The organism is Enterococcus sp. 4G2_DIV0659 (genome assembly GCF_002140715.2).
Taxonomy (GTDB): Bacteria; Bacillota; Bacilli; order Lactobacillales; family Enterococcaceae; genus Enterococcus_L; species Enterococcus_L mansonii.
This window is the reverse complement of record NZ_NGLE02000001.1, coordinates 520,687-751,372: the sequence shown is the minus strand read 5'-3', so window position 1 is coordinate 751,372 and position 230,686 is coordinate 520,687. Positions and strand designations below refer to the sequence as shown.

The following is a 230,686-nucleotide window of genomic DNA, read 5'->3' as shown; positions in this document are numbered from 1 at the left end:
TGGTTCATCCACACGGACAGGCTGCATCCGTCTTTCTAGGGCTGCATCTTTTTCGATAATACGGTACTCATTTAAGGTTGTGGCACCAACCATTTGCAATTCGCCACGAGCTAGAGCTGGTTTCAAAATATTGCCGGCATCCATATTTCCGTCACCTGCTGAACCAGCACCGACGATCTCATGAACTTCATCTATGAAGAGAATCACATTTTCGGCTTGTTTGATTTCTTCAATCAATTTTTGCATCCGTTCTTCAAACTGACCTCGAATACCCGTTCCTTGAACGAGTGAAACAACATCTAAACGTATAACTTCTTTATCTAATAATTTTTGTGGAACATCGCCATCAACGATTTTTTGAGCCAGTCCTTCAACAACGGCAGTTTTACCTACACCAGGTTCACCTATTAAGACAGGGTTATTTTTTGTTCGGCGATTTAGGATTTCGATAACTCGTTTGATTTCTTCATCACGTCCGACAACAGGATCAATGTCGCCATTTCGAGCAGCTTGAGTAATGTTGATTCCGTACTCACCTAGTAAACCATTTCCTTGTCCAGCATTGCCTCTTGGCGGTTGTCCGCCATTGAAGCCATTACCGTCTCCAAATTGTGTAGGCGGTATTTGACCATTAGGATTTCCTTGTTGTTCTTGCATTTGACGAGATAAAGAGCGGTATAAATCATCTAAACTTCCAAAACCAAATGGATCTTGTTGTGACATTGTTGGTTGAGTATCATTTGCTTGTGTTTTTAATTTTTGATAGCAACTTTGGCAATAATCTAATTGTTTTCTTTGACCATTAACATTTGCGTATAAATGGATTGTTGCTTGATTTTGCTGGCAATTTTGACAGATCATAGGATAAAACACGTCCTTTCTATAATAAGACAAATCATGTATCAAAGTCGTAGTTACAAGGTCAAAACATTAGTTGACCATTTTTGACCTTTGAAAATATTATAGCATCTTTTAGCTAAGAATCAAGCAATTGAACTCTAAAAAACGAAGATGAAACTATGAACGTAAAGGAAAAAGAGTAGTAAAATTTTCCGGAAAGAGAGAAAGTTAGACATTTCTTAGAGTGATTTAATAGAAATAATGAGAACAATTTAGACAAATCTCTATTTTTGTCATACAATATTATTAGACCAAAAATTAACATGAAAGCAGTGATTAGTAGGATGTTTGAAAATCCTTTTGAAGAACAAATCCAAGCATTAAAAGAAGGCGAGATTGCGGAAATCGTTGTAGAACCAAAAGATTTCCCTTCATTCAGGGAAGCTTGGAAAAATTTGCCGGATCGAATGTCCATTGTTGGAGAAGCTGGATTAAATGGACGAATTATATATCGTTACATGAAAGAAGAGATATAATTGATAGTTTGATTCGATAAAAAATAGGTGAAAAGTGTTGTAACTACTCACAAAAAATGGTAATCTTAAAAATTGAAAGGGTATTATCCAGAATCTAGTTTCACTTGAAACGTACCAAGAAAGGAAAACCCTAACATAAAAATTATTTTACTTACGAAGGAGACCGATTCATATGGAAAAGAAAGATTTTCACATCGTAGCAGAAACAGGGATTCACGCTCGTCCAGCTACATTATTAGTTCAAACAGCAAGTAAATTCAACTCAGATATTAACTTAGAATACAAAGGTAAATCTGTTAACCTTAAATCAATCATGGGCGTTATGTCTCTAGGTGTTGGTCAAGGTTCAGACGTAACGATCTCAGTTGATGGTGTGGACGAAGCTGATGCATTAGCAGCAATCGTTGACACAATGCAAAAAGAAGGATTGTCTGAATAATGTCTGAAATGCTAAAAGGAATTGCCGCAAGTGATGGTGTTGCTATTGCTAAAGCTTACCTGTTAGTTCAACCTGATTTGTCTTTTGACAAAAAATCTGTGGATGATTCATCTGCTGAAGAAAGTCGTTTAGATGAAGCTCTAGCAAAATCTACGACTGAGTTACAAGCAATCAGAGAAAAAGCAGCGCAAAGCCTTGGTGAAGAAGAAGCGCAAGTATTTGATGCACATTTAATGGTTTTGGCTGACCCAGAAATGATCGGTCAAATCAAACAAAATATTCAAGATAATAAAGTAAATGCCGAATCAGCATTAAAAGAAGTAACAGACATGTATATTGGTATGTTTGAAGCAATGGATGATAATGCTTACATGCAAGAACGTGCTGCAGATATCCGTGACGTTGCTAAACGTATTTTAGCTCATTTGTTAGGTGTAACTCTTCCAAACCCTTCAATGATTAATGAAGAAGTGGTTGTAGTTGCTCATGACTTAACACCAAGTGATACCGCTCAATTAGATCGTACGTATGTAAAAGCATTCGTAACTGATATTGGCGGACGTACATCACATTCAGCTATTATGGCTCGTTCTCTTGAAATTCCTGCGATTGTAGGAACAAAAGAAATCACTGCTAAAGTCAAAGAAGGCGATATTTTAGCTGTTAACGGAATCGATGGCGATGTTATCGTTCACCCGTCTGATGCTGAAAAAGCTGAATTTGAAGCAAAAGGCAAAGAATACGCTGACCTTAAAGCTGAATGGGAAAAATTAAAACATGCAGAAACAGTTACGGCTGATGGTAAACATATCGAATTAGCTGCAAACATTGGTACACCTAAAGATTTAGAAGGCGTACACAACAATGGGGCTGAAGCTGTTGGTTTGTATCGTACAGAATTCCTTTACATGGATTCTCCAGATTTCCCAACGGAAGATGAACAATACAAAGCTTACACTGCAGTACTTGAAGGGATGAACGGCAAACCTGTCGTGGTTCGTACAATGGATATCGGTGGAGATAAAGAATTACCTTATCTTCAATTACCGCATGAAATGAACCCATTCTTAGGTTACCGTGCGTTACGTATCAGTTTATCAGAGCGTGGCGACGAAATGTTCCGCACACAAATGCGTGCATTACTTCGTGCTTCTGTTCATGGTAACTTACGTATCATGTTCCCGATGGTTGCGACATTAAAAGAATTCAGAGCAGCGAAGAAAATCTTTGAAGAAGAAAAAGCAAAATTAGTTTCTGAAGGAACTAAAGTTTCTGATACGATCCAAGTTGGTATCATGATCGAAATTCCTGCAGCAGCTGTAATTGCTGATAAATTCGCTAAAGAAGTTGATTTCTTCAGTATTGGAACAAATGACTTGATCCAATACACAATGGCAGCAGACCGTATGAACGAACGCGTTTCTTACTTGTACCAACCATATAACCCATCAATTTTACGTTTGATCAAAAACGTGATTGACGCATCTCATGCAGAAGGTAAATGGACTGGTATGTGTGGAGAAATGGGTGGCGATCAAATGGCTGTACCATTATTAGTGGGAATGGGCTTAGATGAGTTCTCAATGAGTGCGACATCTATTCTTCAAACACGTAGCTTGATGAAACGTCTAGACACTAAGAAAATGGCTGAACTTGCGGATCGTGCGTTGAATGACTGCGATACAATGGAAGAAGTTATTGACTTGGTTAAGGATTATACAAAATAAATAGTAATTTGAAGCTTTCACTGTTCAGGATTCGTTCTGAATGGTGGGAGTTTTTTTGATGTATTTAAAAGGCTGATGGTTTTGTTTTGAAAGTCCACTCTTTTTTTGAAATAAATATTATTTTTTAAATAATAATAAGTTGTCTTGTTCGAGGGATTATGCTTAAATTAAGTTAACTTATTCGCGATGGGAAGATAAATTGGCGGTTTTCTAGCTAGGTACATTGGTTTACTTGCCAATCGTTTTGAGGACAATAATAGAGGTCGTGGGGTTATTTTAAATTTAGTTTATGATTTTAAGCCTCGTTAAAATTGGATAATAGTTATGGGAAATTTATTGTGCACAATATTTTCAATAGTGATACTTTTGACTTCCGTTCGTTTTATTTATTTGGATTTTAGGGGGAATTTGATAAAAAAAGATAGAATCATTTTTGTTTGTATTGTTATTATGTATTCTCTGTTTATTGTACTGAAATTGATTGTATAGCTAATTCACAAGGAGCGCAAATATGAGCAGAGTAATCAAGCATACCAAATGAAAATTGGTGTATTCTCCCTTTTTTAATGGTTTTCATTGACCTAATTATAAAGGATATCAAGATGCCTTTTATATTATTCTTTGGATTAAAAAAGATGTCGGTAATTTTTTACCAACATCAAAAGTATTAGAGTAAAAATTTTGTGAATTTCAGCTTATTTTTAATGGGACTATTTTTGGTTCCGCCGGTTATCTAGGCTTTGCTCACTAAAGGTCCAGGAAAAAGATTGATGAAGTTGTTTAATAGATGCAATAATCCTGAATAGCTGGAATGTTGTCTTTCAGTAATTCAATATATTTAGTTGTTCATTTTAACTTGATTTATGAAATCATTCTCGATTATTTTTTTAGTAATGGGTATCTATTTTTTTATGCTAATCACTAGTTTTTTACTACTAGCTAAAAGTAGGTTTAAAATTAACGAAAATAATATGCAAATTATGGCAATGCAAATCGAGATGATGGTAAACTTGATCAATACATTATCAAAGAAATCTAATCGTTGCAAGAGATCTATATAGATACTATGAATCACAAAATCCGAAATCAAGTAGGCAAAGTAAGTTTTAGAACCTAAGAAAATAATTCCGCGCTCCATTATTTTTGATGTAATCGTTATTTTATTTAACATTAAAAACAAAGCGATCGATAATACCCCATATTGAAAAGAATCCGCTTTGTTATTCCATAGACTGAAATCTTGAAGGTTACTCCTCGATAAAATAATTATTCCGGTAGAAAATATTAATGTAACCAAATAAATTAAAGGCACGAGGTATGATCGGTTGTTTAACAATTCAAGTTTGCCTTTTTTCACATTAATATAATAATTTCCGAAAACGAAATACAATAAGTACGGACTTAATATGAATTTAACAAAATCATTTTGTGAAGTATCAGCACCTAGAACTCTTAAAAGATAAGGAAATAGCATGGAAAAGAACAATAAAATCAAAAAGAATTTACGATAATCTTGTTCATTAAATGTATCTACCATTTTTTTTATGAACGGAAGAACTATCAAAAATGCGAGATATACGTACATATACCACAAGGCATTACTAATCTGTCCACTCAAAAATAAAAAAATAAATGTTTTCTCCGTTTTTTGTAATTCAGGATCAAAATAATAATAAAATAATGAAAACAATAAAAGTACACCAAACACACTAATAATCTTATTCATAAGCTCTTTTGATGAATACTCTTTCCTTAGTAATAATGCACCTGACATCATCATAAAGATCGGCACAGCTGGTTTTACAACAACAATCAATAGTGCCGTAACATTCCATTCATAAGAAATTTCTAATCCATAAAATAGGTAATGAAAGACATGATTAAAGACTACCATTAGAAAAGCGAGGATTCTCATTAATTCAAATGAGAGTTTTTTCTTAACCAATTAACAACAACTCCTTACTCGAGTTGATTTCATAAATAAATTTAAGATAAAAATTGAATATAATTTTTATTATATTCAATTTTTATTATATCATGTTGTATATACTCAAAATTAATTGTTTCTTTGAAATAGCCACCTTTTTAGACTTGAAAAAAATGATTTTTTGCAATATTAGCTAAAACTGTTTAAACCTTTAAAGTATGTAAGGAGTTTTTACTTTTTTAAGTTGCCTTTTGATATTGGTCTAAGTAAAAAAAGAGTTAGGTTTTACTTAATTGCTTACTTATTTAAAGGAAAATAATAATCGGACAATGACATAGGGTTTAGACTATTGATTGTCAATTTAAAGAAATGTCAAATGAATAGGGTAGCAAATAAATCGGATAATCTCAATAAATAGAAAAGAAGAGGGCGAGTTCTTTTTACGTTTACACGCTTCTTGTGTTGATAAGTTCCAAGTATTTTTGATATTTGATGAAAAATAAGAGTCATACAATAAAAATTTATTAAAACAGGATCGTCCTTAAGGAATAACTAAAAAAAGTGTTGTATAGTAGGTTACAAATAGAAGTTATTTTAGGAGGATTTTTTATGAAACAGAAAAAATTCGCTTTGGCGATGAGCTTACTTTTGATTTCAACAAGTATATATAGTGGAACAGCAGCATTTGCAACTGAGCAAAGCACAACAACAAGCTCAACGAGTACGGAAACTAGCAGTAGTGCTGAACAAAACTTACAAATCAATGCAGTCGCTTTAGGCAACGCACTTACTAAAGAGCAAAAAGACTATACGTTGAAAGAACTTGGAATAAAAGGAGAAACACCACAATATACAACCACAGGGCAAGATTTGATGAGTTTTATCCCTGATGGTGGCTTCACACCTGAGTGGGCGGTGTATAGTTCCGTTCGGATGGAAACGCAGAAAAAAGGTGCGGGAATTTCTGTAGATATCGCTACACCTAAAAACATTACGAAAATTACAGAAGCCCAATATCAAAATGCAGCATTGACTGCTGGGATTACAGATGCAAAGCTGACTGTTGCTTCTGCAGTACCGATTGATGGTTCTGGTGCTTTAGCAGGTGTGTATAAAATCGTCGAAGAATCTGGTGGCATTATCAATCGGGATCGTGTAGGTGTTGCCCAAGATGAAATGGATGTATTATCCAAAATTACAGAAGAAAACAAAGCAAAAGATGGTTATTCTGACGAAGCATTAAATGCAGCGCAAGAACAAGCCAAAAAAGAACTAGCTAAAAAAACAGCAGACGGAAAAAAACTAACCCAAGAAGATATTCAACAAACCGTTGAAAGTGCCTTACAAAGTCAAGGAATCAAAGATGTGATGACATCTGATCAAGTGAAAGAATTGACTACATTAATGAGTGATATGAAAGATAAAAATATTTTTGAAGACTTTGTTGGACAATTAGATTTGTCTAAGACAAAAGAACAAATTCAAGAAAAATCTAAAGGACTTTGGGAAAATATCAAAGGATTCTTTAGTGGAATTTGGGATTCAATTACAGGGAAATAATTCACCTATCTTAATTAAAAAAACTGATGCTTTATGCTACACATATAAAAGAGAAACGAGCCAAAACTAATTGATTAGTTTGCTCGTTTTTTTTTAGTATAGAGAATGAAAACACACTATTTATTGCTATAATAAGAGGTAAATTGGTATAAAAAAGGAGGAGGATGTTATTGAACAAAAAAAGAATGGGTTGGTTGAAGTATGTCTTTATTTTAAATCTTGAGTTAGTAACACAACTAACTGTAACACCAATTATTTCTATACCATTGGTTTACTTTTTTCATTTGCACTATAGTGACTACTGGATGTTTATTTCTATTGGATTGGTTATTGTTGCAATGCTGCTGACGATTCCTTTAAAGTTTGTTGTTTTACGGGGAATTGAAAAGGTATTTCCGAAGATTAATTATCCAAGAAAACCGTTAAACTATTATTATTGGATTAACGGAATGGTTTCTATAGTTGTTAATCCCATCGCTTTCTTCTGGGGTGGGATGTATGCAAGTGCTGGGAATTTTCATTACTTCTTTCAGGGATTTCTCTATATTTGGTGGTTGCCTAATTTGATTGGTTGGGTGTTGTATGTGATTGGATCAAGAGGGGTGGAGAAGAGATGAATAAAGGAAAATATAGTGTTATTTTATTGTTAGAATTTTTAAGTCAGTTGATATTATTTCCACTATGTTGGCGGATCGTCGGTGATCGCAATTTTTACTTAGCGGTAATATTAACAGTTATTGTTTCATTAGGTGTGAAGTTATTTTTTGTCAACTGGTTTGAAGTAAAGTCCTATCATTTTTATATACCTAGAAAGCCTCTGTATTTTTATTATGGAGTTAGTGGAATTGTAGCGATTTTCATTATTCCAAGAGCCTTCATTGCAGGGGCAATGGCTGCCTCTGGCGGTGAACTCGTTTTCTTTTTAGTTGGCTATACAATTATTTGGTTGGTACCTAATGGAATTATTTGGCTGATTTATTTATTTGGTTCGTTGGCGTATGAAAAGAAGTATAGTTGAAAATCTTAGAGATAGTTATTGGGATCTTTGGAGGAGAAAAATTGATGAAAAAACGAATAAAGATTCTTTTAGTCGCAGACTTTAATTATTCGAAATATAGTATCGTAAAAAAGGTCACTGCCGTTCTTTTTGTTGCTTGTTGTTTTGTAGGGATAGTTATGGTGCTTAATTTTGTAACTTACCTTTTTGGAGAGACAGAGTATGATATGTTAGTAATTGTTAGCAGTTTTATTTTGGGATGGTATATTTTGGGAACGATTTTTGAAAAGTTGTATAAAAAATTATTCAGCAAAAGAGTTAAGATTATCATGTCAAAAGGATACATAACGCTTTGGATTAACGAAGAAGAAAGAATGATTAGAAAAAGGCAAATTCGTGACATAAAAGCGAAAGTTTGCTCGCGTCCAACAAGATATGGTGGAAGAGCAATGAGCACGAAGTTGATTATCTATACGGATACGGAGACATTTCATTTTACGAGCGGAGAGGCGGTTTACGAAGTGGAGAAACTTTTGAAGGTTGTTCCGAATTGACAATGAACACTACTTCAAGAAATAGTAGAGAAAATAAAAGATATAGTATGAAAGAACGCAATTATTTGTTCGTTGTACATAAAAAATGAAAAGCTTATAAGATGGCTACTTTAGAGGATTGTTACGATTTGTTGCTCTGATTTTAGTCCATGTTATCATCTGTTTCTAGCATATTGATGGTTTCTTTTTTATAGTCGATTTAAGGAGGACAAAATGGATATTGGTAAGATAATTAAGGAACAGCGACTAAAAATGAATATGACCCAAGAAGAGTTGGCACAAAAATTTCACGTTTCGCGACAGCTTATTTCTAAATGGGAGAATGGGAAAAGTTATCCAGATTTAAATCAAATTGTTGAAATAAGTGATTTGTTCAGCCAATCTCTTGACGAGTTATTAAGAGGAGACAAGATAATGTTTAAAGAAGTCAGTTTGGAAAAAAATAAAAAAAGGATACTTTATGGAATCATCTGCGGTTTATCTGGGTTATTTTTAGCGATTGGCGGGTGGATGGCCTACAATAAATGGGATGAGGGCAAATTATTAAGTTTTGATGATGTGGAGATTACTTCAATAAAAAAAGTGCCACTCCCTGCAACAGACACTTTGCCAGCTGACATTGAGTATGAAATACACTTTGAAGTGAAGAAACCTTTTGTGAAGGTCAGTGGAGAACGAGATGGTTATCAAACAACATCTGATCGTAATACTATTCTAGTTTTGGGACAAGGTGAGCGAAGTTTATTTGGTGGTAATAAAAAAGGACGTATTATCATAAGCTCATCAAGGAGAGAAAAAGGCGTTAGTCCAGAAGAGCTAAATAATGGAAAAAAATTAGTTTGGCAAAATTGGCATGATAATGGGAAAAATGAGAGTAAAAACACGTTAGCAGATGAAGGAACTGTTATTTTAACAAAATAAAAATATGAGACCTAGTAAGAACGTTTCACTTTGGAAATTAGAAGGAGTTGTTTCCAATCTCATCATTGAATTGAGATTGGAATGTGACTCCATGCAATCGGAAATAATCATTTTGATGGGGAAATTTTTTTTTGAAGTAATTTGGAAAATGAATAGTTTTGTCTAATACATAATGTTTGAGTAGTAAAATATCTTCATCTTTTCCTTTATACGTGTCGTGTAGATTGGAATTTTTTCGATAAATACGGCTTTTCTATCCTATACAATCGTTCTTTGATTATTGTCAGGTGGTTATTTCGTACTTATTTCTTGAATTTTCGATAATTGTTTTTCAGCAGTTACGTTGAGCTTTTCAAAGTCTGAATGAAATGTTTGGAATAATTTAGAGCACGCATAATATTGCCTAACCACCTGTTTCTTATTGATCGGCGTAGTTGGATTTGTAAAATACTGATCCAAAACCGCCAACGGTTCTTGCCACGATTGCAGTCGCTCAAGTGTATCGCGAAGATCAATAATGTCCTGATAAGGAACAGTTTTAAGACAAATGGCAGAATTTTTCATAAGTAAGTTCTCCTTTTTATTGTTTATTTAAGTAACAAACGACAATTAAGAAAAAGAAAAAACGATAAAGGTTACCGCCTCTATCGTTGGAATGACTAAAAGACTGTAGCAAGATTCTTCACCTACTCTGAATAAATTTCAAAAACTGTCTAGAAATTCTTACAAAAATTAGGTACAATAAAGAAGCTAGTGCTACGGTACTAGTAATCGGGCAACTTGGATAGATAGGTCGTACTGTCTATTCGGGGCTTCATTTACTGGATGGTGCCAGTAAATGAAGTGCCTATTTTTTTATTCTTTTTCTCAAATTTTATAGGATAGCAACAAAAAAACGATTACAGACTCCCTGCAATCGTTGGCAATAGGCAAGACAAAGAAACATTATTTTTATTCGTCTGTACTTGAAAGGAGAAGGTTTGCGGTCTTCTGGTATACAAAACAAATGTAAAAATAAGAAAATGACTTACACTACTGGCGATTTGGTTAAGCAGGTTCGTACTGTTTAATCAAGACTTCACGGGTTTGGTTGGTGGCCGTTCCAGGAAGTGCCAATTATTTAGTTTTATCGTTAGGAGAAAGTGCATCTAATTCACTCATTTCGTGCTAAGCGAATGATTACCATTCCCCTTGTTAATTATTTCTATCCTATGGCTATTAGTATACCGAAAAAAACAACTGTTCGCAATAAAAAATCTTCTATTCCTCGATTAAATAACACCCAAAAATGCTCTCTTATATATAAGGAAAAATAACAAAAATTTTTTTCAATTCGGTGAATAATCATTTAGTATGGAACATAAACAGGTATTGAAAAAGAAACAAAATATCTGGAATTAATAATAAAACTGAGAGCTTAAAAAATAGATAAATGTTGTGAACAATAGATTGGTTGAGCAAATAATAATTTTATAGGAGGGATAACAATGAAATTAGAGAATATAAAGGCTATACGCATATGTAAAATACTTCAATTAGTGTTATATTTTATTGGCATGTATTACTTGGCGATAAAAAAGCTAAAACTTGCTGTATTCTTTTTACTAATCTCTTTTCTTATTGAATTGATACTTCCAGGCAAGTATGGTTGGGGGTTAGTAAAGAATAGGCAAAATCTTTTCTTTAAAAACAATAGTTGGATAGAGCCTGTTGTCTTTTTTTTTCATTATAGTGGGTGTTACAGGATTAATCACCTATTTGTTTTACTAATAAAGTATGGCTCCTTTATGTTGATCTATCTTAAAAAAGTTGGTATTTAGAGTACGGAGAGTAGTTGCTCACTTTTTTATTATTAATATTATAAAATAATACTATTTTAATTTTATAAAAACTCCCTATTTATCAATAAATTTGATATAATGTGGATGAAATGATTAACTGGAGGTATAAAAATGAGTAGAAAAGTATTTGTCAGCCATTGTTATAAAGACCGACGCTATGCGGATGTATTTGTACAGTTATTAAAAACGTTTGGTTTTCGTGAAGAAGATATTTTTTACAGCTCTAGCCCTGAAACAGGAGTAAAACCAGGTGAGCAAATTTTTAACCGATTAAAACAAGAATTAGAAGATAGTCCTATTGTTCTTTATTTCTTATCAGATCATTACTATCAAAGCGTTCCTTGTTTGAATGAAATGGGGGCTTCTTGGATTACAACAGATACACATTATCCAATTGCTTTGCCGCATTTTTCACCTGGTAAAATCAGAGGAGCGATTGGCTCAGATCGTTTGGCTCTTCTGCTAAATAAAGAGCTGGATGCAATACAAGTTTGCGATTTAATAAGTACAATCCGTGAGAAAGCTGGAGTAATTTTACCAGATGAATTGAAATATAGAGAAATTGAAAGTGTGAAGCCCAGCTTTGATAAATTACAGCACTATATTCGGATGGAAGATTATTTGATTCCAGATGAGGAAGGCGTATTTGAAACAATGCTTTGTGAAGAGCGCGTGATAAAAAGTGAAAAGAAAGATCAATATGCTTGTTTTAAACTAAGTAAACCAATTGCAGGACCATATATTGAGGTAGAAAAAATGTCGAAAAAAGACAATCAGTGGCTATTTTTTAACAAGAGTTGGGGAGAGTTTGAATCTGGAGACACCGTTCAATTTAAGCTAAATGACGAAGCCCCTTATTTTGGTGAAAGATTTTTTAAAGATATAGGAAAATGTAAAAACATATATGTTTCTCATTTAGAAAAAATCGAGTAATGGTGAAAAAATGGAGGGTGTCTAAATGATGCAGTGGAATCGATTGGTCGGAACGTTCAGAATTTCTTCAAAGAGTGATAAAGTTTGGCCTAATGATAAATTATCGCATAAAAATTATCTTTTGGAATTAAGTGTTGCTTTTAACAGTGACTATCGTCGGGTGATTAAGAGTGATTCTTTTAGGCGATTACAAGATAAGACACAAGTGTTTCCTTTAGAACGTAATGATTTTGTTCGTACCCGTTTAACTCATAGCTTGGAAGTTGCCATGCACACAAGAGATTTGTTAATAGGTGTCATTAGTAAATTAAATAAAAAAGGAATTAAAATTGACGAGCTAAATGAAAGCTTTCGTTTGTTGGAAACGGCCGCGCTTATTCATGATATTGGGAACCCGCCTTTTGGTCATTTTGGAGAAGAAGCGATTCGGATATGGTTTAGTAAAAAAGGATCATTACTTCCTTGTTGGCATTTATTTACAGAGCAGCAAAAAGAAGATTTTTTGAGATTTGAAGGAAATGCCCAAACGATTCGTTTATTAACGAAGCTTCATAATGATAATGGTTCTTCTGAAACAGGAATGAATTTGACGGCTTCTACGTTAGATGCAGTCATCAAATATACAGCTCGGGCTGATCAGGTGGACAAAAAAGATTTATTAACAAAGAAAGTTGGCTATTTTTATTCAGAAGAAACAGTGTTTAAAAATATCAAGTTTGTCACTGGAACAACTGGAAATCGACATCCTTTAGTATTTTTACTTGAAGCAGCTGACGATATTGCTTATACATTTTCAGATATTGAGGATGCGTATAATTATGGATTATATAGTTATCGAAAATTAAAAGCTTTTATTGACGAGAAAACAGGAACAGATAAGTTTTTAATCAATGATGGATCAGAGCCAGCAGCAATTCAAACGTTTTTACGAGACACACAAAAAAAGGTCTATCAAAGTGCAAGTAAGACCTTTGTTGATCATTATGATGATATTATGTCGGGAACATTTCGTGGTGAAATTATCAATGAAGAATGTGATGAGGTCAATTGTTTTCATGCGTTGAAAGAATTTTCGTATAAACATATTTTTCAAACAAAGACGATATTAGATCAAGAAGTTTTGGGCTTTAATATCATTAATCGCCTGTTAGATGAGTTTATCCCAGTTGTCTTAAAGTATGATAAAGAACCAATGAACAAATATGAAGAGCGTCTATTTAACAATTTGCCAAAGAGTGCAGAAGAATTATATAAGAGAGAAACAGAAGGGTGCTCAGACTCAGAAAAAGAGTACTATCGATTGAAAATGGCGGTTGATTTTGTATGTAATATGACAGATGGGTATGCGAAAAAATTGCATGATACATTGTTTAATAGTTAAAAAATTATGCTTAGTATGGCACAAAACAGTTTAATATAAAGCTAGACTTACGTTTATTATTAGGTCTAGTTTTTTTGCTTTTTAGTATTCTAAACACATCTACCTAAAAATATAGCTCTTCTTTTTATCCCGTTTTTTGTTACAATAGAAAATACATAACAAAGTAGATCTAGTCACATAGGAGGAAGTAAAACGTGGAACCATTAACGCAACTAAATTGTGAAGCTTGTGGTGGACGCATAGATTCAGTAAAAGCTCAGTACTGTACATACTGTGGCAATAGCTTGGATAAAAAACAAAGTATGATTAGTGAAAAAAATGAGGAATTAGAGTTATGTGATAACTGTGGTTCAATAGTCACTTTCAACATTGACAAACAACTGTTTGAGTGTTCACATTGTCAAGCAGTTTTTTCGACGAAAAGCGAAGAAGAGGATGACTATATAGAATATCAAGCGGATAGCATCATTCCTTTTCAACTTTCAGAAGAGCTAGTTCGCCTTTATTTTTATGAATGGCTGGCAAAGGGGGAACAGCTACCAGTTGATGTGGGAAAAGAATTATCTATTGTTAGTTGTGAACAGCTTTATATTCCTTTTTCGCTGGCTCAGATTGATTATGAATGTGATTGGAGTGCAGATGTCGGTTATCGCAAAACAGAAAGTTCTATGGCTTCTAGTAATGAAAATGGAATTAGCAATAACACAGATTCTCCAAGAGAAAACAAACAAATTATCACGGATTGGTCTTTTGTACAATCCCATCTATCGGGTCAGGTATTCACATTCTCTGCTGTATCGGATTCATTAGGGCAAAAAGCAGAAAGATTTTTTTCAACAGACTCGTTCAGAAATTTAAAACCAACAATGATTCCTTTTGATGCTCGTTATTTAATAGGAACAACCAGCCTCAAAATAATCCCTGATCAAGTGACAAAAGCACGATATCTTTTTGAACAGGTCGCAAAAAATACAGCCTCAACAAAAGTAAAAACGAACTTACCTGGTGATACGAATAGAAATATGAGAATCGCCAATTTGACTCTTTCAATCGCTTCTGAATTTGTTTATATACCATCGTGGAAAGTAATCTATCAATATAAAGAAAGTCGTTCTATTGCTTTAGTTTCTGCAACAAGTAAGAATAGTGTGAAATTTTCTGGAGATAGGCTAACTGCTCAACCAGAGAACGATAAAAACAGCGATCAAAGCAAATATAAATTAGGTCTCGTAGCGTTTGTAATCTCCTTGTTACTTCTCCTTTCTCGTCCTTCAAATGCATTGATATTTTTACTTACTTTGGTTTTATTTTTTTGCGGTTTAGGGGTATGGATTGTTTTTGGAATTAAAAGTAAATTATTACATCTGAAACGAAGAAGAGCAATACCGAACCTTTTAGCAGAAAACGAAGAATATTTGCACTTAGCAAAAAAATATAGAAATGTAGGAGAAAAAAGTGAATAGTACACCATTAATTGAAAATAAATGTACAATCTGTGGAGCGCCCAACGACGACCCTAATGCTAAAAAATGCTCTTACTGTATGATGCCTTTAAAAAAAGACGACAATTCTGACAAAAGTGAACAAGCGTTTCTTTGCTTGAATTGCGGTTCTTATTTAAATGTTACTAACGGACATTTTGACTGTGAGTACTGTCATTCTACGTTTTCATTGAATGAAAAAGAAACATTTGATAAAGCTTTTTTCGGTAAAAAAGAAAAAGTGGAACTGAATATTTCAAAAGAAGAAGCAAAAACAAGTTTTTATGAGTGGTTAATAAAAAATGAATTACTGAAAGAAAAAATTGAAAGCTTTACCTTAAAACAATTATATGTACCTTATATGATTGCCACTGTTGAATTTGAAGCTGAGTATAGTGTTGTAGTGGGGCATGAAAAGTGGGGACCATATATTGAATTAAATGGCATAGAGAAAAAAAGAAAAATCACGGAGTGGCAGAAGGAGTCTGATCATTGTTTAGCATCCTTAACTAAAAGCTATTTGATTACAAAAGAACTATCATTGGATGTTCAAAGTTTTGCTAAAAAAATTGACTGTACAGAGTATGTTAAACAAGCTGTCCCTTTTGATAACACGAACAGGGCGGATGAACAGATATTGACAGTCTCTTGTGAAACGGCTGAATCAGTTACAAGAATAGTGAAAAAGTATATATCAAAATCGGCGGAGAAAACTGTCAAATCTCAACTTTCAAGCGCAGATGCGAAAGATCTTACGGTTGAATCATTGAAGTATAAAATGAATTCTGATTATCTTTATGTCCCTTTTTGGCAAGTTTTATATAGCTACGAAGGCAAAAAATATCAAGTATTAATTACGGCCACGGACTCATCAGTGATTGCGATTGATGGAAGTAAGCCGATGACTGAAAAAGTGAGAAAAAAAGTTCCAAAAAAGAAAAATCAATCAAGTCAAACTTCATTCAGTTTTCTCATTTTACTTCTCTTCATCGTAGCAATTATTGTTCTTAAACCTATTCGACAAGTGATACTAGCAATGCTTGGGTTATATTTACTTGGCTGTTTATCGTCAATACGAAAGAAGTCAAAAAAACAAAAAAGTAATCTACGACACTAAAGAATGAAAAAATACTTGGATATTTTCCCTTCTTCTCATCTAAAATGTTTACAATTACCAAGCTATAGTGTACTATTTAAAGGTATGCATAACATAAATTCATGTATAAAATTAAGTTATTCGGAGGGAAACAAATGTCTGCGAAATGGGAAAAAAAAGGCACCAATGATGGTGTGTTAACTTTTTCAGTTGATCAAACTCTAATTGAAAAAGGCTTGAAACAAGCATTCGATAAAGTTAAAAAAAATCTTAACGTACCAGGATTCCGTAAAGGAAAAGTATCACGTCAAGTATTTAACCGTATGTACGGCGAAGAAGCATTGTACGAAGATGCGTTGAACGCAGTTTTACCAGAAGTTTATGAAGCAGCTGTAAAAGAAGCTGGAATCGATCCAGTATCTCAACCTAAAATTGATGTTGAAAGCATGAATAAAGGTGAAGATTGGGTAGTAACTGCTGAAGTGACTGTAAAACCTGAAGTTAAATTAGGCGAATACAAAAACTTAACAGTTGAAAAACAAGACCGTGAAGTAACAGACGCGGACGTTGATGCACGCATCCAACGTGAATTAGAATCACAAGCTGAATTAGTAATCAAAGAAGACGAAGCTGCTGTTGAAGGCGATACAGTCGTAATCGACTTTGAAGGATTCAAAGACGGAGAAGCTTTTGAAGGTGGAAAAGGCGAGAACTATTCTCTTGAATTAGGTTCTAACTCATTTATCCCTGGGTTTGAAGACCAATTAGTTGGTAAAAAAGCTGGAGAAGATGTTGAAGTAAAAGTAACCTTCCCAGAAGATTACCAAGCAGAAGACTTAGCTGGTAAAGAAGCTGTTTTCCAAGTGAAAGTTCACGAAGTAAAAGCAAAAGAATTACCAACATTAGATGATGAATTTGCAAAAGACGTTGATGATTCAGTAGAATCATTAGACGAATTAAAAGAAAAATATCGCAAAGAATTAACAGAATCTAAAGAAGCTGCTGCAACAGAAGCAAAAGACGAAGCAGCTATCCGTCAAGCAGTTGACAATGCTGAAATCGTTGACCTTCCACATGTAATGGTACATGATGAAGTTCACCGTTCAATGGATGAATTCTTAAACAACATGCAACGTCAAGGAATTGCTCCAGATATGTACTATCAATTAACTGGAACAACTGAAGCTGACTTACACAAACAATTTGAAGCAGAAGCAGAAGTTCGTACGAAAACAAATCTTGTAATCGAAGCGATTGCTAAAGCTGAAGATATCGAAGTATCTCAAGAAGATATGGACAACGAAATCAAAGAATTGTCTGAACAATACAATATGCCTATCGATCAAGTAAAACGTGTCTTAACAGAAGATATGTTGAAACATGATATTCGTATGAAGAGAGCAGTAGAAGTGATTACTGAAACTGCAACTGAAAAATAAAACTAATTTAAAAGACATTCCTGAGTGATCGGGAATGTCTTTTTTTTAATTAAAGCAAGGAGCGAATATGGTAAAATCAAGTAGTAGCTATCGTTTTGTCTAGCCATTTAATCAATTCTTGATAAACTCGAAGACCTTCATTTTTAGTAATATCACCGTCAAAATCATGAGGGAGTCCTTTCACTTCTTCATATACGCTGTTAGTCAGTTTAGTAATGGCCGTTTGCGAGATTTCAACTGGAACATCTTGATCCGCTGAGCTATGTGCTAAAAAGGCAGGTGGTAATTCACTTAATTCTTTATCTGTCAGACTAAATGTTTCTTTTTCATTTGGCGTATTGACTAAATAACTCAACCAGTTGCCAAATTGGCGGCCGGACAGATATAGTGAGAAACGTTCATTAATAGAAACTTCTGCAATCGGCTTAGAGCGAATCAATTCTTGAGCAACCATAGGAGCTATCTTTGGAAATTGATTGTAATAACTGTTAGGTTGACCAAAGCTTGGATTAGTTAAATCGTAATACCCATAAAAACTAATCAGTCCTTTTTGTTCTGGAAAATGATAACGAGCAGATGTTAAATAAGTAAGAAAACCGCCGGCAGAACGTCCAAATAAGAAATAATCAGGAGTTTTCAAGCCTAAAGTCATTTGATAATTTTGTAAGAACCAGTCAATTGCCTCTTTTAAATAAGCGTAGATTGTAGGCAATTTGACCTCTGGTGCTAATGGATAATCAATGGTCAATACGTTATACCCATGTTCTACTAAAAGCTGGCAATAAGATTCAGGTAAATCATCACGATTTCCATAAAGTAAGCCACCACCGTGAAAATAAAGCAATGTAGCTTTCGTAGAAGAAACAGTAGGATCAGAATAAAAAGTCATTAATAAATCTAAATCGTTCAATTGGCTATAACAAAAAGTTTGTCTTATCACGAAAAGTCCTCCTTATTTATAAAAGCTGAATGAGCACGTTTAACAACGATAGAAAAATAGGAAAATTAGAAGATGGTGAACTTAGCCATACTACAATTTTATCTTTTTTCCGAGTTGTTGGCTCAAGAAGCTAGATAGATAAAAGCTGAATGAGCACATTTAACAACGACAGAAAAATAGGAAAATTAGAAGTTGGCGAACTTAGCCATACTGCAATTTTATCTTTTTTCCGAGTTGTTGGCTCAAGAAGCTAGATAGATAAAAGCTGAATGAGCACGTTTAACAACGATAGAAAAATAGGAAAATTAGAAGATGGTGAACTTAGCCATACTGCAATTTTATCTTTTTTCCGAAATATTTGCCTGTTAAATTTGATAATTTCACTAACTTATTTCTATTTTAACCCAAATACCCCTAGTCTTTATGTTTAATGCGCACAAAGATGGGAGTTAATTTGTGAAATGTGGATAGTGTGTGAAAACGGGCAACCGCTTACAATGATTATGATAACAAAAGAGGGAGATGTATCAAATGGATTTAAAAAAAGTTTTGCAAGAAAACATTGATCAAATATCTAGTATTGGTAATGACCCAACAGGTGGGATGACACGTTTATTGTATTCTGATTCTTGGTTAGAAGCACAAAAAACAGTAAAAGAAAAATTAGAAGCGATTGGCATGTCGGCTACATTTGATGAAATCGGTAACCTCTTTGGCAGAGTGGAAGGTACAGAACATCCAGAAGAGACAATTTTATCTGGTTCTCACATCGATACGGTTGTTAATGGTGGTAACTTAGATGGTCAATTTGGTGTAATTGCAGCTTATGTGGCTATTCAATATTTACTAGAAACACATGGCAAACCGAAACGTTCATTGGAAGTTATTTCAATGGCTGAAGAAGAAGGTAGCCGTTTCCCAACTGTTTTCTGGGGAAGTAAAAACTTTGTCGGCGAAGCGAAAAAAGAAGACGTTATTGAAATCGCGGATTTTAAAGGATTGAAATTTGTCGATGAAATGAGACGTCATGGCTTTGATTTTAGAGATGAAAGCAAATCTGCTAGAGATGATATTAAAGCGTTTGTAGAAATTCACATCGAGCAAGGAACTGTCCTTGAAAAAGAACAATTACAAATTGGTGTTGTAAATAATATCGCTGGACAAAGACGTTATACGATTGTCTTAAAAGGTGAAGCGAACCATGCAGGAACGACTCCAATGGGCTATCGTAAAGATGCAGTTTATGGTTTTGCAAAAATTTGTTCACAAGCAATCGATCGTGCACTAGAAGTTGGTGATCCATTAGTATTGACCTTTGGTAAAGTTGAACCTAAGCCAAACACTGTAAATGTAGTTCCTGGAGAAGTACTATTCACAGTGGATTGTCGTCATACAGATAGCGCAGAGTTGCATAAATTCACAAAAGAAATTGAGCAACTAATGAGAGACATTGCAGCTGAACATGAATTAGAAATTGATATTGATTTATGGATGGATGAAGCGCCAGTACCAATGAGTGAAGAAATTGTAACAGCTGTTGAAACCGCTGCAAAAGCTGAAGGAATGAAATATAAAGTTATGCATAGTGGTGCTGGACACGATTCTCAAATTATCGCACCGCACTTCCCAACAGCAATGATTTTTGTACCAAGTATTAATGGGATTAGTCATAATCCTGCAGAAGCAACAGATATCGATGATTTAGTCAACGGAGTTAAAGTTTTAGCTAGCGCATTATACGAATTAGCTTATAAATAAAAGAAAGTAGGAGAAATAAAAATGGGTTATAAAAATAATCAAACAGGTTACCTTGATGGATTATTATCTTCTAGAGCTGTCATTAAAAAAAATAATTATGCATTGATTCCTCATGATGGATTAGTAAATAATGTCATTCCAGGTTTTGAAAATTGTGATTGTTCCATTTTAGGTTCTAAACAATTAGGAGCAAACTTTGTTGATTACATTATTACAATGCATAAAGATGGTAAAAATGAACGTGGTTTTGGTGGAGAAGGGATTGAAACAATTGTCTACGTCATTGATGGTGCGCTGAAAGTTAGTGATGGCAAAGAAACGCACGAGTTGACCAAAGGCGGTTATGTCTATCTGCCTGCCAGCACGCTAATGTATTTAGAAAATGGCCAAGATGAAGATACAGAAATCTTCTTATACAAAAAACGTTATCAACCATTAGAAGGCTATGAAGCACATAAAGTAGTCGGCAATGTAAATGATATGGAACCAATTGAATATGAAGGCATGAAAGATGTTCTTTTATGGGACTTTTTACCGAAAGATTTAGGTTTTGATATGAACTTCCATATTCTTTCATTTGAACCAGGAGCAAGCCATGGATATATTGAAACACATTATCAAGAACATGGTGCGTACTTACTTTCTGGACAAGGCATGTATAACTTAGATAATGAGTGGATGCCAGTTGAAAAAGGCGATTACATCTTTATGAGTTCATATGTCCAACAAGCAGCCTATGCTGTTGGTCGTGACGAGCCGCTAATGTACGTTTATTCAAAAGATTGCAACCGTGACCCAGAAATTTAATTTAAATGAAGAGGAAGTTTAAGAATGAATGAAACTGTTGTAGTGAAACCAGAAGAATTGCATGACTTAATCGAAAAAAAATTAACAACTGCTGGTTTAAAACCAGAGCATGCAGATGAAGTGGCGACACATTTGGTATTTGCAGATGCATGCGGTATACACTCGCACGGAGCTGTTAGAGTAGAGTATTATGCAGAACAAATCGCTAAAGGCGGCGTGACCCTGGATCCAAAAATTGAGTTTGAAGAGACAGGACCAAGTTCAGGAATTGTTCATGGTAAAAATGGTGCAGGTCAATTTGTCGCTGACAAAGGGCTTGACTATGCAATCGATATGGCGAAAAAATCAGGTGTGGCCGTTGTAGGGATTTCTAAAATCAGTCATAGTGGCGCATTATCATATTATGTGAAAAAAGCAGCCCAAAATGATTTGGTTGCTATCGCAATGTGTCAATCTGATCCGATGGTAGTTCCATTTGGTGGAAAAGAAAATTATTTTGGAACAAATCCGATTGCTTTTGCAGCGCCAAGAAAAGGACACGAACCGGTTGTTTTTGATATGGCAACGACTGTACAAGCATGGGGGAAAGTCCTAGATGCTCGTTCTAAAAATATGGACATTCCTGATACTTGGGCCGTTGATAAGGATGGTAAACCTACAACCAATCCTCATAAAGTTAATGGATTATTACCGATTGCAGGACCAAAAGGTTATGGCTTGATGATGATGGTGGATATTTTATCTGGCATGCTTTTAGGCTTACCATTTGGTAAACATGTTTCATCTATGTATGATGATATAACAAAAGGGCGAGACGTTGGTCAAATGTATATTTTAATCGATCCAAATCGTTTCACTAACTTAGATATGTTCAAAGAATCAGTAGATGGCATGGTGGAAGAGCTGCACGCAATTCCAGCAGCAGATGGATTTAAACAAGTGTATTACCCAGGAGAAATCAATCAAATCAATTATGAAAAATCAATGACGGATGGGATCGACATTGTTAAAGATATTTATGATTACTTAAAGAGTGATACGCTTCATTTTGATCGATATGAAAATACCAATGCTTTCGGTGAAAAGAAATAATTATTGAATCAAACCAAACGGGATAAAAATGAACGAATCTTGAAAAGCACAAGATAAAGTGAAATAGAAGGTTGTTAATATACGTTATCTAGTTATGCGGGCTAACTTCAATTAAAAGTAGAAACTGAGTGAGCCCGCTTCGCTTTTAAATTAAGGAGGTGCTCTAAAATGAGAGTAAAAAAAGCAGAGCTACATCAACTGATTAAAAATAAAATACAAAAGGCTGGTTTGTTACCAGAGCATGCAGAAATTGTTAGTGATGTGTTAACTTTTGCAGATGCAAGAGGGATTCATTCCCACGGTGCGATGCGTGTAGAATATTATTCTGAAAGAATTGCTAAAGGTGGCATCACCAATGAGCCACATTTTTCTTTTGAACAAACGGCACCAAGTTGCGGTATGTTTGAAGGGGATAATGGTTCTGGGTTTGTTGGAGCTAAGTTAGCGATGGACCATGCGATTGAAATGGCAAAGAAAAATGGTGTAGCTGTTGTTGGTGTGCGCAATATATCTCATAGTGGAGCACTTGCTTATTATGTAGAAATGGCAGCAAAACAAGATATGGTCGCACTTTCTGTTTGCCAATCTGATCCGATGGTTGTGCCATTTGGTGGAAGTGAGCCGTATTTTGGTACAAACCCAATTGCTTTTGCAGCACCAAGTAACGATGATCGCGTGATTACATTTGATATGGCTACAACGGTTCAGGCTTGGGGAAAAATTCTTCATGCTCGTTCTAAGAAAGAATCAATTCCAGATACGTGGGCGGTAGATGAACAAGGCAATCCAACGACAGATTCAACAGCAGTCAATGCTCTGTTGCCGATTGCAGGACCAAAAGGATACGGTTTAATGATGATGGTGGATGTTTTATCTGGTATTTTATTAGGCGTGCCATTTGGAAAGCATGTCTCTTCTATGTATCATGATCTATCAAAAGGACGTGAGTTAGGTCAGCTTCATATTGTAATCAATCCAGAGTTCTTTATTGGGATAGATACATTCAAAAAAAATATTTCAACGATGTTGGATGAATTAAAAGAGATTAGTCCTAGCCCTGGATTCACAGAAGTTAACTATCCAGGAGAGCGTGGACGAGCACGTGAGAAAAGTTATGAAGAAAACGGGATTGAAATCGTAGATGACATTTACGAATATTTAATCAGTGACGATATTCATTATGATCGTTACGATCATAAAAATAAGTTTGCAGAATAAATTATTTAGCTAAACAGGCTAGTTACTTGTAAAAAAGAGAAGTATGGACTATTTTCAAATTAGAATAAGCGAGCCCTACAATTTTAAACAAATGGAGGAATTTCAATGCTGCACACAATTATCAAAGCAAATAGCTATCAAGATTCTATCGTCTTGATGTTATTGACGAACAAATTAAATACAATCGATGGTGTTCACAATGTTTCTGTAATGATGGGAACACCTGCCAATAAAGATATCTTTAAAACAGGTGGACTATACACAGATGAATTAGAAAAAGCTTCATCTAACGATATGGTGATTGTTTTAGATATTGAAGATGATTCATTAATCGATCAAGTTTTAGCAGAAATCGATGTATTTTTAGAGGAACAAACGAAAGGCGGCGGCGATGGATCTGGTGAAGAAGTCGTAAAAACCTGGGATAAAGCATTCGAACTTGGTAAAGATGCTGGTGTAGTTGTTTTCTCTATTCCTGGTACACATGCAGCACTTGAAATTGAAAAAGCTTTAGATGAAGGCAAACATGTTTTTTGTTTCAGCGATAACGTCGCTATTGAAGATGAAAAACGTCTAAAAGAAAAAGCACATGATGCAGGACTTTTATTAATGGGTCCTGACTGCGGAACAGGAATCATTAATGGTATCCCTGTTGCCTTTACAAATGCTGTTCGTAAAGGCAAAATTGGTGTTGTAGGTGCTTCTGGAACAGGTATTCAAGAAGTGACTACGATCATCCACAAATTAGGTGGAGGCGTAACAAACGCAATTGGTACAGGCGGACGTGATTTAAAAGCTGAAATTGGTGGAATTACGTTAAAAGATAGCATTATGACATTAGAAAAAGATCCTAACACAGAAGTGGTTGTTGTTATCTCAAAACCACCTGCACCAGAAGTTCGTGATGAAGTATTAAACTTATTGAGAAGTATTTCAAAACCAGCTGTAACTATCTTCTTAGGTGAAAAACCGACTGCTCATGAAGAAAATCTTTATCGTGCGTATACATTAGAAGAAGCGGCTCAAATAGCTGTTCAACTATTGAATAAAGAAGACGTTAAAGCTGTGAAAGAATCGTTAGCTGTACCAGCACATTCTTTAAAACCAGAACAAAAATTTGTTAAAGGATTATATTCTGGTGGAACACTGGCGTATGAAGCAGCAATGTTGATTAAAGAAGGATTGGCTTTAACTGGGGATGAACATGCTCCAGAAGGCTTTATCTTAAAAAATGATGGACATGAAATCATTGATTTAGGTGATGATGTTTATACACAAGGAAAACCTCACCCAATGATCGATCCAACGAAACGTAAAGAAATGTTGGAAGAAGCAGGCAAAGATCCTGAAACAGCAATCATTCTTTTAGATGTTGTATTAGGATATGGTTCACATGCAAACATGGCTCAAGAGCTTGCACCAACAATTAAAGAAATCAAAGCCCAAGCAGCTTCTGATGGTAGAGAGTTATTTGTGATTGGTACAATTGTAGGGACAGATGAAGATCCTCAAAATATTCATGAACAAGAAGCAATTATGAAAGATGCTGGTGTAATTCTTTGCGATAGTAATGCGCAAGCAGTTCGATTAGCTTTAGCTATTTTAGATCATCCACTGACTCAAACAGATAAAGCAATCAATCCACAAGAATCATTAACACCTGTTGCAATCGAACCAACAGAAGCGATGTTGGCATTGTTAACAAATCAAGGCTTTATCAATGTGGGCTTACGTAGTTTCTCTGAAGCAATTATTAATCATGGCGGCAAGGTCGTTCAATACGACTGGCAACCAGTTGCAGGTGGAAATATTACCTTGCAAAAAGCATTACAGTTCTTAAATAAAGTGGAATTAGGTAAATAAGGGGGATTATCAAAATGTCATACAAAACTATCGATGAAGCAAATCAGGCAGTAGCCGCAAAAATTGTTGCTGGTTCTCCTTTCTTATTAGACGTAGTTTCAGCAAAATCAGTCATTAAAGAATTAAATGAAGGAAAAGTTCTACTTCATGCAGGACCGCCAATCACTTATGATAAAATGGTTGATCCAATTCAAGGGGCTTGTGTAGGTGCAGCCTTATTTGAAGAATGGTGTGAAACCGAAGAAGAAGCAAGAAAAATGCTAGAATCAGGCGAAGTAAAATTAATCCCATGTCATCATGTGAATGCGGTAGGACCAATGGGCGGAATCACTTCGGCGAATATGGCTGTTTTAGTCGTTGAAAATAAAACAGACGGCAATCGCGCTTTCTGTACGATGAACGAAGGGATTGGTGCAGTATTACGTTTTGGTGCGTATTCTGATGAAGTAATCACTCGTTTAAGATGGATGAGAGACACGTTAGCACCTGTTTTAAGTGCAGCATTGAAAACCAAAGAAGACGGCTTAAACATCAATGTATTAGTTGCTAAAGCAATTGCCATGGGAGATGAATTCCACCAACGTAATATTGCAGCATCTCTTGCGTTCTTAAAAGAAATGGCGCCAATCATTGTTGGATTAACGGAAATCGATCAAACAAAACGTGAAGAAGTTGTTCAATTCTTAGCGGATACAGATCAATTCTTCTTAAACGTCATGATGGCTTCAGCAAAAGCCGTAATGGATGGAGCAAGACAAATCCAAGAAGGTACGATCGTCACAGCAATGTGCAGAAATGGTCATGAATTTGGTATTCGTATCGCTGGAATGGGCGACGAATGGTTTACAGGTCCAGTGAACACACCTCAAGGATTATACTTCTCAGGATTTAGTGAAACAGATGCTGCTCCTGATATGGGAGATAGCGCGATCACAGAAACATTTGGTGTCGGTGGTATGGCGATGATCGCAGCACCAGCTGTTACTCGTTTCGTTGGTTCAGGTGGCTTCTATGATGCGTTGAATACAAGTAATGAAATGACAGAAATTTGTATTGATACGAACCCTAATTTCCCAGTTCCAACTTGGGACTTTAAAGGAATTTGTTTGGGAATCGATGCTAGAAAAGTTGTTGAAACAGGTATTCTTCCTGTAATCAATACAGGAATTGCAAATAAAAAAGCTGGCTTAGGTCAAATTGGTGCAGGAACAGTAACACCACCAATTGATTGCTTTGAAAAAGCGGTTTTAGCTTATGCGAAAAAATTAGGTTTTACAGAATAAAAGGTGAAGAGATTGTTTGTTAATGCTCGTTTTTTGGATCAACATTTGTTAACTAAGTCCTTTGAAAAGGGCCGATGGTACGTCCATAGCAAATATAAAAATAGTTTCAATATACAAAGTGAAGGCAAACAAGAGTTAGTGGTCGTTACGACCACTAACTATCCTTTTATGCCAAATGGAATCTATGTAGAGACTGTTGATTTTTCAAAATTTCTATCAACAATTGACATTGGTGAAGCGATTGACTGGGAGCAAGATTGTTTGCATTTTTCTAAAAATCATTTATTACTGACACATGGTCAATCCTACTCTTCAGTAATCGAACGAGCTGGAAACATGTTGAATGAAAATAAAACAAGGCTATTTGCTTATTCAAACACCTTGCTAAAGACGACCGGTAATCAGCAGACCGTCGCTCAATTTTTGGAAAATATCACCCCTTTTAGCGAAGCACTTCAAAAACTATGTTTTAAAGATCAATCACAAGAAAGTGAAGGAATTGATTTTTTATTAGGTAGGGGCTTGGGGTTAACTCCTTCTGGGGATGATATGATTGTTGGACATCTTGCAGCAAGGCTTTTATTGGATGAAGAGCATCCTGAATTAAATCAGTTATTACTTACTGAACTGTTAGCAGAAAATTCCGTAACAACAGATATCAGCAAGCATTATTTGCTGTGCGCATTATCAAAGCGTTTTAGTGAACCAGTGATTCATTTATTAGATGTATTAACAAACAGTAGCAGTCAGGAACAAATAGAAAAAGCTGTTGAATCAATCATTGCAGTAGGTCACACATCAGGTGTTGATTTATTAGCTGGATTTTTAACAACAGTCAAATTTTTGGATCGTAAATGAAGGAGGATTTTTATGGCAAATCGTGTCGTAATCGCATTGGGAGGCAATGCAATTTTAAAACCAAACCAAGAAGCAACACTTGAGGTGCAATTAGATAACGTCAAAGTTAGTGCAGAGTTAGTAGCAAAAATTGAAGAACTAAATTATGAAATCGTTTTGACACACGGAAATGGACCCCAAGTAGGAAACATTTTAAGACAAAACGAAGAAGCAAAGGACGTAGTTCCTCCGTTTCCTCTAGATGTTTGTAATGCAGAATCACAAGGTTTTATCGGATATATGTTGGAACAAAGTTTGAAAAATTCTTTAGAAACAAAAGGATTGACTAGCAATGTCATTACGTTATTAACTCAAACGGAAGTTTCAGCAGACGATGAAGCATTTGATCAACCAAACAAACCAATCGGCATTTTTTATTCAGAAGAAGAAGCAAAACAAATGGAACAAGAGAAAAACTGGGTAATGATGGAAGATGCAGGACGTGGGTATCGTCGCGTTGTTCCATCTCCACAGCCTAAAGCTATTCACGGTGTAGATGCGATTGTTAATTTATTGAATCAAAACACAATTGTCATCGCGGGAGGCGGCGGTGGAATCCCTGTTGTACGTAGCGAAGATGGTTTATTAAGAGGAATCGAAGCGGTTATCGATAAAGACCGTACAGGTAAAAAATTAGCAGAACAAATCGATGCAAGTGTCTTTATGATGTTGACAGACGTAAGCAATGTATACATCAATTATGGAAAAGAGAATCAAGAAAAACTAGAAACGATTTCTGTCAAACAAGCACAGCAATACATGGATGAAGGTCATTTTGCTGACGGTAGTATGGGACCGAAGATGGAAGCCGCGATTGCCTTTGCAGCACAAGGCAAAACAGCGATTATCTGTTCTTTAGAAGAAGCGGACCAAGCGCTATTGGGTAGAGCGGGAACAAGAATTACAGGTTAAAATGACTAATATTTATAAAAATAAGTGCACTAAACAAAACCGATTTTTAGTTTTGTCTAGTGCACTTATTTTTTATTGATGTTGATTGGATCGTTCTGATAGTTCTAAAGCTAAACGTAAATTCAAGCTGTTTGTAGGATCTTGTATATTTTTTCCCAGTAGCTTAGCGCAATGGTCAATTCTATATTTTATCGTATTGCGATGTAAATACATTTCCTTTGCTGTTTTTGAAATTTCACATTGAAAACTTAAATAACATTGTAACGTTTTCCTTAATTCAATGAATGAATCTTCAACTGGATAAGCCAATTCTTTTAGCGTTGTTTCGCAGAAATAATGGATGTCTTCAAGATTCATTTTTTCGAACAAACTTTTCATGCCTTTTGGATGGTAGCGGTGAATTAAGGGAACAGCTGTCATTGTCAATGTCTCTTCATAAGCTGTTTTGGCTTCAATAAAGGAGTTGGCGATTTGTTCGGCTGTCTCATATAGATTTCCTACAGAAAAGGTTAATGTAATCGGAAGTTTTTCAGATAACTCACAAGAAATTTCGGTTAAAATCTTATCTAAATCCTCCACTCTACTTTGAATTAAAATAGCTAAGTGATTTGTATTTTTTACTTTAAAGATACTGGTATGCTTAATCCTAAGAGGTAATGTTTCTTGTAACCATTGAAAGGCGACATCACTTTCCTCTTGCTGATATTTTATTTTCGTTGCAGTAGCAGTTGTTTGGCTGCATACAGCATAGGCAACTTGATATTGTGTACTTTTCTTTAGACCATAGTTTGCGCCTAGATCAAGCCAGTCACGCTTTGATTGATGAGGCGTTTGTTGATATTCAATCAATTGGGCTAAAAAATCACTTTTAAGAAAATCTAGAGACTCTTGGATTTTTTGGTTCTTATAAAGCATAAAAGATAAAACTAAACAGGCTTGTTCTACTGCAAATTCAGACATTGGATACGGAACTTGTTCTGGATTTAAAATCAGTAAATAATGCGGGAAATAGCTGTTTACAATAACTGAAAAACCAGCAATTTGTAATGGTGCTTGGTTTAAATCTTTGATCATAAATGATGAATGACTATCTTCATTCCAATGATCATATTTATTAATTAATTGTTCCACATAATATTCGGCAGGTTTAGATGTCTGAGTAAAATGCTTTGAATGGGCAATTACTTTTCGATAAGGACTTAATAAGATGACAGGCGTATTAATCATTTTACCAAAATCAGCAACAAAACGAGCAATACTTACATCATGAATCAATAAATCAGAAAAACGCTTTTGAATGTCTAACGCATAACTTAATTGCTCGGTCTTTGTATCCCATAAATAATTCAGTAATTGATGCAATAAAGCGCCTAGTGGTTGAGTACTAGGAACTTGAACCACTGGAAAATCAATTTTGTTAGCATAAGCAACAACTTCTGGGTCAATCGATTCGATGAAACGCCCAACTTTTATAGCGATTCCTGCAGCTTCTTGTTCTTTTAAAGAATCAATCAAGGGGATTAGGTCCTTTTGATTATCTTTATAAACCATAGCAGTTGTGAGAAGGAAAATTTTCTTAGGAATAAAATCTGCTACATCAGGTGTTTCAGAAATTTCGATGCTTTCAACAAGTATATTTGCTTTAGTAGGATTTGTTAACAATTTTAAATCGGAAAATCTTGGAATTTTTAATAAATCTTCTAATGTAGTCAAATAGATATCCTCCTAAATTTAAAATCTAGCGGGCTTAAATAGCCTTTACAGAATTTTTTTACGGTCAATGTGTATGTTTTTTCGAAAGAAAAGCTCGTGGAAATAGCTAGTGACAACGCTCCAGAGTATTTTTTACTCGTACGGTATATCGTAGAAGAACCGAGCATCAATTTAGAACATTGTCATTTTTCTTATTTATATCTCTATTCTAAATGATAGCGCATGCAGATTCAAGATGGGGTTGTGCGAAATAACCGAAAATTCATATTTTTTATTCAAAAGTGACAATGATTTTTTTGAATATAAAGGTAGGATGAAATTAAAACGGAAAAGAGGAATAAATATGTTTTCAGAATTAACTGTACCTAGTCGAACAATCATGACTCCGGGGCCAGTGGAAGCGCACCCGGTAGCTTTGAGAGCGATGTCTGCTTCTATTTTAGGTCAATTTGATCCAGCTTTTTTAGAGATTATGGACGAAGTCAAAGAAATGATCAAGATTCCTTTTGGCACGAAAAATGAGCAAGCCTTTGCGGTTGATGGAACATCCCGTTCTGGTTTAGAGGCTGCTTTGATTGCGTTGATTGAACCAGGGGATAAAGTATTGATTCCAGTGTATGGCCGTTTTGCTTACCTTTTAGGTGAAATTTGTGAACGTGCAAAAGCGGATATTCACTATCTTGAAAAAGAATGGGATTCTCCATTCGAACAAGAAGACGTTATTGAAGAAATCAAAAAGGTTCAACCGAAAATTGTAGCAATGGTGCATGGTGAAACAGCCAATGGTCAAATGCAAGCAATGGAAAAAATCGGTCAGCATTGTCAAGCAAATGATATTTTCTTTGTTGTAGACATGGTAGCAACGTATGGCGGTGTACCGCTAGAAGTGGATGCTTGGGGCGTGGATATTGCCATTGCAGGAACACAAAAATGTGTAAGTGTACCTTCAGGATTATCTTTAATTACGTATAATGATAAAGTAGAAAAAGTACTAACTTCACGCTATCAAAAAGAATTAGGTTTGAGTAAAGATATCAGAAATGATAATCATATTAGTAGTAATTATCTTGATTTGAGCCAATTACAACGTTACTGGAGTGAAGAACGTATTAACCATCATACAGAAGCGACAAGTATGATTTATGGGCTTCATGAAGGGTTAAGAATGCTAATTAAAGAAGGTATTGATAATGTATACGCTCGTCATGCTCAAAATGATGAAGCAATCGTTGCTGGAATAAAAGCAATGGGTTTAGGTTTTTATGGCGATCTAACAACTAAAATGCCAACAGTTACACCAATTATGATTCCAAAAGGAATTGATGGAGAAAAAGTACGATCACTTATGTTGGACGAATTTGGTGTGGAAATTGCTTCTTCTTTTGGTGCGCTGCAAGGCAAAGTTTGGCGTATTGGAAATATGGGTTACAGCAGTAGAAAGTCAAATGTTCTTCATGTATTATCAGCTTTAGAAGGTGCTCTTAATTATTATGGCGCAGATATAGCTAAAGGGGAAGCAGTAAAAGCTGCATTAACAGTGTATAAAAAATAAGAATAAATTAAAAATTGTTTGTGTAAGACAACAACTGATTGTTCGTTTTGCACAAATTTTTTGATAAGTTTGTGAAAAATAATGATGCGTGAAACTTTGCTACCGCTTACAATTAAAGCGAATAATGAAGTTATTTGATTATATAGTAGGACGGATAATGCACAAACCTTTTATCCGTCTCCCTATGAAAAAATAACACTTGGAGGAAAAGACATGGATACAAAAGTTAAGGGTTCAGGAATGGATTATTGGAAAAAAATTGTTATTTTGTTATGTGCTGGTTGGGTGACGATATGGGTATATCGTTCAGCGTTATCACCGGCATATCCGCAAATTAATGCATCACTTGGCGGAAATATCTCAGATACAGCTCTAGGATTCATCTCAACTTGTTACTTCTTCGGTTATGTGGCAATGCAGATTCCTGCCGGATTTTTAGTTGATAAGATCGGTAAGAAAAAAGTATTAATTCCAGGTTTTATTGTTTTTGGACTTGCAGCTTTCTTGATCTCACAAGCAACAAGTATTTCAATGATTTACTTTGGTAGTGTTTTAGCAGGGCTAGGTTGCGGTTCTTTCTATGGTTCAGCATATTCTCTAACTTCACAAAACATTCCGCAAGAAAAAAGAAGTTTTTCTACGGCTATTGTAAATAGTGGATCAGCAGTTGGTTCTGGTTTAGGATTGATTTTATCTAGTTTCTTAGTGGTTCAATTACAGTTTCCTTGGCAGACAATGATGTACATTTCAGTTGCTTTGATTGTTGTGATGTTAGTGGCATTTACTGCAATTATTCGTAATAATAAAGAAGATGCTGAATTCTTAGCACAATCAGAAGCAGAAGAAGTAGCTGAGGCGGTGAAAAGTGAAGCACCTGTTGCAGAAAAAGAACATGTTTCAGTGAAAAAATTATTCGCACCAAAGATGTTATTTGCTTACATTTTGTACTTTGCAACTTGTTATGGCTATTATATGACCGTTACTTGGTTACCAAACTTCTTAGGTACTGAGAGAGGCTTTGAAGGAGCTGCTATTGGATTTTCTGCATCATTAGTTGCTTTTGCTTCAATTCCAGGAGCGTTATTCTTCAGTCGTTTAGCAGATAAATATATGCATAAAAAAGTGCAATTTATTGTAATTCTTGAACTTCTAGCAGCAGCAATGTTACTATTTACAGTACAAGCTACGAATTCAACATTTTTATTGATTAGCTTGATTTTATACGGATTCTTAGGAAAACTTGCAGTAGAGCCAATTATTATTTCATGGCTTGGGGAAAATGCACCTAAAGTAGGGATTGGTACAACGCTTGGCGTATTTAACTTTTTCGGAATGATTTCATCTGTTATTGCTCCAACATTGACTGGTTCGATTTCAGATGCGACTGGTTCAAAGGTAATGGGCTTTTATATCTCAGTTGTTTTACTAGTAGTAGGGACTGTTCTATTTTTACTAGCTAATTTAAATAAGAAGAAAAATGCTTAAACGTTAGAAACAATTCTAATAGCTAGGGATTAAGTTATCCGTCGGGAGTTTAAAAGTGAGGAAACCGGTCATGAAAAAAATTCGCAACATAAATATGACAAATCAAGTGATGCTGGCTACTATATTAGGGGTTGTAGTGGGGCTTATCTTTCAAGAAAAAATCGAATCGCTCAAAGTGATAGGTGACTTATTTTTACGTTTGATTCAGATGTCTGTAGTCGTTTTGATCATGGGTGCCGTGATCGAAGCGGTCGGACGTTTAGAAGCAAAAGAGCTTGGAAAAATTGGTTTGAAAGTATTTATATGGTTTATGGGATCAACTGTTTTAGCAGCAGTGATAGGTGTTTTGTTTGGTTTATTAATACAGCCTGGAAAAGGACTTAAGGTCAGCGGTTTTGAGGCTGGAACAATTAAGGCTAGTAAAGAAAGTTTACAAGAGATTATTGTCGATTTTATTCCTAAAAATATTATTGAAGCAATGGCTCAAGCGAATATGATACAAGTGATCATTTTTTCTTTATTATTTGGTTTAGCATTGAGTCTAATCAAAGATAAAGAGAAAAATTCAATTCTACTGGATGTTGTTTCAGCGTTTAATAATGTCATTTTGAAGATGGTAACATTGATTATGAAACTTGCGCCAATCGGAATTTTTTGCTTAATTGCTCCTGTGATAGGAACAATCGGTACGGGTGTGTTGATCACATTACTGAAATTTTTACTGACACTAGCAATCAGTGCACTATTATTTTTAATCGTTTGGTTACTGATAACAGCTTTGTACTGTAAAGTTAATGTGAAAAAGCTAGCACAAAATATGTGGAGAATGTCGATTGTTGCTTTTACTACAACTTCGTCAGCAATCACTTTACCTATACAAATTGAAGATGGTCGAGATAAATTAGGGATTAGTGATCGTATTTCAAAATTGGTTATGCCTCTTGGAATGACACTGAACAGCAATGGCTTGGCAATGTTTTTATCACTAGCTATTGTAACTTTTGCCCAATTTTATAATATTCAAATGGGGATTAGTGAATTAGTCAAAGCAGTTTTGTTGTCAACGTTAGCTTGTTTAGGTACAGTTGTTGTACCAGGTGGAGGTTTAGTGGCATTGGCGACAGTTATGCCGATGTTGGGCTTACCAACAGAAAGTATTGCACTACTAGCAGGAATTGACTGGTTTTCTGGAATGTTCCGAACGTTATTGAATGTTGATGCGGATACGACTGTGGCTTTAATTATTGCTGCAGATGAAAATGAACTAGATTATGAAGTGTTTAATGCATAGAATAGACAGTTGAGAAAATGAAATACACCCTTGAAAATTAGATGATTAGCTGATTTTCAGGGTGTATTTTGCTCTAATGGTTCTTTTAGTAAAACAATATTCATCATTTGTTTTTTTGTGAGATTGTTCTATATATATGTAAGCGCTTATAAGGAGGCGAACTAATGGAAAATCAAGACTACCAAATTACGGAGAACGAACTTCAACGTTATCGGGAACGCGGTTATAATGAGGATCTTCTTCCAAAACCGTTGTCTAAAAGAATGATGGGAAAGCTAAACTACTTTACATTGTGGATGGGTTCCGTTCACAATATCCCAAACTATACAGCTGTAGGAGGATTCCTCTTTTTAGGGCTTTCTCCAATCAATATTATGCTAGCGTTGATACTAAGTGCCTTATCTGTCGCATTGTTTATGACTTTTAATGGTCGTGCAGGATCAAAGTACGGCATTCCTTTTGCTATGCACCTACGTTCAACCTATGGAGATATTGGGGCGAAATTACCTGGTTTTCTAAGAGGATGTGTGGCTGCAATTGCTTGGTTTGGTCTGCAAAATTACACAGGATCATTGGCACTTTTGATTTTGATTGGTAAGCTTTGGCCTGGATTTTTAGCAATTGGTGGAGAGATGACAATTCTGGGAATCTCTATTCCAGGATTGATTGCATTTACATTATTTTGGGCAGTGAATATGCTGATTGGCCTTGGCGGCGGCAATATCTTGAATAAATTTACAGCTATTTTAAGTCCTATGATTTACATTGTTTTTGGTGGAATGGCTATTTGGGCGATTAGAGCTGCCGGAGGATTAGGGCCTATTTTATCTTATGATGTGGCCGGAGCAACACATAATATTTCACCGATATTTGTCTATTTTATGATTATTAATTCAGTACTTGCTGTTTGGGCAGCACCAGGAGCAAGTGTGTCTGATTTTACTCAAAATGCAAAATCAACTAAAGATCAAATGGTCGGTCAAACAGCTAGCTTTATCGTTGGGTATGGAATTTTTGCTTTTTCGAGTGTAGTGATTTTAATTGGTGGTTCCATTCGTTATGGTATTCAGGAGTGGAATATTTTGAACATCGTTGATCGCTGGGATAATTCATTTGCGATTATTGTTGCGATGCTTGTATTCTTATTGACGACTGTTTCGACAAACGCAACGGGAAATATTATTCCGGCTGCTTATCAGTTATGCGCATTATTTCCTAAAAAAATCGATTATAAAAAAGGTGTGATCATTGCTAGTGTTATTAGCTTTCTTATTATGCCGTGGAAATTGATGGAAAATGCTGCAAGTATTTTTGTTTTCTTGAATACAATTGGTGCAGTATTAGGACCTGTTGCTGGAACGATGATTGCACATTATTATTTCGTGCAAAAACAAACAATCGATTTAAATCAATTGTATATGGATCAACGGGTGGATAATAGCCATAATATATACAAAGGTTTGAATAAACCTGCCTATGTTGCGACTATAGTAGCACTAATTATTTGTCTAAGTGGTAATTTTATTCCAGCGTTAAAAGTGGTTTCTGATATATCTTGGATCGCTGGATTTGTATCAGCTTTTGTTTTATATTTGGGATTAAGAAAGTTTTTTGACAAAGAATGATTAGGTTTATGAGATGAAGTCTTTAACAAAGATGCTAGTTGTTGAAGATTAAAGCAACATATTCATAGCCCTTTATTATTCGGTCGATTTTTAAGAGCCCACATGCTATGTAATTATTTAGCTGCGCGGGCATGATAGCTTGCGCAGCTTTTAAATTTAGGAGGAAAGCAAATGAGTTATGATTTAGTGATTAAAAATGGCTTAGTTATTTTGGAGTCAGGAGAAGTTAAAACGGATGTTGCTGTAAAAAATGGTGTCATCGCGGCAATTGGTCATGATTTAGGCGTTGCGGAAAAAGTAATAGATGCCAAAGGTCTAGTTGTAAGTCCAGGTATGGTAGACGCCCATGTGCATATTACAGATCCAGGTGGCGGCTATCGTGATCAATGGGAAGGCTACATTACTGGAACTGCTTCTTGTGCCAAAGGAGGGGTAACGTCATTTATGGAAATGCCTTTAAATCAAGTGCCAGCAACCGTAGATGGGGAATCTTTGGAAGTGAAATATAATGCAGGAAAAGGCAAACTTAAATCAGATGTTGCGTCATTTGGTGGATTGGTGCCATTCAATCTTACGGGCGGTATTCAGGAGTTGAATGATGGTGGTGTTGCTGCATACAAATGCTTTATGGCAACGTGTGGTGACCGAAGCATTGATGGTGATTTTATGAATGTTGATGATTATTCTTTGTATGAAGGGATGAAACAAGTAGCTAAAACAGGTAAAGTGTTAGCCATTCATGCGGAAAATGCAGCGATTACTGACAAATTAGGAGAAATTGCGTATAAAAATGGAGAAACGACCTTAAAGGCGTATGTTGCAAGTCGCCCAGTCTTTACGGAAGTTGAACCGATTCGAAGAGCGATTTTATTTGCTAAAGAAACAGGATGTCGTATTCATATCTGTCATATCGCTTGTCCTGAAGGAGTTGAAGAAGTTACCAAAGCAAGAGAAGCTGGAGTAGATGTAACGTGTGAAACATGTACCCATTATCTTTACTTTGATACGGATGAATTAGATGCTATTGGTCCAGTTGTCAAATGTTCACCACCAATACGTGACAAAGAAAATCAAAACGGCATGTGGAAAAAAGTATTGTCTGGTGAAATTGATTTTGTCACATCAGACCATTCTCCATGTACACCTGATTTAAAAGAGAAAGACAATGCTTTTGAAGCGTGGGGAGGAATTTCCGGCGTTCAAAACAACGTGGATGTTCTTTTTGATGAAGGGGTTCAAAAAAGAGGGATGTCATTAAAACAATTTGCAGAGATTATTGCCACAAATCCAGCTGATCGTTATGATTTAGAGCAAAAAGGACGTATTAGTATCGGAAAAGATGCTGATTTTGTTTTGATTAAGCCGAATGCACCATACACATTAAAAGCAGAAGATTTAGAATATCGCAATAAAATCAGTCCATATATCGGTCGTAAGATTGGCGCTCAAGTGGTTCAGACAGTTTTAAGAGGACATGTGATTTATAGCCAAGAAGCAGGTGTTTCAACGGACTTTGTTGGTTCATTTATAAAGAAATAAAAAAAGTTAATACAAAGTAAGTTGTGAGAAGCAATTAGACATACAAATATCCATTTTGGTGTCTGATTGCTTTTCCTGTTATTTGGGGAAAAATAAACAACTTGTTTTGCTGTGTCTAAAAATCGTTTGAACAAAGGAGAATATTGATTATGGAGGAAATAAAAAAAAGCAATAGACGAACTCCTTATTGGAAACAAATTATTTATATACTGACGATTGGCTGGATTGTAATTTGGATTTATCGTACTCTTTTAACACCGATTTACCCAATTATTAGTCAGTATTTTGGTGGTGCTAGCGATGCACAGTTAGGAAATATTTCAAGTTTCTACTTTTTAGGGTATGTTTGTATGCAGATCCCTTCAGGATTATTGGTAGATAAATTAGGAAAAAAACAAATTATGATTCCTGGTTTTTTATTATTTGGTCTTGGTGCACTGATTGTTGGCTTAGCGCAAAATATTGGTACAGTTTTTTTAGGAAGTGTTTTAGCTGGGCTTGGTTGTGGCACGTATTATGGCGTTGCGTACTCTCTTACTGCAGAATATGTACCTGTGTCTAAAAGAAGTTTAGCAACGGCTATTGTAAATAGTGGTACAGCTATTGGTAGTGGGTTAGGGTTGATCTCTTCTAGTTATTTAGTTCGAACAGGAGTATTACCTTGGCAAATTTTAGTGTTTGGGAGCTGTCTATTGATTTTATTAGCAGTTTTATTATTTTTACGTTATATACGATTAGAACGCCCGCAAAAAGAGAATGATCTACTTCCAGAAAGGAAGGAAACAAAGCCGATTTCAATCAAATCATTAGTCAAACCTCGAATGATTTCGGCCTATATTTTATATTTTTCAACATTATATACCTATTATTTGATTGATACGTGGCTTCCTAATTTTTTGGAAACAGAAAAGGGATTTTCTGGAACATCTGTCGGTTTAGCCTGTTCACTAGTTTTTTTTACAGCAATTCCTGGCGCACTAATTTTTAGTCGTTTTGCGGATCGGATTCCTACTAAAAAAGTCCAATTAATTATTTTACTTGAATTGATTGCGGCAAGTGTGCTGTTTTTAACTGTAACAACAACTAATCAAACGGTTCTTGTGTTTGGTATTATGGCTTATGGATTTTTTGGTAAATTGGCAGTAGAACCAATTATTATTTCATGGTTGGGTGAATCAGCACCTAAAGGAAATGTGGCTACAATGTACGGCGTGTTTAACTTTTTTGGTATGTCAGCATCAGTGATCGTTCCAACAGTGACAGGAACAATTTCTGATATAACAGGATCAAAACTTTATGCGTTTTATCTAGCAATACTGATTATTATCATGGGGACATTTTTGTTTTATTTGATTAATCGAACAGTCGGCGAGAAACACGAAATAGAAAGAAAAAGTTAAATGATAGAGACATATAGCTATTTGTAAATAAATTCGTTTACAAAAAGTTATATGTCTTTTAACGGATTCGTTTAAATAGAACATTATTTCTTCGTTATCACTCTCAAAGTATATTAGATGAAGTCTGGCTCTATTTTCGTTATACTTAATGTAAGGAACGAGGTGAGTCAAATGAAAAAAACAGAAAAAATGTATATGGTTGCCCAGCGTGCTGAGTTCTCTTTAGAAGAACTAAAGCGGGATATTTTTGATTGGTTGAGTTTTTTACGTATTTTGACAACACCTGAAAGCTATCGAGTTGGGGAAGAAGCGACGCAAGAGTTTGATCTACTTAAGATCACTACCCGTATAGAACAGCTTGTTGAAGAGGAAGATCTATGGCTAAAAGTAAATAGTCACGGAGGAGAGTTCCAACTTCGTATTTCAAAATTGACTGTATTCGAGCGAGCTATTTTAGAAGGCGAGATTTTTTTTACCTATCAAAAAATGATCGAAGACTATTTTGAGACAAGAATGTTAAGAAATGGAATTTATGGCTATCTACGCTCGTTAGATGAATATTTATATAATAATGTGGAGCAAATTGAAAAACGAACCTTTGAAACAAAAGAAGAAATTCAAGAACTACCTCAGCGATATGATAGTAAAAAGAATGTGATTATTGACTGTAACCAGTTAGCCGGTTATGATGTTCATTTAAAAGGTTTATGCTTAACTTCGTGTTGGAAAATGTATTATTCGAACCTATATTTTCAAGTGATTCCTAGGCAGATATTACTTGATGTACAACAAGTTCAAACAGTAGAAGAGCTGGATGGTAAAGTAGTTAAAATCGTATTATTCAAACATCCTTTTAATTGGGATCTTCCAGTTAATAAAATGTATCAGCGCTTGTTTCGAGATCAGATGGGATTTGATCAATTGGCTTGGACAAACGGGACAGGTGTTTTACGTCCACCTTATATTGAATATGCATTTGTTGAAAAAATCATTCAAACCGTTCAATACCAAAACAATTATTTTCAGCCTGTTGAAAAGAAAAATGCTACCTATTTTGTGACGAGAAGTTTTGACTTACTTCAGCAAAAATATGTGGAAAAGCGTACGAAAGGAATTTTAAATGCGCAAGCGTACTTTCCTTGGATCGATGAAAAAAGTCGCAAAATGATGAATTATCGAGTGCTAGATCCAGATATGGCTATCGATGGCGGGCTTTCAGCGTATGAATTTTATATACGGCAGTTTTTAGAAATAGAAGTACTAGATAAAAAATATGATGATTTTGTATCTGTTTTACGTTTTTACTTGCCAAAAGAAGCTATCAAAGAAATTCCGCTGGAGGCTTTGTGGGATAAATTATTCGATATCAATATTAGTAATTTGAAACAAAAAGAACGATTGACAAGGTTTGACTTGAAAAAAGCAAAGAATCATTTGCGTGTTGTCTTTTTGGATTATAGTTATTTAGAATCGCTTAATCAGACAATTGAAATGAATGAATAAAAAAGACATCAAGCGCAGAGAAAACATACTAAGATTAGAGGGTTCACCCTCTAATCTTAGTATGTTTTTACTTTAAATAGCTATTCGTCCGCCTTGGATAACTAATTCAGCGCCTGTAACAAAACTTGATTCGTCACAAGCTAGATAGATAATACTAGTGGCGATATCTTCTGGTTTTCCTAAGTAAGGAAACTTAACCGATTGGTTGAAATGAAGTTCATTATTGGGAAATGTGGTTTCGATTATAGGTGTTTCAATACTACCTGGGCAAACAGCATTTACTCTGATAGCATGTTCAGCAACATCTATGGCACAGTTTGTTGTGATTGATCGAAGGACATCTTTGGCTGCTGTGTATGGATTGTTGTCGAGTAGTCCTGTCAGGCCTTCAATAGAAGAGACATTAATGATCGATCCACCTTTGTTATTTATCATGTGGGGAACGACTTCTTTTAATCCGTAAGTCAAACTATTTACATCGATTCCCTGAATTTTTTTCCAATCGCTAAACGTTAATTCTGATAACAATTTAGGTGTAGAAATTCCAGCATTGTTCACGAGTACATCTATTTTTCCAAATTTCTTTATTGTTTCAGTGACAATTTGTTGCCAACTCCAAAGGGCGCTAACATCATGTGCGAACGCTGCACCGATTCCTCCAGCTTTTTTTATATCTGAGAGGATTGTTTCAATTTTTTTCAAATTTTTACCAGTACATACAACAATAGCTCCTTCTTTTGCAGCCAGTTGGGCAGTCGTTGTCCCTATACTAGAGTCACATTCAGTAATCAACATTACTTTACCAGACAATTTTAGCATAAAAAAACCGCTATAATGAAAGACATTATAGTTATCCTTTCCAGTTAATCAATTTTATTGTTTTCTTTAATTTAACGCCTAAAGAATAAACAATTCCTTACAAATAATTCTAATATAGAATCTTTTTTTAAGCCAATAAAATCAATTTGAAAAAGTTTTGGGGAGGGATGTATGTTTAAAGGGTCTTGGACATAACTCTAAAAGTTATATCTCAGACCCTTGAAACTCGAATAAACAGTGGGAGCAAAAGCAACCCCTTTTGAAATAAACTGAAATCCACAAAAATTTGAAGAACAATTTTTGCGGATCCCTTCTTATTGCTGTAAAACACAGCGAGGTACGAGTTGATGTTGCAAAGTGCCTACTTCTCGAGGCTTAACGCTTCTGTCACAGCTTCTTTTATTAGATTCATTACACTTGTTGTTTCACTGGTTTTTTCACAATACCTAAAATAAGTGCGGAAACGACAGCACCAATTGCGATAAATACTAAGTATAGCAACGGATGACTCAAAAGAAGTGCTACGAAAACGCCGCCGTGAGGAGCCAATAATCGAATACCAAAGCCACCTACCAAGCCACCTGCTAAGGCTGAACCAACAACAAAACTTGGGATTACACGTAATGGATCAGCAGCAGCAAAAGGAATAGCTCCTTCTGTAACAAATGATAAGCCCATTACTAAGTTTGTTAAACCGGCATCTTTTTGATCTTGTGTAAATTTATTTTTGAAAATCAATGTTGCGATAAAAATAGCCAAAGGAGGAACCATTCCGCCAGCCATTACAGAAGCCATGATGATACTTCCGCCTTCAGTAACAGTTGCGGCAATTGAAGCTGTACCAAAAACATATGCGGCTTTATTGATCGGGCCACCAAGGTCGATCGCCATCATTCCACCAAGTAAGATACCTAATAAAGCTGCATTTGTACCATCTAAACCTAATAAGAAATTGTTTAAACCATCATTAATTACTTTCATTGGAATATTAATTAATAGCATCAGTCCACCTGTAATCAATAATCCAAAGACCGGATAAAATAAAATGGTTTTGATTCCATCTAAGGATTTTGGTAGACTTTTAAGCGCTTTTTTTAAGAAAATAATTACGTATCCTGCTAGAAAACCACCGACTAATGCACCTAAGAAACCAGCACCACCTGCATTAGCTAAAGCGCCAGCCGCAAATCCAGCAACAAGTCCAGGACGATCAGCGATACTAGAAGCAATGAATCCAGCCAAAACAGGAAGCATAAAACCAAAGGCCGCAACGCCAATTTGATTGAACCAAGAAGCAGCTTCGTTATATGAACCAAGCAGACTCAATTTGTCTTGAGGAACACCGATAAATTGATCAATCATAAATGAAAGAGCGATGGCAATTCCACCACCGATAACAAAAGGCAACATGTGGGAAACACCGTTCATCAAATCTTTATAGATTCTAGAACCCACACTACCTTCTGCTGAATCATCCTCTTCGCTAATATCTGATTCAGAGCTGTGGAAGATTGGTGCAGAACCATTTGTTGCAAGTGTAATTAATTCTTCTGTTTTACGAATCCCGTCACTAACCGGACGATTAACTAATTCTTTACCGTCAAAACGATTCATTTCAACTTTTTTATCAGCTGCAACGATAACACCATCTGCACGAGCGATATCTTCAGCCGTTAAGCGATTTTTGATCCCTTCAGAACCATTTGTTTCTACTTTGATTTCAATGTCCATCTCTTTGGCTTTTTTCTTTAAGGCATCTTCAGCCATGTAAGTATGCGCAATTCCAGTTGGACATGCAGTGACAGCGACGATAAATTTTCGATCTGTATTAGTTGGTTTTTGTTCTAATTGTTCTTGTTTTTCCTGAGTTTCTTTTACTTTTTCAGCGGTTTCAAAAAGATTCTGAACCTCTTCGGGAGTTGCTGTTTCTTTTAGGTTGGCTACAAAGTCAGGATCAATCAAAAGCCTTGATAAGGCTGCTAAGGCTTGTAAGTGCGTATCGTTAGCGCCTTCAGGAGCTGCAATCATAAAGAATAAATAGGTCGGTTGTCCATCCAATGCTTCATAGTCAACACCTTTGTTACTTTTGGCAAATAAAACAGTTGCTTCTTTCACTGCACTATTTTTCGCGTGAGGCATGGCGATACCATCACCAAGACCAGTTGAGGTCTGAGCTTCTCGCGCTAAAATACCTTCTTTGTAAGTATTGATATCAGAAATTTTTCCGCCATCATACATTTTTTGTACCATTTCATCAATAGCACCTTTTTTATCAGTTGCTTGTAAATCCATGATCATCACGTCTTTGACAAGTAAGTCTTTGATGTTCATTATTATTCCTCCTAAATTTAAAAGTGTAATTCGCTCGTTCTGCTCTGAGAGAAAAATAGGAAAAGATGAATGTGGTGCTTTTTGCCACAGGCAGATTTTATTTTTTTTCTGAGCTATAAGCCCGAAAAGCTACACGATTTTTTCAATTTTGACTTCTGAAAGCAATTCATTGATTAACTCGGCGGATGCTAAATCATCTGAAAAAGCAGTAGCGCTTCCGCAAGCAACGCCCCATTTGAAGGCTTCTATGGGATCATTATTTTTAGTAAATGTACCCACAAATCCAGCAATCATGGAATCTCCAGCACCAACAGAATTTTTTAATGTTCTCTTCAGTACATTTGATTGGTAAACACCATCTTGAGTGAATAGTAAAGCACCGTCGCCAGCCATAGAGATAATCACATGCTGAGCACCTTCTGCTAATAAGCGTTTACCAAAAGGAAAAATATCTTCCAATGTTTGAAAATCTGTATTGAAGAGTTCGGCTAATTCATGATTATTTGGTTTGATCAGTAACGGTCTTTGAGGCAAAGCGTTGAACAAATCTTTACCTGTCGTATCGATCACAAATTCGGCATTTTTATCTTTAATGAGCTGAATTAACTCCTCATAAAATCCTTCACGAAGGGAGGCAGGTGTACTTCCAGATAAAATGACAATATCACCTGTATCAAGAGCGCTTAATGCTTGTTTCAATTCTTGCATTTCTTCGTCTGAGATAGCAGGACCTAAGCCGTTTATTTCTGTTTCTGTTTCGGCTTTCAATTTGATGTTGATGCGTGTATCTTCACGAACCGTGGTAAATTTTGTTTGTATTTGTTCTTGTTTTAGCCAGTCAGAAATGAACGTACCAGTAAATCCGCCTAAAAAGCCTAAAGCTGTTGAGTCTGCATGAATTCTTTTTAAAACGCGTGAAACATTGATGCCTTTTCCGCCAGGTAATTTAAAGTCGCTGGTCATTCGGTTTAAGTCACCCAATTTTAGACCTTCTACGTGGACGATATAATCAATAGAAGGGTTTAACGTCACTGTATAAATCATTGTAATGCCTCCTTAATGGTTGTTTTTTTCTGAAATTGTTCAAGTAATTCTGGTGAACATTGATTCGTTAAAAGTGTGACATTTTCAAGATCTGTTACTTTTGTAAACGTAACTTTATTTAATTTGGTTTGATCAATTAGCACATAGGCTTCTTCTGCTTGGGCAATCGCTAATCGTTTTAATGCTGCTTCTTCAGGATCAGGTGTTGTTAAACCGAATTCAAGATGAGCACCATTCATACCCATAAAAACTTTATTGAAACGGAAGTGGCGAAGTTGATCCATTCCAGTTGAGCCGATAATTGCTTTAGTGGATAATTTAAGTGAGCCGCCAAGAATAATTGTGTTGATATTTAAATCCCCCAATTTGGCTGCATGGTGAACAGAATTTGTAACCACAGTAATTCTCTTTTCTACTAAAAATGGCAACATTTCTAAAGTAGTTGATCCTGCATCCAGATAAATCACATCACCATCGTGAATCAATTTTGCAGCGAATAAAGCAATCGCTTTTTTTTCTTGCGTGTTTTTGATTGATTTTTCTGTCATATCTTGTTCAAAACCTAAATTTAAGATTCGTTTGGCTCCACCATGAACACGTTCTAATAATTCAGCGTCCTCTAACTCTTGTAAATCCCTACGAATAGTAGATTCAGAAGCGTTTAATAATGTTGCTAATTCTTGAGATTTCACAACTGCTTGTTGATCCAATAAACGCAAAATTGCTTGATGCCGTTCTTCTGTAAGCATTTTCACACCTCTTTTCATTGATTATAATAGCATACTCAGGATTTTGATGCAATAATAATCGTTCAAAATCGATCATATTCATTTATAAACAGTCATTTTTGCTTAGAATTCTATTATTTGACAAAGGTCTTTATCCTTTGGCTTAATAAGGTTAGGTAAAATTGGAGGGATTGATATGAACAATCGTACAATATTGCAAGGGTTTGAATGGTATTTACCAGCTGATGGGAAACATTGGCAACGTTTGACAGAATTGGCAGAAAAATTACATACTATAGGAATTAATGGGATATGGCTTCCGCCAGCTTATAAAGGTGCCAATGGTCTGGAAGATGTAGGATATGCCCCTTATGATTTGTACGATTTAGGAGAATTCGATCAAAAGGGAACAATTTCGACGAAATATGGCACTATAGAAGAGTATTTAACTTGTATTAAAGCGTTGAAAAAAGCTGGGATTGAAGTCTATGGAGATATTGTTTTTGATCATTTTATCGGAGCGGATGAAGAAGAAGAGGTTTCTGCTATAAAGTATCGTACAGATGATCGGACTCAAGCAATAAGTGATAAGGAAGTAATTTCTGCATGGACTAAATTTACTTTTCCAGGTCGAAATAAGAAATACAATGATTATGTTTGGTCATGGAAAAATTTTTCTGGTGTTGATTATGATGATCGGCGAAAAGATCATGGTATTTTTAATTTTGATGGAAAAGGCTGGGATCAGGAAGTAGATAAGGAAAATGGGAATTACGATTATTTGATGGGATGCAATTTGGATATGGAATATCCTGAAACCGTGGATCAATTGAATCAATGGGGGCAGTGGTATCAAACTTTGACAGACGTTGATGGGTATCGTTTAGATGCAGTAAAACATATTCAATTTAATTATTTTGTGGACTGGTTATTGAATAGAAGAAAAGAAAAAGGAAAAGATTTATTTGTAGTTGGCGAGTATTGGAATGGCGAGTTGGAAAAACTGACAAACTATATTGATAGTTCAGGGACGCTAATTTCTTTATTTGATGTTCCTTTGCATTACCATTTTTATGAGGCAGCTCACTCAGATGGATACTATGATATGCGGACTATTTTTGAGGGTACTTTGGCAAAACAACGTCCAGAATGGGCAGTGACTTTCGTAGATAATCATGATACTCAAAAAGGGCAAAGTTTGGAATCGTGGGTGGACGGATGGTTCAAGGTTCATGCATATGCGTTGATTTTACTTAGAAAAGCAGGGACTCCAGTTGTTTTTTGGGGAGATCTGTTCGGTATTCCGTCTCAAAATGTAGATGCTGTGGGAAAAGATTTAGAATTATTATTGAAAATTCGTGAGCAACTAGCTTATGGGAATGAAATGGATTATTTTGATGATCCGAATGTGGTTGGCTGGATAAGGACAGGGACATTTGATCGGGAAAAGTCTGGGTATGCAGTAGTTATGACAAATGGTCAATCAGGACAAAAGCAGATGACAATCAGTGCTGTGCATGCAGGGAAAACATTTATTGATATTTTAGGAAATAATCCGACAAAAGTGACTCTAGATGATACAGGGGCAGGAACATTTCCAGTAAATGGCGGGGAAGTTTCCGTATATGTAAATGAAGAAATCATAGAGAATTTAGGTAAAGAATGTTAAAAAATCGTCAGGACCTTGGGGAAACGGATTTGTTGTTGAATAGTTTAAAAATACTTCGTGACTTCTGATGAAAGAATAACTATACTTTAATTATAATAGAAAATAAGTTGAAGAAGATATAAAGTTTTGGTGCGAATCCTAAGTGCACATGAATTTACTGAGGAATCCGCACCAAATTTTAGATGGAAATGGATTTTTTAATGCTGTTTTTCTAATCTTTTTCTCATTTTTTGGAAATATTAATGTGGAAAATAGCAAATATGTAAATAGTTTGTTACTTTTTCACGGTCTCACTCTTTATTGAGTGAGTGGATTGAAATTACTGTTCTGGTACGTAGTAGAATGGTCATTCCTGTCTCACTCTTTATTGAGTGAGTGGATTGAAATTTCGATTGTTTTCCCGTATATTCTATCTAGCGAACGTCTCACTCTTTATTGAGTGAGTGGATTGAAATATGGTATTTATACCGAGCATGAAATAGTGCTTCTTGTCTCACTCTTTATTGAGTGAGTGGATTGAAATTGCTTCTTGCGGTGCGATATTTGATCTAACTCTCGTCTCACTCTTTATTGAGTGAGTGGATTGAAATCAAGCATAGCTTTCGCAGTCGTTTCCACGAAGCAGGTCTCACTCTTTATTGAGTGAGTGGATTGAAATAACCTCCTTTCTATACACCTATTATACTATCGATAGTCTCACTCTTTATTGAGTGAGTGGATTGAAATGTGTTCGACATTGATGATAGCTGATTGTTACTACTTGTCTCACTCTTTATTGAGTGAGTGGATTGAAATTGGCAAAAAAACAATGTCTCTAACTTCTAGAGGGGTCTCACTCTTTATTGAGTGAGTGGATTGAAATACTTCTACCTGGTAGTCGAACCATTGAAACATACTGTCTCACTCTTTATTGAGTGAGTGGATTGAAATCAGCCACTTTTGAGCTGTTTCTTCTGGAACTTTAGTCTCACTCTTTATTGAGTGAGTGGATTGAAATTATATAACGAAGGTAGCGAACCAGCTGAACCACTGTCTCACTCTTTATTGAGTGAGTGGATTGAAATAAGAATGTGTAAATGCTATCAGCATCAGCCATGCCGTCTCACTCTTTATTGAGTGAGTGGATTGAAATCTGTTGCCATATAGCCAAATCCATCAATTCTTGGGTCTCACTCTTTATTGAGTGAGTGGATTGAAATATAATTAGTATTAATTACTCTTAAAGCTAGAGCATGTCTCACTCTTTATTGAGTGAGTGGATTGAAATAGAGTTTGACGAGCTAAAAAGTGAGTTTGCTACGGTCTCACTCTTTATTGAGTGAGTGGATTGAAATATATGCAGCATTATATTGATCAAAGCTCGATTTGTCTCACTCTTTATTGAGTGAGTGGATTGAAATGAATTGGATGCTGTTGCGAATGTTTGGCTTCGTGTCTCACTCTTTATTAAAAACCACAATTATACAAACAGGACTCACCTATACATGAGTCCTGTTTGTATAATTATCTTTAAAATGTACACTAAAAAATTAGTTTTCAGATTTATTAGTTTTCAAGATATTTTTTGCTCGAATTCCGATGGCACCATAATAAATGGCGCAGGCCATAAAAAACAACATTGGCAATACTTGAATGCTCACGAAAGCGGTCTCCATAGCAATCATTCCAAATAATTGAAGACCATGATATTCCCAAAGTGTAGGTGTTAAATACCATGAGGAGATGTTTTTAAAAGAAGGTTGAAAAAGCATAAAATAAAAAATCATCAACGCTCCCCAAATCACTGACTGCATATACAACCGCTTATAACGATCGTTACCTGAATCAAGATCTGAAAATATGTCCTGCGTTGCGTTTTGGTTGTTTTCTGGTAAAAAGAAGTGAAAACCACTTCCTTTGTTACCAGAAATATGACGCCAACCGCTGTCCTCAAATAAAGTTAAGTAATTAATATAGTCTGATTTCTTTTTAAATGTTTGATAATCAATTCGATAGTTCAATGTTTTGGGCGTGATTTTTTCAAAAGTATATACGCACAAAGAACTATACTTTACTAACCCCCAGCCTTTTCTCGCCATTTCTTCTAGATAGCTTTCTTCTTCTCTTATATCAACGAATATTCTTCTCTTTTTCATATAGACCTCCTATAATAAATTGTCAGCAATTGCGACCAATTCTTTCAACCGTTTGACTTCAAGTTCTAACACTTCTTTTCCAGCATCTGTTCTCTTGTATACACGACGACGTTTATCCTCACTAGGCACTTCACGAATCAATTTCTGTTTTAGTAAATTTTCTGTTGCTCCATACATGGTACCCGCAGCAACTCGCACGCGTCCATGACTCAGCTCTTCAACTTTTTGCATAATTGCATATCCATGGGAAGGTTGATCTAGTGAAAGCAAAATATAAAATGTTGTTTCTGTTAGTGGCAATAGTTTATGTATATTCATGGACTTAATCTCCTCCTTTTACACGATTTTTATATACAGTTCAACTGTATAGTTTGATTGTATATCGTTATGCTGTATATGTCAATCATTTTTTGTTTAAACAAGTGTTGAAACTAAAGTCCAAACGTTTTATTTTTCAACGTTATATTCTTTATTTCCTAGGGATATTCATTTTTTAATTTAATTTCACAAGGTTTGTTCAATCTGTTCAGCTTTTGTGTTTTTTTTGGTATAATGTATAAGATTGAAAAAAGAGAGAGGACGTTGATGATGGCACAAGAAAACGCCTTGATCCAAGGTATGAATCCAAGACAAAAAGAAGCCGTTCTACATACAGAAGGGCCTTTATTAGTTATGGCAGGAGCCGGTAGTGGGAAAACAAGAGTTCTCACACATCGGATTGCTTATCTAATAGAAGAAAAAGATGTGAATCCTTGGAATATTTTAGCGATTACGTTTACAAACAAAGCGGCAAAGGAAATGCGTGAACGTGTTGGCAAATTATTAGAAACGGGCGGAAATGACGTTTGGGTTTCTACATTCCACTCAATGTGTGTTCGGATTTTACGTCGTGATGTTGATCATATTGGTTATAATCGTAATTTTACGATTATTGATACTTCGGAACAACGAACATTGATGAAACGGATTTTAAATGAATTGAATATTGATGTGAAAAAATACGATCCGCGCTCGATTCTAGGTACAATCAGTAATGCGAAAAATGAGTTGCAAACACCAGAAAAGGTTGAAGAGTTGCAAGGGACACCTTATGAAGAGGTTGTAGCTAAGTGTTATAAAATGTATCAAAAAGAACTAAGAAATAATCAATGTATGGATTTTGATGATTTGATTATGAATACAATCCGCTTGTTCAATGAACATCCTGATTCACTGGCGTATTATCAAAATAAATTCCATTATATTCATGTTGACGAATATCAAGATACCAACCATGCCCAGTATACCTTAGTTAATATGCTAGCAGAGCGGTTTAAAAATCTTTGTGTCGTTGGTGATGCGGATCAAAGTATTTATGGCTGGCGTGGAGCGGATATGCAAAACATTTTAGACTTTGAAAAAGATTATCCAGATGCTTCGGTAATTTTGCTGGAACAAAATTACCGTTCAACAAAGAAAATCCTTGATGCAGCGAATAACGTGATTCAGAATAATCGCAATCGCCGAGACAAACAGCTTTGGACTGAAAATACAGATGGAGAAAAAATCGTTTACTATCGTGGTGATAACGAACGAGATGAAACACAGTTTATTGTTGGGCAAATCCAAAAAGAAATGCGAGATAAAGATCGTATTTATGGCGATTTTGCTGTTTTGTATCGAACAAATGCGCAATCTCGGGTAATGGAAGAAATGTTATTGAAATCAAATATTCCATATACAATGGTCGGGGGGCATAAGTTCTATGACCGTAAAGAAATCAAAGATATTTTAGGCTATTTGAACATTATCTCCAATCCAATGGACTCTCTTAGTTTTGAGCGAGTGGTCAATGAACCAAAACGAGGAATTGGTAAAAGTTCTGTGGAGAAATTACGAAGTTTTTCTCAGATGCATGGCTGGTCTTTACTAGAAGCTTCTCAAAATGTAGATTTGGCCAATATTTCCGGCAAAGCAGGTAAAGAATTAGGTAGTTTTGGCATGATGATCCAAGATTTAACACAGATGATTCCTTATTTAACGATTACTGAACTAGTGAAAGAAGTCTTAGAACGTAGCGGGTATCGGGAAGAATTAGTTAGACAAAACAATTTAGAATCCCAAGCGCGTTTAGAAAACTTGGATGAGTTCTTAACGGTTACACAAGAATTTGATAAACGTTATGAACGTCAAGATGAAGAGGAAGCAGATGCGCCAGATGAAAAATTAGCTGTCTTTCTAAATGACCTAGCGCTTGTTTCAGATCTTGACAATTTAGAAGAAAGTACGTCACAAGTGACATTGATGACATTACATGCAGCCAAAGGACTTGAATTTCCAGTGGTGTTTTTAATTGGTATGGAAGAAGGCGTCTTTCCTTTATCACGTGCTATGCTGGAAGAAAGCGAATTAGAAGAAGAACGCCGTTTGGCATATGTAGGAATCACACGTGCGGAAGAAATATTGTATATAACTAACGCGTTTTCCAGAACATTATACGGACGGACGCAATACAATCGTCCAAGCAGGTTCTTAGATGAAATCGATGAAGAGTTATTAGATTTACAAGGTTCGATTGCTGCATCTAAAGTACCAGCTAGAACATTTGAACCGAAAGTATTCAAACCAGCCTATGCTCAACCAACCAAACAACCAGTAACAGATAAAGTTGAAAGCGGCGGGGAATCAATGGCTTGGCAAGCAGGAGATAAAGTCAGACATAAAGCATGGGGAACAGGTACAGTCGTCCGAGTTGGCGGTACTGCTAAGGATTTAGAACTGGACGTTGCCTTTCCAGAAAAAGGGATTAAACGCTTATTAGCAGCATTTGCTCCGATTGAAAAAATATAAAATATGAGTGAGCTAGCCGTTCGGAAAAAAGAAAAATACTGAATGAGGAAGAAGCCTTTAGTCATTATTTTCTATTTTTCAATCAAAGCTAAACGAGCGCACTACACTTTTAATGATGTCTAGTTTCGTGAGCTAGCCGTTCGGAAAAAAGAAAAATACTGAATGAGGAAAAAGCCCTCAGTCATTATTTTCTATTTTTCATTCAAGGCTAAACGAGCTCACTACACTTTTAATTTTAGGAGGGTCATTTATGGCGGATGTGCCGTTAACATTGGCTGAAGCAACAGATAAGGCAAAAGAGGTACGAGTGCAGTTGAATCAATACGCACATGAATATTATGTTGCAGACAAACCAACGGTAGAAGATTATGTATATGATCGATTATATAAAGAATTAGTAGACATAGAAACTGAGTTCCCAGACTTGATTACTTCTGATTCTCCTACACAACGTGTTGGCGGAAAAATTTTACAGGGATTTGAAAAGGTTACTCATGAAGTTCAGATGTATAGTTTGAATGATGGGTTCAGTAAAGAAGATATATACGATTTTGACGAGCGCGTTCAAAAATTAGCAGGGAAACCTGTTAGTTATTGTTGCGAGCTTAAAATCGATGGACTTGCGATTTCTTTGAAATATGAAAATGGTAAATTCGTTCAAGGGGCAACACGAGGAGATGGAACAGTAGGGGAAAATATCACCGAAAATTTAAAAACCGTCAAATCAATTCCTTTAGAGTTGAAAAAGCCGATTTCAGTTGAAGTTCGTGGCGAATGCTATATGCCGAAACAATCATTTGTCAATCTCAACAAAGAACGAGAAGAAGCTGGACAAGATGTTTTTGCTAATCCAAGAAATGCGGCAGCAGGTAGCTTACGCCAATTAGATACAAGTATGGTCGCTAAAAGAAACTTAAGCACTTTCTTATACACAGTGGCTGATTTTGGACCGATGACAGCTCAAACACAATTTGATGCGTTAAATGAATTATCAGAAATTGGATTTAGAACCAATCCTGAAAAAAAATTATGCCAAACTATTGATGAAGTATGGGCGTATATAGAAGAATATCATGAAAAACGAACAGAATTACCTTATGAAATCGATGGAATAGTTATTAAAACCAATGAATTTACGATTCAAGATGAATTAGGCTTTACTGTTAAAGCCCCTCGGTGGGCAATTGCGTATAAATTCCCACCAGAAGAAGCACAGACGGTGGTGGAAGAAATTGAATGGACGATTGGTCGAACAGGGGTTGTGACACCAACGGCTGTGATGCGACCGGTTCGTGTAGCTGGTTCTACAGTTAGTCGAGCAAGTTTGCATAATGCAGATTTCATTGCGATGAAAGATATTCGTTTGAACGATACAGTTATTATTTACAAAGCTGGGGATATTATTCCAGAAGTGGCTCAAGTGTTGACAGAGCAGCGAGATGAGAATAGTCAGCCTTATGAAATTCCGACGCATTGTCCAGTTTGTAATAGTGAGTTAGTGCATTTAGATGAGGAAGTTGCTTTACGTTGTATTAACCCTAAATGTCCTGCTCAAATCAAGGAAGGTTTGAATCATTATGTGTCTAGAAATGCTATGAACATTGATGGTTTAGGACCACGAGTATTAGAGCAAATGTATGATAAAGAACTAGTGGCAGATGTAGCTGACTTGTACTTTTTAACACAGGAGCAATTGATGACTTTGGATAAAATCAAAGAAAAATCTGCAAATAATATCTATCAGGCTATTGCTGCAAGTAGGGACAATTCCGTAGAACGTTTGATTTTTGGTTTAGGCATTCGTCATGTTGGAGCAAAAGCTGCTAAAGTTTTAGCAGAACATTTTGGTGATTTATGGGCAATTAGTAAAGCCTCTAAAGAAGAAATTGTTGCTTTAGATTCAATAGGTGAAATTATCGCAGACAGTTTAGTGACTTACTTTGAAAATGAAGAAGTCCATGAACTGATGGACGAGCTAACAAAAGCAGGTGTAAATTTTGAATATAAAGGAATCCGTACTGCACAACTGGCAGCTGTAGAATCACCGTTTAAAGATAAAACTGTTGTTTTAACTGGGAAACTCACGCATTATAATCGTGAAGAAGCCAAAGAAAAAATTGAAAACTTAGGTGGAAAAGTAACAGGTAGTGTTTCCAAGAAAACGGACATCGTTGTTGCTGGCGAAGATGCTGGTAGCAAACTGACTAAAGCGCAAGATTTAGGAATTGAAGTCTGGGATGAACAGCAAATGGTCACCGCCTTAGATAATAGTACGACTATTGAACCTGAATAAGCGTAATCAAACAGATTTAGCGTTATTTTTTACATTTATAAGTTATTTTCTTTGATCTCAATCATAATTTCTTAGAATTTTATGATAGAATAAGAAAAAAGCTGTTTTTTTAACGTAACTATTCGTTTAACAGTATAAAAAATGAACTAGTGAACTCTTGAAAGCTACTTTTACAAGGAGTTGAAAGGAATAGCTGAACTGAGTTTTTCTAAAAGAAAGAAGGGTATCCATGGCAATCAGTGAAGAAAAAGCAAAACATGTAGCAAAATTGTCTAAACTGTCATTTTCCGATGAGGAATTGAAAGATTTTACGGAACAATTAGGCAAAATCATCGATATGGTAGAATTATTAGAAGAAGTAGATACAGAAGGTGTTCCATTTACCTCTAATGTTGCAGAATCAATTAATGTAATGAGAGAAGACGTAGCAACACCTGGTATGGATCGTAATGAATTAATGAAAAACGTACCTGAATCAGAAAATGGCTACATTAAAGTGCCAGCGATTATCGACAACGGGGAGGCTGGTGCATAATGGAAAAATTATACGATAAATCATTAACCGAGTTGCATGATTTACTTGTCTCAAAAGAAATCACTGCAACGGACTTAACACAAGCAACACTGAACCGCATTAATGAAACTGAAAAAGATGTGGATTCGTTTATTACAATTAGCGATGAAAAAGCGCTAGAATTAGCGAAAGCAATCGATCTTAAAGGGATTACTGAGTCAAATCCATTAGCTGGTATTCCAATTGGGATCAAGGATAACATCGTTACAAAAGATATTTTAACAACAGCGGCGTCTAAAATGCTGCACAATTTCAATCCGATTTATGATGCAACAGTAATGGATAAAGTCTATCAAGCAGATATGATTCCTGTTGGGAAATTGAACATGGATGAGTTTGCGATGGGTGGAAGTACAGAAACGTCATATTTCAAAAAAACTAAAAACGCTTGGGATCATTCAAAAGTTCCTGGTGGTTCTTCTGGTGGTTCAGCCGCAGCCGTTGCAGCAGGACAAATCCCAGTTTCATTAGGAACAGATACTGGTGGAAGCATTCGCCAACCTGCTTCATTTAATGGGATTGTCGGAATGAAACCAACGTATGGTCGTGTCTCTCGTTTTGGTTTGATTGCATTTTCTTCTAGTTTGGATCAAATCGGACCCTTGACACGTAATGTAAAAGACAACGCTTTAGCACTAAACGCAATTAGTGGTTATGATGCCAATGATGGAACATCAGCGGGTGTTTCTGTGCCAGACTTTACTGCTGGTTTAACAGGTGACATCAAAGGTATGAAAGTCGCTTTACCGAAAGAATATCTTGGTGAAGGAGTAGATGCTGGTGTTCGTGAAGCAGTATTAAAAGCCGCAGAAACATTCAAAGCACTAGGCGCAACGGTGGAAGAAGTTAGCTTACCCCACTCTAAATATGGTGTAGCCGTTTATTATATCATCGCTTCATCTGAGGCAAGTTCAAACTTACAACGTTTTGACGGCATTCGTTACGGTCATCGTTCTGAAAACGTAAAAAATCTTGAGGATGTGTATGTGAATTCGCGTTCTGAAGGATTTGGTTTGGAAGTAAAACGCCGTATTATGCTTGGAACATTCTCATTAAGTGCTGGACACTATGAGGCACATTTTAAAAAAGCTGGACAAGTTAGAACGTTGATCAAACAAGACTTTGACAATGTTTTTGAAAAATATGATATCATCATTGGCCCAGCGTCACCAACAGTAGCGTTTGGCTTAGGTGAAAATATCAATGATCCAATTACAATGTATATGAACGATTTATTAACGATTCCAGTGAACTTAGCTGGCTTACCTGGTATGTCAATTCCAGCTGGATTCTCAGAAGGATTACCAGTTGGACTGCAAATTATCGGAAAAGCCTTTGATGAAAGTACAATGTATAAAGCGGCTCATGCGTTTGAACAAGCGACAGATTTCCATACGAAAAAACCTGTGATCTTAGGGGGGAATGACTAATGAACTTTGAAACTGTCATCGGACTTGAGGTCCATGTAGAACTAAAAACAAATTCTAAAATCTTTTCACCAGCACCTGCTCACTTTGGAGCGGAGCCAAATAGCAATACGAATGTGATCGACTGGGGCTATCCAGGTGTGTTACCTGTAATGAACAAACAAGCGATTGAATTAGGTATGAAAGCAGCACTTGCGCTAAATTGTGAGATTTCAAAAGATACACATTTTGATCGTAAAAACTATTTCTATCCTGATAATCCCAAAGCTTATCAAATTTCTCAATTCGATCAACCAATCGGACATGATGGCTGGATCGATATCGAAGTTGAAGGAAAAACAAAGCGTATCCGCATCGAACGTGTGCATTTAGAAGAAGATGCAGGGAAAAATATTCATGGTGATGGCGGTTATTCCTATGTAGATTTGAACCGTCAAGGTACACCTCTAATCGAAATCGTTTCAGAAGCAGATATGCGTTCACCTGAAGAAGCGTATGCTTATCTTGAAGCATTACGTTCAATTATCTTATTTACAGAAGTTTCAGATGTAAAAATGGAAGAAGGCTCAATGCGTTGTGATGCCAATATTTCTTTACGTCCTTACGGTCAAGAAGAATTTGGAACAAAAGCTGAACTTAAAAACTTAAACTCTATGAGTTTTGTTAAAAAAGGTCTTGCATTTGAAGAAAAACGTCAAGCCAAAGTGTTGTTATCTGGTGGAGAAATCCAACAAGAGACTCGTCGTTTTGATGAAACAACTAACAAAACATTATTAATGCGTGTCAAAGAAGGATCAAGTGACTATCGTTACTTCCCAGAACCAGATGTACCACGTTTTGCGATCGATGATGAATGGATTGAAAAAGTTCGTCACAGTTTACCTGAAATGCCGGCGTCTCGTCGTGCTCGTTATATCAAAGAATTAGGCTTGCCAGAATATGATGCTATGGTTCTTACGTTAACAAAAGAAATGTCAGATTTCTTTGAAGCAGCGTTAAATGAAGGCGCAGATGCAAAACAAGTTTCCAACTGGTTGATGGGTGAAGTTTCTGCTTACTTAAATAGCGAAAAAGTAGAGTTGCCTGATACAAAATTAACGCCTAAAAACTTAGCAGGTATGATTACTTTGATCGCAGATGGAACAATCAGTTCTAAAATCGCTAAAAAAGTCTTCAAAGAATTGATTGAAAATGGCGGCGACGCAAAAGAAGTTGTTGAAGCAAAAGGTTTAGTACAATTGTCTGATCCGTCTCAATTATTACCGATCATTAATGATGTATTGGATAACAACCAACAATCTGTTGATGATTTTAAAAATGGAAAAGATCGCGCTGTTGGTTTCTTGGTTGGTCAAATTATGAAAGCGACGAAAGGCCAAGCGAACCCAGGCGTTGTAAATAAATTACTTCAAGAAGAATTAGCAAAACGCTAGAAAGCAGCAGATGACCTATGAAAAAAGCAAGAGTGATTTATAATCCAACTTCAGGAAAAGAGCTAGTTAAGAAAAATCTAGCTGATATTCTTTCAGTTTTGGAAGAATGCGGATATGAAGCTAGTGCTTTTGCCACAACTCCAGATGAAAATTCCGCAAAGAATGAAGCACGCCGTGTAGCTGAATTAGGGTTTGACCTAGTCGTTGCAGCCGGTGGTGATGGAACGATCAATGAAGTCGTGAATGGGATTGCTCCTTTAGAAAAACGACCGTCTATGGCGATCATTCCTGCTGGAACAACCAATGATTATGCAAGAGCATTAAAAATTCCTAGAGATAATATTGTCAAAGCAGCAGAAGTCATCAAAAAAAATCAAACGGTTAAAATGGACATCGGAAAAGCCAAAGATAATTATTTTATCAACATTGCAGCTGGTGGACATTTAACTGAACTAACGTATGAAGTGCCTTCTGAATTAAAAAGTATTTTTGGCTATTTAGCATACTTAGCTAAAGGAGCTGAGATGCTTCCACGAGTAAAACCAATCAAGATGCGAATGGAATATGACGAAGGGGTTTATGAAGGAAATGCATCTATGTTTTTCTTAGGACTAACCAATTCGGTAGGCGGATTTGAACAAATTGCGCCTGACGCCAAACTTGATGATGGAAAATTTTCTTTGATTATTGTCAAAACGGCTAATGTTTTTGAAATTTTACATTTGGCAGCACTCATGTTAAATGGCGGCAAGCATATAGAAGATAATCGGTTGATTTACACCAAAACGAGCCGTTTATATGCAGAAACATTGGAAGAAAATAGTTCTATGATGATTAATCTAGATGGTGAGTACGGTGGCGATGCACCGATGGAATTTGTCAATTTACATCAACATATCGAAATGTTTGCCAACGCAGATGCAATTCCTTCTAACGCAATTATGGGTTCTGTTTTAGAAGATTATAATGGAACCTCAGAAGAAGATGATGATGAATATCTTGAAACAAGTAAAGAGTTCGTTAGAGAAGTAGAGCGTTTAACAGAAGAAGATATTGATGGCGATGGTAAAATTGCTGATAAAGAGAAGTAAAAAAGCAGCTTTCTGTATGTTTTTACAGGAAGCTGTTTTTTAAATAGCGTGATAAAAGGAAAGTCTTTGTTGCTTTTCTAGCATTTTTTCATTAGAATGAGTGAAGCGTATAAAAGAAGGAGCGACTTATGAATAATTTTCCAGTGAACAAAAACGAAACAATCGAAGTTGATATTATTGATCTGACACATGAAGGAATGGGTGTGGCCAAAGTTGATGGCTATCCACTTTTTATAGAAAATGCTTTACCAGGTGAGAAAATCGAAATCAAAGTATTGAAAGTCGGCAAAAGTTTTGGCTACGGAAAAGTAGTCACTATTTTAAAATCAAGTGAAGATCGTGTACCAGCCAAAGATGAGAACTTTACAAAAGTTGGCATCAGCCCGTTACAACATTTAGCCTACGGCGCTCAGCTCACATTTAAAACCGATCAAGTGAAAAACGTGATGCAGCGTGTTGCAAAATTACCAGATGTTCCTGTATTGGACGCTTTAGGGATGAATAATCCTTGGGGCTATCGCAATAAAGCGCAAATTCCAGTAAGAAAAATTGATGACAAACTGCAAACAGGATTTTTCAGAAAAAATAGTCACGATCTAATTCCATTAGAGCATTTCTATATTCAAGATCCTAAAATTGATGAAGCAGTGATTAAAATCCGTGATATTATGAGACGTTATAGTATCAAACCTTATAACGAATCAGACAACACAGGGAATTTGCGTCATATTGTTGTTCGTCGGGGCTATCATACGGGAGAAATGATGGTTGTCTTAATTACTAGAACACCAAAATTATTTCCAACAAGCAAAATCATTCCAGATATTTTAGAAGCCTTGCCTGAAGTTGTCAGCATTGTGCAAAATGTCAACGCTAAAAAGACGAATGTGATTTTTGGAGACGAGACGATTCTTCTACACGGAGAAGATAAAATAATCGATACGATTTTTGATTTGAAATTTGAAATCTCATCTCGTTCGTTCTACCAAGTAAATCCACAGCAAACAGAAGTAATGTATAATAAAGTGAAAGAATACGCAGCGTTGACCGGTGAAGAAGTCATTGTAGATGCTTATTGTGGGATCGGTACGATCGGTTTAACATTAGCAAAAGATGCAAAGCATGTTTATGGTGTAGAAGTGATTGAAGAAGCGGTGAAAAATGCTGAAAGTAATGCAAAACTAAACAATATCACTAACGCAACATTTACGGCAGGATTAGCAGAAGAAGCTTTACCAAGAATGATCGAAAATGACATCAAACCAGATGTCGTTATCGTTGATCCGCCACGTAAAGGTTTAGAAGTGAGTTTGGTTGAAACGTTGATTGAAACAAAACCTAAGCGTATCGTCTATGTTAGTTGTAATCCAGCAACATTAGCACGTGATTTAGCATTATTAGTTGAAGGCGGCTTTGAAGTGAAAGAAGTTCAGCCTGTTGATAATTTCCCACAAACCACGCATATTGAGTCAGTTACTTTGTTAACAAGGATGGTGTAATAAATGGATGATACAAAAAAGAAAATGCTAGAATTAATCAAGAAAAAACAAGGTGGAGGCAGATCTGAAAAAATGGAGACGCCTAAAAATGACCGTAGAAACATGCGTAAAGGTCCGAAGATTTATAATAAATAGAGTAACGAGTTTTTAGTAAAAAAGAGAATGAAATAAGAAATCAGCTACTAAAAGAGAGTACAGAACTATTTTTTGATGTTCTGTACGCCTCTTTTTTTATTTTTCTCAAATTATCTAACCAAAATCTGACCAAGAAATTGTTATGATACATTTGCTTGCAAACAAAGAGAATATAAATTGGAGGACACAACATGAGTTTTTTTAAAAGAGCATTAATCAGTATCTGGCAACGGAAAGGACGAACGGCCTTATTCTTAGGGTTATTTCTTGTTGTTTTCTTATTGATTTTGTCAGGATTTGCCATCCAACAATCAGCAGAAAAAAGTAAAGTGGATGCCCGAAAACAATTAGGCGCAGAAGTTCGTCTAAAAAGAGACAACGACAAAATAAAAGAAGCGTTATTCAGCGGGAATTCAAGCATCAAGCCACTGTCCAAAGAGACTGTAGATAAAATTACCGATTTACCTCAAGTAAAAAGTGTATTGATTAATGGTGAAATTAGTGGAGCCAAAGGTGATTTAATATCGGTTAAACCAAAAGAAAATAGTGATAGTAACGCTTTTAGTCCCAACGTGGCTAGTTTAGATCCAGACCAGGAAGGACCGGCTTTTAAAATACTAGGTACCAATAATCTACTAAAAACGACTGATTTTAAAAATCGAGATGCCACACTTATTGAAGGAAAACCTATTACAGAAAAAACACCAGCAAATTCCGCTGTTGTTGAACAAACATTTGCTAAAAATAATAAATTGAAACTAGGTGATACCTTTAAAATTAAAGCTTTTTCAATAGACGAGGAAGAAACAGACCAAGAATTTAAAGTAATCGGCATATATAAAAGTGAAAAAGAGATGTCTGCTTTAGAACAAATGTATGAATTAGCTCAACCAGAAAATCAAATGTATATAGATATTGCTACGTTTTTTAAAACAAGTAAACAAGCCAACATCGATGATGCAATTTTTTATTTAAAAGATCCATTACAAGTTGATGGGTTTGTAAAAGATGCCCAACAACAATTACCAACGGAAAATAACTTCTTTAAATTAGACGCATCCACTGAACAATACGAGCAAATGATCGGTCCTATTAAAAAAATGGCTAGTTTTAGTTCAATCATGATTAAAGTGATTGTAGTAGCAGGTGGATTGATTTTAACATTCTTATCATTACTCTCTATTCGTGATCGAAAAAAAGAAGTTGGGATTTTACTTTCTTTAGGAGAAACAAAAATTAGAGTTATTTTGCAACTGGTAATAGAAATTATAGTGGTTGCATTACTTTCATTTGGCTTATCTTTAGCGATTCTACAAGTTTCCGGTCAAACAATATCCGATACAATATTGACCAAGCAAGTTAGAGATGCTGATCCTATGATGCAAGAAGATGACTATGGACAAGAAACAGACAAAAAAATCGAACCAGTAGATAAAATGGATGTACAAGTAAATGGAACAGTGATTTCCCAAGCAGGGAGTTTAGGTTTTATACTAATCATTATCACAACACTTATACCTAGTATTATTATCGCTAGAACAGATCCTAAAGATTTGTTTGCCCAAAAAGAATAGAGGGAGAAGTAAAAAATATGAATTTAGAACTGAAAGACATCACATACTCATACAAAGATGGCGTTCAAGAGTATAAGGTTTTGGACAATATCAATTATACATTTGAAGCAGGAAATTTTTATACAATTATGGGACCTTCTGGTGCGGGGAAAACAACATTATTATCCATTGCATCTGGACTGATGGCACCCATTGAAGGCAGTATCAGCTATAGAGGTGAAAATATTTACACAACAGGTATAACCAAATACCGCAAAAAATTCACATCCATTATTTTTCAAGCATACAATTTGATTCCTTATATGACTGCTTTTCAAAATGTCAAAGTTGGCATGGAAATTAAAAGCCAACATGTCTCAGACGTCAATGAATATGTAAAAAATAAACTGAGATCCGTAGGTATTACAGATGAATTGATGCACAAAAATGTAATGAAATTAAGTGGAGGACAACAACAACGAGTTGCTGTAGCCAGAGCATTATCTGCTGATTCACCACTGATTTTTGCAGACGAACCTACAGGAAATCTGGATCACGTGACATCGCAAGGAATTATTGATATGTTAAAAGAACTTGCTCTTCTTGAAAAAAAATGTGTCATCATGGTAACACATGATTTAGAAATTGCGAAACAAGCAGATATTAGTCTTATCTTAAAAGAAAATACACTTAGACCACTGTAATATGATTAAAAGAAATCAGATTGGGATAGAAGTATTTAATCCCGAAAAATAAGAAGGAATTCACGAAAATGGCTCTTCAAATTTTTGTGAATTTCAGCTTATTTCCGAAGGGATTGCTTCTGTTCCCACTCACGTCATTTAAAATTAGACTAAAAAAGTTATAGTTTATTCATAAACCTCTCAACCTTTCATAAAAAAATTATGGTATTGTAATTGTATGTGAGAGTTCTATGGGAGGTTTATGATACAATGCGTATACTTATCGTTGAAGATGATCCTTTATTGGGTGAAGGTTTATGTATGGGACTAAGAAAAAAAGGCTATGCTGTTGATAAAGCAACAGATGGTTTTCAAGCAATTGAGATGATTGAAATAACCGAGTACGATCTAATCGTTTTAGACTTATCCTTGCCAAATATGAGCGGCTGGGAAATTTTAGAAAATGTACGAGCGCATGATTTAGAAATACGAATTCTAATTTTATCAGCAAAAAGCTTTGTCGAAGATAAGATCAAGGGGCTGGATATGGGGGCTAATGATTATTTGACAAAACCTTTTGATTTTTTTGAATTGGAAGCGAGAATAAGAAACCTTCTAAGACAAAAAATTAGTTTAGAGGAATCTATTATTGTTTATGGCTCAATCAGTTTGGATTCTGCCAAGCGAATCGTGAAAGTGGGCGAAACCCCAACGAAACTGACTAGAAAAGAATTTGGAATTTTAGAATATCTGATCAAAAACCCCGAAGAAGTTTATTCGGCTGAAAAACTGATGGAACATGTCTGGGATGGCGATGTAGATTTATTTTCTAATACGTTTAAATATCATATGTACTCATTAAGAAAAAAAGTGGCAGATATTGATCCAACAGCTGCTGAAATGATCCAAACGCTCAGAGGTGTAGGCTATTGTTTATCTACTAAATCAATGGAGAGAGGAAGTTAGGAATAATGAGCTTACAAAAACAAATTACGTTGTTGGTAAGTGGACTTTTGGTGAGCATGTCATTAGTCATTCTGTTGTTTTCTGTATCAGGTGCGAATAAGAACTTCACTGTTGAGCGTTTGACCGCACTTGATTCTAGTAATCAAGAGGTGATAAAAGCACAAGCACCGTCAAATAAAAAAGGCACGGATTTAGCTATTACGCTAGCTAAAGCTAGAACATCGTTTTCATCAACTATTATTTTTGTCTGGTTGATTGTGATTATTTTAGGCACAATTATTACATATAGGTTAGTCGGAAAAAGTCTAGGATCGCTGGTAAAACTCCAAAAAACAATGAGTCGTTTAGACACGAGAAATATTGGCAAACAAATCGAAATTGATCCGAGTCAACCACAAGAAGTTCAAGCATTAAGCACAAGCTACAATGAGATGACTACGAGATTGGATGAATCATTTTTAAAACAAAAAAACTTCATTAATAATGCTGCTCATGAATTAAAAACACCATTAGCTGTCATCATTACATATGCGCAACTACTTCAAATGACTGCAGATGAGTCAGATCAGGAAAGTCAGAAAATGACGGATGCGATTTTATCAAGTTGTGATAAGTTATCAATGACGTTAGAACAATTACTTTTACTAGCAAATGATAATCTTCTACAATTAACAGATTCAATCAGTACAGATTATATAATCAATGATGTATTTACAGAGTTAAAAGAACAAGCTTTGGAAAAACAGATATGCTTGGTAAATAAAAGTCAAAAAAATAATCAAATTAAAGGCAATCAAGTCATGTTAGGTGTAGTAGTTAAAAACCTAGTCGAAAATGCTATTAAATATGGAGATGAAGCATCTGATGTAACCGTTATGACTAAAGTATCCAATGACATTCTCACAGTTGAAGTGAGGAACACTGGACAAGAGATTATGGAAGATGAAGTAGAAAGTATTTTTGACCCTTTTTATCGGGGACAGAAAGTTAGTAATCAAATCATCGGTAATGGCTTAGGCTTAGCGCTAGTCAAAAAAATTATTGAAAGCCATACTGGAGAAGTCGCTTGTACAATCCATGGAAAAGAAATCTGTTTTCATTTCTCCATCCCCACACGTCAGATTTAAAAAGTGCTAACGAATAACTTAAATGAGATAAACTAGTTTCTGCCGTATATTTTATGGAAACTAGTTTTTTATGATTCTTGGACTCTTTTTTTATAAACAGCTATTTTATGATCCAGTACATTAATTGCTTGTTGGAGTTGTTCTAGTTCATTCAGAGCACTCTGTTTTTGTTTTTTTAATAGCTCTAAGCGATCCCGATTAGTGGAATCTCCCTCATGCCACCAGTTCAAGTATTGTTTTAAATCTTCAATAGTCATTCCTGTTTTTTTTAAGTGTAGAAAAAAATCGATCCACTCTTTATTACGATCATCATACATGCGGATATTATTTTGATCCCTTTTAACGGTAAGCAATCCTTCTTTTTCATAAAAACGTAGGGTATAAGGCGTAAGACCTGTTATTTTTGAAAATTCGTGAATTTTATATGTCATGAATCATTTCCTCCTTGATAAATACATATGTTTATTTTACCACGTAGAGTGGACTCTAAGTCAAAGGAAAAAAGAGATTTCATCTTGACTTAGAGTCCACTAGAAGAGGTATCCTAAAGTGAACAATAAGGAGGGTGTTTTTTTATGGCTCACAATGTAATGAAAAAAATATCGATTTTATCAGTATCCCTAGTAGTTGTATCGGGTGGTGCAATTGGTGCGAATATACCTGCTATGGCAGAAACATTTCCTAATGTACCATTATCATTAGTCGAAATGTTAACCACAATTCCTGCATTATTTATTATCCCAGCTGTGTTAATAAGTACAAAAATTGCTAAATATCTAGGCTATAAAACAACGGTTTTACTAGGCTTAAGTATTGTATTAATTTCAGGTATTGTCCCAGCCGTATCAACAAATTTTATACTCATTTTAATTTCTAGGGCTTGTTTTGGATTTGGTGTGGGTCTGTTTAATTCTTTATTGGTGTCTTTGATTCGTTACTTTTATCAAGGAAATGAACGTGCTACGACTATCGGTTTTCAAAGTGCTTTTGAAGGAATTGGCGGTATGTCATTGACTTTTGTAGTAGGACAATTACTCAAGATAAGCTGGCAAACGTCCTTTTGGGTTTACTTGTTTGTCTTGCCGATTATTTTATTCGTTGTATTATTTGTGCCTAGTGTTTCTGAAAAGGATATCCAATTAGTGCATGGGGAGCGCATGACAAAAGGAACACCTAAGGAAAATAAGCAGAAGGAAGGATCGATGAGTTGGCTTGCTTTTTCAGGTTATATTGTTTTGTTGATTATAGTTGTTTGTATGTATATGTCAATTACAGTTAAAGGGACTTTACTGATGACGACATTAGGATATGGAAATGCAACGGATGGTAGCAATATAATGGCTTTGATCGGTGTTGGTGCAATGACTGCGGGTTTTTCATTTGGTTATGTTTTTAAAATAACACAGCGTTGGACAATGCCTCTTGTGTTTTTAGTAATGAGTGGCGCGATGGTCTTGATCGGAATTTCTACTAGTGTTTTTCTGACAGGTGTAGGTGCAGTGGCCTGTGGTTTTTCTTTTAGATTGTTTATTCCTTATTTATTTAGTCAGATAAACAATGGAGCCTCTTCTCAAGCATCATTTAGAACCTCATTGCTTTTGGTTGGTTTTAATATTGGTTCTGCGTTTTCTCCATATGGTATTGCGTTGATTGATTCTGTATCAGTTTTTGACACGGTTCGAGGAACTTTTTTTTCCGAGGCAATAATCTTACTTTTTTTATCTCTACTGACGACAGTGATTACTTTAAGACAGAAAAAATGAAAAACAAACAGCCGCTTATCTTATGTGTTGAAATGGTTGGGTATGATTCTTTTTATCCGAAAAAGGAATAGTGTGATAAGCGCCTGTTTGAAATAAATAAGCTCTGCAAGACCTATTTATTTTTTTGAAGAAACATCTGTCTTCCGCCTAACAGATGTTTCCTCAAATACTAGTAAAAATGAAATCAATCGTTACTTTTTATCATTCAGTAGTGTAATTTTAGAAAATTATTTGTTTGCATGTTTATTTTTGATTGACTTAGCAAGCCTTTTTAACTAAATGATTGAAGCATGGTGAACAATTGAAGTCAGTAAAACTAGCTTATAAGCACCAATGTTAGAATATGAAAAAGGTATTCGAAAAAGGAGTAATCAGTACTTATATTATAAAAAGAGCGAAAAAATACGGTATTAGTCACCAACTAATACCGTGCAAAAGTACAATAAATAATCGTCAACCACTTCAAATAACTAAATTTGTAAAAAAAGCTAGTATTTCTTACAAAAATTGAGTAAAATAAAGGAGTCGATATATATTGACTTAGGCAACTTGTATAATCAGTTCGTGCTGATGATACGAGGCTCTGTATGAGGATTGCTGTCCTGATGCAGAGTGCCTTTTTTATTTTGTTTTTCGCTCTAATTATCACAAATAATTGGAAATACAAAAAATGATATTAGTCAGCACTAATACCATGAAGCGTTCGATAAATAAGCATTAACTAATTTCATTGAAAATACAGAAAAAACTATAATTTTTTCTGATACTTGGTAAAATGATAACAGTCAATAGTTTATTGGCGAGGCAACTTGTATTATTAGTTCGTGCTGATAATACAGGGCTCTGCATGAAGATTGCTGTCTTCTTGCAGGGCGCTTTTTTATATTTTGTATTGTAATGTTATCTTAACTTAAAGGTAGGAGTAGAGTCAATAAAATATTTCAAATTAAGTGAAAAAGTTCTTCGTTGAAACTAAAAGCTCTCATGCACTACCTTGTTTGGTTCATAGTATCAAGAAGGATTACTCTCGCCAAAATTTTGTATAATGTGCTTTTTCTTCAATATTATAATCAATTATTTTTTTTAGGAAGGTGTAGTCGATTGGTTCGGCCCAAGTTATTTTAATAATATTATCAGTATGTTGATAGCCCGTTTTTTCAATCTCGTCCTTGAAGGTCGCAATTGTCACTGTTTCTGGAGCAATTGAAATATGCTTTTTAGTCGTACTGTAGGCGATGATAAAAGTTTCATGGTCTGTAAACATTGGTTGGTTCCATTTAATCACAACATTCAATTGTGGATAGTGATCCATGGTCCATTTAAAAAGTTCTTCTACTTTTGTGCGGTGCTCAGGTTCAGTGATACTTGAAAAAAATTCATTGATGTCTTTCATGGCAAGGCCTCTTTTCTAATTAGATTGTGTAAAAATTCTATTTACTCTCTATCATTATAATATAGACAGAGGTTTTGAAGAACTATTAACTTTTGAATCAGTGAATTGTTAGAGTTCTTTTGCATGTATCCTCTCTTTTAATACGATATACTCTAATTAAACCAAATTAAGGAGGAAACGACTATGAAAACATATATCGCATTGTTGCGCGGTGTGAATGTTGGTGGAAAAAATAGAGTCGTTATGTCAACTCTTAAAGAATGCTTTGAACACCATGGTTTTAGGAATGTTGTTACGTATTTAAATAGTGGAAATGTTATTTTTTCAAGTGAAGAGACAGACAGTTTACGATTAGCAAAAGACTGTGAGCAATTGATTGAATCGGAATTTGGGCTACCAATTACCGTTACTATTTTATCGGGTGAGGCTTTATTAGAAGCTTTAGAACAGATGCCGGATTGGTGGAATGCCGATAAAGAGTCAAAACACAATGCGATTTTTGTGATTCCTCCAACAACAACAGAAGAAGTAATCGTATCTGTAGGTGAAGCAAAAGAGGAGTATGAAAAAGTTGCACATCATGGCGGTGTGATTTTCTGGTCAGCTCCGATCAAAACATTTTCAAGAACACGCTGGTCAAAAATCGTTGGGACGAAGCTTTATGACCGAATCACGATTAGGAATGCGAATACGGTTAATAAACTAGCTGAACTTGTTCAGAAAAATCGTTAAAAAGAACTTCTCTGTAGTGGAGACTGTTTTAAATTCTTTTCACTTATATTGAATCGAATTCCTTTTATGCTTATAATGAGTAAACAGTATCGTGAAAAATGATGTTCAACCAAAAGTCCCCAAACAAAGTAGGGAATAAAATCTGTCATTTTTAGAGCACCAATGCCTTAAAATGAAACAGTTTGTTCTTATTGTAGAATGGAAGAAAGTACACAATAGAAAGTTGAGACCTTAATGAATTTAAAAAAAAGTATCAAAATATTTTTAAGCCTTCTAGTCATTTTCATCACAATTATTTTAGCATATGTTGGCTATGTTTATTTCAGTTATGCCAGAATCGCCGATAATTTGTCTATTGAAAGTAAACAAAACGCCAAAGTAAAGGAAGTCTTAACGAACAAAGAATACAAAATCGCCACGTTTAATATCGGTTATGGTTCATATACACCTGACTATACTTTTTTTATGGATGGTGGGAAACAGTCCAAAGCTGAAAGCAAAACCAGTGTTGTCAAAAATATTTCAGGAGCAATTGCGACAACTAAATCGATTGACCCAGATTTTGCCTTATTCCAAGAGGTAGATGAAAAAGCCACTCGTAGCCGTGGTGTAAATGAAGTTGATCAAATCAATCAGCAGTTTAGTGACTACTCTAGCGTATTTGCTACGAATTATGATTCAGCATTTCTAATGTATCCGATCCTTGATCCAATTGGAAAGTCAAAATCTGGAATTCTTACGCTAAGCAATACTAAAATAGACACAAGCACTCGCTATAGTTTGCCAATTGAAACGAATTTCAATAAATTTTTTGATTTAGATCGTGCCTTTACGGTATCTAAAATCCCTGTTGAAAACGGGAAGTACCTGATGCTTTATAATGTTCATTTATCCGCCTATATTAAAGATCAAAAAATCCAAAAAGAACAAATCCATAAATTATTCGATCATATGGAAAATGAATATAAAAAAGGCAATTACGTTGTCGGTGGTGGTGATTTTAATCATGACTTACTAGATTCTTCGATTGAAACATTTAAAAATGATACAGCAGAGGAATACACATGGCTACAGCCATTCCCTAAAAAAGAGTTACCAAAACATTTACAAGTGGCTGCATTGACTGAAGTAGAAACGCCAGTTCCTTCTGTGCGTAATCTAGACAAACCTTATAAAAAAGGGGAGTCATTTGTAGCGCTGATTGATGGATTTATTATTTCAGATAATGTTGAAAATATTGATGTGCAAGTGATTGATGCTGAATTTAAACATTCAGATCATAATCCAGTTGAGATGACCTTTAAGCTAAAAAAATAAAAGAAGTGGTTGGGACATAACTCTTCGAGTCATATCCCAACCACTTGAAATCCGAATAAACGGTGGGAGCACAAGCAACTCCTTCGGAAATAAGCTTCTGTCCCAACCACCTTTTTTCATTGTTTAACCTTCAGTTTTTATAACCGTTTTTTTGCCATCATTGATAATCACAGCAGTATGACTGGCAACTTGAACATCCTGTGCATCGTAATCTGTATCAGAGAAATTAGCAATAACAGAAAGTTTGTCACCAAATTCAGTTTTTTGAACGAGACGATTATCTGTCAATAGTTTAAAATCAGTCATTTCATGTTGCAATGCTGCTTTTTGGAAGGGGCTCCAGTGTTTAGCATTTTCCGAAATATCTTCTTTATGTTCTTCCCAACCTGATTTGTCGATATGAACCATCGGCGGTGTATTATATAGATATTCCTTCATACGACGTTCACCGACTTGTCCTTTGATTTTATAACTGTCCCACTCCCATTGATGGGAAGTAATCACAGAGCGATTGTAAACAAGTTTATACAGAGGAAGAGAGTACACAGGATCTGTATAGATCGCTTTGTATTCTTCTTTAATTGGTACGACTTTTTTATATTTTGTTGGAATACCACCATCTAATGCTGCATAGCTTCCTACATAGTATTCACTGTCTTTGTTTTCACGCATATCAGGATCTGACCACATGATGACCGGTGTTTCGATGCCATGAGCAAAGACCATCTCTTTTGACGCAAAATCATTTCCACCTTCTGACCCTACAACCAATCCATTTTGATTAAAATAATCCATTCGTTTTAAACGGCCAGCAACATCTTCATTTTGAGTGGTTAGATGTTCTGGGCTATAGTCATTATAAATTTCGCCAGCAGCATCTGTGTCTAAGAACCAAGAATTGAATGGGACACCATTTTGCGTAATTCCTTCAAATCGTTCTTTTACATCAGGAAAAATTTGTGTGGGATTAAGTTTGCGGCCTTTGCCTAAGAATCCTGCAACTTTTTCCCCATTTTTTTTAGTAACAGTTGCATCATCATATAACTTTTTATTAGGGAACGAAGCTGTGTTCCAATCAATGCTGGCATTTTCTTGAATAGATTGATAAGAATCATAAGGACCGATCAAGTAACCTTCATCAGCGGCTGTTTTGACCATCTCTGGATTCATTAATCCGTTGGCCCAGTTTGGTAAACCAATCCACGCATTTTCAACACCAGAAACCTTCATCTCTTTGAAAACATCAGAAGAAGTGGCTTGTCCCCATTGGTCAAGTGGGGGAGTTAGATCACTTAAGACTCCTGCTAGTAGATGTTTATTTAAGGTGTAGCGTTCTTGTTCGCTTAGGTTATCGATTCCTTTGTTTATCAATTTTTGAGCTTGTGCATCTGGGTTTTTGAAGATATCTTTTGTATAAAATTGTGGATATAGTAGTACATAATTGATAGAGGTTAAGAAGGTATTTTTTTCAAATTTGTACCCTTCGTTGTTTTTAAAAGCGGCTAACGCTTTTAGATATTCTTCAGAACCATCTTCTCCGTATTTTTCTAATAGTTCGCCAATCCATTTGAAAATTGGCTCGTCTATTAATTGAGGTAATTTCGCCCATTTGATATCTTCTGTGGTTAAAATTCGGCTATTCCAATAATAAACTTGAATCGCACCACGCATTTTTTTGATTTCTGGATTGTCTTTTTCTTTTTCATCTAAGGTTTTAAATTCCCCTCGATCGATTCGATCCATTTGGTATGTTTTGGCAATGGCAACAGGGTCGTTATCAGTCACATAAAGCCGGTAATTTAAGGTTTTATTTTTATCAAAACCGATAAAATGATGACTGGCTTCAAGGGTAAGATGAGGTTCTGTTTGGGTTAAAAGATCGCTATTAAATGTATTGTCCATTACAAAAGTAGTTGCAAAGGTTTGCTGGTTTGTTGTGAAAAAACTCATCGAAAAGGCTTCACTCATCGCTAATTCTTCATTTTGCTTAAAGTAAGCAAGCCATTCTTTTTGATCATTAGGAATGGTTTTTCCTTCTGCGATAGGTAATACATAGTTGCTAGCATCTAGCTTAGGCCAGTTAAATGTTGTGTCTTGGTCTGAAAGACTAGTAAGCGAGACTGCTAGATGATTTTTTTCTTTTTTTAGTTTAACGCTGATTTGTTCCGTTGGGTATGTCCAACTGATTTCGTCATGACTTTTCTTTAAATTACTGACTTCTTTCTTGTTTTGAGGTTTAGAGACTTCAGCTTGTTCGCCATTTTCAGTAATCGTTACGGCAAAGGTTGCTGGGTCAACATCAAAAGAAAAATCTGTTTTGGCATACGTTTCATTTTTTGCGACTTCACTGTTGATACTTGACTTCTCAGGATGATTACTCGCTTTTGATTGAGTAAAATGACAAGCAGATAATGAGAAGGTAAGCAGTGCTAAAGATGAATAGATGGTAAGTTTTTTCATAGTTTCCTCCTAGATTTAAAAAATAGCTAAAGGCAACAACAGCTCATTTTATTCACTGTGTTTTAAAGCAAAGTTAAGACAAGCTTTCGTTGTCTAATTAATTCTAACAAGGCTATGTTACAGAAAAATGCCAAAATCGGGTAAAAAAAGAGGTAGGGCATGACTATATGAGTCATATCCTACCCTTGATTAAACGTTGCAAATAAAAGTGAGCAGTGTTTTCTTTAAACTGTTTTTTCTTTATAAAAATGTAACACAAAGATTAATGTTTGGTGGACTAACCGTGCTTCGATTGTAAACCCATGATCATCCATGATTGATTGGACGATTGAAAGACCGAGTCCTGTGCCGGAAAGATTTTTATTCCGTGATTTTTCATAAACATAAAAAGCTTCCCAGAGTTTGCTTAAATCAACATCGGGTGCTAAAGAGGTTTTATTGCTAATTGAAAACTCAACAAATTCATTTGTTTCCCGCCAACTTACTTGAATTTCTTTGTCTGTTGTATATTTTAGACTGTTCGTTAATAAGTTTTCAAAGACTCGTTTAATCAAAATAGGATCAGCATCAATTAATGAAAGAGGTGTATCTGTATCCGCTTCTAATAAGATAACTTCGTCTTTTTCCATTGCAGGTGTAAGTTCTACCACTGTCTGCTGCCAAGCATCTGACAATTGCATAGGGACTTTGTTAATGAGCTGACGTTGTTCTAATTTTGCATAATCCAACATTTGGTCAACAATATCGTTTAGACGTTGTGTTTGTTGTAAGATCACGTCTAAATAGGTGCCATCATCTAATCCGTCCTCAATACCAGAACCATAGGCTTTGATCAAAGCGATCGGTGTTTTTAATTCATGAGTCAAATCAGCGGTAAATTGTTTTAATTGTTCATTTTTAGCAAGTAAATTTTTTTGATAACTTGCCAGAGCAAAACTCATTTTATTAATGCTTTGTGCCAATTCACCAATTTCATTTGCAGGAATATCAGTGGTGGTAATAAAGCTTAACGCTGTAATCTCTTCAGCGACTTTTTTCAAGTTCACTAAAGGATCCGTTATTTTCCGAATAGAAATGTAAATCAACACAATAATCAAAAGCAAGGTAACGCTTAAAGAAATAAAATTAAAGGTATTAATCAAACTAGCTGTTTCTGAAAAATTCACTGTTGAAACGCCAACTAAATAAAAGGTATTATCAATTATTTGCATTTCTACTAAGAAACTGGATTTTTGTTTTCCTTGATCGAAGTTGCGTTGAATAGGCTGAGCGTTTGTTTGTAACTGGTCTAAGGTTTCTTGTGTAACCCAAAAACGATTTAAGGCAACTTTCTTTCGATTTAACTCGACATTCAATGCTTCGTTGAAATCATCAAGTGGCATACCATCTAATGGCTTAGTGATAATAGTTACTTGATTTGTATTTTCTAACTCGATGAGTTGTTGTGTCGATATAGGTTGTTCTTTAAGTTCGCTCATTACAGAGGTAATTTTGTGATCCATTTTTGAAAAATAGTAGTACGGAATGATTAGACTATTAAAAACAAACATAATAATAAAACTACCAATAATAATCAAAGAAAAGGTCACGGTAAGTGTTGTGCTGATTTTTCTAGTTTTCTTTTTCAATGAGATAGCCCACTCCTCTTTTTGTAGTGATGATCTCATCGCCGATTTTTTCACGAAGTCTTCTGATATGTGTATCTACTGTTCGTTCCACGCCATCATAATCCATTCCCCAAACGCCTACCAATAACTGTTCACGCGTTAAAATAGTTCCACGATTATTAACAAGCATCATAAGTAAATCAAATTCTTTTTTGGTTAAGTCTAACGGTTGCTCATTCTTCCAAACTTTTAAATGTGCAGGATCAACCAATAAATTCTTTACATAGAAGGAGTGAGTTAAACCAAGTAGTTTCTTAACACGTAATAATAAGACTTGAGGATGAAAAGGTTTGGTAATATAATCGTCAGCGCCACTGGATAAAGAAAGAAATTCATCTTCTCCTGTTGTCTTAGCAGTAAGCATTAATAATTTTAAGGAACTTTCAGCTTTGATTGTTTTCATTACTTCAATGCCGTCGATTTTAGGCATCATCCAGTCAATAATTGCTAAGTCTAATTTTTCTTGATAAAAAATATCTAATGCTTTTTCACCATCTAAGGCTGTAAAAACAGTAAATCCAGCTTTTTTTAAATATGCACTAACGATTTGTACCATTTCTGGGCTATCATCGGCAACTAAAATATTCACAGTTAAAGACTCCTTTTAAAGTTTGGTTATTTTTTGTTTCAGGTATAAAAACTGACAAACAAGGATCAGTAAAAAAATGCCTATCACAGGAAGTGTTAGAAAAAGTAAAAAATAACTTGGCGGATATAAAACAGCCGCTATCCATGAAGTAGCAAAATGAAAAAATTGTAGATAGAGATAATCAGATAGAAGCATTCCTAAAATAATACATGGAATAACAAGTAAGAATGACTCAAAAAAGAACTCACTCGTTACTCGGACAGCTGAATTACCAAGCATCTTCTTAATGAGTAATTCTTTTTTATTTAATAAATAATTTTTTTGTAACTGAATACACAGTAAAGCTATACCAAACAACAAAAGACCTAAGCTAAAAATCATGAAGCTGATTTTTAAACTTGTTAATAAGGTGATTAAATGGTCACTAGAATCCGTCTGCAATAACGAATCTGTCGAATGTTTAGCTTCTAGTGCACGCTGTTTTTCAAGAGATTCAAAATGAATCAAATTGATCCAAATACGAAAGACTATGGTCAGTATACAAGCATACACGAAAGAGAAAAATCCCTTAGAAAAAGCTGCTCCTTTATTTCTAAGGAGCGTAATGCTACTGTCTTTTAAAACATAATACATTTTATACATAAGTGTTGGCCTTTCTTAAATTCAGAATAACAGGTTCCAGTCAGAAAGTCGTGTGATCTGACTAGGATTACTTATCATATCTATTTAACTCAAATTCTTCTATTAATTCAATTAATTTTTCAGCATAGTCTGGATCCGTTGCATAGCCACCATTTTGTAAAGCTACAGCTGCTTCACGGTAATTTTTACTGGTTTTTATCCCATCATAGGTTCCACCTTTTAAAAATTCCATATGATCGACCATTGATTCTTGGATCGTTTCATATTTTTTAAAAGAATCATCAATAGTAATCCGTTCGCCATCGATAAATTCATCAGTAGGCATAATACTTGCTTGATCATTAAAAGATCCTTTAATTCCAAATAAATTATTTGCTTCAACCGCCAAATCACTGCGCCCCCAATCAGATTCTAAGATTGCTTGAGCAATTGTAATACTTGCAAATAAATGTGTTTCCTTTTGTAATTTCTTCGCTTCAGATGCTATTTCATCAATAAAAATCTGCTGATAAGCAGTTGCTTCGTCTTGGATGGGTTGTTCTTCTTTATTTAGAATAAGAAAAATACTAGCAAATGAAAGAAGCAGAATCAATAATAAGGGGAGAATATTCTGTTTTTTTAAAATTCCTTGATTCATATATAATAAACCTCTTTTCTTAGTTATGAGCGGTAAAACTAGCTCTGTTGTCTCGTATTCCTTAATAGCTATTTAGTGAATATATTTAGTATAGAGGTTCAATGTTACAAAAATATGCCAAATAAATTAATAATTATGTGCCTTTCTTAAGAAATAATTCAGTTTGATTAAGAGTTAACACGATTCTTTTTTCATAATAAAAAGAAGAAACAAATTTCTTTACAACGTTTAGAAAATCATTTATGATTGTTTTTAAAGATACCCCATAGGGTATGTAGGAGGGCATTATGTTTTCATTTTTTAAAGGAAATTCAATTAGTACACATGAACTTCAAGAGAAGTTGGCATCAAAAGTAGAAGTAATCGATGTTCGAGAGAAGACAGAATTTTCTTCAGGACACATACCTGGCGCAAAAAATATACCCCTAGGTAAGATAACTTCGTATACAAAAAAAGGCAGTGATCCAGTGTATGTGATTTGCCAATCTGGAATGAGAAGTCGTCAGGCTGTGAAAAAACTAAAGAACAAAGGAATCGAAGCAATCAACGTCAAAGGCGGTATGAGCGCATGGCGTGGTGAAGTCAGAGGAGGAAAATTATAATGCGTGTAGTAATCATTGGTGGTGTAGCTGGCGGTATGTCTGCTGCAACTAGATTAAGAAGATTATCTGAGGAAATCGAAATCATCGTGTTGGAAAAAGGTCCCTATGTTTCATTTGCAAATTGTGGACTTCCTTATTATGTATCAGGAGAAATCAGCGAACGATCAGAATTGATCCTACAAACACCAGAACAATTGAAAAGAAGATTTAACATTGACGTTTATCCAGAAACAGAAGCAATCAACATCGATCGCCAAAACAAAACAGTTTTGACAAAATCTAACGAAAAGGAAGAAGAAATCAGCTATGATAAATTGATTCTTTCTCCTGGTGCCGAACCAGTTATTCCGCCAATCGAAGGATTGAATGAGGCGACGAATGTTTATACATTAAGAAATGTTCCAGATGTTGATAAAATCGTTGCTGCAGTAAAAAATCAACAGCCTAAAAAGGCCGTAGTTATTGGTGCAGGATTTATCGGATTAGAAATGGCAGAAAACTTACAACACTTAGGCATTGAGGTTACCCTAGTAGAGGCTGCACCACAAATCTTACCGCCTTTAGATGAAGAAATGGCCGCTTTTGTTGAAGCTGAATTGAAACAAAAGGGGATAACTGTTTATACTGGCGCAGCAGCAACGGCTTTTAAAAACGCAGGCAAACAAATTGAATTAAGCTCTAGAGACTCTATCGAAAGTGACTTCACGATTTTATCTATTGGAGTGAAACCATCTAGTTCTTTAGCTTCTGCCGCTGGTTTGGAAACAGGTCTAAGAGGTGGAATCGTTGTAGATCAAACCTATCAAACGAATGATCCAGATGTGTACGCCGTGGGTGATGCAATTATTGTCAAACAACAAATTACAGGAGAAGATGCTTTAATCTCTCTTGCTTCACCTGCAAACCGACAAGGGAGACAAGTCGCTGATGTGATTGCTGGCGTTTCGCGTAAAAACCAAGGAAGTATTGGAACAGCAATTGTTCGAGTGTTTGATCTAGCAGCAGCTAGTACCGGTCTAAGTGAACGACAATTACGCAATAGCAATTTGGAATATAAAGCAGTTCATACAACATCAAAAAGCCATGCGGGGTATTTTCCAGGAAGTCATCCTATCGTGATGAAGCTTTTATTTCATCCGACATCTGGAAAAATTTATGGAGCCCAAGCAATTGGTGCTGACGGTGTAGATAAGAGAATCGACATTATTGCCACAGCAATCAAAGCAGGTCTAACTGTGATGGATCTGCCTGAGTTGGAATTTACTTATGCACCGCCATTTGGCTCAGCGAAAGATCCAGTCAATATGATTGGCTATGCAGCAGTGAATATTGTTGAAGGTTTTTCTGAAAACATCCAATATTATGAATTAAAAGAAGCAATAGAAAAAGGTGCATTTTTGCTTGATGTGAGAAATCCAGGTGAGTTGAAGAACAATGGCTCGTTGCCTGATGCAAAAAATATTCCTTTAGATGAATTAAGAGAACGCTTGGCTGAATTACCAGCGGATAAAGAAATCATCGTTAGCTGTCAAAGTGGTCAACGTAGTTATCTAGCAGAACGTATTTTAAAAAATAATGGATTCCACGTGAAAAATTTAGATGGAGCATTTCAAATTTATAGCACAATTTACCCTCAGGAGGTTATTAAATAATGTATAAATCAATCATGATCGACGAATTTGAACAATTGGAAAAAAGAAATGACTTAGCAATCATAGATGTTCGTGAAGAGGATGAATATGTTTCAGGACACATCAAAGGTGCCAAAAATATGCCACTAAGTAACTTGCAAGAAACCGCAGAAACATTAGACAAAAATCAGCCGTACTATATTATTTGTCTTTCTGGTGGACGATCACAAATGGCGAGTGAACATTTTTCTTCATTAGGGTACGATGTAACCAATGTAATGGGCGGGATGTCTGCTTGGAGAGGAGACGTTGTTGATGGCATGTGATCCTAAATTAGCCAATCGTTTAAAACGCTCAGAAGGACAAATTCGGGGAGTTTTAAAAATGATGGAAGAAGGAAAAGACTGCCGAGAAGTCGTGACGCAATTAATGGCCGTTCGCTCAAGTATCGATAAAGTGATTGGACTTGTTGTGACTGAAAACTTAAAGCAATGTATGGAAGATAAAGAGATTGATCTTGCTGGAGAAGAAATGGCAAAAGCCTTAGAGATGATTGTAAAAACGAGATAAGCTAAAGAAGCAGAGAGTAGCCAAAGGCGTTCTCTGTTTTTTAGTGGATACAATTTTATAACGACTAATATTTCAACATAAAAATTTATATTTTTGTCGTGAAATGAAAAAATTTGTGTTGTTCGCTCTAGAATTGTCTAATTAAGTGCAACAATGTAAAAATTTCTGGCTTTAGAAATTTGTAATCGATTTTCACAAAAAAAAGAAGTTCTTTTCATTTTCTTTAGAAAGTCTTTCTAAAATGGTGAAAAACTATGTTTATAGCATAATAAAAATGATACTCTTAAACCAAATTGAAGGGGGGAATTATCTCATGAAAGCTATTGTAATAGGTGCATATGGTCACATAGGATCTTACTTAGTTCCAAAACTAATAAGAGCAGGCTATGAAGTAATAGCAATAAGTAGAGGAAAGAGTAAACCTTACACGCAAGATATTTTATGGGAAAAGGTAACGCACATCACTATGGACAGGAGCAAGGAACCTAACTTTCCAGAGCAGATTGCGGCATTAAAAGGAGATATTGTCATTGATTTAATTAATTTCACTGTAGAAGATACTCATTTAATGATTGCAGCATTAAAAGAAACAGACATTAGTCATTATCTGTACTGTTCATCCATTTGGGCTCATGGACGAGCAGCGATTCTTCCTACAGATCCCAATAGCAAAAAATATCCGCTAGACGAATATGGTAGCCAAAAATATGAGAGTGAAAAACTACTAAAAAATGAATATCTCACAAATGGATTTCCAGCCACTATTATTATGCCAGGACAAATATCCGGACCTGGATGGACAATCATTAATCCTTTGGCAAATCATGATCCAGAGATTTTTCAAAAGATAGCAAATGGTGAGACAATTTACTTACCAAACTTTGGAATGGAGACGTTACATCATGTTCACGCTAGCGATGTGGCACAAATATTTGTGGACGCTATCAACCATAGGGAGTCAGCATTGGGAGAAAGTTTTCATGCCGTGGCAGAAGATTCACTCACTCTCTTTGGTTATGCGCAAGCTACCTATCACTATTTTAACAAAGAGCCCAAAATCAAATTTTTATCTTGGGAAAAGTGGTGTGAGTTAATAAATAATGAAGATTATATAGATAAAACCTATTATCATATTGCTAGAAGTGGAAAATACAGTATTGAAAATGCAAAAGATCGAATCAACTATTCTCCTGAATATTCCACTTTGGAAGTAATAAAAGAAAGCTTAAAAAGTTACATTGATAACGAATGGATTTCAGTTAAAAACTAACTGTCCTCCCGAACGATTTGATTATCTATTTGGCGCAGCTCTGTAGCTTGTGCCAATTTTATTTTATACTCATAGTTTTCTTCAAAATTGATAGCAAAATAACAGGAATATAGCGCGTCTAAAACTAAGGAAATAGACTCTATAGAAGAAAAACCAGCAATTTTTGAAAACGATTTTTCTCGTGTAGTGACATGTAGCGTAATATCAGCGAGCCTAGATAATTGATTGTCTCCAATACTTGTAATAGCAATAATTGGAACCTTATTTTGTTTAAGCAGCTGAACTGTTTTAAACAGTGGATCAGATTCACCAGAATAAGAAATAAAAATGGCACAGTCTTTATTTGTCGTCATAACAGCTTCTTGAAACATTGTATTTTGGATTGGGTAAATTTCAGTCTTTTTATTAATATGTCTCATCTTAAAGACAAATTCTTCTCCTAAAAATATCAAATTAGAAAGACAAAATATCTTTACAGTATCATGAGTTTCAATTAGACGAATCGCCTTCTGTAAGGAATCGTGGTGTATTAGTGTAAGTGTATCTTTCAAACTCTCAGTCTTGAGTTGCGCTACTTTATTAGTAATTGCCATGATAGAGTCACTTTTTTTAAATGGTAAATTTGCATCCAAATTTTTGAAATTTGAGTCTAAATAGGCTATTTCATTTAAGAACTCTTTTTTTAATTCACTCCAACCTTTAAAATCAAGCTTTTTAGCTATTCTTGATAGCAATGAAGGCGAAGTATACGTTTCTCCAGCAATCATGGTTGTAGAGTATTTTTCTATCGATTCTCGCTTTTCCAACATGAAATCTACAACCATTTTTTCGGTTGGAGAAAATCGAGTAAGTTCTATTTTCTCTAGTAATAACATTAAATCACTCCTCTGTATAAATTCTATAAAAAAAATCAACCTTGTCAAACTTCTTTTTGTACTTAAAAAATTGTTAATAAAAAGCACAATAATCAACAAATTTGAATTAATCTTGCCGAAGCATCATAAAAAATTTCATATGGTGTTTTCCAACCTAAACACTTTCTAGGTCGATTATTTAGTTTGGAAACAACAGATTCAATGTATTTTTCTGATACGGGTGTCATATCTGAACGTTTGGGTAAGTATTTCCATATTAATCCATTTGTATTTTCATTCGTTCCACGCTGCCATGGAGACCATTGCTCTTCAAAAAGTAGTTTACGAATGGTTTCTTTATAGGGTGACTGATCTAAGATTCTCTTTCTCCCGCATTTCTGCTTATTCTTATGATACGATTTTTGCGCTAGAGAATGCGAATAAGCTCTAAACTTTGTAGTATTCCTCTTAAGTTCTCTCATAACAGTTGAAGGGCTTCTTTTAATTAAGCGCCCAATTCTACGAATAGTAAAACCAAAACCATGATAGAGAAAAATCATTTCTCGCTCACGTATAGTAAGGTGTGTGTATGAAGTCATAGCTGAATACCTCCTAGTTAATATAATTCGTCAACACCATTATAACAGGCTTTTTCACCTATAAATTTTAGTGTTGCACTTAAATTATACATTCTAGCTTGCAAAAAGAACGTATGTTTGCTATTCTGTTATTTAGAGGGAGGGATCAGTATGAGTACAGCGTTCAGTGTGACTAAATGGGATGAACAACCAGCAGATGAAACAAATCTAGACTTTCCTGTTAATCGAGTTCAAGCAGAATACGAGCTTGAAGGAGATTTAGAAGGAAGAGCTTGGATCGAATATCTTTTATACTATCTAGAAAGCAATAAAGAAGACGGACATCTTGCGACAGCAAGGATAACTGGATTTTTACACTTTGAAGGCCACTATAAAGGAAAAACAGGAACCTTTACTGCGGCTGAAAAAGGAATTTTCGATAAAGGAGCGCTGGATTCTCCGGGAATGATCATTAAAAGTTCAGGAGAATTACAAGGCTTAACTGGTTCTTATCAATATGATTTTATTGGTGAAAATAGCCAGTTGATTTTGGATTTCAAGTTCGATGAATAATCTATCTAGATTGTTTTATATTATGCATTATCTTAGTGTGCATAATAAAGTTAAAGCGACGATGTTGGCAGAACAATTAGAAGTTTCGACGCGAACGATCTATCGTGATATCGATACACTCTCTGCTTTAGGATTTCCAGTATACGCTCAAAATGGACGAGATGGTGGGATTCGATTACTGGATACACACCATCTGTCTGCAACATTTGTCGATGACAAAGAACAAGACCAAATAATGTTTGCATTGCAAAATTTAGGAGCTACCAACCTACAAAGTGTCGATACATTAGTTACTAAGCTATCTTCTTTATTTAGAAAACAAGTAGATCAATGGATCGATATTGATTTTTCTACATGGGGACGAGAGGATGAAACAGCTGTGATCCAATCAATTTCTGAGGCCAAGAAGTTAAAGAAATGTCTCATTTTTTCTTATACCGATAGCAAAGGGAGGCAGACTAGCCGAAAAGTTATGCCAAATAAATTGCTATTTAAACAAAATGCTTGGTACTTAGCTGCGTATTGTTGTGTTAAAAAAACGACTCGCCTTTTTAAATTGAGAAGAATGGTTGAGGTAATAATTTCTGAAACTGATATTGATGAAGCTTGTTTGATCAAAGATTATCAGCCTGAATTTGCTAAAATTTGTGTGGAATTTAAGATAAGCAATGATCTATTTTATCGAGTACAAGAAGATTTAGTAGATATTGAGATAGAGCAAAAAGAACAGTATACGAAAGTAAAAACATGGCAGCCGGAAGGAACTTGGCTGATTTCATATTTATTATCCTTTGGCAGTGCAATTGAAGTGTTGGCACCAAATAAGCTAAAAGAACAAATCAAAGAAGAGATTATCAAAACCAACCAAATCTATTTTGATCCTGTCTGATGAATTCCTCTTGAAATATAGGCTATTGCTTGAGATAATAGCTAAGAAAAGAGGGATCATATGGGACAAATTTGGCTTGAACGATTAGTACGTTGGAATGCAAAAATTCAAAAGTTGCTCATAGGAAGATATGGACAAATGGATCAACTAAATAAGACATTATTGAAAAGTGCGTTGATCCTACTGCTTCTTAATCTATTTTTACCAACATCAATTGCTTTTTGGTTAGCGTTCCTTTTGTTGATTTGGATGAATTATCGCTTTTTATCCAAAAGAATTTATCCAAGAGCAAATGAGAATACCCGTTTTATTCAAAGAAAGCAGCAATTAGGAAAAAAATTTACTAATGTAAAAATAAAATTCCAAGAACGCAAAACACATACGTATTTCAAATGCCCGACTTGTAAACAACAATTACGTGCACCAAAAGGCAAAGGTAAAATCAAAGTTACTTGTTCAAGTTGCAAAGGACAATTTTATAAAACCGTGTAATAAAAAAACTTCTAAGAGCCTGATAAGCTTTAAGAAGTTTTTTATTATGGAATGACGAACGATATTTTATTTATAAAATGTATTGTTCAGTTTTTTTTGCTAATAAATCTGTGACATATGATATAATAAAAAAACAATCTAGCTTTTAATTTAGGGGGAAAATACATGCGCGCAGTATTAACAGTTATTGGGAAAGACAAAGTGGGAATAATCGCTGGAGTCAGTCAGAAATTAGCCACGTTAGATATAAATATTCTTGATGTCTCTCAAACCATTATGGATAGCTATTTTACAATGATGATGGTTTTGGAAATCACAAAAGAAAAAAACGATTTTGAAGCAATTCGTTCGGAATTAAACGCTTTAGGTGAAAAGCTGGGCGTAACTATCAGTATTCAAAATGAAGAAATCTTCAATGTTATGCATAAGTTATAATAATCAGCAAACGATTTTCTTTTCAATTGGAGTAACATGAAGCTTGTGCATTTTAAATTTAGGAGGAAATAACTTGGAGACAAATCAGATTTTAGAAACCATCCGTATGATCGAAGAAGAAAATTTAGATATTAGAACAATCACGATGGGGATCTCTTTACTAGACTGTATTGATAGCGATAGTGAAAAAGCATGTCAAAAAATTTATGATAAGATCACTCGTTTAGCTAAGAATCTAGTAAAGGTTGGAATAGAAATCGAGGCGGAATATGGGATTCCGATTATTAATAAACGAATTTCGGTGACACCGATTGGCATTATTGCTGCAGCAAGTTCTGATTCAGACTATGTCAAATACGCTAAAATACTAGATAAAGCAGCTCAAGCCGTGGGTGTTAATTTTATTGGTGGTTTTAGTGCTCTAGTTGAAAAGGGATATCAACATGGAGATGAGATTTTGATCAATTCAATTCCAAATGCTTTAGCAGAGACAGAATTTGTTTGTGCTTCAGTCAATGTTGGTTCTACGCGAGCTGGAATTAATATGGATGCCGTTGCCCATATGGGACAAATCATCAAAGAAACAGCTAAAAAGTCAGATATGGGTTGTGCTAAATTAGTTGTCTTTGCCAATGCAGTGGAAGATAATCCATTTATGGCGGGTGCTTTTCATGGAGTTGGGGAGGCTGATTGTGTGATTAATGTTGGCGTTAGCGGTCCAGGTGTGGTCAAACGTGCGTTAGAAAAAGTCAAAGGAGAACCATTTGATGTTGTAGCAGAAGTGGTTAAACAAACTGCGTTTAAAATTACCCGTATGGGACAATTAGTAGGGAAAATTACTTCAGAACGCTTGAATGTTCCTTTTGGCATTGTTGATTTATCCTTAGCACCAACTCCAGCTATTGGTGATAGCGTAGCTTATATCTTAGAAGAAATGGGCTTAGAAAGTGTGGGAACACATGGAACAACTGCAGCGCTGGCCTTGTTAAATGATGCGGTCAAAAAAGGCGGCGTAATGGCTTGCAATCATGTAGGTGGGTTATCGGGTGCGTTTATTCCAGTCTCAGAAGACGCTGGAATGATTGCTGCAGTCAATAACGGCGCATTAAATCTGGAAAAATTGGAAGCGATGACGGCAATTTGTTCTGTTGGGCTAGATATGATTGCCATTCCTGGTGAGACTTCGGGTGAAACTATTGCTGCAATGATTGCTGATGAAGCAGCAATTGGTGTCATCAATCATAAAACAACGGCGGTCAGAATCATTCCGGCAAATGGAACTAAGGTTGGTGACATGGTAGAATTTGGTGGACTGCTAGGGCGAGCCCCTGTTATGAAAGTAAACAAATATAGCTCAACAGATTTTATTTTACGTGGCGGACGTATTCCTGCGCCAATCCATTCGTTTAAAAATTAGATTAAAAAATATTTTCTTAGTCTTTGTGAAAAAAAGAAATATGTTATACTATATACAAAAGAAAATAAAGATGCCAAAGTTTTACCTGTTTAAAGAGTAGTATCCATTAAATTAAAAAGAAAAAGGGGATTTAAAACGTGGAAATAAAACGTCAACAAGAAGTTGTAGAGGCTTTTCATTATGATATGCGCACAGAAGAAATGGGAGAAGTAGAAACAGATCTAAGAGTAGGTTTTTCACCAATTGAATCTACAGATGAGAACTATCCAAAAGAAAATTCAATCATTGCTGCTCGTTTAGAGTTTCGTTTGGTTTTTGAAGAATATGTTTTATCAGGTTCTGTTAGCCAAATCAACCATATCATTAATCATAAAATTGAAAAACAAGAAGATATTAGTCAAGAAGAAGTGGATGAATTAGTAAGTCCATTATTTAATATTGTTCAACGTATGGCCTATGAAATTACTGAAATCGCATTAGATAAACCTGGAATTCAATTGAATTTCCAATCTTCAGAAGCTGAATAAAAGAAGTAAGAAAAGAGTTTGTGATAGCATTTAGCTATCACAAACTCTTTTTACTATCATTAGCCAAACAAAATAGTACCCTTAAGCTTTTTAAATCAGTTACAATAGAGTTATCACTAAAAATAAGTCTTTTTATTTTTAGGGGGTACACTGAAGAGTGTTCTCCGGGAACCTTTACTTCCTTTGATGTACTTGTCATTTAATTTGCGCTAGCTGCACAGTCTAGCTTTTTTGAAAAAAGATAAAATAAGCCTGTGACAAAAAGTCGTCACAAACCTATTTTCTGTCAGAGCTGAATGAGTTCGCTGCGCTTTAAAATTTAGGAGGGAAAAAAATGACAACACTCATCACTGTTTTAGTGGTTCTAATCTTTTTAGCTGTGTTATATGTATTTTATCGCATGCAAGCAAAACATTTGAAGTTTTCAACTCGTGTGTTTGCAGCATTAGGTGTAGGGATCGTATTGGGAGCAATTATTCAATTTACTTTCGGCACCAAAGATGAAGTCACAACACAAGCGATGGAATGGATTGGAATCGTAGGTAATGGTTATGTAGCATTTTTACAAATGCTCGTAATCCCTTTAGTTTTTGTTTCAATCGTTGGGGCATTTACTAAAATGAAAGAATCCAAGCAACTAGGCAAAATCAGCTTTACTGTTCTAGCAACATTATTAGGAACAACAGCCGTGGCTGCGTTGATTGGAATTGGAACCACTTTACTATTTGGTTTACAAGGAGCAAAGTTTACAGAAGGAACGGCAGAAACGGCACGTATCGCAGAACTTGCGACACGACAGGAAACCGTTGAAAACCTATCAATTCCTCAACAAATTTTAGCTTTTATTCCTAAAAATGTCTTTGCAGACTTTGCTGGAACTCGTCCAACAAGTACGATTGGTGTCGTGATTTTTGCGGCGTTTGTTGGTGTAGCCTACTTAGGTGTAAAAAGAAAAGCACCGAAAGAAGGAGAGTTTTTTGCAAATCTAATTGATAGTCTATATAAAATTACGATGCGTATCGTTACGTTGGTTTTACGTTTAACACCATATGGCGTGTTAGCATTAATGACCAATGTTGTAGCGACAAGCGATTTTGATGCTATTCTTAACTTAGGTAAATTTGTTTTAGCATCCTATACGGCATTGATTATTGTGATGCTTGTCCATTTATTGATCTTAGTTTTTGCTAAAGTAAATCCGGTGAACTACTTGAAAAAATCCTTTCCTGTATTGAGTTTTGCTTTTACTTCGAGATCAAGTGCAGGAGCATTGCCGTTAAATATTGAAACACAAACAAAAGCATTAGGTGTTGATGATGCAACGGCTAACTTTGCGGCAAGTTTTGGTTTGTCTATCGGACAAAATGGCTGTGCTGGCGTTTATCCCGCGATGTTGGCAACGATTGTTGCACCGTCAGCTGGAATTAATGTTTTTAGCATAGAATTCATTTTGATGTTAGTTGCGATTGTAACCATCAGTTCATTTGGTGTTGCCGGTGTTGGCGGCGGCGCAACATTCGCATCCTTGATCGTATTAGGTGCAATGAACTTACCCGTTGCAATTGTCGGTTTAGTGATTTCAGTAGAGCCATTGATTGATATGGCTAGAACAGCTGTGAATGTTAGTGACAGTATGGTCGCTGGTATCGTGACTAGTTCACGGATCAATGAATTAGATCGTGACATTTTAAATGATAGTAATTTAGTTATTGAAGAAAATGCGTAAAAGGTGATTCACCACTCTTCCTTAAAGAGTTGTAGAAAAGGAAACACGGATCTGTAAAGATCCGTGCTTCCTTTTTTAGTCCCATGCTAAGTGCATGCCGACACCAACTTCTTCAATTGGAATTCGGTAATGAATTTTAGCTTTTGCTTGGAAAGAAACACAGTGACAAGGATAAAGTGATTCAATGGAATGATCCTCAAAATAATCAATCGTTTTTTCTAATTGCAGATCATCTTCAAATAAATGAAAACCACCAATGATACTTTTGATTGTTTGGTTACCTGTTACTTTTTTAGCGTATTCACAGATATTGCTAATACCACTGTGAGAACACCCTGTAATGATGTAAATTCCCTCTTGTCCTTCATAAACTAAAGCCGAATCATCCAACACATAATCAGGCGTAAATGTTTCTGATATCAATGTTTGTCCAACTTGTTTGCGTGGTTCAAAGTCGACAAGTTGAGGGATTTCACCAAGAAAAGTGATGTTTTCTGAAAGTTTTATTGGTTCTTTAGTAAGTTGGACATCGTAGTGTTGTTGAAGTTCTTCCAAACTCACAGCAGATCCAATGACTAAATCATCGTCTTTTTTCGGAAAGAAGGCTAGTGGGTGGGCAATAATTTCTGGCTTTTGTTTAGTAAAAGCTTTAGCTATCGTATTTAATCCACCTGTATGATCGTTATGACCATGAGAGAAGGCAAGTTTCGTAACTTGAGATAAGTCGATATCTAGCAACGCAGCATTTTTAATAAAGACATCACTATAGCCTGTGTCAAAAAGAATTTTTTCAGCGCCATCTTCGATATAAAAAGACAAAGCTGGTTCTCCATAATAATAATGATCGATATAAACATTGTTATCTACCAAAACAGTTAGTTTCATTTTTTTCTCCTTTTTAAAGCAAAAATATTTTCATAAAGTTTACCATAAGATATGATAGAAAGTATATAATAGAAATGAGTTATTGAATGTTTAATAATAACAAGGATGATCATTAATAGTCTAAAAGAGGAGAGAAAAGATGTTTACAAATCAAATCAAAATAATGTTATACGTAACAAATGTAGAAGAATCAAGTCAATTTTGGCAAAAAATCGGTTTTGTAGAGAAAGAAAGAGATGCTGTGGATGGAACATTAGTTGTGGAAATCGCACCTAGTGAAGGCTCAGATACAAGTATTGTTTTGTATGATTTAGAATTTATTCAACAACATTCTCCAGAAGTTGCTGGAAACACGCCGTCGTTGATGTTTTTTGCAGATGATGTAATGGAATTATACAAAAAAATGAAAGATGCTGGTGTAAGAGTTGGTGAATTAGTTCAATTGCCAACTGGGTTGGTTTTTAATTTTGCTGATAATGATGAGAATTATTTTGCAGTATCTGGGCAATAAAATCACTTGTTTAAGCTAGTGATTTAAATTAAAAAAATGTTGGGACCAAAAGTAACTCCATATGATTTTTAGGAGTTCAACGATGCTGTCCCAACTTTTTTATTTTTCTAAGGTTTTTAAATTAGATAAAGATTGGGGATTCTTTTGTTATCATTTGTTATTGATTTGTGTAAAAATCCACAAGCAAATAGCTCGCTTTTCATATTTCTTTTTTTATATACTTAGCACGTATGAATAGAAAATGAGAGCTGTCATGAGATTAATCAAACAATTCGGCAGTTTCTAAGAAAAAGGAGAAAGATATAATGGATTACCGTGTATTACTTTATTATAAATATACGACATTAGAAAACCCAGAAGAATTCGCTAAGGAGCATTTAGCGTTTTGTAAGTCGTTGAATTTAAAAGGTAGAATTTTAGTGGCGAATGAAGGGATTAACGGAACCCTTTCAGGAACCATTGCAGAGACTGATGCATATATGGAAGCGATGCTAGCTGATGAGCGTTTTAAAGACACGTATTTTAAAATAGATGAAGTAGCAGAAAATGCTTTCCACAAAATGTTTGTTCGTCCAAGAAAAGAATTAGTCTCTTTGAATTTAGAAGAAGATGTGAATCCCTTAGAAACAACGGGTAAATATCTAGAACCAGTAGAATTTAAAGAAGCTTTATTAGATGAAGATACAGTTGTCATTGATGCAAGAAATGATTATGAGTATGATTTAGGTCATTTTAGAGGCGCGGTTCGTCCAGATATTCGCAATTTTAGAGAGCTACCTCAATGGATTAGAGAGAATAAAGAGCAATTTATGGATAAAAAAATCGTTACCTATTGTACAGGTGGTATTCGTTGTGAGAAATTTTCCGGCTGGTTACTAAAAGAAGGATTCGAAGATGTTTCCCAGCTTCATGGAGGAATTGCCGTGTATGGGAAAGATCCAGCGACAAGAGGCGAATTATGGGATGGAAAGATGTATGTCTTTGATGAACGGATTAGTGTAGAAATCAATCATGTTGATAAAAAAGTCATCGGTAAAGATTGGTTTGACGGAACGCCTTGCGAACGTTACATTAACTGTGCCAATCCATTCTGTAATAAACAAATCTTAGCTTCAGAAGAAAACGAAGCTAAATATCTTGGCAGTTGTTCAGACGAATGTCGTCATCATCCTGCAAATCGCTATGTGGCAAAAAATGAACTAAGCGAACAAGAAGTAGCTGAAAGACTTGAAGCTATTGCAAATTAAATAACTAAACAGAAGTATATTTCTAAAAGCAGTGCTTCTGTTTTAGCGTTATAGCCCAGAACAATCAGTTTTGTTCTGGGCTATTTGATAGAAACCAAGTGAAAAATAGAATAAAGCCAGCTAAAAAGAATAGATTGACTAAAATAAAATGTGTAATAAAAAAATGAGAACGCTAAATGGTCCTCATTTTTTATTTAAGTTAGATATTCAAAACTTTATCCAAGAAATCTTTGGTTCGCTCATTTTGCGGATTTTCAAAGATTTGTTGTGGTGTGCCGTCTTCTAAGAAATTTCCACCATCAATGAACATTACACGATTCGCTACTTCTTTAGCAAAGCCCATTTCATGCGTTACAATCACCATCGTCATTCCTTGTTTAGCTAATTTCTTCATTACGTTTAGTACATCACCAACCATTTCAGGATCAAGCGCTGAAGTTGGTTCATCGAATAACATAATGTCTGGATTCATTGCTAAAGCACGAGCGATTGCGACACGTTGCTTTTGTCCACCAGATAAGGAGTCTGGATAGCTGTCTTTTTTATCGGCTAAGCCAACTGTTTCTAAAAGTTGAATGGCTTTTTCTTCTGCTTCTTTTTTGGAAAGGCGACCTAAATCTGTTGGTGCCAATGTAATATTTTCAATGATTGACAAATGTGGAAACAAATTGAAGTGTTGGAATACCATTCCGATATGTTGACGAACTTTGTTAATATTTGTATTTTTATCGGTTAGATTTGCACCATCAATAATAATATCACCGCTTGTTGCTTCTTCAAGCTGATTCAAGCAACGAAGAAACGTACTTTTTCCTGAACCAGAAGGACCGATGACGCAAACAACATCGCCTTCTTGTATTGAAACATTGATATCATTAAGAACGGTATTTTCCCCATAAGTTTTTACTAAATGTTCTACTAAAATTTTTTCAGCCATATTATTTCACCTTCTTTTCTAAAACTTTCGCTAATTTCGTCAAAGCGGTAATCAAGATTAGGTACATCATTGCAATTACAAAGTAAACCATTGTACTTTGTAAGTTTCTTGCGACAATGATTTTCCCTGTTTGCAATAACTCGATCAATCCAATCGCGGATAGAATCGTTGTATCTTTTAGAGAAATAACAAATTGATTGACGAAAGATGGAATCATAATTTTGATTGCTTGAGGTAGTATGATTTTTTGCATTGTACGGTTATAGGAAAGACCTAAACTGCGTGATGCTTCCATTTGACCAACTGGTACGGCATTAATCCCGCCACGTACGATTTCAGAAATATAAGCACTGGCGTTCAATGTAAGGGTAATAATTCCTGCAAGGAAGACTGGAATATTGAATCCTAAAATCCCTGGTAAACCGAAGTAGATAAAGAAGGCTAACACCATTAAAGGAATCCCGCGAATAATATCAACATAAACAGTAGAAATTACACGTAAAGCTTTCGATGGAGAAGCGCTAAATAATCCGAAGAGCACACCGACGATTAAGGCTAAAATAAATGAAATCAATGTCAATTGAATCGTCATCCACAATCCGCTTAAAAGTCGTTTCCAGTTGTTTTGGATCATGCCAACAAATGTTGATTCATCAACTTTGTTTTCAGAAGAACCATCTTTGACATATTTTCCAATGATTTTATCATACTCACCAGTACGTTTCAGTTCAGCTAGGCCTTCATTAAACATTTCAACTAATTCAGGATTTTTGCCTTTCTTAACAGCGAAACCGTATTTTCCACCTTCTTCACGTGGAATCGGTGTTGCTAATGGTTGTTTTTGAGCGACTCCATAACCAATTACTGGGTAATCGTCCATCATTGCATCAATTTCACCGATTTCAAGAGCGCTGTATAAAGCGTCTGTTGTATCTAGGTACTTAATTGAATAATCATATTTATTTTTATTTGCTTCAAGAAAATCAGCACTTTCAGTTCCGATTTTAGCACCGACTTTTTTGCCTTTTAACTCTTCATAAGAGTTGATTTTGTCGTTACCTTTTTTTACGGCAATTTGAATCCCGCTATTGAAATAAGGGGAAGAAAAATCAAATGATTTTTCACGTTCATCTGTAATCGTCATTCCAGCGATCATCCCATCGGCTTGACCGGATTCTACTGCTTGAACAGCTGAACTAAAACCAATAAATTTAAACTCAATATTAAAATCTTGCAGTTCAGCAATTCGGTTCACTAAATCAACATCGATTCCTTCGTATTTTCCATCAGCATTTTGAAATTCAAATGGAGCAAACGTGGAATCACTGGCAATAACATAGGTCTCTTTTTTCGGAGCAATTTTTTTCATTTTAGCGTCCGATTTAGATTCCGATTCTGTTCCAGTAGCAATGTATTTACTGATAATTTCATCATATTTACCTGATGCTTTTAATTTTTTCAATCCAGCATTGAATTTTTCGATCAACTCTTTATTTTGCCCTTTTTTAACAGCAAAACCATAAGAACTGCCTGTTTCTTTTTCTCCAACTAATTGGAGTTTTTGTCCATTAGTAATAGCATAGCCTAAAACAGGATAATCATCAAAAATAGCATCGGCTTCACCATTTTCAAGGGACTGATAAAGACCCGTAGCATCATCGAAGTTTTTAATTGTGTAACCATATTTTTCTTGATTTTTTTCTAAAAAAGTTGCGCTTTCTGTTCCAACTTTTGCCGCAACTGTTTTTCCTTTCAACTCTTTATAATTTTTGATTTTGTCGTTGCCTTTTTTGACAGCCATCTGTAAGCCGCTATCAAAATAAGGATCAGAGAAGTCGAATGATTTTTTTCGTTCATCTGTAATACTCATGCCAGCAATCATACCATCCACTTGATTTGATTGAACTGCTTGAATGGCACTGTCAAAGCCAAGAGGTTTTTGATTGACTTTAAATTCTTGATCTTTAGCAATCGCTTTAAGTAAGTCGATATCAATTCCGATATACTCACCCTTAGAATCTTGGAATTCAAAAGGAGCAAAAGTCAAATCAGTTCCTATATTATATGTTTTTTCCTCAGCCTGAGCAGACTGCCCAAGTGTAAATGTTAGTAGACTTGCCATCATTACAATGAATGAAAGTAAAAAGTGTTTCCTTTTCATAAAATACCTCCTATATTTGCATATTGGATAATTATATAGTAAAAAAAGGCAAAAGCACAAGTCATTGACTAAGATAAAGTTAAAAAAAACTGATTTTCTAACATCTTATGTAACGAAACCTGACATGGACGTTGTCGGAATTAAGCAAATATTAATCTATAATTTTTTTGAAAATGCGTATACGCATTTTATTCTAAAACTAGCGAAAATATGTTCGGTATGGTAAAATAATGACAGAAGTTTCGCTTAAGTAAAAATTAAGAGGAGGAGAATAAATGATAGAAAGAGAGACCTCCAATACATTTGACTTAGTATCAAAATATAAGCCAGATGGAGATCAACCAGAAGCCATCAAAAAATTAGTTGAAGGTGTCGAAGGTGGCGAAAAAGCCCAAATTTTACTCGGTGCGACTGGAACAGGAAAAACTTTTACGATTTCCAATGTCATTACAGAAGTCAATAAGCCGACATTGGTCATTGCTCATAATAAAACATTAGCTGGACAGCTTTATGGAGAATTTAAAGAATTCTTTCCTAATAATGCGGTCGAGTATTTTGTTAGTTATTATGACTATTATCAACCAGAAGCCTATGTTCCCTCTAGTGATACATATATAGAAAAAGATGCTAGCATCAATGACGAAATTGATAAATTGCGACATTCTGCGACTAGTTCATTATTAGAAAGAAATGATGTAATCGTAGTTGCTTCTGTTTCATGTATTTTTGGTTTAGGTGACCCAAAAGAGTATAGTGAACAAGTTGTTTCCATTCGTGTTGGGATGGAAATGGATCGCAGCCAGTTATTAACCGATTTAGTTAATATTCAATTTGAACGAAACGATATTGATTTTCAGCGCGGTCGTTTTCGGGTGCGAGGAGATGTTGTTGAAATTTTTCCTGCCTCAAGAGATGAACATGCTTTAAGAGTTGAATTTTTTGGCGATGAAATTGAGCGGATTCGTGAAGTTGACGCATTAACAGGAGAAGTTATCGGGGAAACCGAACATGTGGCCATTTTTCCAGCAACCCACTTTGTAACCAATGAAGATCATATGGAACACGCCATTTCTCAGATTCAACAAGAATTGGATGAGCGGTTAAAAGTTTTACGTAGTGAGAATAAACTATTAGAAGCACAACGTTTAGAGCAACGAACGAATTATGATATTGAGATGATGAGAGAGATGGGGTATACATCTGGTATCGAAAATTACTCTCGCCATATGGATGGTCGTTCAGAAGGGGAACCGCCATATACCTTGATCGATTTCTTTCCAGATGATTTTTTACTGGTGATTGATGAATCCCATGTAACCATGCCTCAAGTTCGCGGTATGTATAATGGTGACCGAGCTAGAAAACAGATGTTAGTTGATTATGGTTTCCGTTTGCCTAGTGCGTTAGACAACAGACCATTACGTTTAGAAGAATTTGAAAAGCATGTGCATCAAGTTGTTTACGTTTCTGCAACACCAGGTCCATATGAGTATGAACAAACAGATACAGTGATTCCCCAAATTATTCGTCCTACAGGGCTGTTAGATCCATTGATCGAAGTTCGTCCAATTATGGGACAAATTGATGATTTAGTTGGTGAAATTCATGAGCGTGTCGAAAAAAATCAGCGTGTATTTATTACAACACTGACCAAGAAAATGTCAGAAGATTTAACGGATTACTTGAAAGAATTGGGAATTAAAGTGAAGTATCTCCATAGTGATATCAAAACGTTGGAGCGTACGGAAATTATTCGTGATCTACGATTAGGGGAGTTTGATGTATTAATTGGAATCAATTTACTTCGTGAAGGTCTGGATGTTCCTGAAGTGTCATTGATTGCGATTTTAGATGCAGATAAAGAAGGCTTCTTAAGAAGTGAACGTTCATTGATCCAAACAATTGGACGAGCTGCCCGAAACGCAGACGGAAGAGTCATCATGTATGCAGACAAAATAACCGATTCCATGCAAAAAGCAATCGATGAAACAGCGCGCCGTCGCTCAATCCAAGAAAAATATAATGAAGAGCATGGTATCGTACCGAAAACCATTATTAAAGAAATTCGTGAGTTGATCTCCATTACCAAGACGGACGAAAAAGGAGAACCATTTAAAATCGATAAATCTTATCACGAACTAACTCGTCAAGAAAAAGCTGATTTATTGATGAAACTAGAAAAAGAGATGAAAGATGCGGCTAAGGCATTAGATTTTGAAACCGCAGCAACATTAAGAGATACGATTCTGGAATTGAAAGCAGCGGATTAAAAAATAGCTTTGATATTTGATAGAAGTAAGGTTAGTTTCGATCTTAATATTCTTCAAGTGCTAAAGCACTAAGAATTGAAGGTCGGATCAACAAGCAAAAGGAGAGAAGTAATGGCAAATGATAAAATCGTCATTCATGGCGCACGCGCTCATAATTTAAAAAACATTGATGTTACGATTCCTCGTGACAAAATGGTTGTAGTGACTGGATTATCTGGTTCAGGGAAAAGCTCCCTAGCCTTTGATACATTGTACGCTGAAGGACAACGTCGTTATGTGGAAAGTCTTTCGGCGTATGCTAGACAGTTTTTAGGGCAAATGGACAAACCAGATGTCGACAGTATCGATGGATTGAGTCCAGCGATTTCAATCGATCAAAAAACAACAAGTAAAAATCCGCGATCAACAGTTGGAACAGTAACAGAAATTAACGATTATCTAAGACTGTTATTTGCTCGCGTTGGTCATCCAATCTGTCCTAACGATGGCACTGAAATCACTAGTCAATCCGTTGAACAAATGGTAGACAAAGTATTAGAACTGCCAGAAAAAACCAAAATCCAAGTGTTAGCTCCTGTAATTGTGAAGAAAAAAGGCCAGCATAAAAAAATCTTTGAAATGATTCAACGTGAAGGTTACGTTCGTATGCGTGTTAATGGTGAAACCTATGATGTTAGTGAAGCACCTGAACTTGAAAAAAACAAAAAACATGATATTGCGATCGTTATTGATAGAATTGTTGTTAAAGAAGGAATCCGTTCTCGTTTATTTGATTCATTTGAAGCGGCATTACGTTTGGCTGATGGATATGCGTTAGTTGATGTGATTGACGGAGAAGAGATGCTTTTTAGTGAGCACTATGCTTGTCCGTATTGTGGATTTACTGTTGGAGAATTAGAACCAAGATTGTTTTCTTTTAATGCCCCATTTGGCGCCTGTCCTGATTGTGATGGCTTAGGTATAAAACTAGAAGTTGATCGTGATTTAGTCATTCCAGATCCAACTAAAACGTTGCGTGAAGGAGCAATCGCACCGTGGAATCCGATTAGCTCTCAATATTATCCTCAAATGCTAGAACAAGCGGCAGACAGTTTTAATATTGATATGGATACGCCGTTTAGTGAGTTGCCTGAAGAGCATCAAGAGATTATTTTAAATGGCTCAGATGGTGAAGTATTCCACTTCCATTATGAAAATGATTTTGGCGGTATTCGTGATGTAGAAGTTCCATTTGAAGGTGTTTTAACTAACATTAAACGTCGTTACCACGAAACCAATAGCGACTTTACACGTGAACAAATGCGTTTGTACATGACTGAATTAACCTGTCAAACCTGTAAAGGGTACCGTTTGAATCCTCAAGCTTTGTCAGTCAAAATCGATAATACGAATATTGGTCAAGTAAGTGAGCTTGCCATTAAAAATGCGGTTCAATTTTTTGAAACGGTTAAATTATCTGAACAAGAACAAATAATTGCTAAACCAATCTTAAAAGAAGTCGAAGACCGATTGAACTTTTTAAAAAATGTTGGACTGGATTATTTAACACTAAGTCGAGCAGCTGGAACTTTGTCTGGTGGTGAAGCACAACGGATTAGGTTAGCTACCCAAATTGGATCAAACCTATCAGGTGTTTTGTATATTTTAGATGAACCATCGATCGGCTTACATCAGCGGGATAATGACCGCTTGATTGAATCTTTAAAGAAAATGCGAGATTTAGGTAATACACTGATCGTGGTTGAACATGATGAAGATACGATGCGAGCGTCAGATTATCTGATTGATGTTGGACCTGGTGCGGGACATTTAGGTGGAGAAATTGTTGCTTCTGGGACACCAGATGAGGTCGCAAAGAATCCTAACTCATTAACTGGTCAGTATCTATCTGGAAAAAAAGTGATACCTGTACCTAAGGAACGTCGCAAAGGAAATGGGAAAGAAATCAAAGTGACTGGTGCGACAGAAAATAATCTGAAAAACGTGACAGTGAAGTTTCCATTAGGTGAGTTTGTTGCTGTAACAGGTGTTTCTGGTTCTGGGAAAAGTACATTGGTTAATCAGATTTTGAAAAAAGCTTTGGCGCAAAAACTCAATCGTAATTCTAATAAACCAGGAAAACATAAAAGTATTACTGGCTATGAACACATTGAAAAAGTTATTGATATTGATCAAAGTCCAATCGGCCGTACGCCGCGAAGCAATCCGGCCACGTATACTAGTGTATTTGATGATATTCGTGATTTATTTGCCAAAACGAACGAAGCAAAAGTACGTGGCTATAAAAAAGGTCGGTTTAGTTTTAATGTTAAAGGTGGTCGGTGTGAAGCTTGTCGCGGCGATGGGATCATTAAGATTGAAATGCACTTTTTACCTGACGTTTATGTTCCGTGTGAAGTTTGTCATGGAAAACGATACAATTCTGAAACACTAGAAGTTCATTACAAAGGTAAGAATATTTCTGATATTTTAGATTTAACTGTTGAAGATGCAGTAGACTTTTTTAAACATATTCCAAAAATTCATCGTAAGTTGCAAACAATCGTGGATGTTGGTCTGGGGTATGTCACTTTAGGCCAGCCGGCGACCACTTTATCAGGAGGAGAAGCGCAACGAATGAAACTTGCCAGCGAACTTCATAAAAACTCTAATGGTAAAAACTTCTATATATTGGATGAACCAACTACTGGGCTTCATACAGATGATATTGCTCGTTTGTTACTTGTGTTAGAACGTTTAGTGGAATCAGGAAATACGGTACTGGTTATTGAGCATAACTTAGACGTAATTAAATCCGCTGACTATGTGATCGATTTAGGTCCTGAAGGTGGAGATGGCGGCGGAACAATCGTTGCAACGGGCACACCAGAAAAAATCGCTAAAGTGGAGAAAAGTTATACAGGTAAGTATTTGAAACGAGTCTTGTAAATTGGTCTACTCCATTGGGATAGAACAAATGGAGAGTTTAAAGAAAAAATAAAGGTTGTTCTTTAAACAAATAATGCTATTGATTTATCGGGTTATTTGAAGTAAAATCACTTTCAGAAAGGTATATTGTTCAACTTAATTGGTATATATCTTTCCTTCTATAAATGATCCGTTCAAAAAAGAAAAAGACAACTTCTATAGTTATATGGAAGTTGTCTTTTTTGTAATAATTATATTTATATAATTATTAATATTTTCTATGTTTTATTGGTTTTAAATAAATTAAAATGAGAGAAAAATGATAATAAGAACCAGAACATTTGTTTTTTAATCACTTTAATCTAAAATTAGTCAAAATAAGAAAGGATATACACGCAAGTTGAATGATAATTTTAGTAAAATCATGATATTCTATACGTATGAAAAAAGTATGAAAGGATGATTTTCATGGAAAAGAGAGAAGTTAAGATTGGTGCGCATTATGTTTGTCACGGATCAAATTTTTCATGGTTTTTTGTAGGAGAAGCCATTTCTAAAAAAGAGGACGATGTCCAAGTGAGAGTCGTTAAATGCCATCCTACTGATCGTCCATTTATCAATGAAGATGAGCCTGTTTTGAATTTAGATTATTTGAATGTTATTGAAGATGCTTAAAAATCAATTAAGGTTGGAGCAAAAGCGTTGAACTCCTTAGTTCCGAAGCCTTCAAAGTTTAGTACTTTAGCACTTAGATTGTACAGGAAGCGCCGTGTTTTCCAGACTCTTTCTATGATTATTATCGCATTATCTTGTTCTTTGTGATTTACAACAATGTGATCGAAGTAAAGCGTAGTAGTTGCTTTTATTTCCATCGTTTATTGATTTTTCATATGGTTGGGATATGACTCGCAGAGTTATGTTTCAGCCATTTTTTTATCTATTTTTTTAAAATTATTTCATTATTTGTTAGAAACTCAACAGAGTGAAATGAAAAGCTTTCTTTGATACGCCCGGAATGTTATAATTAATAAAATGTTCTTAAGGGAGTGGAAAAATATGGTTGATAACCTACAATTAGTTATAATCACTGGAATGAGCGGAGCAGGTAAGACTGTCGCTATTCAAAGTTTTGAAGATATGGGCTATTTTTGTATTGATAATATGCCGCCAAGCTTGATTCCCAAGTTTTGGGAGTTAATCAAAGAATCTGGGAAAGTAACGAAAATCGCTCTAGTCATTGATCTACGTTCTCGTACATTCTTCAGAGAAATACAAGATATGTTAGTGGAATTGGAAAATACGAAATTGATTGATACAACGATTATGTTTTTAGATGCGACAGATGAGGAATTGGTTTCTCGTTACAAAGAAACCAGACGAGCGCATCCTTTAGCAATGGATGGGTTGATTACAGAAGGCATTAGAAAAGAACGGGCTATTCTGGAAGAAATCAAAGGAGATGCTCAAGTTGTTATTGATACAACAGAATTGTCACCGAGACAACTAAGAGAAACAATCAATGAACAATTTAAATCTAGAGATACGCATGAATTTCGGATTGAATTGATTTCTTTTGGGTTTAAATATGGTCTACCAATCGATGCGGATATTGTTATGGATGTTCGCTTCTTACCAAATCCACATTATATTCCAGAGTTGCGGCCTTTGACAGGTCAGGATGCTTCTGTTTACGATTATGTAATGAGCTTTCCTGAGACAGAAGCGTTTTACACGCGCTTTATTGATTTACTGAAAAATGTACTGCCTGGTTATGAAAAAGAAGGGAAATCTAGTGTGACAATTGCTATTGGCTGTACTGGTGGGCAGCACCGCTCTGTTGCATTGACAGAACGGGTAGGAAAAGAACTTGGACAAGAATACCATGTGAATATCACTCATCGGGATAAAGGAAAACGTAAAGAGACGGTGAATCGGTCATGAAAATGAAGACTTACCGTATCCGGAAACCTAAAATTGTTGTTGTTGGTGGTGGGACTGGTTTGCCAGTTATATTAAAAAGCTTGCGTAACCAAAGTGCTGATATTACGGCAGTTGTGACAGTTGCCGATGATGGAGGAAGTAGTGGTGAGATTCGAGAGTCTATGAATATGACGCCACCAGGTGATTTGAGAAATGTGTTGGTTGCTTTATCAGATATGCCACAACTCTATGAAGATATTTTTCAATATCGATTTGATCAATCGGATAAATATTTTGCCAATCACGCCATCGGTAACTTGATTATTGCGGCAGTTTCTGAGATGCGTGGCAGCACATATGAAGCGATCCAATTGTTGTCAAAAATGATGCATGTCGACGGACATATTTATCCTTCGTCAGAAAGACCATTGACGTTGCATGCTGTTTTTAAAGATGGAACAGTTGCGGTTGGAGAATCCAGTATTGCACTTGATCGTAAAACGATTGATCATGTTTTTGTAACGAATACAAATGATGATGAACAACCTAAAGCTGCGAGAAAAGTTGTTAAGGCTATCGAAGAAGCGGATATGATTGTTTTAGGACCAGGAAGTATGTTTACGAGTATCTTACCTAATTTAGTGATTAGTGAAATCGGTGATGCTATTATCAAGGCAAGAGGAGAAGTTGTCTATATTTGTAATATTATGACCCAAAAAGGGGAAACCGAGCATTTCACAGACGCTGATCATGTTTGTGTTTTACACGAACATCTAAAAAGTAAGTTTGTTGATACTGTGTTAGTTAATACTGAAAAAGTACCAGAAGGCTATATGGATCCTGAAGTGTATGACGAATATTTAGTTCAAGTAGAACATGATTTTCAAACCTTGCGGGATGAAGGGTGTCGAGTGATTTCTACGGACTTTTTAAAGTTGCGCGATGGTGGTGTTTTCCACGATGGCGATAAAGTAGTAGATGAACTATTTCGGATTGTTTTTGGCGCAAGGTATTAAACGATGAAAAATTAAGAAAGGAGGTAGTAAGTAGTGTCTTTTGCATCAGATGTAAAAAAAGAGCTAACAACATTAGAGGTTCATAGAGAACATGCTAGAGCAGAGTTGGCTGCATTGATTAGAATGAATGGTTCACTAAGCATTGTGAATCAGCAATTTGTTTTAAACGTTCAAACAGAAAATGCGGCGATTGCCAGACGAATCTATTCTCTTTTAAAAGACCATTACGATGTTCGATCGGAATTATTAGTTCGAAAGAAAATGAAGTTAAAGAAGAATAATGTGTATATTGTGCGATTAAAGCAAGACACCAAAAATATTCTTGCTGATTTAGATATTTTAGATGGCATGATGTTCAATACACATGTATCAGATGAGATTATGGGCAATGCCCAAAAAATGAGATCCTATTTAAGAGGAGCTTTTATGGCTTCAGGTTCAGTCAACAATCCAGAGACGAGCCGTTATCATTTAGAAATATTTTCGATCTATGAAGAACATAATGATGATATTTGCCAGATGCTCAATTATTATGATTTGAATGCCAGAACATTAGAACGCCGAAATGGGTTTATTTCCTATTTAAAAGGAGCTGAACGTATCGCGGACTTTCTAACTTTGATTGGTGCGACTAATTCAATGTTGAAATTTGAAGATGTACGAATTGTTCGTGATATGCGCAATTCGGTTAATCGATTAGTTAATTGTGAAACAGCCAATCTAAACAAAACAATTGATGCCGCATCTAAACAAATAGAAAATATTCAGTACATCGAAAGTGTAGTTGGATTGGGTGCGTTGCCGGAAAAATTACAAGAGATCGCTGAGTTACGTTTGGAATATCCAGAAGTCAGTTTAAAGGAACTAGGTGAAATGATCCCGTCAGGTGCTATTTCAAAATCGGGAATTAATCATCGCATTCGTAAAATCAATGAATTTGCTGATAAATTGAGAGAAAAAAGTGCATAGCTTATAGATAATAACAGAAAGTTGGTGATCCTGTTGGGAGTAGAAGATAAAGATTTTATCATGAGACAAATCAAACAACTGGGAGAAGGCTTGGGCAATTTTCTTGGAAAAGAGGACGTGGATAAAATTTTGGGCTTTCATGAAGACGCGCAAAAAGAAATTGAAGATTCCTCAAAAGTGAAAAAAACAAAGTCAACTCAATTATCTAAAGCAAAAGAGACAAAGCCAAAAAAGTAGCTTTGTCTCTTTTTTTAGTTATTTTCAATATAACGGATTAGTTCTTCTGTTGTTACAGACTCATCAAAGATATGGTCACCAATCACAATAGTCGGGACAAATTTAATATTTGCAGCAGTTGCTTCAGCAATTACAGCTTCGACAATTGCTGGATCCTCTTTTTTAGCCAATTGTAGGTTATCTTCGGCAAAAACGGCCACGTCTTCTAAAGAAAGATGCCCCCATTGATCTTGTGTAGCATACATTTGTTTAATATCAAGTAGCGCTTTTTTCGGCAAGTCATAATTGATATGATGATGCATGACATTTCCGCGCTGTAAACTTTCTTTTTCTTTATCGAAAAGTTTAATAATTCGTTGAACTTTGCCTTCTTCGACGTATTTATTCAAAAGATCAAATGATTCTTCAAACCATTTTTTGCAATACGGGCAGCGAACGTTCATAAATTCTACTATTTTCACTGGCGCGCTATCCTCACCGATCATTAGACCGTTTTTTGTTGTGACTTTTGTTGCATCAATAATTGAAATATCCATGTTATTACCATCCTTTCGTTACGTCTATCTTTAGTGTATCGTTTTTCATGGAAAGAATAAATAAAAATGCCTAAAATTTTCAAAGAAAACTTTAGGCTCTATGGACTATTGATTCAATGAACGACTATTTTCCATTACTTCATCAATCAAGCCGTATTCTTTTGCTTGTTGAGCAGTCATAAAGTTATCACGATCTGTGTCGCGTTCAATAACTTCAAGTGGTTGTCCAGTACGCTCTGCTAAGATTTTATTCAAACGATCTCTTGTATCTAAGATATGTTTTGCTGCAATCTCGATTTCAGTAGCTTGTCCTTGGGCACCGCCAAGTGGTTGATGAATCATGATTTCAGCGTTCGGCAATGCAAAGCGTTTGCCTTTTGTACCAGCGGTTAATAAGAAGCTTCCCATAGAAGCCGCCATACCAAGTACGATTGTTTGTACATCTGCTTTAACAAAGTTCATCGTATCAAAAATGGCCAAACCAGCAGAAACACTTCCACCTGGTGAGTTAATGTAGATATAAATATCTTTTTCAGAATCTTGTGCATCCAAGAATAATAATTGGGCAATGACTGAATTGGCTACATTGTCGTCAATGGGGCCGCTTAACATGATAATTCTATCTTTTAATAAACGTGAATAAATATCATATGCTCTTTCTCCACGAGATGACTGTTCAATGACTGTTGGTATTAAATTCATAGTATATTCCTCCTATATAAAAGCTCTTCAAATCATTTTATCACAAAGCACACGTGAATGCTTAAAAAAAGTATACTTTATTGGTCAACAAAGGTCAACTTTGACGCACATCTTTTTTGCAGATAAAAAATGAAGTTGATGTTCAAATTGTTATTTGCAAACAAAACATCAGAAAATCGTTTAGAAATAGAAAGGCAATAGAAAAAGTAGCAAAAAATGAGAGATTTTTTTTTCGTATTTTTTTGTCCTTGTTAAAGAGTGTGTTATACTAAAAAAAACAAGAACGAATAGAGTGAGGGAATCTGAATGGTTGTTTTTATTGCAGGAATGACAGGCGTCTTTATAGGAGCTGTTATCGTATCTATTGGTGTCGCATTACGCGTGTCTTACGATCAACGCAAGTCTGTACGTTATCGTGAGCTTGAGCACTTTGTAAAAGAAATTGAAACATTGAATCTTCTGAACAAAAAAATCAGTGAGATTTTACAAAAAAGAGATATCTATGTTGATAAGTCGGTGAACTTTATTTCGATGGACGATTGTTATATCAGTATTGATGATTTTATTTATTTAGAATCATTTTCGTCACAAAATAATTTCTACTTGCCAACCTATTTGATAGAAGAATTTTTCAAAAAAATTGCTCATAGAAAAGTGATCTTAACTCCTGATGAAGTGATTTCGATGGGGGGAAGTACGTACAAAGGTGGAAGAGTTATTTTAGAAAGTTTCTCAGAAGAGTTGCTTTCGATTATTGAAGATAAAAAAAGGCAAATGAAACGTTTAACACATAAGCCTTTATATTATTTCCAAAAAGATTCATAAAAACAAAAAATGGCTGCAACTCAATGTTTTGAGAGGCAGTCATTTTTTTGATTGTTTTTATTCAATTCAGCTTGTTTATTGTTAAAAAGCTTAACTGCTCATTTTGTCTCTTTGATGAACGTTAAGTAAGAAAGGAAAGACAGTTTTTCGGAATTTTCTGAATCTTTTTATCAAATTTTATTGACATTCTCATTTATTCGGTATATAGTTAACAAAAGCTTTTATTTATCACATGCTATTTTAATCTTTATAGATTTTATACAATGAGGAGACCGTTGCCATGAAGAAGACAGAAAACAATCACGTATTAGTCATTATTTTATCGTGTAGGACTTAGAACACTGAGAAATTTCGCAGATGTTTGAGTCCTGTTTGTCTTTGGTAGATGGGATTCTCACTAAGACATCCCATTCATTTGATGGGATGTTTTTTTTGTAGAAAGTATTCTAAAGAATACAGCATAGTAAATAAGAAGATGAAGCAGAAGTGAAAAAATATTTCTTCTGAAGACAACTGAATTGGAGTGGATGAACATGCGTAGTGACCAAATAAAAAAAGGAATTGAAGCTGCACCCGCCAGAAGTTTACTTTACGCTACTGGACAGGTGAAAAATGCCAAAGATATGGACAAACCGTTTATCGCAATATGTAATTCTTATATTGATATTGTTCCAGGTCACGTGCATTTAAGAGAACTAGCTGATGTAGCGAAAGAAGCGATTCGTGAAGCAGGTGGTATTCCATTTGAATTTAATACGATTGGTGTCGATGATGGGATTGCTATGGGACATATCGGGATGCGCTATTCACTGCCAAGTCGAGAAATCATTGCAGATGCAGCTGAAACCGTTATTAATGCCCATTGGTTTGACGGTGTATTCTATATTCCAAATTGCGATAAAATTACCCCGGGAATGCTGATGGCAAGTGTTCGAACCAATGTTCCAGCGATTTTTTGTTCAGGTGGACCCATGAAAGCGGGTGTGGATCCAAGAGGACATACGACAACCCTTTCTACAATGTTTGAAGCAGTTGGCAGCTTTAAAGAAGGCAAGATGACTGAAGAAGAATTTAATTTTATGGAACAAAATGCTTGTCCAACTTGCGGTTCTTGTGCCGGCATGTTTACGGCGAATTCTATGAACTGTTTAATGGAAGTACTAGGGATGGCTCTTCCTGGTAATGGTACGATTTTAGCTGTTTCGGATGAGCGGAGAGAATTAGTTAGAAAATCGGCTTTTCATTTGATGGATTTAGTCAAAAAACAAATCAAACCTAGAGATATCATTACAAAAGAAGCTATTGATGATGCCTTTGCTTTGGATATGGCAATGGGGGGCTCAACCAATACAGTTTTACACACACTGGCTATTGCTAATGAAGCTGAAATTGACTACAACTTAGAAGAAGTGAATGCAATTGCTGAGCGTGTTCCATATCTTTCTAAAATTGCACCTTCATCCGCTTATTCAATGCACGACGTTCATGAAGCAGGTGGGGTTCCCGCAATTATGAAAGAATTAGTTGATTTAGGGGATGCGATTCATCCTGACAGAATCACAGTTACTGGAAAAACCATTCGTGAAAATGTTCAAGATGCAGTAATCAAAAATGAAGAAGTCATTCATCCAAAAGAAAATCCTTATAGTCCGGTTGGTGGTTTATCCATTCTTTACGGAAATATTGCTCCAAAAGGGAGTGTGATTAAAGTCGGTGGTGTGGATCCATCCATCAAGAAATTTGTAGGAAAAGCAATTTGTTTTAGCTCTCATGACGAAGCGGTTGCTGCAATTGATAATCATACGGTTAAAAAAGGGCATGTAGTTGTCATTCGTTATGAAGGACCAAAGGGTGGACCAGGGATGCCGGAGATGCTAGCTCCAACATCTAGTATTGTCGGTCGTGGTTTAGGTAAAGATGTTGCACTGATTACAGATGGACGTTTTTCAGGAGCCACTCGTGGGATTGCTGTAGGACATATTTCACCAGAAGCAGCGGCAGGTGGACCGATTGCATTAATCAAAGACGGAGATGAAATCGAAATTGATTTAACCAACCGAACCTTAGAATTACATGTTTCGGATGAAGAATTAGCGCAAAGAAATGATCAATTGCCAAAATTCAAAGCAAAAGTAAAAACAGGATACTTAGCTCGATACACGGCATTAGTGACTTCGGCGCATACAGGAGGAATTATGCAGATTTCAGAAGACCTATTAGACTAGAGGAGGGAAGCTCATGACAGAACAACAGAAAAATATGAAAAACGGCTCAAGGATTTTGATTGATGCATTGTTGAAACAGCAGGTAGAAATGATTTTTGGTTATCCTGGCGGGGCAGTTCTTCCTTTGTACGACGCATTATATGATGGAGATATTCCCCATATTTTAACTAGACATGAACAAGGTGCTGTTCATGCAGCAGAAGGTTACGCTAAAGCAACGGGTAAACCTGGCGTAGTCATTGTAACCAGCGGACCAGGTGCGACGAATGCAATCACTGGTATTGCGGATGCAATGAGTGACTCGATTCCGATGGTTGTGTTTACTGGTCAAGTAGTAACCGATGGTATTGGTAAAGATGCATTTCAAGAAGCGGATGTCATCGGACTAACAATGCCGATTACTAAAAATAATTACCAAGTTAGAGAAACAAAGGAACTACCAAGAATCATTGAAGAAGCCTTTCATATCGCAACAACTGGTAGAAAAGGTCCTGTTGTCATCGACCTACCAAAAGATATGACAATTATGGAAGCTGATGCAGATATCGAGGTGAGACTGAATCTACCAAGTTATCAGCCAACTTTAAAACCGAATAAACTACAAGTTAAAAAATTGATGGATGCTTTAGCTGTTGCTAAAAAGCCGTTGGTACTGGTTGGAGCAGGTGTATTGCATGCGGATGCTGGAAAAGAACTAGTGACATTCATCAATAAATACCAAGTGCCAGCGTTAAGTACGTTGTTGGGGCTGGGGGCTGTTCCGACTGAGAATGAATTATTTCTGGGAATGGGAGGCATGCATGGTTCCTTTGCTGCAAATATGGCATTGACCGATTGTGATTTTTTAATCAATATAGGTTCTCGTTTTGATGATCGCCTAGCGAGTGCGCCAAAGGAATTTGCACCAAATGCTGTTGTGGCTCATATTGATATCGACCCAGCAGAAATCGGAAAAACAATTGACACACACATTCCAATTGTAGCGGATGCGAAAGAAACATTGAAAGAAATGTTAAAGCTTGATACAGCATGCGCAGATTGTACAGAATGGAAAAAATTGAATCTTTCAAGAAAAAAACGACACCCATTCAAGTATGATAAAGACCAAAAAGCTGAAATTAAACCGCAAAAAGTGGTTGAATTCATCGGTGAACTTACAAATGGTGAAGCGATTGTAGCAACAGACGTTGGGCAGCATCAAATGTGGGCGGCTCAATTTTATCCATTCAAAAATGAAAAGCAACTTGTCACAAGTGGGGGACTTGGAACGATGGGCTATGGTGTACCTGCTGCAATTGGAGCAAAACTCGGTTGTCCAGATAAGGAAGTCGTACTGTTTGTCGGTGATGGTGGTTTCCAAATGACAAACCAAGAATTAGCTATTTTAAATGAATACAATATCCCAATCAAGATTGTGATTCTAAATAATCAATCATTGGGAATGGTTCGCCAATGGCAGGAAAGCTTCTTTAGCGGCCGTCGTTCAGAATCAGTGTTTACCTCTCAGCCAGATTTTGTAAAAATGGCAGAAGCTTATTATATTAAAGGCATCAGGATAGATGATCCTGCTACTGTGGAAGCTGAATTAACAGAAGCTTTTAAAGAAACAGGACCTTTGTTGATTGAAGTCATGGTTTCACCAACGGAACACGTATTGCCAATGGTTCCAGCGGGCAAAGCCAACTATCAGATGTTGGGGGTGGACTAAAATGAGACGAATCATTACAGCAACGGTCAATAATAATTCAGGGGTTTTAAATCGATTTAGTGGCGTTTTAACACGGAGACAGGTTAATATCGACAGCATCTCTGTGGGACCGACAGAATTAGAGAATGTTTCACGAATTACTATCGTTGTTCAAGTAGCAGATTTAAATGAAAGTGAACAAGTAACGAAACAATTAAATAAGCAAATTGATGTAATCAAAGTATCCGATATTACGGATGAACCACACCTAGAACGAGAATTAGCGTTAGTCAAAGTCAATGCACCTGCTGCTGTTCGAGCAGAGTTGTTTTCAGTGATTGATCCATTTAGAGCAAATGTGATCGATGTAGGCACACGCTCAGTTGTTATCCAAGTCACGGGAACTAGTGAAAAAATCAGTGCGTTCGTAGACGTTGTGGCACCATACGGAATCAAACAACTAGCGCGAACAGGTGTTACTGGATTTACCAGAGGCAACAACTAAAAATAGGTTTTAAAGCATACGCTTATAAGCATAAAAAATTTGGAGGGTTTACAATGGCAAAAGTATATTATGATAACTCAGTAGAAAACAATCAACTAGAAGGAAAAACAATCGCAATTATCGGCTACGGCTCACAAGGTCATGCTCATGCGCAAAACTTACGAGACAATGGCAATCAAGTAATTATCGGGATTCGTGAAGGAAAATCAGCCGAAGCTGCCCGTAACGATGGATTTGATGTATTATCTGTTGAAGAAGCATCTAAAAAAGCAGACGTAGTCATGATTTTAGCTCCAGATGAAATTCAAGGAGATCTTTATGACAAAGAGATTGCACCAAACTTAGAAGCAGGGAATGCTTTAGCATTTGGACATGGCTTTAATATTCATTTTGATGTAATCGAACCACCAAAAGATGTGGATGTTTTCTTAGTTGCTCCTAAAGGACCAGGACACTTGGTTCGTCGCACGTTTACAGAAGGCTTTGCCGTACCAGCATTATTTGCGGTTTATCAAGATGCAACTGGTAAAGCGAGTGATGTTGCGTTATCTTATGCAAAAGGTATTGGTGCTACACGAGTTGGTGTGTTAGAAACAACCTTTAAAGAAGAAACGGAAACAGATTTGTTCGGTGAGCAAGCGGTATTATGTGGAGGCTTGACAAGCTTGATCGAAGCGGGTTTTGAAACACTAACAGAAGCCGGCTACCAACCAGAATTAGCTTATTTTGAGGTATGTCACGAGTTGAAATTGATCGTTGACCTTATTTATGAAGGAGGATTTGAGAAGATGCGTAATTCAATCTCAAATACTGCGGAATACGGCGATTATGTTTCAGGTCCTCGAGTTGTAACAGCTGAAGCAAAAGCGAATATGAAAGACGTTTTAACAGATATCCAAAACGGTAAATTTGCGAAAGGCTTTATCGATGATAACAAAAACGGCTTTAAAGAATTCAATCAAATGCGTAAAGATAATGCTGGTCATCCAATTGAAAAAGTTGGAGCAGAATTACGTAAAATGATGCCTTTCGTTTCAAGAGAAGACTAAAATAGATAATGAACAAGAGGCTGAGAAAATAGGCGACATGCTTCTATCTCAGCCTTTTGTTATTTACATAATAAAGGTGGGGAGAATTTGTTAAAATTAACGAAAGAAAAAGTTGAAGAAGCATATGACACACTCAAAGACGTAGTAACGAAAACACCGTTACAGTATGATATGTATCTATCACAAAAATACCAATGCAATGTTTATTTAAAAAGAGAAGACCTACAGAAAGTTCGTTCATTCAAATTAAGAGGGGCGTATTATGCAATTAAGCAGACTCCTCATGATGTGCTAAAAAATGGTGTTGTTTGCGCTAGTGCAGGGAATCACGCTCAAGGAGTTGCTTTTACTTGCCACGAGATGAATGTTGCGGCTACAATTTTTATGCCAACGACCACTCCGCAACAAAAAATTTCTCAAGTAAAATTTTTTGGCGGAGATGAAGTAACCGTAAAATTAATTGGTGACACTTTTGATGCATCTGCTAAAGCTGCTAAAGAATATGCAAAAGCTAATAACCAAGCATTTATTGATCCTTTTGATGATATAAATATTATGGCTGGACAAGGAACAGTAGCAGTAGAAGTTTTCCAAGAGGCGAATGAATCTGAAGTTCAAGTAGATTACTTGTTAGCAGCAATTGGCGGTGGAGGGTTAGTCAGTGGCGTTTCCACCTATACTAAAAGTATCAGTCCTACAACGGCTGTCATTGGTGTAGAACCACAAGGTGCACAATCAATGCGTGCGGCTTTTGACCAAGGGAAACCAGTGATGTTAGCTAACGTTGAAAAATTTGTGGATGGAGCTGCAGTGAAACAAGTTGGTAATTTAACCTATGAACATGCCTATGAATATGTTGATAATCTTTTAGCAGTGGATGAAGGGCAAGTATGTACGACGATTTTAGAATTATATACTAAGCAAGCGATTGTTGTAGAACCTGCTGGAGCATTAAGCGTTTCAGCTTTAGAATTAATGCAAGAAGAAATTAAAGGGAAAAATGTTGTGTGTATCATTAGTGGCGGAAACAATGATATAAACCGTATGGAAGAGATTGAAGAACGTTCATTGATTTTTGAAGGTCTTAAACATTATTTTGTCATCAATTTTCCACAACGCCCAGGTGCATTAAGAGAGTTTGTGACAGATATCTTAGGACCTGATGATGATATTACTCGGTTCGAGTATACCAAAAAGGTGAATCGAGGCACTGGACCTGTTGTTTTGGGTATTCTACTGAAAGATAAGGAGGAGCTACCCCATTTACTAGAAAAAATGACTATGTTTGATCCACATTATATTGATCTTAGTGATAATCCATCCTTATATGCGTTACTTGTTTAAATAGGATAAAAAGCCTTTATTTCAAAAATTATTTAGAGTAGATGTGGGTGGGATATGACTCAAAGAGTTATGTTCTACTCACTGTTTATGTTAAATAAGGAATTTTACTTTGAAGAATTTTGCCCGATTCTTTTTGAAAACGAACCAATCGAAGGTAGAACATAAGTAGGCATTCATTTTACTGAGTTTTAGGTATGTAAAAACAGAACTAAACTAAGCAGAGTTCATTTTCAGTGGATATCAAAAATCAATACAATTCTAATAACATTAAAGTGATTTATTTAGTCGTGACGTAAATACTATTTAAAAATCATCATTGTTAGACTGGAAGAAAAGATCAACATCTTCATATGGATGGACAACGTTCATTCCACCAGCAAGTCCATTTTGTTTATAATATTTTTTTTAATGAACGGTCTGATTATGTGAGTTTTCAAGTGTATTTATTAAGGAAGTTGAACTTTTTATTTCCAAACAAAGTTTATTTGATTCTTTTTTTATCCATACATACAATGTTTTATTCTCAGTTTTTTGGCTTTCTTTTTCTCGATTATATTGATCCAATATGGGGGGATTAACTAAAGTGTGTAATAGAGTTTGGATGCTACTACTATTTTCCCTCTATGAAATATAAAAAGAGTACTTGCATTTTATACAATTTGATGTTACTCTTATCACTCTTAAAAAGTAATGATTACGATTTGCAAGGGGTGAAAGAAAATATGGCTAAAAAATCAAAAATTGCCAAAGCAAAACATCAACGAGAGCTGATTAAGCAGTACGCTGAACAACGCATCAAACTAAAAGAGAACAAAGACTACGAAGCATTAGCAAAATTACCAAAAGATTCCAATCCAAATCGCTTGAAAAACCGAGATTTGATTGATGGACGACCAAGAGCTTACATGCGTAAGTTCGGCATGTCACGGATTAATTTTAGGACATTAGCCCATCAAGGACACATTCCAGGTGTTCATAAAGCAAGTTGGTAGTCATTCACAAGTAACCGACAACTAGACGCAAAGAGGTGATTGGATGGAGAAACAAGATCTTTCAAGTGCACGGAGACGATTGAAGTGCAAGAATAGAAAAACAAGAAAACGAGCATTAAAAATCATTCAGCAATATAAACGGGAACAAAGACATCGAGTGATGGCTTCTGGTAGTGTTGGGTGAGTGTATTCTTTTTAAGAGTAAAGAATGAAGTTCTTCCTTTTTAGTTATAGAAGGGAAGGGCTTTTTTATTTTAAAAATGATTCTATTTATGTTTTATATGAAAATGAGAGAAATTTACTAGTAAAAGTAGCTTGCTTCTGTATTAAAGACGTTGTTCTATATTTAAAGTAAAGTTCCTCACAAAGGAAACTTTACTTTTTTTTCGTCTAAGCATAAAATATTAGAGGACGTATCTAAAAAAAGAGAAAAAAAGGAGAATGTTGTGGATAAATATTTACAAATAAACAAAAAAAAAGTAATTGATTATTCATTCACCTTAATCAGCTTATTACTGCTTGTTTGGTTTAGTAATTTATACTTGCAATGGTGCCAAAATGAATTATCTATAGACTTAGTATTCAAGTTTGCCTTTTCGTGGCATACAGAAAAATTTATTTTAGGTTGTTTTGTTTTATTGATATTTTTACTATTTTTATGTAGTTTAGCAGGTTCATTTATGATCGGCAGTGTTTTGTATGCAATCACAATCGGTATTTTAGGATTTGCTGATTATCAAAAATTGCTCTACCGCACAGAACCGATTTATCCTGATGATTTGAAAATGATCACTGAATTGGGGTTATTAAGAGAAATGATAGGAACTGTTCCATTTATTTTTATCTTGTTACTTGGGATGACAGGGTTATTCTTTTTTGGAAAAGCGATTTATAAAAGTCGATTATTATCGAAAAAAAAGCAAATAGTACGCTTCTCAAGTCTAATAATGACAATCGGTTTATTGCTATATGTGGGTAATTTTAATAACCCCAATAATCTATTAAGAAAAGCCTATAATAAAACCGCGCATTGGATTCCTTATAGTCAACAAATGAATTACTATAATACAGGATTCATGGGTGGTTTTTTGTATAACTTAAAGGTTGAAGCCATGGACGAACCTGAAAATTACTCTAAAAAAACAATTGAAGAAATTACCAAAAAATACACAAAAACAGCACAAAAAACAAGCGATTTATCAGCAGATGAACAACCGAATATTATTTATGTAATGAGTGAAAGTTTTTCAAATCCGCAAAACCTGAACGGTGTGACAGCGAATAAAGATCCTTTAAAAGAGTACTATGATGTTGCTAAAACAACATATAGCGGTCAAATGTTATCTCAAAATTATGGTGGAGGAACAGCGAATATCGAGTTTGAAGCCCTGACTAGTTTTTCTATGGAGTTATTCAACCCTCAATTAACAACACCTTACACCATGCTGGTTCCTAAAATGACAGAAATCCCGTCGATCGTTTCGTTATTGAAAAATCAAGACTATCAAACAACGGCGATTCATCCCTACAACACATCGATGTATAAACGTAAAGATGTCTATAATAAAATGGGATTCGATCAGTTTATCAGCGAAGAGACAATGAAAAATACGGAAACAATCCAAAAAAATCCCTATATATCTGATGAATCAGCGTACAAAGAAGTACTGAGTTTATTGAAAAAAGATGAAAAAGCACAATTTGTTCATTTAGTGACGATGCAAACACATATGCCCTATAGCGATAAGTATTCAAATGTAAACTATTCATCCAAAAGCCAAGGAAATAAACAAGCAATTGATAGTTATATGCAAGATGTGGCTTACAGTAGTGAAGCTTTTAAACAATTTACGACAGCGTTAAAAGATGTTAAGCGTCGAACGCTTGTTGTGTTTTGGGGGGATCATTTACCAAGCATCTACTCAGATGAAATTAAAGCACAGAACGATGAAGTAAAAATGCATCAAACAGAATTTTTAATGTATGATAATCGAGGGAAATTAAGTAAAAAAGCAACCCAGGATGCCATTGTTAGCCCCTTTTATTTTTCATCAACGCTGTTTGATCAAAGTGGATTGAAGATGACAGGTTTTTATGAACTATTATCAAAATTAGAAAAACAAGTTCCTGCATTTGAAAAAGGTTTCTATTATAAAGATAAAAAATGGACGAAAACTCTTTCTCTAAATAAAGAACAGGAACAGCTATATGAAGAGTACCGCTTGATTCAATATGATATTGTTTCTGGTGAAAATTACAGCTTAAAAACAGATTTTTTTAAATGAATCAATCGAAAAGGAGTAAATGATGGGTTTTAAAAAGAAAGACAATCAAATTTATTATAATCCTATTCGCCGAGCAGTGCTGAATCATCAAATGATTCAACCAGGGGATAAAGTGGCGATTGGAATGAGCGGGGGCAAAGATAGTACAAGTTTACTTTATTTTCTAGACATGATTAGTAAGCAAAAACGTTTAGGCTTTGAGTTTGATATTGTTCCAATTACCTTGGCTATGGGGTTTGATATGGATAGTGCTCCATTAGAGAAATTTGTTGAAGAATTAGGGTATAAGCTGGATATTGTACCTACGAATATCGCACAAGTTGTCTTTGATATCCGTGAAGAACGTTCACCATGTTCATTATGTGCCAAATTACGCCGAGGCATTTTGTACAAAAGAGCCCGAGAAATGGGCTGTAATAAAGTTGCTTTGGGTCATCATTTGGATGATGCAATCGAAACGTATTTTATGAATTTCCTTTTTCATGGGCAAATGGCTAGTTTTGAGCCGATCAGCTATTTATCAAAAACAGATATTACATTGATCCGTCCCTTACTTTATATAGAAGAAAAACAAATTATTCAATTCGTCAAACGAGAAGAATTACCGGTAATTTTTAACCCGTGTCCAGTAGATAAGAAGACCAAACGGGAAGAAATCAAACACCTTGTGAATGGGCTAGCACAAAATTATCCTAATATTAGAGATAAGTTTATTATGGGGATGGAACAAGGAGAAGCTGAAAACTTCTGGACGAAATCAATGACCTCTATTAAGTGAAAAGAGATAGATTTACATTGACAGTTAATCGTAATGGAAGTAATATGATGATGAAGAACAACAAAAACTTAATTTTTGAAAAGTGGTGAGTGATCTTGGAAAAAGTACAAACGATAGTAATCAGTCTTCTAGGTCTATCAGGAACAATTAGTGTTTTTGGTGGCGGTGTTATATTTGCCACAATCTTTGTTTTTCTATTTGTATTGTCTGTGGGTCTAGAAATAATCACAAACCACAGGAAAAAAAGATCCTCACGAATATAGCGATTTAACTATAAAATAACGACACGCTCATCGTTCAGTGCTAATAGCACGATGAGTGTGTTTTTCTATTTAAAGGAAATAAATGTATCTTTGTTTTTTTGAGAATTGTAGAAGGAAGAAAAAGCTCTTTCAAACCAAACAGAAATTTTTCTGAAAATCAATACGATTTCATTTGAAAAACACTAAAAGAACAGGTATAATTAATTCAGCAATAATTATTGGTGAAAGATTCGTCTGCCACCATTTTATTATTTCATGAGGGAGTAACTGGCGGCGCTAGCTGCGACAACATCACCAACTCCGAAAGAAATTTCTGGTGTTGTCTTAAACGGTGAGACTTATGTATGTTCTATTTAGCATACAGAGGTCTATTTTTTTTCGTTTTGCTACGAACCCATAAATCTAAAAACGTGTTCGTTTCGCGATTATGAAGTAAAATAGATTTAAGTAGCTACAAATTATAAGGAGGAAGAACATGTCAGAAGAAAAAAAGGTTCAACTATCTGAAGCATTTTACACGCAGTCAGATGAAGAGGTCTTACAAAAATTTGATACGACAGTTGAAGGATTGTCAGATCAAGAAGCCAAAAAAAGGCTAGAGAGTTACGGCGCCAATGCATTAGATGAAGGGAAAAAGAAATCGATCATCGTTAAATTCTTTGAACAATTTAAAGACTTTATGATTATCGTATTATTATTTGCTGCAGTGATTTCAGCAGTATTTTCAGGTGATATGGTTGATTCATTCATCATTTTGCTTGTTGTAGTATTGAATGCGATTTTCGGTGTGATTCAAGAAGCCAAAGCAGAACAAGCAATTGAAGCGCTGAAAGAAATGTCTTCACCAAATGCGAATATTCGTCGTGATGGTCATGTGATCACCGTTAAAAGTGACGAATTAGTACCTGGAGATATTGTTTTATTAGAAGCAGGGGACGTTGTTCCAGCGGACTTACGCTTATTAGAAGCTGCTAGCTTGAAAATTGAAGAAGCAGCCCTTACTGGTGAATCTGTTCCAGTTGAAAAAGAAGCGACTATTTTAGAAGGTACTGCATCTGAGATTGGGATCGGTGACCGAATTAATATGGCTTATTCAAGCAGTAACGTCACTTATGGCCGCGGAATTGGTGTGGTTGTCGGTACAGGAATGAACACAGAAGTTGGTAAAATCGCGGGTATGCTAGCCAACGAAAAAGAAACAGAAACACCATTAAAACAAAACTTAAACCAATTAGGTAAAATGTTGACGATCGCAATCTTAGTGATCGCAGCGATTATGTTTGTAGTTGGTATGATGAATGGCCGTACATGGATTGATATGCTATTAACGTCTATTTCATTAGCCGTTGCAGCTATTCCAGAAGGACTTCCTGCAATCGTAACGATTATTTTAGCTTTAGGTACACAAAAAATGGCGAAGAAAAATGCCATTGTCCGCAAACTACCTGCCGTTGAAACATTAGGTAGTACAGACATTATCTGTTCTGATAAAACAGGGACATTAACATTAAACCAAATGACGGTTGAAACTCTTTATACAGATAATGAAGTGAAACCTGCAACAGATGCTGTTGCACTTGATAATATGGCATTAAAAATCATGAACTATACAAATGATACGAAAATTGCACAAGATGGTTCATTGATTGGTGATCCAACTGAAACAGCCCTTGTTCAATATGGGTTAGACCACGATTTCAATGTAACTGAAAAAGTTGCGGCTGAACCTCGTGTGGCAGAAATTCCATTTGATTCTGATCGGAAACTAATGACGACTGTTCACCAATTAGCAAATGGAAAGTTTCTAGTTTCTGTAAAAGGTGCGCCTGACGAATTACTAAAACGTTGTAATCAAGCCTTATTAAATGGGCAAACACCAGTAATGGATGACAAACAACATCAAGAAATTTTAACGACCAACACAAAACTAGCCAAGCAAGCATTACGTGTTTTAGGAATGGCTTATAAATTTGTCGATACAGTTCCAGCTGAAATGGATTCTGATCTAGTTGAAAAAGACTTAGTTTTCGCAGGACTTGTCGGCATGATCGATCCGGAACGTAAAGAAGCAGCAGAAGCGGTTAAAGTTGCTAAAGAAGCTGGTATTCGTCCAATCATGATTACAGGGGATCATAGAGATACAGCAGAAGCAATTGCCGCTCGTCTTGGTATCATCAAAGAAGGCGACGATGACGCAGTAATCACAGGTGCTGAATTAAATGAATTGTCTGATGAAGCCTTTGCCAAAGTTGTTGGGCACTATTCCGTTTATGCTCGTGTATCTCCTGAACATAAGGTTCGTATCGTTAAAGCGTGGCAACAAGAAGGTAAAGTGGTTGCGATGACAGGGGATGGTGTCAATGATGCGCCAGCCTTAAAAGCCGCAGACATTGGTATCGGTATGGGAATTACTGGTACAGAAGTATCAAAAGGTGCTTCTGATATGGTTCTTGCAGATGATAACTTCTCTACAATTATCGTGGCAGTTGAGGAAGGACGTAAAGTTTTCTCAAATATCCAAAAAACGATTCAATATCTACTTTCTGCCAACTTAGGGGAAGTATTAACACTATTTATCGCAACGATGCTTGCTTGGGATACTTTACTACCGGTTCATTTATTATGGATTAATTTAGTAACCGATACATTCCCGGCAATTGCTTTAGGCGTAGAACCTGCGGAGCGTGACGTGATGAGCCATGCACCGCGTGGTAAAAAATCAAACTTTTTCTCTGGCGGTGTCTTAAGTAGTGTGATTTATCAAGGGATTGTTCAAGGCGGCTTGACATTATTTATTTACAAGATGTCTATTGAATTCCCAGCACACACAGCAGCAAATATGCCTCATTTATCTGCAAACGCATTATATGACTTGCAACATGGTGATGCATTAACAATGGCATTTGCAACATTAGGTTTAATTCAATTGTTCCATGCCTTTAACGTAAAATCAATTTACCAATCAATCTTTAAAGTGGGTCTATTTAGAAACAAATCATTTAACTGGGCAATCTTAGTATCGTTCTTGTTATTAGCAGCGACAATCGTGATTCCTGGATTTAATGACCTATTCAGTGTTACTTCTTTAGATGCTTACCAATGGGGACTTGTCGCAGGAACATCATTTGCGATTATTCCAATTGTTGAAATTGTAAAATTTGTTCAACGTAAAATGGGTAAGAGCTAATAACTAAAAAAACAAAGCATTCGCTATCTTTCATAGCGTTTGCTTTGTTTTTTAGTTGTAAATTATTTTTTTATTAGAATCGTCACTAAGGCATCAATCTTTCTAAATTAAATTTCTGTCCAGAAATATTTAAACTTTCCCATGAATTAACTCTTACGTAAGGAATCACTTTACCGTCCACTGCATTTAAGACTTTTCCAGAGTTAATGTTTACTAATTTAACAGAACCATCTGGAATGCCCCAAGAATCAATGACAGGCTCCAACCTCCAACGTTGTGTTGGAATACCGATACTTTGGTAATCCCAAATTTGAACAGGTGCCCCGTTAAATACATTAGACCCACCAATTTCTACAGATTTCCATCCAGTTGTTTCAAAAAGAACAAATTCGCCATTTCCAATATTTTTGATGTAAAATACGGCTGCGGCGCCATAATGATGCGTCCACATATGGAGACCATTTCCATTAACACTTTGGCCGCCCATTACATCTAAATAAAATGGCGCATCTTTGAATCGAACTTGGTAAAGACCATCATCAACATAGGATGTCCCAGGGAAAAATGAGCGTGTTTGGCTAGGTTTTACCCCTTGAACTTTTTCAGAAGCAATTTGATCTGCTTTTTGAAATTGTTCTCTTGAAATAATACTGTTTGATACTTCAACTTTTTTTACATGTTCCATGATACTTTCTGAAGTTGCTTGAGCTACTGAGCTAAAACTAACTATAGCGAAGAGAAGTGTTGCTCCTAATAATAATTTTTTAATCATAGTAAAACTCCTTTTTTGTCATTTAGAAAAAAATAATTTACAATAATTATTATAACATTAAGTATGTTAATTACAACCTTTGTCGAGTAAAAAGTAAAATATCGGAAATTTAGAGTAGAGTAAAAAGATTTACTTAAAATAAAAAAGTTTATTTATATTTTTAAGGTCAAAATAGGTCATAAAAGTGGACAAATTTTCTGTTTGCGGTATTATTAATATAGACGATGTCTCGTTTGAATTATCTAATATCATAAGTTAGCATCTCGAAAAAGGATCGAATATGATTGTGGCAAAAGCATCATTCACATAATTGCCTCTCATTCATTCGAGGCTAAAAGAACTTGTTTAAATTTTAGGATTATCTAGCTACATGGGCTAGACTTTCAGATAAATCATGATCAGTATTATAGTCAATGTTGTATTTGAGCCAAAACAAGCCCATTATGCTTTTAAAAATAAGGAGGTCATCTGACACATGAACTATTTAGATGGAAATGAAGAAACAGAAGAAAAACAACAACCCAACGTGTTTATGAAAAAACTATTTGAAGAAAGAACCATTTTGATCTATGGTGAAATCAACCAAGATTTAGCCAGAGAAGTTACTTCTCAATTGCTTTTATTAGCAGCTATGGGTGATGAACCAATCAAAATCTTTATTAATAGCCAAGGTGGACACGTTGAAGCTGGAGATACCATTCATGATATGATTAAATTTGTAAAACCAGAAGTAATCGTGATCGGTACTGGTTGGGTAGCAAGTGCTGGTATTACCATTTATCTAGCTGCTGAAGGGAAAAATAGATACAGCTTACCAAATACCCGCTACATGATCCACCAACCTGCTGGCGGTGTTCAAGGACAAAGTACAGAAATCCAGATTGAAGCGAAAGAAATCATCCGTATGCGTGAACGTGTCAACCGTTTGATTGCTGAAGCAACGGGGCAAACCTATGAAAAAATCGCAAAAGACACAGACCGTAATTTCTGGATGTCAGCTGATGAAGCGAAAGAGTACGGGATGGTATCTGAAATCATTCAAACAAGTGATGAAATCAAATAAACGTATAAATGTTTTTATACTGTTTCAGACTGTAGATAAAGTTGCTAAAAAAGACTGTATCTACAGTCTTTTTTAGCGGAATTTGACCATGGTGATGGGCTTATAAACAATTTTTATTAACGCCAGAAGAAAGCCTCGATACTCTCGAAAAATCACTAAAACAGATTTTTTGTTAAAAAATAGTGTTATTAAGGAGAGTAAAACCAGTTTCAGGAAATAAAAAAACATCAAAAGGTAAAAATGTTATGTTATTTTATTCTTAACTAGTTAGTTATCCTAAACAGTTGAATCAAATTAAAGAGAGGCATAAAGGGGTGACACTATAATTAATAGCCATAAAGTGTGCTTTTTAGTTAGAATGATCAAAATTCCTTTGAAAAGTTGTGTGTACTCTAAAATCACCAAAGTAGCTCAGTTACTATACGTATTAAAGTTTTCAAACAATGGAAAATAGAGCATTTTCAAATACTGCTTGTCATCAGGATAGTAAAAAGTGTAAAATTAAGTGATTACCAAAAGAAAGTAGGAATAATTGTGAAACCAAACTTAGGATATTATGTACAAAACATCAATGATATTGTTAAAGAAACAGAAGAAGTCGGCGAAAAAATGAATGATTACTATGAAGAAGTGCGTAAAGCCATTGATGAAGAGAAAGCTTCTGAGCTATCACCTGAACGAATTGCTGAAATTCAACGTATTTTTCAAGATGGAACGAAAGAGTATACAATCATGTTAGAAAAAGTTACTAAATTACGTCCACCAGCTCGTGTGATGGGGATCCATAAGAAATTTGAGCGTTCATATATTGAATATTTGGCTGGATGTAATGAAATGATTTTATCCTTAGACCCAGAAAAAGGAATAGATATTGATTTATTCAATGCGTCAGAAGAAAAACAAGATGTAGCTACAGATGACATTTCATTCGCTATTACTCGAATGAGCAATCTTTTGTTAAAAAAATAAAAAAATAAATGAAAAAATGACAAAAATAAATAGTAGTTAATTTCTTTTTAATGTTATTTTTAGTAGACAAATAAAAAAAAGTGTTGTATTATAAATTCATACCAACAACAACCTTTTTATTTTTCATTTTACTCTTATTGAGTAATACTCCTTTTCCATCGGCCTTTTCCGCCGATGGTTTTTTATTTGTTTTTAAAATGTGTCATTATATGTATTTTAAAAATAATATATTTTTATAAATATTTTCTAAAATAAAAAGGAGTATGAGGCAAACGTAATTTTTACGTTTGCCTCATACTCTAATTGCGAATAAACGATAGGAACAAAAGCAATCCATTGAGAAATAACACTTCTGCCCGACCTCTTTAAATGACGAACTTGTTTGTTTTAATTTTCTACATTGCGTACATATTCATCGAAATACTTAAGGAGATCTGATTTAATTTTTTGATAATCTTCTTCTGTGTACTCACCGTCTTCAATTGTTCCATTAAAAAATGGAATTTCCAACTCTTCACGTAAGCGATCTAGGACTTCGCTTTGATCCATTTAGGCACCTTCTTTATCTGTTGTCTCTTCTATTATAAAACATTAAAATCATTCGTCAACTGCTCAAAAGAATCTTTCATCGCAGCTAATTTGCTGTAAAGCATCGCGCTGTTGTCTTCTTCTAATAAAAAGACTTGTTTTAATTCAAAATAAAATTCTTCAAAAATAGCAAAAAATGCCTGAACTTCTGCTGAAGTCAGTTCATTATTGCTGTAGTAAAAAATTCGTACACTATGATAGTAAGTGAATACTTCGTTAATGTTCAAAAGAATACGATTATCATCAGGACGTGGACGGCTAGTAACTAAATCATAAAGTGATAAGCTTTTTGTATGGATTTCGGATAAATAAGATAAGAGTAGTTCTACTTTTTCATTACTTGTTGACATGTTCAATCGACCTCCAATTTTCCTAATTATAATAAAAAATAGATAGAAAGAGAAATAGGACACTCACTTGAAGAGATAAATTTATTTAAGATGGCAAAAGAAAGAAAAAAAGTTGACAAATAAATGAGTTTACTCTAATATTATTTCCAATAGCAAAACTCATTGAAAAGAAGAGTACACAAGCAGACATTTAAACCCAGTATATTTACGTGGGAACCAGAGAGCTTTCATTTGGTGGAAGAAAGCAAATGAAGACTTGTCGAAAATGATCTTGGAGAGGAAAAGTCATTAGTGATTTTTACGGCTGCTACCGTTAGCAAAGCACCAAATCAAGAAGTTATTCGGCGTTTGGATTAAGATGGAAGTTATTTCCAATAAAGGTGGTACCGCGATAGTCGCCCTTTACTAGTGTAAAGCTAGTAGAGGGCGTATTTTTAGTTCATTCTAAGTTGCTTTTCAATGAGAATAAATGAAAAGAGGTGGTCATTATGCAAGAAGGTGACATGTGCTGTAGCAGAATTAAAATAATAAGCCAAATAAAAAATAGAAGAGGAATGAAGCATAATGACAAAATCTAATTACCAATTTGAAACGATCCAAATTCACGGCGGACATGTACCAGATAAAGAGACGAATTCTAGAGCTGTTCCAATCTATCAAACAACTTCCTATACGTTTGATGACACTCAAGATGCCGCAGAAAAGTTTGCATTGTCTAAAGCAGGAAATATTTATACGCGTATTACAAACCCTACGACTGCTGTTTTAGAAGATCGATTGAATGAACTAGAAGGCGGTGTTGGTGCAGTGGCGGTAGCTTCAGGGACAGCCGCAGTGACTTATGCAATTCAAAATCTTGCGAGCAGTGGTGATCATATCGTTTCAGCTTCGACTTTATATGGAGGAACCTTTAATTTATTTGCCCATACATTGCCGGAGTTTGGCATTACGACGACATTTGTTGAGCCAGATCAAGTCGTCCATTTTTCAGAAGCGATCAAAGACAATACAAAAGCGATTTTTGTAGAAACGATCGGCAATCCAACGACAAATGTTGCTGACCTAGAAGCAATAGCAGAAGTTGCACATGCTCATGGTCTGCCGTTGATTGTTGATAATACGTTTGCCACGGCCTATTTAAATCGTCCATTTGACTTTGGCGCAGATATCGTTGTTTATTCAGCGACAAAATTTATTGGTGGACATGGTGTCGCATTAGGTGGTGTAATCATTGATTCTGGAAAATTCAACTGGGCAAATGGAAAATTTCCTAAGCTGGTTGATCCAGATCCAAGTTATCATGGACTTTCTTATACTAAAGATATTGGTGCAGCAGCGTACATCACACGTTTGCGGGTTTCTTTATTAAGGGATACAGGTGCAGCGATTTCGCCATTCAATAGTTTCTTATTGATTTTGGGTTTAGAAACATTATCTTTGCGATTAGAACGTCATGTAGAAAATGCTCTGACTGTTGCGGAATTTTTGAATAAGCACCCGAAAGTTCAATGGGTCAATTACCCAGGTTTACCTGATAATAGATATCATCAGCTTGCAGCAAAATATTTACCTAAAGGCGCAGGTTCAGTGTTTACTTTTGGTGTGAAAGGTGGAGCCGAGGCAGGGAAGAACTTGATCAATCATGTCGAACTCTTTTCACTCTTAGCCAATGTTGGGGATGCAAAGTCATTGATCATTCATCCTGCTTCAACAACACATTCTCAATTAAGTGATGAAGAATTAAATGCTTCTGGAACTTCACCAGAATTGATTCGTTTATCAATTGGAATTGAGAATATTGATGATATTCTAAAAGATTTGGAACAGGCATTAGAAAAAATATAGTAAAAAAGAGGTTGAGATAAAAGTCGATTAGGTTCGAGCAATTGGAATAAAAATCGAACAATACGCTTCTTGTATTGCTCGATTTTTGCGAAATTGCCGAAGAACCTGACTTTTGTCCACCGTTTATTAGGAATTAGAGTGTGAAACAAAACTGATTTTTAGTTTTGTCACGCACTCTTTTTTGTTATATCTCCTCATTTGGTGCTTGTTTTTTTCTTTTTGCAAAAGCCTCAACTTTATGACGATTTCCACAAATTTTCATTGAGCACCATTTTCTACGTCCTGTACGATCCACAAAAAGTAATACACATTCTGGATTAGTACAACGACGCAGTTTATGAATATCATCATTAGCAATAAGTTGGGCTAAATCAAGTAAAATCAATGATTCAAATGAATGATAATCAATCATTATTGGTATGAATGATAAGGTATCATTTATAATCTCTACGCTGAAAGGATGTACTTTTGTCGTTATTTTAATTAAATTTAACAGTTCAATTTTTGTATTTTCACCAGCAATCAGCGCTGATAATTTTTCATACAGCAACTCTCTAAAAGCGATGAGTGTTGAATGGTCATCGACTTTTTCAAAATAGGGTTTAAATAGTGATAATTGATAAGAGTAACGACTATTTTTTTTATTTCGTGATCAAACCAGTTTGCTAAATCACTTCTTGACTCGATCAACTCAGTGATTTTTCCATTTTTTGAAATCTTTGTGTTGATGAAATCTAATATTAAACAATCAGATACATCTGGAAAATGATGAGACAAAAGACTCCCTCCTCTTTAACTAAATATGATTTTATCATAGTTCAATCATTAATGCTAATAACTAACTCGTAAAAACGTTGTTGACAGGTTAGTTGCAACTAACCTATAATACATTTATAAGGGGGTTAGTTAAATGGAGGTGTTAAAAAAAATGTTCACAACTGAACGTTCACCGTTAAAAGTAGATTTAAAGGCAGCGATTATAGGGTTTATGGGCGGTTTTATTGTCATTTTTAGTTTAATCGTTCTAACCGAGAAGACTGAATGGAGCTGGATAATGGCACCATTTGGAGCGAGTTGTGTTCTTACTTTCGGTGTATGGGATGCGCCACTTTCTCAACCAAGGAACATTATTGGTGGCCATTTTATTTCAACGTTTATAGGGTTAGCGTGTCAGACATTACTTGGCAACTCAGTGGCTTCGATTGCAGTAGCAGTTGGCTTTTCGATAATGTGTATGATGCTGACAAAAACAACGCACCCACCAGCTGGGGCAGATCCATTAGTTGTTATGATGAGTCAGACGGGTTGGAATTTTCTATTTACACCTGTGTTAATAGGTTCTGTGGTCATTGTAGTAATTGCCTTAGTTGTAAATAATCTAGATAAAAAAAGAAAATATCCAACGTTTTGGTTGTAAAATTTTTAAATTGTAATTGAACAGAAAAAAGAGAGGAATGGTAATATGACAATAAAAGTAGGAATCAATGGATTTGGACGAATTGGACGTTTGGCGTTTCGTAGAATTAAAGAGGTATCGGATCAGATTGAAGTGGTAGCGATCAATGATCTGACTAGCCCTAAAATGTTGGCTCAATTATTACAGTTTGATTCAACTCATGGAGCTTACGATGGTAAAGTTAGTGCAACAGATGATGGGATCATCGTGGATGGTCAAGAAATTAAGATATACGCACAAGCAGATGCCCGTCAGTTAAATTGGGTAAAAGAGCAAGGAGTAGATATTGTTTTAGAGTGCACAGGATTTTATACCTCAGAGATAAAAGCGCAAGCACATCTCGATGCAGGAGTAAAACGTGTTCTAGTTTCGGCTCCAGCAGGAGATATGAAGACGATTGTTTATAATGTCAATGATGATACATTGACTTCAAAAGACACCATTATTTCTGCAGGATCGTGCACAACCAACTGTTTAGCACTGATGGCGCATCATCTAAATAATGAATTTGGTATCGAAGTTGGCACGATGACGACAATTCATGCTTATACGTCAACGCAGATGTTGTTAGATGGGCCAGTTAATGGTGGAGACTTGCGTGCTGCTCGTTCAGCAGCTGTCAATACGATTCCTCATTCCACTGGTGCAGCGAAAGCGATTGGGTTGGTTATTCCTGAATTAAATGGACGATTACAAGGTCATGCACAGCGAGTGCCAGTTGTAGCAGGTTCTTTGACAGAATTAGTGTCTATTTTAAAAATAAACGTTACGGCGGAACAAGTAAATGAAGTCATTCAAAAGCACACGGTAGAGAACCCTTCTTTTGACTATGATGATCGGCAAATTGTTTCCAGTGATGTCATCGGTTCTACTGCGGGTTCGATTTTTGATCCTACACAAACCGAAGTGATAACAGCAGGAGATGTTCAGCTAGTTAAAACAGTTGCATGGTATGATAATGAATACGGGTTTGTCTGTCAGATGATTCGTTTGTTGGAAAAATTTGCACATTTAGAAAATTAAATGTTGACTAATCGAATAAAGAGTATGGACTGTCGTTAGTTTATGCTCTTTTTACTTGCATGTTTAAACAAATAAAATTTGACTTTCTTAAAAAAATTCTCATAAAACTATTGACTTTGATTTAAAAGTTCTGTATCTTTAACACTATAGTTTGAATTATTTAAAAATTCTGACAATAAAGGATGTTGAAGATGATGAACAAGCAGACAACGACAATTACATTCTTATTATTACTGAAGGACTCATCACACTGATTACTAGAAACCAGCTGCAGCACAGCTTTTTCTTATCAGAGGTTGAGAGTCCTGTTTTCGCATTGCATGAACGGGATGATAGAACATCCCATATTCGTGGGATGTTTTTTTATTGCAAAACACAGCGACTGCTTGCAGAGCTGATGTTGCGCAATACTTGGCGAACGAAGAGAGAGAAGTCTCGTTCGTTTCATTTAACCTAATCAAAAAAATGAAGATTCAGAAGGGATGTATGAAAAATGAAAACGATCCAATTCTTTGATACCACTTTAAGAGACGGGGAACAAACACCTGGCGTAAATTTCAACACCAAAGAAAAAGTTCAAATCGCTAAACAATTAGAAAAATGGGGCATAGATACAATTGAAGCGGGATTCCCAATTGCATCTATGGGTGATTTTGAAGCAGTCAAAGCTATCGCAGAACATGCTGAAAACATGACAGTTGCAGGTCTGGCACGTTGCCAAAAAGCTGACATCGACCGCGCACATGAAGCTTTACAAAACGCCAAGCATCCGCAAATCCATGTTTTTCTGGCAACAAGCCCAGTTCATATGGAGTTTAAACTAAAAATGACACCAGATGAGGTCATTGCTTCTATTAAAGAACATGTTAGCTATGCTAGAAGCAAATTCGAGAAAGTGCAATTCTCACCAGAAGATGCGACCAGAACAGAAAAACGATTTCTATTAAAAGCTGTTCAAACAGCTATTGACGCTGGTGCAACAATTATCAATGTTCCAGATACCGTGGGTTATTCCAATCCAACAGAGTACGGCGCATTATTTAAATTTTTGATTGACAATATCCAAAGCGATCAAGAAATCATTTTCTCTTCTCATTGTCACGACGACCTAGGAATGGCGACGGCCAATGCCCTAGCAGCGATCGAAAATGGCGCTCGACGAGTAGAAGGAACGGTCAACGGTATTGGTGAACGAGCGGGAAACACTGCGCTTGAAGAAATAGCTTTAGCACTACATATAAGAAAAGACTTTTACAAAGCGCAAAGTAATATCAGATTGAATGAAACAAAACGAACCAGCGATCTCGTCAGCCGTTTGTCTGGTGTGGCTGTCCCAAGAAACAAAGCAATCATTGGCGCAAATGCCTACGCTCATGAGTCAGGCATCCATCAAGACGGTGTATTGAAAAATCCTGATACTTACGAAATCATCACCCCCTCACTTGTTGGCGTAAATGAAAATTCATTGCCGTTAGGAAAGCTTTCTGGTCGACACGCGTTTGCCACAAAAATGGTAGCTCTCGGCTATCAACTAGCAGATGACGAACTAAAAGATGCATTCAAACGTTTCAAATCATTAGCGGATAAAAAGAAACAAGTGACTGAAGAGGATCTAATTGCCCTAATGGTAGGACAGGCTCAAGAATGTAATGAGGATTATCGCTTAGAGCGTGTCCAATTACAATATGTTTCTGACGGTAGCCAAGGGGCGATTGTTTCCATCAATACAGGTGAAAATGAAAGCAAAACAGAATCGGCGATCGGTTCCGGCAGTATCCAAGCTATCTATAACTCAATTGATAAAATATTTGTCCAAAAACCAGCACTACAAGAGTATTACATTAAAGCCATTACAGGTGGAGAAGATGCGCAAGCAGAGGTTCATGTAACCTTAGCAGATAGTGAAAACAACAAACAATTTAACGGCATCGGTATTGATTTTGATGTTTTGCAAGCTTCAGCAAAAGCATATGTAAAAGCCAGTGAACAATTTCAAAAAGAAGTGGGGAAAGCCTAATGAGCAAACGAATCGTAGCATTGCCAGGAGATGGGATTGGTGCAGAAATCATGGATAGTGCACTAACAATTTTGAATGAAATCATGATCCAGGATAATCTGGATTTTGACATCGAACATTTTGCGTTTGGTGGTGCAGGCATTGATGAACAAGGTGAGCCTTTGCCTGAAAAAACGTTAAAAGCCTGTGAAAAAGCCGATGCAATTTTACTAGGTGCTATCGGCGGCCCAAAATGGGACGATGCACCAAAACGTCCAGAACAAGGGCTACTTGGCTTAAGAAAAGCGTTAGGACTGTTTGCTAATATCCGTCCAATTACAGTACCAGATGCAGTGGTTCATTTATCTCCTTTAAAAGAAGAAAACGTTCGAGGCGTAGATTTTGTTGTTGTACGTGAGCTAACTGGGGGCATCTATTTTGGTGAAAAACAATTAGAAGAGACAGAAGCCTCAGATCTATGTACGTATTCTAAAGTAGAAATCCAACGTATTATCAGAAAAGCCTTTGAAATTGCTCGGACTAGAAACAAAAAAGTCACCTCTGTTGATAAAGCGAACGTATTAGCGACAAGTAAATTATGGCGTCAAACAGCCGAAGAAGTGGCACAAGAATTTCCCGACTGTACGCTAGAACATCAGTTGGTAGATTCAGCAGCCATGGTCATGATTCAAAAGCCTAAAGACTTTGACGTAATTGTGACGGAGAATCTATTCGGCGATATTTTAAGTGATGAAGCGTCGGTGATTCCAGGCTCATTAGGCATGATGCCAAGCGCTAGTCATAGTGAATCCGGTCCATCATTATATGAACCGATTCATGGCTCAGCTCCTGACATCGCCAATCAAAATATTGCCAATCCAATGTCGATGATTCTGTCAGTGGCCATGATGTTACGTCAATCATTTGGTTTGGAACAATCGGCCAAGAAAATCGAAGATGCGTGCGCACGTGCTATGAATCAAGGAATCTTAACAACTGACTTAGGTGGACGTGCGACAACGACTGAATTTACGGATGCTGTAATCAAAGAACTGAAATAAAAAAAGAAAGAGTAGGTGGAAGAAACCCATGAAAAGAACGCAACAAATCCAAGCTCATTTTGACCAAGAAGCGCAAGAATTTGACGATGTGATTCAAAAAATCATTCCTTACTACAATCAAATGATCGAAGCTCTAGTTGCAAGTATTCCTTTTGATACAGATCACCCAATCTCAGTCATTGATCTTGGTTGTGGGACAGGAACTGTTGCTTGCGCTATTCAAGAAGTGTACCCAAATGCTGTATTCACTTGTGTCGATATGAGTGAAGAGATGTTGACGATTGCCAAGCAAAAGCTAAACAATCAAGCGCTCTGTATTAGTAGCTCTTTTGAAAAGCTGACCTTTGACACAACATATGACGTGGTTGTTTCTTCCCTTGCTCTTCATCATTTAGAAAACCAAGCGAGTCATCAACAGTTTTATCGCCAAATCTATGACGCATTAAAGCCAAACGGACTCTTCATCAATGCAGACGTAATCCAAGCATCAAGTCCACAACTTCAAGAGGTGTTTATGCAAAAATGGATTGCCTTTATGAATCAGCAAATTACGTTAAAAGAAATTCAAGAACGCTGGCTAAAAAGTCATTTTGAAGAAGACCGCCCGCAACCCTTAATGGAAGAGTTAAAAACATTGGAGACAGTTGGGTTTAAGGCGATAGATGTCGTCTATAAATACTATAACTATGCAGTGTATCTAGGGAAAAAGTCTTGAAGCAGAAACGAAAATAAAAAATGGATGTGACTATACATGGGAAAAACACTTTTTGATAAACTTTGGGAACAACATGTGGTATCTGGCAATGCTGGTGAACCACAACTACTTTATGTCAATCTACATCTAATCCATGAAGTAACTTCACCCCAAGCCTTTGAAGGACTAAGAGAAGCAGGCAGAAAAGTCCGTCGACCAGACAGAACATTTGGCACGATGGATCACAACGTTCCAACACAGGATATCTTTAATATCACAGATTTGGTAGCAAAAAAACAAATCGAAGCGTTGCAGAAAAACTGTGAAGAATTCGGTATAACACTTTGCGACAATGGAAGCGATCGTCAAGGAATCGTGCATATGGTTGGTCCTGAGACAGGTTTGACACAACCAGGAAAGATCATCGTTTGTGGTGATTCTCATACAGCCACACATGGTGCATTTGGTGCATTGGCTTTTGGTATCGGGACAAGTGAAGTTGAGCATGTTTTTGCCACACAATGTATTTGGCAAAACAAACCAAAATCAATGGGTGTGAAAATCACTGGAAAACTAGCCAAAGGTGTGTATGCTAAAGATATTATTTTAGCGTTGATCGCAAAATATGGTGTTGATTTTGGTGTAGGGTATGCCGTTGAATTTTATGGTGAAACGATTGAAAACCTAACGATGGAAGAACGAATGACGATTTGTAATATGGCCATCGAAGGTGGCGCAAAAATGGGGATGATGGCGCCAGATGAAAAAACCTTTGACTATGTACGCGGTAGAGAATATGCGCCAGAAGATATGGAAGCCGCAATTGCTGATTGGAAAAAACTACCAAGTGATCCAGATGCGGTTTATGATGCCAATCTAGAACTAAATGCGGACGAATTAGTTCCTTTCGTTACATGGGGCACCAATCCAGAAATGGGGATTCCGATCACAGGAACCTTCCCAGAAATTAAAGATATGAATGACGAACGCGCCTATAACTACATGGATTTAAAACCGGGACAACGACCATCAGACATTGAAATCGGCTACGTTTTTATCGGCTCATGTACTAATGGTCGCCTATCTGATTTAGAAGAAGCAGCCCGCATCGTAAAAGGAAAAAAAGTGAAAGAGGGCATCACTGCAATCGTAGTGCCAGGCTCAAGACCAGTTAGAAAAGCAGCTGAAAAAATTGGCTTAGATAGAATTTTTACAGAAGCAGGTTTTGAATGGCGGGAACCAGGTTGCTCGATGTGTCTAGGCATGAATCCAGACCAAGTACCAGCAGGCGTTCACTGTGCATCAACATCTAACCGAAACTTTGAAGGACGCCAAGGCAAAGGCGCAAGAACCCATCTTTGCAGCCCGGCGATGGCGGCAACGGCTGCAATCGTTGGAACATTTAAAGACATTAGAGAGGAGCTTGGTGCATAATGGAGGCATTTACACAACATACAGGAACCACGGTTCCACTAATGAATGACAATATCGATACGGATCAAATTATTCCAAAATCATTTCTAAAACGAATCGAAAAAACAGGGTTTGGCGAGTTTTTATTTGATGAATGGCGTTATTTACCTGATCGTACGCCGAATCCAGAATTTACGTTGAATGAACCGCAGTACAAAGGAGCAACGATTTTGATTTCTGGCGATAACTTTGGCTCAGGTTCTTCTAGAGAACATGCGGCTTGGGCGTTAGATGATTATGGTTTTAGAGCGATTATTGCAGGCAGTTTTAGTGATATTTTTTATATGAATGCGACCAAAAATGGCTTACTTCCAATCGTGTTAAAACATGAAGAGTTGGATGCATTGGCCGAACTTGGGGCAGAGGAAGAAATCACGATTGATTTGCCTAAGCAACAGGTCATTACACCAAAAGAAACCTATTCGTTTGAGATTGACAGTACATGGAAGCATAAGTTGGTGAATGGGTTGGATGATATTGCTATTAGTTTGACCCATGATGATGAGATTGCAGCTTATGAAAGGAAGATTCCAGCTTATTGGCAATGAATATGAGTTGAAGTGTCTGGGACATAACTTTGCAAGTTATATCTCAGACACCAAAAATCCGAATAAACAGCGAGAAAAAAAGCAGTTCCTTCGGAAATAAGCTGAAATAATCATTATTTTATAACTTAAGTAACAAAAAAAGACTACTTCGATTGACTCTTCTTTATTATCATACAAAAAATCTAGCTACTATCACACTTCATTTTTGAGATTCATTCAATTCTAATTTCCTCTCAGCTTTTTATTAAAAAGTAAGAAAAAAAGAAATTTACACCTATTAACTCTTATGCTATTCTGAAATTAGACTATTATCTAAACGAACAAACAGAAAAGAGGAGAATAAATGAAAAAAGCTTATTGTTTAGGGACACTTTTGTTGTGCGGGTTAATAATTTCAGGATGCGGATCAGACACATCCAAGTTAGAAGATAAAATCGATAAAATTTCTACCAAAGTGAGTAAATTAGACAAAGAAATAGACAAACTAAGTAAAACAGGTATAGACATCAGCAAAAGTTCTTCTGAGAAGACGTATACGAAAACCAAAGATAGTAAAGAGAAGAGCAAAGAATCAACGACGAATGATTCTAAAAAAGAACCGCTAAAAGATCTTTTCGCTAAAGATGCTATAGCTCAAGATGAACATGCGAAAATCCAAGTTACAAAAGTTGATTTTGTGGAGAGTACATCACCCGTTTATGAATCTTCTGGATTAGTTGTTGTCTATTATACATTAGAAAATCTTGGAACAGAAAATATCGCCCCTTACCTAAAAACATCCAGCTATATTTATGTTTCAGAGGAAGATGATGTTTCTGACACACGTATACAGGATAATGGTTTAAGTGGCTATGACGCATTTAAAAAACTTTATGAAAACAGTACATTGAATATCAAACCAAAAGCAAAAATCGAAACTGCCTCCGCTTATCATATTAAAAATGAAGACAAAAACATCAAAGTCCAAATCGGTACCTATGAGTTCACTTCATCTGGAGAAGAAAGTGTTGCCGCAAAAACATTTACACCAAAAGAAATCAAGAAAGCCTATAAAAAGAATGAGAAAATAAAAAATGATCAGGATAAAGACTAATAATATACTGTAAGATAAAAAAAGGAATGATATAAAGGGGAATGGTTAGATGAAAAAGATAAGTCGATTAGGTCTAGTTTTATTATGTGGATTAATCCTTGTAGGATGTAGCAATACAAATGCAGGCAAGCTACAAAAAAAGGTAGATAAATTGGAAAAGAATGTCGATTCACTAAGTAAAAAAATTAACGAATTAGAGGCTGTTGATACTTCTTCTGAAAAAGATGCCGCGAAAACAAAGGAATCTAAAGAACGACAAGCACGATTAGACAAGAGAGATGCAGAAGCAGAAAAACTCCTGGCAGACAAAATAAAAGTTCCTGAAACTGCGAATAAATCACAAGAACAGGTAGAATCAGAGTTTGAAGTAGCTGGTCTAAAAGTCAAATTTGTTCCTACTAACCTCGATAAGTGGGCTGTCTCAAACAAACGCAAGATTTACAAGGGAGAATGTGATTATGTACGTGATAATTCTGGGGCTGAGCTTTTTGAATCTGATAAAGTAGGCATTGAGAAACGAGGCTACTACGCTAAAAAAGGAGATACAATCCTTGTTGGGTATTCTGATCATGACTTTGATGGAACTAGCAGCGCGGAACCAGAGAAAACAACACCATCCTCTTCATCACAAGAAGCCGCTAAAGACAACAATAATGCCGCCAACAAAAGTGATATTGAAGCAGCAATCAAAAAAGTCGATGCTAAGTATGACGATATGATCAAAAAAGCGCAGGGCTATGTAGACAATCCGTCTAGCTATAAAGATTCTACCTCGTTAGAATTTCTTAAAGATTATACAGAGTTGATGGCTGAATATTCAAAATTAGGAGAAACCGTCAACAATGTCGGGGATGATTTCTCTGCTTCTGACAGTATGAAAATCTACACCAATATGCTGACAAAATACACAAAACTAATGGAACTGTATTCAAAACTCTCATAAATTTTCAATTAAGTCTGGGCCATAACTCTACGAGTTATATCTCAGACTCAAGGAATCCGAATATACGATGGGAGCAGAAGCAATTACTACGTTACACTCTGAATCCGTCAATTCTAAGTACTAAGCACCAAGATTTGAAGGATTCAGAGTATCTCAACCTCATTTCTTTAAAGATAAATAAGATTCTCATTCAAAGTATTGTAACTAAATTAGTTCATACTAGAGGTAAACTGATTTCAAAAGTAATCACGCCATTGTCTATTTCCGCAAAAATCGTCCCTTCCATTCCTTCAATAATCATTTTAGCAATCGACAACCCTACTCCTAAATGTCGGTTCGCTTTCGGAGCTTCTTCTGTATAAAATCGTTCAAAAATTCTTTCCTTCTGCTCACTACTGGTTATCACACCATCATTTTCAATATACAAGTAAAATTTCTGTTCTTTGATTTCAACGAAGACAGAAAAAGGTTATTCGTATTTTACCTCACTCAATCCGACAAGCGCTAAAACTTCATTAATTCTTGTAGATTCAATTTCTGGGTCTGATAATTTTCCACTTAGCTTCAGACTTTGAGCCGCACTCTGATTTAAGTAAAAAGCTGGATTTTCAATAATACTGCCGATTGATGACAAAGCGAATTTATACTCTTTAGAAATAGATAGGCCGTAGATAAAAATCTCTCCCTCTATCGGAAAAACCAATCGGGTAATTATTCGTAAGGTTGTTGTTTTCCCTGACCCCTTCGGTTCTAAAAATCCGTAGATATCTCCTGCCTCTAAATAAAAGTTCAAATGATCAACAATTATTTTTTGATCGATTTTTTTGGTCAGTTTTTTTACTTCTAATACTGGAAGCCGTTTTTCTTTTGACATGTTTATAATTCATTCCTTTCGCTACGCTCAAGGCACAACACCGTATGAAAATAGTGTTTACGCCTCTGGCATTTTTTTATTTTGTATTACTCTATTGATGAGAATAGTTCTATATACTACAAATCACGAGGAGGTGAGTAAGTGTGTATTTTACATGTAAACTCGCATGTTTATATGTGTAGTTCGGTACTTCAAGTACAACTAAATATGACTTTGAGCATGAAAGCTTATCTTTGCGTAAACAACTCGTTTATAGAGTACCTTACAGTCCCTGTATGGCTATTCTCCAATTTAATTTGGAGGTGTTTCTGATGTTAAAAATCGTCTATCCAAATTGTTGTGGGATTGACGTGCATAAAACTTTTGTGTTGGCGGTTATCGCTATTACAGACGATCAAGGAATTACACATTATTTTCGTCATCGCTTCTCAACTTTCACAAAAGGATTGGGTGAGCTGAAACAATGGCTAGAATACTATTCTTGTACAGAAGTCTGTATGGAATCTACAGGTAAATATTGGATTCTTATTTATAATGCGTTGGAAGACTCTTGTTCAATCTGTCTTGCTCATCTAAAATGTGTGTTAACCGATGTTCTCGGTGTCAGTGGCAGTCGTATAATTGATGCCATCCTAGAGAAGCCAGTAGAAGAAATTAACTTATCTTCTTTGATTCATGGAAGCTTAAAAGGGAAACTATCTGAGTTAGAACTCGCAATCAATGGAAAAGTTACAGATGAACAAGCAATCAAAATGCGTGTAATCAAATCTCACTATGATGCTCTAACTCTGTGTAAATCCAACCTTGAACAAGCAATCATTGATATAGCTGAGGAATTTAAAGAACAGCAAGAACTCATTCAAACTGTACCTGGTTGCGCAAAACAATTTACTGCAATAAAAATAATCTCAGAGATTGGTGTAAACATGAGCCAATTTCCAACAGCCGGTCACTTGTGTTCGTGGGCTGGGTTAACTCCTACAAATAACGAGAGTGCTAATAAGAAAAAGCCCGTTAGGATTTCCAAAGCAGGACAATATCTCAAACCACTCCTAGTTCAAATTGCCAATGCGATTGTTAAAAGTGAAAAATATCCGGAACATCGCAAGTATCTTCAACTGAAGAAACGTCGTGGTCATAAAAAAGCTATTATAGCTATTGCGCGACGATTATTAACGGCAATTTATCACGTTCTACTTAAAAATAAATCGTATGATACAATTTATTACTCCATTGAGAATGTACAACCTGATCGAACAATGACAGTAAACGAAGCTGTTTCTTTCGCTAAAAGTTACGGGTTTATAATCTTTTAAAAAAATTTTCGAGATGGAACCTTTATTTAGTGTGCTCTTTTTTACTAGCGGTATTTTTAAGAATCTTTTGTTTTATTTTCAAACTTATTCACCTCGTATGTTCTTTTGATTAAGAAAAGATACTAAAATGCTCTTCTTGATTCTTAATTTACCAAAGGAAAATAAAGTCTTTCTATCGATAAAATAAAGTTTTGATAAAGCCGATCATTCTTTGAGATAGATACATTTTTTAAACGTACAAAAAAGTGAGTGGGAGCAAAAGTAATCCCTTCTTATTTTTTCGGAGCTAAACACGTTTGTCTCATTCTCCTTTTATAAATAGTTTTAAGATTTTCAAGAAGAAGCTTGCAAAATATTTCTCAAAATAAAAAAATTTACATACATATAAGATAGTGATAAGATACGGATATAAATAGGGATAAATGAGGTGGATAAATAATGGAAGAGCTAAAAAGAAAAATTAGAAAAGATGGAAGCAGTGTAGTAATTACAGTTCCTGTAGAAATACTGGAGAGACTAGGTGTAAAAGTAGGCGATACAATTGTTTATAAGGAAGGAGAATCTGGTATTATGATTGAAGGCGAAGAGACAGCGTTTTATGAAGATGGTGAAGTAACACCAGATTTTATGTCACTTGTTCAACATACGTACGCTGAACATGAAGAAGCCTTTAAAAAATTGGTGGATAGATAATGAAATATTTATCAGTAAAACAAGTTGTTGCGATCAATACATATCAAATTCAAATTGGTTCTCCAAATGAAATAACAGGCGTAAAAGAACACTCCGCATTAGAGATGGCAATTAATATGCCAAAAGCAACTGCATTTGGTGTGGAAATGTATCCTACTATTGAAAGTAAGGCGGGAGTATTACTTATTAATTTAGTCCAAAAGCATTGTTTTCATAATGCCAATAAAAGGACTGCCGCACAAACCATGTTGATTTTTCTGAAGTTAAATAATTATGAATTTAATGTTTCAGATGATGATTTAGTTGAGTTTGTTGTATCAATAGCAACGTGGCGGAAAGGCTTCGATGAATTAAAAATAAATGTTGAAGATTTTATACGAAAACATATGGCAAAAATATAAATTGATTGTGTCGTAAATATCAAAACTTTATTAATCTATCTTTCAAAAAGGAAGTGAAGACAATGGAGTGGGATGCAAAAAAATACAATACAACCCATGATTTTATTTTCAAATATGGGGCTGGTTTGTTGGAATTACTACCGAAAGAACCGAAAAAAGTCTTGGATATTGGCTGTGGAACAGGAGAATTGACCAATCAAATTGCAGAGCTGGGGCATGAAGTGACTGGAATCGATCAATCAATAAACATGATCAATCAAGCAAAAGAAAGCTATCCTCAGTTGAATGTTTTACAGGAAGATATCTTAAATCCTTCTAAGCGAATTGGACTGTATGACAGTGTATTTTCAAATGCTGTTTTTCATTGGATACCTGATCAAGAGTTGTTGTTGAAAAATATCGCTGAACATCTAAAGGTCAATGGACAGTTGCTTTGTGAATTTGGTGCAGTGGGGAATGTTCAAGCGATTAGAGAAGCTTTTGGGCATGAGTTGAATATGTTAGGTATAGTGGTAGAAGAGCCGTTTTGTTTTACATCAGTCAAGGATTATCGGGTGTTGCTTTTGAAACATCATTTTGAGATTGTGGAGATTTTGGAATACGACCGCCCGACGCCGCTTAAAGGTGGAAGGAGTGGTTTGAGAGAGTGGATGGAACAGTTTTATGCTGGTGAGTTGAATGAATTGTCTAAGGAGGAGAAAGAGACTGCTTTTAGGAATATGGAACGGGATTTGGCGCCTAAATTGTGGAAAGAGGATCATTGGGAAGCTGATTATCGTCGGCTGAGGATACATGCTCTTAAGAAATAACCTTAGTAAATGAGTATGTACATAGGGCAAAACATTCTTGTTAGCAGAAGAATATTCTCATTATCAGTTGTATATTTAAAATACTAAACGGATGGATGCTATAGCGTCATCCGTTATTTTTATTTACTTATTTTTTAGTATTTAAAATGACAGAATAAAAAAATATGCTAAACTATCTATGGGGAATAAAAAATAGTAAGCTATTATTACTAACGAGCAGGAGTGGGTAGAAAGTGAAGAAAAAAGTTTTGGGAATTTCTATTGGCGTAATAGCACTTATCGCGATCATTATCGGAGTGATTGTGCTCCAGAAACAAGCAACTGAAAAGAAAAAAATCACCACCGCACAAAATCAAATAGTCACTATCGAAAAGGAAACAGCAAAAGAAGGCGATCTTTACAAAGAAGTCGAAGCACTTTTTGATGAAAAACAGGATTTCCTAAGCAAGGAAATCAAAACCACAACTATCAAAGAAATCAAAGATAAGCTTCTAAAGAAACAAACAGAAATTAAAAAATTGAATCATGAATTCAACAACAAACTAAACACCAATACAGCTGAAACGAATAGTAAAAACTTACAGAAAAAAGTTGCTTTAGCGCAGAGTAAATGGGAAATACAAACAGAAGTAAACGAATTATTTAGTTCAAAAGAACCCGCAATCAAAGGAGATAACATCAAAACAGAATTGCCGATCACCATTGATTTGACTAAAGAAAAAATCACTAAAGTAACGGATAAAATCAAAGAAAATAAAGAACTAAAAGGCAAATGGAAAGAAGCAATCGACTCTATGCTTAAAAATGCCACCGACCAAGTAAACCAAGTAGAAAAGATAAAAAACTTACTCAACGAATCCTTTAACGGAAACGTACCAAAAGAAACTGTCCAACAAAGCGATTATGACACTTTAAATAAAGAAATTGAAAAGGTCAAAAATGAAGAACTAAAAACAGCATTCACGGCAAAATTACTTTTAATGAAAGCCATGATCGAGACAAAAGGTCAAATCAACGCCTTAACACAACAACAACAAGCAGCTGAAGAAGAAGTCAATAAAGCAATAGAAAAAGCCAAAGCAGATACAACTAAAGCATTAGAACAAGCTAGAGGAGACGACAAACTATTGCTCGGCTATTCTGATGATCAAATTGAATATGCTCGTGTGTGGTTAACAGTGATTGGCGTGAAACCGTCAGAGTTAAATGCAAAAACAATACCTGCCGGAACACCAATCAATCAATATGATAAAGGAAGTGCTACGTATCCAACCGATGTTATTATACTTTACGGCGGTTATAGTGCGGAAGGTCAAATCGTTTATTCAAGCAATCGAAATGGAACAATCAATGTCTATCCAGTACCAAGCCATTGGCAAATCGGCGCAGAAAATGCTAATAATCCTGAATTTGTAGCTAAAATGACGCAAGATATTTTGGATAATGTACGATTGGTGAATGTGGATGTTGGGAATCCACGAGATGTGTTGGATGTGATTAAGGTACAGAAGTAAATGAAATTATAATAGTGGAATAGGTAGTTTGGAAATGGGAATTTTCTAGACTGCCTGTTTTTTTATATACAGTAAATAGAATGTATATAAGGTTGATGGATGTATTTTATAATTATCTTTTAAGTATGCATGTTAAACATTTTAAAAAATATATATTTACATTGAGTTCTTTAAGAATTACAATTAAGTATATGTATTATTATGTAACAGAAAGTGGTTCTAGTTTAAATAACAGCTCTAGCAGTGGTTCAGTTCGTCTGGAAGAAATGGTAGAGAAACGATATATTAACATTGGTTAATTATTAAATAAAGAAAGAACGGAAATGGTGAAAAATAAGTATGTTGATTATAGGAAATTTGAGCCAGTTTATAGTCATATAAAGGAGCATTAAAATAGAAAATATATCAAACATTGTAAATAATAGGGAGCTATAGCATGAAAAAAATAACAGGAAAACGTTTTTTAATAAGTAGTATTGTAATAATAAGTGTATTAATTATAGGAGTTGGAGGAAAAGTGTATATGGATAACAAACGATTCAATGATGAAATGATGAATGCGGTGAAAAGTAGGCAAGCAAAAAAAGTTTTTGAGGAAAGCTTGAAGAATTTAGATTCAAAAGCATTAACATCAGAAGGGGTGATTCAATCCTATGAGATTGATTATGAAAGTATTAGACATAATCCTATGGGCGGAATTATGAATAAACTTATAATTAATAAAAATAAAAATCTTTATGTTCGCATTACTTTGTCAAAAAATTCTGATAATGAATTGGAAGAAAGTGGTGGAGGCGTATCTGAAGAATTAACAGAACTTTTAGATAAGGAGAATAGATATTAATGCTAAATACAGATAAAGAAAATGTCGAACTGGCTAAACAAGAGTATGATCAATATCAAGTTGGAGATACTGTTACTATTGGAAAAGGAGACAGTAAAAAAACAATAGGGTACGTATCAGAAATAGTAAATAATAAAGAAACAGGAGAACAAGCCTTTATTATTACAGATGGAAATCCAAAGTTACAAAAACCCGATGAAGTAAATCATGTAACGATACTTTTTCAAGGGTCGTTAGGTATAGATAAGACAGTTGAAAATCCAGGAGAAGTGAAAAGAGATTGGTGGGATAACAATAAGCAAATCGCTAAAACTGTAGTGAAGGGACTAAAAGACCCAAAAGCTGAGTTTGAACCTACGAAGCAAATGAAATCGTCCGGTAAAACATTAAATAATGCGATGGATAAATATTTTAACGCAACTTTTGATGCATATGGACATTCTCAAGCTTCTTCAAATGTCCAATACGCTCTTGGTGCACTTGACTCACAAGGGAAAATTGACCGAATTAGTGGGGCATTTATTTATCAAGGACCAAATGCATTTTCCATGTTAAATAAAAAGCAGCGAAAAAGAGTCGCGCAACTAAAAGATCGTATTTTTAACTTTGTTGATGAAAAAGATGCTGTGCCTATTGGGTATAGAATATCCAATGGCATCCTAAATTCTTTTCATATAGGAACAATCATTTTTGTTGATTCGAAAAAAAAGGGCATGACTGACCAACATATGTGGGGTGGGTATCAGTTTAAAAATGGACAATTACAAGTAACGAAGGAATCGTTAGTACAATTCCAGCAAGCAAAACATACTTATAATATGTTGATTATGCGTGAACAAGTAAAGGCTTTGGAACAACTAGAAAAGAAATTAACGGCGAGCGGTGGTGGGCTTTCGTCTGGGGAACGTATCTATCTAGAAGATAGCCGAGCTTTAGCGGTTGTGAGCCATGCTTCCTCAGAATTTGAAACTGCGATGTTATTAGTTGTGATGGTGTATCAAAAAGGCATACAAAACGCAGAGAAATTATGGACAGAAACGTTAACCGATGCTCGTTCGATCGGAGTAGAGTTATCAGAAAGTGAAATCATTTCTGCATTAGCAAGTGGTGGTTGCACGAAACAAAGTATTGTCACTGAGCCAGTCAATGAGTACCAACAAAAAATTACCAAAGCGAAAAAAATGTATGAAAAATTCAATCAGCTAGCAAAAGAAATAAGAGGAAAAGTTACCGAATTAGTCCAACGAGATCAAGAGTTAGCGAAACAATTAAAAGGACTTGTGTCGTAAATAATAGGAGAAAAAAATGGAAACAGAAGAAGAATTACTGCGAAATTATCAAAGAAGTAGAGCTGAATTAGAAGACCAAGAAGATGAAGTAAAACGATATATACGAAATGGACAAGACTACAATCAAGAGCTCTTTTTTCAAGTACGTCAATTGTTAGGAAAAAGAGATGCTTCTATGGAGTCAATAATACAAACCCAGCGAGAATTACAGCGAAATGAGGACAATTATTTAGAAGAATTGGCCCAAGAGCGCAAAGAGTTAATTTTACAACAAGAAGAAGTCGAACAATTCTACAGAAAGAAACGTCAAGAGTTAAAAGAGTAGGAGGAATAAAGGGTTGTCAAAAGAAGAAAAAAAGCGAAAAGAGCGAGAAAAAGCGTTCCGAAAAGAGAGCCAACGACTCGCAATAAAAGGGCTTGGTAAAAGTACAAATGAACAAAAAAACACAGATAAAGAATCCATAAAAACACAAGGTGAAAGCAAATTAAAAGAGGCGGCTGCAATGATAGGGAAGACAGGAAGCTCCTTTCAAGAGTCGGTAAAAGGGCAATTCGGGAAAAAAGTGACGGAAGTATTTGAACAACAAAAACAAACGATGGATAATTTTTAAAAAGAGGGGGATTTTTGGATTTATTATAAAAAAAGATAGATTGGGATCAATAGTTTATTGCGTAGAAAACATATTTAAATAATTATTATACAAAAAAAATTAGGTAGTATTGTCAATATACTCTTTAATGTATATAGTTAGTGAAAATAAAAATTTTGTTGGAGGAACGATTATGGCAAATGTGAAATATATTGGAAATGATACTAAGAAATCGGAAAAAGGGAAGATCCATACTAGAAACGGAAATTATACAGCTTGTGGCGCTCGCATAGATGATAACCCACAAGATTGGTTAACAACAACCCAATCTGTTACTTGTGAAAAAAAAGGATGTAAGTAAGCTTAAATAATTACTTTCTAAAGAAAAATAATGTAATTTGCTAGCTTAATATTTACAGAGTGATTGACAGTACTACCTAAGTTTTTTTGTACGATAATTTTTTAGTTATTGGAAAGGTAATCTGATTCATAGCTTTATTTAAATAGCAGGATAGAATACTTTAATGATGGTTTTCATGTATAATGAATTCATAAATAATCGGTAAAGGTTGATATCATGAAAAAACAAATAAAAGTAGTCGGAGCAGTAATAGAGAAAAACGGAAAAATACTTTGTGCCCAAAGAGGTCAAGATAAATCCCTAGCAGGTTTATGGGAGTTTCCAGGAGGAAAAATTGAGCAAGGAGAAACGCCTCAACAAGCGTTAGAACGTGAAATCAAAGAAGAGCTTCTATGTGAAGTCTCAATTAAAAATAAAATCATCACGACAAGTTACGAATACGATTTTGGCATCGTCGAACTCACAACATTCTTCTGTGAGTTGATAGCCGGTGAACCTAAGCTAACAGAACATGAAAGTATTCAATGGCTACCAATTTCTGACTTAACTTCTTTAGAATGGGCGCCAGCAGATATTCCAACAATTGACGCTTTAGTAAAAGGAGTTTAAAAATGAATCCTCTTTTAGAGAATTTTAAATCAGCACTTGAGCATAGCTTTATTGATCAATCGAAAGAGACGAATGAGTTATACAAAGCAAAACTTTTAGTCAACCAAGATGAAATGGGGAAAATGGTTCTAAATGATTTAGTAGATGAACTAGCAACGTGTAAGGAGTTTTTCTTTGCTGTGGCGTTTATAACCGAAAGTGGTTTGCTAGCAATTAAAACGGTACTTTCTGATTTGGCGAAGAAAAATATAAGAGGAAGAATAGTTACCTCAAATTATCTATATTTCAATTCACCAAAAGTCTTCAAAGAACTTCTAAAGCTGAAAAATGTAGATGTAAGAATTGCTGAAATCGATGGCTTTCATGCAAAAGGCTATTCATTTAAGCATGACGATTACGAAACGATGATTTTAGGTAGTTCAAATTTAACAATCAAAGCATTGAAAGTAAATTGTGAATGGAACTTAAAGCTAAACTCACTTTTAAATGGTGATTTAGTCCAAGCAATGAACCTAAATTTTGAGCATATGTGGGAAATTTCCCAACCATTATCTGATGCTTGGATTACAAAATATCAAATGGGTTACAAACCAATTTTAAATGTACAAAAAGTGGATACTATGGAAGAGCCATCTACTAAAATAGACTTGGACTTCAAAATAGATGAAACGGAGTATGGTATTGAAACAATTTCTCCTAATGATATGCAAAAAAGAGCATTGGAAAAAATTCAAAAAAAGCGCGATGAAGGAGAGCAAAAAGCAATAGTCATTTCTGCAACAGGAACAGGGAAAACGTATTTATCAGCGTTTGATGTTAAAGTATACCAACCAAAGAAATTTCTTTTTATTGTTCATCAGGAACAAATCTTAAAAAAAGCGAAAGATCAGTTCATCAAAATACTAGAAGAAGATGAAAAGAAATTCGGTATCTTATCAGGTAACAGTAAAGTTACCAACGAAAAATATGTATTCGCGACAATTCAAACATTATCAAAAGATGAAACTCTACCAAAATTTGCTAAAGATACATTCGATTATATTCTAATCGACGAAGTCCATCATGCTGGAGCAAAAACGTACCAGAAAGTAATCGATTATTTTGAACCAGACTTTCTTCTTGGAATGACAGCAACACCAGAAAGAACGGATGGATATAATATCTATGAAATGTTTGATTATAACGTAGCGTATGAAATTCGATTACAAGAAGCTTTAGAAGAAAATATGCTTTGTCCGTTTCATTATTTTGGTATTACTGATATACAAATTGATGGACGAACAATTGATGACAATTCATCTTTTAATCAACTAGTTAGTGACAAACGAATCGATTATATAATAGAAAAAATCGATTATTACGGACATTGTGGTGATAAAGTTCATGGACTTATCTTTTGTGGAACGAAAAAAGAAGCACGTGAACTAGAACAAATATTTAATAATCGTGGATTCCACACTAAAGCGTTAACTGGAGACCATAAGATTGATGAACGTGATCGAGTAATTGCACAATTAGAAGCGGGCAAACTTGATTACATTATTACCGTTGATATTTTCAATGAAGGAATTGATATTCCAACGGTGAATCAAGTCGTAATGCTACGAAAAACAGAGTCCAGCATAATTTTTACCCAACAATTAGGTCGTGGATTAAGAAAAGCTAGAAATAAAGACTTTGTAACAATTATCGATTTTATTGGCAACTATGACAATAATTATTTAATTCCAATAGCCTTAACAGAAGACAGTTCTCTAAATAAAAATAATTTACGAAAAAAAACCATGGCAACAAAATATCTTCAAGGAATGTCGACAATTATGTTTGACGAAATTACCAAAAATCGAATTTTCCAATCGATTGAATCATCTACATTTAACAATGCTAAAAATTATCGAGAAGCCTATCAAAATTTAAAAAATCGATTAGGTCGCATACCAAAACTAATTGATTTTATTGAACAACAATCAGTCGATCCAGTGATTATTACGAAATATAAAGAGAATTATCCTGCATTTTTAAACTGGTTAAAAGAAGAAACACCGGTGTTAAATAATAGAGAAACAAAGGCTTTAACTTTTTTATCAAACGAACTTTTAAATGGCAAAAGAAATCATGAACTATTGCTATTGGAAATACTGATTGAAAAAGGAACAATAACAACTGAAGCGTATCAATCGTATTTAAAAAGCAAAAATTATCCTTGTGATAAACAAACACTGAAATCAGTGGAACGCATTCTATCATTGGATTTCTTTACTCAAAATGAAAGAGAAAAATACGGAGATAGTCCAATTGCAGTTTGTTCTAATGATACATTTTCTTTAGAAAAATCATTTCAGGAGAATCTTCAGAACAATCAATGGTTTGCCAACTGTGTAGAAGATATCATAAGAACCTCTTTTGAGCGTAGTAAACGTTATGTGTTAAGCGAACGATTAACTTATAATGAAGTTTATGGACGTAAAGATGCTTGCCGTTTATTGGACTGGGAAAAGAATGAAACTGGAACAATGTACGGCTATCGTATCAAATATAATACATGCCCAATTTTTGTGAATTATCACAAAGACGATACCATCTCAAACGATGTAAAATATGAAGATGAATTAATCGATCAGCATACACTATTATGGTATACACGTCCCAAATTGACGTTCTCAAGTAAAGAAGTAAAAGAAATTATGAGCTATAAAGAATCAAATTTGGCTATTCATGTGTTTGTTCAAAAAGAATCTGGTGGAGATCCTGAATTTATATATCTAGGAAGAGCTTATCCAAAACTTGAAACTGCAAAAGAATTAATCAAACAAGATAAGAATGGCAAGGACACAAATATCGTAAGTATGGAAATGACTTTAGAAAAAGCTGTTCCATTAGAAACGTATGATTTTATAAAGCAGAAATAGACTTCCAGAGGATGGATCATTTTCCATCCTCTTTATAATATACGCAAAATCAATCCAAATCATTTTTATTTTCATATTTAGTATGAACCTTCTCAGCCCGAACCATCTCCATTGCCAATTCATCCCCAATCTCAACCAACCGATTATAATCCTCATAAAACGCATGAAACATCTGCGCCCGTGCATAATACTCCTTCACAATCCGCTTCTTATTAATAGATCCAGTCCGAAACTCAAAAAAATGATCCAAAATCGCCAAAGGCTCCTGCCAAGAAGCCATCTTTTCCATTAAATCTCTCAACTCAATAATATCCTGATACGTAATTGCCTTTACATTCTGTCCTTGTTTTTCCATTCTCCTAATCTCCCTTTAAACGATCGAGAAAAAGCCAAAACCTGACTTTTTCCCATCTTATTTTTATTCATATATACTAAAAATTGACTTAGGCAGCCTATTATCCAGCCATACAAACAGCCTCTCATAACGGCTGACCAAGTTTGCATAACCTTCTTTTAGATAAAACAAAAAACGATATCGAAGTAATCAGTGAGAAAAAGTCAAATGTTCAACTACTCCTAAAAATGCTTCAATACGAAAAATGTATTGATTCCTTTTTAGTCCAGTTACTCAAACCTTAACGACTTTTAATCATCCCAAACCCAATACCGCTATCAATCAGCCAAACCAAATCCTATGATTCTTCATTAAACCAAACCAAGATTCTCAAAAAATCCTAAAACCAACTAGAATTTCAAAAGAAAATTAGGTACAATAAAGAAGCTAGTGCTTCGGTGCTAGCAAATTGGCAACTTGTGTAGACATGCTTTGGGTGTCTATTCAAGGCTTCATCATTCGGTTGCCGCCAAATGGTGAAGTGCCTTTTTATTTTATCCAGTTTTTCATCGATTCTTAAAATAGTCCTCCTTTCAAAAATAGTTATAGGATAGAAAAAACGGCATTGAGCAGATGCCCAATACCGTCGACAATAGTCTAATCCCACATACACAACAACCCATCGTCACCGAAAAAAGCAAAGATTTTCTAGAAATCTCACCCTATTTTAGGTACAATAAAGAAGCTAGTACATGTTGCTAGCGCTATTGGCAACTTGTTTGGACAGCTTTGGGCGTCTCAACAAGGCTTCGATCGTAAGGTTGCCGCCGAACGATTGAAGTGCCAATTTTTATTTATTTATGTCGAATCACAAAACGATTATAATTTCTATCCCACACCAATTATTATACAGAAAGACACCACCAACCGCAACGCCATTCGGCATTTCCACCCATTAAATAACACCAAAAACAGCTCTCTTATATATAAGGAAAAATAACAAAAAAAAGTTTTAAGGTTCAATTAGAGTGGCAAAATATTCATTCCTTTTTCTATCTACTAAACAAGAATACGGTAAAAATTTGAAATCATAGTAAATGAAAAAACCTGTTGAGAAGAATAACAACAGGTTTTTGTTTAAGGTAAGTAAATATCATTGTGTTTTTTTTCACAAAAACAAAAATAGTTTCTATTCTTAAAACTTAAAAATAGATTTGTTCCAAACCTTTGTTGGATGATCACTATCGTATTTAATTTTGATCGTACTTCCAACATCGCAACTCATAGGGACTTGAATTCTGTTTTCAGAGACGTATTTTTTCCCGTCAACTGTAAAAGAAACGATTGCCCACTTAGAGTTATAAATCTTCATGACCTCAGGAGCTACCAGAAAAACCTCTTCAATAACAGCAGTAATTTCTTCAGTATTTGAATTTTTCATTTAAACTTCTCCTTCCTTTTTATAAATTTTAACCAATGACTATTAAAAAATAAAAATTAAGTACTAACGTAAATAATTATCAACGATGGAACTGATCAATTTCTTTTTGTAAATCTTCCTGCAATAAAAGGTCACTGAATAAGTAAGCTGTTTGTAAGCCTAATTCTACTCTAGACGCTTCTGGAATGCAAATACCTTTTCTTACGTTTAGTACCGAAATAAAGTCATATCGTTTTGAATCGAAAACTTTTTTCTCTATGAAATTACAAAAATTTAATGCAAGATCAAAGCGATTATTTTGCATCAATAAAAAAATTAAATTTAAGTATATTGATATCACCAAAGGATTAACATTAGTGAAATGATTATATTTTTCGGTTTTCTTTAAAAGGTTATTGCCAATGAATATCAGTGAATCAGTTGAAAAGTAGAATAAAATACTATTAATCAAGTAAATATCTAAAATGAACCATTCATCAGTAGTTTCCAGATAATTCCAGATTCTTGAAACAATAATTTTATCAATACAAGGAATTTTATCTATTGGGTTTTGTTGCATTTTCTGTAGCACAGTTAGTACTTCTAAAATTGAATGGATATACCAATTATATTCTTGATCTAAATATTCGTTGCAAGTCATAATTAAATGTTCAATTTTATCCTGTTCCAGATTTGATTTAATTTCGATAAATTTTTTTAAGATATTCCCTTTAGTCATATCTACTCCATGATTATTGTCCATCAAGTATAAAAATTCTTCGAAGGTAAGATCTAATTTTTCTAACAGGTAAATGAAATTAGACAAAGTAATGTCGGAGTGCCCGTTTTCGAATTTTGACAAAGTTGTTCTGGAAATCTGGTTGCCACAAACTTGTTTTTGAGAGATGCATTTTGCTTTTCTGACTGATTTATATGTGTTTCCATAGTTAAACATTTTCTTCAACCTCCTTTATATATTTTCTATTGTATTCCAAGCTACTCCAATTATAGCTACATATTGAAACTAAGTGATCATTTTCCAATTGGAGCAATGCAGTCATGAAAGAAAAAGATACTTTTACAAAACGTGAAATAAGTGTACATTTTGAAAAAATAAAATAATGGTTGTTATTATATTATCATAAAGTAAAGGAGGTGTTCAATTATGACTTATGTTATTTGGTTTGTAGGAGGCTAAATTGAAAGATATTCAATTTTTTAAGCTTGAAATAAGACAGTATAGCTTACGTAAGAATGGAGGTGATACTATGCAAGAACCAAGTATGGATACAAGATCGTTTATTGAATGTGTTGGGTGCTCTTTCTGTGGATTATGTGGTCTATCACTTACGTTAGGAACTGGATTGTCAGTTGTAAGTGGTAAAGATGGAAAATGGTGGTAATTAGCCTTTTTATTTAATGTTTTTATCAACTAAATAAAGAAAGCTGTACCTTATTTCAAGTTTAAACAATTGCATATAGAGAGGAATCTAAAATGAGTAACTATTTATATTGGAATAAAATTTTAGAGTTTGTAGTCCAAAAAAATAATAAAGTAGAGTTAACTGTTTTTGATGAAGACTATGTATATACAAAAGATAATAAGACTTGTTCTTTAGACTTTATAGGATTTGAAATCATAAGTAAAATAGATGGAAGTAGAACAAAAGAAGAACTTATTAATGAGTTGGCTTGTAAATACAATGATTCAATCGAAAATGTAGAAGGCATTGTTTCTAGATTTTTAGAAAAGTTCATTATTGAAATGGACGTGAAAATTCTCGAAAAAGAAATATGTAAGAAAATAAATATCTTTATACGAGAAGAAAATACTAGGTATCCGAAAATTGTATCAATCGAAATTACTAATACATGTAATATAAAATGTCTTCATTGCTACGGGAATTATGGTGCATTAAAAAAAGAGATGCCAACGCTATATCAGATAAAATCGTTACTTGATGAGTTAAAAAACTTGGGAGTAAACGGTATAGAAATTACTGGGGGAGAATGTACGACACATCCAGATTTTACAGAAATTTTAAGACATGCTTATAAACTAAAATTTTCTTCAGTTTGTATTTTGACAAATGGAATAAATTTGAATGATACCCAAATTGAATTAATGAAGAAAAATAGAAGCTCTACATCTATTCAAATAGATTTACATAGTTTAGATGATGACTATGTTACATGGTTCACCAAACGTTCTAATACAACAGAAAAAATCAAAGAAAATATAATTAAGGTCAAGGCTGCTGGAATTGTGTTAAGAGTTGCGACAGTTATAACTAGAAATAATTATTTTGAATTGCCAAAAATTGGAGAATGGCTATATGAGTATGAAATTCGAAATTGGGGGATTAGTCCAGTTATCTCTTTGGGAAGAGCTCAGTTCAAAAATAATGAATTAATCTTGACTTTAAATGATCAAATTAAACTAGAAGAAATTTTAGAAAAATTATATAGAAAATACAAAAATGATATTCGTTTTAATTCTACTAAAGAACATGAAGGAGAAGTTAAAAATTGTGGGGCTATCGTTAACCAAGCAGTCATTGATAGTAAAGGAAATCTGAAAATGTGTACGATGGACACAGGCGAATATTTTGGAGAGCCTTTAGGAAATGTATATAAAACAGCTATAAAAGAAATATATGATAGCAACGTAGATTTTTTAGAAGCTTTTGCGCAATTAAAATCACCCAGCCCATCAATCAAAGAATGCAAACAATGTGAGCATGTTAGATTTTGTGGTGGCTGTATTTTAAGAGGAATTATAAAAGCAAAAGAAATTGGCGATAAGTGTTTCTGGTATAAGGATGTCGTTAGTCCTGAAATAAAGAAACAGTATCCAATTTATATAGCATAAAATGAGGAAGAGATGCTGATGGTAAGAAGTGAAAGAGTAAATTTTTTGAAAAAATATATAATGAGGAATAAGAAAAATATTGTTATTGGTTTATTGTCTATGATTCTGTTTTCGTTGATAACCACCCCTTTGTCTTTGATTATTGGTCGAACAGTTGATATGTTATCATCAACAAATCGAAGTTATATTCAATTACTTCAATTTATTTTAGTTATATTATCTATTCATGTAATCAGTATTCTATTATCGTATATATATCAAATGTGTTTTTCAAAAGTCCAACAAAGAATAAATAAAGAAATAAAAGCGGATTTACTTAAGATTGTCTTTAATGCTCCATTGAGTATATTGGAAAAATTTGACAAAGGATATTTAGTTTCCAGAATTGATGAATCGCAGCAGATAAGTTCATTATTAAGTCCCGTAAATCTAAGTAGTCTGATTGGAATATTTAATATATTTTTTTCATTTATCCTAATGTTCATCGTTAATTCAAAACTTGCTCTTGTAAGTATGCTGATTATTCCAATTTGCTTTGTTATATCATTTAAGAGTACAAATAAAATTCAATCTGGTGCAACAGAAATACAAGAAGCGAGCGGGAAAGTCAGTGGAAGTATATTCGAAGATTTCAATCGAATTGAAAATATAAAAATATTAAATATACAAAAAACTAGGGTAAAAAACTTAACAAATAAAATGGATAAGTTGTTTAAGAGAACAATTTGCCAGACTCGATATTTAATTAGCTATTTACAATTATTTTCTCTAACAAATAGTTCTATAACTGTTTTTATTTTAGGAATATCTGGTTTTCTGATTTTAAGAGATGAGATGACAATTGGTGGGTACACAACATTTTCACTATATTTAAGTCAGATGTTGCCAGCTATACAAGGGTTATCAAATATAAGTATTACTTTAAAACCAACAATAATAATAATTGATAGGGTTTTAGAATTATTTTTATTACCAAATGAAAATATGGGAATGAAAACTATTGAATCTATAAATACTATTAGTTTTTCTAATGTATCTTTTAAATATTCTAATCAAAGTCAATTGGTTTTAAATAGAATAAACCTAAGTATTCGATTAGGAGATAAAGTTTTAATCAAAGGCAAAAACGGAACAGGTAAATCTACAATATTGAAATTAATATTAGGAATTTACAACGTTACTAGTGGAGAAATAAAAATCAATGGGATATTGAATACAGAACTTGATAAAATAAATCTTAGATCTAAGATAGGGATGGTTTCACAGAATATTGAACTTTACAAAGGGACTATTTTGGAAAATATTCTATACGGCTGTGAGACATCTACTAAAGAAAATGTTTTTTCTATAGTAGAAAAATGTAATTTAAAGAACTATTTTGAAAATTTTCCGAAAAATCTAAATACAGAGTTGTCTGATTTAGGAAATGGTGTATCCGGTGGTCAGGCACAGGTGATCGCTTTTTTGAGAGCCTTAATTGGAGAAAAGGAATTATTAATATTTGATGAGGCAACTTCAAATGTTGATATGAAAACTAGACAGTTAATATTTGAGGTTATAGAAAAAAATTATTTTTCTAAAACTATTTTGATTGTTTCACATTCAGATGAGAAACTTCCATTCATTAATAAAACTATTCAACTATGAATCTGAAGTTAGAGTTTCAATGAAAAGGTTAGATTTTAAATAAGCACTTCAGCATTACTATGTACAATTAAATAAAAACCGATCAGGGCAATTCTCATGCTCTGATCGGTTTTTTCGTTATTTCACTAATTCCCAAACAGGAGTATTTCCAGGTTGGTTATTTTGTGTCCACCATTTGGCTTTATAGGTTTTCCCTTGGAACGTCACGGTATCTCCACCAACATATGCTTTTTTAGAATCCCATTCCATCACTGCATCTGAAAGGAGTTTCCAAGCATCTGATCGATCTGGACGATTGCCTTGTGTCCACCATTTTGCTTCGTACTCTAAGTTGTTATAGAATACTTTGTTACCAGCTGTGTAGACTTTATTACTTTCCCAAGTAGAAAGTTGGTTTTCAGCTGCTTTTGTTTTTACTGTATGGCTATCGCTTTTAGCTGATTCTTTATTTGAACTGTCGAAAGCTGCGATTTGATACGTATAGTTTGTATTTGCTTGTAAGCCAGAATCTTTGAACGTTGTTGTGCGAACGGTCGTGATTTTAACTCCATTACGGTAAACGTTATAGCCTGACACGCCAACTGGACTTGTAGAAGGAGACCAGTTTAATGTAATCGAATCTTGTGTGATATTGCTAGAAAGAACATTCACAGGTTTGCTTGGTGCTGGTGTTTCAACAATTGGTGCGTTCGGTGTTCTGATTTGTAGGTTCATACTTCTATCAGACGTTTCACCAGTTGAAAGCATTGTTGCAACAGAGTAATTGTAGGTAGTTGTTGCTTTTACCGATTTATCTGTCCAGTCAGTTGCACTTGTTCGAGCAATTTCTTTGCCGTCTCTGTAGATAATATATTCTTTGATTGGTTTAGCACTTTGAGCATTATTCCATTTGATTTTTACAGAATCGTGTTTGACATCAACTGCTGATAAATTCGTTGGTGCAGCTGGTTTTTCTGGTTGAGCTGGGTCAATTGGGCTGATCGGATTTTTCATTTCATCACGGTATTCCCAGATTTTATGTGTTAATTTTGGATATTGTTGAAGCACTTGTTTTGTTTCTGCGGTTACTGGTAAGCCCCACATGTCAAAATAAGGCTGTAAATTTTTATTGGCGATTTTTGATGCAGAAGTAATAAAGTATTGTTGTTTCGCAACATCACTTGTTAGACTTTTTGCTTCTTCTCTATATAATTTGTGCAATTGAGGATAGAAATTGTCCCCAAATGCTAATTCTAACTGCCAGAACATGCCTAATCTGACGAAAAGATCCGTGTTACTGTCATAGTTTTTATTCGGTTGTTGGAAATGAGAGAAGATTCTATTATATACGCCATCGCGTTCTAAACGACTTTTATTTCCGAATGCTTTTTCACTTCTTAAGCTGAAAATATTTACAGTTACTTCTGTTTGATTTCTCCACGTCATACGTTCCATTTGATAGGTATGACCTAGTTCGTGCATTGGTCCCCACATATCGGTAGGATTTGCCGTTAGCATATTTGCCATCCCTGAATTTTTAGAATAGCCAGTATGGTTGAGTGATGCATACATATAAAATTTTGGATCTTGTGTTTCACGCATATGTTGAAAGATACCACGGCTTGTTCTGTTTAATGAAGAACTATTGTCTAGTCCAGCAGTTTTATTATGGTTTTCTACTACTTTATCGTACGTTTCAAGGGTCTTTTTCGGAGTTTTGACATGTTTTACTGTCTCTTTAGAACCAGTAATTACTGTATGTTTTCCGACTAATTCATACCCTGGAGCATTTGGATTTTGGCGTATTTGATTTTGCCAGTCGGTTTCTGTTGTTTTTCCAAGGATGAAACGAGGCAATTGTGTGCCGCCTTCAACTGTAACAGACAATGTTTTTTGTGATGTTACTTTTGAAATATTTTGTAGGTGAATAATACCTTCATTTGTGTTGTTGATGATATTTTTCCCTTTTTTCAATGGGAATTTGGTAGGATTTCCTTCTCGTGATTGATTTAAGACGACTGGTGAGATGGTATAGGTCGGTAATTCTGTTTGATCTGTACGTTCGTCAACATAGATGGTGATAACATCTGTACTTCTTTTGTAAACACCTGTTGATTGATCGTTGCTGGCACCAAAATAATTATCTAATTGAACTTTTCGATAAGTAGGAACATCTTCAGATTGTGTAAGTGTCAATTGAACACTCGCATATTTTTGTTCAGGTGTTAAAACAGAAGATTGATTGGTTGCTTCTGCTTGTGTGGCATGTCCTTCTGCTGCATAAATGGTGCTACTAGCCAGGATCGTTAGTAACATGGTTGTCCCCAAATAGGTGTAAAACTGTTTCTTTTTCATTCGTTTAAAAACCCTCTTTCTTTTTGGTATGAAATTAGTATAGGTTACTTTTCTAGTCGTTTTTGGTCTAAAATGACCAAAGCAGTCTATTTTTTGAACGAAGACTGCTGAGAAAAAGGGAAACAATTATCCTTTTTTAAGAGTATAAAGGGTTGTTTCTGAGAATAACGTTAAGTTCAATGTTGAGATTATTTCTTTTTTATTTTAAATTCATCCAAAAAAAGAACAATATAAGCCGTTTTTGAACGGATAGATAAATACAGGGTTAAATAGTTAGAAAAAAGTAGTTGACGAAACAACTAATTATACGTAAAATGGTTGCTGGGGCAACTAAAAGAGGTGAGGAAATGAAGCAAAGTGTAGGACGTTTAGTCTCGATTTTATATCGTAAAAATGTAGTCTATATGAATGGTTTTTTAAAAGAATTTGGCTTAACATCTTCAGAACAGCCGATTTTAATGTACTTATATCGTTATGATGGTGTGACACAAGAGGCAATTTCAAACTATTTGAATATTGATAAAGGGGCAATGGCTCGCAGTATTCAAACCTTAGAAGAAAAAGGCTACATTCAAAAGAAAAAGAGTGAGCGAGATAAGCGGTGTAACATTGTGACGTTAACAAAGAAAGCTCGGGCGATTGAACGTGAAATCAAGTCGAAGCTTCAAGCATGGAGTGATTTTTTAACGGAAGATTTAGACCAAGAGACAGAAACAATTTTATTTAGTGCATTAGAACAAATGGTTCAAAAACTAGAGACAAAAGAAGCAAGTGTAAGGAGCTGATTGATTGGAAGCAAGTACGATTTTAGGAACAGAAAAAGTTTCAAAGCTATTGATTAAATTTTCAGTACCAGCGATTATCGGAATGATGGTCAATGCATTATATAATGTGGTGGATCGAATTTTTATTGGGAATGCATCAGATCTTGGAGCCAACGGTTTGGCAGGAATCACGATTGGTTTTCCAATCATGATTTTAATGATGTCAATTGGTTTGTTATTTGGTGTGGGGGGTGCAACGTTATTTTCGATGAAATTAGGTGCAGGACACAAAAAAGAAGCAGAAGAAGTGTTGGGGAATACGTTTACGTTACTAGCAATTAGTGGTTTTGTATTGTTGGTTTTGGGCACCCTTTTCTTAGAGCCAATGTTACAACTTTTTGGTGCGAGTGAAGCTGTTTTACCTTATGCAAAAGCCTATATGGGTATTATTTTCTTTGGTTCGATTTTTCAAATTATGGGTATGGGATTGAACAATTTTTTACGGGCAGATGGGCAACCAAAACTAGCGATGATTACGATGTTTGTTGGCGCAGGGATTAATATTTTGTTAGATCCGATTTTTATTTATGTTTTTCAAATGGGAATGGCTGGAGCAGCTTTAGCAACAATTTTGTCTCAGTTTATTTCGATGGCTTGGATTTTACGTTATTTTTTAGCAAAAAGTGATGGCAATAAAATTAGAAAAAAATATTTAAAACTGAAACGTCCAATTGTTACACGAATCACGGCTTTAGGGATGCCGAGTTTTTTATTACAGTTAGGAAACAGTTTACTAAATGTGACACTGAATAAAAACTTATTGGCTTATGGCGGAGATTTAGCTGTCTCTGGTATGGGGATTGTCAATAGTATTCAAACGATTTTATTGATGCCGATTATTGGATTGAATCAAGGGGTTCAGCCGATTGTTAGTTATAATTATGGTGCAAAAAAATATTCTCGTGTGAAAGAAGCGGCTAAATTAGCGATCATTGTTGCTACAGTTATTGTGATGATCGGCTGGATTTTAACGCGACTATTTCCAGAAGTGTTTGTGACCATGTTTAATCGAGAACCGGAGTTGGTTGCTTTTGGCAGTTATGCACTAAAAGCATGGTTCTGGTGTTTACCTGTTATCGGTTTTCAAATTATCGCTTCCAGTTTTTTCCAAGCAATTGGACGTTCAAAGATTGCGATATTTTTGACGATGACCAGACAAATCATTTTATTGATTCCAGCGATTTTAGTATTTTCCAATATTTGGGGCTTAAACGGTATCGTTCATGCTGCACCATTTGCAGATGGCATTGCGTCATTACTTACAGCCGTTTGGTTTACTTATGAAATGAAGCGATTGAATGCGCCTGATTTAGAAAATGTGCTAGATGAAGCAACAGAGTCTCCAATAGATTAAGTCATAGCTCAAATCAAAGAATTTTAAGAATCATTCCTGAAACAAAATAGGATGATTCTTGAGATTCTTTTTTTAATTAAATTTAAACAAAAAGACTATTATACTGTAATTTTATCATTTTATTGTAATTTTATTTCGTTTTTACATATAAAAACTTGAAATTTTAATTCCTATCCGTTATATTCTAGTGGAACCGGTTTAAAAAAAAGAAGGAGGAAGCAAATGCTTGATTCTTTAGCAACGGAAAAAAGAAATAAAGATACGTTAGATTTAGATAGTTACTCTGTAAAAGAAATCGTTGAAGCGATGAATGAAGAAGATCGGAAAGTAGCTGAGGCGCTACATGATGAACTTCCTTCAATCACAGCGTTGATTGAAGCAGTCGTTACGTGTATGGATAATGGTGGGAACCTTTTCTATATTGGCGCTGGAACGAGCGGTCGCTTAGGCGTACTTGATGCCGCAGAGTGTATTCCCACATTTAACACGAAACCTGAAACTGTTCAAGGCTTAATTGCTGGAGGAATGAAAGCGATGACAATAGCGGTTGAAGGTGCAGAAGATTCATTAACTCTTGCTAGAGAAGACCTAAAAGCTCACCAATTAAAAAAAGAAGATTTTGTTTTGGGGATTGCCGCAAGTGGACGGACGCCTTATGTCATCGGCGGATTAGATTATGCTAGAGAGATCGGCGCAAAGACAGGGGCACTTTCTTGCAACAAGGATTCAGAGATTTCTACTCATGCAGAATATGCAATTGAAGTTGAAGTAGGGCCGGAAGTATTAACAGGTTCTACCCGTTTGAAAGCAGGGACGGCACAAAAATTAGTGTTGAACATGATTTCAACAGCCAGTATGATTCGTCAAGGGAAAGCCTATCAAAATTTGATGGTGGATGTTCAACCTACAAACGAAAAACTGGTGGAACGTGCCAAACGAATTATTATGGATGCGACTGATTGCTCGATAGAAGAGGCTACATTTTACTTAGAGGATTCAAATCAGAATCCCAAATTAGCGATTGTTCGGATATTATCTGGGGAAAGTAAGGAAGTGTCAGAACAATTGTTGAAAAAACATAAAGGGTTTGTTGGTCGTGCATTAAAAGCAAGTGGTCACTAATTAAAGTAGTAAGGAACAAACATTTAGGGGGATGAAAATCAATGCAAAAAGTACTGAATTGGATCGAAGAAAAGTTAATGCCGCCAATGGCCAAGTTTGCAGAACAACGTCACATGAAGGCAATTCGTAATGGGGTTATTTCTACCTTGTCACTGATCATGATTGGGACATTATTTTTAACGATTTCCAATTTGCCGATTCCAGGGTTTGAAGAATGGATATTGCCGTATAAGGCAGATTTAGTGATTCCGTTTAGAATTACGATGGGGTTATTAGGGATTTATGGGTCATTTAGTATCGGTTATAATCTGACAAAATCGTATAAATTAGATGGCATTACTGGTGGGATGTTGTCATTAGCAACATTTTTAATGTTGACGATTCCGCAAAATGTAGACGCTTTATTGCCAGAAGGAAAAGGTCTTGGTCTTGCTTGGGTTATGCCAATGGATTATCTTGGCGGTTCAGGAATGTTTTCTGCGATTATTGCGGCAATTTTTGCTAGTGAGTTGTATCGTTTATTTACTAAACACAATATTACGATTCGTATGCCAGAACAAGTACCTCCAGCTGTAGCAAGAAGTTTTGAAGCATTGATTCCAGGTTTTGTTATTATTACGATTGTTTGGGTTGTGCGTGTTCTTATTGGGTTTGATGTGAATAAATTCTTGATGGATCTGTTTGCTCCCCTTGTAGATATTATGGGAAATAATTTATTAGGTGTGTTATTGCCGATGTTCTTTATCCATTTATTATGGGCAGCAGGTGTGCACGGAATGAGTATTATTGGTTCTCTGGTTCGTCCAATGTGGTTAGTTATGTTAGATGGAAATGCAGACGCATTTGCTTCTGGTACACCAATTACAGAATTGCCATACATTGCGCCTGAACAATTTTATCAATGGACAGTAACAATTGGTGGCGCAGGTGTCTCTATTTCCATTTGTATTTTGTTATTATTCTGTCGTTCAAAATTCTTGAAGCAAGTAGGACGTTTTTCATTGATTCCTGGTATTTTCAATATTAATGAAATGTTGATTTTCGGTGTACCAATCATTATGAACCCGATTTTGGCGTTACCATTTATCGCTGCACCACTTGTGACAACAACAATCAGTTACTTTGCGGTGAAATTCGGATTAGTTAATGGCTTTATCAGTAATCAAGCGTGGACATTGCCTGCACCAATTGGAGCGTATTTATCTTCAGGAAATGATTGGCGCATGGTTGTGTTAGTTGTAATCAATGTGCTTGTTGCGATGGTCATCTATTTCCCATTCGTTCAAATGTATGACAAACAAATGTTAGCAGAAGAAAAGGAAAATGAAGCGGCAGAAGCTGCACAACAGGTACAAACAGTCTAACTAGTTCGTTAATTGTTGGGACAAACACTGTTTAATAAAAACGGTTTGTTCCAACTTACTCTATTGTTTGAAAGGAGAAAACAATGGTAAAACTAATGCTTATTCTCGGAATTATTGGATTTATTTTATTAGGTGTGGGAATCACCCACATCTTGGAAAAAAATAATTGGCTGCCAAGTCGTTGGATTACAGGACTGCTTGTATTTTTGATTATTTTAGTTCCTAGTATTATTTTTCCTCAGTTACCTAATGCATTGAAGCTGGTGCTTTATTTTTGTAGTGGTCTTCTTGCGGTGGTCTTTTTTGAAACCACCCGTGGATTGCTAGAACGTAATGAGTATAAAGGAATCGTTAAAACACAAACGAAAAGAAAGTAGCAGAAGAAACATGAAATATATTATTGGTATAGATAGCGGAGGCACAAAGACTGAAGCGATCGTTTATGATCTAACGGGCAAGGAATGCCAACGAGTGATTACTGGATTTGGAAATATGCTGGTCGATCATGAGCAAGGATTAGCGAACATCAAATCAGCGATTCAAACGGTATTAACAGGACGACAAGCAAAAGATTGTCAATTATTGGTTTTAGGTTTAGCGGGTATTGAAAGTGGTGGACTAAAAGAAACGTTAGCCAACGAGTTAGCCGTATTTCAAGTACCTCTTGTTTTATTAAGCGATGGACAATTGGCTCATTATGCGTTTCTTAAAGGGGAGTCTGGTATTTTATTAATTGCAGGTACTGGATCGATTGCCATTGGACGGGTTAAAAATCAGTGGGTTCGTGTAGGCGGTTGGGGTCATTTGTTTGGCGATGATGGCAGTGGTTATTCTATCGGAAAACAAGCCATCCAACGTGCTCTTTACGAATATGATATTGGAGCGGAAAATAGTTTGTTGACAGAGAAATTAATGGCGCATTTTAATGTAGAAACAACCATCGAATTGGTGAAAATTGCCTATCAACTTTCTAAAGATCAACTTGCCTCTCTTGCAAAACTAGTAGCTGAACTGGCCTATCAAGATCCAGTAGCAGCAACGATTTTGTCAAAAGCTGGAACAGATTTAGGAAGTGAAGTAAAAAAACTTGTCACGAAAATGCATTGGACAGAAAAACAAATCAAGATCGGCTTGAATGGTAGTGTGATCGAACAGAACAAGCAGGTCCGTCAAGCGTTTTTCTCTTATGTAGATAAATGTGCATTTGAACCTGTATTTATTGAAAAAGAGCATTCCAGCGCAAAAGGCGCTTATTATTTTTATCAAAAGAATGGAGCGGTGATTGAATGAGACGATTAGGTATTTCCGTTTATCCCAATCATAGTAATGTAACAGAAATCAAAGACTATATGGACTTGGCCGCAAAGTACCACTTTAAACGAGTGTTTACTTGTTTGTTGTCTGTAGACGAAGGAAAAGATAAAATTGTCAGTGAATTTAAAGAAACGATTCACTACGCTAAATCTCTAGGGATGGAAGTCATTGCTGATGTGAGTCCTAAAGTATTTGGTGCTTTAGAAATCAGTTATAATGATTTGTCTTTTTTTAAAGAAATCGGAGCGGATGGAATTCGTTTAGATATGGGATTTACTGGGAATGAAGAATCTATAATGACTTTTAATCCTCAAGAGTTGATGATTGAATTAAATATCAGTTCTGGGACATGCTATTTAGAAAATATTTTAAGCTACCAAGCCAATGGCGATAAGTTGTTAGGGTGTCATAATTTTTATCCTCATCGTTATACAGGTTTAAGTTATGAGCATTTTTTCGAGACCACTCAAATCTATAAAGAAAAAGGCATTCATACCGCAGCTTTTGTCAATTCACCGTCGGCTACGATTGGACCATGGCCAGTAGAAGAAGGCTTATGCACCTTAGAAATGCATCGTCAATGGCCGATTACAACGCAAGCAAAACATTTATGGGCAACTAACTTGATTGATGATGTGATTATTGCCAATGCTTTTGCATCCGAAGAAGAATTAAAAGCCCTAAGTGCCATTGATCCATATAAATTGACTTTTGATTGTGTGATTGAAGAGAAAACACCAGAGCTAGAGCGTAAAATTGTCTTGGAAGAGTTCCATTTTAATCGAGGAGATATTTCTGATTATGTGGTTCGTTCTACCCAAAGTCGAGTAAAATACAAAGGACATAACTTTACACCCTTTAATACAATAGATATGGAAACAGGAGATATTATTGTAGAAACTTCTTTATATGCTCACTATGCAGGTGAGTTGCAGATTGCGCTATTACCGATGGAAAATTCTGGTAAATCAAACGTTGTTGGACATATCACTGAGGCAGATAGAGTGTTATTACCTTATTTACGTCCATGGCAAAAATTTGCATTTAATGAAGTGATGGTGTGAAACATTTAAACGTCGAGTGTTCAAATAGTCATTGGAAAGGGAGGGATGAAAGATGGTTTACGCGGTAGGTTTGATGTCAGGAACATCTTTAGATGGAATTGATGCTGCTTTGGTGGACATTTCTGGTAAAAATGAACAAACGTCCGTCACTTTGATAGAATTTTTGACGTTGCCGTTTGATAAAGAAACACTAAAACGGATTCGACAATCACTTTCGCTTGAAGAATCAACTGTAGAAGCTATCTGTTCTCTAAACGTTGAATTAGGAGAACAATTTGCTCAGGCAGTTTTAGCGGTTTGTGAGAAGGCGGCTATTTCTATTGAGCAACTAGCGTTTATTGGCAGTCATGGACAAACCCTGTTTCATATACCAGTAAAACGTGACCACTTGTTTCCTTCAACACTTCAAATTGGTGATCCGGCTGTTATTTGTGAACGAACAAAAACTACAGTTGTTTCCAACTTTAGAGAACGTGATATGGCTGTTGGTGGTCAGGGCGCACCTATTGTTCCTTACTCTGAATACGTTCTTTATAGAAGTGAAAAAAGCACCCGAATCTTGCAAAATATTGGCGGTATTGGTAATTTAACTGTGATTCCTAAAGCGGCAAAGCAAGAGGAGCTAATTGCATTTGACACTGGCCCAGGGAATGTTATCATGAATGAATTGTGTTTACATTTTTTTCATGTAGAATATGATAAAGATGGTAACTATGCCAAACAAGGAAGAGTCAATGAAGCGCTATTAGAAGAACTCTTAGCGCATCCGTATATAAAAAAAGCCTACCCAAAAACAACAGGTAGGGAAGAGTTCGGTAAACAATTTACCCAATCCTTGATTAAGCGTTGGTCGTTATCTCCTGTAGATTTGATTGCAACGGCCACAATGTTTACGGCGCAATCGATAGCTATAGCTGTAACGCCATTTGTTCAAGGTGATACGGAACTAATCATTGGTGGCGGCGGTAGCTACAATCAAACCTTAATAGCCATGATAAAAACATTGTTGCCAACAGTAAACGTAATGATTCAAGAAGAAATGGGTTACTCCTCAGAAGCAAAAGAAGCCATCGCTATGGCCGTATTAGCCAATCAAACGATCCAACATGGACAAGGAAATATTCCAAGTGCTACAGGAGCAAAAAAATCAGTTCCACTAGGTAGTATTACCTATTATTGATCGATATTAGAGTGAGTAGCGACTACTTGCTCTAATCCATACATAAACTGAACAAGTCAAAAATAAGGAGATGACACAAATGAGTGGAGAAAATATTCAGGGAAGAATTATTAGTATGTTGGATGTGCTGCCAAATTCTGAACAGAAAATTGGAAAAGTAATTTTAGAAGATCCATCCAAGGTAATCAATATGACTGCCTCAGAGTTAGCCAGCTATGCAGGAACGAGCTCAGCTACGGTCATTCGTTTTTGTAAAAAAATTGATGTCCCTAGTTTTACCCAATTGAAAATCCGTTTATCTGCAGAAATCGAAGTTCCTGTATATGAAGGCTATTCAGATATTACAATCAATGAATCCGTAGATGAAATTAAGTCCAAGCTATTGGGAAATGCCTATCAGTCTATGCAAGAAACTGTCGCTTTATTAAATGAACAGCGGATTGAAACCATCGTTGACTTATTGGTGGCAGCACCAATCATTTATGCATTTGGGATTGGTGCATCCTATTTAGTGGCAGAAAATATTGCGCAAAAATGGAATCGAATTGGAAAAACCGTCCTGTGTGTGCAAGATCCCCATGTTTTAGTCACGATGTTAGTATCTGCGCCAAAAGATGCGGTGTTTTTCTGCGTCTCTCATTCGGGAGAAACAAAAGAAGTTCTACGCTTAGTAGATGTTGCCAAAAAACATCAGTTAAAAACAATCGGCTTGTCTCAATTTGGAAATAACACATTGACCAATCAAGCGGAGTATTCGTTACAAACGGTACGTTCTAATGAAGCGGTATTACGAAGCGCAGCGACGACCTCTTTACATGATCAGTTTATTGTGGTGGATGTTTTATTTTATGCCTATGCTTCAAGAAACTTTGATCGCACCTTAGAAATGATTCAAGAGTCAAAAGCAGAAGTTTGGAAATATGAACAGTAACCAAACGATAAAAAAAGTATAACCGATTGAATGTGGAAGTATTCAATCGGTTATACTTTTTTGAGTGAAAAGAAAAACGATTCTTTCTTATTTAAAATAAACGCAGACACATTCTGGTGTGTAGACATCTTTTTGGATCATTTCTAAAAGACCTGTTTCTTTATCACGGCGATAAAGGGTAAGATTATCAGTATTTTGATTTGCAGCAACGACAAATTGACCTGATGGATCCAAATCAAAATCTCGTGGAATTTCCCCTTCAGTAGAAATCAATTGTACACGCTCAATGCTCCGACCATTTTCTGATGTAGCAAAAACAGCGATTGAATCATGCCCACGATTGGATGCATAGACAAAACGTCCATCAGCAGAAATACGGATAGCAGCGCCACCATTAAATTCATTGAAACCATCTGGTAAAGTAGATACTTTTTGAATCTGCTCAAATGAACCATCTTCAGCATTGTAGGCTAAAACAGTTACTGTACTGTCCAATTCACCAAATAGATAAGCTAATTGGTTGTTTGGGTGGAAAACCAAGTGACGAGGACCTGTACCAGGTTCTGCGACATATTGGGCAACTTCAGATAATTTTCCTTCTGAGCTGACATCATACGTATATACACGATCTGTTCCAAGATCACACACAACTAAACGACGATCTGGTGTTAAATCAGTGTAATGAACATGGGCGTTGTCTTGGTTTTCGTGAGGACCAGTTGGTTCATCATGAATAATTTTATCTGCATCTTCTAAACGACCATCGGCTAAAATGCGATAAACATGAACGATTCCTTGATGATAATTTGCACCAAACACTAATTGTTTTTCTTCGTCGACTGCAACATAACATGGAGGAGCGCCAGCTTCAGTTACTTTATTGATGACATCAAAATGGCCATTGTTGTTTTGGTAAGCTGCCATGCCGCCTTCACCATCGACAGATGTAACATTAAATAGGTTTCCTTTTTGATTTAAAGCTAGATAAGTAGGGCTTGTTTCTTCTATTAATAAGGTAGCATCAGACAGCGTTGCTTTTTCCGTATCTAGTGTGATCTGGTAGATTCCTTTACTTTCTCTACGGGTATATGTTCCTAATAAAATTTGTTCCAGCATGAAATTCCCTCCATTTTTTGCTGCTGTTTTTGACGTGTCAGCAATTGATATTTTCTCTTTTAGTATAGCACAAGAACACATGTATTTATCAAATTTTTATAAATCCAATGTTCGCATTTTCACTTGTTTTATGCTATTATATTTTAAGACTGTAACGACAGTCATTTTTAATTTTAGAGAGGTGACACGCATGTACGATAATACAAATAGTAACAACGGTGCAGTTCGCTGTTCATTCTGTGGCAAAACACAAGAAGAAGTGAAAAAAATCGTTGCCGGACCTGGTGTCTATATTTGTAATGAATGTATCGACCTATGTAAAGAGATTATTGATGAAGAATTTTACGATGAAGCCGTACGTGAATTAACGGATGTCCCGAAACCTCAAGAAATTTTGGATGTCTTAAACGAATATGTCATTGGACAAGATCAGGCAAAACGCTCATTAGCAGTGGCTGTCTATAATCACTATAAACGTGTAAATCAATCAGAAAATTCAAGCTCTGAAGATGTAGAATTACAAAAGAGTAATATTTGTTTAATTGGCCCAACAGGTTCTGGGAAAACATTTTTAGCCCAAACATTGGCTAGAACATTAAATGTACCGTTTGCGATTGCAGATGCAACGAGTTTGACAGAAGCAGGATATGTCGGAGAAGACGTAGAAAATATTCTATTGAAGCTATTACAATCTGCTGACTTTAATGTAGAACGTGCTGAAAAAGGTATTATCTATATTGACGAAATCGATAAAATCGCTCGTAAAAGCGAAAATGTTTCGATTACAAGAGATGTATCTGGTGAGGGGGTTCAACAAGCCCTACTTAAAATCTTGGAAGGTACTGTTGCTAGTGTACCACCTCAAGGCGGACGCAAACATCCACATCAAGAGTTTATCCAAATCGATACAACGAATGTCTTGTTTATCGTGGGTGGCGCTTTTGATGGAATCGAGACAATCGTTAAAAATCGCTTAGGTGAAAAAACAATTGGTTTTGGTACAAACAATAGCAAGCTAAACGATGGTGAAAGTGTGATGCAGCAAATCATTCCAGAAGATCTATTGAAATTTGGTTTGATTCCTGAATTTATCGGACGTTTACCTGTGACAGCTGCTTTAGAAAAACTAACAACAGACGATTTGGTTCGTATTTTAACAGAGCCAAAAAATGCGTTAGTCAAACAATACCAAAAACTTCTATCATTAGATGATACTGAATTAGAGTTTGATCCAGAAGCATTGCGTGCAATCGCTAATAAAGCAATTGAGCGTAATACTGGAGCTCGTGGTTTGCGATCAATCATTGAAGAAATCATGATGGATGTTATGTTTGACGTACCATCAGATGATTCAATTGAAAAAGTGATCATTACAGAAATGGCTGTTGAAGGAACAGGAAAACCAGCGATTATTTACAATAAAAAAGATAAAAAAGTTGGTTGATTTCAAAAAAGTAAAGTGCCTGAGACATAACTCTACAAGTTATATCTCAGACACTCAAAATCCGAATAAACGGCGAGAAAAAAGCACCTCCTTCGGAAATAAGCTGGAATTCACAAAAATTTGAAGAGCAATTTTCGTGAATTCCTTCTTATTTCTCGGAGCTAAACACTTTTGTCTCGTCCTCTTTTTACTGATTTTTTTATGGAGGTTAAGTTATGAATGTTCATAATGCAGAAATCGTCATCAGTGCGGTATCACCAAAACAATACCCAGAAACAGACCTACCAGAAATTGCTTTGGCTGGGCGCTCAAATGTTGGAAAATCGTCTTTTATCAATACATTGATTAATCGCAAAAATTTAGCGAGAACATCTGGTAAACCAGGGAAGACTCAAACACTGAATTTTTACCTAATCGAAAATGCGTTGCATTTTGTGGATGTTCCAGGATACGGTTATGCTAAAGTATCAAAAACCGAACGGGCAAAATGGGGCGAGATGATCGAAACGTACATGACAACAAGGGAACAATTAAAAGCTGTTGTCTCCTTAGTAGATTTGCGTCATGCACCGACACAAGAAGATATTCAGATGTATGAGTTTCTAAAATACTACGAAATTCCTGTAATTGTAGTGGCTACAAAGAAAGACAAGATTCCTCGTGGCAAATGGAATAAGCATGAGAGTATCATCAAAAAAGCCTTGAATTTTGATAAATCGGATGATTTTATCCTTTTCTCTTCACAAACAAAAGAAGGAAAAGAAGAAGCTTGGCGAGCGATTGAAGCCTATCTTTAAGCAGCTTTCTACAATAAAATAAAGAACAAGCAAAAAGCAAGTTGTCACTCACTTTTTGCTTGTTTTTTATTTTTAGCTTCAATTGCTTTTTTTTCTAGCTCTTCCTTAGGCATTTCTTTTTTCTTCGGATCAACAGCAAAGGAATCAAATAACTTATCTAAATCATTTGGGCTCTCGAATTTTAATCCCATGAAATATCGCCTCCATTCTCCTTCATTTTAGCATGTTTTCTATTTCTTGAGTAACTTTTCTGGTTTTTTAAGAAAATTTTAGTCCATTGATTTGTTTATAAAATAGCACTTAGAAACTAAAACTATTTCTTTAAAAAAGAAACCTGAACGAAACTAAAATCAGTTTTGTCCAGGTCTCTATAGCCTAATAAATGGTGTTAGGTAGTCAGAGTATTAGCTTCCTACTATTTTATTGGCAGTTGTTTCAGGTGCATGATTAATATCGAAAATAGCACCTTTATTGACTTTGATCGTTCCTGATACCTTCAGGGTTGGCGCGTTGGTTGTATTTGTACTTCGGTTAATTTGGGTCTTAGAATTATTTTGGAAAATTAGATTTCCGGCATTACCGAGTCTAAATAATTCTCGAATAGTTGTAACGTTAAATTTACCAGATTGACCAACCGAGATGTCTAAGGGCTTAGTACTGCTATTATCTACGTAAAAAAGAGTGTTATTTGCTACGTTTATAAAAACGTCCGCGTTATCTTCTATTGAAAAATACGGAATATGATCATTACCAAGGCCAAACCAGAAAGCACTATCTGAAATGGATTGATGATCTAAATTAAACGAACCTTTAATCGTGATCCCTAAAGCTTCAGCAAATTCTTGCGGAGTATCAGAATTTGTCATAACTTGTTTGATTTCAGCTTTTGTGGTACCAGAAAATGTAGCATAGCCATGGATATTATGAACTAATTGTGGACCACTATACGTGATGTTTGAATAGTTAAGTGTAACACCATAGACGTTATCATCGATATTTACTGGACCATAATAATTTTTACCTAAAATTGACAGATTGTTTAAATTGATGGTTTTAGTTCCGTTATTATTTTCTACATAAATTGTTCCGTGACTGCCATTTGTGGCTTCGGTTAAGGTATGAGATTGACCGTTAATGGTTAATTCTTTTTTAGCAGGGTGAATCTTAATCCCTCTTTCAAGTGTTATGTCGTTTGCCAATATTACCGTAGTTACACCATTATCGTTACTAAGAGCATTCCTCAATTCTTCATACGTACTAACGGTTACAGTTGCTGCTAATATCTCCTGCTGATTATTGTTGCTGTTTTCTTGTGCATGAACTGAATGTCCATTATTGAAACTTGTAAATAAAGCGATGCCTAAAATCCCTAAAAAGATAGTTTTTTTCACTTGAATCATCCTTTCTAATAGAAAATTAATACATACAAATGATAACAAATATTATTTAGGGCAGCAATTGAAATCCCTTGTTAATTTGCTTTCAAATAATATTATTATATTATTTATATAATAATCGAGAGTTTTATTATATAAATGAGTCAGCGACTCTCTTCTTGCATTTCGTTACAAAAAAAGGTATAGTTTTTTCGAATAGAGAAAAGAGGGATGAAATGGCAGGAAATATTTTTATCGGAATGGTTCGTGGCTATCAGCGTTTCATTTCCCCTGGGCTTCCAGCTAGCTGTCGCTATCACCCAACATGTTCACAATATATGATTGATGCCATCCAGACACACGGCAGTATCAAAGGGATAACAATGGGAACCGCGAGATTTTTACGATGTCATCCACTGACAAAAGGCGGGATTGATTATGTACCGCTGAAGTTTAGTTTAAAAAGAAATCCGGATCAGGAATATCATGGTCCCTATAATTATAGAAGAAACAAGCACAATAAATAGACAAAGAACGGGGCTAAGAGATGGCTATTTTAGCGTTTGATTTTGGAGGTTCAGCAGTAAAATATGGAATTTGGAACGGTCAAGAAATAACGGACAAAGGAAAATTTATAACACCAAAAACATGGGATGAAATGAAAGCGTCGTTATACGATGTATATGATGGAATCACTCAAAAAGTAGAAGGTGTTGCATTCAGTGCACCAGGCGTAGTGGATGTCCAAAAACAAATGATTAACGGAATTTCAGCGATTCCTTATATCCATAAATTCAATATATTTAAAGAACTAGAGGAGTTATTTAAACTTCCTGTCTCAATCGAAAACGATGCAAATTGTGCAGGAATGGCAGAAATTTACGAAGGTGTTGCCAAGGGCAAAAAAGAAGTTGTATTCGTTGTCGTAGGAACTGGAATCGGTGGTGCAATTTTTCATAAAGGAAAAATTGTCAAAGGAGCTCATCTTTATGGCGGTGAATTTGGCTTGATGTATCTAAGTGGAGGTGAAACATTTAGTAAACTTGGAACAGCTGTTCAAATGGCTTGGCGTTATTGCGAACGTAAAGGTGTAGATAAAGAGGCCTTTTCTGGGGAAGACGTGTTTGCTTTTGCAAAAGCTGGCGATGAAGTGGCATTAGAAGAGGTTAATAATTTTTATGAGTATTTAACTCAAGGGCTGTTTAGCATTCAATTTTCTCTTGATCCAGAGATGATTGTTTTAGGTGGGGGTGTTTCTGCTAAAAAAGGGTTACTTGATGAAATCAACCAGCGGATGAAAGTAAAACTAGCTCATTTTGAATTACATGATTTTATTCCGCAAATCGTAGCCTGTGAGTTTAAGAATGATGCTAATTTGATTGGAGCGGCAGCAAATTTTTTAGCAAACCAAAATTAAAAAATCAACAAACGAAAACGTCAAATTGCGGTTCGCAAGGAGACGTTTTTTTACGTATAGAAACTGGGTAATTCTTATATGTAAGTAACGAACGATTTTTAATAATTTGAATTATAGAAATTTTCTGAAAATTCATTGACATTTAACTTATTTTTGATTATATTTGTATACATACTCTTTAATAATTATATAAGCAAAGAGAATTATCTGGCTTTTCGTACTAACTTAACTAGTTAAAAATGAAAACGAATGAAGGAAAAAATGCCTAAGTTAGTTTTTCTTATTTTTCTGTCAGAGTTAGACCGACACGATCAGCATTCAAACTAATGGGGGTTATACGATGAAAAAATTCAGTTTTTTATTTGCTAGTCTATTTTTACTAGCAGCATGTGGACCAGCTGCTGGAGGTGGCGCAAGTGGCGGTGGAAATAAAGTTGAAGGTGACACAATCAAAATTGGAATGAACATGGAACTTTCTGGGGATGTATCGGCGTATGGGAATGCTGAAAAAGAAGGAATTAAATTAGCGGTTGAAGAAATCAACGATGCAGGCGGTGTTCTTGGCAAAAAATTAGAATTGATTGAAAAAGACAATAAATCAGAAAATGGTGAAGCAACATCTGTTGCGGCCAATTTAACCGCCAAAGATAAAGTGGTTGCAGTGATTGGACCTGCAACATCAGGTGCAACAAAAGCAACCATTCCAAATATGACAAAAGCAGCAGTACCAGTGATCACACCATCTGGAACAGATGATAGTATCACTCTTGTAAATGATAAAGTACAAGAATATATTTTTAGAGCATGTTTCCAAGATACGTTCCAAGGTGTTATCTTAGCAAATTACGCTCAAAATAATTTAAAAGCAAAAAATGTGGTAATCATTGGTGATAATTCAAGTGATTATGCCATTGGCTTAACAAAATCATTTAAAGAAACATATAAAGGAAAAATCACTAAAGAAGAGACGTTCACAGCTGGTGACAAAGATTTCCAAGCGATCTTGACTAAAATCAAAGACCTTGATTACGATGCAATTTACATTCCAGGGTATTATGCTGAAGCAGGCTTAATTATCAAGCAAGCACGTGAAATGGGCATCAACAAACCAATTCTTGGCGCAGACGGATTCGGAGATGAGAAATTAGTAGAAATCGCTGGGGCTAAAAATGTCTCTGATGTTTATTATACAGGGCACTTCTCAGAAGAAGCACCAGCTACAGATAAAGTAAAACCATTCGTAGAAGCATTCAAGAAAAAATATGACAAACAACCATCTGCATTTAACGCTTTAGGTTACGATTCTGTCTATATGTTAAAACAAGCAATGGAAGACAAAGATTCAGCTGATTCAAAAGATATCACTGAAGGGTTAGCCTCATTGAAAGATTTCGTTGGTGTTACAGGAAAAATGACAATGGACAAAGACCACAATCCTGAAAAATCAGTGGTTGTATTAGGAATGACGAATGGAAAAGAAAGCTCTGCAGAAGCTGTAAATCCTTAAATATATACAATCCATATAAAATCTGAAGAGGGTGAGACAAGGGTATACGTTTTGTCCATCCTCTGTTTTCATTAGTACAGCAACAATTATTCTAAAATATTGGAAGTGATAAACATGGAAGTAGTTATCCAACAACTAGTAAATGGGCTTTTTCTAGGTAGTATTTATGCTTTATTGGCTTTAGGCTATACAATGGTTTATGGCATTATCAAATTAATTAACTTTGCCCATGGAGAAATCTATATGTTGGGCGGTTTTATGGGGTATTTTTTCATCAATAAATTAAGCTTAGGCTTTTTCCAAGCGTTGATTTTATCCATGGCAGGAGCTGCAGTGATTGGGGTAGTGATTGAATTTTTAGCGTATCGACCACTCCGGAAATCAACGAGAATTGCAGCCTTGATTACAGCAATTGGTGTTTCGTTTTTACTACAAAACGGCATGATCTATTGGTTAGGACCAGAAAAAAAATCATTCCCTCAGGCAATCGAATTTAAAAGCTATCAACTAGGATTTATTCAAATTACAAATATTCAAGTACTTATTTTAGTTATCTCTCTAGTATTGATGGTTGCGTTGCAATTGATTGTTAAAAAGACCAAAATGGGAAAAGCGATGCGTGCAGTATCCGTTGATGCAGATGCAGCACAGCTAATGGGGATCAATGTGAATCGGACGATTTCATTTACGTTTGCTTTAGGTTCCGCTTTAGCAGCAGCAGCAGGTATGTTGATTGGGTTGTATTATAATTCGATTGATCCGATGATGGGTGTAGTACCAGGACTTAAGTCTTTTGTAGCGGCTGTTTTAGGTGGAATTGGGATTATCCCTGGTGCGGCTCTTGGAGGATTTGTGATTGGCTTGTTAGAGACATTAACCATTGCTTTAGGTTTTTCAGATTATAAAGACGCAGTAGTGTATGCTTTATTGATTATTATATTATTGATTCGTCCAGCAGGTATTTTGGGCAAAAACATTAAAGAGAAAGTGTAGGTGGCGTGCATGAAAAAGAATTTAAAATATAATATTGTCTGGCTTTTAATTGCGGCTGCTGCTTATGCCTTTATTTATGTATTATATCTAACGGGTGTCATCACACCTTTTACCGAATATACATTAATTACAATTGGTATCAATATTATGCTGGCATTAGGGTTAAATTTAATCATCGGTTTTTCCGGTCAGTTTTCATTAGGACATGCAGGGTTTACGGCGATCGGTGCTTACAGTGCTGCGATTATGTCTGTCAACTATCCAACAATGAGCGGCTTTTTAAGTGGTGTGTTGTTAGGAATTGTATTATCAGGGATTGTAGCTTTAGTAGTTGGTATTCCTACTTTGAGACTTAAAGGGGATTACTTAGCGATTGCCACATTAGGTATTTCAGAAATTATTCGAATCATCATTATCAATATGAAAGACGTTACGAATGGACCAGCGGGGATTTTTGGGATTCCGCCAATGGTCAACTGGTCATTAGTCTTTGGTTTTGTAGTGATCGTGACATTAATTATTGTGAATTTTATCCATAGCGGTCCTGGACGAGCAACAATGGCTATTAGAGAAGATGAGATAGCGGCTGAATCAATGGGTGTGAATACAACAAAATATAAAGTGATTGCCTTTATCATTGGTGCTGTTACGGCTAGCGTAGCAGGAGCGATTTATTCTAGTTATGTTCAAACAATTGCACCAAAAGATTTTGGTTTTATGAAGTCGATTGATGTGTTGATTATCGTTGTGTTTGGTGGAATTGGTAGTGTAACTGGCACATTTATCTCAGCGATTGTTCTAGGTATTTTAAATATGTTTTTACAAGATGCAGGTGCGTTACGGATGATTATCTATGCGTTAGCCTTAATTATTATTATGATTTTTAAACCTGGCGGACTTTTAGGAACATGGGAATTTTCTGTAAAAAAATTAGTGAATAAAAAGGAGGATAAATCAAATGCCTCTACTGAACGTTAGTAATTTAACTAAAAACTTCGGCGGATTAGCTGCTGTATCTAATGTAAATATTACATTAGAACAAAACGAATTGATTGGGTTGATCGGTCCTAATGGTGCAGGGAAAACAACTTTGTTTAATCTTCTGACTGGTGTATATGAACCAAGCGAAGGTACTGTGGTTCTGGATTTATCAGGTAAAGAACAAGTATTAAATGGAATGAAACCATATAAAATTGCTGATATGGGATTAAGCAGAACCTTTCAAAATATTCGTTTATTTAAAGATTTAACGGTTATGGATAATGTATTGATTGCCATGAATAGTAAAAATAAAGAAGGCATTATTTCAAGTATTTTGAGATTACCCGCTTTTTATAAAAAAGAAGAAGAAATGAAAACGAAAGTGTTTGAGCTTCTTGCTATTTTTGGTTTAGAAGATAAGGCACAGACCTTAGCGAAAAACTTGCCATATGGGGAACAAAGACGTTTGGAAATTGTACGTGCCTTAGCAACTCAGCCGAAGATATTGTTCTTGGATGAACCCGCAGCTGGAATGAATCCGCAAGAAACGGCTGATTTGACTAAATTGATTCGGAAAATTCAAAAAGAATTCCAGATCACTATTGTATTGATTGAACATGATATGAGTCTAGTCATGGATGTTTGTCAAAGAATTTATGTCTTAGAATACGGTAGAATTATTGCAGAAGGAAAACCTGAAGCAATTAAAAATGATTCGCGAGTAATCGAAGCCTATCTTGGAGGTGAACTATAATGTTGACAATAGAAAATTTATCCGTGCATTATGGTGTAATACAAGCGGTTAAAGATGTGAGTTTTAATGTAGAACAAGGAGAAATCGTATCATTGATTGGTGCTAATGGTGCAGGGAAAACAACAATCCTAAGAACAATCTCCGGGTTGAATCGTCCGTCAAAAGGAAGCATTACTTTTGAAGGTCAGCCAATTCAAAAAATGCTTCCGCAAAAAATCGTAGCCTCAGGTCTTTGCCAAGTACCAGAAGGACGCCATGTTTTCTCTGGATTAACTGTTCAAGAAAATTTAGAAATGGGTGCCTTTTTAAGAAAAGATAATGAATTAAAAAAAGATTACGAGATGATTTTTGATCGTTTTCCTATTTTAAAAGAAAGAAAAAATCAAGATGCGTCTACCTTATCAGGTGGTGAGCAGCAGATGCTTGCAATGGGAAGAGCATTGATGTCCAAACCTAAGCTATTATTACTGGATGAACCATCGATGGGGTTAGCACCCATATTTATACAAGAAATTTTTAATATTATAAAAGAAATAAATAAACAAGGAACAACTGTTTTGTTGATTGAACAAAATGCAAAAATGGCGTTATCCATTGCAGATCGAGGCTATGTTTTGGAAACAGGTTCGGTCGTTTTAAGTGGTCGTGGCGAAGAATTATTAAACAGTGAAGAAGTGAAAAAAGCATATTTAGGAGGTTAAGAGTATGAGCGTAAGTGATTTTATGACAACTGAATTAATCATTGCACAACCAGAAATGAAAATTTTTGATGCTGTTGATTTGATGAAAAAAAATAATATCCATCGATTGCCTGTAGAAAAAGACGGGAAACTTATAGGATTAATCACAGAAGGAACGATTCAATCCGCGATGCCTTCAAAAGCAACAAGCTTAAGTGTTTATGAAGTAAATTATTTGTTAAATAAAACAACCGTTGAAGATGTCATGGTAAAACAGGTTCAAACAATCAAACCAGAAGCTTCACTAGAAGATGGCATCTTTCAAATGCGCCAAAATAATATTGGTGTTCTCCCTGTTATTGACGAAACAGACAAACTAGTAGGTATTATTACAAACAATGACATTTTTGATGCTTTTTTAAAAATTACGGGATACCATGATGGCGGAACGAGAATCCAGCTTCGGATTCCAGAAGATCATAAAGGCATTTTAGCAGATATCACAAAACTATTGGCGGATAATGATTTTAGTATTTTGACCGTTGTTGTCAATCGCAAAGAACAAGAAACAATAATTGAGTTACAGATTGAAAGTCAACAAACCAATCAACTAAAAACACTTCTAAAAGAAGCAGGATATGATGTTTTTGAAGCTGTACTTCTGTCACAAAAAAAATAAAAAATTCTTTGTAGGAATATTTTTCTCTAAAAAAATTTTCTGAAAACAGTTTGACTATTAAAGTTGCTTGTGATAATTTTATATAGTGACGTGTAGTTCTTACACGTTCCACTAAAAATTGAAGACGGAAGACACTTGTTGTCTTTACTACATCTTCTCTAAGATAAACAAAAACATTTTAGTGGTTGTTGTTGGTATAATTTTTGCAGCTCTGTTGCAATTAATTATAAATATTTAAGATGGGAGGAAAACAAATGAAAAAAGTTATTGGATTTATCGTTGCAGTAGCAATGGTGTTAAGTTTTGCACCACTAGCTTCAGCTGACGGTGCTATCTCAACAGCGGAACAGTCTATTCTTAATGAATTGAATGCTGGCGCAACAATCGGCGGCAAAAAATTCAATTTTGATGCAGCTGAAACAAATGCAGCTGCTAACCACTTGAAACGTGTTGATTTGACACAAGCTCAAGTAGACGAAGCTGTTAAAAACATCCAAGCGGCTCGTGCTTTAGTTGAAGGCGTATCTGTTAATACTTCAGGTGCTAACTCACTTGCTAAAGCAATTAGCTTATTACCAGCTAACGTAATTTCTCAAGTACAAAATTACGCGATTGCTGCTGGTAACGCTGTAGGCGTGAAAATCACTTTTGGAGCTCGCGGAAGCTACTCTGCAGTGACAATCACAGATGCTAATGGCGCGCCTGTTTACAAAACTGGTTCTCCAGTGAAAAATACAGGTTCGAATTACGCATTAAGCGGAATTACTTTTGGCTCATTAATCGTTGCTGCAGCAGGTGCAGTATTTGTGAGCAGAAAGAACAAATTAGCATAAGATGAAACAACTAAAAAGAGTAGGGGCATTTATTTATGTGCCTCTTCTCTTTATGTGTTTTGGCTATCTCATTATTTACATAATTGGTGCACCTGTCATTAATTTCGCTTCATCAGCTGTGGATCTGATTTCATTGAATGATGCCCCGTCTTTTGATCAAAAGGGAACAAATCTTTTTGCACAAAGGGACAAAGTAAAAAAACAATTATCATCCGACAAAGTAGCAGACAAATCAGATGATAAGACAGAGAATAAATCAGAAGGTCAGGCGACTGGCAACTCGGTTGATGGCAAACACGCTGCAACTGGAGAACAAACATCTGAACAAGGAAAACTATCCTCTTCTAATATGGTCTATCCAGTAGGTGGCGATCAATTTGGTGAGGTAGTAATCGATAAAGTAGGAATTAATGAACCATTATTCTATGGAGATAGTGAAGAAATTTTACGTTTGGGCGCAGGACAGTATATCGGTAGTATGATTCCAGGCGACTTAGGAACTACCTTGATCGGTGGTCATAATCTGCCATCATTTGGAAAAATTTATTATTTGGAACCTGGAGACGAAGTAAGCGTTCACACGCATTATGGTGATTATACATATCGTGTGACAGATATAAAGATTGCGAACTATAAAGATCCGTCAATAAACACCAAATTAGGTGACCGCTCTAAACGATCACTGATTCTATATACTTGTTACCCATTAGATGCGATTGGATTAACGCCGGAACGAGTATTTGTTTCTGCAGATTATGTATCTGGTCCAATCATTGATGAGAAGTCATAAGGAGGAGAATCAGTACGATGAAAAACCGCAGTCAACGAATAAAAGTACTTTCACGTTTTTTTATTGCTTTTTTATCTTCCGTCTTTTTATTTGCATTTCTAATTTTGTTAACGTTACGTGTCACGCTTTTTAGTGAAAACTATATTGCGAAGCAAGCAACTAAAGCAGACTACTATACGCAACTAACAAAAGAAATCAATCGACAAATTGAAAGTAGTGCTTTAGGAAGTAATATTCCAGAAGGTGTGTTAAATCAATCTGTCAAAAAAGAGTTAGTGGAGAAAGATGTTCGTGCATATTTTAAAGCAATGTACAATTCTGGCACAAAATACTCCATTACTAGTGAAACAGAAATTCATGATACTGTTGCTCGTTTGATCACAAACTATATGGAAGAAAATAAAATTCAGTCGACAGATGAGTCAAAACAAGCTGTTACAGGTCTGGCAGATCAAGCAGTGACAATTTATAAAGGCTACGTTGAATTACCATTTTTAGTTTCATATGGACGAAAAGTGATGAATTATAAATCAAAATTAGTAATGTTCATGGCTACTTGTGGTGTTTTATGGGTTGTATTAAGCGTATCGCTGTACAATTCGTTAAGAGGCTATTTCCATCGCTTGTCAAGATACTTGTCATATATATGTATTGGTAGTGGGCTGATGATGGTTATTGTGCCATCAGCGATTTTATTGCAAGGTTTTTTAAAAAGACTCGCAATTCAATCGAAAGCGATGTATGATTTTATACAAACCTATCTTTCGAGTTTTTTATGGCTATTTATCATAGTAGGTATTGTTTCTATTATAGTAGGAATTAGTTTTGCCATACTGAGTGAAGTGAAGAGGAAACAACTATTTAGTGCTTAATAAAAAAATTTTTGCATCTATCTAAAGTGATAGGTGCTTTTTTTTACAGAACATGATACCATAGACTCTTGGAGGGATAAAGATGTCAAAGAAAAATAAAGATATTGAAGTCAAAATTGAAGAAACACAGAAAAAAATCAATGGTCAGACGCTTACAGTAAACACACTGATCATTGGCAAAAAAGAAATTGGTCAAGTCGTCGTACAAGAATCAAAAAAATTTGCAGTAATGATTGATGACCGTCATGAAGCAACTGTAAAAACGCTAGATGAAGCGATTGAATACATCATTCGTCAATGGAATTTGAACGACTAAAATAAATAACAATTTTTTTTCGAAATATGCTTGCATTTTGCTCGAAAATTTTGTATTATAACTAAGTCAGGTTTTTTACTAAAACCTTTTGGAGGAATAGCGAAGTGGCTAAACGCGACGGACTGTAAATCCGTTCCTTAGGGTTCAGTGGTTCGAATCCACTTTCCTCCATTTTTTTTTGGGGTATGGCCAAGCGGTAAGGCAACAGACTTTGACTCTGTCATGCGTTGGTTCGAATCCAGCTACCCCAGTCTTAGTAGAACAACTCTATGTGAGTTGTTCTTTTTTTTGAGAAAAGAGATCATTTGATGACTTCAGTTCTCTTTTACAAAAATATATGATAAAGTGAATGAAAAAGTATAAGGAGTGAATCAAATGGGGATTAAAGAAAAAATAACCGAAACAGCTGAAAAAGTCTATGATTTAGCCCGTGAAGGGAAATACGATGTAAAAGTTGATCTTTTTGGCAAAAAGAATAAAGGTGAAAAGCCAGCTGGTGTTCAAATTGTTACTGCTAGAGATACAGCCCATACCAAAAAATGGCGTGCTAAAAACCGCTAGATAGAAAAGTAAAGAATAGTCTGAATCATAACGAGTATGTTTTGATTCAGACTATTCTTTTTGCCCTCTATTTTTCGATTTCAATGCCTAAAACGGTGAGATGACCATTTCCAACTAATTTAATAACAAGCCTAGCTAAGTGGTTAGGAGACATGTCTGTGTCACTTGTAATCCACCAGTGAAGGGTAGCTGTGAAAATGGATGTCATATACTCAATGATAAAATCTAGTGGTACCTCAATATCATTTTCAGTAATTTTTAACGTACAAAAGATATATGCATACTTTTCATAAATAATCTCTGCCAATCGTTTTCGTAATAACTCATTGGAACTCCCATCCATGATGGTCAAAACAAAATTTTTGTTTTTTTGAATATTTATATAAATATGTGTCAGTAACAACTCGATTTGCTTTACCTTGACTCGATTACTGACAATGATCTGTTCTGTATCAATCACAGAGGTAAACGCATTGACTGCAAAATCAAAAATTTGTTCATAAAGGTCTTGTTTGTCTTTGAAATGGGCATAAAAAGTTGCACGATTGATCATGGCTTCATCTGCAATGTCTTGGATCGTTACACAATCGTAGCCTTTTTCTTCTACTAAATGAACGAAAGCTTGGATAATCATTTTGTGTGTTCGTTGTACTCGAAGGTCTGTTTTCTTTGACATAAAAAATTCCTTTCGAAATAATCAACAGTTTCTGAAAGTTTGTTGCTTATCTCACAAATTAGGGTCATTTGCTTGTTGCAAATAAATTAGAATCTTTCTAAAATATACATAAGTATTATATCAGACATCTTGTAGGATAATCAACAAAGTGTTGGAAAATAAAAGGATATGTCCATTTAAGGAGATTAAAAACATGACAATAAGAGCTGGAATAGATGTTGGGTCAACAACTGTGAAATTAGTAATTATGGATGAAAAAAATCACACATTATTTGCTAAATACGAACGTCATTATTCAGATGTTAGGGCAGCAACTGAGAAAGTTTTGAAAGAAGGGATGACTGTAATAGGTGATACTACACCACTTACAATGACTATTACAGGATCAGGTGGAATGGGTCTTGCTGATGTATTAAACATTTCGTTTGTGCAAGAGGTAATCGCATGTACAAAAACAGTTGAAGAGATTATTCCAGAAACCGATGTAGCAATTGAATTAGGTGGTGAAGATGCGAAGATTACTTTCTTTGAAGGCGCCTTGGAACAACGCATGAATGGTAGTTGTGCAGGTGGGACGGGGGCATTTATCGATCAGATGGCTGTCTTACTAAAAACAGATGCTAATGGTGTTAATGAATTAGCCAAAAAGTATCAGACAATTTATCCAATAGCTTCAAGATGTGGTGTTTTCGCCAAAACAGATGTACAACCGTTGATTAATGAAGGTGCAGCAAAAGAAGATATTGCTGCAAGTATTTTTCAAGCGGTTGTTAATCAGACAATTGCTGGTCTTGCTTCTGGAAGAAAAATCAAAGGAAAAATAGCTTTTTTAGGCGGACCGTTATTTTTCATGTCTGAGCTTAGAAAACGATTTATTGAAACCTTGGATGTCCAACCAGAAAATGTGATTTTCCCAGAAAATCCGCAATTGTTCGTAGCAATGGGGGCAGCCATTTATTCAGAAGGGGCTAAGACAACAACTCTGGTTGAACTAATCAGCCGATTAACTGACGGGGATCAAGAGCAGTTAAAACCAACAGATACATTAGAACCACTTTTCAAAGATACGTCTGAGTTGAACGAATTTAGAAAGCGGCACAATCAAGCTCGTGCAACAGAAAAATCTTTGGCGGAACATCGCGGTGTCACTTTTTTAGGAATTGATGCAGGTTCCACAACAACTAAAGTGACATTGATTGACGAGGAAGGAAACTTGTTATTTTCTTTTTATGGGAATAATCAAGGACAGCCGCTAGAAACAACGATGACAGTATTAAAAGAGCTGTACCAACAATTACCAGAGGGTGTTTTTATTGGGAAATCTGCTGTGACTGGCTACGGTGAACATTTAATCAAAAATGCGCTGAAAGTAGATATTGGAGAAGTTGAAACGATGGCCCATTACAAAGCGGCTGATCATTTTCAACCAGGCGTTGATTTTATTTTAGATATTGGTGGACAAGATATGAAGGCGATGACGATTAAAGACGGTGTTTTGTCTTCTATTCAGCTAAATGAAGCATGTTCATCTGGGTGCGGTTCCTTTATTGAAACATTTGCCAAGTCGTTGAACTTTGATGTCAAAGATTTTGCGATTGAAGCATTGAGTTCAAAAGCACCAGTAGATCTTGGCTCTCGTTGTACTGTATTTATGAACTCAAAAGTAAAACAGGTTCAAAAAGAAGGTGCTTCGGTTGGTGATATTTCTGCTGGACTTTCCTATTCAGTAATTAAAAATGCGATTTATAAAGTTATCAAAGTGCGAAGACCAGAAGAACTAGGGAAAAAAATCGTCTGTCAAGGTGGCACATTTTATAATGAAGCTGTGTTGCGTGCATTTGAATTGGTTAGTGAAAGAGAGGTTGTTCGACCGTCAATTGCAGGCTTGATGGGTGCTTATGGCGCTGCATTGATTGCTTTAGAGGATTATGAATTAGGACAAGAAACAACTCTTTTGGGCTTGGATGAACTGGATTCTTTTACAGCTGAAAAAGAATTTACGCATTGTGGTCTTTGTGAAAATAATTGTATGATGACTGTTACGATTTTTTCAGACGGTCGACAATTTGTGACAGGAAACCGTTGTGAACGTGGGGCAAGAATTAAAATCAAAAGAGAAGATCGTAGAGTGAATCTAGTTGACTACAAGTATCGTAAATTATTTAAGTATCGTCCGTTGAAAGAAAAAGATGCCCTTCATGGGAGAATTGGGATTCCACGTGTACTGAATATGTATGAGAATTATCCTTTATGGCACACGTTTTTCACTGATTTAGGTTTTAGAGTAGAATTGTCTCCGCGTTCCAATAAAGAATTATATGAGCAAGGAATGGAAACTATTCCAAGTGATACAGCCTGTTATCCTGCTAAGTTATCCCATGGGCATATTCAAGCCTTGATTGACTCTAAAATACCAATGATTTTCTACCCAGGTGTTGTATTTGAGCGACAAGAGTCACTAGAAGCAGACAACCATTTTAATTGTCCAATCGTGCAAAGTTATCCTGATGTGATAAAAAACAATGTTGACGATATTCGTGATGGTAAAGTAGACTATCGTAATCCTTTTATTAACTTGGCGAATGAAGCCTCTGTTGCGAATGTGTTAAGTGAAACGTTTGCTGATTTAGGTATCTCAAAAGAACAAGTCGAAAAAGCGTTACGGCATGGGTACGAAGAACTGGATGCCTTTAAAGAAGATATCCGCAATAAAGGTGAAGAAACATTGATGATGCTGAATCAAAAAGGAGAGCGGGGAATTGTTTTATCTGGACGTCCTTATCATTTAGATCCAGAAATCAATCATGGGATTGCCGATGTAATTACCCAAGAAGGATTCCATGTGTTGACAGAAGACAGTCTTTCTCATTTGAGTGATGTAGGTAATTTACGCGTAGTCAATCAATGGGTTTACCATTCTCGTTTATACGCAGCAGCTCGTGTAGTCGCTAAATCGAAAAATCTAGAGCTTGTTCAGTTAAATTCATTTGGTTGTGGCTTAGATGCCGTAACGACTGATCAAGTAGAAGAAATCATGGATCAGTATGGAAAAATTTATACCGTGTTAAAAATCGATGAAGGGTCAAACTTAGGTGCGATTCGTATTCGGTTGCGTTCATTAAAAGCGGCAGTAAATGAACGGGAAAAAATGAATTTCGAACCCAAATTGAAACAGGAGGAACCTGAAAAAATTGTCTTCACTAAAGAAATGAAAAAGACACATACGTTACTATTGCCGATGTTAAGCCCTATTCATCAGTCTGGATTAGTCGATGTAGCCTTACAAGCATCTGGGTATAATGTCGTTTGTTTGCCGGCTGATGATCGTGAAGCAGTGAATGTGGGATTGAAATACGTGAACAATGATGCCTGTTATCCAGCGATTATTTCGATTGGTCAACTAGTCGAAGCGTTAGAAAGCGGAGAATATGATTTGAACCATGTTAGTGTAATGATGACACAAACAGGTGGAGGATGTCGGGCGACGAATTATATTCCGTTACTTAGAAAAGCATTGAATGATGCTGGATTCCCTCAAGTTCCTGTCGTTTCAGTTTCTATGGGCAATAAAGGCGTAGAATCTAATCCAGGATTTAAGTTTACGTTGCCTATGCTCAAACGTGTAGCTATTGCCTTTTTATACGGTGACCTTTTTGAGCGTGTTGTGTATCGGACGCGCCCTTATGAAACAGAAGTTGGTATGATTGATGCTCTTCATGCCAAGTGGTTAAAACAAATCGAAAAAAATGTCAGAAATGGTTCTTTGACACTATTTAACCGGAATATGAAAAAAATCATCAATGAATTTGATGAAGTACCCTTACAGGATGTTCAAAAACCGAAAGTAGGCGTCGTTGGTGAAATTCTGGTGAAATATTCCCCAACAGCGAATAATGATATCGTTCGTCTTTTAGAAGCAGAAGGTGCAGAAGCGGTAGTGCCTGATATTGTTGGTTTTATGAATTATTCTTTATACAACCAAATTTGGAAATATGAAAATATGGGGATGTCAAAACAAAGTAAAATGATCGCCCAATTTGCAATTCGGATGATTGAATATGTCGAAAAACCAATGGATAAAGCATTAAGAAGTTCTAAGAGATTTGAAGGAATCGATTCGATTCATGAATTAGCAGAAGATGCTGGTAAAATTCTTTCCATTGGTAACCATACTGGAGAAGGCTGGTTCTTAACCGGTGAAATGATTGAATTATTAAAGCAAGATGTTAACAATATTGTTTGTATGCAACCTTTTGGCTGTTTACCTAACCATGTTGTCGGCAAAGGGGTAGTTAAGGAATTGCGTCGGCAATATCCTAAGGCTAATATTGCTCCGATCGATTATGATCCAGGTGTTTCTCTAGTTAATCAGCTGAATCGCATACGTTTGATGATGGCGACAGCTCATAAAATGATGGATAAAAAAGTAAATTCTTAGCATAGACTTATAGTAACCTAAGTTGTTGTACTCTCGAACAGCTTAGGTTGTTTTTATGTACAACACAAAATCTTCTTATAATTGAAACTAAGTAATGAACAAAATGAAGCGTACCAAAAAAATAAGGGAACGTTTTCTTTACTAGCGGTTATAAATTTCAGTTGTTTATTAGGTATATACCAGTTATAATGAAAGAGAAGAAAAGGGGGATGTCAGATGGTTTCAAGTTTACCTGTTTATATTCAAATACACGATAAAATTAAAGAGGACATTGAACATGGTGTTTGGAAGATTGGTGACAGACTTCCATCAGAGCGTGAGCTAGCGCTTCAATTTAATGTTAGCCGAATGACTTTAAGACAAGCCATTCAAACACTTGCAGATGAAGGAATCTTGGAGCGTAAAATCGGTTCTGGAACCTATGTTGCTCGTAAAAAAGTCCAAGAAAAAATGACGGGAACAACCAGTTTCACAGATATTATGCTTTCCCAAAACAGAGTACCTTCTAGCCGGACGGTATCTTATTATGTAGCTAAACCAAGCTCTAGTGAAATGGAAAAATTACATCTAAAAGAAAATGAACAAATCGTACGTATGGAACGAATTCGATTTGCTGATGATTTACCAATTTGTTTTGAGGTGGCTAGTGTTCCTTATTCTTTAGTGGATCAGTACAGCAAAGCAGAAATCACTAATTCATTTTATAAAACATTGGAAGAAAAAGGCGGCAATAAAATCGGTCATGCCAATCAAACGATTTCAGCGATGTTAGCATCAGAACAGATTGCGGACTATTTAAAAATCAAGCGCGGTGATGCCATTCTTCGTTTACGTCAAATCTCTTATTTTGAAAACGGCACCCCTTTTGAGTATGTAAGAACCCAATATGTTGGCAATCGTTTTGAATTTTACTTAGAAAAATAAACAGAAACTGAACGCTTTTAGCTCATTCAAATGGAAGAGCTATCTGCATTCAGTTTCTTTCTTTATTTGGATAAATCGATTTTTTCATTGATCCAGTAAATCAACATACCGCCAACAGACATCGACAGTAATTCGCCAACACCAACGGTCAGCCACGTATAGAAAAATGGCAGCTGATAAAAATAAGTCAATTGTCCAGCTACCGTAAACATTGATAATGAACAAATAATTGCAGTCAGGATCATTTTTTTAATCGGGCTTTTCAGCTGTTTAGTTACATAATAGGATAAAAGTAAAACAATACCTGTAGATAGACTGCCGATAACAACATCAACCAAGCCTAAAGGAGAAGTGAAATTTGAAATTGCTACGCCTATAGTGACCGCTGCAATGTAGCGTTTGTTAAAAAGCGGCAGGTAGTTGAACAACTCTGAAAACCTAAGTTGAAACGCCCCAAAACTAAAAGGCGCCAAAAAAAGTGTAACGATCACATAAAGTGCTGTAATCATTGCCATTTTTGTCAATGACAGAACAGACCAAGCTTTAGTCTGTGAATTTGGATTATTCATTTGTATTCTCCTTTGTAAAACAGTTTTTCTGCTTTAGTAATAACTATGACCAAAGGAAGTGACAGAAAATATACTGCCAGCTGAAGTGTCATAGTGTGAATTACTTCACTGAATGTTATGTTAACGGAAATTCTATTATTTGTAAAGTTGTAGGGTTCTTATTTTTCCAACCAACCGCCATCAATTGTCATGACCGTCCCGTGAATATAGTCTGCCTGTTTACTAGCCAAAAATAACGTTAAAGAAGCAACTTCTTCAGGTTTTGCCCAACGTCCTGCAGGTGTTTCCTTTTCGACCCATTCAGCCATTTTCCCATCACCCGCAAAATCAGCAGCATTCATAGGGGTTTTTATCGCACCAGGAGCAATGGCGTTTGCTCGGATGCCTTGTTTGATGTAATCGTGATCCAATTGCTTAGTATAACCGATGATGGCATGTTTTGAAGCGGTATAAGCAGCACCTCCGCCACCGGCCACCATACCTGCAATGGAAGCCATATTAATGATTACGCCATATTTTTGTGACAACATTTGAGGTAAAATATGATTGGTGACTAAAAAGATTCCTTTTAAATTAACGGCTAAAACACGATCCCATAAAGTTTCTGATGTTTCCAATGTAGGGGTGTAATCATCTAAAATCCCTGCAGTATTTAATAAAATATCAATGGCTCCAAATAATTTGTTGGCTTTTTTTACGGCTACAATAATGTCACTGGTTTTTGTAACATCTCCTGTAAAGGCGGTGAATCTTCCATTAGAATCATTCGTTTTTTTTGCTGTGTTAACAAGACCGACTTCATCTAAATCCATTCCCACAACATTAGCTCCTTGTTTAACAAAAGCGATTGCTTGGGCTTGGCCGATACCAGAAGCGGCTCCTGTCACAAATATTGTTTTTCCTACGTATTCATCGAAATGCATGCGTATCCCTCTTTTCTCAAGTATAAAAGAAAAACTAGACCAACTTGTTTAAGTGTTCTAGTTTTGTATCGATTTTTATTCAGCTGCGACGATCTTCCAGTCCTCAGCAAATACATCGCAAGGCGTTGGTGAAAACATGCTATATCCTTCGTCAGATGTTTTAATTAAAAAATAAGGGGTTACTTGGAGAAATGTACCATCTGAGGTTCCGATTTCATCTCTACGTTCAATATATAACTCAAAACCGCTCCAGCCTTCTCTTACAGCTTTTGCCCCTTTTTTGATATGAGGTAATACTTCTTCAAATGTCATCTACTTGCTCCTTTTTTGTGATTGGTAATTCATGATAAGAACATTCGCCTTCTTCAACTGTTACTTGTCCATTTAACAGTTCTACGATTTCAGCCATGAACTCCTCTGATTTTGGTTCATCAACAAGGCAAATAACAGCCACATGCTCTCCGTAAATCGTGTCTTTTAGAGTGTAAGGCTTATTTTCCATAAAATTTTGAAGACTGCCTAAGTTGGGATAGCTGATCGTTAAGCGAAGTTCTTGCTGCAATTTCCCTTCAACTAAACCGATCTTGGTTAATGCATGGGAAACGGCATGGCTATATGCACGAATCAGCCCGCCTGCTCCTAATTTAGTTCCGCCAAAATAACGCGTAACAACGGCTACAACATTGATTAGTTCTTGCTTTTTTAAAACCTCCAACATAGGCACACCAGCTGTTCCACTAGGTTCTCCATCGTCACTGCTACGCTGGATATCACTTTTTTCACCAATCACAAAAGCACTACAATTATGGTTGGCTTTCCAATGTTCCTTTTTCTTTTGAGTAATAAATTCTTTGGCTTCCTCTTCTGAATACACTCGTTTAAGAGAACAGATGAAACGCGATTTTTTTATCTCGATTTCACTTTCTCCATCAGAGCGAATGGTAAAATAACTTTCAAGCATTAGCTCAGTCCTTTACAACATAATACGTTAAGTATAAAAAAAATAAAGACGAGAAGCAACAGTTCCCTTTAAAAATAGATGAGAGACCTTCATTCATTTGCTTCTGACTACTTTTATGAGATAATGATTAAATAGAAAACTCGTTTTAGTGGAAATCGATTTTTTCAAGCGAAGTTGTTAGAAAAGGAGTGAATGATTTGGCAAAAGAGCGTCAAAAGAAATATGATAGCGTTACCCATTATTTAGCAACTAATGGTGGATCACAAGTAACTCTAACATTTACCCAGTTTGACGAGTTGCTTTTTCCTCAATCAGGACTTCCCAAGACGGCACAAACGGATATCGATTGGTGGGCAAATGATTATAAGCATCCAGAAAAAGGTGCGTATGGTTGGCTTAATGCAGGGTATCAAGTGGTGCAAGTCAATCTTGATAAAGAATATGTCGTATTTAATAAATTACTAAAATCAAGTTGGCTTTTTGATGCTAAAAAATAACGATAGATCAAAAGTGGGAAGCGTTGACAAAACTTTGCTTGTTCCTATATTATGAGTAAATAGAAGACAAAAACAAACTATTTTAAATTAGCAGGAAAAGGAGATGAGAAAATGGCTAAAAAAACCATTATGCTTGTATGTTCTGCAGGAATGAGTACAAGTTTACTAGTGACAAAAATGCAAAAAGCAGCAGATGCACAAGGATTTGATGCAGATATATTTGCCGTTTCCGCTTCTGATGCGGATAACCATTTAGAAAGTAAACCTGTAGACGTACTATTATTAGGACCTCAAGTTCGTTTTATGAAAAGCGATTTTGAGAAGCGTTTAGAACCAAAAGGAATTCCTCTAGAAGTTATCAACATGGCCGATTATGGCATGATGAATGGGGAAAAAGTTTTACAACAAGCATTGAATTTAATTGAACATAATTAAAAAAAGAAGAGGTTAGGATATGACTAGTAGAGTGATGTCTTGGCCTCTTCTTTTTATCTCCCCACTCTTAATATTTATGCATTTAGAAAAAATAGTAAACAGAAAATGCGTAGTTTAATTATGGAGGGAGAAAAATGCAAGAATTATGGGGAAGAAAAGTCTTAAAAAAAGAACTAATTGATAGCAAACGAGTCGACCAAGAAAGTCTAAGATTACCAACGATGAAAGAGGTAAACGGAAAAAAAATACAATGTTTACGCTGTGGACAGATTCATTTAAAAAGCACTGTACGATTAGCCAGCCGTGGTTATTATTGTCCAGAGTGTATCCAATTAGGAAGAGTGGACACTGGGCAGGACTTTTATTATTTACCAGAACCAGAACCTGTCAAAAGAAGTGTTCATTTTGCGTGGGAGGGAAAATTAACTACAGGACAGCAACGAGTATCCGATGAGTTAGTTGCTTCTGTGAAAAAAGCAGAATCTAGAATGATTTGGGCTGTTACAGGTGCTGGAAAGACTGAGATGTTATTTAAAAGTATTCATTACTCTTTAGAATGTGGTTACCGAGTTGCTGTTGCTTCACCTAGAGTAGATGTCTGTTTAGAACTTTTTCCAAGAATAAGAGCAGTTTTTCCAGATGAGCCGACGCTTCTTCTTCACGGAAAAATGGAAGAAAGTTACTCCTACACTAAATTATTAGTTTGTACGACGCATCAATTATTACGTTTTTATCAAGCCTTTGATGTGTTGATTATTGATGAGGTAGATGCCTTTCCATTTGTTGATAATCCATTACTACAATTTGGAGTACGACAAGCAATCAAGAAAAAAAATTCGCTGATTTATCTAACCGCAACTCCAACGGATGAACTAACTAAAAAGACAGAACAAAAAGAACTAGAGACTAGTATTTTACCAGCACGTTATCATAGAAGGATTTTGCCCGTACCTAAAGTGAAGTGGTGTTATCGTTGGCAAGAAAAAATCAAGAAAGGTAAAAGTCCTAAAGCTTTAGAAATGACAATTCGCATGCTTGTAACTAGGAATGACGTATTAATATTTTGTCCTAGTATTTCGTTGATGGATCAGCTGAAAATGGCTATAGAAAGGAAATTTCCAGAAATATCGATGGATTGTGTCCATTCACAAGATTCAGAACGTCTTGAAAAAGTGTTAAAGATGAGAAATAAAGAATATCGAATTCTTATCACATCGACTATTTTAGAGCGTGGTGTAACATTTGATGGTGTTTCTGTCATTGTTTTAGGTGCTAATCATGATGTTTTTTTAACGTCTGCGCTTGTTCAAATTGCAGGGAGAGTGGATCGCAGAAAAGAATATACGGCAGGAGAGGTCTGGTTTTTACATGATGGTTGTACAAACGCCATGAAAGAAGCAATTAAGCAGATTAAAAAAATGAATGCTTTAGGACAAGAACAGGGATTAATTGATGAGATGTAATTACTGTAGTCAAACAATCAATAGAAATCTAAGCATTAAAGAAATCCTTCTACCTAAAAAAATTTTATCAGAACAATTATGTTCACGATGTATCGGAAAATTTCAATTACTGAAGAAAAAAGGAGCTTGTCAAGGGTGTCAACGTCAGACACAAAAACAGTATTGTAGCGATTGTGTAAGGTGGCAACAATTGTATCCAAACTATCATTTTCATCACGAGGCTCTTTTTTCATACAATCAAGCGATGCAGGAATGGTTTGAAGAATACAAATTTAGAGGGAATTACAGACTTAGATATAGTTTTGTTTCATTTTTACAGGCATACTTTAAGCAAAAAAAGCGTTTTATAGTGATTCCAATGCCAATTTCAAAAGAGCGCATGAATGTCAGGGGTTTCAATCAAGTGGAAGGGTTACTTAAGGCAGCGCAAATTCCATATCAACCGTACCTTAACCGTATCGTTGATAGCGTATCTCAAGTACAAAAAACAAGAAAGGAACGACTAACTCTATTGCAGCCTTTTGAGCTGACCACACAAGGACAAGAAGCAGTCTTAAATAAAGAAGTCTTGCTAGTAGATGATATTTATACAACAGGACGGACGATCTTTCATGGAGCACAGGTTATTCTAGAAAATAAACCAGCTAAACTGTATACGTTTTCTATTGCTCGGTAAAAGAATGATTAAAATGCAAAATTGGTCGCAATATTGTTGGCAAAAAGTAAATAGTTCGTTATAATAGATTTAAGAAGAAGGATAACAGAGTGGTCCTTTTATTCCTTCTTTAGTGTCAGACGAAAGGGGTAATTGTTATGTTTAGATATAATGTGCGTGGAGAAAACATCGAAGTTACTGAGGCTATCAGAGATTACGTAGAGAAAAAAGTTGGTAAACTAGAACGCTATTTTAGTGATTCACCTGAAGCAACGGTTCATGTGAACTTAAAAGTATATACTGAAAAAACAGCAAAAGTTGAGGTTACCATTCCTCTGCCATATTTAGTTTTACGTGCTGAAGAAACTTCACCTGATTTATATGCAAGTGTTGATTTAGTTGTAGACAAATTAGAACGTCAAATTAGAAAATTCAAAACAAAAATCAACCGTAAATCTCGTGAAACAGGGATGAATACTGCAAAAGCAGCTATTTTCTTAAATGGTGAAGAAACACCAGATGAAACGCCAGAATTAGACATTGTTCGTACCAAACGTCTTTCATTAAAACCAATGGATAGTGAAGAAGCTGTACTGCAAATGAACATGTTAGGACACAACTTCTTTATTTTTGAAGATTCAGAAACAAATGGAACAAGCATTGTATACCGTCGTAAAGATGGAAAATACGGCTTGATTGAAACAGATTAATAGACAAAATAAATAAGCAATTTCCTGATTTAACTAATCCTAGTAGAAAATTTAGGAGCGGTTTGTTCTGGTTATTCAATTTTAAGAGACTGAACAAGACATTATCTGTTTTGTCACAGTCTCTTTTGTTATTTTAGGTCTATATACATAAAAAAATAAATAATATCTTGTTAATATTAAGAGAAGTTATTTCCTTTCTTCGCAACTAGTGATAAAATGGAAAGGATGATTGTGCATTTAGTGCAAAAATAAATAGAGTTTACTGAAAGGAACACTTAAAAACATGGCAAATTTTTTGAAAAAGATAATTGAAAACGATAAAAAGGAATTGAAACGCTTGGATGGTATTGCCACTCAAGTAGAAAGTCATGCTTCAGCAATGGCTGCTTTAAACGACGAAGAATTACGTGGAAAAACAGATGAATTCAAAGCTCGTTATAAAAAAGGCGAAACATTAGATCAGTTATTACCAGAAGCTTTTGCGGTTGTACGGGAAGCAGCGAAACGTGTATTGGGATTATACCCTTATCACGTTCAATTGATGGGTGGTATCGTCTTACATGACGGGAATATCCCTGAAATGAGAACAGGTGAAGGTAAGACATTGACTGCGACAATGCCTGTTTATTTAAATGCCTTGACTGGTGAAGGTGTACACGTAGTAACAGTTAATGAATATTTAGCAACTCGTGACTCAGATGAGATGGGTGAATTGTATAACTTCTTAGGTTTGACAGTTGGTTTGAACATTAACTCAAAAACATCAGAAGAAAAACGAGACGCTTATAATTGCGATATCACATATAGTACAAATAATGAATTAGGATTTGATTATTTACGTGACAACATGGTTGTTTACCGTAACCAAATGGTACAACGCCCATTGAACTATGCAATCGTGGATGAGGTCGATTCTATTTTGATCGATGAAGCTCGTACACCGTTGATTATTTCAGGTCAAGCCGAAAAATCAACAGCATTATATACGCGTACGGATAATTTTGTTAAGCGCCTAAAAGAAGAAGAAGATTATAAAATTGATGTTCAGTCTAAAACAATTAGTTTAACAGAAGCTGGCATCGAAAAAGCAGAAGAAAACTTCGGCTTAGATAATCTATATGATATTGAAAATACTGCGTTGACCCATCATATGGATCAAGCATTACGTGCGAATTTCATCATGCTTCGTGATATTGATTATGTTGTTCAAGAAGGAAAAGTTCTGATCGTTGACCAATTTACTGGTCGTATTATGGATGGACGTCGTTATTCAGATGGTTTACATCAAGCGATTGAAGCCAAAGAAGGCGTAGAAATCGAAGACGAAACAAAAACAATGGCGACAATTACATTCCAAAACTATTTCCGTATGTACAAAAAATTAGCTGGGATGACTGGTACTGCCAAAACAGAAGAAGAAGAATTCCGTGAAATCTATAATATCCAAGTATTCCAAATTCCAACGAACCGTCCGATCATTCGTGATGACCGTGCTGATTTACTTTATCCAACCTTACAAAGTAAATTTAAAGCCGTTGTTCAAGACATTAAAGAACGTTACCATAATGGTCAACCAGTCTTAGTTGGGACAGTGGCTGTTGAGACTTCGGAGTTATTGTCAGAATTACTAAATAAAGAAAAAGTGCCGCATGAAGTATTAAATGCGAAAAATCACTTCAAAGAAGCAGAAATCATCATGAACGCTGGTCAAAAAGGAGCAGTAACGATTGCTACCAACATGGCTGGTCGTGGTACAGATATCAAGCTTGGTCTTGGTGTAATCGAACTTGGTGGTTTAGCCGTAATCGGTACTGAACGCCATGAGTCTCGCCGTATTGATAACCAATTACGTGGACGTGCTGGGCGTCAAGGAGATCCAGGGGTTTCACAATTTTATCTATCACTTGAAGATGACTTAATGAAACGTTTCGGTTCAGAAAGAATCAAAGCTTTCTTGGATCGCATGAACATTGAAGAATCAGATGCGGTAATCCAAAGCAAAATGCTAAGTAAACAAGTTGAATCTGCACAAAAACGTGTGGAAGGAAATAACTATGATACACGTAAAAACGTCTTACAGTATGATGATGTCATGCGTGAACAGCGTGAAGTAATTTACGCGCAACGCCAAGAAATTATCATGGAAGAAACAGAATTGACTGAAACACTATTGAATATGGTTAAACGTACGATTACTCGTGTTGTAGAAAGCCATACACAATTAGAAAAAGAAAATTGGAACCTTGAAGGCATCGTTGATTTTGCAGCTTCAACATTAGTTCATGAAGATACAATTTCTAAATCAGATATCGAAGGTAAAACGCCAGAAGAAATCAAGGCATACTTGGTATCACGTGCTCAAGAAGTTTATGATACTAAAGTAGAACAATTAAATGGTCCAGAACAAGTTCTTGAATTCCAAAAAGTTGTTATTCTTCGTGTTGTAGATACTAAATGGACAGATCATATTGATGCAATGGATCAATTACGTCAATCTGTTGGTCTACGTGCATATGGACAAAATAATCCATTAGTTGAATATCAAACAGAAGGCTACAACATGTTTGAAGAAATGATAGGAGCAATTGAATACGAAGTCACTCGTTTATTCATGAAATCAGAAATTCGTCAAAATGTTCAACGTGAACAAGTAGCACAAGGGCAAGCGAGTCATCCGTCAGATGAAGAGGAAAGCACTAGTGAAAAACAAAAACCAATTCATGTTGATGAAAAAATCGGTCGTAACGACCCTTGTCCATGTGGCAGCGGTAAGAAATACAAAAACTGCCACGGCAAAGATTTGTAATATTAACTAGGGTGAGGCGTTCGTCTCACCTTCGTTTATTGTGCAACAAGGAAACAAACCTGAAAGGAAGAAAATATCATGGAAAATGCTGAAATCCGAACTATTTTAGATGAGATGAATCAATCAATCACAAGCTTCAGGGGGTCTCTTTGACTTAGATCAACTAGAAGAAGATATCGCTGAAGCGGAAAACAGAATGGCAGAACCTGGTTTTTGGGACAATTCAGAAACGGCACAACAATTAATTAATGAAACGAATGTTCATAAAGAAAAGTTTCAACAGTTTCATCAATTTGCTGATGAATTAGAAGAGTTGGAAATCATGAGTGATATGCAGCAGGAAGAATTTGATTCAGATACACAAATCGAATTAGAAGAACGTTTATTAACGTTAAAAGAAAAACTAAGTGTTTATGAGCTTTCTTTGTTGTTAAATGACCCTTATGACAAAAACAATGTAATCATGGAACTTCATCCAGGTGCTGGCGGTACCGAATCTCAAGATTGGGGCAGCATGCTTCTTAGAATGTATACTCGCTGGGCTGAAAGTCATGGTTTCCAAGTAGAAACATTAGATTACCAGGCTGGAGACGAAGCTGGTATCAAAAGTGTTACGCTGTTGATTAAAGGATATAATGCATATGGCTATTTGAAATCTGAAAAAGGCGTTCACCGTTTAGTGCGTATTTCTCCATTTGATTCGGCTAAACGTCGACACACATCCTTTTGTTCGGTAGATATTATGCCTGAATTGGATGAAAATGTTGAAATTGATATCAACACAGATGATTTGAAAGTAGATACCTATCGTGCTAGTGGAGCTGGTGGACAACATATCAATAAAACTGAGTCAGCGGTTCGTATCACTCATATTCCAACGGGTACAGTAGTTGCCAGTCAAGCACAACGTTCTCAATTAAAAAATAGAGAGCAAGCCATGGGGATGCTAAAAGCCAAATTGTATCAACTTGAAATGGACAAAAAGGCACAAGAAGCAGCGTCATTACGTGGAGAACAATTAGAGATTGGTTGGGGTTCGCAAATTCGTTCGTATGTGTTCCATCCTTATTCCATGGTTAAAGACCACCGAACGAACTATGAAACAGGAAATGTGCAGGCAGTGATGGACGGAGATATCGATGGCTTCATTGATGCTTACTTAAAGAAACAATTAAATTAGGTAATTCATAAAAATGAAACAAAATTGTAAACTGTTGAAAGAGCCTTGAAACAAAGTCATGTTATAATGATTGATAGTCTAGAAAACAGAGATGGAGAGAATACGCCATGATTGAAATGAAAGATGTAATGAAAAAGTATTCGAATGGTACGACAGCTATTCGTAATATTTCAGTGGAAATAAAACAAGGTGAGTTTGTTTACGTTGTTGGACCTTCTGGAGCAGGAAAATCAACCTTTATAAAATTAATGTATCGTGAAGAAAAAGCAACAAAAGGTCGCTTGAAAGTGGCTAGTCATGACTTAATGAAAATTAAAAATTCTGAAGTTCCTTACCTTAGAAGAGAAATTGGAATTGTCTTTCAAGATTACAAACTATTGACGAAAAAAACAGTTTATGAGAATGTGGCCTATGCTATGCAAGTTATTGGCCGTAAACCAAGAGAAATTAAGAAAAGAGTAATGGAAGTTCTTGATCTTGTTGGTCTAAAACATAAAGTCCGTGTATTCCCGAGCGAACTATCTGGTGGGGAGCAACAACGTGTTTCAATTGCTCGTGCAATCGTAAATACACCAAAAGTACTAATTGCTGATGAACCAACAGGTAACCTTGATCCCGAAAATTCATGGGAAATCATGAAACTTTTAGACCGGATCAATGCCCAAGGTACGACTGTTGTAATGGCCACACATAACAGCACGATTGTAAACACGATCCGTCATCGCGTAATCGCCATCGAAAACGGCCGGATTATTCGAGACCAAGCGGAAGGAGACTATGGCTACGATGATTAGAACGTTCTTTTCTCACGTCCTAGAAAGTATCAAAAGTTTAAAACGTAACGGATGGATGACCATTGCGTCTGCCAGCGCTGTTACTATTACTTTAGTCCTTGTTGGGATTTTTATGGCAGTAATTTTTAACGCAACAAAATTAGCAAAAGATATAGAAGAAAACGTTACAGTTTCTGTGTTTGTCGATATTGGTACGACGCCAGATGAAATGCAAAAACTAGAAAAAGATTTAAACAAAATCGATAACGTTGAAACAATTTCATATTCAAACAAAGATAAACAATTAAAGAAAATTCAAAAACAAATGGGAGAAGCTTGGAACTTATTCGAAGGTGATAGTAACCCATTATATGACGTATACTATGTCAGCGCTAAAGAACCATCAGATACGAAAAAAATCTCAGAAAAAGCAGCAAAACTGCCTAATGTATTTAAAGCAGATTATGGTGGTGTTTCTTCAGACAAGATTTTCAGTATTGCATCCAAAGTTAGAACTTGGGGGCTAGGTGCAGCAATTTTACTATTGTTTGTCGCAGTATTCTTAATCTCAAATACGATTCGTATCACGATTATTTCTCGTCAAAGAGAAATTCAAATTATGCGTTTAGTTGGTGCAAAAAATGGCTATATTCGTTGGCCATTCTTCATTGAAGGAGCTTGGATTGGTTTGATTGGAGCAATCATCCCAATAGTAGTATTGACCTTTGGTTACCAAAAATTCTACACGTTATTTAATCCACAATTACTAAGCTCAAATTATTCATTATTAAAACCAGAATCATTTGTTTGGCAAATTGATTTGTTAATGGTAGTGGTTGGTATGACAATTGGTTCTCTTGGATCAATTATCTCAATGCGCCGTTTCTTAAAAATTTAACGAGGGAAAAGCAGACATATTGGTCTGCTTTTTCTTTACTTATTTTCGTAAGTTCGTTATGCTTTAAAAGGAGAATAATGGGAAGCGATTGGGGTGAATAAATGAAATTTTTATACGATAATCTATTTGTTATTATTTTTATTGCGAATATGTTGCTATCATTGATTATTGTTTTTAGAGAACGAAAACAAACTGCACAAACATGGTCATGGTTGCTTGTATTGATGTTTATTCCTGTTTTGGGATTTATCCTTTATATTTTCTTAGGACGAGGCATATCAAAAGACAAAATCTTTGATATGAAAATGCAAGCAAAAATTGGAATGAATGCTGAAATAGAATTTGAGAAGCAATCTTTACTAAGAGGATTATTTCCGCATCCGCCAACCGGAGAAGTAGATTCTAAACAGTTGATTTATATGCTGACAATCTTTGAAAGTTCGTTGTATACAACGAATAACGAAATCCATCTGTATACGGATGGACGAGAAAAATTTGACGATTTGATTGAAGATATTCGCCAAGCAAAAGACCATGTTCATATGGAATATTACATTTATCGAGGGGATACTTTAGGAAAAGAAATTCGTAAAGAGTTGATTGATGCCGTTAAAAGAGGGGTAAATGTTCGCTTGTTATTGGATGCTTGGGGTTCGACGCAAGTAAATATGAAATTTTTTGAAGAACTAAAAAGACATGGTGGAGAAATTGCTTTTTTCTTTCCTTTATTTGTCCCCTACTTAAATCCACGAATCAATTACCGAAATCATCGTAAAATCGTCGTGATTGACGGTAAAATTGGTTACACTGGCGGCTTTAATGTAGGTAATGAATATTTGGGTGAAGTCAAAAAATTTGGTTATTGGCGTGATAATCACATACGGATTCATGGTGAAGCGGTTTATAGTTTACAAAATCGATTTTTAATGGATTGGAATTCTCAACATCGAAAAGAGTTAAGCTATGAAGAAACGTTTTTTCCTCCAATTTATTCAAATGGGAAAAAAGCTGTTCAGATTGTAACTAGTGGTCCTGATTCGGAACTTGAACAAATTAAGATGACCTATTTAAAAATGATTTCGATTGCAAAAAAAGAAATTTTGATACAAACACCCTATTATATACCCGATGCTTCTATTCATGAAGCGTTAAAATTAGCTTTGTTATCTGGTGTAAACGTTCGATTGCAAATTCCCAATAAACCAGATCATATGTTGGTTTATTGGGCTACCTATTCGTTTTCCGCTGAATTATTAGAATATGGTGCAATCGTTGAAACTTATGAACACGGGTTTATTCATGCAAAAACAATGATTATTGATGGTGGGATTGTTTCCGTAGGTTCAGCGAATATTGATGTTCGTTCATTCCGTTTGGATTTTGAAGTCAATACGATTATTTACGATCAAGCATTTTCAAAAGAGGTAAGACAAGCTTTTTATGAAGATTCCAAAGTATCTGAACTCTTAACAAAAGAAAAGTATCAAAATCGAGGTGTATTGATTAAATTAAAAGAGGGATTAGCACGTTTGATTTCTCCATTGTTGTAATTTTTATGAATAAACCTATAATCAAAATAGCATAAACTAATATTTTTTGGGGTCTGGAACATAACGTTACAAGTTATATTTCAGACCCCAAAAACCCGAATAAAAGGTGAAAAAAAGGCAACTACTACGCTGTACTTCGATCACATCAACTTCTAAGTGTTAAAATATTAAGAGTTGAAGGCTTCGCAAATGAACTGAAATTCACAAAAATTTGAAAGTAATTTTCGTGAATGCTCTCTTATTGCTATAAAACACAACAAGGTGCGAGTTGATGTTGTGCAGTACTTACTCGTTTCTGGACGCTAAATACTTTTGTCTCGTCTTTTTTTATTTTCAAATCTGTATGTTGTTATTTTATTCAAAAAAACAAGAAGAGTTATCAACTTATAATTTTCAACTGAAAAAGTTAATGTTAAAATGAATTGATTGAATTGAGTTTGGAGGATTATCAGATCAATGAAAAAGAAAATGCTATTATTTATTAGTTTAATTGGAGTACTGACGTTATCTGGCTGTGCCAAGTGGATCGATCGAGGTGAATCGATTACAGCAGTCGGCTCATCAGCACTGCAGCCCTTAGTTGAAACAGCCGCAGAAGAATACCAGAATCAACATCCTGGACGCTTTATCAATGTGCAAGGGGGCGGAAGTGGCACAGGGTTGAGCCAAGTTCAATCTGGAGCGGTTGATATTGGAAATTCAGATTTATTTGCAGAGGAAAAAAAAGGAATTGATGCATCGAAACTAACAGATCATAAAGTGGCTGTTGTTGGCATTACCCCTATTGTAAATAAGAATATTGGCATATCAGATATCTCATTGGAGAACCTTAGAAAAATCTTTTTAGGTGAAATAAAAAACTGGAAAGATGTTGGCGGAAAAGATATCCCTATTGTTTTATTGAATCGCGCAGCTGGAAGTGGCACACGTGCAACCTTTGAACGCTGGGTACTAGATGGTAAAACAGCGATTCAAGCACAGGAACAAGATTCAAGCGGAATGGTTCGTTCTATTGTTGCAGATACTCCTGGAGCGATCAGTTATACAGCTTTTTCTTATGTAAACAATGAAGTTAGCACCTTAAGTATTGATGGCGTAAAACCAACAGATAAAAATGTCACAATCAACAAATGGACAATTTGGTCCTATGAACATATGTATACATTTGGAACACCAAAACAACTGACAGAAGAATTTTTAGCATTTATGTTATCAGAGGATGTTCAGGAAAAAATCATTGGTCAATTGGGCTACATCCCAGTTTCAAAAATGAAAGTAGAAAGAGATTGGCAAGGAAATATCATTAAATAATTCGCCTTTACACAAAATTTACAAACTTAACATAAGATTTACATGTTATTAAACGCAAATTTATGTTCAAAAGTTACACTGAAAAAAGATAAAAATTGAGAGAGGTGAAAAGTACCTCAATCACTTTTTCCTATTTTTCTATTGAAGCTGAACGAGCTTGTTCAGCTTTTAAAATAAGGAGGAATTTTCTTGGAAGATGTGCAGAAGAAGTTGTTAACAAAATCTAAGCGTGCCAAAATGGAGCAGCGAGGAAAATTTATTAGTTTTCTTTGTATCGCTTTGATCGTTTTAGTTGTTTTATCAATTTTCTATTTTGTTGCTAGTAAAGGGTTAGCTACTTTTTTTACAAATAAAATTAACGTTTCTGATTTTTTATTCGGTACAAATTGGAATCCGAGTGAAACAGGAACGAATGGAAAACCAATGGTAGGCGCTCTACCTATGATTGCTGGCTCTTTTATCGTCACATTCATGTCTGCAATTATTGCAACACCTTTTGCTATCGGTGCAGCTGTGTTTATGACGGAAATTTCCCCTAAAAAAGGGTCAAAAATTTTACAGCCAGTAATTGAATTATTAGTTGGAATTCCTTCTGTTGTTTATGGATTTATTGGTTTATCTGTGATTGTTCCTTTTATTCGCTCGATTTTCGGCGGTACAGGTTTTGGTATTTTAGCAGGAACATTTGTATTATTTGTGATGATTTTGCCGACCGTAACCACGATGACTGTAGATGCTTTGAAATCTGTTCCTCGTCATTACCGTGAAGCATCATTGGCATTAGGAGCAACTCGTTGGCAAACGATTTATAAAGTCGTTTTACGAGCAGCAGTTCCAGGAATTTTAACGGCTGTTGTTTTTGGAATGGCTCGTGCATTTGGTGAAGCATTAGCGATTCAAATGGTCATCGGGAATGCAGCGATTATGCCTTCTAGTTTAACGACACCTGCATCAACATTAACCAGTATTCTAACAATGGGGATCGGAAATACGATCATGGGAACTGTGGAAAATAATGTTTTATGGTCACTAGCCTTGATCTTGCTGTTGATGTCGCTATTATTTAATATTGTGATTCGAATCATTGGTAAGAAAGGAGCCTTGAAATAATGAATGCAAAAAAAGTAGATAAATTTGCAACAGGCGTTTTGTATGCTATTTCAGGCGTTATTGTGTTGATTTTGGCAGCATTGCTGTTATATATACTTGTTCGTGGAATTCCACATATTTCTTGGGATTTTTTGACAAAACCTTCTAAGGCTTACCAAGCTGGTGGAGGAATCGGCATTCAATTATTTAACTCAATCTATTTATTGCTGATTACTATGTTGATTAGCTTTCCGATTTCTTTAGGAGCGGGGATTTATTTATCTGAGTATGCAAAGAAAAATTGGTTGACAGATATTATTCGGACCTCTATTGAGATTTTAAGTTCACTCCCATCAGTAGTGGTTGGTTTGTTTGGTTTCTTGATTTTTGTTGTCCAGATAGGCTATGGTTTTTCAATCATTTCAGGTGCATTGGCGTTAACATTCTTTAACTTGCCTTTGTTGACAAGAAATGTTGAAGAATCATTAAAAGCAGTTCATTATACGCAGCGGGAAGCGGGTCTTTCTTTAGGTCTATCTCGTTGGGAAACTGTTACAAAGGTTGTTGTTCCAGAAGCACTGCCAGGGATTTTAACTGGAGTGATTTTGAGTTCAGGAAGAATCTTTGGTGAAGCTGCTGCATTGATTTATACAGCAGGACAAAGTGCACCAGCTTTAGATTTTAGCAACTGGAACCCGTTAAGTGTTTCAAGTCCAATCAGTATTTTCCGTCAAGCAGAAACGCTAGCTGTGCATATTTGGAAAATCAATACAGAAGGTACAATGCCTGATGGTGCGGCTGTTTCTGCAGGAGCTTCGGCTGTTCTGATTTTGGTCGTTTTACTATTTAATTTCGGCGCACGTTTCATCGGCAACAGATTGTATAAAAAAATGACATCAGCCTAATGTTAGGGGAATCAGAATGAAAGAATATAATTTAAATGACACGAATATTATAAAATTGCCTGATCCGATTGCTTTACATACCGATGATCTACACGTATGGTATGGTGAAAATGAAGCAATCAAAGGCGTTGATCTACAGTTTGAAAAAAATAAAATCACTGCGCTGATAGGACCTTCTGGTTGTGGTAAATCAACCTATTTACGTTCATTAAACCGAATGAATGATGGCATTGCCAACACGAAAGTGACTGGAAATATCATGTATAAAGGTGTGAATGTGAATACCAAAGAAGTCGATGTCTATGAAATGCGTAAACATATCGGTATGGTTTTTCAACGGCCTAATCCATTCAGTAAATCAATTTATGAAAACATCACATTTGCTTTGAAACAACATGGTGAAAAAGACAAGAAGAAATTAGACGAAATTGTTGAAACAAGTTTGAAACAAGCAGCGCTTTGGGATCAAGTCAAAGATAATTTAGATAAAAGTGCCTTAGCTTTATCTGGTGGGCAACAACAGCGTCTCTGTATAGCCAGAGCGATTGCGATGAAACCAGATATTTTACTTCTGGATGAACCAGCAAGTGCCTTAGACCCGATTTCTACAGGAAAAGTTGAAGAAACATTGGTGAATTTAAAAGACGATTATACGATTATTATCGTTACCCATAATATGCAACAAGCTGCTCGTATCAGTGATTACACTGCCTTTTTCTATTTAGGTAAAGTAATTGAATACGATGAAACACGAAAAATCTTTACACGACCAAAAATTCAAGCAACAGAAGATTACGTTTCTGGACATTTTGGTTAGGAGGAGTAAGATGACAAAAGAGATTATTTCATCAAAAGATTTGCATTTATATTATGGTAAAAAAGAAGCTTTAAAAGGGATTGATTTAAGTATCAATCAGGGCGAGATCACAGCGATGATCGGACCTTCTGGTTGTGGAAAATCGACATATCTACGTTCACTTAATCGAATGAATGATCTGATTCCTGGTGTGACGATTACAGGTAGTGTGGTTTACAAAGGCAAAGATATTTATGGCCCTAGAACAGATATTGTTGATTTACGTAAAGAAATCGGCATGGTCTTCCAGCAACCCAATCCGTTTCCTTTTTCCATTTACGAAAATGTGATTTATGGATTACGTTTAAAAGGGGAAAAGGATAAGCAAGTACTTGATGAGGCTGTAGAAAACAGTTTGAAAGCGGCGTCTGTTTGGGAGGATGTCAAAGACAAACTTCATAAAAGTGCCTTATCATTATCTGGTGGGCAACAACAACGTGTTTGTATTGCACGTGTTTTAGCTGTCGATCCTGAAATTATTTTATTAGATGAACCGACAAGTGCCTTGGATCCTGTTTCAAGTGGTAAGATCGAAAATATGTTATTAACCCTAAAAGAAAAGTATACGATGATTATGGTGACCCATAACATGTCTCAAGCTTCTCGAATTTCCGATAAAACAGCTTTCTTTTTACAAGGAGAATTGATAGAATTTAATGACACCAAGAAAATATTCTTGAACCCAAAAGAAAAGCAAACAGAAGATTATATTTCTGGAAAATTTGGTTAAATAAAAGGAGGAACACTCATGTTACGTAGTCAGTTTGAAGAAGAATTATTAAATCTGCACAATCAGTTTTATGAGATGGGGATGATGGTCAGTAATGTCGTACATAAATCTGTACGTGCTTATATCAACCACGATAAAAAAATAGCGCAAGAAGTGATTGATTATGATGTAGAAATCAATGACATGGAAGTAAAATTAGAAAAGAAAAGTTTTGAAATGATTGCTTTACAACAACCTGTAACGACTGATCTTAGAATGATCATCACAGTGATGAAAGCAAGCTCTGATTTAGAAAGAATGGCCGATCATGCAGTATCGATTTCTAAATCAACGATTCGCTTAAAAGGTGAAACAAGAATTCCCGAAATCGAAAAAGAAATTTCTGATATGTCAGATTATGTAAAAAAAATGGTGGATAACGTATTGATTGCCTACGTTAAAACAGATCAAAAAGATGCTCGGATGATTGCGCAGATGGACAAACGTGTAAATGAGTATTTTGATAGTATTTATAGACATTCTATCAAAGCGATGCAATCGAATCCAGAAACCGTTATCAGCGGAACCGATTATTTACACGTAGCAACTTACTTAGAGCGAATTGGTGATTACGTGACGAATATCTGTGAATGGATCGTTTACCTAGCAACTGGGAAAATAACAGAATTAAGTAGTAATCACGACGAATAATCAAAAAATGAATAGGGAACTTATAAGCTGATTTTTTTGCTAATGATTCCACAATAGAGTCTGGGATAAAACTAGTATGTAGTTTGTCCTTGGACTCTATTTTTTATGAACTACAATACATTTTGACTATTTATATGAACATAATTTCAACAATCTGTTTACAATTGTTCTTTTTACGTGTATTATACAATTAAATTGGAAAGCGCTGACAATTAAAATGAAAACTTTGAGGTGAGGAAAATGGAAGAAACAAGTACAGTTGTTGGTAAAACGAGTCGACTAACAATACCGGAGCAGAGAAAAAGATGGTTTAAGGAATTTATGAAACCGTTTTTAGTTGTTGTAGTTATCTATATCACGATGTACATGATTCGTAATAATTTTAAAGCAGCTCAGCCATTATTGAAAAGTCAATTAGGTCTGACCACAACCGACCTTGGGTACATTGGATTTGTTTTTTCGATCGTCTATGGCTTTGGTAAATTTATTGTAGGTTATATTGTTGATGGAAAAAATACGAAAAAAATCCTATCTATTCTGCTATTGTTGTCTTCAATCACCGTTTTATGTATGGGAATACTATTTACAATGAATAATGTTCCGATTGGTTGGATCGTTGTGTTATGGTCACTGAATGGTTTATTCCAGTGCGTGGGAGGACCAAGCTGTGCCTCTGTTATCACACAATGGACAACGAGAAGTAATCGAGGTAGGTATATAGGGCTGTGGAACGCCTCTCACAATATTGGTGGCGGCTTTGCAGGGATTTTTGCTGTATGGTGTGCGCAAACCTTTTTTAAAGGACAAGTGGCAGGAATGTTTATTATACCAGCTCTTGTTGCATCTGTTGTTGCTGTGGTAACGTTGTTTATTGGTAAAAATAGACCTGAAGATTTAGGGTGGAATTCAAGTGAAGAAATCTTTGATGAACCAGTTGAAGAAGCAAATATTGATGCAGAAAATTTAACAAAATGGGAAATTTTCAAAAAATATTTATTAACAAATCCTTACATTTGGGTGTTATGTGTTGCGAATGTATTCGTTTATATTGTACGAATTGGCATTGATAATTGGGCACCGTTATATGTGACAGAACATTTAAACTTTTCACAAGAAGCAGCAGCACAAACCATTTTTTATTTTGAGATGGGAGCATTAATCGGCTGTTTGGCATGGGGATATATTTCTGATTTACTAAAAGGGCGTCCAGCATTGGTTGCAACAATCAGTACAATCTTATTGCCAATTGGAATTATTGGCTATCAGCTTGGAACAACAGAATTTGTGATCAACGCCTCATTATTTATGCTAGGAATGATGATTTTTGGCCCACAATTGTTGATTAATTTATCCATGCTAGGTTTTGTTCCCAAAAAAGCTACAGTAGTTTCTGGAGGACTATTAGGGGCATTTGCTTATCTATTTGGGGATTCTATGGCAAAAATATTATTGGCAAAAATTGCTGATCCAGCTAAAGGTGGAGTGAATTTCTTAGGTCAAGTGTTACATGGATGGAAAGACACATTTATTATCTTTTATATTTCAATTGTGATTATTGCAGTTCTCTTAGGAATTGTAGCTTTTGCAGAAGAAAGAAGACGGAAACAAATAAACGCATAAAGGTGGACGGAATTAATGAATGTACAAATTACAAATTTTAGAGATTTAGGCGGTATTAAAAATAAAGAGGGGAAAGTAGTCAAACCCAAAAAGTTACTACGTTCAGGACATTTAGTAAATTTGGATAAACAAACACAATCAGCGTTAGTTGAAACGTTTAATTTGACTAGAATTATTGATTTTAGAAGAGAATTTGAAATTACAGAATCTCCAGATACACCAATTGAAGATGTAGAATATATCAATTTAGACTTATTGGGTAGAATGGATGCAAAGAATTCGAGTTTAGCTGATTTTGCAAAATTAAAATCTATCGAAGCAGTCGATCAGCATATGATGGGAGTTTACGAAGACCTCATTTTAAATTCAGGTGCACAAACAGGGTTTGCAGAATTCATGGATTATATTTTAGAAAATAAAAATGGATCAACTATTTTTCATTGTTTTGCTGGCAAAGATCGAACAGGTTACGCTTCAGCTTTATTACTATTGCTTTTAAATGTTGACAAAGACGAAATTTACAAAGATTTCCTGATTACAAATACAGAAAGAAAACAAGCCAATGACGAATTGATTCAACAATTTAGAGAACAAGGCTTCAATGAAGAGCAACTAGAATCTTTGGCAACAGCCCTTTATGTAAAAAAAGATTATTTAGATCATGCATTCAATTTAATTGAGAGTCACTTTGGAAGTGCTGAAAGTTATGCAGCTCAGTGTTTAAATTTTGATAAAGAGAAAATTAATGAATTTAGAACGATATATTTGTCCAACTAAAGAAGTGGCGTTTGTTTTACCTATTTTTTCTTGTTATAATTGGAGAAAATAGAAGGATCGGACGTGAATATGGATAAACAAAAACAACAGCTAAGTATAGAAGTTGCTAGGTTATACTATCAATTAGGCTTAGGGCAACAGGAAATTGCTAAACAACTGGATGTTTCTAGGCCAACCATTTCAAGGCTACTTAATTATGCGAAAGAAAAAGGGTATGTACAAATTACAATTTCAGACCCGTTTTCTGATTTATTTGAACTCGAAAAAAAATTGAAAGAAAAGTACGATCTTTTAGAAGCGCATGTAGTGTTTTCACCTGAAACCAATTATCAAGTAATCACAGAGTATATCAGTGCTTACGCTGCCCAATATTTAGAAGAAACGATTCATAATGGAGATATTCTAGGCGTTAGTTGGGGAACGACAATGTATGAAATTGCACGAAAATTAGATACGCAAGAGCGAGTCGGTGTAGAAGTTGTGCAATTGAAAGGCGGTATTAGCCATTCAAATGTAAATACCTACGCCAATGAAACGTTGACATTGTTTGAAAAAGCGTTTCAAACAGTTGCTGTTCAATTACCATTGCCAGTTATCTTTGATAATGCACAAGTGAAAAAAATGGTAGAACAAGATCGCCATATTCAAAAAATCATTTCTAAAGGAAAAGAAGCCAATATTGCCATATTTACTGTAGGAACAGTTAGAGATGAAGCATTACTATTTCGTTTAGGTTATTTTAGTGAAGAAGAACAGCAACTTCTTAAAGATCAAGCAGTTGGAGATATTTGTTCTCGCTTTTTCGATAGCCAAGGGGAAATTTGTAGTCAAAAGATCAATGAACGGACAATTGGCATTGAATTATCAGATCTGAGAAAAAAGGAAAAAGCGATTCTAGTTGCAGGTGGTTCTCGAAAAGTTAAAGCTATAGACGGCGCTTTAGCAGGAAAATATGCTAATGTATTGATTATTGATCAAAGCGCTGCTGAAGAGCTCCTTAAATTGTGATTTAATCAAAAAATATCCTTTTTGTATACTTCTTTTAAGTGCTGAAGCGCTAAGCGTTGAAGAGATCGGAAATAAGCTGAAATTCACGAAAATTTGACAAATAATTTTCGTGAATTTTTTTCTTGTTTATCGGAGTTAAACGCTTCTATTCCAACCTTATTCAAATCAGCATCTTTTTATATTTTATTTTTTTGAACATAATTTCATGAAGGTGTTTACAAATGTTCTTTTTGGGTGTTATAATACAATTATCAAAATTGAAGGAGTGTCATAATGGATATCGCAAAAATGATTGACCACACAGCTTTAAAACCAGAAACTACTGAGGAAATGATTACAAAACTTTGCCAAGAAGCAAGAGAGTATCAATTCGCTTCAGTATGTGTGAATCCATATTGGGTTCGTTTAGCAAGCACAGAGTTGAAAGGCTCAGGCGTAGATGTTTGTACAGTTATCGGCTTCCCATTAGGAGCAAATACATCTGAAACGAAAGCGTTCGAAACTAAAAATGCTATTGAAAATGGTGCTACAGAAGTAGACATGGTTATCAATGTTGGGGCATTAAAATCTGGTGATCTTAAAACGGTTGAATCAGATATCCGCGCAGTTGTCGAAGCTTCTGGTGATGTTCTTGTTAAAGTTATTCTTGAAACATGCTTACTTACAAAAGAAGAAATCGTAACTGTTTCTGAATTGTCAATCAAAGCAGGTGCAGACTTTGTTAAAACATCAACTGGTTTTTCTACTGGTGGAGCAACAACAGAAGATATTGCTTTAATGAGAAAAACAGTTGGACCAGACGTAGGTGTGAAAGCATCAGGCGGCGTTCGTACAAAAGAAGAAGTTTTAGCAATGATCGAAGCAGGTGCTTCAAGAATTGGTGCAAGTGCAGGTGTTTCAATTGTTTCTGGTGATTCATCAGATCAAGGAAATGGCTATTAAAATAAAAAAATGATCCAAAAGCAAGCATTTGCTTGCTTTTGGAAATGAATGTAACCGAGTTCAAATTGGAGGAGAAAATGAAGTATTTAATTGGCTGTCTAGGTTTAGTATTCTTTATAGGTATTGCTTGGTTGACAAGCAATGATCGTAAAAAGGTTAAGTTTCGACCGATTATCGTGATGTTAGTTTTACAATTTATTTTGGGATTTGTCTTGCTGAATACAAGTGCAGGAAATTTCGTTGTTGGAGGAATCGCCAAAGGTTTCGACAATTTATTGCAGTATGCTGGTGAAGGGGTTAATTTTGTTTTTGGTGGATTAATCAATCCAGATGAATCGTCGTTTTTCATTGGTGTTTTATTACCAATCGTCTTTATTTCGGCATTAATCGGTATTTTACAATACTTTAAAATTTTGCCGTTTATCGTGAAATATATTGGACTTGCACTTAGTAAAGTCAACGGTATGGGTAAGTTAGAGTCTTATAATGCTGTTGCATCAGCGATTTTAGGACAATCAGAAGTATTTATTTCAGTGAAAAAGCAATTAGGTCTGTTACCAAAACATCGTCTATATACCTTATGTGCATCGGCAATGTCAACAGTATCAATGGCAATCATTGGTTCTTATATGTTTTTATTAAAACCGCAATATGTAGTAACCGCTATCGTTTTAAATCTATTTGGAGGATTCATCATTACTTCGGTAATCAATCCTTACGAAGTAACGCCAGAAGAAGATGTTTTAGAAGTTAAAGACGAAAAGAAACAATCTTTCTTTGAAATGTTAGGCGAATATATTATGGATGGTTTCCATGTAGCTGTAACAGTTGCTGCAATGTTGATCGGATTTGTAGCTGTTATTACAATGATTAATGCAATTTTCAAAGGGATTTTCGGTATTTCTTTCCAAGATATCATTGGTTATCTTGTAGCACCTTTTGCCTTTTTAATGGGAGTATCTGCAAATGAGATGGTAGATGCTGGAAGCATTATGGCAACAAAACTTGTCTCTAACGAGTTTGTAGCAATGACGAATTTAAAATCAAGCACAATTGAGTTCACTGGACGGACAACGGCAATCATTTCTGTCTTTTTAGTTTCATTTGCTAATTTTTCATCAATTGGTATTATCTCAGGTGCTGTTAAAAGCTTGAATGAAGAGCAAGGAAATGTAGTTGCTCGCTTCGGTATAAAATTATTGTTTGGCGCAACACTAGTTAGTTGTTTAACTGCGACAATTGTTGGAATGCTTTATTGATTTTTAAGTTTAACTGATGAGGTGAAAAGAAATGAACGAATTTAAAAGAGTACATGTCATAGTAATGGATTCAGTAGGAATCGGAGAAGCTCCCGATGCCAATGCATTCGATGACTTTGATGTTGATACATTAGGTCATATTGCAAAGGAAATGAACGGACTAACATTGCCAAATATGGCTTCTTTAGGACTGTCAAACATTAAAGAAATTCTTGGTGTCCCAAAAGCAGATAAAGCATTGGGCTACTACACTAAAATGCAAGAAACATCGGCTGGTAAAGATACAATGACTGGTCATTGGGAAATCATGGGATTATTTATTGATAAGCCATTCAGAGTTTTTCCTGATGGCTTCCCAGAAGAACTTCTGAAAAAAATCGAAACATTTTCTGGAAGAAAAATAATCGGGAATAAAGCAGCTAGTGGGACTGAAATTCTAGATGAGCTTGGCGAAGAGCAACTAAAAACAGGTGCTTTGATTGTTTACACTTCTGCGGATTCTGTTTTACAAATTGCTGCTAATGAAGAAGTCATCCCGTTAGAAGAATTATACGACATTTGTGAATATGCTAGAGAAATTACGAGAGATGAGCCATATATGTTAGGTAGAATTATTGCTCGACCTTTTGTAGGCTCATCAAAAGAAACGTTCAAGCGCACAGCAAACCGTCATGATTATGCATTAAAACCATTTGATAAAACAGTTATGGATACGCTAAAAGAAAGCGGATACGATTCGATTGCACTAGGGAAAATTTCAGATATCTTTGATGGCGAAGGTGTAACTGAGTCTATTCGTACAGTATCTAACATGGACGGGATGGATAAATTTATCGAATTATTGGATAAAGATTTTCATGGCATGAGCTTTTTAAATCTCGTCGACTTTGATGCAGTATTTGGTCATCGTAGAGATCCACTTGGTTATGGTCAAGCGTTACAAGAATTTGATCAACGTTTACCAGAAGTATTTGCTAAATTAACAGAAGATGATTTATTGATTATTACAGCGGATCATGGAAATGATCCTACGTATAAGGGAACAGATCACACTAGGGAATATGTACCATTATTGGTTTATTCTAAGCGTTTTTCACAAAATGGTGAACTTAGCATTAGAAGTACATTTTCTGATATTGGGGCAACTGTTGCGGATAACTTTAACGTACGTATGCCAGATTATGGTACTAGTTTCTTAGGAGATTTAAAATAATAAAAAGGAATGGTGATAGAAATGAGAATGGTCGACATTATTGAAAAAAAACGTAATGGCTTGGAATTAACGAAAGAAGAAATTCAGTTTTTTATTGATGGATATACAAACGGTACAATTCCAGATTATCAAGCAAGTGCTTTATTGATGGCTATTTATTTCCAAGATATGACGGATGAAGAGCGTGCCAACTTAACCCTTGCAATGGTTGATTCAGGTGACGTTATCGATTTATCTGGAATTGAAGGTGTAAAAGTCGATAAGCATTCAACTGGTGGTGTTGGTGATACAACGACATTAGTATTAGCTCCACTTATTGCGGCATTGGATATTCCTTTTGCTAAAATGTCAGGTCGTGGTTTAGGTCATACTGGTGGAACATTAGATAAATTAGAATCATTTGATGGTTTCCATATTGAAATTAGTGATGAAGAATTTATCAACATTGTAAATAAAGATAAAATTGCTGTTATCGGTCAATCAGGAAACCTGACACCAGCCGATAAAAAAATCTATGCACTTCGTGATGTTACAGGAACAGTAAGTTCTATTCCATTGATTGCTGGATCAATTATGAGTAAAAAAATTGCTGCTGGTGCAGATGCGATCGTTCTTGACGTAAAAACAGGCGCAGGCGCATTCATGAAAACAGAAGAAGACGCTGAAAAATTAGCTGAAGCAATGGTTCGCATTGGAAATCTAGTTGGCAGAAAAACAATGGCGATCATCTCTGATATGTCACAACCTTTAGGTGCTGCAATTGGTAACTCTTTAGAAATTAAAGAAGCAATTGACACGTTGAAGGGCAATGGTCCAGAAGATTTAAATGAACTAGTACTAACTTTAGGTAGCCAAATGGTTGTCTTAGCTGGTAAGACAGATTCTCTAGATGAAGCACGCAAAATGCTTCTTGGTGTAATCGAAGATGGCTCTGCATTAGATAAGTTTGCTATATTTGTTGAAAATCAAGGAGGAAATCCTGAATGGGTGAAAAATCCTGAATTATTACCTCAAGCTGAATATACATTTGAAGTAACAGCAGATAAAGAAGGAACAGTAGAAGAAATTATTGCAGATGCCATTGGTGTTGCTGCAATGAAATTAGGTGCTGGTCGAGCAACAAAAGAAGACGAAATCGATTTAGCAGTCGGCTTAGTATTAAATAAAAAAATCGGGGATAAAGTTAACGTAGGTGATTCTTTAGTAACAATCCATGCGAACAAAAAAGATGTTTCTGAAGTTGAAGCAATGATCAAAGAAAACATCAAAATTGGTTCAAAAGGACAAGCACCGAAATTAATTTATAAACAAATCTCATAAAAATAATAAACATAGTTATAAAAGAGTGTCTGTTTACCATAGTCTAAGAGAAATGTTATTCATTATAGATCAAACAAATAGGTAGTGTATTATAATAGAAGGAGATAAACTTGTTAAGAGTTATCTTCTTCTATTTTTATTTGACATTGTACCTAGGTACAAGAGAAAATTCATTCTTAAGTCCTATGACAAATAATAAAAAAGAAGGCATAATAGGTACATAAGGAAAACACCTTCGGGTGAAAAATTTGCTAAGGAGGCAATTTCCATGAAAGAAAGAGAAAGAGTATTAGACTTAGTTAAAAAAGGTGTCCTATCTTCAGAGGAAGCTTTAATCTTATTAGAAAACATGGCAACTGAAAAAGACGAAAAACAAATCAAGAAAGCTGCCGATCAAGTGAATGTAACTAATCCAACTGTTGATACAAAAGAAAATGATAAAGTCGTAGATTTAGTAGATAAGTTAGAAAATCAAAAGGAAGAAGAAATTGAGCCTGAGATTACTGACGAAGAAATGAAAGCAAAAGAAGCTGAAGATCGTGAACGTTTAGAAAAAATTCTAGATGATTTAGCGACAGAAGCTAATCGTACTTCTGTAGAGTTGGATGAAGTTAACGCTGAAATTGCCGGCATTAAAGAAGAAATCAAAGAAGCACAAGAAAAATTAATGGAATTGAACACGAAAGAAGAATTGAGTGAGCTGACTGAAGAAGAGTTAGCGGAAAGAGCAACATTAGAAACAGATATTAAATCATTGGAAGACTCTTTAGATGGAAGAAACCAAGAGAAAATCGCTTTAGAAGCTGAATTAAAAAATATTCGTAAAGAACAATGGTCTGAAACGAAAGATCGCGTTGCTTCAAAATTTGACATCCCAGATGATTGGAAAGACCAAGCAACCGATACACTGAACCAAGTTGGCGAAAAAATGAGTGAAGCAGGTTCTCAATTAGGTTCATTCTTGAAGAAAACCTTTAGTACATTCTCAGAAACAATGAATGACAATATGGAATGGAAAGATGTTAGCTTTAAAGTTCCTGGCGTAGCGACAACAAAATTTGACCATGAATTTAACTATCCAGCACCACTTGCAAGTTTGATAGATGTTAAAGTTGCGAATGGAAATATTGTGTTCAAAACTTGGGATCAAGCAGATGTTAAAGTAGAAGGTAAAATTAAGCTTTATGGCAAAATGGACGCTGAAACACCACTCGAAGCATTCCTAGAAAGAAGCCAAATTGATGTGGATGATGAAGTGATCTCATTCCAAATTCCAAATAAACGTGTCCGTGCAGATTTAGTTTTCTACTTACCTGAACGCACATATGATCATGTTGCGATTAAATTATTAAATGGAAATGTCTCAGTTGAATCGTTAAAAGCGAAAGATGTTTATGCGAAATCAACGAATGGATCAATTACATTCCATAAAATTGATGCTACAATGTTGGAAATCGAAGGTGTCAACGGAGATATCAAGGTTTTAGATGGTGAAATTCTAGATAATATCATTGAAACAGTGAATGGAACAGTAACGATTGCTGCAACACCTCAAACTATTGGGGTTTCATTAATCAATGGTGATGTACGCATCACAGCTAAGGAAAAAACATTACGTAAAGTGGAAGCAAGTTCTGTGAACGGAAACGTTAAGATTGCTCTGCCAAATGAGCTTGGCGTGGAAGGGACTGTAAAAACAAGTTTAGGTAGTATTAATAGTCGTTTAAATGACTATGAAGTTATTCGTGAAAAGAAAGAAAGAACCAATCAATTACTCCAATTCAGACGTTTGAATGATGAGGATATGGCACAAATCAATGCTTCTACAACAACAGGAAACATTTATTTAAAAGACACAGATAAATAAATGTGTAGAGCAATGACTATTTAAAAAGTGTCGATTTCTCCAAGTAATACGTTTTAGTATTACTTGGAGAAAATAAAAAAGAAGACAAATTTTTAACGAAAAACTTTTGTCCTCTACTTTATTCTAGTGTATAATTTTAAAGACGAGAGGTGAAATGAAATGAGAAAACAATTGACTAAATCTAATAACGTAGTGTTAACAGGAACCTTAGCAGGGATTGCGGAATGGATTGGAGTTGATCCTACAATTGTTCGTGTACTTTACGTGATTATTGGTTTTTTCTCTGCGGGATTTCCAGGAGTCTTACTTTACATCGCTTTGGCTGTGTTGATTCCATCTGGCAGAAATTATAATCAATATGGACATAAAAACACGTATAACAGAAATACTCGCAATGCGAATCCATATGCGAATGAACACAAAAAACAAAGAAAACAAGCTGAGAAGGTTGATAATGACGACTGGAGTGACTTCTAATGTCATATTTCCAACGTTTAATCGTTAATACATTGACATTTGTTTCACTTTCGGTGATTTTTCCTAATATGATTTATGTCAGAAGTATCTGGATGGCAATTGTAGCGGCTTTTGTCCTTTCGATATTGAATATGTTAGTCAAGCCAGTGCTAACGATTCTTTCTCTACCATTTACGCTACTTACTTTTGGATTGTTTAGTTTTGTTGTAAATGCTGCTATTTTAAAGATGACCTCTGCATTTGTTGGAGAAATGAATTTTGGCTTTTCCAGCTTCTGGGCAGCAATTTTAATGGCAGTGATTATGTCATTAGTAAATGCGATTGTTAGTGAACGTAATGTAGATAAATATAATGAATAAAGATAAAGAGATGAAGATAGAAGAGACAATTCCAAGAGTAAAAGGAGTTGAGTCTATTGTTTCTCTTTATCTTTTTTTGCGCAAATAAATAAGAATCAATTGAAAAAAGGATCGAGATCAATTAACCGGCATTCTTTATGTCGATTGATGTAACTGTACAAAATATTGATAAAATCGACTTGGTCTTTAGAATAGCATGCGACTTCTTGTGGTAGTTTTTTTGGCATAAGTTTATCTGCTAGTTCCTTTGGTGAGTATTTTTCAACTGTTCGCTTAGTGACTAAACGACTATTTAGAACGAAACCTTGGTAGAGCAGATAATATTTTATTTTTGCCCCTACTGGAAACCAGAGCAGTTGCCAGTGTGCTTGATTGGTTAAGACAAGTTTTTGATTTCGATCGAAAAAGCGAGTAAGAAATTGCTGTTTTTCCAATAATACAGCGGCTTTTTCAAATGAATGATTGTTAGCCGCTTCAATCATTTGTTCTTTTAAGCGAGTTTGTGGTTGTTGGTTGTTTACTCTAAAAGCATTCAGTAATTCAGATTCGATAACGGTTGATTCTAATCGCTTTTCATTAGAAGAAAAGGAGTGATGCCAGTAGTCGTTTTGATTTAGACTGTATAGCTCATCTAGAATTTGTTTTAATTCAGAAAGTTTTCGATGGATGGAATAAGGTCCGAAACAATTCTTTTTTGTGGGTGTAGAACGAATATGTAACGAAATGTTTTCATTTTTAATACGAATTTCAAAATACTTGTATTTGTTAAATGCATTCATTTGACGATTGTACATGGGACGATATTGTTGGATAAGCTTGCATTCTAATAAAAGAGCATCCAGTTCAGAGTCAACTTCCACTATAGCAAAATCATTGATTTGGTGGATTAAACGAATTGTCTTACTTGAATGTTGTTTGTTTTTGATAAAATAGCTAAGCACACGTTCATTTAATTTTTTCGCTTTGCCTATATAAAGAATAGATCCTTGTTTGTCTTTCATTAGATAAACGCCAGGTGTCGTGGGTAGTTTTTTTGCTTTTTCTTTTAGAGTAGTTTTCATAGAAACACATCCGATAATTGTTTTAGGATAATACAAATTAAGTATACGAATTTAAGCTCAATAGTCAATAACTAAGCACAAATAGATAGAGTGACTAAATTAAATGAAACATGCTGTGAACAAAAGAGTGGCAATATTCTTAATAGCTAGAAACTTCTCTCTTGAAATGATAAAATGGAACGAGTAGAAGAAAGGAATGATCGATAGATATGGAAGAAGTTGTTAAAATCCATCAACTGGTAGAAAAGCTTTCTTTAGAAGTCGTATATGGCGATGAAGAAAGTTTAAATAGAGAAATTACAACAGGAGATATTTCACGTCCTGGCTTGGAACTGACAGGGTATTTTAATTATTATCCTCATAATCGTTTACAATTGTTCGGCAGTAAGGAAATTACGTTTTCACAACGGATGATACCAGAAGAGCGTTTGATGGTTATGCGTCGTTTATGTGAGAAGGATACACCTGCTTTTATTATTTCTAGAGGATTAGAAGCGCCAGAAGAAATGGTACAAGCAGCAAAAGAAAAAGGGTTGGCTGTGTTACGTTCACCGATTTCTACCTCAAGATTATTAGGGGAATTATCTAGTTATTTAGACAGTCGTTTAGCTGCTAGAACAAGTGTTCATGGCGTTTTAGTGGATGTATACGGACTTGGAGTCTTGATTCAAGGGGATAGTGGTATCGGGAAAAGTGAGACAGCATTAGAATTGATCAAGCGTGGGCATCGTTTAATTGCGGATGATCGTGTGGATGTTTATCAACAAGATGAGTTGACTGTAGTAGGTGAGCCGCCTAAAATATTACAGCATTTAATTGAAATTCGAGGCATTGGGATTATCGATGTGATGAATTTATTTGGCGCAAGTGCTGTACGTGGTTTTATGCAGGTTCAACTAGTTGTTTATCTAGAAGCGTGGGAAAAAGACAAAAAATATGATCGCTTAGGATCTGATGATGCAATGGTGGAAATTGCTAATGTAGATGTTCCACAAATCCGAATTCCCGTAAAAACAGGGCGAAATGTCGCGATTATTATCGAAGTAGCAGCAATGAATTTCCGTGCGAAAACGATGGGGTATGATGCAACAAAATCATTTGAAGAACGCTTAACACGTTTGATTGAAGAAAACTCAGGTGCCATGTAGTTTTGTAGGGGAGTTTGGATTTGGAAATACAACTTGATAGTGATGGAAGTTATTCTTTTTTGTTCTTCGGATTTTTTATGTTGAACAGAATAGTCTATTTATCACTTAAAATTGGGAGGAAACCAAATGTTTGCACAAGTAAATCCGGTGGCACTGAATCTTTTTGGGATAGCTGTATATTGGTATGCAGTGATTATTGTTTCAGGAATCGTACTAGCTGTTTGGCTAAGTAGTCGCGAAGCTGTACGTGTAGGATTAAAGGAAGATGATGTTGTAGATTTTATGCTTTGGGGGTTGCCAAGTGCAATCGTTGGAGCTCGTTTATACTATGTCATTTTTCAATGGCAAGATTATGTAGATAATCCAATAGAAATTATTCTTACTAGAAATGGCGGTTTAGCGATTTATGGTGGACTGATCGGTGGTGGGCTTGCCTTGTTCTTTTTCACAAGACATCGTTTTATTTCTACTTGGACCTTTTTAGATATTGCAGCACCTAGTGTGATTTTAGCACAAGGGATTGGTCGCTGGGGAAATTTTATGAATCATGAAGCTTATGGACCAGCAACAACACGTGCTTTTTTAGAAGGATTGCACTTACCTAAATTCATTATTGATAACATGAATATTGATGGAACATATCACCAACCAACATTCTTATATGAATCGATTTGGAATGTTTTAGGCTTTATTTTATTGATTGTTCTCAGAAGAAAGAAAAACTTCTTAAAAGAAGGAGAAGTCTTTTTAGGCTATATTATCTGGTATTCGTTTGGACGCTTCTTCATTGAAGGTTTGCGTACAGATAGTTTGTACGCCTTTGGAAGTATTCGTGTTTCTCAGCTAGTTTCTCTTGTTTTGTTTTTTGGCGCAATTGTGATGATTATTATCCGTCGAAAAAAAGGATCGTTAAAATTCTATGATCGTGAACAAGGAACCGTGAAAAAATTGATTTAGGACTGCCTATTAAGGTAATGATATGTTAAAATGTAGGATGGGTATAGAAAGTTATAAAATTAGTAAATTAGTTAGAGCGGTAGAGATTTTTACCGTTAGAAACGATTTGCATAGCTAGATTGCAAGTTTAACAAATAGTGCATCAAAAAGTGAACGAGAAAAAGACTAATAGGCTGATGGTCATTTTTTATCTCTCACATAAGTGGATGAGTTTGTTAAGCTTTGCTTAGTTTGAAAGGAGATTTTCACCAATGACGCAAAAAGTTGCTGTTTTAGGACCTGGTTCATGGGGAACTGCATTGGCTCAAGTATTAGCAGAAAACGGGCATGAGGTTCGCATCTGGGGAAATAATCAAGCACAAATTGATGAAATCAATACGTATCACACAAATAAACACTACCTACCTGATCTGGTGATTCCAGAATCAATTCAAGGAAAAGTATCATTAAAAGAAGCTATTGCAGATGTTGATGCGGTATTATTTGTGGTTCCAACAAAAGCGATTCGGTCCGTTGCACAAGAATTTACAGCGAATTGTAAAAATCAACCATTGATCATTCATGCGAGTAAAGGATTAGAGCAAGGAAGCCATAAGCGAATTTCTGAAGTTTTAAAGGAAGAGATTCCTTTGGAAAAAAGAAAAGGGGTTGTGGTTTTATCTGGCCCTAGTCATGCTGAGGAAGTTGCTGTACATGATATTACGACAATTACTGCGGCAAGTGAAGACTTGGCTGAAGCAACCTATGTTCAATCGTTATTTATGAACGATTATTTTAGAATTTATACCAATGATGATGTGATTGGTGTGGAAACAGGCGCTGCGTTGAAAAATATTATTGCTTTAGGTGCTGGTGCAATTCATGGTCTAGGTTTTGGAGATGATGCAAAAGCTGCGATTATGACTCGAGGCTTAGCTGAAATCAGTCGCTTAGGTGTGGCGATGGGGGCTAACCCGTTGACATTTATTGGTCTTAGTGGCGTTGGTGATTTGATTGTTACATGTACAAGTGTTCATTCACGGAATTGGCGTGCAGGCAATCTCCTTGGAAAAGGGCATAGTTTGGATGAAGTTCTTGAAAATATGGGCATGATTGTTGAAGGTGTGGCGACAACAAAAGCGGCATATGAACTTTCAAAACAAATGAATGTGGATATGCCCATCACAGAAGCAATTTATAAAGTATTATATGAAGGTAAAGATGTAAAACAAGCAGCAAAAGAAATTATGCTGCGTGATGGTAAGATAGAAAATGAATTTTCTATATAATTTTTTAGGAGGCCATAAGGCATGAAAGTAAAAAAGGCAGTTATTCCAGCAGCTGGTCTGGGAACAAGATTTCTACCAGCAACAAAAGCGATGGCAAAAGAAATGTTGCCAATCGTTGATAAACCAACGATTCAGTTTATTGTAGAAGAGGCCTTAGCCTCAGGAATTGAAGATATATTGATCGTAACAGGCAAAGCAAAACGCCCGATTGAGGATCATTTTGATGCCAATTTTGAATTAGAAAGTAACTTGCGTGAAAAAAATAAAACAGATTTGTTAAAATTAGTTGAAGAAACAACAGATGTTAACCTTCACTTTATTCGTCAATCTCATCCAAAAGGATTAGGTCACGCAGTGTTACAAGCGAAAGCCTTTGTTGGCAACGAACCATTTGTTGTCATGCTTGGTGATGATATTATGGACGATAAGGTTCCGTTGTCAAAACAGCTGATGAATGATTATGATAAAACCCATGCATCAACGATTGCTGTTATGAAGGTTCCGCACGAGGAAACATCAAAATATGGTATTATCAATCCAGAAGCGGAAGTTTCTAAGGGATTGTATAATGTTAACAGTTTCGTTGAAAAACCAAAACCTGAAGAAGCACCAAGTGATTTAGCGATTATTGGACGTTATTTATTAACGCCAGAAATTTTCCATGTATTGGAATCGCAAGAGCCAGGTGCTGGCGGTGAAATTCAATTAACAGATGCTATTGATACATTGAATAAAACACAGCGTGTATTTGCAAGAGAATTTACAGGTAAACGTTATGACGTAGGGGATAAGTTTGGTTTTATGAAAACAAGTATTGAATATGGCTTGACTCACCCAGAGGTTAAAGCGAATTTACGTGAATATATCATTGAATTAGGTGCTGAACTTTCTAAAGAAGATGCATCAAAAAAGAAATAAGTAAAAAAGATAAGAGATTCTTTGGAGAAGTGTCTCTGTGAAATCTATGCGACTGGAATGTGACTCTTAGAGTTAGGTTCCAGTTTTTTTTAAAATCCAACTAATTGAAAATCTGGGTAGAGAGTTCTACTTGAAATTGTTATAATGGAGCTAGCAAAGTTAACTGAATAATTTGTGGAAATTATCAGTTGATGTTATTCTAAGAATATAGAGTCAATTGATTGGAGGAGCAAGAAGATGACAGGTGGAGAAGTTGCAGCGATTATTGCTGCAGTAGCATTTGCAGTATTGGTAGTGTTTATTGTGCTAGTACTGATGAAAATTGGTAAAACAGTTGAAAAAGTCACTACAACCGTAGATGAAGCGAACAAAACAATTGAGGTTGTTACAAAAGATGTAGATATTTTATCAAGACAAGTTGAAGGACTGTTAGTTAAAAGCAACGAGTTATTAGATGATGTGAATAAAAAAGTAGCAACAATTGATCCATTATTTGCTGCAGTAGCAGATTTAAGTGAGAGTGTGACTGAATTAAATAATTCTAGTAGAAATTTATTAGGAAAAGTTGGTTCTGTAGGGAAAACAACAGCAAAAGCAGGAGTTGTAAGCAAAGTGGGCGGTGCTGCTTTTCGAGCATTTCGTTCTAAACCATCGAAAAAAAGTGAAACAACAAAATAATAAAAGATGACGGAGGAATAAACATGGCGAAAAAAGGCGGATTTTTCTTAGGAGCAGTTATTGGTGGAACAGCAGCAGCAGTTGCAGCATTGTTATTAGCACCAAAATCAGGAAAAGAGCTACGTGACGATTTAGCAAATCAAGCAGATGACTTTAAAGATAAAGCAACGGATTATACAGACTATGCAGTGCAAAAAGGATCTGAATTATCAGCAATTGCAAAAGACAAAGCAAGTGCTTTAGGCGAACAAGCAGGAGACCTGGCTGGGAATGTAAAGGATAAGACAAAAGGTTCTTTAGATAAAGCACAAGGCGTATCTGACACAGTACTGGAGTCTTTCAAAAAACAAACAGAAGATTTATCTGATCGCTTTAAAAAGACAGCACAAGATGTGAATGACCAAGTAGACGAGTTAAGTGATATCGCAGAAGATACCTCAGATGATATTTTTATCGATGTAAAAGAGTCAGCCAAAAAAGCGAAAGAAACAGTATCAGAAGGGGTTGTTGAAGCGAAAGAAATTACAAAAGATGTTCCTGAAAAATTATCTGAAGCAAAACAAGATGGGAAAAATGCTGTTAAAGAAACAGTAGAAGACATTACAGAAAAATAAACGAAAAAACAAAGTCGACACGCAAGTGCTGACTTTGTTTTTTTTGTGTTAATCAAGAATTATTAATTCTTTTGGTGTCTTAGTGAAAGCTTCGCAGCCACTGTGAGTGACATGTAAACAATCTTCAATGCGGACACCAACTTTTCCTGGAATGTAGATACCGGGTTCTATTGAAAAACACATGCCTTCTTCAATGACTAGATCATTTCCTGTGATTAGAGAAGGATATTCATGAACAGTTGTACCAATTCCATGTCCTAAGCGATGATTGAAATACTCACCATATCCGTAGCTGGTGATGACTCCTCTTGCAATATCATCTAATTCACCAGCTGTAATTCCCGGTTTGACTGCATCCATGGCTTTTAATTGGGCTTCTAAAACAATAGAATAGATTTCTTTTTGAAAATCTGTAGGTTCTTTGTAAGCAACGGTTCTAGTAACATCACTACAGTAACCATTATAAATTACACCTAAATCAAATAACACGAAATCATGTTGGGCAACAGCTGTATTTCCTGGATTTCCATGAGGGCTGGCTCCATTTTCACCAGTTAACACTAGTGTGTCAAAACTCATTGAACGAATACCTTGTCGTTTTAATTGATACTCAATTTCGGCAAGTATTTCTTGTTCTTTAGCGCCTTCTTTTACCGCTTTAAAGCCGATTTCTAAAGCTACATCTGCCCAATTTCCGGCTTCCATTAATGTTGAAATTTCAGAGGTTGTTTTAAGTAATTGTAATCTTTCAATGATAGGAGTAACATTTTCTGAAAAATCACTTTGAGGAAAATAATGCTTCAAGAGTTCAAAGCGGGCAACAGTCAAGGCGTCTTTTTCTGTTGCAATTTTATTTGGTAGGCCATTTTTTTTGATTAATTGAGCAATTTTTTCCCAAGGGTTTTCACTATCAAGGTAACCATATACTGGATATATCCATGAACTATTTTGAGCATCATCGACTTCTAGTGCTGGTGTGAAGAGGAATGGTTCATCGTTTAATGAGATAAATAGGGCTAAAACCCGTTCATGAGGATCACTTTCATAGCCAGAAAAATAAGCAATATGTCCTGGATCACTAATATAGGTGAGATCGATTTGTTGATCAGCCATCCATTTTTTTAATTCATTGATCTTATTTTGATTCATAAAAAATCCTTCTTTCTTTTTAATGAAAACAAGGGGAGACAGAAGTGTTGGAAGTTAGTACAACGAACAAGTGAATATATCAATTCATTTGTCAGTATGTTTCTACCCACTTCTAATGAACCACTAGTTTTCTTTATCATACCATGAAATGACTGAATGTGCCTTTTGAAATTAATAGTAAATTTTCATGAAAATAGGATAAAACGGTTGCAAAAGTAAAAAAATTCTGCTATTCTAAGTGAGAAATGTAAACAGCGTTTTCAGAAAACGAAGACAACTATAAATATTTAGGAGAATAAGTATGGAAAAACAAACAATTACCATTTATGATGTGGCACGTGAAGCGAATGTGTCTATGGCGACTGTATCTCGTGTAGTTAATGGGAATCCCAATGTAAAACCTGCGACACGAAAAAAAGTACTTGAAGTAATCGATCGTCTAGATTATCGTCCAAATGCTGTAGCTCGTGGTCTAGCAAGTAAAAAAACAACGACGGTGGGAGTAATCATTCCCGATGTAAGTAATATTTTCTTTGCTTCTTTGGCTCGTGGAATTGATGATGTGGCAACAATGTACAAATATAACATTATTTTAGCCAATTCTGACGGCAATGATCAAAAAGAAGTCAATGTATTAAATAATTTGTTGGCTAAGCAAGTTGATGGGATTATTTTTATGGGACATCACATCACTGATGAGATTCGTGGCGAGTTTTCTCGTTCTAAAACGCCAGTTGTGTTAGCTGGCTCAATTGACCCTGATGAACAAGTTGGTAGTGTAAACATTGATTATAAAGAAGCTGTAAAAGATGCGACAGGTCTTTTAGCTAAGAATGGTAATAAGAAAATTGCCTTTGTGAGCGGTGCATTGATTGATCCAATTAATGGACATAACCGTATCAAAGGCTATAAAGAAGCGTTGGTAGACAATGGTTTGACTTATAATGAAGGCTTGATTTTTGAATCAGAGTATAAATTTAAAGATGGTATCAATTTAGCTGAGCGTATCCGTAATAGTGGTGCAACGGCTGCTTATGTGACGGATGATGAATTAGCGATCGGTTTGCTAGACGGTATGCTGGATGCTGGTGTGAAGGTACCAGAAGAATTTGAAATCATCACAAGTAATAATTCATTGTTAACTGAAGTTTCTCGTCCACGTCTTTCAAGCATTACTCAACCTTTATATGATATTGGTGCGGTTTCGATGCGTTTATTAACGAAGCTGATGAACAAAGAAGAAATAGAAGATAAGACAGTGGTCTTACCTTATGGTATGGATCAAAAAGGATCAACTAAATAATTAATCTAAAAGACAGATACGAAGTGAGAAAAGGCACGTTGTTTCTGTCTTTTGTAAGAAAAAACGACAACTCGAAAATCAGTTGTCGTTTTTTCTTTAATTATTATTTTTACTGGAACTAGGGGTAGTATTTTCCTTTTTGTCATTGTCTTTTTTATTGTCTTCTTTTTTCTCAGTAGCAGGAGGAGCTGTGTTATTGTTTGGTGTCGCATAACGTCCCCAATAAGCACTATAATTTGCATCTGATCCGCCATAACCAAATTTGTATTGGCTTTTTGGCGCGCCATCTTTGGCATAGAAAGAAACAACATTTGGACCAGGTGCGGTATATGTTCCTCCATTATAAGTGAAGGTACCCGGTTTTTCACCTGTAAAACTTGAGACGGTGGACTTGATAACATCTTTAGACAATTCAAACTTTTGACCAGCACCAAATAAATCTGGTCGAACCGCATAAATCGCATTAGCGAGGTTGGCAAGATAGGTGCTGTTTTGATCCCCACTATTTGGACTCATCGCTGTTGGAATATCGTAACCAGTCCAAGAGCCTAAGGTAATGGTAGGTGTTGAAACAATCAGCCAAGCATCTTTATATGAATTTGTTGTTCCGGTTTTTCCGACCCAATCGACATTTCCAAAGGCTGGATTTAATCCATTGATGACATTTTTGAATGGCGTAGTTATTTTAGAATCCAGAACAGAACGCATCATATCAGTCATAATAGATGCTGTTGCTGGAGAATAGACCTGCACAGGTGCATCTTTATGTTCATAGATCACTTTACCACTAGTATCTGTAATTTTTTCGATCATATAACCTTTTTGGTATTGTCCATTATTTGCAAGTGCTTGGAACCCATTTGTTTGGGTCAAAACAGTTGTTTCAACAGTACCTAAAGGAGCAGATTCGACACTCCAACCAATGTCTGCTGGGTAGTTCATTTTACTTAAATATTGATTATAAGAAAAGTTATCATCACCCATTTGTTTTTTCATCGCTTCGTTTAAGTGGTATACAGGAATATTATAAGACCATTCCAGTGAATGACGAACCGTATCAAAAGTATTTGTACCTGAATTTGTTGCATTCGTCAACTCGCCGCCACCAGTATAAGATGTCGGATAATTGGCTAGACGACTTTCTGATCCAATCATTCCTTGATCAATTGCAGGACCATAAACAGAGATCGGTTTAATAGTAGAACCTACCTGACGGATTGTATCCAGTGCATGGTTGCTTTGGCTGACATTGTAGTCACGACCAGCAACAAATCCAATTATCTTACCTGTTTTATTATCAAGTAAAACATTACCTGTCTCAACCAATCCAGCACCATAACCGTCATCTAACATGTAGCCAAAGTTTGCTACAACATTTTGCATTGTATCGTAAACGGTTTGGTCGATTGTGGATTGAATGGTATATCCACGGTTTTGGATTTCTCTACGTGCTTGTTCTTCATACTGGTCAAGCCCTAATTGATCTAATGTGTCTTTTTTGACACCAGCTTTTTCAATATTGATATCCATGATTGTTTTTACTGCTTGTTCTAATACAGCATAGTATAAATACCCCTCTGTATTTTGATTTGCAGCTTGTTGTGGTTGAAAATCTTGTTTTAAATCATAGCTTTTCGCTGTATCATATTCTTCTTTTGTAATTGCTTTTTCCCGATACATACTGAATAAAACAAAATCTTTGCGCTTCATCCCATAAGAGAGATTTTCATCCTCTTTAAGTGCACCTGTATTTGTATACGGAGTGTAAATGATTGGACTTTGAGGGAGTCCTGCGATAAACGCTGCTTGGGGAAGAGTAAGATCATTGGCGTTTTTTCCAAATAATCCTTTTGCTGCTTCTTCAACGCCAGCGATGTTTTCACCCTTGTTATTACGTCCAAAAGGGGACACATTTAAATATGTTGTGACGATTTCGTCTTTTGAAAAGTATTTTTCGATTCGATAAGCGAGCAATATTTCGTTAGCTTTACGTTTAAACGTTGTTTCATCTGTCAAAATTTGTTGTTTGACTAATTGTTGTGTCAACGTAGATCCACCAGATGAGCCGCCCATTCCTGTTGCATCGGAAACCAGGGCACGAATCACAGCTTTGGGAACAACTCCTTTATGTTCTTCAAAATATTCATCTTCTGTAGAAATAATTGCTTTTTTTAGAAGAGGAGAGATGTGTTCAGAGTCTACTCGTGTTCTGATAAGATCAGATTTGATCGTAGCAATTGGTGTTCCATCTGTATAAGTCATCTTGGAAACCTCAGTGATGTCACTGATTTCTGTTTGAAGTTCTTCTTTTGTCGGTGGCTGGGTGTCTTCAACTAAAAAAGCAAAGTAGCCCATGCCGATTCCAAGACCTAAAGCGCCGCCCAGCAGTAATATAACCACTGCAAAGACAAATAATGATTGAAGAACACGAATCACTACATTTATAGTCAAAAAAATCTTTTTCTTTTCTGGTACTTTATAAGAATGTTGTTCCGTTTTACGGGAGTTATTCTGATTATCCAAAAGCTTCACCTCGATAAAATGATACACTCCGTGATATTATAGCAAAAAAATTGGTTAATGAACAGTTGTTCAGGTATTTATAGGCATTTACTCAAAAAAAACTTAAACTATACATGAGTGGACTATTTATTTCTACTAACTACTTCGTTGTATTTTCTTCTAATCGAAATAATACAATTTTTGTGATCAATTCTGTAGGAAGCTCATTATTTAAAGGAAGTTGAATGGCACCTTTGCTTGTTTTGAAGTCTGTAAGTTCCTGTTTAAACGCTTCAATAGCAGATGGCGCAGGGTAAAAACCGATATGATTTTTCATACTAGTAAAGTGAACTAAATTTCCATTTAAATAGAAGGTTGGCATACCATAAGATATTTTTTCTGTTGCTTGGGGAATGAGTTGTTTAATCGTTGTGTAAAGTTGTTGTAGTTTTTCTTGTCGATCTTGTGGCGCTTTTAAAATGTATTCTTCAATAACTGTCATAATGTAAGCCTTCTTTCTTCATCAGGGTTATCTTTAGTATAACAGGTTAAAAGGGTAGGTAAATTTTTTTGTCATTGAAAACGTTGAATTGCAAACAAAGAATTATTTTATGGTAAACTGTGAATGATACAATTGACAGTTTAGAACAAGGCTGCAAAGCTAAAGAGCGGGTTGTGTCAATCATTAGCAAGACAAAGGAGAATTATGATGGATGAAGTAAAAAATTATACAGAAACCATAGATGAAAAATGGCGAGATTCTTATGAACGATTAGCAAAAATTATTGCTGAAAATATACCAGAAGGATTTGTTTTGTGTTTTCAGTATGGGATGCCTACATATGTTGTTCCTTTGACGGTTTTTCCAGAGGGGTATCTGGGGCGGAAAGATGAACCATTGCCGTTTATTAGTTTAGCCTCTCAGAAAAAGCATTTATCCTTGTATCACATGGGCATAATGGGGAATAAAGAGTTATTGACTTGGTTTCAAGAAGAATATAACAAGGCTGTTCCAACGAAATTGAATATGGGCAAAAGCTGTATTCGTTTTACCAATCCTCAAACGATTCCTTATGAGTTGATTGGAGAACTGGTCAGCAAGATGTCTGTGGAGGAATGGATTAATCGGTATCTACATTTTTCTGCTAAATAAATAGAAGCAAAAAGATTGTTTTTTCTGATTGGTTCACGTACTCTTTAAAAAGATGGAAAAATACGTTTATCTAGTGTTTAAACGATCAGATTCTTATGAGAGAAGACAAGCTCATTTAGCTTTTAAAAGTATAGGGAGGATTATTATGTTATTAGGTTCACATGTAAGTATGAGTGGGAAAAAAATGTTATTAGGTTCAGCAGAAGAGGCTGCGAGCTATGGTGCAACAACGTTCATGATTTATACAGGGGCACCGCAAAATACTCGTCGTAAACCAATTGAAGAGATGAATATCGAAACGGGTCAAAAATATATGGAGGAACACAATTTAAGTAATATTGTTGTCCATGCACCTTATATTATCAATTTAGGCAATACAATCAAAGTAGAAAATTTTGGTTTTGCGACAGCTTTTTTACGTCAGGAGATTGAGCGGGCGCATGCCTTAGGGGCGAAGCAAATTACCTTACATCCAGGTGCTCATGTTGGTGCAGGCGTGGACGCGGGGTTAAAACAAATTATCAAAGGTCTTGATGAAGTTTTATGGAAAGAACAAATTCCTCAAATTGCTTTAGAAACGATGGCAGGTAAAGGCACTGAATTAGGTCGTACATTTGAAGAATTAGCAACAATTATCGAAGGTGTTACGCTAAATGAAAAGCTGTCAGTCACAATGGATACTTGTCACATTAATGATGCAGGTTACAATGTGAAAGATGATTTTGATGGTGTATTGGAAGAGTTTGATAAAATTATCGGGTTGGATCGTTTGAAAGTTATTCACGTCAATGATTCTAAAAATCCAATGGGTTCACATAAAGATCGCCATGCCAATATTGGTTTTGGTACAATTGGTTTTGATGCATTGAATAAAGTGGTTCACCATGAAAAACTAAAAGAACTTCCAAAAATTTTAGAAACACCTTATGTTGGTGCAGATAAAAAAACAAGTAAAGCCCCTTATGGCTACGAAATTGCTATGTTAAAATCACAAACATTTGATCCAAACTTATTGGAAAAAATTGAAAATCAAGCGTAAAAATAAAATAAGTGAATGAAGCAGAATAAATGGAAATGCTCTTTTGTAAATTTCTTGTGAGGAATCTGACAAAATAACTTTCCTTTTCTGCTTCTTTCTAGTAAAATAGTTTCTTGAGAGCAATTTATGTAAAATAGGGATATATCCCGCTTAATTTAAAGATAGTAAGTTTAATAGGAATAGTGACTGCGTGAGTAATCGAGTAGCAGAAATTCTTATTCAACTTTTCTAAGTAGAAAGGAGAGATTTAAATGTCAACAGGTTTAGTAGTGTTAATCGCGATTATCGCTTTATTAGTAGGTGCAGCAGGCGGATTTTTCCTTGCGCGCAAATATATGCAAGACTATTTCAAAAAGAATCCTCCCGTTAATGAGGATATGTTACGAATGATGATGATGTCTATGGGACAAAAACCTTCTGAAAAGAAGATTCGTCAAATGATGCAGCAAATGAAGAGCCAAGGAGACAAGTAAGGCTTTTTAGAAGCTATTTCAGAATTCAAAAACACAAGCGGGCCGATTTTTTGGTCCGTTTTTTTGTGCTTATTTTTAGATAAATGAAAGGAGTTGTTTGCAATGGGAAAACAACAAAAGAATGGTGGGAACAAACAGTAGAGAGAATAGAAAAGGAGAAGATACATGTCTATATTTAAAAAATTAGGATGGTTTTTCAAACAAGAAAAAAAGAGTTATATCATTGGCGTATTTTCATTGATTATGGTGGCGCTGGTTCAGTTAGTTCCGCCGAAGGTCATTGGGATCGTTGTCGATAAGATTGCCGAAAAAGACTTAATGATTCAACCTATTTTATTTTGGATTGGTATTTTGTTGGCAGCCGCAATTGCCCAATACATTTTTCGTTATATTTGGCGTATTCATATTTGGGGGAGTGCAGCAAGATTAGAAAAAGAGCTGCGGCGACAATTGTTTCATCATTTCACCAAGATGGATAATGTGTTTTATCAAAAA

At 35.5% G+C, this 230,686-nt stretch carries 215 protein-coding genes, 2 tRNA genes, 1 CRISPR repeat array and 1 other annotated feature (2 of these 219 running past the window's edge); of the genes, 169 read left to right on the top strand and 48 right to left on the bottom strand.

What is annotated here, in order from left to right:
- Positions 1–861, bottom strand: the 5' portion of a protein-coding gene (locus A5880_RS03515; protein ID WP_086331826.1) for an ATP-dependent Clp protease ATP-binding subunit. Its footprint begins 1,404 nt before the window's first position; 861 of the gene's 2,265 nt are visible here — the first part of the coding sequence; the start codon lies at positions 859–861; the stop codon falls past the left edge of the window.
- Positions 862–1,184: 323 nt separating this feature from the next.
- Between A5880_RS03515 and A5880_RS03510 the strand changes: the two genes are divergently transcribed.
- The 3 genes from A5880_RS03510 to ptsP all read left to right on the top strand — a co-directional run bounded on the left by A5880_RS03510 (position 1,185) and on the right by ptsP (position 3,542).
- Complete coding sequence (locus A5880_RS03510) at positions 1,185–1,376, top strand: hypothetical protein (RefSeq protein WP_086331825.1); 192 nt, start codon at positions 1,185–1,187, stop codon at positions 1,374–1,376.
- A gap of 172 nt (positions 1,377–1,548) precedes the next feature.
- Entirely contained in the window at positions 1,549–1,815 is a 267-nt protein-coding gene (locus A5880_RS03505) for a phosphocarrier protein HPr (protein WP_071878892.1), read from the top strand.
- Positions 1,815–3,542: a phosphoenolpyruvate--protein phosphotransferase gene (ptsP, locus tag A5880_RS03500; protein WP_086331824.1), complete on the top strand. Its 1,728-nt coding sequence runs from the start codon at positions 1,815–1,817 to the stop codon at positions 3,540–3,542. Before A5880_RS03505 ends, ptsP begins: the two co-directional genes overlap by 1 nt.
- 901 nt (positions 3,543–4,443) lie before the next feature.
- On the opposite strand, the gene A5880_RS03495 is transcribed toward ptsP, so the two are convergent.
- The gene (locus A5880_RS03495; protein ID WP_336576948.1) at positions 4,444–5,487 is read right to left on the bottom strand and encodes an acyltransferase; all 1,044 of its coding nucleotides are present in this window, start codon (positions 5,485–5,487) and stop codon (positions 4,444–4,446) included.
- A 591-nt stretch (positions 5,488–6,078) separates the two neighbouring features.
- Between A5880_RS03495 and A5880_RS03490 the strand changes: the two genes are divergently transcribed.
- The 5 genes from A5880_RS03490 to A5880_RS03470 all read left to right on the top strand — a co-directional run bounded on the left by A5880_RS03490 (position 6,079) and on the right by A5880_RS03470 (position 9,501).
- Positions 6,079–7,029 (top strand): DUF1002 domain-containing protein, encoded by a 951-nt coding sequence (locus A5880_RS03490; RefSeq protein ID WP_086331823.1) that lies wholly within the window; start codon positions 6,079–6,081, stop codon positions 7,027–7,029.
- A 170-nt stretch (positions 7,030–7,199) separates the two neighbouring features.
- Positions 7,200–7,646 (top strand): hypothetical protein, encoded by a 447-nt coding sequence (locus A5880_RS03485; RefSeq protein WP_143353672.1) that lies wholly within the window; start codon positions 7,200–7,202, stop codon positions 7,644–7,646.
- Positions 7,643–8,047, top strand: a complete 405-nt coding sequence (locus A5880_RS03480) for a hypothetical protein (protein ID WP_086331821.1) — start codon at positions 7,643–7,645, stop codon at positions 8,045–8,047. Before A5880_RS03485 ends, A5880_RS03480 begins: the two co-directional genes overlap by 4 nt.
- A 44-nt stretch (positions 8,048–8,091) precedes the next feature.
- Positions 8,092–8,580 carry a hypothetical protein gene (locus tag A5880_RS03475; protein WP_086331820.1) on the top strand — a complete coding sequence of 163 codons (489 nt, stop codon included), beginning with the start codon at positions 8,092–8,094 and terminating at the stop codon, positions 8,578–8,580.
- Between the two features lie 213 nt (positions 8,581–8,793).
- A complete protein-coding gene (locus A5880_RS03470) occupies positions 8,794–9,501 on the top strand; it encodes a helix-turn-helix domain-containing protein (RefSeq protein ID WP_086331819.1) in 708 nt (235 codons plus the stop codon).
- A 291-nt stretch (positions 9,502–9,792) separates the two neighbouring features.
- Here A5880_RS03470 and A5880_RS03465 read toward each other — a convergent pair whose 3' ends face one another.
- Complete coding sequence (locus tag A5880_RS03465; RefSeq protein ID WP_086331818.1) at positions 9,793–10,065, bottom strand: hypothetical protein; 273 nt, start codon at positions 10,063–10,065, stop codon at positions 9,793–9,795.
- Between the two features lie 923 nt (positions 10,066–10,988).
- On the opposite strand from A5880_RS03465, the gene A5880_RS03460 reads away from it, so the two are divergent.
- The 6 genes from A5880_RS03460 (at position 10,989) to tig (ending at position 17,672) form a co-directional block, all read left to right on the top strand.
- Complete coding sequence (locus A5880_RS03460) at positions 10,989–11,321, top strand: hypothetical protein (RefSeq protein ID WP_336576947.1); 333 nt, start codon at positions 10,989–10,991, stop codon at positions 11,319–11,321.
- Positions 11,322–11,453: 132 nt separating this feature from the next.
- Positions 11,454–12,275 (top strand): toll/interleukin-1 receptor domain-containing protein, encoded by an 822-nt coding sequence (locus tag A5880_RS03455; RefSeq protein WP_086331817.1) that lies wholly within the window; start codon positions 11,454–11,456, stop codon positions 12,273–12,275.
- A gap of 25 nt (positions 12,276–12,300) precedes the next feature.
- Positions 12,301–13,656: a deoxyguanosinetriphosphate triphosphohydrolase gene (locus A5880_RS03450; RefSeq protein ID WP_086331816.1), complete on the top strand. Its 1,356-nt coding sequence runs from the start codon at positions 12,301–12,303 to the stop codon at positions 13,654–13,656.
- Between the two features lie 284 nt (positions 13,657–13,940).
- Entirely contained in the window at positions 13,941–15,119 is a 1,179-nt protein-coding gene (locus A5880_RS03445) for a hypothetical protein (RefSeq protein ID WP_143353671.1), read from the top strand.
- A complete protein-coding gene (locus A5880_RS03440; protein ID WP_086331814.1) occupies positions 15,112–16,254 on the top strand; it encodes a hypothetical protein in 1,143 nt (380 codons plus the stop codon). The genes A5880_RS03445 and A5880_RS03440 overlap by 8 nt, the downstream gene beginning before the upstream one ends.
- 134 nt (positions 16,255–16,388) lie before the next feature.
- Entirely contained in the window at positions 16,389–17,672 is a 1,284-nt protein-coding gene (tig, locus tag A5880_RS03435; RefSeq protein WP_086331813.1) for a trigger factor, read from the top strand.
- A 76-nt stretch (positions 17,673–17,748) separates the two neighbouring features.
- Here the strand turns inward: tig and A5880_RS03430 are convergent, their stop codons facing one another.
- The gene (locus A5880_RS03430) at positions 17,749–18,612 is read right to left on the bottom strand and encodes an alpha/beta hydrolase (protein WP_086331812.1); all 864 of its coding nucleotides are present in this window, start codon (positions 18,610–18,612) and stop codon (positions 17,749–17,751) included.
- 531 nt (positions 18,613–19,143) lie between these two features.
- On the opposite strand from A5880_RS03430, the gene allC reads away from it, so the two are divergent.
- The 8 genes from allC to arcC all read left to right on the top strand — a co-directional run bounded on the left by allC (position 19,144) and on the right by arcC (position 28,442).
- Positions 19,144–20,370 (top strand): allantoate deiminase, encoded by a 1,227-nt coding sequence (allC, locus tag A5880_RS03425; RefSeq protein ID WP_086331811.1) that lies wholly within the window; start codon positions 19,144–19,146, stop codon positions 20,368–20,370.
- Between the two features lie 21 nt (positions 20,371–20,391).
- The gene (gene allE / locus A5880_RS03420) at positions 20,392–21,177 is read left to right on the top strand and encodes a (S)-ureidoglycine aminohydrolase (protein ID WP_086331810.1); all 786 of its coding nucleotides are present in this window, start codon (positions 20,392–20,394) and stop codon (positions 21,175–21,177) included.
- Positions 21,178–21,201: 24 nt separating this feature from the next.
- Positions 21,202–22,269, top strand: a complete 1,068-nt coding sequence (gene allD / locus A5880_RS03415) for an ureidoglycolate dehydrogenase (RefSeq protein ID WP_086331809.1) — start codon at positions 21,202–21,204, stop codon at positions 22,267–22,269.
- A gap of 168 nt (positions 22,270–22,437) precedes the next feature.
- Positions 22,438–23,487, top strand: a complete 1,050-nt coding sequence (allD, locus tag A5880_RS03410; protein ID WP_086331808.1) for an ureidoglycolate dehydrogenase — start codon at positions 22,438–22,440, stop codon at positions 23,485–23,487.
- 105 nt (positions 23,488–23,592) lie between these two features.
- Positions 23,593–25,350 (top strand): acyl-CoA synthetase FdrA, encoded by a 1,758-nt coding sequence (gene fdrA / locus A5880_RS03405; protein WP_086331807.1) that lies wholly within the window; start codon positions 23,593–23,595, stop codon positions 25,348–25,350.
- 14 nt (positions 25,351–25,364) lie between these two features.
- The gene (locus tag A5880_RS03400) at positions 25,365–26,633 is read left to right on the top strand and encodes a YlbE family protein (protein ID WP_086331806.1); all 1,269 of its coding nucleotides are present in this window, start codon (positions 25,365–25,367) and stop codon (positions 26,631–26,633) included.
- A gap of 3 nt (positions 26,634–26,636) precedes the next feature.
- Entirely contained in the window at positions 26,637–27,491 is an 855-nt protein-coding gene (locus A5880_RS03395) for an oxamate carbamoyltransferase subunit AllH family protein (protein WP_256924849.1), read from the top strand.
- A 12-nt stretch (positions 27,492–27,503) separates the two neighbouring features.
- Positions 27,504–28,442: a carbamate kinase gene (gene arcC, locus A5880_RS03390; RefSeq protein WP_086331804.1), complete on the top strand. Its 939-nt coding sequence runs from the start codon at positions 27,504–27,506 to the stop codon at positions 28,440–28,442.
- Between the two features lie 72 nt (positions 28,443–28,514).
- Here arcC and A5880_RS03385 read toward each other — a convergent pair whose 3' ends face one another.
- Entirely contained in the window at positions 28,515–30,155 is a 1,641-nt protein-coding gene (locus A5880_RS03385; protein ID WP_086331803.1) for a PucR family transcriptional regulator, read from the bottom strand.
- Between the two features lie 343 nt (positions 30,156–30,498).
- Here A5880_RS03385 and A5880_RS03380 point away from each other — a divergent pair, with 343 nt between their 5' ends.
- The 7 genes from A5880_RS03380 (at position 30,499) to A5880_RS03350 (ending at position 40,550) form a co-directional block, all read left to right on the top strand.
- Positions 30,499–31,707 carry a pyridoxal-phosphate-dependent aminotransferase family protein gene (locus A5880_RS03380; protein WP_086331802.1) on the top strand — a complete coding sequence of 403 codons (1,209 nt, stop codon included), beginning with the start codon at positions 30,499–30,501 and terminating at the stop codon, positions 31,705–31,707.
- A 213-nt stretch (positions 31,708–31,920) separates the two neighbouring features.
- Positions 31,921–33,192, top strand: a complete 1,272-nt coding sequence (locus A5880_RS03375; RefSeq protein WP_086331801.1) for an MFS transporter — start codon at positions 31,921–31,923, stop codon at positions 33,190–33,192.
- A gap of 70 nt (positions 33,193–33,262) precedes the next feature.
- Complete coding sequence (locus tag A5880_RS03370; RefSeq protein WP_086331800.1) at positions 33,263–34,483, top strand: dicarboxylate/amino acid:cation symporter; 1,221 nt, start codon at positions 33,263–33,265, stop codon at positions 34,481–34,483.
- Positions 34,484–34,647: 164 nt separating this feature from the next.
- Positions 34,648–36,108 carry an allantoin permease gene (gene allW / locus A5880_RS03365; protein WP_086331799.1) on the top strand — a complete coding sequence of 487 codons (1,461 nt, stop codon included), beginning with the start codon at positions 34,648–34,650 and terminating at the stop codon, positions 36,106–36,108.
- A 171-nt stretch (positions 36,109–36,279) separates the two neighbouring features.
- Positions 36,280–37,647 carry an allantoinase AllB gene (gene allB / locus A5880_RS03360; RefSeq protein ID WP_086331798.1) on the top strand — a complete coding sequence of 456 codons (1,368 nt, stop codon included), beginning with the start codon at positions 36,280–36,282 and terminating at the stop codon, positions 37,645–37,647.
- 149 nt (positions 37,648–37,796) lie between these two features.
- On the top strand, positions 37,797–39,047 hold the full coding sequence (locus A5880_RS03355; protein ID WP_086331797.1) for an MFS transporter: 1,251 nt from the start codon (positions 37,797–37,799) through the stop codon (positions 39,045–39,047).
- Positions 39,048–39,218: 171 nt separating this feature from the next.
- A complete protein-coding gene (locus tag A5880_RS03350) occupies positions 39,219–40,550 on the top strand; it encodes a hypothetical protein (RefSeq protein ID WP_086331796.1) in 1,332 nt (443 codons plus the stop codon).
- Between the two features lie 72 nt (positions 40,551–40,622).
- Here the strand turns inward: A5880_RS03350 and A5880_RS03345 are convergent, their stop codons facing one another.
- The 4 genes from A5880_RS03345 to A5880_RS03330 all read right to left on the bottom strand — a co-directional run bounded on the left by A5880_RS03345 (position 40,623) and on the right by A5880_RS03330 (position 45,493).
- Positions 40,623–41,369, bottom strand: a complete 747-nt coding sequence (locus A5880_RS03345) for an SDR family NAD(P)-dependent oxidoreductase (RefSeq protein ID WP_086331795.1) — start codon at positions 41,367–41,369, stop codon at positions 40,623–40,625.
- Between the two features lie 411 nt (positions 41,370–41,780).
- Entirely contained in the window at positions 41,781–43,700 is a 1,920-nt protein-coding gene (locus A5880_RS03340) for a PTS fructose transporter subunit IIABC (RefSeq protein ID WP_086331794.1), read from the bottom strand.
- Positions 43,701–43,829: 129 nt separating this feature from the next.
- Entirely contained in the window at positions 43,830–44,744 is a 915-nt protein-coding gene (pfkB, locus tag A5880_RS03335; RefSeq protein WP_086331793.1) for a 1-phosphofructokinase, read from the bottom strand.
- Positions 44,741–45,493, bottom strand: coding sequence for a DeoR/GlpR family DNA-binding transcription regulator (locus tag A5880_RS03330; protein ID WP_086331792.1), 753 nt, complete (start codon positions 45,491–45,493; stop codon positions 44,741–44,743). Before A5880_RS03330 ends, pfkB begins: the two co-directional genes overlap by 4 nt.
- A gap of 175 nt (positions 45,494–45,668) precedes the next feature.
- Here A5880_RS03330 and A5880_RS03325 point away from each other — a divergent pair, with 175 nt between their 5' ends.
- The gene (locus tag A5880_RS03325; protein WP_086331791.1) at positions 45,669–47,141 is read left to right on the top strand and encodes an alpha-amylase; all 1,473 of its coding nucleotides are present in this window, start codon (positions 45,669–45,671) and stop codon (positions 47,139–47,141) included.
- A 287-nt stretch (positions 47,142–47,428) separates the two neighbouring features.
- Positions 47,429–48,541: direct repeats of the CRISPR family, unit length 33 nt; unit sequence GTCTCACTCTTTATTGAGTGAGTGGATTGAAAT.
- A 129-nt stretch (positions 48,542–48,670) separates the two neighbouring features.
- On the opposite strand, the gene A5880_RS03320 is transcribed toward A5880_RS03325, so the two are convergent.
- Entirely contained in the window at positions 48,671–49,276 is a 606-nt protein-coding gene (locus tag A5880_RS03320) for a DUF2812 domain-containing protein (RefSeq protein WP_086331790.1), read from the bottom strand.
- A 9-nt stretch (positions 49,277–49,285) separates the two neighbouring features.
- Positions 49,286–49,594, bottom strand: coding sequence for a PadR family transcriptional regulator (locus tag A5880_RS03315; RefSeq protein ID WP_086331789.1), 309 nt, complete (start codon positions 49,592–49,594; stop codon positions 49,286–49,288).
- A 270-nt stretch (positions 49,595–49,864) separates the two neighbouring features.
- On the opposite strand from A5880_RS03315, the gene pcrA reads away from it, so the two are divergent.
- The 12 genes from pcrA (at position 49,865) to A5880_RS03255 (ending at position 64,886) form a co-directional block, all read left to right on the top strand.
- The gene (gene pcrA, locus A5880_RS03310) at positions 49,865–52,105 is read left to right on the top strand and encodes a DNA helicase PcrA (RefSeq protein ID WP_086331981.1); all 2,241 of its coding nucleotides are present in this window, start codon (positions 49,865–49,867) and stop codon (positions 52,103–52,105) included.
- 250 nt (positions 52,106–52,355) lie between these two features.
- Entirely contained in the window at positions 52,356–54,398 is a 2,043-nt protein-coding gene (gene ligA, locus A5880_RS03305) for an NAD-dependent DNA ligase LigA (protein ID WP_086331788.1), read from the top strand.
- A gap of 229 nt (positions 54,399–54,627) precedes the next feature.
- On the top strand, positions 54,628–54,933 hold the full coding sequence (gene gatC / locus A5880_RS03300) for an Asp-tRNA(Asn)/Glu-tRNA(Gln) amidotransferase subunit GatC (protein ID WP_086331787.1): 306 nt from the start codon (positions 54,628–54,630) through the stop codon (positions 54,931–54,933).
- On the top strand, positions 54,933–56,402 hold the full coding sequence (gatA, locus tag A5880_RS03295) for an Asp-tRNA(Asn)/Glu-tRNA(Gln) amidotransferase subunit GatA (RefSeq protein ID WP_086331786.1): 1,470 nt from the start codon (positions 54,933–54,935) through the stop codon (positions 56,400–56,402). Before gatC ends, gatA begins: the two co-directional genes overlap by 1 nt.
- Entirely contained in the window at positions 56,402–57,832 is a 1,431-nt protein-coding gene (gatB, locus tag A5880_RS03290) for an Asp-tRNA(Asn)/Glu-tRNA(Gln) amidotransferase subunit GatB (RefSeq protein WP_086331785.1), read from the top strand. Before gatA ends, gatB begins: the two co-directional genes overlap by 1 nt.
- 17 nt (positions 57,833–57,849) lie before the next feature.
- The gene (locus A5880_RS03285; RefSeq protein ID WP_086331784.1) at positions 57,850–58,923 is read left to right on the top strand and encodes a diacylglycerol kinase; all 1,074 of its coding nucleotides are present in this window, start codon (positions 57,850–57,852) and stop codon (positions 58,921–58,923) included.
- A 128-nt stretch (positions 58,924–59,051) separates the two neighbouring features.
- Positions 59,052–60,422, top strand: a complete 1,371-nt coding sequence (rlmD, locus tag A5880_RS03280) for a 23S rRNA (uracil(1939)-C(5))-methyltransferase RlmD (protein ID WP_086331783.1) — start codon at positions 59,052–59,054, stop codon at positions 60,420–60,422.
- A 3-nt stretch (positions 60,423–60,425) separates the two neighbouring features.
- The gene (locus A5880_RS03275; protein ID WP_256924848.1) at positions 60,426–60,557 is read left to right on the top strand and encodes a hypothetical protein; all 132 of its coding nucleotides are present in this window, start codon (positions 60,426–60,428) and stop codon (positions 60,555–60,557) included.
- Positions 60,558–60,748: 191 nt separating this feature from the next.
- Entirely contained in the window at positions 60,749–62,131 is a 1,383-nt protein-coding gene (locus A5880_RS03270) for an ABC transporter permease (protein WP_086331782.1), read from the top strand.
- A 17-nt stretch (positions 62,132–62,148) separates the two neighbouring features.
- A complete protein-coding gene (locus tag A5880_RS03265) occupies positions 62,149–62,814 on the top strand; it encodes an ABC transporter ATP-binding protein (RefSeq protein ID WP_086331781.1) in 666 nt (221 codons plus the stop codon).
- Between the two features lie 249 nt (positions 62,815–63,063).
- Positions 63,064–63,759: a response regulator transcription factor gene (locus A5880_RS03260; RefSeq protein ID WP_086331780.1), complete on the top strand. Its 696-nt coding sequence runs from the start codon at positions 63,064–63,066 to the stop codon at positions 63,757–63,759.
- Between the two features lie 5 nt (positions 63,760–63,764).
- On the top strand, positions 63,765–64,886 hold the full coding sequence (locus A5880_RS03255; RefSeq protein ID WP_086331779.1) for a sensor histidine kinase: 1,122 nt from the start codon (positions 63,765–63,767) through the stop codon (positions 64,884–64,886).
- A 68-nt stretch (positions 64,887–64,954) separates the two neighbouring features.
- Here the strand turns inward: A5880_RS03255 and A5880_RS03250 are convergent, their stop codons facing one another.
- On the bottom strand, positions 64,955–65,317 hold the full coding sequence (locus tag A5880_RS03250) for a MerR family transcriptional regulator (protein WP_086331778.1): 363 nt from the start codon (positions 65,315–65,317) through the stop codon (positions 64,955–64,957).
- A 144-nt stretch (positions 65,318–65,461) separates the two neighbouring features.
- Between A5880_RS03250 and A5880_RS03245 the strand changes: the two genes are divergently transcribed.
- The gene (locus A5880_RS03245) at positions 65,462–66,649 is read left to right on the top strand and encodes an MFS transporter (protein WP_086331777.1); all 1,188 of its coding nucleotides are present in this window, start codon (positions 65,462–65,464) and stop codon (positions 66,647–66,649) included.
- A gap of 1,021 nt (positions 66,650–67,670) precedes the next feature.
- Here A5880_RS03245 and A5880_RS03240 read toward each other — a convergent pair.
- The gene (locus tag A5880_RS03240) at positions 67,671–68,042 is read right to left on the bottom strand and encodes an iron chaperone (RefSeq protein WP_086331776.1); all 372 of its coding nucleotides are present in this window, start codon (positions 68,040–68,042) and stop codon (positions 67,671–67,673) included.
- A gap of 183 nt (positions 68,043–68,225) precedes the next feature.
- On the opposite strand from A5880_RS03240, the gene A5880_RS03235 reads away from it, so the two are divergent.
- A complete protein-coding gene (locus A5880_RS03235; RefSeq protein WP_086331775.1) occupies positions 68,226–68,774 on the top strand; it encodes a DUF1697 domain-containing protein in 549 nt (182 codons plus the stop codon).
- Between the two features lie 234 nt (positions 68,775–69,008).
- Positions 69,009–70,091 carry an endonuclease/exonuclease/phosphatase family protein gene (locus A5880_RS03230; protein ID WP_086331774.1) on the top strand — a complete coding sequence of 361 codons (1,083 nt, stop codon included), beginning with the start codon at positions 69,009–69,011 and terminating at the stop codon, positions 70,089–70,091.
- 123 nt (positions 70,092–70,214) lie between these two features.
- Here the strand turns inward: A5880_RS03230 and A5880_RS03225 are convergent, their stop codons facing one another.
- From A5880_RS03225 to A5880_RS03205, 5 genes are all read right to left on the bottom strand, one after another.
- On the bottom strand, positions 70,215–72,551 hold the full coding sequence (locus tag A5880_RS03225; protein WP_086331773.1) for a glycoside hydrolase: 2,337 nt from the start codon (positions 72,549–72,551) through the stop codon (positions 70,215–70,217).
- 224 nt (positions 72,552–72,775) lie between these two features.
- Positions 72,776–74,179: a sensor histidine kinase gene (locus tag A5880_RS03220; protein WP_086331772.1), complete on the bottom strand. Its 1,404-nt coding sequence runs from the start codon at positions 74,177–74,179 to the stop codon at positions 72,776–72,778.
- Positions 74,163–74,807, bottom strand: a complete 645-nt coding sequence (locus tag A5880_RS03215) for a response regulator transcription factor (protein ID WP_086331771.1) — start codon at positions 74,805–74,807, stop codon at positions 74,163–74,165. The genes A5880_RS03220 and A5880_RS03215 overlap by 17 nt, the downstream gene beginning before the upstream one ends.
- A gap of 15 nt (positions 74,808–74,822) precedes the next feature.
- On the bottom strand, positions 74,823–75,449 hold the full coding sequence (locus tag A5880_RS03210) for an FtsX-like permease family protein (RefSeq protein ID WP_086331770.1): 627 nt from the start codon (positions 75,447–75,449) through the stop codon (positions 74,823–74,825).
- Positions 75,450–75,516: 67 nt separating this feature from the next.
- Positions 75,517–76,086 carry a glycoside hydrolase family 73 protein gene (locus A5880_RS03205; protein ID WP_086331769.1) on the bottom strand — a complete coding sequence of 190 codons (570 nt, stop codon included), beginning with the start codon at positions 76,084–76,086 and terminating at the stop codon, positions 75,517–75,519.
- A 287-nt stretch (positions 76,087–76,373) separates the two neighbouring features.
- Here A5880_RS03205 and A5880_RS03200 point away from each other — a divergent pair, with 287 nt between their 5' ends.
- From A5880_RS03200 to A5880_RS03180, 5 genes are all read left to right on the top strand, one after another.
- A complete protein-coding gene (locus tag A5880_RS03200) occupies positions 76,374–76,688 on the top strand; it encodes a rhodanese-like domain-containing protein (RefSeq protein WP_086331768.1) in 315 nt (104 codons plus the stop codon).
- Positions 76,688–78,340 (top strand): FAD-dependent oxidoreductase, encoded by a 1,653-nt coding sequence (locus tag A5880_RS03195; RefSeq protein WP_086331767.1) that lies wholly within the window; start codon positions 76,688–76,690, stop codon positions 78,338–78,340. Before A5880_RS03200 ends, A5880_RS03195 begins: the two co-directional genes overlap by 1 nt.
- Positions 78,340–78,645 carry a rhodanese-like domain-containing protein gene (locus tag A5880_RS03190; protein WP_086331766.1) on the top strand — a complete coding sequence of 102 codons (306 nt, stop codon included), beginning with the start codon at positions 78,340–78,342 and terminating at the stop codon, positions 78,643–78,645. Before A5880_RS03195 ends, A5880_RS03190 begins: the two co-directional genes overlap by 1 nt.
- Positions 78,635–78,889, top strand: coding sequence for a metal-sensitive transcriptional regulator (locus A5880_RS03185; RefSeq protein WP_086331765.1), 255 nt, complete (start codon positions 78,635–78,637; stop codon positions 78,887–78,889). The genes A5880_RS03190 and A5880_RS03185 overlap by 11 nt, the downstream gene beginning before the upstream one ends.
- 313 nt (positions 78,890–79,202) lie before the next feature.
- A complete protein-coding gene (locus A5880_RS03180; RefSeq protein ID WP_086331764.1) occupies positions 79,203–80,159 on the top strand; it encodes an NAD-dependent epimerase/dehydratase family protein in 957 nt (318 codons plus the stop codon).
- On the opposite strand, the gene A5880_RS03175 is transcribed toward A5880_RS03180, so the two are convergent.
- Together A5880_RS03175 and A5880_RS03170 are read right to left on the bottom strand one after the other, a co-directional pair.
- Complete coding sequence (locus A5880_RS03175) at positions 80,156–81,034, bottom strand: MurR/RpiR family transcriptional regulator (protein WP_086331763.1); 879 nt, start codon at positions 81,032–81,034, stop codon at positions 80,156–80,158. The two genes, A5880_RS03180 and A5880_RS03175, sit on opposite strands and share 4 nt — an antisense overlap.
- A gap of 92 nt (positions 81,035–81,126) precedes the next feature.
- Positions 81,127–81,612: a helix-turn-helix domain-containing protein gene (locus tag A5880_RS03170; protein WP_086331762.1), complete on the bottom strand. Its 486-nt coding sequence runs from the start codon at positions 81,610–81,612 to the stop codon at positions 81,127–81,129.
- Between the two features lie 150 nt (positions 81,613–81,762).
- Between A5880_RS03170 and A5880_RS03165 the strand changes: the two genes are divergently transcribed.
- From A5880_RS03165 to A5880_RS03135, 7 genes are all read left to right on the top strand, one after another.
- A complete protein-coding gene (locus A5880_RS03165) occupies positions 81,763–82,164 on the top strand; it encodes a DUF3224 domain-containing protein (protein WP_086331761.1) in 402 nt (133 codons plus the stop codon).
- The gene (locus A5880_RS03160) at positions 82,157–83,053 is read left to right on the top strand and encodes a helix-turn-helix transcriptional regulator (RefSeq protein WP_086331760.1); all 897 of its coding nucleotides are present in this window, start codon (positions 82,157–82,159) and stop codon (positions 83,051–83,053) included. The genes A5880_RS03165 and A5880_RS03160 overlap by 8 nt, the downstream gene beginning before the upstream one ends.
- A 60-nt stretch (positions 83,054–83,113) precedes the next feature.
- Positions 83,114–83,545 carry a hypothetical protein gene (locus A5880_RS03155; protein WP_086331759.1) on the top strand — a complete coding sequence of 144 codons (432 nt, stop codon included), beginning with the start codon at positions 83,114–83,116 and terminating at the stop codon, positions 83,543–83,545.
- Positions 83,546–83,710: 165 nt separating this feature from the next.
- Positions 83,711–83,980, top strand: coding sequence for an ACT domain-containing protein (locus tag A5880_RS03150; RefSeq protein ID WP_086331758.1), 270 nt, complete (start codon positions 83,711–83,713; stop codon positions 83,978–83,980).
- A gap of 73 nt (positions 83,981–84,053) precedes the next feature.
- The gene (locus A5880_RS03145; protein WP_086331757.1) at positions 84,054–85,397 is read left to right on the top strand and encodes a PFL family protein; all 1,344 of its coding nucleotides are present in this window, start codon (positions 84,054–84,056) and stop codon (positions 85,395–85,397) included.
- Between the two features lie 137 nt (positions 85,398–85,534).
- A complete protein-coding gene (locus A5880_RS03140) occupies positions 85,535–85,924 on the top strand; it encodes a DUF1149 family protein (RefSeq protein WP_086331756.1) in 390 nt (129 codons plus the stop codon).
- 334 nt (positions 85,925–86,258) lie between these two features.
- Positions 86,259–87,650, top strand: coding sequence for an L-cystine transporter (locus A5880_RS03135; RefSeq protein WP_086331755.1), 1,392 nt, complete (start codon positions 86,259–86,261; stop codon positions 87,648–87,650).
- A gap of 75 nt (positions 87,651–87,725) precedes the next feature.
- Here the strand turns inward: A5880_RS03135 and A5880_RS03130 are convergent, their stop codons facing one another.
- Positions 87,726–88,535, bottom strand: a complete 810-nt coding sequence (locus tag A5880_RS03130) for an MBL fold metallo-hydrolase (RefSeq protein ID WP_086331754.1) — start codon at positions 88,533–88,535, stop codon at positions 87,726–87,728.
- 139 nt (positions 88,536–88,674) lie between these two features.
- Between A5880_RS03130 and A5880_RS03125 the strand changes: the two genes are divergently transcribed.
- A complete protein-coding gene (locus A5880_RS03125; RefSeq protein WP_086331753.1) occupies positions 88,675–89,046 on the top strand; it encodes a VOC family protein in 372 nt (123 codons plus the stop codon).
- Between the two features lie 305 nt (positions 89,047–89,351).
- On the top strand, positions 89,352–90,293 hold the full coding sequence (gene trhO, locus A5880_RS03120) for an oxygen-dependent tRNA uridine(34) hydroxylase TrhO (protein WP_086331752.1): 942 nt from the start codon (positions 89,352–89,354) through the stop codon (positions 90,291–90,293).
- A 199-nt stretch (positions 90,294–90,492) separates the two neighbouring features.
- Here trhO and A5880_RS03115 read toward each other — a convergent pair whose 3' ends face one another.
- Both A5880_RS03115 and A5880_RS03110 read right to left on the bottom strand, forming a co-directional pair.
- Complete coding sequence (locus A5880_RS03115) at positions 90,493–91,230, bottom strand: amino acid ABC transporter ATP-binding protein (protein ID WP_086331751.1); 738 nt, start codon at positions 91,228–91,230, stop codon at positions 90,493–90,495.
- A gap of 1 nt (position 91,231) precedes the next feature.
- A complete protein-coding gene (locus A5880_RS03110) occupies positions 91,232–93,391 on the bottom strand; it encodes an amino acid ABC transporter substrate-binding protein/permease (protein WP_086331750.1) in 2,160 nt (719 codons plus the stop codon).
- Between the two features lie 275 nt (positions 93,392–93,666).
- Here A5880_RS03110 and uvrB point away from each other — a divergent pair, with 275 nt between their 5' ends.
- From uvrB to A5880_RS03075, 7 genes are all read left to right on the top strand, one after another.
- Positions 93,667–95,661, top strand: coding sequence for an excinuclease ABC subunit UvrB (uvrB, locus tag A5880_RS03105; protein ID WP_086331749.1), 1,995 nt, complete (start codon positions 93,667–93,669; stop codon positions 95,659–95,661).
- Positions 95,662–95,772: 111 nt separating this feature from the next.
- Positions 95,773–98,589: an excinuclease ABC subunit UvrA gene (uvrA, locus tag A5880_RS03100; RefSeq protein WP_086331748.1), complete on the top strand. Its 2,817-nt coding sequence runs from the start codon at positions 95,773–95,775 to the stop codon at positions 98,587–98,589.
- 447 nt (positions 98,590–99,036) lie between these two features.
- Positions 99,037–99,243, top strand: coding sequence for a hypothetical protein (locus A5880_RS03095; protein WP_086331747.1), 207 nt, complete (start codon positions 99,037–99,039; stop codon positions 99,241–99,243).
- A gap of 381 nt (positions 99,244–99,624) precedes the next feature.
- Positions 99,625–100,509 (top strand): RNase adapter RapZ, encoded by an 885-nt coding sequence (gene rapZ / locus A5880_RS03090; RefSeq protein WP_086331745.1) that lies wholly within the window; start codon positions 99,625–99,627, stop codon positions 100,507–100,509.
- Entirely contained in the window at positions 100,506–101,504 is a 999-nt protein-coding gene (locus A5880_RS03085) for a gluconeogenesis factor YvcK family protein (RefSeq protein ID WP_179190493.1), read from the top strand. The genes rapZ and A5880_RS03085 overlap by 4 nt, the downstream gene beginning before the upstream one ends.
- 33 nt (positions 101,505–101,537) lie before the next feature.
- Positions 101,538–102,473 (top strand): DNA-binding protein WhiA, encoded by a 936-nt coding sequence (gene whiA, locus A5880_RS03080; RefSeq protein WP_086331744.1) that lies wholly within the window; start codon positions 101,538–101,540, stop codon positions 102,471–102,473.
- Between the two features lie 33 nt (positions 102,474–102,506).
- Positions 102,507–102,710 (top strand): hypothetical protein, encoded by a 204-nt coding sequence (locus A5880_RS03075; protein WP_086331743.1) that lies wholly within the window; start codon positions 102,507–102,509, stop codon positions 102,708–102,710.
- Positions 102,711–102,724: 14 nt separating this feature from the next.
- Here the strand turns inward: A5880_RS03075 and A5880_RS03070 are convergent, their stop codons facing one another.
- Together A5880_RS03070 and clpP are read right to left on the bottom strand one after the other, a co-directional pair.
- A complete protein-coding gene (locus tag A5880_RS03070; RefSeq protein WP_086331742.1) occupies positions 102,725–103,246 on the bottom strand; it encodes a DsbA family protein in 522 nt (173 codons plus the stop codon).
- 105 nt (positions 103,247–103,351) lie between these two features.
- Complete coding sequence (clpP, locus tag A5880_RS03065) at positions 103,352–103,948, bottom strand: ATP-dependent Clp endopeptidase proteolytic subunit ClpP (RefSeq protein ID WP_086331741.1); 597 nt, start codon at positions 103,946–103,948, stop codon at positions 103,352–103,354.
- A gap of 306 nt (positions 103,949–104,254) precedes the next feature.
- Between clpP and A5880_RS03060 the strand changes: the two genes are divergently transcribed.
- The 11 genes from A5880_RS03060 to A5880_RS03010 all read left to right on the top strand — a co-directional run bounded on the left by A5880_RS03060 (position 104,255) and on the right by A5880_RS03010 (position 119,088).
- A complete protein-coding gene (locus tag A5880_RS03060; RefSeq protein ID WP_086331740.1) occupies positions 104,255–104,773 on the top strand; it encodes a hypothetical protein in 519 nt (172 codons plus the stop codon).
- A gap of 533 nt (positions 104,774–105,306) precedes the next feature.
- A complete protein-coding gene (gene ilvD, locus A5880_RS03055; protein ID WP_086331739.1) occupies positions 105,307–106,998 on the top strand; it encodes a dihydroxy-acid dehydratase in 1,692 nt (563 codons plus the stop codon).
- 13 nt (positions 106,999–107,011) lie between these two features.
- Positions 107,012–108,706, top strand: a complete 1,695-nt coding sequence (ilvB, locus tag A5880_RS03050; protein ID WP_086331738.1) for a biosynthetic-type acetolactate synthase large subunit — start codon at positions 107,012–107,014, stop codon at positions 108,704–108,706.
- A gap of 1 nt (position 108,707) precedes the next feature.
- Positions 108,708–109,190, top strand: coding sequence for an acetolactate synthase small subunit (gene ilvN / locus A5880_RS03045; protein ID WP_086331737.1), 483 nt, complete (start codon positions 108,708–108,710; stop codon positions 109,188–109,190).
- A 53-nt stretch (positions 109,191–109,243) separates the two neighbouring features.
- Positions 109,244–110,239, top strand: a complete 996-nt coding sequence (gene ilvC, locus A5880_RS03040; RefSeq protein ID WP_086331736.1) for a ketol-acid reductoisomerase — start codon at positions 109,244–109,246, stop codon at positions 110,237–110,239.
- A gap of 87 nt (positions 110,240–110,326) precedes the next feature.
- Positions 110,327–111,583, top strand: a complete 1,257-nt coding sequence (gene ilvA, locus A5880_RS03035; protein ID WP_086331735.1) for a threonine ammonia-lyase IlvA — start codon at positions 110,327–110,329, stop codon at positions 111,581–111,583.
- A 722-nt stretch (positions 111,584–112,305) separates the two neighbouring features.
- On the top strand, positions 112,306–112,575 hold the full coding sequence (gene rpsN, locus A5880_RS03030) for a 30S ribosomal protein S14 (protein WP_086331734.1): 270 nt from the start codon (positions 112,306–112,308) through the stop codon (positions 112,573–112,575).
- Positions 112,576–112,618: 43 nt separating this feature from the next.
- Positions 112,619–112,759 (top strand): putative metal homeostasis protein, encoded by a 141-nt coding sequence (locus tag A5880_RS03025; RefSeq protein WP_179190492.1) that lies wholly within the window; start codon positions 112,619–112,621, stop codon positions 112,757–112,759.
- Between the two features lie 262 nt (positions 112,760–113,021).
- On the top strand, positions 113,022–114,860 hold the full coding sequence (locus tag A5880_RS03020; protein ID WP_086331733.1) for an LTA synthase family protein: 1,839 nt from the start codon (positions 113,022–113,024) through the stop codon (positions 114,858–114,860).
- A gap of 22 nt (positions 114,861–114,882) precedes the next feature.
- Entirely contained in the window at positions 114,883–115,638 is a 756-nt protein-coding gene (locus A5880_RS03015; protein WP_086331732.1) for a tRNA 2-thiocytidine biosynthesis TtcA family protein, read from the top strand.
- A gap of 738 nt (positions 115,639–116,376) precedes the next feature.
- The gene (locus A5880_RS03010) at positions 116,377–119,088 is read left to right on the top strand and encodes a cation-translocating P-type ATPase (RefSeq protein ID WP_086331731.1); all 2,712 of its coding nucleotides are present in this window, start codon (positions 116,377–116,379) and stop codon (positions 119,086–119,088) included.
- Between the two features lie 85 nt (positions 119,089–119,173).
- Here the strand turns inward: A5880_RS03010 and A5880_RS03005 are convergent, their stop codons facing one another.
- Positions 119,174–119,860 carry an RICIN domain-containing protein gene (locus tag A5880_RS03005; RefSeq protein WP_086331730.1) on the bottom strand — a complete coding sequence of 229 codons (687 nt, stop codon included), beginning with the start codon at positions 119,858–119,860 and terminating at the stop codon, positions 119,174–119,176.
- Positions 119,861–120,335: 475 nt separating this feature from the next.
- Between A5880_RS03005 and A5880_RS03000 the strand changes: the two genes are divergently transcribed.
- Complete coding sequence (locus tag A5880_RS03000; RefSeq protein ID WP_086331729.1) at positions 120,336–120,923, top strand: ATP-dependent Clp protease proteolytic subunit; 588 nt, start codon at positions 120,336–120,338, stop codon at positions 120,921–120,923.
- 534 nt (positions 120,924–121,457) lie between these two features.
- Entirely contained in the window at positions 121,458–121,892 is a 435-nt protein-coding gene (locus A5880_RS02995; RefSeq protein WP_086331728.1) for a hypothetical protein, read from the top strand.
- 387 nt (positions 121,893–122,279) lie between these two features.
- Here A5880_RS02995 and A5880_RS02990 read toward each other — a convergent pair whose 3' ends face one another.
- Positions 122,280–122,441: a hypothetical protein gene (locus A5880_RS02990; RefSeq protein WP_086331727.1), complete on the bottom strand. Its 162-nt coding sequence runs from the start codon at positions 122,439–122,441 to the stop codon at positions 122,280–122,282.
- A gap of 32 nt (positions 122,442–122,473) precedes the next feature.
- Positions 122,474–122,830, bottom strand: a complete 357-nt coding sequence (locus A5880_RS02985; RefSeq protein WP_086331726.1) for a hypothetical protein — start codon at positions 122,828–122,830, stop codon at positions 122,474–122,476.
- A gap of 153 nt (positions 122,831–122,983) precedes the next feature.
- Positions 122,984–123,236, top strand: a binding site (T-box leader).
- A gap of 158 nt (positions 123,237–123,394) precedes the next feature.
- Here A5880_RS02985 and A5880_RS02980 point away from each other — a divergent pair.
- Positions 123,395–124,675 carry an O-acetylhomoserine aminocarboxypropyltransferase/cysteine synthase family protein gene (locus tag A5880_RS02980; protein ID WP_086331725.1) on the top strand — a complete coding sequence of 427 codons (1,281 nt, stop codon included), beginning with the start codon at positions 123,395–123,397 and terminating at the stop codon, positions 124,673–124,675.
- A 184-nt stretch (positions 124,676–124,859) separates the two neighbouring features.
- On the opposite strand, the gene A5880_RS02975 is transcribed toward A5880_RS02980, so the two are convergent.
- A complete protein-coding gene (locus tag A5880_RS02975) occupies positions 124,860–125,225 on the bottom strand; it encodes a CGNR zinc finger domain-containing protein (RefSeq protein ID WP_336576941.1) in 366 nt (121 codons plus the stop codon).
- A complete protein-coding gene (locus A5880_RS02970; RefSeq protein WP_336576940.1) occupies positions 125,198–125,452 on the bottom strand; it encodes a hypothetical protein in 255 nt (84 codons plus the stop codon). The genes A5880_RS02975 and A5880_RS02970 overlap by 28 nt, the downstream gene beginning before the upstream one ends.
- 133 nt (positions 125,453–125,585) lie before the next feature.
- On the opposite strand from A5880_RS02970, the gene A5880_RS02965 reads away from it, so the two are divergent.
- The 9 genes from A5880_RS02965 to A5880_RS02925 all read left to right on the top strand — a co-directional run bounded on the left by A5880_RS02965 (position 125,586) and on the right by A5880_RS02925 (position 134,962).
- Positions 125,586–126,092 (top strand): HPP family protein, encoded by a 507-nt coding sequence (locus A5880_RS02965; RefSeq protein ID WP_086331724.1) that lies wholly within the window; start codon positions 125,586–125,588, stop codon positions 126,090–126,092.
- Positions 126,093–126,137: 45 nt separating this feature from the next.
- A complete protein-coding gene (gene gap / locus A5880_RS02960; RefSeq protein ID WP_086331723.1) occupies positions 126,138–127,154 on the top strand; it encodes a type I glyceraldehyde-3-phosphate dehydrogenase in 1,017 nt (338 codons plus the stop codon).
- 493 nt (positions 127,155–127,647) lie between these two features.
- Positions 127,648–129,171 (top strand): 2-isopropylmalate synthase, encoded by a 1,524-nt coding sequence (locus A5880_RS02955; RefSeq protein ID WP_086331722.1) that lies wholly within the window; start codon positions 127,648–127,650, stop codon positions 129,169–129,171.
- On the top strand, positions 129,171–130,211 hold the full coding sequence (gene leuB, locus A5880_RS02950) for a 3-isopropylmalate dehydrogenase (protein WP_086331721.1): 1,041 nt from the start codon (positions 129,171–129,173) through the stop codon (positions 130,209–130,211). The genes A5880_RS02955 and leuB overlap by 1 nt, the downstream gene beginning before the upstream one ends.
- A gap of 28 nt (positions 130,212–130,239) precedes the next feature.
- Positions 130,240–130,926 (top strand): class I SAM-dependent methyltransferase, encoded by a 687-nt coding sequence (locus A5880_RS02945; protein ID WP_086331720.1) that lies wholly within the window; start codon positions 130,240–130,242, stop codon positions 130,924–130,926.
- A gap of 36 nt (positions 130,927–130,962) precedes the next feature.
- Positions 130,963–132,339, top strand: a complete 1,377-nt coding sequence (gene leuC / locus A5880_RS02940) for a 3-isopropylmalate dehydratase large subunit (protein WP_086331719.1) — start codon at positions 130,963–130,965, stop codon at positions 132,337–132,339.
- Positions 132,339–132,926, top strand: a complete 588-nt coding sequence (leuD, locus tag A5880_RS02935; RefSeq protein ID WP_086331718.1) for a 3-isopropylmalate dehydratase small subunit — start codon at positions 132,339–132,341, stop codon at positions 132,924–132,926. The genes leuC and leuD overlap by 1 nt, the downstream gene beginning before the upstream one ends.
- A 343-nt stretch (positions 132,927–133,269) precedes the next feature.
- Positions 133,270–134,019 carry a hypothetical protein gene (locus tag A5880_RS02930; protein WP_086331717.1) on the top strand — a complete coding sequence of 250 codons (750 nt, stop codon included), beginning with the start codon at positions 133,270–133,272 and terminating at the stop codon, positions 134,017–134,019.
- 49 nt (positions 134,020–134,068) lie between these two features.
- Positions 134,069–134,962 (top strand): hypothetical protein, encoded by an 894-nt coding sequence (locus A5880_RS02925; protein ID WP_086331716.1) that lies wholly within the window; start codon positions 134,069–134,071, stop codon positions 134,960–134,962.
- Positions 134,963–135,176: 214 nt separating this feature from the next.
- Here the strand turns inward: A5880_RS02925 and A5880_RS02920 are convergent, their stop codons facing one another.
- Entirely contained in the window at positions 135,177–135,410 is a 234-nt protein-coding gene (locus A5880_RS02920; protein WP_086331715.1) for an ATP-binding protein, read from the bottom strand.
- Positions 135,411–135,431: 21 nt separating this feature from the next.
- Positions 135,432–135,836: an ATP-binding cassette domain-containing protein gene (locus A5880_RS02915; RefSeq protein ID WP_086331714.1), complete on the bottom strand. Its 405-nt coding sequence runs from the start codon at positions 135,834–135,836 to the stop codon at positions 135,432–135,434.
- A gap of 311 nt (positions 135,837–136,147) precedes the next feature.
- On the opposite strand from A5880_RS02915, the gene A5880_RS02910 reads away from it, so the two are divergent.
- The 12 genes from A5880_RS02910 (at position 136,148) to A5880_RS02855 (ending at position 147,171) form a co-directional block, all read left to right on the top strand.
- Positions 136,148–137,152 (top strand): transposase, encoded by a 1,005-nt coding sequence (locus A5880_RS02910; protein WP_179190489.1) that lies wholly within the window; start codon positions 136,148–136,150, stop codon positions 137,150–137,152.
- 438 nt (positions 137,153–137,590) lie between these two features.
- Positions 137,591–137,845 (top strand): AbrB/MazE/SpoVT family DNA-binding domain-containing protein, encoded by a 255-nt coding sequence (locus A5880_RS02905; RefSeq protein ID WP_086331713.1) that lies wholly within the window; start codon positions 137,591–137,593, stop codon positions 137,843–137,845.
- Positions 137,845–138,246 (top strand): type II toxin-antitoxin system death-on-curing family toxin, encoded by a 402-nt coding sequence (locus A5880_RS02900; RefSeq protein ID WP_086331712.1) that lies wholly within the window; start codon positions 137,845–137,847, stop codon positions 138,244–138,246. Before A5880_RS02905 ends, A5880_RS02900 begins: the two co-directional genes overlap by 1 nt.
- 62 nt (positions 138,247–138,308) lie before the next feature.
- On the top strand, positions 138,309–139,055 hold the full coding sequence (locus tag A5880_RS02895) for a methyltransferase domain-containing protein (RefSeq protein ID WP_086331711.1): 747 nt from the start codon (positions 138,309–138,311) through the stop codon (positions 139,053–139,055).
- A 233-nt stretch (positions 139,056–139,288) separates the two neighbouring features.
- Complete coding sequence (locus A5880_RS02890; protein ID WP_086331710.1) at positions 139,289–140,569, top strand: hypothetical protein; 1,281 nt, start codon at positions 139,289–139,291, stop codon at positions 140,567–140,569.
- A 436-nt stretch (positions 140,570–141,005) separates the two neighbouring features.
- Positions 141,006–141,413 (top strand): DUF1310 family protein, encoded by a 408-nt coding sequence (locus A5880_RS02885; RefSeq protein ID WP_086331709.1) that lies wholly within the window; start codon positions 141,006–141,008, stop codon positions 141,411–141,413.
- A complete protein-coding gene (locus tag A5880_RS02880; protein ID WP_086331708.1) occupies positions 141,413–142,702 on the top strand; it encodes a hypothetical protein in 1,290 nt (429 codons plus the stop codon). The genes A5880_RS02885 and A5880_RS02880 overlap by 1 nt, the downstream gene beginning before the upstream one ends.
- Positions 142,703–142,718: 16 nt before the next feature.
- Positions 142,719–143,027: a hypothetical protein gene (locus A5880_RS02875; RefSeq protein ID WP_086331707.1), complete on the top strand. Its 309-nt coding sequence runs from the start codon at positions 142,719–142,721 to the stop codon at positions 143,025–143,027.
- Between the two features lie 13 nt (positions 143,028–143,040).
- Positions 143,041–143,313, top strand: a complete 273-nt coding sequence (locus A5880_RS02870; protein WP_086331706.1) for a hypothetical protein — start codon at positions 143,041–143,043, stop codon at positions 143,311–143,313.
- Between the two features lie 172 nt (positions 143,314–143,485).
- Positions 143,486–143,653, top strand: a complete 168-nt coding sequence (locus A5880_RS02865; protein WP_179190488.1) for a hypothetical protein — start codon at positions 143,486–143,488, stop codon at positions 143,651–143,653.
- 216 nt (positions 143,654–143,869) lie between these two features.
- The gene (locus A5880_RS02860) at positions 143,870–144,262 is read left to right on the top strand and encodes a (deoxy)nucleoside triphosphate pyrophosphohydrolase (protein ID WP_086331705.1); all 393 of its coding nucleotides are present in this window, start codon (positions 143,870–143,872) and stop codon (positions 144,260–144,262) included.
- A gap of 2 nt (positions 144,263–144,264) precedes the next feature.
- Positions 144,265–147,171: a DEAD/DEAH box helicase gene (locus A5880_RS02855; RefSeq protein WP_086331704.1), complete on the top strand. Its 2,907-nt coding sequence runs from the start codon at positions 144,265–144,267 to the stop codon at positions 147,169–147,171.
- 49 nt (positions 147,172–147,220) lie between these two features.
- Here A5880_RS02855 and A5880_RS02850 read toward each other — a convergent pair whose 3' ends face one another.
- The 3 genes from A5880_RS02850 to A5880_RS02840 all read right to left on the bottom strand — a co-directional run bounded on the left by A5880_RS02850 (position 147,221) and on the right by A5880_RS02840 (position 149,880).
- Positions 147,221–147,526, bottom strand: a complete 306-nt coding sequence (locus A5880_RS02850) for a hypothetical protein (RefSeq protein WP_086331703.1) — start codon at positions 147,524–147,526, stop codon at positions 147,221–147,223.
- A 1,174-nt stretch (positions 147,527–148,700) separates the two neighbouring features.
- Positions 148,701–148,946 (bottom strand): hypothetical protein, encoded by a 246-nt coding sequence (locus A5880_RS02845; RefSeq protein ID WP_086331702.1) that lies wholly within the window; start codon positions 148,944–148,946, stop codon positions 148,701–148,703.
- A 79-nt stretch (positions 148,947–149,025) separates the two neighbouring features.
- Positions 149,026–149,880, bottom strand: coding sequence for a helix-turn-helix domain-containing protein (locus A5880_RS02840; protein WP_086331701.1), 855 nt, complete (start codon positions 149,878–149,880; stop codon positions 149,026–149,028).
- A gap of 313 nt (positions 149,881–150,193) precedes the next feature.
- Here A5880_RS02840 and A5880_RS02835 point away from each other — a divergent pair, with 313 nt between their 5' ends.
- From A5880_RS02835 to A5880_RS02825, 3 genes are all read left to right on the top strand, one after another.
- Complete coding sequence (locus A5880_RS02835; protein WP_256924847.1) at positions 150,194–150,328, top strand: hypothetical protein; 135 nt, start codon at positions 150,194–150,196, stop codon at positions 150,326–150,328.
- Between the two features lie 92 nt (positions 150,329–150,420).
- The gene (locus A5880_RS02830) at positions 150,421–151,797 is read left to right on the top strand and encodes a radical SAM protein (RefSeq protein ID WP_086331699.1); all 1,377 of its coding nucleotides are present in this window, start codon (positions 150,421–150,423) and stop codon (positions 151,795–151,797) included.
- Positions 151,798–151,815: 18 nt separating this feature from the next.
- On the top strand, positions 151,816–153,444 hold the full coding sequence (locus A5880_RS02825) for an ABC transporter ATP-binding protein (RefSeq protein ID WP_336576938.1): 1,629 nt from the start codon (positions 151,816–151,818) through the stop codon (positions 153,442–153,444).
- A 117-nt stretch (positions 153,445–153,561) separates the two neighbouring features.
- On the opposite strand, the gene A5880_RS02820 is transcribed toward A5880_RS02825, so the two are convergent.
- Positions 153,562–155,778: a M60 family metallopeptidase gene (locus A5880_RS02820; RefSeq protein WP_086331695.1), complete on the bottom strand. Its 2,217-nt coding sequence runs from the start codon at positions 155,776–155,778 to the stop codon at positions 153,562–153,564.
- Between the two features lie 347 nt (positions 155,779–156,125).
- Between A5880_RS02820 and A5880_RS02815 the strand changes: the two genes are divergently transcribed.
- The 9 genes from A5880_RS02815 to A5880_RS02775 all read left to right on the top strand — a co-directional run bounded on the left by A5880_RS02815 (position 156,126) and on the right by A5880_RS02775 (position 164,931).
- Entirely contained in the window at positions 156,126–156,563 is a 438-nt protein-coding gene (locus A5880_RS02815) for a MarR family winged helix-turn-helix transcriptional regulator (RefSeq protein WP_179190484.1), read from the top strand.
- A gap of 4 nt (positions 156,564–156,567) precedes the next feature.
- On the top strand, positions 156,568–157,956 hold the full coding sequence (locus A5880_RS02810) for an MATE family efflux transporter (RefSeq protein ID WP_086331693.1): 1,389 nt from the start codon (positions 156,568–156,570) through the stop codon (positions 157,954–157,956).
- A 222-nt stretch (positions 157,957–158,178) separates the two neighbouring features.
- Positions 158,179–159,078 (top strand): N-acetylmuramic acid 6-phosphate etherase, encoded by a 900-nt coding sequence (gene murQ / locus A5880_RS02805; RefSeq protein WP_086331692.1) that lies wholly within the window; start codon positions 158,179–158,181, stop codon positions 159,076–159,078.
- 41 nt (positions 159,079–159,119) lie between these two features.
- Positions 159,120–160,442, top strand: a complete 1,323-nt coding sequence (locus tag A5880_RS02800; protein ID WP_086331691.1) for a PTS sugar transporter subunit IIC — start codon at positions 159,120–159,122, stop codon at positions 160,440–160,442.
- Positions 160,443–160,525: 83 nt separating this feature from the next.
- A complete protein-coding gene (locus A5880_RS02795) occupies positions 160,526–160,819 on the top strand; it encodes a hypothetical protein (RefSeq protein WP_086331690.1) in 294 nt (97 codons plus the stop codon).
- A 10-nt stretch (positions 160,820–160,829) separates the two neighbouring features.
- Positions 160,830–161,732, top strand: coding sequence for a BadF/BadG/BcrA/BcrD ATPase family protein (locus A5880_RS02790; protein WP_218776236.1), 903 nt, complete (start codon positions 160,830–160,832; stop codon positions 161,730–161,732).
- The gene (locus A5880_RS02785; RefSeq protein WP_086331688.1) at positions 161,729–162,820 is read left to right on the top strand and encodes a DUF871 domain-containing protein; all 1,092 of its coding nucleotides are present in this window, start codon (positions 161,729–161,731) and stop codon (positions 162,818–162,820) included. The genes A5880_RS02790 and A5880_RS02785 overlap by 4 nt, the downstream gene beginning before the upstream one ends.
- Before the next feature lie 52 nt (positions 162,821–162,872).
- Positions 162,873–164,000 (top strand): anhydro-N-acetylmuramic acid kinase AnmK, encoded by a 1,128-nt coding sequence (gene anmK / locus A5880_RS02780; RefSeq protein WP_086331687.1) that lies wholly within the window; start codon positions 162,873–162,875, stop codon positions 163,998–164,000.
- Between the two features lie 79 nt (positions 164,001–164,079).
- The gene (locus A5880_RS02775; protein WP_086331686.1) at positions 164,080–164,931 is read left to right on the top strand and encodes a MurR/RpiR family transcriptional regulator; all 852 of its coding nucleotides are present in this window, start codon (positions 164,080–164,082) and stop codon (positions 164,929–164,931) included.
- Between the two features lie 87 nt (positions 164,932–165,018).
- On the opposite strand, the gene A5880_RS02770 is transcribed toward A5880_RS02775, so the two are convergent.
- Positions 165,019–166,047, bottom strand: a complete 1,029-nt coding sequence (locus A5880_RS02770; protein ID WP_086331685.1) for a lactonase family protein — start codon at positions 166,045–166,047, stop codon at positions 165,019–165,021.
- A gap of 190 nt (positions 166,048–166,237) precedes the next feature.
- Here A5880_RS02770 and clpX point away from each other — a divergent pair, with 190 nt between their 5' ends.
- Positions 166,238–167,491, top strand: coding sequence for an ATP-dependent Clp protease ATP-binding subunit ClpX (gene clpX / locus A5880_RS02765; protein WP_086331684.1), 1,254 nt, complete (start codon positions 166,238–166,240; stop codon positions 167,489–167,491).
- A gap of 215 nt (positions 167,492–167,706) precedes the next feature.
- Positions 167,707–168,288 (top strand): ribosome biogenesis GTP-binding protein YihA/YsxC, encoded by a 582-nt coding sequence (yihA, locus tag A5880_RS02760; protein ID WP_086331683.1) that lies wholly within the window; start codon positions 167,707–167,709, stop codon positions 168,286–168,288.
- Positions 168,289–168,332: 44 nt separating this feature from the next.
- On the opposite strand, the gene A5880_RS02755 is transcribed toward yihA, so the two are convergent.
- Together A5880_RS02755 and A5880_RS02750 are read right to left on the bottom strand one after the other, a co-directional pair.
- The gene (locus A5880_RS02755) at positions 168,333–168,479 is read right to left on the bottom strand and encodes an SPJ_0845 family protein (RefSeq protein WP_086331682.1); all 147 of its coding nucleotides are present in this window, start codon (positions 168,477–168,479) and stop codon (positions 168,333–168,335) included.
- A gap of 213 nt (positions 168,480–168,692) precedes the next feature.
- Entirely contained in the window at positions 168,693–169,679 is a 987-nt protein-coding gene (locus A5880_RS02750) for a pectate lyase-like adhesive domain-containing protein (protein ID WP_086331681.1), read from the bottom strand.
- Positions 169,680–169,900: 221 nt separating this feature from the next.
- Here A5880_RS02750 and yidD point away from each other — a divergent pair, with 221 nt between their 5' ends.
- From yidD to A5880_RS02675, 15 genes are all read left to right on the top strand, one after another.
- Entirely contained in the window at positions 169,901–170,191 is a 291-nt protein-coding gene (yidD, locus tag A5880_RS02745) for a membrane protein insertion efficiency factor YidD (protein ID WP_069646722.1), read from the top strand.
- Positions 170,192–170,211: 20 nt separating this feature from the next.
- Entirely contained in the window at positions 170,212–171,081 is an 870-nt protein-coding gene (locus tag A5880_RS02740; protein WP_086331680.1) for an ROK family protein, read from the top strand.
- A gap of 340 nt (positions 171,082–171,421) precedes the next feature.
- The gene (locus A5880_RS02735) at positions 171,422–172,588 is read left to right on the top strand and encodes an ABC transporter substrate-binding protein (RefSeq protein WP_086331679.1); all 1,167 of its coding nucleotides are present in this window, start codon (positions 171,422–171,424) and stop codon (positions 172,586–172,588) included.
- A gap of 114 nt (positions 172,589–172,702) precedes the next feature.
- Positions 172,703–173,581, top strand: a complete 879-nt coding sequence (locus A5880_RS02730; RefSeq protein WP_086331678.1) for a branched-chain amino acid ABC transporter permease — start codon at positions 172,703–172,705, stop codon at positions 173,579–173,581.
- 9 nt (positions 173,582–173,590) lie between these two features.
- On the top strand, positions 173,591–174,559 hold the full coding sequence (locus tag A5880_RS02725; RefSeq protein WP_086331677.1) for a branched-chain amino acid ABC transporter permease: 969 nt from the start codon (positions 173,591–173,593) through the stop codon (positions 174,557–174,559).
- Positions 174,540–175,316 (top strand): ABC transporter ATP-binding protein, encoded by a 777-nt coding sequence (locus A5880_RS02720; protein WP_086331676.1) that lies wholly within the window; start codon positions 174,540–174,542, stop codon positions 175,314–175,316. Before A5880_RS02725 ends, A5880_RS02720 begins: the two co-directional genes overlap by 20 nt.
- Entirely contained in the window at positions 175,316–176,017 is a 702-nt protein-coding gene (locus A5880_RS02715; RefSeq protein ID WP_086331675.1) for an ABC transporter ATP-binding protein, read from the top strand. Before A5880_RS02720 ends, A5880_RS02715 begins: the two co-directional genes overlap by 1 nt.
- A gap of 4 nt (positions 176,018–176,021) precedes the next feature.
- Positions 176,022–176,675, top strand: coding sequence for a CBS and ACT domain-containing protein (locus A5880_RS02710; protein WP_086331674.1), 654 nt, complete (start codon positions 176,022–176,024; stop codon positions 176,673–176,675).
- A 254-nt stretch (positions 176,676–176,929) separates the two neighbouring features.
- On the top strand, positions 176,930–177,508 hold the full coding sequence (locus A5880_RS02705) for a hypothetical protein (RefSeq protein WP_086331673.1): 579 nt from the start codon (positions 176,930–176,932) through the stop codon (positions 177,506–177,508).
- Between the two features lies 1 nt (position 177,509).
- Positions 177,510–178,298 (top strand): class D sortase, encoded by a 789-nt coding sequence (locus A5880_RS02700; protein WP_086331672.1) that lies wholly within the window; start codon positions 177,510–177,512, stop codon positions 178,296–178,298.
- Between the two features lie 17 nt (positions 178,299–178,315).
- Positions 178,316–179,170, top strand: coding sequence for a hypothetical protein (locus A5880_RS02695; RefSeq protein ID WP_086331671.1), 855 nt, complete (start codon positions 178,316–178,318; stop codon positions 179,168–179,170).
- 82 nt (positions 179,171–179,252) lie between these two features.
- Positions 179,253–179,486, top strand: a complete 234-nt coding sequence (locus A5880_RS02690; RefSeq protein ID WP_086331670.1) for a DUF2969 domain-containing protein — start codon at positions 179,253–179,255, stop codon at positions 179,484–179,486.
- A 90-nt stretch (positions 179,487–179,576) separates the two neighbouring features.
- A tRNA-Tyr gene (locus A5880_RS02685) sits at positions 179,577–179,657 on the top strand.
- An 8-nt stretch (positions 179,658–179,665) separates the two neighbouring features.
- Positions 179,666–179,737, top strand: a tRNA-Gln gene (locus A5880_RS02680).
- Positions 179,738–179,861: 124 nt separating this feature from the next.
- A complete protein-coding gene (locus A5880_RS02675) occupies positions 179,862–180,047 on the top strand; it encodes a hypothetical protein (RefSeq protein ID WP_086331669.1) in 186 nt (61 codons plus the stop codon).
- A gap of 67 nt (positions 180,048–180,114) precedes the next feature.
- On the opposite strand, the gene A5880_RS02670 is transcribed toward A5880_RS02675, so the two are convergent.
- Entirely contained in the window at positions 180,115–180,723 is a 609-nt protein-coding gene (locus A5880_RS02670) for a TetR/AcrR family transcriptional regulator (protein ID WP_086331668.1), read from the bottom strand.
- 193 nt (positions 180,724–180,916) lie between these two features.
- Here A5880_RS02670 and A5880_RS02665 point away from each other — a divergent pair, with 193 nt between their 5' ends.
- On the top strand, positions 180,917–185,161 hold the full coding sequence (locus A5880_RS02665; protein ID WP_086331667.1) for a 2-hydroxyacyl-CoA dehydratase: 4,245 nt from the start codon (positions 180,917–180,919) through the stop codon (positions 185,159–185,161).
- A 216-nt stretch (positions 185,162–185,377) separates the two neighbouring features.
- The gene (locus A5880_RS02660; protein WP_086331666.1) at positions 185,378–186,085 is read left to right on the top strand and encodes a GntR family transcriptional regulator; all 708 of its coding nucleotides are present in this window, start codon (positions 185,378–185,380) and stop codon (positions 186,083–186,085) included.
- Between the two features lie 62 nt (positions 186,086–186,147).
- On the opposite strand, the gene A5880_RS02655 is transcribed toward A5880_RS02660, so the two are convergent.
- The 4 genes from A5880_RS02655 to A5880_RS02640 all read right to left on the bottom strand — a co-directional run bounded on the left by A5880_RS02655 (position 186,148) and on the right by A5880_RS02640 (position 188,538).
- Positions 186,148–186,654, bottom strand: coding sequence for a QueT transporter family protein (locus A5880_RS02655; RefSeq protein ID WP_086331665.1), 507 nt, complete (start codon positions 186,652–186,654; stop codon positions 186,148–186,150).
- Between the two features lie 158 nt (positions 186,655–186,812).
- On the bottom strand, positions 186,813–187,577 hold the full coding sequence (locus A5880_RS02650) for a 3-oxoacyl-ACP reductase (RefSeq protein WP_086331664.1): 765 nt from the start codon (positions 187,575–187,577) through the stop codon (positions 186,813–186,815).
- A gap of 75 nt (positions 187,578–187,652) precedes the next feature.
- Entirely contained in the window at positions 187,653–187,889 is a 237-nt protein-coding gene (locus A5880_RS02645; RefSeq protein ID WP_086331663.1) for a DUF2829 domain-containing protein, read from the bottom strand.
- On the bottom strand, positions 187,879–188,538 hold the full coding sequence (locus A5880_RS02640; RefSeq protein ID WP_086331662.1) for a YigZ family protein: 660 nt from the start codon (positions 188,536–188,538) through the stop codon (positions 187,879–187,881). The genes A5880_RS02645 and A5880_RS02640 overlap by 11 nt, the downstream gene beginning before the upstream one ends.
- Positions 188,539–188,735: 197 nt before the next feature.
- Here A5880_RS02640 and A5880_RS02635 point away from each other — a divergent pair, with 197 nt between their 5' ends.
- The 26 genes from A5880_RS02635 to A5880_RS02510 all read left to right on the top strand — a co-directional run bounded on the left by A5880_RS02635 (position 188,736) and on the right by A5880_RS02510 (position 215,928).
- Positions 188,736–189,035 (top strand): DUF7662 domain-containing protein, encoded by a 300-nt coding sequence (locus tag A5880_RS02635; RefSeq protein WP_086331661.1) that lies wholly within the window; start codon positions 188,736–188,738, stop codon positions 189,033–189,035.
- A gap of 111 nt (positions 189,036–189,146) precedes the next feature.
- Positions 189,147–189,470 carry a PTS sugar transporter subunit IIB gene (locus tag A5880_RS02630; RefSeq protein WP_086331660.1) on the top strand — a complete coding sequence of 108 codons (324 nt, stop codon included), beginning with the start codon at positions 189,147–189,149 and terminating at the stop codon, positions 189,468–189,470.
- Positions 189,471–189,604: 134 nt separating this feature from the next.
- Positions 189,605–190,933, top strand: a complete 1,329-nt coding sequence (locus A5880_RS02625; protein ID WP_086331659.1) for an ATP-dependent helicase ComFA — start codon at positions 189,605–189,607, stop codon at positions 190,931–190,933.
- Positions 190,923–191,609, top strand: a complete 687-nt coding sequence (locus A5880_RS02620) for a ComF family protein (protein WP_086331658.1) — start codon at positions 190,923–190,925, stop codon at positions 191,607–191,609. The genes A5880_RS02625 and A5880_RS02620 overlap by 11 nt, the downstream gene beginning before the upstream one ends.
- A gap of 137 nt (positions 191,610–191,746) precedes the next feature.
- Complete coding sequence (gene hpf, locus A5880_RS02615) at positions 191,747–192,298, top strand: ribosome hibernation-promoting factor, HPF/YfiA family (RefSeq protein WP_010760772.1); 552 nt, start codon at positions 191,747–191,749, stop codon at positions 192,296–192,298.
- 283 nt (positions 192,299–192,581) lie between these two features.
- The gene (gene secA, locus A5880_RS02610) at positions 192,582–195,104 is read left to right on the top strand and encodes a preprotein translocase subunit SecA (protein WP_086331657.1); all 2,523 of its coding nucleotides are present in this window, start codon (positions 192,582–192,584) and stop codon (positions 195,102–195,104) included.
- 78 nt (positions 195,105–195,182) lie between these two features.
- Positions 195,183–196,284 (top strand): peptide chain release factor 2 gene (prfB, locus tag A5880_RS02605; protein ID WP_143353669.1). Its coding sequence is split into 2 segments (ribosomal slippage): positions 195,183–195,254 and positions 195,256–196,284, totalling 1,101 coding nucleotides; the frame shifts between segments, so codons are not numbered across the junction.
- A gap of 107 nt (positions 196,285–196,391) precedes the next feature.
- Positions 196,392–197,078, top strand: a complete 687-nt coding sequence (gene ftsE / locus A5880_RS02600; RefSeq protein WP_086331655.1) for a cell division ATP-binding protein FtsE — start codon at positions 196,392–196,394, stop codon at positions 197,076–197,078.
- Positions 197,071–197,955 (top strand): permease-like cell division protein FtsX, encoded by an 885-nt coding sequence (gene ftsX / locus A5880_RS02595; protein WP_086331654.1) that lies wholly within the window; start codon positions 197,071–197,073, stop codon positions 197,953–197,955. Before ftsE ends, ftsX begins: the two co-directional genes overlap by 8 nt.
- A 101-nt stretch (positions 197,956–198,056) precedes the next feature.
- Positions 198,057–199,505, top strand: coding sequence for a cardiolipin synthase (gene cls, locus A5880_RS02590; RefSeq protein ID WP_086331653.1), 1,449 nt, complete (start codon positions 198,057–198,059; stop codon positions 199,503–199,505).
- A gap of 456 nt (positions 199,506–199,961) precedes the next feature.
- Positions 199,962–200,816 (top strand): phosphate ABC transporter substrate-binding protein PstS, encoded by an 855-nt coding sequence (locus A5880_RS02585; RefSeq protein WP_086331652.1) that lies wholly within the window; start codon positions 199,962–199,964, stop codon positions 200,814–200,816.
- Positions 200,817–201,005: 189 nt separating this feature from the next.
- Positions 201,006–201,926: a phosphate ABC transporter permease subunit PstC gene (gene pstC / locus A5880_RS02580; RefSeq protein WP_086331651.1), complete on the top strand. Its 921-nt coding sequence runs from the start codon at positions 201,006–201,008 to the stop codon at positions 201,924–201,926.
- Complete coding sequence (pstA, locus tag A5880_RS02575) at positions 201,926–202,810, top strand: phosphate ABC transporter permease PstA (RefSeq protein WP_086331650.1); 885 nt, start codon at positions 201,926–201,928, stop codon at positions 202,808–202,810. The genes pstC and pstA overlap by 1 nt, the downstream gene beginning before the upstream one ends.
- A gap of 16 nt (positions 202,811–202,826) precedes the next feature.
- Positions 202,827–203,627: a phosphate ABC transporter ATP-binding protein PstB gene (pstB, locus tag A5880_RS02570; RefSeq protein ID WP_086331649.1), complete on the top strand. Its 801-nt coding sequence runs from the start codon at positions 202,827–202,829 to the stop codon at positions 203,625–203,627.
- Between the two features lie 10 nt (positions 203,628–203,637).
- Positions 203,638–204,396 (top strand): phosphate ABC transporter ATP-binding protein PstB, encoded by a 759-nt coding sequence (gene pstB / locus A5880_RS02565; protein ID WP_086331648.1) that lies wholly within the window; start codon positions 203,638–203,640, stop codon positions 204,394–204,396.
- 18 nt (positions 204,397–204,414) lie between these two features.
- The gene (gene phoU, locus A5880_RS02560; protein ID WP_086331647.1) at positions 204,415–205,086 is read left to right on the top strand and encodes a phosphate signaling complex protein PhoU; all 672 of its coding nucleotides are present in this window, start codon (positions 204,415–204,417) and stop codon (positions 205,084–205,086) included.
- A gap of 240 nt (positions 205,087–205,326) precedes the next feature.
- Positions 205,327–206,706, top strand: a complete 1,380-nt coding sequence (gene uhpT, locus A5880_RS02555; protein WP_086331646.1) for a hexose-6-phosphate:phosphate antiporter — start codon at positions 205,327–205,329, stop codon at positions 206,704–206,706.
- A 15-nt stretch (positions 206,707–206,721) separates the two neighbouring features.
- Positions 206,722–207,483 carry a tyrosine-protein phosphatase gene (locus tag A5880_RS02550; RefSeq protein ID WP_086331645.1) on the top strand — a complete coding sequence of 254 codons (762 nt, stop codon included), beginning with the start codon at positions 206,722–206,724 and terminating at the stop codon, positions 207,481–207,483.
- A 69-nt stretch (positions 207,484–207,552) separates the two neighbouring features.
- Positions 207,553–208,491: a sugar-binding transcriptional regulator gene (locus A5880_RS02545; RefSeq protein WP_086331977.1), complete on the top strand. Its 939-nt coding sequence runs from the start codon at positions 207,553–207,555 to the stop codon at positions 208,489–208,491.
- Between the two features lie 273 nt (positions 208,492–208,764).
- On the top strand, positions 208,765–209,433 hold the full coding sequence (gene deoC, locus A5880_RS02540; protein WP_086331644.1) for a deoxyribose-phosphate aldolase: 669 nt from the start codon (positions 208,765–208,767) through the stop codon (positions 209,431–209,433).
- 77 nt (positions 209,434–209,510) lie between these two features.
- Positions 209,511–210,692 carry a NupC/NupG family nucleoside CNT transporter gene (locus tag A5880_RS02535; protein ID WP_086331643.1) on the top strand — a complete coding sequence of 394 codons (1,182 nt, stop codon included), beginning with the start codon at positions 209,511–209,513 and terminating at the stop codon, positions 210,690–210,692.
- Positions 210,693–210,723: 31 nt separating this feature from the next.
- A complete protein-coding gene (deoB, locus tag A5880_RS02530; RefSeq protein ID WP_086331642.1) occupies positions 210,724–211,905 on the top strand; it encodes a phosphopentomutase in 1,182 nt (393 codons plus the stop codon).
- A gap of 21 nt (positions 211,906–211,926) precedes the next feature.
- A complete protein-coding gene (locus A5880_RS02525; protein ID WP_086331976.1) occupies positions 211,927–213,225 on the top strand; it encodes a pyrimidine-nucleoside phosphorylase in 1,299 nt (432 codons plus the stop codon).
- Positions 213,226–213,493: 268 nt separating this feature from the next.
- On the top strand, positions 213,494–215,092 hold the full coding sequence (gene liaX / locus A5880_RS02520; protein WP_086331641.1) for a daptomycin-sensing surface protein LiaX: 1,599 nt from the start codon (positions 213,494–213,496) through the stop codon (positions 215,090–215,092).
- Between the two features lie 159 nt (positions 215,093–215,251).
- On the top strand, positions 215,252–215,569 hold the full coding sequence (locus A5880_RS02515; RefSeq protein ID WP_086331640.1) for a PspC domain-containing protein: 318 nt from the start codon (positions 215,252–215,254) through the stop codon (positions 215,567–215,569).
- Positions 215,569–215,928 (top strand): phage holin family protein, encoded by a 360-nt coding sequence (locus A5880_RS02510; protein ID WP_086331639.1) that lies wholly within the window; start codon positions 215,569–215,571, stop codon positions 215,926–215,928. The genes A5880_RS02515 and A5880_RS02510 overlap by 1 nt, the downstream gene beginning before the upstream one ends.
- 95 nt (positions 215,929–216,023) lie before the next feature.
- Here A5880_RS02510 and A5880_RS02505 read toward each other — a convergent pair whose 3' ends face one another.
- Entirely contained in the window at positions 216,024–216,989 is a 966-nt protein-coding gene (locus tag A5880_RS02505) for a GIY-YIG nuclease family protein (RefSeq protein WP_086331638.1), read from the bottom strand.
- 209 nt (positions 216,990–217,198) lie between these two features.
- Between A5880_RS02505 and hprK the strand changes: the two genes are divergently transcribed.
- The 6 genes from hprK to A5880_RS02475 all read left to right on the top strand — a co-directional run bounded on the left by hprK (position 217,199) and on the right by A5880_RS02475 (position 222,572).
- Positions 217,199–218,137 carry an HPr(Ser) kinase/phosphatase gene (hprK, locus tag A5880_RS02500; RefSeq protein ID WP_086331637.1) on the top strand — a complete coding sequence of 313 codons (939 nt, stop codon included), beginning with the start codon at positions 217,199–217,201 and terminating at the stop codon, positions 218,135–218,137.
- A gap of 126 nt (positions 218,138–218,263) precedes the next feature.
- Positions 218,264–219,094 carry a prolipoprotein diacylglyceryl transferase gene (gene lgt / locus A5880_RS02495; RefSeq protein ID WP_086331636.1) on the top strand — a complete coding sequence of 277 codons (831 nt, stop codon included), beginning with the start codon at positions 218,264–218,266 and terminating at the stop codon, positions 219,092–219,094.
- Positions 219,095–219,345: 251 nt separating this feature from the next.
- A complete protein-coding gene (locus A5880_RS02490) occupies positions 219,346–220,362 on the top strand; it encodes an NAD(P)H-dependent glycerol-3-phosphate dehydrogenase (RefSeq protein ID WP_086331635.1) in 1,017 nt (338 codons plus the stop codon).
- A gap of 21 nt (positions 220,363–220,383) precedes the next feature.
- Positions 220,384–221,280, top strand: coding sequence for a UTP--glucose-1-phosphate uridylyltransferase GalU (galU, locus tag A5880_RS02485; protein WP_086331634.1), 897 nt, complete (start codon positions 220,384–220,386; stop codon positions 221,278–221,280).
- A 237-nt stretch (positions 221,281–221,517) separates the two neighbouring features.
- Positions 221,518–221,958 carry a DUF948 domain-containing protein gene (locus A5880_RS02480; RefSeq protein WP_086331633.1) on the top strand — a complete coding sequence of 147 codons (441 nt, stop codon included), beginning with the start codon at positions 221,518–221,520 and terminating at the stop codon, positions 221,956–221,958.
- 23 nt (positions 221,959–221,981) lie between these two features.
- Positions 221,982–222,572: a YtxH domain-containing protein gene (locus tag A5880_RS02475; protein WP_086331632.1), complete on the top strand. Its 591-nt coding sequence runs from the start codon at positions 221,982–221,984 to the stop codon at positions 222,570–222,572.
- 48 nt (positions 222,573–222,620) lie between these two features.
- Here the strand turns inward: A5880_RS02475 and A5880_RS02470 are convergent, their stop codons facing one another.
- A complete protein-coding gene (locus A5880_RS02470; protein ID WP_086331631.1) occupies positions 222,621–223,721 on the bottom strand; it encodes an aminopeptidase P family protein in 1,101 nt (366 codons plus the stop codon).
- A 301-nt stretch (positions 223,722–224,022) separates the two neighbouring features.
- On the opposite strand from A5880_RS02470, the gene ccpA reads away from it, so the two are divergent.
- Positions 224,023–225,024, top strand: coding sequence for a catabolite control protein A (gene ccpA, locus A5880_RS02465; RefSeq protein WP_086331630.1), 1,002 nt, complete (start codon positions 224,023–224,025; stop codon positions 225,022–225,024).
- 96 nt (positions 225,025–225,120) lie between these two features.
- On the opposite strand, the gene A5880_RS02460 is transcribed toward ccpA, so the two are convergent.
- Positions 225,121–227,574 (bottom strand): transglycosylase domain-containing protein, encoded by a 2,454-nt coding sequence (locus A5880_RS02460; RefSeq protein ID WP_256924846.1) that lies wholly within the window; start codon positions 227,572–227,574, stop codon positions 225,121–225,123.
- 112 nt (positions 227,575–227,686) lie between these two features.
- Positions 227,687–228,028: an iron chaperone gene (locus A5880_RS02455; protein WP_086331628.1), complete on the bottom strand. Its 342-nt coding sequence runs from the start codon at positions 228,026–228,028 to the stop codon at positions 227,687–227,689.
- Between the two features lie 207 nt (positions 228,029–228,235).
- On the opposite strand from A5880_RS02455, the gene A5880_RS02450 reads away from it, so the two are divergent.
- From A5880_RS02450 to A5880_RS02435, 4 genes are all read left to right on the top strand, one after another.
- Positions 228,236–228,679 (top strand): DUF1801 domain-containing protein, encoded by a 444-nt coding sequence (locus tag A5880_RS02450; protein WP_086331627.1) that lies wholly within the window; start codon positions 228,236–228,238, stop codon positions 228,677–228,679.
- A gap of 145 nt (positions 228,680–228,824) precedes the next feature.
- Complete coding sequence (locus tag A5880_RS02445) at positions 228,825–229,718, top strand: deoxyribonuclease IV (protein WP_086331626.1); 894 nt, start codon at positions 228,825–228,827, stop codon at positions 229,716–229,718.
- 251 nt (positions 229,719–229,969) lie between these two features.
- A complete protein-coding gene (locus A5880_RS02440; RefSeq protein WP_086331625.1) occupies positions 229,970–230,191 on the top strand; it encodes a YneF family protein in 222 nt (73 codons plus the stop codon).
- A 165-nt stretch (positions 230,192–230,356) separates the two neighbouring features.
- Positions 230,357–230,686, top strand: partial view of an ABC transporter ATP-binding protein gene (locus A5880_RS02435; protein WP_086331624.1) — the beginning only. The gene runs 1,422 nt beyond the window's last position; the window shows 330 of its 1,752 coding nt (coding positions 1–330); its start codon is at positions 230,357–230,359; its stop codon lies beyond the right edge, outside the window.

What these genes read in the sequence shown, in the direction of transcription:
- A5880_RS03510 (WP_086331825.1), top strand. Translation starts at nt 1,185, where the DNA reads ATGTTTGAAAATCCTTTTGAAGAACAAATCCAAGCATTAAAAGAAGGC.
- A5880_RS03505 (WP_071878892.1), top strand. Translation starts at nt 1,549, where the DNA reads ATGGAAAAGAAAGATTTTCACATCGTAGCAGAAACAGGGATTCACGCT.
- ptsP (WP_086331824.1), top strand. Translation starts at nt 1,815, where the DNA reads ATGTCTGAAATGCTAAAAGGAATTGCCGCAAGTGATGGTGTTGCTATT.
- A5880_RS03490 (WP_086331823.1), top strand. Translation starts at nt 6,079, where the DNA reads ATGAAACAGAAAAAATTCGCTTTGGCGATGAGCTTACTTTTGATTTCA.
- A5880_RS03480 (WP_086331821.1), top strand. Translation starts at nt 7,643, where the DNA reads ATGAATAAAGGAAAATATAGTGTTATTTTATTGTTAGAATTTTTAAGT.
- A5880_RS03475 (WP_086331820.1), top strand. Translation starts at nt 8,092, where the DNA reads ATGAAAAAACGAATAAAGATTCTTTTAGTCGCAGACTTTAATTATTCG.
- A5880_RS03470 (WP_086331819.1), top strand. Translation starts at nt 8,794, where the DNA reads ATGGATATTGGTAAGATAATTAAGGAACAGCGACTAAAAATGAATATG.
- A5880_RS03465 (WP_086331818.1), bottom strand. Translation starts at nt 10,065, where the DNA reads ATGAAAAATTCTGCCATTTGTCTTAAAACTGTTCCTTATCAGGACATT.
- A5880_RS03460 (WP_336576947.1), top strand. Translation starts at nt 10,989, where the DNA reads ATGAAATTAGAGAATATAAAGGCTATACGCATATGTAAAATACTTCAA.
- A5880_RS03455 (WP_086331817.1), top strand. Translation starts at nt 11,454, where the DNA reads ATGAGTAGAAAAGTATTTGTCAGCCATTGTTATAAAGACCGACGCTAT.
- A5880_RS03450 (WP_086331816.1), top strand. Translation starts at nt 12,301, where the DNA reads ATGATGCAGTGGAATCGATTGGTCGGAACGTTCAGAATTTCTTCAAAG.
- tig (WP_086331813.1), top strand. Translation starts at nt 16,389, where the DNA reads ATGTCTGCGAAATGGGAAAAAAAAGGCACCAATGATGGTGTGTTAACT.
- allC (WP_086331811.1), top strand. Translation starts at nt 19,144, where the DNA reads ATGGATTTAAAAAAAGTTTTGCAAGAAAACATTGATCAAATATCTAGT.
- allE (WP_086331810.1), top strand. Translation starts at nt 20,392, where the DNA reads ATGGGTTATAAAAATAATCAAACAGGTTACCTTGATGGATTATTATCT.
- allD (WP_086331809.1), top strand. Translation starts at nt 21,202, where the DNA reads ATGAATGAAACTGTTGTAGTGAAACCAGAAGAATTGCATGACTTAATC.
- allD (WP_086331808.1), top strand. Translation starts at nt 22,438, where the DNA reads ATGAGAGTAAAAAAAGCAGAGCTACATCAACTGATTAAAAATAAAATA.
- fdrA (WP_086331807.1), top strand. Translation starts at nt 23,593, where the DNA reads ATGCTGCACACAATTATCAAAGCAAATAGCTATCAAGATTCTATCGTC.
- A5880_RS03400 (WP_086331806.1), top strand. Translation starts at nt 25,365, where the DNA reads ATGTCATACAAAACTATCGATGAAGCAAATCAGGCAGTAGCCGCAAAA.
- arcC (WP_086331804.1), top strand. Translation starts at nt 27,504, where the DNA reads ATGGCAAATCGTGTCGTAATCGCATTGGGAGGCAATGCAATTTTAAAA.
- A5880_RS03380 (WP_086331802.1), top strand. Translation starts at nt 30,499, where the DNA reads ATGTTTTCAGAATTAACTGTACCTAGTCGAACAATCATGACTCCGGGG.
- A5880_RS03375 (WP_086331801.1), top strand. Translation starts at nt 31,921, where the DNA reads ATGGATACAAAAGTTAAGGGTTCAGGAATGGATTATTGGAAAAAAATT.
- A5880_RS03370 (WP_086331800.1), top strand. Translation starts at nt 33,263, where the DNA reads ATGAAAAAAATTCGCAACATAAATATGACAAATCAAGTGATGCTGGCT.
- allW (WP_086331799.1), top strand. Translation starts at nt 34,648, where the DNA reads ATGGAAAATCAAGACTACCAAATTACGGAGAACGAACTTCAACGTTAT.
- allB (WP_086331798.1), top strand. Translation starts at nt 36,280, where the DNA reads ATGAGTTATGATTTAGTGATTAAAAATGGCTTAGTTATTTTGGAGTCA.
- A5880_RS03355 (WP_086331797.1), top strand. Translation starts at nt 37,797, where the DNA reads ATGGAGGAAATAAAAAAAAGCAATAGACGAACTCCTTATTGGAAACAA.
- A5880_RS03350 (WP_086331796.1), top strand. Translation starts at nt 39,219, where the DNA reads ATGAAAAAAACAGAAAAAATGTATATGGTTGCCCAGCGTGCTGAGTTC.
- A5880_RS03345 (WP_086331795.1), bottom strand. Translation starts at nt 41,369, where the DNA reads ATGCTAAAATTGTCTGGTAAAGTAATGTTGATTACTGAATGTGACTCT.
- A5880_RS03340 (WP_086331794.1), bottom strand. Translation starts at nt 43,700, where the DNA reads ATGAACATCAAAGACTTACTTGTCAAAGACGTGATGATCATGGATTTA.
- pfkB (WP_086331793.1), bottom strand. Translation starts at nt 44,744, where the DNA reads ATGATTTATACAGTGACGTTAAACCCTTCTATTGATTATATCGTCCAC.
- A5880_RS03330 (WP_086331792.1), bottom strand. Translation starts at nt 45,493, where the DNA reads ATGCTTACAGAAGAACGGCATCAAGCAATTTTGCGTTTATTGGATCAA.
- A5880_RS03325 (WP_086331791.1), top strand. Translation starts at nt 45,669, where the DNA reads ATGAACAATCGTACAATATTGCAAGGGTTTGAATGGTATTTACCAGCT.
- A5880_RS03320 (WP_086331790.1), bottom strand. Translation starts at nt 49,276, where the DNA reads ATGAAAAAGAGAAGAATATTCGTTGATATAAGAGAAGAAGAAAGCTAT.
- A5880_RS03315 (WP_086331789.1), bottom strand. Translation starts at nt 49,594, where the DNA reads ATGAATATACATAAACTATTGCCACTAACAGAAACAACATTTTATATT.
- pcrA (WP_086331981.1), top strand. Translation starts at nt 49,865, where the DNA reads ATGGCACAAGAAAACGCCTTGATCCAAGGTATGAATCCAAGACAAAAA.
- ligA (WP_086331788.1), top strand. Translation starts at nt 52,356, where the DNA reads ATGGCGGATGTGCCGTTAACATTGGCTGAAGCAACAGATAAGGCAAAA.
- gatC (WP_086331787.1), top strand. Translation starts at nt 54,628, where the DNA reads ATGGCAATCAGTGAAGAAAAAGCAAAACATGTAGCAAAATTGTCTAAA.
- gatA (WP_086331786.1), top strand. Translation starts at nt 54,933, where the DNA reads ATGGAAAAATTATACGATAAATCATTAACCGAGTTGCATGATTTACTT.
- gatB (WP_086331785.1), top strand. Translation starts at nt 56,402, where the DNA reads ATGAACTTTGAAACTGTCATCGGACTTGAGGTCCATGTAGAACTAAAA.
- A5880_RS03285 (WP_086331784.1), top strand. Translation starts at nt 57,850, where the DNA reads ATGAAAAAAGCAAGAGTGATTTATAATCCAACTTCAGGAAAAGAGCTA.
- rlmD (WP_086331783.1), top strand. Translation starts at nt 59,052, where the DNA reads ATGAATAATTTTCCAGTGAACAAAAACGAAACAATCGAAGTTGATATT.
- A5880_RS03275 (WP_256924848.1), top strand. Translation starts at nt 60,426, where the DNA reads ATGGATGATACAAAAAAGAAAATGCTAGAATTAATCAAGAAAAAACAA.
- A5880_RS03270 (WP_086331782.1), top strand. Translation starts at nt 60,749, where the DNA reads ATGAGTTTTTTTAAAAGAGCATTAATCAGTATCTGGCAACGGAAAGGA.
- A5880_RS03265 (WP_086331781.1), top strand. Translation starts at nt 62,149, where the DNA reads ATGAATTTAGAACTGAAAGACATCACATACTCATACAAAGATGGCGTT.
- A5880_RS03260 (WP_086331780.1), top strand. Translation starts at nt 63,064, where the DNA reads ATGCGTATACTTATCGTTGAAGATGATCCTTTATTGGGTGAAGGTTTA.
- A5880_RS03255 (WP_086331779.1), top strand. Translation starts at nt 63,765, where the DNA reads ATGAGCTTACAAAAACAAATTACGTTGTTGGTAAGTGGACTTTTGGTG.
- A5880_RS03250 (WP_086331778.1), bottom strand. Translation starts at nt 65,317, where the DNA reads ATGACATATAAAATTCACGAATTTTCAAAAATAACAGGTCTTACGCCT.
- A5880_RS03245 (WP_086331777.1), top strand. Translation starts at nt 65,462, where the DNA reads ATGGCTCACAATGTAATGAAAAAAATATCGATTTTATCAGTATCCCTA.
- A5880_RS03240 (WP_086331776.1), bottom strand. Translation starts at nt 68,042, where the DNA reads ATGAAAGACATCAATGAATTTTTTTCAAGTATCACTGAACCTGAGCAC.
- A5880_RS03235 (WP_086331775.1), top strand. Translation starts at nt 68,226, where the DNA reads ATGAAAACATATATCGCATTGTTGCGCGGTGTGAATGTTGGTGGAAAA.
- A5880_RS03230 (WP_086331774.1), top strand. Translation starts at nt 69,009, where the DNA reads ATGAATTTAAAAAAAAGTATCAAAATATTTTTAAGCCTTCTAGTCATT.
- A5880_RS03225 (WP_086331773.1), bottom strand. Translation starts at nt 72,551, where the DNA reads ATGAAAAAACTTACCATCTATTCATCTTTAGCACTGCTTACCTTCTCA.
- A5880_RS03210 (WP_086331770.1), bottom strand. Translation starts at nt 75,449, where the DNA reads ATGTATAAAATGTATTATGTTTTAAAAGACAGTAGCATTACGCTCCTT.
- A5880_RS03205 (WP_086331769.1), bottom strand. Translation starts at nt 76,086, where the DNA reads ATGAATCAAGGAATTTTAAAAAAACAGAATATTCTCCCCTTATTATTG.
- A5880_RS03200 (WP_086331768.1), top strand. Translation starts at nt 76,374, where the DNA reads ATGTTTTCATTTTTTAAAGGAAATTCAATTAGTACACATGAACTTCAA.
- A5880_RS03195 (WP_086331767.1), top strand. Translation starts at nt 76,688, where the DNA reads ATGCGTGTAGTAATCATTGGTGGTGTAGCTGGCGGTATGTCTGCTGCA.
- A5880_RS03190 (WP_086331766.1), top strand. Translation starts at nt 78,340, where the DNA reads ATGTATAAATCAATCATGATCGACGAATTTGAACAATTGGAAAAAAGA.
- A5880_RS03185 (WP_086331765.1), top strand. Translation starts at nt 78,635, where the DNA reads ATGGCATGTGATCCTAAATTAGCCAATCGTTTAAAACGCTCAGAAGGA.
- A5880_RS03180 (WP_086331764.1), top strand. Translation starts at nt 79,203, where the DNA reads ATGAAAGCTATTGTAATAGGTGCATATGGTCACATAGGATCTTACTTA.
- A5880_RS03175 (WP_086331763.1), bottom strand. Translation starts at nt 81,034, where the DNA reads ATGTTATTACTAGAGAAAATAGAACTTACTCGATTTTCTCCAACCGAA.
- A5880_RS03170 (WP_086331762.1), bottom strand. Translation starts at nt 81,612, where the DNA reads ATGACTTCATACACACACCTTACTATACGTGAGCGAGAAATGATTTTT.
- A5880_RS03165 (WP_086331761.1), top strand. Translation starts at nt 81,763, where the DNA reads ATGAGTACAGCGTTCAGTGTGACTAAATGGGATGAACAACCAGCAGAT.
- A5880_RS03160 (WP_086331760.1), top strand. Translation starts at nt 82,157, where the DNA reads ATGAATAATCTATCTAGATTGTTTTATATTATGCATTATCTTAGTGTG.
- A5880_RS03155 (WP_086331759.1), top strand. Translation starts at nt 83,114, where the DNA reads ATGGGACAAATTTGGCTTGAACGATTAGTACGTTGGAATGCAAAAATT.
- A5880_RS03150 (WP_086331758.1), top strand. Translation starts at nt 83,711, where the DNA reads ATGCGCGCAGTATTAACAGTTATTGGGAAAGACAAAGTGGGAATAATC.
- A5880_RS03135 (WP_086331755.1), top strand. Translation starts at nt 86,259, where the DNA reads ATGACAACACTCATCACTGTTTTAGTGGTTCTAATCTTTTTAGCTGTG.
- A5880_RS03130 (WP_086331754.1), bottom strand. Translation starts at nt 88,535, where the DNA reads ATGAAACTAACTGTTTTGGTAGATAACAATGTTTATATCGATCATTAT.
- A5880_RS03125 (WP_086331753.1), top strand. Translation starts at nt 88,675, where the DNA reads ATGTTTACAAATCAAATCAAAATAATGTTATACGTAACAAATGTAGAA.
- trhO (WP_086331752.1), top strand. Translation starts at nt 89,352, where the DNA reads ATGGATTACCGTGTATTACTTTATTATAAATATACGACATTAGAAAAC.
- A5880_RS03115 (WP_086331751.1), bottom strand. Translation starts at nt 91,230, where the DNA reads ATGGCTGAAAAAATTTTAGTAGAACATTTAGTAAAAACTTATGGGGAA.
- A5880_RS03110 (WP_086331750.1), bottom strand. Translation starts at nt 93,391, where the DNA reads ATGAAAAGGAAACACTTTTTACTTTCATTCATTGTAATGATGGCAAGT.
- uvrB (WP_086331749.1), top strand. Translation starts at nt 93,667, where the DNA reads ATGATAGAAAGAGAGACCTCCAATACATTTGACTTAGTATCAAAATAT.
- uvrA (WP_086331748.1), top strand. Translation starts at nt 95,773, where the DNA reads ATGGCAAATGATAAAATCGTCATTCATGGCGCACGCGCTCATAATTTA.
- A5880_RS03095 (WP_086331747.1), top strand. Translation starts at nt 99,037, where the DNA reads ATGGAAAAGAGAGAAGTTAAGATTGGTGCGCATTATGTTTGTCACGGA.
- rapZ (WP_086331745.1), top strand. Translation starts at nt 99,625, where the DNA reads ATGGTTGATAACCTACAATTAGTTATAATCACTGGAATGAGCGGAGCA.
- A5880_RS03085 (WP_179190493.1), top strand. Translation starts at nt 100,506, where the DNA reads ATGAAAATGAAGACTTACCGTATCCGGAAACCTAAAATTGTTGTTGTT.
- A5880_RS03070 (WP_086331742.1), bottom strand. Translation starts at nt 103,246, where the DNA reads ATGGATATTTCAATTATTGATGCAACAAAAGTCACAACAAAAAACGGT.
- clpP (WP_086331741.1), bottom strand. Translation starts at nt 103,948, where the DNA reads ATGAATTTAATACCAACAGTCATTGAACAGTCATCTCGTGGAGAAAGA.
- A5880_RS03060 (WP_086331740.1), top strand. Translation starts at nt 104,255, where the DNA reads ATGGTTGTTTTTATTGCAGGAATGACAGGCGTCTTTATAGGAGCTGTT.
- ilvD (WP_086331739.1), top strand. Translation starts at nt 105,307, where the DNA reads ATGCGTAGTGACCAAATAAAAAAAGGAATTGAAGCTGCACCCGCCAGA.
- ilvB (WP_086331738.1), top strand. Translation starts at nt 107,012, where the DNA reads ATGACAGAACAACAGAAAAATATGAAAAACGGCTCAAGGATTTTGATT.
- ilvN (WP_086331737.1), top strand. Translation starts at nt 108,708, where the DNA reads ATGAGACGAATCATTACAGCAACGGTCAATAATAATTCAGGGGTTTTA.
- ilvC (WP_086331736.1), top strand. Translation starts at nt 109,244, where the DNA reads ATGGCAAAAGTATATTATGATAACTCAGTAGAAAACAATCAACTAGAA.
- rpsN (WP_086331734.1), top strand. Translation starts at nt 112,306, where the DNA reads ATGGCTAAAAAATCAAAAATTGCCAAAGCAAAACATCAACGAGAGCTG.
- A5880_RS03025 (WP_179190492.1), top strand. Translation starts at nt 112,619, where the DNA reads ATGGAGAAACAAGATCTTTCAAGTGCACGGAGACGATTGAAGTGCAAG.
- A5880_RS03015 (WP_086331732.1), top strand. Translation starts at nt 114,883, where the DNA reads ATGGGTTTTAAAAAGAAAGACAATCAAATTTATTATAATCCTATTCGC.
- A5880_RS03010 (WP_086331731.1), top strand. Translation starts at nt 116,377, where the DNA reads ATGTCAGAAGAAAAAAAGGTTCAACTATCTGAAGCATTTTACACGCAG.
- A5880_RS03005 (WP_086331730.1), bottom strand. Translation starts at nt 119,860, where the DNA reads ATGATTAAAAAATTATTATTAGGAGCAACACTTCTCTTCGCTATAGTT.
- A5880_RS03000 (WP_086331729.1), top strand. Translation starts at nt 120,336, where the DNA reads ATGAACTATTTAGATGGAAATGAAGAAACAGAAGAAAAACAACAACCC.
- A5880_RS02990 (WP_086331727.1), bottom strand. Translation starts at nt 122,441, where the DNA reads ATGGATCAAAGCGAAGTCCTAGATCGCTTACGTGAAGAGTTGGAAATT.
- A5880_RS02985 (WP_086331726.1), bottom strand. Translation starts at nt 122,830, where the DNA reads ATGTCAACAAGTAATGAAAAAGTAGAACTACTCTTATCTTATTTATCC.
- A5880_RS02980 (WP_086331725.1), top strand. Translation starts at nt 123,395, where the DNA reads ATGACAAAATCTAATTACCAATTTGAAACGATCCAAATTCACGGCGGA.
- A5880_RS02965 (WP_086331724.1), top strand. Translation starts at nt 125,586, where the DNA reads ATGGAGGTGTTAAAAAAAATGTTCACAACTGAACGTTCACCGTTAAAA.
- gap (WP_086331723.1), top strand. Translation starts at nt 126,138, where the DNA reads ATGACAATAAAAGTAGGAATCAATGGATTTGGACGAATTGGACGTTTG.
- A5880_RS02955 (WP_086331722.1), top strand. Translation starts at nt 127,648, where the DNA reads ATGAAAACGATCCAATTCTTTGATACCACTTTAAGAGACGGGGAACAA.
- leuB (WP_086331721.1), top strand. Translation starts at nt 129,171, where the DNA reads ATGAGCAAACGAATCGTAGCATTGCCAGGAGATGGGATTGGTGCAGAA.
- A5880_RS02945 (WP_086331720.1), top strand. Translation starts at nt 130,240, where the DNA reads ATGAAAAGAACGCAACAAATCCAAGCTCATTTTGACCAAGAAGCGCAA.
- leuC (WP_086331719.1), top strand. Translation starts at nt 130,963, where the DNA reads ATGGGAAAAACACTTTTTGATAAACTTTGGGAACAACATGTGGTATCT.
- leuD (WP_086331718.1), top strand. Translation starts at nt 132,339, where the DNA reads ATGGAGGCATTTACACAACATACAGGAACCACGGTTCCACTAATGAAT.
- A5880_RS02930 (WP_086331717.1), top strand. Translation starts at nt 133,270, where the DNA reads ATGAAAAAAGCTTATTGTTTAGGGACACTTTTGTTGTGCGGGTTAATA.
- A5880_RS02925 (WP_086331716.1), top strand. Translation starts at nt 134,069, where the DNA reads ATGAAAAAGATAAGTCGATTAGGTCTAGTTTTATTATGTGGATTAATC.
- A5880_RS02915 (WP_086331714.1), bottom strand. Translation starts at nt 135,836, where the DNA reads ATGTCAAAAGAAAAACGGCTTCCAGTATTAGAAGTAAAAAAACTGACC.
- A5880_RS02910 (WP_179190489.1), top strand. Translation starts at nt 136,148, where the DNA reads ATGTTAAAAATCGTCTATCCAAATTGTTGTGGGATTGACGTGCATAAA.
- A5880_RS02905 (WP_086331713.1), top strand. Translation starts at nt 137,591, where the DNA reads ATGGAAGAGCTAAAAAGAAAAATTAGAAAAGATGGAAGCAGTGTAGTA.
- A5880_RS02900 (WP_086331712.1), top strand. Translation starts at nt 137,845, where the DNA reads ATGAAATATTTATCAGTAAAACAAGTTGTTGCGATCAATACATATCAA.
- A5880_RS02895 (WP_086331711.1), top strand. Translation starts at nt 138,309, where the DNA reads ATGGAGTGGGATGCAAAAAAATACAATACAACCCATGATTTTATTTTC.
- A5880_RS02885 (WP_086331709.1), top strand. Translation starts at nt 141,006, where the DNA reads ATGAAAAAAATAACAGGAAAACGTTTTTTAATAAGTAGTATTGTAATA.
- A5880_RS02880 (WP_086331708.1), top strand. Translation starts at nt 141,413, where the DNA reads ATGCTAAATACAGATAAAGAAAATGTCGAACTGGCTAAACAAGAGTAT.
- A5880_RS02875 (WP_086331707.1), top strand. Translation starts at nt 142,719, where the DNA reads ATGGAAACAGAAGAAGAATTACTGCGAAATTATCAAAGAAGTAGAGCT.
- A5880_RS02865 (WP_179190488.1), top strand. Translation starts at nt 143,486, where the DNA reads ATGGCAAATGTGAAATATATTGGAAATGATACTAAGAAATCGGAAAAA.
- A5880_RS02860 (WP_086331705.1), top strand. Translation starts at nt 143,870, where the DNA reads ATGAAAAAACAAATAAAAGTAGTCGGAGCAGTAATAGAGAAAAACGGA.
- A5880_RS02855 (WP_086331704.1), top strand. Translation starts at nt 144,265, where the DNA reads ATGAATCCTCTTTTAGAGAATTTTAAATCAGCACTTGAGCATAGCTTT.
- A5880_RS02850 (WP_086331703.1), bottom strand. Translation starts at nt 147,526, where the DNA reads ATGGAAAAACAAGGACAGAATGTAAAGGCAATTACGTATCAGGATATT.
- A5880_RS02845 (WP_086331702.1), bottom strand. Translation starts at nt 148,946, where the DNA reads ATGAAAAATTCAAATACTGAAGAAATTACTGCTGTTATTGAAGAGGTT.
- A5880_RS02840 (WP_086331701.1), bottom strand. Translation starts at nt 149,880, where the DNA reads ATGTTTAACTATGGAAACACATATAAATCAGTCAGAAAAGCAAAATGC.
- A5880_RS02835 (WP_256924847.1), top strand. Translation starts at nt 150,194, where the DNA reads ATGCAAGAACCAAGTATGGATACAAGATCGTTTATTGAATGTGTTGGG.
- A5880_RS02830 (WP_086331699.1), top strand. Translation starts at nt 150,421, where the DNA reads ATGAGTAACTATTTATATTGGAATAAAATTTTAGAGTTTGTAGTCCAA.
- A5880_RS02825 (WP_336576938.1), top strand. Translation starts at nt 151,816, where the DNA reads ATGGTAAGAAGTGAAAGAGTAAATTTTTTGAAAAAATATATAATGAGG.
- A5880_RS02820 (WP_086331695.1), bottom strand. Translation starts at nt 155,778, where the DNA reads ATGAAAAAGAAACAGTTTTACACCTATTTGGGGACAACCATGTTACTA.
- A5880_RS02815 (WP_179190484.1), top strand. Translation starts at nt 156,126, where the DNA reads ATGAAGCAAAGTGTAGGACGTTTAGTCTCGATTTTATATCGTAAAAAT.
- murQ (WP_086331692.1), top strand. Translation starts at nt 158,179, where the DNA reads ATGCTTGATTCTTTAGCAACGGAAAAAAGAAATAAAGATACGTTAGAT.
- A5880_RS02800 (WP_086331691.1), top strand. Translation starts at nt 159,120, where the DNA reads ATGCAAAAAGTACTGAATTGGATCGAAGAAAAGTTAATGCCGCCAATG.
- A5880_RS02795 (WP_086331690.1), top strand. Translation starts at nt 160,526, where the DNA reads ATGGTAAAACTAATGCTTATTCTCGGAATTATTGGATTTATTTTATTA.
- A5880_RS02790 (WP_218776236.1), top strand. Translation starts at nt 160,830, where the DNA reads ATGAAATATATTATTGGTATAGATAGCGGAGGCACAAAGACTGAAGCG.
- A5880_RS02785 (WP_086331688.1), top strand. Translation starts at nt 161,729, where the DNA reads ATGAGACGATTAGGTATTTCCGTTTATCCCAATCATAGTAATGTAACA.
- anmK (WP_086331687.1), top strand. Translation starts at nt 162,873, where the DNA reads ATGGTTTACGCGGTAGGTTTGATGTCAGGAACATCTTTAGATGGAATT.
- A5880_RS02775 (WP_086331686.1), top strand. Translation starts at nt 164,080, where the DNA reads ATGAGTGGAGAAAATATTCAGGGAAGAATTATTAGTATGTTGGATGTG.
- A5880_RS02770 (WP_086331685.1), bottom strand. Translation starts at nt 166,047, where the DNA reads ATGCTGGAACAAATTTTATTAGGAACATATACCCGTAGAGAAAGTAAA.
- clpX (WP_086331684.1), top strand. Translation starts at nt 166,238, where the DNA reads ATGTACGATAATACAAATAGTAACAACGGTGCAGTTCGCTGTTCATTC.
- yihA (WP_086331683.1), top strand. Translation starts at nt 167,707, where the DNA reads ATGAATGTTCATAATGCAGAAATCGTCATCAGTGCGGTATCACCAAAA.
- A5880_RS02755 (WP_086331682.1), bottom strand. Translation starts at nt 168,479, where the DNA reads ATGGGATTAAAATTCGAGAGCCCAAATGATTTAGATAAGTTATTTGAT.
- yidD (WP_069646722.1), top strand. Translation starts at nt 169,901, where the DNA reads ATGGCAGGAAATATTTTTATCGGAATGGTTCGTGGCTATCAGCGTTTC.
- A5880_RS02740 (WP_086331680.1), top strand. Translation starts at nt 170,212, where the DNA reads ATGGCTATTTTAGCGTTTGATTTTGGAGGTTCAGCAGTAAAATATGGA.
- A5880_RS02735 (WP_086331679.1), top strand. Translation starts at nt 171,422, where the DNA reads ATGAAAAAATTCAGTTTTTTATTTGCTAGTCTATTTTTACTAGCAGCA.
- A5880_RS02730 (WP_086331678.1), top strand. Translation starts at nt 172,703, where the DNA reads ATGGAAGTAGTTATCCAACAACTAGTAAATGGGCTTTTTCTAGGTAGT.
- A5880_RS02725 (WP_086331677.1), top strand. Translation starts at nt 173,591, where the DNA reads ATGAAAAAGAATTTAAAATATAATATTGTCTGGCTTTTAATTGCGGCT.
- A5880_RS02720 (WP_086331676.1), top strand. Translation starts at nt 174,540, where the DNA reads ATGCCTCTACTGAACGTTAGTAATTTAACTAAAAACTTCGGCGGATTA.
- A5880_RS02715 (WP_086331675.1), top strand. Translation starts at nt 175,316, where the DNA reads ATGTTGACAATAGAAAATTTATCCGTGCATTATGGTGTAATACAAGCG.
- A5880_RS02710 (WP_086331674.1), top strand. Translation starts at nt 176,022, where the DNA reads ATGAGCGTAAGTGATTTTATGACAACTGAATTAATCATTGCACAACCA.
- A5880_RS02705 (WP_086331673.1), top strand. Translation starts at nt 176,930, where the DNA reads ATGAAAAAAGTTATTGGATTTATCGTTGCAGTAGCAATGGTGTTAAGT.
- A5880_RS02700 (WP_086331672.1), top strand. Translation starts at nt 177,510, where the DNA reads ATGAAACAACTAAAAAGAGTAGGGGCATTTATTTATGTGCCTCTTCTC.
- A5880_RS02695 (WP_086331671.1), top strand. Translation starts at nt 178,316, where the DNA reads ATGAAAAACCGCAGTCAACGAATAAAAGTACTTTCACGTTTTTTTATT.
- A5880_RS02690 (WP_086331670.1), top strand. Translation starts at nt 179,253, where the DNA reads ATGTCAAAGAAAAATAAAGATATTGAAGTCAAAATTGAAGAAACACAG.
- A5880_RS02675 (WP_086331669.1), top strand. Translation starts at nt 179,862, where the DNA reads ATGGGGATTAAAGAAAAAATAACCGAAACAGCTGAAAAAGTCTATGAT.
- A5880_RS02670 (WP_086331668.1), bottom strand. Translation starts at nt 180,723, where the DNA reads ATGTCAAAGAAAACAGACCTTCGAGTACAACGAACACACAAAATGATT.
- A5880_RS02665 (WP_086331667.1), top strand. Translation starts at nt 180,917, where the DNA reads ATGACAATAAGAGCTGGAATAGATGTTGGGTCAACAACTGTGAAATTA.
- A5880_RS02660 (WP_086331666.1), top strand. Translation starts at nt 185,378, where the DNA reads ATGGTTTCAAGTTTACCTGTTTATATTCAAATACACGATAAAATTAAA.
- A5880_RS02655 (WP_086331665.1), bottom strand. Translation starts at nt 186,654, where the DNA reads ATGAATAATCCAAATTCACAGACTAAAGCTTGGTCTGTTCTGTCATTG.
- A5880_RS02650 (WP_086331664.1), bottom strand. Translation starts at nt 187,577, where the DNA reads ATGCATTTCGATGAATACGTAGGAAAAACAATATTTGTGACAGGAGCC.
- A5880_RS02645 (WP_086331663.1), bottom strand. Translation starts at nt 187,889, where the DNA reads ATGACATTTGAAGAAGTATTACCTCATATCAAAAAAGGGGCAAAAGCT.
- A5880_RS02640 (WP_086331662.1), bottom strand. Translation starts at nt 188,538, where the DNA reads ATGCTTGAAAGTTATTTTACCATTCGCTCTGATGGAGAAAGTGAAATC.
- A5880_RS02630 (WP_086331660.1), top strand. Translation starts at nt 189,147, where the DNA reads ATGGCTAAAAAAACCATTATGCTTGTATGTTCTGCAGGAATGAGTACA.
- A5880_RS02625 (WP_086331659.1), top strand. Translation starts at nt 189,605, where the DNA reads ATGCAAGAATTATGGGGAAGAAAAGTCTTAAAAAAAGAACTAATTGAT.
- A5880_RS02620 (WP_086331658.1), top strand. Translation starts at nt 190,923, where the DNA reads ATGAGATGTAATTACTGTAGTCAAACAATCAATAGAAATCTAAGCATT.
- hpf (WP_010760772.1), top strand. Translation starts at nt 191,747, where the DNA reads ATGTTTAGATATAATGTGCGTGGAGAAAACATCGAAGTTACTGAGGCT.
- secA (WP_086331657.1), top strand. Translation starts at nt 192,582, where the DNA reads ATGGCAAATTTTTTGAAAAAGATAATTGAAAACGATAAAAAGGAATTG.
- ftsE (WP_086331655.1), top strand. Translation starts at nt 196,392, where the DNA reads ATGATTGAAATGAAAGATGTAATGAAAAAGTATTCGAATGGTACGACA.
- ftsX (WP_086331654.1), top strand. Translation starts at nt 197,071, where the DNA reads ATGATTAGAACGTTCTTTTCTCACGTCCTAGAAAGTATCAAAAGTTTA.
- cls (WP_086331653.1), top strand. Translation starts at nt 198,057, where the DNA reads ATGAAATTTTTATACGATAATCTATTTGTTATTATTTTTATTGCGAAT.
- A5880_RS02585 (WP_086331652.1), top strand. Translation starts at nt 199,962, where the DNA reads ATGAAAAAGAAAATGCTATTATTTATTAGTTTAATTGGAGTACTGACG.
- pstA (WP_086331650.1), top strand. Translation starts at nt 201,926, where the DNA reads ATGAATGCAAAAAAAGTAGATAAATTTGCAACAGGCGTTTTGTATGCT.
- pstB (WP_086331649.1), top strand. Translation starts at nt 202,827, where the DNA reads ATGAAAGAATATAATTTAAATGACACGAATATTATAAAATTGCCTGAT.
- pstB (WP_086331648.1), top strand. Translation starts at nt 203,638, where the DNA reads ATGACAAAAGAGATTATTTCATCAAAAGATTTGCATTTATATTATGGT.
- phoU (WP_086331647.1), top strand. Translation starts at nt 204,415, where the DNA reads ATGTTACGTAGTCAGTTTGAAGAAGAATTATTAAATCTGCACAATCAG.
- uhpT (WP_086331646.1), top strand. Translation starts at nt 205,327, where the DNA reads ATGGAAGAAACAAGTACAGTTGTTGGTAAAACGAGTCGACTAACAATA.
- A5880_RS02550 (WP_086331645.1), top strand. Translation starts at nt 206,722, where the DNA reads ATGAATGTACAAATTACAAATTTTAGAGATTTAGGCGGTATTAAAAAT.
- A5880_RS02545 (WP_086331977.1), top strand. Translation starts at nt 207,553, where the DNA reads ATGGATAAACAAAAACAACAGCTAAGTATAGAAGTTGCTAGGTTATAC.
- deoC (WP_086331644.1), top strand. Translation starts at nt 208,765, where the DNA reads ATGGATATCGCAAAAATGATTGACCACACAGCTTTAAAACCAGAAACT.
- A5880_RS02535 (WP_086331643.1), top strand. Translation starts at nt 209,511, where the DNA reads ATGAAGTATTTAATTGGCTGTCTAGGTTTAGTATTCTTTATAGGTATT.
- deoB (WP_086331642.1), top strand. Translation starts at nt 210,724, where the DNA reads ATGAACGAATTTAAAAGAGTACATGTCATAGTAATGGATTCAGTAGGA.
- A5880_RS02525 (WP_086331976.1), top strand. Translation starts at nt 211,927, where the DNA reads ATGAGAATGGTCGACATTATTGAAAAAAAACGTAATGGCTTGGAATTA.
- liaX (WP_086331641.1), top strand. Translation starts at nt 213,494, where the DNA reads ATGAAAGAAAGAGAAAGAGTATTAGACTTAGTTAAAAAAGGTGTCCTA.
- A5880_RS02515 (WP_086331640.1), top strand. Translation starts at nt 215,252, where the DNA reads ATGAGAAAACAATTGACTAAATCTAATAACGTAGTGTTAACAGGAACC.
- A5880_RS02510 (WP_086331639.1), top strand. Translation starts at nt 215,569, where the DNA reads ATGTCATATTTCCAACGTTTAATCGTTAATACATTGACATTTGTTTCA.
- A5880_RS02505 (WP_086331638.1), bottom strand. Translation starts at nt 216,989, where the DNA reads ATGAAAACTACTCTAAAAGAAAAAGCAAAAAAACTACCCACGACACCT.
- hprK (WP_086331637.1), top strand. Translation starts at nt 217,199, where the DNA reads ATGGAAGAAGTTGTTAAAATCCATCAACTGGTAGAAAAGCTTTCTTTA.
- lgt (WP_086331636.1), top strand. Translation starts at nt 218,264, where the DNA reads ATGTTTGCACAAGTAAATCCGGTGGCACTGAATCTTTTTGGGATAGCT.
- A5880_RS02490 (WP_086331635.1), top strand. Translation starts at nt 219,346, where the DNA reads ATGACGCAAAAAGTTGCTGTTTTAGGACCTGGTTCATGGGGAACTGCA.
- galU (WP_086331634.1), top strand. Translation starts at nt 220,384, where the DNA reads ATGAAAGTAAAAAAGGCAGTTATTCCAGCAGCTGGTCTGGGAACAAGA.
- A5880_RS02480 (WP_086331633.1), top strand. Translation starts at nt 221,518, where the DNA reads ATGACAGGTGGAGAAGTTGCAGCGATTATTGCTGCAGTAGCATTTGCA.
- A5880_RS02475 (WP_086331632.1), top strand. Translation starts at nt 221,982, where the DNA reads ATGGCGAAAAAAGGCGGATTTTTCTTAGGAGCAGTTATTGGTGGAACA.
- A5880_RS02470 (WP_086331631.1), bottom strand. Translation starts at nt 223,721, where the DNA reads ATGAATCAAAATAAGATCAATGAATTAAAAAAATGGATGGCTGATCAA.
- ccpA (WP_086331630.1), top strand. Translation starts at nt 224,023, where the DNA reads ATGGAAAAACAAACAATTACCATTTATGATGTGGCACGTGAAGCGAAT.
- A5880_RS02455 (WP_086331628.1), bottom strand. Translation starts at nt 228,028, where the DNA reads ATGACAGTTATTGAAGAATACATTTTAAAAGCGCCACAAGATCGACAA.
- A5880_RS02450 (WP_086331627.1), top strand. Translation starts at nt 228,236, where the DNA reads ATGGATGAAGTAAAAAATTATACAGAAACCATAGATGAAAAATGGCGA.
- A5880_RS02445 (WP_086331626.1), top strand. Translation starts at nt 228,825, where the DNA reads ATGTTATTAGGTTCACATGTAAGTATGAGTGGGAAAAAAATGTTATTA.
- A5880_RS02440 (WP_086331625.1), top strand. Translation starts at nt 229,970, where the DNA reads ATGTCAACAGGTTTAGTAGTGTTAATCGCGATTATCGCTTTATTAGTA.